Annotated in this window: 218 protein-coding genes, 1 other RNA gene, 5 pseudogenes and 1 other annotated feature (1 of these 225 running past the window's edge); of the genes and pseudogenes, 152 read left to right on the top strand and 72 right to left on the bottom strand. The window is 55.2% G+C overall.

Going from position 1 to position 230,686, the window contains the following annotated elements; all coding sequences use genetic code 11:
• Window positions 1–684: the 5' end (the start) of a transcription-repair coupling factor gene (mfd, locus tag NR201_RS03030; RefSeq protein ID WP_256849361.1), read on the bottom strand. Its footprint begins 2,760 nt before the window's first position; only the first 684 of its 3,444 coding nucleotides appear in the window; the start codon lies at window positions 682–684; the stop codon falls past the left edge of the window.
• 228 nt (window positions 685–912) lie between these two features.
• On the bottom strand, window positions 913–1,122 hold the full coding sequence (locus NR201_RS03025) for a hypothetical protein (RefSeq protein WP_003849845.1): 210 nt from the start codon (window positions 1,120–1,122) through the stop codon (window positions 913–915).
• Window positions 1,123–1,370: 248 nt separating this feature from the next.
• Here NR201_RS03025 and lolC point away from each other — a divergent pair, with 248 nt between their 5' ends.
• The 5 genes from lolC (at window position 1,371) to pepT (ending at window position 6,956) form a co-directional block, all read left to right on the top strand.
• Window positions 1,371–2,570 (top strand): lipoprotein-releasing ABC transporter permease subunit LolC, encoded by a 1,200-nt coding sequence (gene lolC / locus NR201_RS03020; RefSeq protein WP_010246284.1) that lies wholly within the window; start codon window positions 1,371–1,373, stop codon window positions 2,568–2,570.
• Complete coding sequence (lolD, locus tag NR201_RS03015; protein WP_010246282.1) at window positions 2,563–3,267, top strand: lipoprotein-releasing ABC transporter ATP-binding protein LolD; 705 nt, start codon at window positions 2,563–2,565, stop codon at window positions 3,265–3,267. Before lolC ends, lolD begins: the two co-directional genes overlap by 8 nt.
• A complete protein-coding gene (gene lolE, locus NR201_RS03010; protein WP_022625849.1) occupies window positions 3,267–4,511 on the top strand; it encodes a lipoprotein-releasing ABC transporter permease subunit LolE in 1,245 nt (414 codons plus the stop codon). Before lolD ends, lolE begins: the two co-directional genes overlap by 1 nt.
• A gap of 145 nt (window positions 4,512–4,656) precedes the next feature.
• A complete protein-coding gene (gene cobB / locus NR201_RS03005) occupies window positions 4,657–5,490 on the top strand; it encodes a Sir2 family NAD+-dependent deacetylase (protein WP_010246278.1) in 834 nt (277 codons plus the stop codon).
• A gap of 236 nt (window positions 5,491–5,726) precedes the next feature.
• On the top strand, window positions 5,727–6,956 hold the full coding sequence (gene pepT / locus NR201_RS03000; RefSeq protein WP_010246276.1) for a peptidase T: 1,230 nt from the start codon (window positions 5,727–5,729) through the stop codon (window positions 6,954–6,956).
• A gap of 66 nt (window positions 6,957–7,022) precedes the next feature.
• Here the strand turns inward: pepT and NR201_RS02995 are convergent, their stop codons facing one another.
• From NR201_RS02995 to rluE, 8 genes are all read right to left on the bottom strand, one after another.
• Window positions 7,023–8,147, bottom strand: a complete 1,125-nt coding sequence (locus NR201_RS02995) for a cupin domain-containing protein (protein ID WP_010246274.1) — start codon at window positions 8,145–8,147, stop codon at window positions 7,023–7,025.
• 57 nt (window positions 8,148–8,204) lie between these two features.
• Window positions 8,205–9,665, bottom strand: coding sequence for a two-component system sensor histidine kinase PhoQ (phoQ, locus tag NR201_RS02990; protein WP_010246272.1), 1,461 nt, complete (start codon window positions 9,663–9,665; stop codon window positions 8,205–8,207).
• Window positions 9,666–9,667: 2 nt separating this feature from the next.
• Window positions 9,668–10,336, bottom strand: coding sequence for a two-component system response regulator PhoP (gene phoP / locus NR201_RS02985; protein WP_010246270.1), 669 nt, complete (start codon window positions 10,334–10,336; stop codon window positions 9,668–9,670).
• 104 nt (window positions 10,337–10,440) lie between these two features.
• Complete coding sequence (purB, locus tag NR201_RS02980) at window positions 10,441–11,811, bottom strand: adenylosuccinate lyase (RefSeq protein WP_010246268.1); 1,371 nt, start codon at window positions 11,809–11,811, stop codon at window positions 10,441–10,443.
• A 44-nt stretch (window positions 11,812–11,855) separates the two neighbouring features.
• Complete coding sequence (hflD, locus tag NR201_RS02975; protein WP_010246266.1) at window positions 11,856–12,497, bottom strand: high frequency lysogenization protein HflD; 642 nt, start codon at window positions 12,495–12,497, stop codon at window positions 11,856–11,858.
• Between the two features lie 42 nt (window positions 12,498–12,539).
• Window positions 12,540–13,652, bottom strand: coding sequence for a tRNA 2-thiouridine(34) synthase MnmA (mnmA, locus tag NR201_RS02970; RefSeq protein WP_010669869.1), 1,113 nt, complete (start codon window positions 13,650–13,652; stop codon window positions 12,540–12,542).
• 42 nt (window positions 13,653–13,694) lie between these two features.
• Entirely contained in the window at window positions 13,695–14,168 is a 474-nt protein-coding gene (locus NR201_RS02965) for an NUDIX domain-containing protein (protein WP_010246262.1), read from the bottom strand.
• Window positions 14,169–14,212: 44 nt separating this feature from the next.
• A complete protein-coding gene (rluE, locus tag NR201_RS02960) occupies window positions 14,213–14,875 on the bottom strand; it encodes a 23S rRNA pseudouridine(2457) synthase RluE (RefSeq protein WP_256844264.1) in 663 nt (220 codons plus the stop codon).
• A gap of 104 nt (window positions 14,876–14,979) precedes the next feature.
• Between rluE and icd the strand changes: the two genes are divergently transcribed.
• The 5 genes from icd to NR201_RS02935 all read left to right on the top strand — a co-directional run bounded on the left by icd (window position 14,980) and on the right by NR201_RS02935 (window position 21,075).
• Window positions 14,980–16,230 (top strand): NADP-dependent isocitrate dehydrogenase, encoded by a 1,251-nt coding sequence (icd, locus tag NR201_RS02955; RefSeq protein ID WP_010246256.1) that lies wholly within the window; start codon window positions 14,980–14,982, stop codon window positions 16,228–16,230.
• Between the two features lie 1,731 nt (window positions 16,231–17,961).
• Window positions 17,962–19,785, top strand: coding sequence for a hypothetical protein (locus NR201_RS02950; protein ID WP_256849360.1), 1,824 nt, complete (start codon window positions 17,962–17,964; stop codon window positions 19,783–19,785).
• 246 nt (window positions 19,786–20,031) lie between these two features.
• Complete coding sequence (locus tag NR201_RS02945; RefSeq protein WP_256844210.1) at window positions 20,032–20,343, top strand: hypothetical protein; 312 nt, start codon at window positions 20,032–20,034, stop codon at window positions 20,341–20,343.
• 130 nt (window positions 20,344–20,473) lie between these two features.
• Window positions 20,474–20,881 (top strand): hypothetical protein, encoded by a 408-nt coding sequence (locus tag NR201_RS02940; RefSeq protein WP_256844209.1) that lies wholly within the window; start codon window positions 20,474–20,476, stop codon window positions 20,879–20,881.
• Window positions 20,882–20,937: 56 nt separating this feature from the next.
• On the top strand, window positions 20,938–21,075 hold the full coding sequence (locus NR201_RS02935; RefSeq protein WP_256844208.1) for a hypothetical protein: 138 nt from the start codon (window positions 20,938–20,940) through the stop codon (window positions 21,073–21,075).
• 99 nt (window positions 21,076–21,174) lie between these two features.
• Here the strand turns inward: NR201_RS02935 and NR201_RS02930 are convergent, their stop codons facing one another.
• Window positions 21,175–21,618 carry a hypothetical protein gene (locus tag NR201_RS02930; protein WP_167861874.1) on the bottom strand — a complete coding sequence of 148 codons (444 nt, stop codon included), beginning with the start codon at window positions 21,616–21,618 and terminating at the stop codon, window positions 21,175–21,177.
• Window positions 21,619–22,008: 390 nt separating this feature from the next.
• Here NR201_RS02930 and NR201_RS02925 point away from each other — a divergent pair, with 390 nt between their 5' ends.
• On the top strand, window positions 22,009–23,016 hold the full coding sequence (locus NR201_RS02925; protein ID WP_122458855.1) for a glycosyltransferase family 9 protein: 1,008 nt from the start codon (window positions 22,009–22,011) through the stop codon (window positions 23,014–23,016).
• Here NR201_RS02925 and NR201_RS02920 read toward each other — a convergent pair.
• From NR201_RS02920 to NR201_RS02905, 4 genes are all read right to left on the bottom strand, one after another.
• Window positions 23,010–23,348 carry a DUF1493 family protein gene (locus NR201_RS02920; RefSeq protein ID WP_062757433.1) on the bottom strand — a complete coding sequence of 113 codons (339 nt, stop codon included), beginning with the start codon at window positions 23,346–23,348 and terminating at the stop codon, window positions 23,010–23,012. The genes NR201_RS02925 and NR201_RS02920 overlap by 7 nt on opposite strands.
• The gene (locus NR201_RS02915) at window positions 23,348–24,409 is read right to left on the bottom strand and encodes a glycosyltransferase family 9 protein (protein ID WP_062757434.1); all 1,062 of its coding nucleotides are present in this window, start codon (window positions 24,407–24,409) and stop codon (window positions 23,348–23,350) included. The genes NR201_RS02920 and NR201_RS02915 overlap by 1 nt, the downstream gene beginning before the upstream one ends.
• A gap of 338 nt (window positions 24,410–24,747) precedes the next feature.
• Window positions 24,748–24,918, bottom strand: a complete 171-nt coding sequence (locus NR201_RS02910; protein ID WP_164501688.1) for a hypothetical protein — start codon at window positions 24,916–24,918, stop codon at window positions 24,748–24,750.
• 169 nt (window positions 24,919–25,087) lie between these two features.
• Window positions 25,088–25,336, bottom strand: a complete 249-nt coding sequence (locus tag NR201_RS02905; protein WP_010246235.1) for a YqjD family protein — start codon at window positions 25,334–25,336, stop codon at window positions 25,088–25,090.
• A 212-nt stretch (window positions 25,337–25,548) separates the two neighbouring features.
• Here NR201_RS02905 and NR201_RS02900 point away from each other — a divergent pair, with 212 nt between their 5' ends.
• A complete protein-coding gene (locus NR201_RS02900; protein WP_010246232.1) occupies window positions 25,549–25,761 on the top strand; it encodes a DUF2767 family protein in 213 nt (70 codons plus the stop codon).
• A gap of 20 nt (window positions 25,762–25,781) precedes the next feature.
• Here NR201_RS02900 and NR201_RS02895 read toward each other — a convergent pair whose 3' ends face one another.
• The 3 genes from NR201_RS02895 to NR201_RS02885 all read right to left on the bottom strand — a co-directional run bounded on the left by NR201_RS02895 (window position 25,782) and on the right by NR201_RS02885 (window position 27,764).
• Window positions 25,782–26,792: a Ppx/GppA phosphatase family protein gene (locus NR201_RS02895; RefSeq protein WP_060679962.1), complete on the bottom strand. Its 1,011-nt coding sequence runs from the start codon at window positions 26,790–26,792 to the stop codon at window positions 25,782–25,784.
• 23 nt (window positions 26,793–26,815) lie between these two features.
• Window positions 26,816–27,373: a hypothetical protein gene (locus tag NR201_RS02890; RefSeq protein WP_022625839.1), complete on the bottom strand. Its 558-nt coding sequence runs from the start codon at window positions 27,371–27,373 to the stop codon at window positions 26,816–26,818.
• A 61-nt stretch (window positions 27,374–27,434) separates the two neighbouring features.
• The gene (locus tag NR201_RS02885) at window positions 27,435–27,764 is read right to left on the bottom strand and encodes a hypothetical protein (RefSeq protein WP_010246223.1); all 330 of its coding nucleotides are present in this window, start codon (window positions 27,762–27,764) and stop codon (window positions 27,435–27,437) included.
• 214 nt (window positions 27,765–27,978) lie between these two features.
• Between NR201_RS02885 and NR201_RS02880 the strand changes: the two genes are divergently transcribed.
• The 3 genes from NR201_RS02880 (at window position 27,979) to NR201_RS02870 (ending at window position 29,154) form a co-directional block, all read left to right on the top strand.
• Window positions 27,979–28,158: a hypothetical protein gene (locus NR201_RS02880; protein WP_010246220.1), complete on the top strand. Its 180-nt coding sequence runs from the start codon at window positions 27,979–27,981 to the stop codon at window positions 28,156–28,158.
• Window positions 28,159–28,342: 184 nt separating this feature from the next.
• A complete protein-coding gene (locus tag NR201_RS02875) occupies window positions 28,343–28,726 on the top strand; it encodes a hypothetical protein (RefSeq protein WP_033757330.1) in 384 nt (127 codons plus the stop codon).
• Between the two features lie 14 nt (window positions 28,727–28,740).
• Complete coding sequence (locus NR201_RS02870) at window positions 28,741–29,154, top strand: N-acetyltransferase (protein WP_010669877.1); 414 nt, start codon at window positions 28,741–28,743, stop codon at window positions 29,152–29,154.
• Here the strand turns inward: NR201_RS02870 and NR201_RS02865 are convergent, their stop codons facing one another.
• On the bottom strand, window positions 29,155–29,817 hold the full coding sequence (locus NR201_RS02865) for an MBL fold metallo-hydrolase (RefSeq protein WP_010246210.1): 663 nt from the start codon (window positions 29,815–29,817) through the stop codon (window positions 29,155–29,157).
• Window positions 29,818–29,839: 22 nt separating this feature from the next.
• The gene (gene ldcA, locus NR201_RS02860) at window positions 29,840–30,763 is read right to left on the bottom strand and encodes a muramoyltetrapeptide carboxypeptidase (protein ID WP_010669878.1); all 924 of its coding nucleotides are present in this window, start codon (window positions 30,761–30,763) and stop codon (window positions 29,840–29,842) included.
• A 164-nt stretch (window positions 30,764–30,927) separates the two neighbouring features.
• Here ldcA and emtA point away from each other — a divergent pair, with 164 nt between their 5' ends.
• Window positions 30,928–31,557, top strand: coding sequence for a membrane-bound lytic murein transglycosylase EmtA (emtA, locus tag NR201_RS02855; RefSeq protein ID WP_010246204.1), 630 nt, complete (start codon window positions 30,928–30,930; stop codon window positions 31,555–31,557).
• Here the strand turns inward: emtA and NR201_RS02850 are convergent.
• Window positions 31,550–32,524, bottom strand: a complete 975-nt coding sequence (locus NR201_RS02850; protein ID WP_033779397.1) for a sugar-binding transcriptional regulator — start codon at window positions 32,522–32,524, stop codon at window positions 31,550–31,552. The two genes, emtA and NR201_RS02850, sit on opposite strands and share 8 nt — an antisense overlap.
• Window positions 32,525–32,707: 183 nt before the next feature.
• Between NR201_RS02850 and NR201_RS02845 the strand changes: the two genes are divergently transcribed.
• The 8 genes from NR201_RS02845 (at window position 32,708) to NR201_RS02810 (ending at window position 41,760) form a co-directional block, all read left to right on the top strand.
• Window positions 32,708–33,649: a D-ribose ABC transporter substrate-binding protein gene (locus NR201_RS02845; protein ID WP_010246199.1), complete on the top strand. Its 942-nt coding sequence runs from the start codon at window positions 32,708–32,710 to the stop codon at window positions 33,647–33,649.
• A 2-nt stretch (window positions 33,650–33,651) separates the two neighbouring features.
• Complete coding sequence (locus NR201_RS02840; RefSeq protein WP_033771476.1) at window positions 33,652–34,251, top strand: DUF2291 family protein; 600 nt, start codon at window positions 33,652–33,654, stop codon at window positions 34,249–34,251.
• Entirely contained in the window at window positions 34,251–35,765 is a 1,515-nt protein-coding gene (locus tag NR201_RS02835; protein ID WP_022625834.1) for a sugar ABC transporter ATP-binding protein, read from the top strand. Before NR201_RS02840 ends, NR201_RS02835 begins: the two co-directional genes overlap by 1 nt.
• Before the next feature lie 2 nt (window positions 35,766–35,767).
• Complete coding sequence (locus NR201_RS02830; protein ID WP_010669880.1) at window positions 35,768–36,874, top strand: ABC transporter permease; 1,107 nt, start codon at window positions 35,768–35,770, stop codon at window positions 36,872–36,874.
• A 189-nt stretch (window positions 36,875–37,063) separates the two neighbouring features.
• Window positions 37,064–37,894, top strand: a complete 831-nt coding sequence (locus tag NR201_RS02825) for a transketolase (protein ID WP_010246187.1) — start codon at window positions 37,064–37,066, stop codon at window positions 37,892–37,894.
• Window positions 37,887–38,831 carry a transketolase family protein gene (locus NR201_RS02820; protein ID WP_010246183.1) on the top strand — a complete coding sequence of 315 codons (945 nt, stop codon included), beginning with the start codon at window positions 37,887–37,889 and terminating at the stop codon, window positions 38,829–38,831. Before NR201_RS02825 ends, NR201_RS02820 begins: the two co-directional genes overlap by 8 nt.
• A 2-nt stretch (window positions 38,832–38,833) precedes the next feature.
• Window positions 38,834–40,321, top strand: coding sequence for an FGGY family carbohydrate kinase (locus NR201_RS02815; protein WP_010669882.1), 1,488 nt, complete (start codon window positions 38,834–38,836; stop codon window positions 40,319–40,321).
• A gap of 20 nt (window positions 40,322–40,341) precedes the next feature.
• Window positions 40,342–41,760, top strand: a complete 1,419-nt coding sequence (locus NR201_RS02810) for an L-fucose/L-arabinose isomerase family protein (RefSeq protein ID WP_010246177.1) — start codon at window positions 40,342–40,344, stop codon at window positions 41,758–41,760.
• Window positions 41,761–41,871: 111 nt separating this feature from the next.
• Here NR201_RS02810 and NR201_RS02805 read toward each other — a convergent pair whose 3' ends face one another.
• A complete protein-coding gene (locus NR201_RS02805) occupies window positions 41,872–43,002 on the bottom strand; it encodes a mechanosensitive ion channel family protein (protein ID WP_256849359.1) in 1,131 nt (376 codons plus the stop codon).
• A 96-nt stretch (window positions 43,003–43,098) separates the two neighbouring features.
• Window positions 43,099–43,833: a flagellar brake protein gene (locus tag NR201_RS02800; protein ID WP_022625830.1), complete on the bottom strand. Its 735-nt coding sequence runs from the start codon at window positions 43,831–43,833 to the stop codon at window positions 43,099–43,101.
• Between the two features lie 209 nt (window positions 43,834–44,042).
• Here NR201_RS02800 and NR201_RS02795 point away from each other — a divergent pair, with 209 nt between their 5' ends.
• On the top strand, window positions 44,043–44,291 hold the full coding sequence (locus NR201_RS02795; protein ID WP_010246168.1) for a GlsB/YeaQ/YmgE family stress response membrane protein: 249 nt from the start codon (window positions 44,043–44,045) through the stop codon (window positions 44,289–44,291).
• Window positions 44,292–44,358: 67 nt separating this feature from the next.
• On the opposite strand, the gene NR201_RS02790 is transcribed toward NR201_RS02795, so the two are convergent.
• Both NR201_RS02790 and treA read right to left on the bottom strand, forming a co-directional pair.
• Window positions 44,359–46,458, bottom strand: coding sequence for a TonB-dependent siderophore receptor (locus NR201_RS02790; RefSeq protein ID WP_187491712.1), 2,100 nt, complete (start codon window positions 46,456–46,458; stop codon window positions 44,359–44,361).
• 191 nt (window positions 46,459–46,649) lie between these two features.
• Window positions 46,650–48,335, bottom strand: coding sequence for an alpha,alpha-trehalase TreA (gene treA / locus NR201_RS02785; protein WP_089414304.1), 1,686 nt, complete (start codon window positions 48,333–48,335; stop codon window positions 46,650–46,652).
• A gap of 210 nt (window positions 48,336–48,545) precedes the next feature.
• On the opposite strand from treA, the gene ghrA reads away from it, so the two are divergent.
• The 5 genes and pseudogenes from ghrA to NR201_RS02760 all read left to right on the top strand — a co-directional run bounded on the left by ghrA (window position 48,546) and on the right by NR201_RS02760 (window position 52,819).
• Window positions 48,546–49,487 carry a glyoxylate/hydroxypyruvate reductase GhrA gene (ghrA, locus tag NR201_RS02780; RefSeq protein WP_256849358.1) on the top strand — a complete coding sequence of 314 codons (942 nt, stop codon included), beginning with the start codon at window positions 48,546–48,548 and terminating at the stop codon, window positions 49,485–49,487.
• Window positions 49,488–49,526: 39 nt separating this feature from the next.
• Complete coding sequence (locus NR201_RS02775) at window positions 49,527–50,264, top strand: phosphatase (RefSeq protein ID WP_250531677.1); 738 nt, start codon at window positions 49,527–49,529, stop codon at window positions 50,262–50,264.
• Window positions 50,265–50,868: 604 nt separating this feature from the next.
• Window positions 50,869–51,423, top strand: a complete 555-nt coding sequence (locus NR201_RS02770; RefSeq protein WP_256849357.1) for a hypothetical protein — start codon at window positions 50,869–50,871, stop codon at window positions 51,421–51,423.
• 607 nt (window positions 51,424–52,030) lie between these two features.
• Window positions 52,031–52,225 (top strand): annotated as a pseudogene (locus NR201_RS02765) (phosphatase); the annotation flags it as partial.
• A 27-nt stretch (window positions 52,226–52,252) separates the two neighbouring features.
• Window positions 52,253–52,819 carry a molecular chaperone gene (locus NR201_RS02760; protein ID WP_010246159.1) on the top strand — a complete coding sequence of 189 codons (567 nt, stop codon included), beginning with the start codon at window positions 52,253–52,255 and terminating at the stop codon, window positions 52,817–52,819.
• A gap of 123 nt (window positions 52,820–52,942) precedes the next feature.
• Here NR201_RS02760 and NR201_RS02755 read toward each other — a convergent pair whose 3' ends face one another.
• The 4 genes from NR201_RS02755 to NR201_RS02740 form a co-directional block, all read right to left on the bottom strand.
• Window positions 52,943–53,308: a helix-turn-helix domain-containing protein gene (locus NR201_RS02755; RefSeq protein WP_010246157.1), complete on the bottom strand. Its 366-nt coding sequence runs from the start codon at window positions 53,306–53,308 to the stop codon at window positions 52,943–52,945.
• A 72-nt stretch (window positions 53,309–53,380) separates the two neighbouring features.
• Complete coding sequence (locus NR201_RS02750) at window positions 53,381–53,641, bottom strand: type II toxin-antitoxin system RelE/ParE family toxin (protein ID WP_033757353.1); 261 nt, start codon at window positions 53,639–53,641, stop codon at window positions 53,381–53,383.
• 104 nt (window positions 53,642–53,745) lie between these two features.
• Window positions 53,746–55,122: a CoA transferase gene (locus NR201_RS02745; RefSeq protein WP_256849356.1), complete on the bottom strand. Its 1,377-nt coding sequence runs from the start codon at window positions 55,120–55,122 to the stop codon at window positions 53,746–53,748.
• A 46-nt stretch (window positions 55,123–55,168) separates the two neighbouring features.
• Window positions 55,169–56,053, bottom strand: coding sequence for a DMT family transporter (locus tag NR201_RS02740; RefSeq protein ID WP_010669895.1), 885 nt, complete (start codon window positions 56,051–56,053; stop codon window positions 55,169–55,171).
• A 173-nt stretch (window positions 56,054–56,226) separates the two neighbouring features.
• Here NR201_RS02740 and NR201_RS02735 point away from each other — a divergent pair, with 173 nt between their 5' ends.
• On the top strand, window positions 56,227–56,952 hold the full coding sequence (locus tag NR201_RS02735) for a glutamine amidotransferase (RefSeq protein WP_256849355.1): 726 nt from the start codon (window positions 56,227–56,229) through the stop codon (window positions 56,950–56,952).
• Here the strand turns inward: NR201_RS02735 and NR201_RS02730 are convergent.
• Entirely contained in the window at window positions 56,940–57,503 is a 564-nt protein-coding gene (locus NR201_RS02730; protein ID WP_122888994.1) for a class I SAM-dependent methyltransferase, read from the bottom strand. The genes NR201_RS02735 and NR201_RS02730 overlap by 13 nt on opposite strands.
• 232 nt (window positions 57,504–57,735) lie before the next feature.
• On the opposite strand from NR201_RS02730, the gene NR201_RS02725 reads away from it, so the two are divergent.
• The 10 genes from NR201_RS02725 to tssC all read left to right on the top strand — a co-directional run bounded on the left by NR201_RS02725 (window position 57,736) and on the right by tssC (window position 71,544).
• Window positions 57,736–59,256: an aldehyde dehydrogenase family protein gene (locus tag NR201_RS02725; protein WP_010669897.1), complete on the top strand. Its 1,521-nt coding sequence runs from the start codon at window positions 57,736–57,738 to the stop codon at window positions 59,254–59,256.
• Window positions 59,257–60,322: 1,066 nt separating this feature from the next.
• Window positions 60,323–60,919, top strand: a complete 597-nt coding sequence (locus NR201_RS02720; protein ID WP_256849354.1) for an SH3 domain-containing protein — start codon at window positions 60,323–60,325, stop codon at window positions 60,917–60,919.
• Window positions 60,920–60,942: 23 nt separating this feature from the next.
• The gene (gene tssJ / locus NR201_RS02715) at window positions 60,943–61,437 is read left to right on the top strand and encodes a type VI secretion system lipoprotein TssJ (RefSeq protein ID WP_163639553.1); all 495 of its coding nucleotides are present in this window, start codon (window positions 60,943–60,945) and stop codon (window positions 61,435–61,437) included.
• A gap of 5 nt (window positions 61,438–61,442) precedes the next feature.
• Window positions 61,443–62,786: a type VI secretion system baseplate subunit TssK gene (gene tssK, locus NR201_RS02710; RefSeq protein ID WP_010246132.1), complete on the top strand. Its 1,344-nt coding sequence runs from the start codon at window positions 61,443–61,445 to the stop codon at window positions 62,784–62,786.
• A 14-nt stretch (window positions 62,787–62,800) separates the two neighbouring features.
• Entirely contained in the window at window positions 62,801–64,039 is a 1,239-nt protein-coding gene (locus NR201_RS02705; protein ID WP_010246128.1) for a DotU family type VI secretion system protein, read from the top strand.
• A gap of 3 nt (window positions 64,040–64,042) precedes the next feature.
• Window positions 64,043–67,672: a type VI secretion system membrane subunit TssM gene (tssM, locus tag NR201_RS02700; RefSeq protein ID WP_010246125.1), complete on the top strand. Its 3,630-nt coding sequence runs from the start codon at window positions 64,043–64,045 to the stop codon at window positions 67,670–67,672.
• A 14-nt stretch (window positions 67,673–67,686) separates the two neighbouring features.
• On the top strand, window positions 67,687–68,403 hold the full coding sequence (tagF, locus tag NR201_RS02695; RefSeq protein ID WP_010246121.1) for a type VI secretion system-associated protein TagF: 717 nt from the start codon (window positions 67,687–67,689) through the stop codon (window positions 68,401–68,403).
• Window positions 68,404–68,419: 16 nt separating this feature from the next.
• Window positions 68,420–69,433, top strand: coding sequence for a type VI secretion system protein TssA (gene tssA / locus NR201_RS02690; protein WP_031292999.1), 1,014 nt, complete (start codon window positions 68,420–68,422; stop codon window positions 69,431–69,433).
• 81 nt (window positions 69,434–69,514) lie between these two features.
• Window positions 69,515–70,048 carry a type VI secretion system contractile sheath small subunit gene (tssB, locus tag NR201_RS02685; RefSeq protein WP_010246114.1) on the top strand — a complete coding sequence of 178 codons (534 nt, stop codon included), beginning with the start codon at window positions 69,515–69,517 and terminating at the stop codon, window positions 70,046–70,048.
• Entirely contained in the window at window positions 70,045–71,544 is a 1,500-nt protein-coding gene (gene tssC, locus NR201_RS02680) for a type VI secretion system contractile sheath large subunit (RefSeq protein ID WP_010246111.1), read from the top strand. The genes tssB and tssC overlap by 4 nt, the downstream gene beginning before the upstream one ends.
• 294 nt (window positions 71,545–71,838) lie before the next feature.
• On the opposite strand, the gene NR201_RS02675 is transcribed toward tssC, so the two are convergent.
• Window positions 71,839–72,057 carry a hypothetical protein gene (locus NR201_RS02675; protein ID WP_031592955.1) on the bottom strand — a complete coding sequence of 73 codons (219 nt, stop codon included), beginning with the start codon at window positions 72,055–72,057 and terminating at the stop codon, window positions 71,839–71,841.
• 322 nt (window positions 72,058–72,379) lie between these two features.
• Here NR201_RS02675 and NR201_RS02670 point away from each other — a divergent pair, with 322 nt between their 5' ends.
• The 55 genes and pseudogenes from NR201_RS02670 to NR201_RS02390 all read left to right on the top strand — a co-directional run bounded on the left by NR201_RS02670 (window position 72,380) and on the right by NR201_RS02390 (window position 124,706).
• Window positions 72,380–72,862, top strand: coding sequence for a type VI secretion system tube protein Hcp (locus NR201_RS02670; RefSeq protein WP_031592956.1), 483 nt, complete (start codon window positions 72,380–72,382; stop codon window positions 72,860–72,862).
• Between the two features lie 101 nt (window positions 72,863–72,963).
• Window positions 72,964–73,956 carry a hypothetical protein gene (locus NR201_RS02665; RefSeq protein ID WP_256849353.1) on the top strand — a complete coding sequence of 331 codons (993 nt, stop codon included), beginning with the start codon at window positions 72,964–72,966 and terminating at the stop codon, window positions 73,954–73,956.
• Window positions 73,953–74,366 carry a hypothetical protein gene (locus NR201_RS02660; protein WP_256849352.1) on the top strand — a complete coding sequence of 138 codons (414 nt, stop codon included), beginning with the start codon at window positions 73,953–73,955 and terminating at the stop codon, window positions 74,364–74,366. Before NR201_RS02665 ends, NR201_RS02660 begins: the two co-directional genes overlap by 4 nt.
• Window positions 74,367–74,437: 71 nt before the next feature.
• A pseudogene (locus NR201_RS02655) lies at window positions 74,438–74,551 on the top strand (hypothetical protein); the annotation flags it as partial.
• Entirely contained in the window at window positions 74,548–74,907 is a 360-nt protein-coding gene (locus tag NR201_RS02650; RefSeq protein WP_256849351.1) for a T6SS amidase immunity protein Tai4 family protein, read from the top strand. The pseudogene NR201_RS02655 and the gene NR201_RS02650, both read left to right, overlap by 4 nt.
• Window positions 74,908–75,056: 149 nt before the next feature.
• Window positions 75,057–75,431, top strand: coding sequence for a hypothetical protein (locus NR201_RS02645; RefSeq protein WP_256849350.1), 375 nt, complete (start codon window positions 75,057–75,059; stop codon window positions 75,429–75,431).
• A 79-nt stretch (window positions 75,432–75,510) separates the two neighbouring features.
• A complete protein-coding gene (locus NR201_RS02640; protein ID WP_256849349.1) occupies window positions 75,511–75,906 on the top strand; it encodes a lysozyme inhibitor LprI family protein in 396 nt (131 codons plus the stop codon).
• 397 nt (window positions 75,907–76,303) lie between these two features.
• Window positions 76,304–78,175, top strand: coding sequence for a type VI secretion system-associated FHA domain protein TagH (tagH, locus tag NR201_RS02635; RefSeq protein ID WP_256849348.1), 1,872 nt, complete (start codon window positions 76,304–76,306; stop codon window positions 78,173–78,175).
• On the top strand, window positions 78,172–78,963 hold the full coding sequence (locus NR201_RS02630; protein WP_033779365.1) for a PP2C family serine/threonine-protein phosphatase: 792 nt from the start codon (window positions 78,172–78,174) through the stop codon (window positions 78,961–78,963). The genes tagH (NR201_RS02635) and NR201_RS02630 overlap by 4 nt, the downstream gene beginning before the upstream one ends.
• 10 nt (window positions 78,964–78,973) lie before the next feature.
• On the top strand, window positions 78,974–79,948 hold the full coding sequence (locus NR201_RS02625; protein WP_064704479.1) for a hypothetical protein: 975 nt from the start codon (window positions 78,974–78,976) through the stop codon (window positions 79,946–79,948).
• 16 nt (window positions 79,949–79,964) lie between these two features.
• Window positions 79,965–80,792, top strand: coding sequence for a type VI secretion system accessory protein TagJ (locus tag NR201_RS02620; RefSeq protein ID WP_201500388.1), 828 nt, complete (start codon window positions 79,965–79,967; stop codon window positions 80,790–80,792).
• Complete coding sequence (gene tssE, locus NR201_RS02615; protein WP_010246069.1) at window positions 80,782–81,357, top strand: type VI secretion system baseplate subunit TssE; 576 nt, start codon at window positions 80,782–80,784, stop codon at window positions 81,355–81,357. Before NR201_RS02620 ends, tssE begins: the two co-directional genes overlap by 11 nt.
• A 2-nt stretch (window positions 81,358–81,359) precedes the next feature.
• On the top strand, window positions 81,360–83,231 hold the full coding sequence (gene tssF, locus NR201_RS02610) for a type VI secretion system baseplate subunit TssF (RefSeq protein WP_010669908.1): 1,872 nt from the start codon (window positions 81,360–81,362) through the stop codon (window positions 83,229–83,231).
• Window positions 83,228–84,274, top strand: a complete 1,047-nt coding sequence (gene tssG, locus NR201_RS02605) for a type VI secretion system baseplate subunit TssG (RefSeq protein WP_033757372.1) — start codon at window positions 83,228–83,230, stop codon at window positions 84,272–84,274. The genes tssF and tssG overlap by 4 nt, the downstream gene beginning before the upstream one ends.
• 54 nt (window positions 84,275–84,328) lie before the next feature.
• Window positions 84,329–86,938, top strand: coding sequence for a type VI secretion system ATPase TssH (gene tssH, locus NR201_RS02600; protein ID WP_256849347.1), 2,610 nt, complete (start codon window positions 84,329–84,331; stop codon window positions 86,936–86,938).
• A gap of 27 nt (window positions 86,939–86,965) precedes the next feature.
• A complete protein-coding gene (locus NR201_RS02595; protein WP_256849346.1) occupies window positions 86,966–88,471 on the top strand; it encodes a serine/threonine protein kinase in 1,506 nt (501 codons plus the stop codon).
• Window positions 88,472–88,487: 16 nt separating this feature from the next.
• Window positions 88,488–91,022: a type VI secretion system tip protein TssI/VgrG gene (tssI, locus tag NR201_RS02590; RefSeq protein ID WP_256849345.1), complete on the top strand. Its 2,535-nt coding sequence runs from the start codon at window positions 88,488–88,490 to the stop codon at window positions 91,020–91,022.
• 4 nt (window positions 91,023–91,026) lie between these two features.
• Window positions 91,027–91,743: a hypothetical protein gene (locus tag NR201_RS02585; RefSeq protein ID WP_029519557.1), complete on the top strand. Its 717-nt coding sequence runs from the start codon at window positions 91,027–91,029 to the stop codon at window positions 91,741–91,743.
• A 222-nt stretch (window positions 91,744–91,965) separates the two neighbouring features.
• The gene (locus NR201_RS02580; RefSeq protein WP_029519556.1) at window positions 91,966–92,811 is read left to right on the top strand and encodes a hypothetical protein; all 846 of its coding nucleotides are present in this window, start codon (window positions 91,966–91,968) and stop codon (window positions 92,809–92,811) included.
• A gap of 17 nt (window positions 92,812–92,828) precedes the next feature.
• Complete coding sequence (locus NR201_RS02575; RefSeq protein ID WP_010246011.1) at window positions 92,829–93,269, top strand: DcrB-related protein; 441 nt, start codon at window positions 92,829–92,831, stop codon at window positions 93,267–93,269.
• Between the two features lie 3 nt (window positions 93,270–93,272).
• A complete protein-coding gene (locus NR201_RS02570) occupies window positions 93,273–97,751 on the top strand; it encodes an RHS repeat-associated core domain-containing protein (RefSeq protein ID WP_256849344.1) in 4,479 nt (1,492 codons plus the stop codon).
• The gene (locus NR201_RS02565) at window positions 97,752–97,997 is read left to right on the top strand and encodes a hypothetical protein (protein WP_192033598.1); all 246 of its coding nucleotides are present in this window, start codon (window positions 97,752–97,754) and stop codon (window positions 97,995–97,997) included.
• A gap of 363 nt (window positions 97,998–98,360) precedes the next feature.
• Window positions 98,361–98,570, top strand: coding sequence for a hypothetical protein (locus tag NR201_RS02560; RefSeq protein WP_192033599.1), 210 nt, complete (start codon window positions 98,361–98,363; stop codon window positions 98,568–98,570).
• A 90-nt stretch (window positions 98,571–98,660) separates the two neighbouring features.
• Window positions 98,661–99,497, top strand: a pseudogene (locus tag NR201_RS22670) (RHS repeat-associated core domain-containing protein); the annotation flags it as partial.
• The gene (locus NR201_RS02540) at window positions 99,494–99,964 is read left to right on the top strand and encodes a hypothetical protein (RefSeq protein ID WP_256849342.1); all 471 of its coding nucleotides are present in this window, start codon (window positions 99,494–99,496) and stop codon (window positions 99,962–99,964) included. The pseudogene NR201_RS22670 and the gene NR201_RS02540, both read left to right, overlap by 4 nt.
• 456 nt (window positions 99,965–100,420) lie before the next feature.
• Window positions 100,421–101,383, top strand: a complete 963-nt coding sequence (locus NR201_RS02535; protein WP_062757482.1) for a hypothetical protein — start codon at window positions 100,421–100,423, stop codon at window positions 101,381–101,383.
• Window positions 101,383–101,964, top strand: coding sequence for a hypothetical protein (locus NR201_RS02530; protein ID WP_256849341.1), 582 nt, complete (start codon window positions 101,383–101,385; stop codon window positions 101,962–101,964). Before NR201_RS02535 ends, NR201_RS02530 begins: the two co-directional genes overlap by 1 nt.
• A 155-nt stretch (window positions 101,965–102,119) precedes the next feature.
• Window positions 102,120–102,571, top strand: a pseudogene (locus NR201_RS02525) (type IV secretion protein Rhs); the annotation flags it as partial.
• Between the two features lie 107 nt (window positions 102,572–102,678).
• The gene (locus NR201_RS02520; RefSeq protein WP_064691219.1) at window positions 102,679–102,942 is read left to right on the top strand and encodes a hypothetical protein; all 264 of its coding nucleotides are present in this window, start codon (window positions 102,679–102,681) and stop codon (window positions 102,940–102,942) included.
• A 275-nt stretch (window positions 102,943–103,217) separates the two neighbouring features.
• Window positions 103,218–103,589, top strand: coding sequence for a hypothetical protein (locus NR201_RS02515; RefSeq protein ID WP_256849340.1), 372 nt, complete (start codon window positions 103,218–103,220; stop codon window positions 103,587–103,589).
• A 169-nt stretch (window positions 103,590–103,758) separates the two neighbouring features.
• Complete coding sequence (locus tag NR201_RS02510; RefSeq protein ID WP_256849339.1) at window positions 103,759–104,070, top strand: hypothetical protein; 312 nt, start codon at window positions 103,759–103,761, stop codon at window positions 104,068–104,070.
• A 322-nt stretch (window positions 104,071–104,392) separates the two neighbouring features.
• On the top strand, window positions 104,393–104,608 hold the full coding sequence (locus NR201_RS02505; RefSeq protein ID WP_064691221.1) for a hypothetical protein: 216 nt from the start codon (window positions 104,393–104,395) through the stop codon (window positions 104,606–104,608).
• A gap of 136 nt (window positions 104,609–104,744) precedes the next feature.
• On the top strand, window positions 104,745–104,954 hold the full coding sequence (locus NR201_RS02500; protein ID WP_163639509.1) for a hypothetical protein: 210 nt from the start codon (window positions 104,745–104,747) through the stop codon (window positions 104,952–104,954).
• A 220-nt stretch (window positions 104,955–105,174) separates the two neighbouring features.
• Window positions 105,175–105,651: a hypothetical protein gene (locus NR201_RS02495; RefSeq protein ID WP_256849338.1), complete on the top strand. Its 477-nt coding sequence runs from the start codon at window positions 105,175–105,177 to the stop codon at window positions 105,649–105,651.
• 303 nt (window positions 105,652–105,954) lie between these two features.
• On the top strand, window positions 105,955–106,392 hold the full coding sequence (locus NR201_RS02490; protein WP_249654514.1) for a hypothetical protein: 438 nt from the start codon (window positions 105,955–105,957) through the stop codon (window positions 106,390–106,392).
• A 225-nt stretch (window positions 106,393–106,617) separates the two neighbouring features.
• The gene (locus tag NR201_RS02485; RefSeq protein WP_010669944.1) at window positions 106,618–106,833 is read left to right on the top strand and encodes a hypothetical protein; all 216 of its coding nucleotides are present in this window, start codon (window positions 106,618–106,620) and stop codon (window positions 106,831–106,833) included.
• 206 nt (window positions 106,834–107,039) lie between these two features.
• On the top strand, window positions 107,040–107,246 hold the full coding sequence (locus NR201_RS02480) for a hypothetical protein (RefSeq protein ID WP_064691224.1): 207 nt from the start codon (window positions 107,040–107,042) through the stop codon (window positions 107,244–107,246).
• A gap of 167 nt (window positions 107,247–107,413) precedes the next feature.
• A complete protein-coding gene (gene tri1 / locus NR201_RS02475; protein ID WP_256849337.1) occupies window positions 107,414–108,505 on the top strand; it encodes an ADP-ribosylarginine hydrolase Tri1 in 1,092 nt (363 codons plus the stop codon).
• A gap of 252 nt (window positions 108,506–108,757) precedes the next feature.
• The gene (locus NR201_RS02470) at window positions 108,758–109,141 is read left to right on the top strand and encodes a hypothetical protein (protein ID WP_256849336.1); all 384 of its coding nucleotides are present in this window, start codon (window positions 108,758–108,760) and stop codon (window positions 109,139–109,141) included.
• A 119-nt stretch (window positions 109,142–109,260) separates the two neighbouring features.
• A complete protein-coding gene (locus tag NR201_RS02465; RefSeq protein WP_052271739.1) occupies window positions 109,261–109,794 on the top strand; it encodes a hypothetical protein in 534 nt (177 codons plus the stop codon).
• Window positions 109,795–110,003: 209 nt separating this feature from the next.
• Window positions 110,004–110,804 carry a hypothetical protein gene (locus NR201_RS02460; protein ID WP_242462545.1) on the top strand — a complete coding sequence of 267 codons (801 nt, stop codon included), beginning with the start codon at window positions 110,004–110,006 and terminating at the stop codon, window positions 110,802–110,804.
• A gap of 135 nt (window positions 110,805–110,939) precedes the next feature.
• Entirely contained in the window at window positions 110,940–111,386 is a 447-nt protein-coding gene (locus NR201_RS02455) for a hypothetical protein (RefSeq protein WP_155740622.1), read from the top strand.
• Between the two features lie 84 nt (window positions 111,387–111,470).
• Window positions 111,471–111,716, top strand: coding sequence for a hypothetical protein (locus NR201_RS02450; protein WP_207090948.1), 246 nt, complete (start codon window positions 111,471–111,473; stop codon window positions 111,714–111,716).
• 117 nt (window positions 111,717–111,833) lie between these two features.
• Window positions 111,834–112,220: a hypothetical protein gene (locus NR201_RS02445; protein ID WP_187507003.1), complete on the top strand. Its 387-nt coding sequence runs from the start codon at window positions 111,834–111,836 to the stop codon at window positions 112,218–112,220.
• Window positions 112,221–112,452: 232 nt separating this feature from the next.
• Window positions 112,453–112,695, top strand: coding sequence for a hypothetical protein (locus tag NR201_RS02440; RefSeq protein WP_227028371.1), 243 nt, complete (start codon window positions 112,453–112,455; stop codon window positions 112,693–112,695).
• Between the two features lie 78 nt (window positions 112,696–112,773).
• A pseudogene (gene tri1, locus NR201_RS02435) lies at window positions 112,774–113,859 on the top strand (ADP-ribosylarginine hydrolase Tri1).
• Window positions 113,860–114,218: 359 nt separating this feature from the next.
• Complete coding sequence (gene dgcN / locus NR201_RS02430; RefSeq protein WP_256849335.1) at window positions 114,219–115,226, top strand: N-acetyltransferase DgcN; 1,008 nt, start codon at window positions 114,219–114,221, stop codon at window positions 115,224–115,226.
• A gap of 1 nt (window position 115,227) precedes the next feature.
• Window positions 115,228–116,193 (top strand): N-acetyl-D-Glu racemase DgcA, encoded by a 966-nt coding sequence (gene dgcA / locus NR201_RS02425; protein WP_033767035.1) that lies wholly within the window; start codon window positions 115,228–115,230, stop codon window positions 116,191–116,193.
• A gap of 15 nt (window positions 116,194–116,208) precedes the next feature.
• Window positions 116,209–118,074 (top strand): ABC transporter ATP-binding protein, encoded by a 1,866-nt coding sequence (locus tag NR201_RS02420; RefSeq protein ID WP_033767041.1) that lies wholly within the window; start codon window positions 116,209–116,211, stop codon window positions 118,072–118,074.
• A gap of 22 nt (window positions 118,075–118,096) precedes the next feature.
• Window positions 118,097–119,638: a glutathione ABC transporter substrate-binding protein gene (locus NR201_RS02415; RefSeq protein WP_256849334.1), complete on the top strand. Its 1,542-nt coding sequence runs from the start codon at window positions 118,097–118,099 to the stop codon at window positions 119,636–119,638.
• Between the two features lie 82 nt (window positions 119,639–119,720).
• Window positions 119,721–120,653 carry an ABC transporter permease gene (locus NR201_RS02410; RefSeq protein ID WP_010669957.1) on the top strand — a complete coding sequence of 311 codons (933 nt, stop codon included), beginning with the start codon at window positions 119,721–119,723 and terminating at the stop codon, window positions 120,651–120,653.
• Window positions 120,650–121,534, top strand: a complete 885-nt coding sequence (locus NR201_RS02405) for an ABC transporter permease subunit (RefSeq protein WP_010669958.1) — start codon at window positions 120,650–120,652, stop codon at window positions 121,532–121,534. Before NR201_RS02410 ends, NR201_RS02405 begins: the two co-directional genes overlap by 4 nt.
• A 2-nt stretch (window positions 121,535–121,536) precedes the next feature.
• A complete protein-coding gene (locus NR201_RS02400; protein WP_256849333.1) occupies window positions 121,537–122,580 on the top strand; it encodes a P1 family peptidase in 1,044 nt (347 codons plus the stop codon).
• Window positions 122,577–123,398, top strand: coding sequence for a M55 family metallopeptidase (locus NR201_RS02395; protein ID WP_060680042.1), 822 nt, complete (start codon window positions 122,577–122,579; stop codon window positions 123,396–123,398). The genes NR201_RS02400 and NR201_RS02395 overlap by 4 nt, the downstream gene beginning before the upstream one ends.
• 399 nt (window positions 123,399–123,797) lie before the next feature.
• Entirely contained in the window at window positions 123,798–124,706 is a 909-nt protein-coding gene (locus NR201_RS02390; protein ID WP_256849332.1) for a LysR family transcriptional regulator, read from the top strand.
• Window positions 124,707–124,965: 259 nt separating this feature from the next.
• Here the strand turns inward: NR201_RS02390 and ychF are convergent, their stop codons facing one another.
• Window positions 124,966–126,057 (bottom strand): redox-regulated ATPase YchF, encoded by a 1,092-nt coding sequence (gene ychF, locus NR201_RS02385; protein WP_010245885.1) that lies wholly within the window; start codon window positions 126,055–126,057, stop codon window positions 124,966–124,968.
• A 108-nt stretch (window positions 126,058–126,165) separates the two neighbouring features.
• Entirely contained in the window at window positions 126,166–126,753 is a 588-nt protein-coding gene (gene pth, locus NR201_RS02380; RefSeq protein WP_010245882.1) for an aminoacyl-tRNA hydrolase, read from the bottom strand.
• 255 nt (window positions 126,754–127,008) lie between these two features.
• On the opposite strand from pth, the gene ychH reads away from it, so the two are divergent.
• On the top strand, window positions 127,009–127,284 hold the full coding sequence (gene ychH, locus NR201_RS02375; RefSeq protein ID WP_256849331.1) for a stress-induced protein YchH: 276 nt from the start codon (window positions 127,009–127,011) through the stop codon (window positions 127,282–127,284).
• Here the strand turns inward: ychH and NR201_RS02370 are convergent.
• The 4 genes from NR201_RS02370 to lolB form a co-directional block, all read right to left on the bottom strand.
• The gene (locus NR201_RS02370; RefSeq protein WP_124889907.1) at window positions 127,281–128,432 is read right to left on the bottom strand and encodes a GGDEF domain-containing protein; all 1,152 of its coding nucleotides are present in this window, start codon (window positions 128,430–128,432) and stop codon (window positions 127,281–127,283) included. The two genes, ychH and NR201_RS02370, sit on opposite strands and share 4 nt — an antisense overlap.
• A 214-nt stretch (window positions 128,433–128,646) precedes the next feature.
• The gene (gene prs / locus NR201_RS02365; protein ID WP_010245874.1) at window positions 128,647–129,594 is read right to left on the bottom strand and encodes a ribose-phosphate diphosphokinase; all 948 of its coding nucleotides are present in this window, start codon (window positions 129,592–129,594) and stop codon (window positions 128,647–128,649) included.
• Window positions 129,595–129,730: 136 nt separating this feature from the next.
• Window positions 129,731–130,588: a 4-(cytidine 5'-diphospho)-2-C-methyl-D-erythritol kinase gene (gene ispE / locus NR201_RS02360; protein ID WP_033771575.1), complete on the bottom strand. Its 858-nt coding sequence runs from the start codon at window positions 130,586–130,588 to the stop codon at window positions 129,731–129,733.
• On the bottom strand, window positions 130,585–131,208 hold the full coding sequence (gene lolB / locus NR201_RS02355; RefSeq protein WP_010669984.1) for a lipoprotein insertase outer membrane protein LolB: 624 nt from the start codon (window positions 131,206–131,208) through the stop codon (window positions 130,585–130,587). Before lolB ends, ispE begins: the two co-directional genes overlap by 4 nt.
• A gap of 216 nt (window positions 131,209–131,424) precedes the next feature.
• On the opposite strand from lolB, the gene hemA reads away from it, so the two are divergent.
• Genes hemA through kdsA form a run of 6 tightly spaced genes read left to right on the top strand, consistent with a single transcriptional unit; the run spans window position 131,425 to window position 136,746 of the window.
• Window positions 131,425–132,681 carry a glutamyl-tRNA reductase gene (gene hemA, locus NR201_RS02350; RefSeq protein WP_010669985.1) on the top strand — a complete coding sequence of 419 codons (1,257 nt, stop codon included), beginning with the start codon at window positions 131,425–131,427 and terminating at the stop codon, window positions 132,679–132,681.
• Between the two features lie 42 nt (window positions 132,682–132,723).
• Complete coding sequence (gene prfA, locus NR201_RS02345) at window positions 132,724–133,806, top strand: peptide chain release factor 1 (RefSeq protein WP_033786145.1); 1,083 nt, start codon at window positions 132,724–132,726, stop codon at window positions 133,804–133,806.
• The gene (gene prmC, locus NR201_RS02340) at window positions 133,806–134,639 is read left to right on the top strand and encodes a peptide chain release factor N(5)-glutamine methyltransferase (protein WP_256849330.1); all 834 of its coding nucleotides are present in this window, start codon (window positions 133,806–133,808) and stop codon (window positions 134,637–134,639) included. Before prfA ends, prmC begins: the two co-directional genes overlap by 1 nt.
• Window positions 134,640–134,662: 23 nt before the next feature.
• Window positions 134,663–135,055, top strand: a complete 393-nt coding sequence (locus NR201_RS02335; protein ID WP_022625782.1) for a SirB2 family protein — start codon at window positions 134,663–134,665, stop codon at window positions 135,053–135,055.
• Window position 135,056: 1 nt separating this feature from the next.
• The gene (gene sirB1, locus NR201_RS02330) at window positions 135,057–135,866 is read left to right on the top strand and encodes an invasion regulator SirB1 (RefSeq protein WP_010669988.1); all 810 of its coding nucleotides are present in this window, start codon (window positions 135,057–135,059) and stop codon (window positions 135,864–135,866) included.
• A gap of 25 nt (window positions 135,867–135,891) precedes the next feature.
• Window positions 135,892–136,746, top strand: a complete 855-nt coding sequence (gene kdsA, locus NR201_RS02325) for a 3-deoxy-8-phosphooctulonate synthase (RefSeq protein ID WP_010669989.1) — start codon at window positions 135,892–135,894, stop codon at window positions 136,744–136,746.
• 59 nt (window positions 136,747–136,805) lie between these two features.
• Here kdsA and chaA read toward each other — a convergent pair whose 3' ends face one another.
• Entirely contained in the window at window positions 136,806–137,897 is a 1,092-nt protein-coding gene (gene chaA, locus NR201_RS02320; protein WP_010669990.1) for a sodium-potassium/proton antiporter ChaA, read from the bottom strand.
• A 373-nt stretch (window positions 137,898–138,270) separates the two neighbouring features.
• Here chaA and chaB point away from each other — a divergent pair, with 373 nt between their 5' ends.
• On the top strand, window positions 138,271–138,501 hold the full coding sequence (chaB, locus tag NR201_RS02315; RefSeq protein WP_010245846.1) for a putative cation transport regulator ChaB: 231 nt from the start codon (window positions 138,271–138,273) through the stop codon (window positions 138,499–138,501).
• 226 nt (window positions 138,502–138,727) lie between these two features.
• On the top strand, window positions 138,728–139,402 hold the full coding sequence (locus tag NR201_RS02310; protein WP_164480396.1) for a gamma-glutamylcyclotransferase: 675 nt from the start codon (window positions 138,728–138,730) through the stop codon (window positions 139,400–139,402).
• A 73-nt stretch (window positions 139,403–139,475) separates the two neighbouring features.
• Here NR201_RS02310 and NR201_RS02305 read toward each other — a convergent pair whose 3' ends face one another.
• From NR201_RS02305 to NR201_RS02270, 8 genes are all read right to left on the bottom strand, one after another.
• A complete protein-coding gene (locus NR201_RS02305; RefSeq protein ID WP_022625780.1) occupies window positions 139,476–140,903 on the bottom strand; it encodes a serine/threonine-protein kinase in 1,428 nt (475 codons plus the stop codon).
• 44 nt (window positions 140,904–140,947) lie between these two features.
• Entirely contained in the window at window positions 140,948–141,901 is a 954-nt protein-coding gene (locus tag NR201_RS02300) for a hypothetical protein (protein ID WP_010245838.1), read from the bottom strand.
• Between the two features lie 14 nt (window positions 141,902–141,915).
• The gene (locus tag NR201_RS02295; protein ID WP_256849329.1) at window positions 141,916–142,692 is read right to left on the bottom strand and encodes a PP2C family serine/threonine-protein phosphatase; all 777 of its coding nucleotides are present in this window, start codon (window positions 142,690–142,692) and stop codon (window positions 141,916–141,918) included.
• A complete protein-coding gene (tagH, locus tag NR201_RS02290) occupies window positions 142,689–143,825 on the bottom strand; it encodes a type VI secretion system-associated FHA domain protein TagH (protein WP_010245831.1) in 1,137 nt (378 codons plus the stop codon). The genes NR201_RS02295 and tagH (NR201_RS02290) overlap by 4 nt, the downstream gene beginning before the upstream one ends.
• Before the next feature lie 36 nt (window positions 143,826–143,861).
• Complete coding sequence (gene tagF / locus NR201_RS02285; RefSeq protein WP_010245828.1) at window positions 143,862–144,560, bottom strand: type VI secretion system-associated protein TagF; 699 nt, start codon at window positions 144,558–144,560, stop codon at window positions 143,862–143,864.
• Between the two features lie 13 nt (window positions 144,561–144,573).
• Window positions 144,574–146,688, bottom strand: a complete 2,115-nt coding sequence (gene tssM, locus NR201_RS02280) for a type VI secretion system membrane subunit TssM (RefSeq protein WP_033771588.1) — start codon at window positions 146,686–146,688, stop codon at window positions 144,574–144,576.
• Window positions 146,688–147,905, bottom strand: a complete 1,218-nt coding sequence (gene icmH / locus NR201_RS02275; RefSeq protein ID WP_256844171.1) for a type IVB secretion system protein IcmH/DotU — start codon at window positions 147,903–147,905, stop codon at window positions 146,688–146,690. The genes tssM (NR201_RS02280) and icmH overlap by 1 nt, the downstream gene beginning before the upstream one ends.
• 85 nt (window positions 147,906–147,990) lie before the next feature.
• The gene (locus NR201_RS02270; RefSeq protein WP_010245819.1) at window positions 147,991–148,482 is read right to left on the bottom strand and encodes a hypothetical protein; all 492 of its coding nucleotides are present in this window, start codon (window positions 148,480–148,482) and stop codon (window positions 147,991–147,993) included.
• 488 nt (window positions 148,483–148,970) lie between these two features.
• Here NR201_RS02270 and NR201_RS02265 point away from each other — a divergent pair, with 488 nt between their 5' ends.
• The 7 genes from NR201_RS02265 to cobA all read left to right on the top strand — a co-directional run bounded on the left by NR201_RS02265 (window position 148,971) and on the right by cobA (window position 160,913).
• A complete protein-coding gene (locus NR201_RS02265) occupies window positions 148,971–150,185 on the top strand; it encodes a nitrate regulatory protein (protein WP_010245817.1) in 1,215 nt (404 codons plus the stop codon).
• A gap of 262 nt (window positions 150,186–150,447) precedes the next feature.
• The gene (locus tag NR201_RS02260; RefSeq protein WP_010245814.1) at window positions 150,448–151,698 is read left to right on the top strand and encodes a CmpA/NrtA family ABC transporter substrate-binding protein; all 1,251 of its coding nucleotides are present in this window, start codon (window positions 150,448–150,450) and stop codon (window positions 151,696–151,698) included.
• An 11-nt stretch (window positions 151,699–151,709) separates the two neighbouring features.
• The gene (ntrB, locus tag NR201_RS02255; RefSeq protein ID WP_167422973.1) at window positions 151,710–152,585 is read left to right on the top strand and encodes a nitrate ABC transporter permease; all 876 of its coding nucleotides are present in this window, start codon (window positions 151,710–151,712) and stop codon (window positions 152,583–152,585) included.
• Window positions 152,586–152,595: 10 nt separating this feature from the next.
• The gene (locus NR201_RS02250; RefSeq protein ID WP_010245808.1) at window positions 152,596–153,384 is read left to right on the top strand and encodes an ABC transporter ATP-binding protein; all 789 of its coding nucleotides are present in this window, start codon (window positions 152,596–152,598) and stop codon (window positions 153,382–153,384) included.
• Between the two features lie 10 nt (window positions 153,385–153,394).
• Window positions 153,395–157,459 (top strand): nitrite reductase large subunit NirB, encoded by a 4,065-nt coding sequence (gene nirB, locus NR201_RS02245; protein ID WP_256849328.1) that lies wholly within the window; start codon window positions 153,395–153,397, stop codon window positions 157,457–157,459.
• Window positions 157,456–160,074 carry a nitrate reductase gene (locus NR201_RS02240; RefSeq protein ID WP_010245802.1) on the top strand — a complete coding sequence of 873 codons (2,619 nt, stop codon included), beginning with the start codon at window positions 157,456–157,458 and terminating at the stop codon, window positions 160,072–160,074. Before nirB ends, NR201_RS02240 begins: the two co-directional genes overlap by 4 nt.
• A complete protein-coding gene (gene cobA / locus NR201_RS02235; protein WP_010670001.1) occupies window positions 160,074–160,913 on the top strand; it encodes a uroporphyrinogen-III C-methyltransferase in 840 nt (279 codons plus the stop codon). Before NR201_RS02240 ends, cobA begins: the two co-directional genes overlap by 1 nt.
• Before the next feature lie 609 nt (window positions 160,914–161,522).
• Here cobA and NR201_RS02230 read toward each other — a convergent pair.
• Both NR201_RS02230 and NR201_RS02225 read right to left on the bottom strand, forming a co-directional pair.
• Window positions 161,523–161,876, bottom strand: a complete 354-nt coding sequence (locus NR201_RS02230) for a DUF6404 family protein (protein WP_029519029.1) — start codon at window positions 161,874–161,876, stop codon at window positions 161,523–161,525.
• Window positions 161,877–161,985: 109 nt separating this feature from the next.
• Complete coding sequence (locus NR201_RS02225) at window positions 161,986–162,798, bottom strand: DeoR/GlpR family DNA-binding transcription regulator (protein ID WP_010245789.1); 813 nt, start codon at window positions 162,796–162,798, stop codon at window positions 161,986–161,988.
• 352 nt (window positions 162,799–163,150) lie between these two features.
• Here NR201_RS02225 and NR201_RS02220 point away from each other — a divergent pair, with 352 nt between their 5' ends.
• The 7 genes from NR201_RS02220 (at window position 163,151) to NR201_RS02190 (ending at window position 170,850) form a co-directional block, all read left to right on the top strand.
• On the top strand, window positions 163,151–163,948 hold the full coding sequence (locus NR201_RS02220; RefSeq protein WP_010245786.1) for a GolD/DthD family dehydrogenase: 798 nt from the start codon (window positions 163,151–163,153) through the stop codon (window positions 163,946–163,948).
• Between the two features lie 55 nt (window positions 163,949–164,003).
• Window positions 164,004–164,939, top strand: a complete 936-nt coding sequence (locus NR201_RS02215; RefSeq protein WP_010245782.1) for a D-ribose ABC transporter substrate-binding protein — start codon at window positions 164,004–164,006, stop codon at window positions 164,937–164,939.
• A gap of 45 nt (window positions 164,940–164,984) precedes the next feature.
• Window positions 164,985–165,596: a DUF2291 family protein gene (locus NR201_RS02210; RefSeq protein WP_010670005.1), complete on the top strand. Its 612-nt coding sequence runs from the start codon at window positions 164,985–164,987 to the stop codon at window positions 165,594–165,596.
• Window positions 165,597–165,606: 10 nt separating this feature from the next.
• Window positions 165,607–167,139 carry a sugar ABC transporter ATP-binding protein gene (locus NR201_RS02205; protein ID WP_256849327.1) on the top strand — a complete coding sequence of 511 codons (1,533 nt, stop codon included), beginning with the start codon at window positions 165,607–165,609 and terminating at the stop codon, window positions 167,137–167,139.
• Window positions 167,140–167,366: 227 nt separating this feature from the next.
• The gene (locus tag NR201_RS02200) at window positions 167,367–168,434 is read left to right on the top strand and encodes an ABC transporter permease (protein ID WP_010245772.1); all 1,068 of its coding nucleotides are present in this window, start codon (window positions 167,367–167,369) and stop codon (window positions 168,432–168,434) included.
• 11 nt (window positions 168,435–168,445) lie between these two features.
• On the top strand, window positions 168,446–169,243 hold the full coding sequence (locus tag NR201_RS02195; protein WP_010245769.1) for an SDR family oxidoreductase: 798 nt from the start codon (window positions 168,446–168,448) through the stop codon (window positions 169,241–169,243).
• Between the two features lie 173 nt (window positions 169,244–169,416).
• Window positions 169,417–170,850, top strand: coding sequence for a YchO/YchP family invasin (locus tag NR201_RS02190; protein WP_187494487.1), 1,434 nt, complete (start codon window positions 169,417–169,419; stop codon window positions 170,848–170,850).
• 270 nt (window positions 170,851–171,120) lie between these two features.
• On the opposite strand, the gene NR201_RS02185 is transcribed toward NR201_RS02190, so the two are convergent.
• From NR201_RS02185 to NR201_RS02175, 3 genes are all read right to left on the bottom strand, one after another.
• Window positions 171,121–171,321, bottom strand: a complete 201-nt coding sequence (locus NR201_RS02185; protein ID WP_194709459.1) for a hypothetical protein — start codon at window positions 171,319–171,321, stop codon at window positions 171,121–171,123.
• A 102-nt stretch (window positions 171,322–171,423) separates the two neighbouring features.
• On the bottom strand, window positions 171,424–171,918 hold the full coding sequence (locus tag NR201_RS02180) for a MarR family winged helix-turn-helix transcriptional regulator (protein ID WP_061901495.1): 495 nt from the start codon (window positions 171,916–171,918) through the stop codon (window positions 171,424–171,426).
• A 321-nt stretch (window positions 171,919–172,239) separates the two neighbouring features.
• Entirely contained in the window at window positions 172,240–173,784 is a 1,545-nt protein-coding gene (locus tag NR201_RS02175) for a methyl-accepting chemotaxis protein (RefSeq protein ID WP_010245756.1), read from the bottom strand.
• Between the two features lie 552 nt (window positions 173,785–174,336).
• Here NR201_RS02175 and NR201_RS02170 point away from each other — a divergent pair.
• Window positions 174,337–175,893, top strand: a complete 1,557-nt coding sequence (locus NR201_RS02170; RefSeq protein WP_256849326.1) for a bifunctional diguanylate cyclase/phosphodiesterase — start codon at window positions 174,337–174,339, stop codon at window positions 175,891–175,893.
• Between the two features lie 76 nt (window positions 175,894–175,969).
• On the opposite strand, the gene NR201_RS02165 is transcribed toward NR201_RS02170, so the two are convergent.
• The gene (locus NR201_RS02165; protein ID WP_274598687.1) at window positions 175,970–177,043 is read right to left on the bottom strand and encodes a porin; all 1,074 of its coding nucleotides are present in this window, start codon (window positions 177,041–177,043) and stop codon (window positions 175,970–175,972) included.
• 929 nt (window positions 177,044–177,972) lie between these two features.
• Here NR201_RS02165 and NR201_RS02160 point away from each other — a divergent pair.
• From NR201_RS02160 to spy, 6 genes are all read left to right on the top strand, one after another.
• Window positions 177,973–179,193, top strand: a complete 1,221-nt coding sequence (locus NR201_RS02160) for an aspartate aminotransferase family protein (RefSeq protein ID WP_109653575.1) — start codon at window positions 177,973–177,975, stop codon at window positions 179,191–179,193.
• The gene (astA, locus tag NR201_RS02155) at window positions 179,190–180,221 is read left to right on the top strand and encodes an arginine N-succinyltransferase (protein WP_033757454.1); all 1,032 of its coding nucleotides are present in this window, start codon (window positions 179,190–179,192) and stop codon (window positions 180,219–180,221) included. The genes NR201_RS02160 and astA overlap by 4 nt, the downstream gene beginning before the upstream one ends.
• Window positions 180,218–181,687 carry a succinylglutamate-semialdehyde dehydrogenase gene (gene astD, locus NR201_RS02150; protein WP_256849325.1) on the top strand — a complete coding sequence of 490 codons (1,470 nt, stop codon included), beginning with the start codon at window positions 180,218–180,220 and terminating at the stop codon, window positions 181,685–181,687. Before astA ends, astD begins: the two co-directional genes overlap by 4 nt.
• Window positions 181,684–183,012, top strand: coding sequence for an N-succinylarginine dihydrolase (gene astB / locus NR201_RS02145; RefSeq protein WP_256849324.1), 1,329 nt, complete (start codon window positions 181,684–181,686; stop codon window positions 183,010–183,012). The genes astD and astB overlap by 4 nt, the downstream gene beginning before the upstream one ends.
• A gap of 50 nt (window positions 183,013–183,062) precedes the next feature.
• Window positions 183,063–184,058: a succinylglutamate desuccinylase gene (gene astE / locus NR201_RS02140; protein ID WP_022625762.1), complete on the top strand. Its 996-nt coding sequence runs from the start codon at window positions 183,063–183,065 to the stop codon at window positions 184,056–184,058.
• A 308-nt stretch (window positions 184,059–184,366) separates the two neighbouring features.
• Window positions 184,367–184,861, top strand: a complete 495-nt coding sequence (gene spy / locus NR201_RS02135) for an ATP-independent periplasmic protein-refolding chaperone Spy (protein WP_256849323.1) — start codon at window positions 184,367–184,369, stop codon at window positions 184,859–184,861.
• A gap of 73 nt (window positions 184,862–184,934) precedes the next feature.
• On the opposite strand, the gene cho is transcribed toward spy, so the two are convergent.
• The 5 genes from cho to NR201_RS02110 form a co-directional block, all read right to left on the bottom strand.
• Window positions 184,935–185,795, bottom strand: a complete 861-nt coding sequence (gene cho, locus NR201_RS02130; RefSeq protein WP_256849322.1) for an excinuclease Cho — start codon at window positions 185,793–185,795, stop codon at window positions 184,935–184,937.
• A 67-nt stretch (window positions 185,796–185,862) separates the two neighbouring features.
• The gene (yddG, locus tag NR201_RS02125; protein ID WP_256849321.1) at window positions 185,863–186,753 is read right to left on the bottom strand and encodes an aromatic amino acid DMT transporter YddG; all 891 of its coding nucleotides are present in this window, start codon (window positions 186,751–186,753) and stop codon (window positions 185,863–185,865) included.
• 60 nt (window positions 186,754–186,813) lie between these two features.
• Window positions 186,814–187,638 (bottom strand): ammonia-dependent NAD(+) synthetase, encoded by an 825-nt coding sequence (nadE, locus tag NR201_RS02120; RefSeq protein WP_010670018.1) that lies wholly within the window; start codon window positions 187,636–187,638, stop codon window positions 186,814–186,816.
• 118 nt (window positions 187,639–187,756) lie between these two features.
• The gene (locus tag NR201_RS02115) at window positions 187,757–188,959 is read right to left on the bottom strand and encodes a multidrug effflux MFS transporter (RefSeq protein ID WP_033779307.1); all 1,203 of its coding nucleotides are present in this window, start codon (window positions 188,957–188,959) and stop codon (window positions 187,757–187,759) included.
• A 46-nt stretch (window positions 188,960–189,005) separates the two neighbouring features.
• Entirely contained in the window at window positions 189,006–189,212 is a 207-nt protein-coding gene (locus tag NR201_RS02110) for a hypothetical protein (RefSeq protein WP_256849320.1), read from the bottom strand.
• A gap of 49 nt (window positions 189,213–189,261) precedes the next feature.
• Here NR201_RS02110 and osmE point away from each other — a divergent pair, with 49 nt between their 5' ends.
• A complete protein-coding gene (gene osmE, locus NR201_RS02105) occupies window positions 189,262–189,597 on the top strand; it encodes an osmotically-inducible lipoprotein OsmE (protein ID WP_010245718.1) in 336 nt (111 codons plus the stop codon).
• A 66-nt stretch (window positions 189,598–189,663) separates the two neighbouring features.
• Here osmE and NR201_RS02100 read toward each other — a convergent pair whose 3' ends face one another.
• The 6 genes from NR201_RS02100 to hxpB all read right to left on the bottom strand — a co-directional run bounded on the left by NR201_RS02100 (window position 189,664) and on the right by hxpB (window position 194,975).
• On the bottom strand, window positions 189,664–190,056 hold the full coding sequence (locus NR201_RS02100; RefSeq protein WP_033757987.1) for a DUF6515 family protein: 393 nt from the start codon (window positions 190,054–190,056) through the stop codon (window positions 189,664–189,666).
• Between the two features lie 188 nt (window positions 190,057–190,244).
• Window positions 190,245–191,636 (bottom strand): L-cystine transporter, encoded by a 1,392-nt coding sequence (locus NR201_RS02095; RefSeq protein ID WP_010670021.1) that lies wholly within the window; start codon window positions 191,634–191,636, stop codon window positions 190,245–190,247.
• Between the two features lie 151 nt (window positions 191,637–191,787).
• Window positions 191,788–192,378, bottom strand: coding sequence for a metal-dependent hydrolase (locus NR201_RS02090; protein ID WP_010245708.1), 591 nt, complete (start codon window positions 192,376–192,378; stop codon window positions 191,788–191,790).
• Window positions 192,379–192,518: 140 nt separating this feature from the next.
• Window positions 192,519–193,280 (bottom strand): 2-dehydro-3-deoxy-D-gluconate 5-dehydrogenase KduD, encoded by a 762-nt coding sequence (gene kduD, locus NR201_RS02085; RefSeq protein ID WP_010245706.1) that lies wholly within the window; start codon window positions 193,278–193,280, stop codon window positions 192,519–192,521.
• Between the two features lie 16 nt (window positions 193,281–193,296).
• A complete protein-coding gene (gene kduI / locus NR201_RS02080; protein WP_010245701.1) occupies window positions 193,297–194,133 on the bottom strand; it encodes a 5-dehydro-4-deoxy-D-glucuronate isomerase in 837 nt (278 codons plus the stop codon).
• Window positions 194,134–194,306: 173 nt separating this feature from the next.
• Window positions 194,307–194,975, bottom strand: coding sequence for a hexitol phosphatase HxpB (gene hxpB / locus NR201_RS02075; protein WP_256849319.1), 669 nt, complete (start codon window positions 194,973–194,975; stop codon window positions 194,307–194,309).
• 146 nt (window positions 194,976–195,121) lie between these two features.
• On the opposite strand from hxpB, the gene NR201_RS02070 reads away from it, so the two are divergent.
• On the top strand, window positions 195,122–195,658 hold the full coding sequence (locus NR201_RS02070; protein WP_010245694.1) for a YniB family protein: 537 nt from the start codon (window positions 195,122–195,124) through the stop codon (window positions 195,656–195,658).
• Window positions 195,659–195,670: 12 nt separating this feature from the next.
• On the opposite strand, the gene NR201_RS02065 is transcribed toward NR201_RS02070, so the two are convergent.
• Both NR201_RS02065 and ghoS read right to left on the bottom strand, forming a co-directional pair.
• On the bottom strand, window positions 195,671–196,564 hold the full coding sequence (locus tag NR201_RS02065) for a fructosamine kinase family protein (protein ID WP_256849318.1): 894 nt from the start codon (window positions 196,562–196,564) through the stop codon (window positions 195,671–195,673).
• A gap of 78 nt (window positions 196,565–196,642) precedes the next feature.
• Window positions 196,643–196,960 carry a type V toxin-antitoxin system endoribonuclease antitoxin GhoS gene (gene ghoS, locus NR201_RS02060; protein WP_256844158.1) on the bottom strand — a complete coding sequence of 106 codons (318 nt, stop codon included), beginning with the start codon at window positions 196,958–196,960 and terminating at the stop codon, window positions 196,643–196,645.
• A gap of 350 nt (window positions 196,961–197,310) precedes the next feature.
• On the opposite strand from ghoS, the gene NR201_RS02055 reads away from it, so the two are divergent.
• From NR201_RS02055 to NR201_RS01985, 15 genes are all read left to right on the top strand, one after another.
• A complete protein-coding gene (locus NR201_RS02055; RefSeq protein ID WP_010245689.1) occupies window positions 197,311–198,072 on the top strand; it encodes a YdiY family protein in 762 nt (253 codons plus the stop codon).
• Window positions 198,073–198,318: 246 nt separating this feature from the next.
• Complete coding sequence (gene thrS / locus NR201_RS02050) at window positions 198,319–200,247, top strand: threonine--tRNA ligase (protein ID WP_010245687.1); 1,929 nt, start codon at window positions 198,319–198,321, stop codon at window positions 200,245–200,247.
• A gap of 3 nt (window positions 200,248–200,250) precedes the next feature.
• A complete protein-coding gene (infC, locus tag NR201_RS02045) occupies window positions 200,251–200,802 on the top strand; it encodes a translation initiation factor IF-3 (RefSeq protein WP_029519030.1) in 552 nt (183 codons plus the stop codon).
• Window positions 200,803–200,901: 99 nt separating this feature from the next.
• Window positions 200,902–201,099, top strand: coding sequence for a 50S ribosomal protein L35 (gene rpmI / locus NR201_RS02040; protein ID WP_010245683.1), 198 nt, complete (start codon window positions 200,902–200,904; stop codon window positions 201,097–201,099).
• 42 nt (window positions 201,100–201,141) lie between these two features.
• Entirely contained in the window at window positions 201,142–201,498 is a 357-nt protein-coding gene (gene rplT / locus NR201_RS02035; protein ID WP_003853267.1) for a 50S ribosomal protein L20, read from the top strand.
• Between the two features lie 117 nt (window positions 201,499–201,615).
• Window positions 201,616–201,741 (top strand) — a sequence feature (Phe leader region).
• On the top strand, window positions 201,621–201,665 hold the full coding sequence (gene pheM, locus NR201_RS02030) for a pheST operon leader peptide PheM (RefSeq protein ID WP_106120997.1): 45 nt from the start codon (window positions 201,621–201,623) through the stop codon (window positions 201,663–201,665). (Overlaps the previous feature by 45 nt.)
• 71 nt (window positions 201,742–201,812) lie before the next feature.
• On the top strand, window positions 201,813–202,796 hold the full coding sequence (gene pheS, locus NR201_RS02025) for a phenylalanine--tRNA ligase subunit alpha (RefSeq protein WP_010245680.1): 984 nt from the start codon (window positions 201,813–201,815) through the stop codon (window positions 202,794–202,796).
• 14 nt (window positions 202,797–202,810) lie between these two features.
• Complete coding sequence (pheT, locus tag NR201_RS02020; protein ID WP_010245678.1) at window positions 202,811–205,198, top strand: phenylalanine--tRNA ligase subunit beta; 2,388 nt, start codon at window positions 202,811–202,813, stop codon at window positions 205,196–205,198.
• A gap of 4 nt (window positions 205,199–205,202) precedes the next feature.
• Window positions 205,203–205,505 carry an integration host factor subunit alpha gene (ihfA, locus tag NR201_RS02015; RefSeq protein ID WP_003853259.1) on the top strand — a complete coding sequence of 101 codons (303 nt, stop codon included), beginning with the start codon at window positions 205,203–205,205 and terminating at the stop codon, window positions 205,503–205,505.
• A gap of 179 nt (window positions 205,506–205,684) precedes the next feature.
• Window positions 205,685–206,668 carry a vitamin B12 ABC transporter permease BtuC gene (btuC, locus tag NR201_RS02010; protein ID WP_163637133.1) on the top strand — a complete coding sequence of 328 codons (984 nt, stop codon included), beginning with the start codon at window positions 205,685–205,687 and terminating at the stop codon, window positions 206,666–206,668.
• Between the two features lie 50 nt (window positions 206,669–206,718).
• Complete coding sequence (locus NR201_RS02005) at window positions 206,719–207,264, top strand: glutathione peroxidase (RefSeq protein WP_010670029.1); 546 nt, start codon at window positions 206,719–206,721, stop codon at window positions 207,262–207,264.
• The gene (gene btuD, locus NR201_RS02000; protein WP_256849317.1) at window positions 207,265–208,014 is read left to right on the top strand and encodes a vitamin B12 ABC transporter ATP-binding protein BtuD; all 750 of its coding nucleotides are present in this window, start codon (window positions 207,265–207,267) and stop codon (window positions 208,012–208,014) included.
• 68 nt (window positions 208,015–208,082) lie between these two features.
• The gene (locus NR201_RS01995) at window positions 208,083–208,541 is read left to right on the top strand and encodes a C40 family peptidase (RefSeq protein ID WP_010245666.1); all 459 of its coding nucleotides are present in this window, start codon (window positions 208,083–208,085) and stop codon (window positions 208,539–208,541) included.
• Between the two features lie 295 nt (window positions 208,542–208,836).
• A complete protein-coding gene (locus NR201_RS01990; RefSeq protein WP_033757480.1) occupies window positions 208,837–209,583 on the top strand; it encodes an EAL domain-containing protein in 747 nt (248 codons plus the stop codon).
• Between the two features lie 80 nt (window positions 209,584–209,663).
• Window positions 209,664–211,115: a YdiU family protein gene (locus NR201_RS01985; RefSeq protein ID WP_256849316.1), complete on the top strand. Its 1,452-nt coding sequence runs from the start codon at window positions 209,664–209,666 to the stop codon at window positions 211,113–211,115.
• A gap of 7 nt (window positions 211,116–211,122) precedes the next feature.
• Here the strand turns inward: NR201_RS01985 and NR201_RS01980 are convergent, their stop codons facing one another.
• Together NR201_RS01980 and NR201_RS01975 are read right to left on the bottom strand one after the other, a co-directional pair.
• Window positions 211,123–212,169, bottom strand: coding sequence for a 3-deoxy-7-phosphoheptulonate synthase (locus NR201_RS01980; protein ID WP_064704418.1), 1,047 nt, complete (start codon window positions 212,167–212,169; stop codon window positions 211,123–211,125).
• A 151-nt stretch (window positions 212,170–212,320) separates the two neighbouring features.
• Window positions 212,321–213,148, bottom strand: coding sequence for a pyruvate, water dikinase regulatory protein (locus NR201_RS01975; protein ID WP_010245652.1), 828 nt, complete (start codon window positions 213,146–213,148; stop codon window positions 212,321–212,323).
• Between the two features lie 437 nt (window positions 213,149–213,585).
• On the opposite strand from NR201_RS01975, the gene ppsA reads away from it, so the two are divergent.
• On the top strand, window positions 213,586–215,970 hold the full coding sequence (ppsA, locus tag NR201_RS01970; RefSeq protein ID WP_256849315.1) for a phosphoenolpyruvate synthase: 2,385 nt from the start codon (window positions 213,586–213,588) through the stop codon (window positions 215,968–215,970).
• Between the two features lie 69 nt (window positions 215,971–216,039).
• On the opposite strand, the gene rprA is transcribed toward ppsA, so the two are convergent.
• Together rprA and ydiK are read right to left on the bottom strand one after the other, a co-directional pair.
• An RNA gene (rprA, locus tag NR201_RS01965) (antisense sRNA RprA) lies at window positions 216,040–216,147 on the bottom strand.
• Window positions 216,148–216,439: 292 nt separating this feature from the next.
• Window positions 216,440–217,558, bottom strand: coding sequence for an AI-2E family transporter YdiK (ydiK, locus tag NR201_RS01960; protein ID WP_010670033.1), 1,119 nt, complete (start codon window positions 217,556–217,558; stop codon window positions 216,440–216,442).
• 205 nt (window positions 217,559–217,763) lie between these two features.
• Between ydiK and NR201_RS01955 the strand changes: the two genes are divergently transcribed.
• Window positions 217,764–220,817: an FAD-binding and (Fe-S)-binding domain-containing protein gene (locus NR201_RS01955; RefSeq protein ID WP_256849314.1), complete on the top strand. Its 3,054-nt coding sequence runs from the start codon at window positions 217,764–217,766 to the stop codon at window positions 220,815–220,817.
• 33 nt (window positions 220,818–220,850) lie between these two features.
• Here the strand turns inward: NR201_RS01955 and NR201_RS01950 are convergent, their stop codons facing one another.
• A complete protein-coding gene (locus tag NR201_RS01950; RefSeq protein WP_010670035.1) occupies window positions 220,851–221,255 on the bottom strand; it encodes a hypothetical protein in 405 nt (134 codons plus the stop codon).
• A 388-nt stretch (window positions 221,256–221,643) separates the two neighbouring features.
• On the opposite strand from NR201_RS01950, the gene sufA reads away from it, so the two are divergent.
• The 7 genes from sufA to NR201_RS01915 are packed head-to-tail and all read left to right on the top strand — an operon-like array spanning window position 221,644 to window position 228,306.
• Window positions 221,644–222,018, top strand: a complete 375-nt coding sequence (gene sufA / locus NR201_RS01945) for a Fe-S cluster assembly scaffold SufA (protein ID WP_010245637.1) — start codon at window positions 221,644–221,646, stop codon at window positions 222,016–222,018.
• A gap of 7 nt (window positions 222,019–222,025) precedes the next feature.
• Window positions 222,026–223,519, top strand: a complete 1,494-nt coding sequence (sufB, locus tag NR201_RS01940) for a Fe-S cluster assembly protein SufB (protein ID WP_010245634.1) — start codon at window positions 222,026–222,028, stop codon at window positions 223,517–223,519.
• 42 nt (window positions 223,520–223,561) lie between these two features.
• On the top strand, window positions 223,562–224,308 hold the full coding sequence (gene sufC, locus NR201_RS01935) for a Fe-S cluster assembly ATPase SufC (protein ID WP_010245631.1): 747 nt from the start codon (window positions 223,562–223,564) through the stop codon (window positions 224,306–224,308).
• Complete coding sequence (gene sufD / locus NR201_RS01930) at window positions 224,283–225,563, top strand: Fe-S cluster assembly protein SufD (protein ID WP_010245628.1); 1,281 nt, start codon at window positions 224,283–224,285, stop codon at window positions 225,561–225,563. The genes sufC and sufD overlap by 26 nt, the downstream gene beginning before the upstream one ends.
• The gene (gene sufS / locus NR201_RS01925) at window positions 225,563–226,786 is read left to right on the top strand and encodes a cysteine desulfurase SufS (protein WP_256849371.1); all 1,224 of its coding nucleotides are present in this window, start codon (window positions 225,563–225,565) and stop codon (window positions 226,784–226,786) included. The genes sufD and sufS overlap by 1 nt, the downstream gene beginning before the upstream one ends.
• 21 nt (window positions 226,787–226,807) lie before the next feature.
• Window positions 226,808–227,224, top strand: coding sequence for a cysteine desulfuration protein SufE (sufE, locus tag NR201_RS01920; protein WP_010245623.1), 417 nt, complete (start codon window positions 226,808–226,810; stop codon window positions 227,222–227,224).
• A 56-nt stretch (window positions 227,225–227,280) separates the two neighbouring features.
• Entirely contained in the window at window positions 227,281–228,306 is a 1,026-nt protein-coding gene (locus NR201_RS01915) for a L,D-transpeptidase family protein (RefSeq protein WP_132498530.1), read from the top strand.
• An 81-nt stretch (window positions 228,307–228,387) separates the two neighbouring features.
• On the opposite strand, the gene NR201_RS01910 is transcribed toward NR201_RS01915, so the two are convergent.
• Both NR201_RS01910 and pykF read right to left on the bottom strand, forming a co-directional pair.
• Complete coding sequence (locus NR201_RS01910) at window positions 228,388–228,624, bottom strand: major outer membrane lipoprotein (RefSeq protein WP_003853216.1); 237 nt, start codon at window positions 228,622–228,624, stop codon at window positions 228,388–228,390.
• 304 nt (window positions 228,625–228,928) lie between these two features.
• Window positions 228,929–230,341, bottom strand: a complete 1,413-nt coding sequence (pykF, locus tag NR201_RS01905) for a pyruvate kinase PykF (RefSeq protein ID WP_129062882.1) — start codon at window positions 230,339–230,341, stop codon at window positions 228,929–228,931.
• Window positions 230,342–230,686 lie beyond the last annotated feature (345 nt).

The following is a 230,686-nucleotide window of genomic DNA, read 5'->3' as shown; positions in this document are numbered from 1 at the left end:
GCGGAACAGCTCAATGGCGGCTTTGTCGCTGGGAAACTCATGCGCAGGCAGCAGGTTAATTTCGGGGACCGCTTCCAGCGTGCGCTGACTGTCGACGTCGAACAGACGCAGGCTGTCGATCTCATCATCGAAAAAGTCGATGCGGTAGGGCTGATCGCTGCCCATCGGGAACAGGTCGAGCAGGGCGCCGCGCGTGGCGTATTCACCGTGCTCCATCACCTGATCGACATGGCGATAACCGGCCTGCTCAAGCTGGTCGCGCAGCCGGTCGCGTGACAGTTTTTGTCCCTGCTTCATCACCAGCGCATGGCCGTGCAGAAAACTGTGCGGGCAGACGCGCTGCATCAGGGTGTTGACCGGCATGATCAGCATACCGCGCTGCATCACCGGCAGCTGGTAGAGGGTCGACAGGCGGGCGGAGATAATATCCTGATGCGGCGAAAAGCTGTCGTAGGGCAGCGTTTCCCAGTCGGCAAGGTGCGCCACCGGCAGATCGGTAAACTGGCGGATTTCATCCAGCAGACGCAGAGCGGTTTGGGTATCGGGTGTAATCATTAACACCGGACCAGCATGTCGTTCGGTAATGCTGGCACACTCCACCGCGTGCGCCGCGCCTATGAGCTGGCCGAGCTGACGGTGATCGCCGGATTTAACGGGCAGGGTATAACGAGTCTGTTCGGGCATGGGATCTCGGGGTTGCTCCATTTTTCCAGGACGTAATCATTCCATATTATGTCAGGGGGATCACCTCTGCGGCACAATTTTCCTGCCGCGCCGCGCTGAACCAGGGGATCGGTCAGCCATTACCGGGCGTCAGCGGTAATCGTGCGGATAAAGAGAGGATAGACGGAGTCTGGCAAGGGATCAGAAAAAACCGCCGTCGCCATGCAGCGACGGGGTTAAACGGGCATTTTATTTTATGGATTGCTGTGTGTAATGCATGCGTGGGCGGTCGATATTCGCCCAGGATAACTCCTGCTCAGGATGATAGCTGAGGTTACCGTCGTCCCACTTAACGTAGTAGCCGGCTGGTGCGTTTCCCTGCTCAAAGACGTTGATGATTTCGCCTCTGATCTCCCCGGATTTATGTTTAACGATGCTGCCTTTGGGAAATTTCAACATGGTCGCTACCTCATACTGCCCGGCAATAAATCACCCGTGATCATGGTACTGATTGTAGTCTACCCCCCTGGACGCTGAATAATCAGCCAATAAGCGGCGGCTTTATCGGCTATTCCGCTGCTTTGGCGCGCAAAGTGACGCATCCGGATGCAACTTTGCTGCCGACTCAGAGGGTTAGAGGTTTCATAAAGCCAGCCGCTCCTTTATCATCCCACTACCTATTTTCAGGCAACGGCTTACTGGATTCCATGTATCAACCTGTCGCGCTATTTATCGGTCTGCGTTATATGCGCGGACGAGCATCGGATCGCTTCGGTCGCTTTGTCTCCTGGCTCTCAACGATTGGCATTACGCTCGGCGTGCTGGCGATGGTCACCGTGTTATCGGTGATGAACGGTTTTGAGCGTGAACTCGAAGGCAATATTCTTGGCCTGATGCCTCAGGCGCTGATCACCAGCGACAAAGGCAGTCTCAATCCACAACAGCAACCCGCCACCTCGCTGAATCTGCAGGGTGTCAGCCGTATTGCGCCGCTGACCACCGCCAATGTGGTGCTGCAAAGCCCGCACAGCGTCTCCGTTGGCGTGATGCTGGGCATTGAGCCGGCTGAAAAAGATCCGCTTACCCCTTTCCTGGTCAATACCCGGCAGAGCGTGCTGCAGGCCGGGCAGTATAATGTCATCCTTGGCGAACAGCTGGCATCCCAGCTTGGCGTAAAACGTGGCGATCAACTGCGTCTGATGGTGCCGTCGGTCAGCCAGTTCACCCCGATGGGACGCGTGCCAAGTCAGCGTCTGTTTACCGTAGCGGGCACCTATGCCGCTAACAGCGAAGTCGATGGTTATCAGATTCTGGTCAATCTTCAGGATGCGTCGCGCGTGATGCGCTATCCGGCCGGTAACATTACCGGCTGGCGACTGTGGCTGGATAAACCGCTGTCGGTCGACAGTCTGAGTCAGCAGACACTGCCTGCGGGCCTGGTCTGGAAAGACTGGCGTGAGCGCAAAGGCGATCTCTTCCAGGCAGTGCGTATGGAGAAGAACATGATGGGCCTGCTGCTGAGCCTGATCATCGCCGTGGCTGCCTTTAACATCATCACCTCGTTAGGCCTGCTGATCATGGAGAAGCAGGGCGAAGTGGCGATCCTGCAAACCCAGGGCCTGACGCGCCGGCAAATAGTGGCGGTGTTTATGGTGCAGGGTGCCAGCGCCGGTATTATCGGCACGCTGCTCGGCACGCTGCTCGGTGTCTTGCTGGCCAGCCAGCTCAACAACTTAATGCCGGTGATTGGCCTGTTCCTTGATGGTGCCGCATTGCCGGTTGATATTAATGTGTGGCAGGTGGTCACCATCGCCCTCAGCGCCATGATTGTGGCGCTGTTGTCTACGCTCTATCCTTCGTGGCGCGCTGCCGCCGTTCAACCTGCTGAGGCTTTACGTTATGAGTAACACTCCTTTGTTGCAGTGCCGCGACCTGTGCAAACGCTATCAGGAAGGCAGCGTGCAGACCGATGTGCTGCGCAATGTGGCTTTCAGCCTCCAGCCCGGTGAACTGACAGCGATTGTCGGCAGCTCCGGTTCCGGTAAAAGTACGCTGCTGCATCTGCTCGGCGGCCTGGATGCACCGACATCGGGCGACGTGGTGTTTGATGGCCAGTCACTGAATGCGATGTCCTCGTCGGCCAAAGCGGAGCTGCGTAACCGCGAGCTGGGCTTTATCTATCAGTTCCACCATCTGCTGCCGGACTTCAGCGCGCTGGAGAACGTGGCGATGCCGCTGCTGATTGGCAAAACCGCTAAAACGGAAGCACAGGATCGCGCCCGTGAGATGCTGGCCGCGGTCGGGCTGGACCATCGCGCCGCGCACCGGCCTTCAGAACTGTCAGGCGGCGAACGCCAGCGCGTGGCGATTGCCCGGGCGCTGGTTAACCGCCCACGGCTGGTGATGGCGGATGAGCCAACCGGTAACCTCGATGCGCGCAACGCCGATGCCATTTTTGAATTACTGGGCGAACTGAATGTGCGTCAGGGCACCGCGTTTCTGGTGGTGACCCACGATCTGATGCTGGCAAAACGCATGACGCGTCAGATGGAGATGCGTGATGGTCAGTTAAGCGATCAACTCACCATGGCAGGAGCGGTGTAATGGGTTCGTCGTTATCCCTGTTGCTGGGCCTGCGCTTTAGCCGTGGCCGCCGTCGTGGCGGCATGGTGTCGCTGATTTCGGTGATCTCCACCATCGGTATTGCGCTGGGCGTGGCGGTGCTGATTATCGGTCTGAGCGCCATGAATGGTTTTGAGCGTGAGCTGAACAACCGCATTCTGGCGGTGGTGCCGCATGGCGAGATCGAGGCGGTCAATCAGCCGTTCCAGCACTGGCAGTCGATGATTGCCCCGATTGAAAAGGTGCCCGGCATTGCGGCGGCAGCGCCTTATGTGAACTTCACCGGCCTGATTGAGAGCGGCGCCCGGCTGGAAGCGCTGCAGGTAAAGGGCGTTGATCCGGCACAGGAGCCGCGTCTCAGTGCCCTGCCACAGTTTGTGGCAGATAACGGCTGGTCCTCTTTTGCCGCCGGTAAGCAGCAGATCATTCTGGGCGGCGGCATTGCTAAATCGCTGAACGTGAAGCAGGGCGACTGGATCACCATCATGATCCCCAACAACGATGGTGATAACAAACTGCTTCAGCCTAAACGTATCCGGCTTCAGGTCAGCGGTATTCTGCAACTGAGCGGCATGCTCGATCACAGCCTGGCGCTGGTGCCACTCGCCGATGCACAGCACTATCTGGAGATGGGTGACAGCGTGTCCGGCATCGCCCTGAAGATGACCGACCCGTTCCAGGCGGTCAAACTGGTGCGGGATGCCGGTGAAGCGACCCGTTCCTACGTCTACATCAAGAGCTGGATTGGCACCTACGGCTATATGTACCGCGATATTCAGATGATCCGCGCCATCATGTATCTGGCGATGGTGCTGGTGATTGGCGTCGCCTGCTTTAACATTGTCTCAACGCTGGTGATGGCGGTGAAGGATAAGAGCAGTGACATTGCGGTGCTTCGTACCCTCGGTGCTAAAGACCGGCTGATCCGCGCCATCTTCATCTGGTACGGTTTGCTGGCAGGCCTGCTGGGCAGCGTCAGCGGCGTGATCGCGGGCGTGCTGGTGGCGCTGAATCTGACCTCACTGGTGCGCGGGCTGGAGTCGGTTACCGGTCATCATCTGCTGGCGGGTGATATCTACTTCATTGATTTCCTGCCGTCGGAACTGCACTGGATTGATGTGTTCTCAGTATTGATTACCGCGATTCTGCTGAGCCTGCTGGCGAGCTGGTATCCCGCCAGACGCGCCAGCCGCATTGACCCGGCTCGGGTATTAAGCGGTCAGTGAAAAAATGCGGCGCGAATCCTTTCGCGCCGCATCTGTTTAAGACCTTTGCTGTTGGGCGCGGCCCTCAGCAACCGTTACTATCGGGTGATGTTAACCCGGAATCTGTTTAGAGCGGCTCGCCGCAGCTGCTACGCCAGGAGATTTTATGCGTACACCACGTCGCCGCATACGACTTGCCCGCCTGAAGAAAACCCGGAGAAAAGTGCATCAGCGCTTTCGCCAGCGCATATTTGAGCGCGATCGTCAGGCCGAACTGGCCGCCCATCCTCAGCCGCATGTTGTCGTGCTGACCGGCGCAGGCATCTCAGCGGAGTCCGGCATCCGGACCTTCCGCGCCGCTGACGGCCTGTGGGAAGAGCACCACGTAGAAGATGTTGCGACGCCCGAAGGATTTCAGCGCGATCCCGCGCTGGTGCAGCGCTTTTACAATGCGCGCCGCCAGCAATTGCAGGAGGCAGAGATTCAGCCTAATGCGGCCCATCTGGCACTGGCGGAGCTGGAACAGGTATTAGGCGATAACTTTTTGCTGGTCACGCAAAACATCGACAATCTGCATGAACGTGCCGGAAACAGCCGGGTGCTGCATATGCACGGTGAACTGCTAAAAGTGCGCTGTGTCACCAGCGGTCAGGTCATTGAGTGGACCGGTGATATCACGCCGGACGATCGCTGCACCTGCTGTCAGTTCCCTTCGGCGCTGCGGCCGCACGTAGTGTGGTTTGGTGAGATGCCGCTGGGCATGGAGCAAATTTATCAGGCGCTGGAACAGGCCGATTACTTTATCGCTATCGGCACCTCAGGCCATGTCTATCCGGCCGCGGGTTTTGTCCATGAAGCCAAACTGCAGGGCGCGCATACTGTTGAGCTGAACCTGGAGCCAAGCCAGGTGGGCAACGAATTTGCCGAGCGGCATTACGGCCTGGCGAGCGAAGTGGTGCCGGAGTTTGTGCATAAGCTGCTGCGCGCGCTTTATAAGTAAGCAGGGGCGGCTATGGCCGCCTCGCCGTTTCTTGCCCGTCATGCTGATTCCAGCCGCCCGGTGTTTATCAACATTGCGAGGTTTGCCGCAACAATCTCGTAATCAGCCGTTTTTTTCGGGCTTATTGCTTTCCCAAAGGTTATCGACAGCGCTAACCTGTCTGCGAATGATTTTACGCAACGTTGTAACCGGCTGGTCTGTTAATAATACCGGATGGCACTTTTAAAGGATGGGATATGGAACAGTTACTTGAGCGCTTTTTAAGTTATGTGGCCGTTGAGACCCAGGCTAAGCCGCAGGCGCGCCAGGTGCCCAGCAGTGAAGGGCAGTGGACGCTGGCGCGTCAGTTACAGGAGGAGTTGCTGGCACTGGGTTTTGTCGATGTCTCCTTAAGCGATCACTGTTGCGTCATGGGCACACTGCCTGCCAATGTTGACTGGCCGACGCCAGTCATCGGTTTCATCTCTCACATGGATACCTCGCCAGACTTTACGGCGAAACATGTGAATCCGCAGATCATTGAAAATTATCGCGGCGGAGACATTGCGCTGGGTAATGGCAACGAAATTCTCTCGCCGGTGATGTTCCCGGTGCTGCACAAGCTGATTGGGCATACGCTGATTACCACCGATGGCAAAACCCTGCTGGGCGCGGATGATAAAGCAGGTATCGCCGAGATTATGACGGCAATGGCGCAACTGGCTGCGAGCGATACGCCGCACGGTGCGATCCGTGTTGCCTTTACGCCCGATGAAGAGATTGGTCGCGGCACTTCTCACTTTGATGTGGAAGGCTTTGCCGCAGACTGGGCCTACACCATTGATGGCAGTGATCTGGGTGAGTTCGAATATGAGAACTTCAACGCTGCTTCGGCCACCGTAAAAATCGTCGGTAACAACGTGCACCCTGGCTCCGCCAAAGGGGTGATGGTCAATGCGCTGGATCTGGCAAACCAGTTTCATGCCGCGGTCCCGGCCAGCGAAAAACCGCAATATACTGACGGCTATCAGGGCTTCTATCATCTGCATCAGATCAAAGGCAGCGTTGAACACGCCGAGATGCTCTATATCATTCGTGACTTCGAAACGGAGAGTTTTGAACAGCGTAAACAGACGCTGCTGCAGATTGCCGCAGAGATCAACAAAACCCTGCACCCGGACTGTTCGGTCACCGTCGAGATCACCAACAGCTATCGCAACATGCGTGAAAAGGTTGAGCCGTTCCCGCACATCATCGAACTGGCTTTACAGGCGATGCGTGACTGCGGCATTGAGCCGGTAGTGAAACCGATTCGCGGCGGTACGGATGGATCGGCGCTGTCGTGGAAAGGGCTGCCTTGCCCGAACATCTTTACCGGTGGCTATAACTATCACGGCAAGCATGAGTTTGCTTCGCTGAATATCATGGCGAAATCGGTGGAAGTGATTGTGCGGCTGTCAGAGCTGGCGGCGCAGAAGAAGAATTAAACCCGCAGACACAAAAAAGGCTCTCTGCCACGGCGGCAAGAGAGCCTGATTCAGTATCAGCTCAGATTATTCGTCGCCGAAGTACCAGTAACCGGCATTGACCAAATCGGCGATCTGCGCCAGTACCGACGGGTCATCCAGCGCATCGCCCAGATCGTCCAGTGTGATGCGATAGTGGCGCGCCAGGACCGCCATCACATCGGGATGTGAACACTCAACCCGCTCACCGTTGACATAGACCGCATCGCCAATCGTCAGGACACGCAGGCCACCTAGCCGGCTCAGGGTATCGCCCTGTTGCAGCGCATCATAAATTTCATCAGGCTGGTAAGGCGGTTCCGGTGGCGCGACATCGAGTTCGTGACGTGACTGGGAAATGAATTCGCCAAACCACTGAGCGAACTGCTCCGGCTGATTGACCACATCCAGCATCAACTGACGTACGCCTTCAATCTCCTGCGGCAGAATCTGCGACGGGCAATCACGTGCAGGGACATCCGGATCGCTGAAGCGCAGGCTGCCCAGCTCATTGGCCAGCGCGTAATCCGCAAAGCCGCTGATTAACTCGCGTCCGCTGGGGGCACGGAAACCCACGGAGTAGTTCAGGGCGTTTTCCAGCGAGTAGCCTTCATGCGGGAACCCCGGCGGAATATAGAGAATATCACCCGGCTCCATCTCTTCATCGATGATGGCGTCGAATGGCTCAACCTGCAGCAGATCCGGGTGCGGGCAGTGCTGCTTCAGCGGCACCTTTTCACCGACGCGCCAGCGACGGCGACCGGCACCCTGAATAATAAAGACATCATACTGATCAAAATGGGGACCGACGCCGCCGCCAGGGACGGCAAACGACACCATCAGGTCATCAACACGCCAGTCAGGCAGGAAACGGAAAGGGCGCATCAGTGCGGCAGAGGCTTCATGCCAGTGATTGACCGCCTGTACCAGCAGCGACCAGTTGTTTTCACCCAGATGATCATAGCTCTCGAACGGGCCGTGGCTGACCTGCCATTTGCCATCCTGATGGCTGACCAGGCGGCTATCCACCTCATTTTCCATCGCCAGACCGGCCAGTTCATCCGGTGAAAGAGGATCGACAAAGTTTTTAAAACCACGCTTCAGCACTACCGGGCGTTTCTGCCAGTAACGCTGAATAAAATCGGGCCAGTTAATATCGAGCTGATAGTCCATAAAAGGGTTCCGCTTAGGGCTGTAAATGCCAGCAAGTATAACAGCCCTGAGGGTTTTCTACTCGCGGCGATGTTCGACTTCCTGGCGCTGAAAGACCACTTCCATGCGTGTTCCGCCGAGTGCGCTACCGGAGGCGATGACGTTGCCCTCATATTGCTCAAGAATATCACGCACCACCGCCAGACCCAGTCCCTGACCGGGACGCAGGGTGTCGGCGCGCTGACCCCGGACAAACACTAAATCGCGCTTGCTCTCGGGAATGCCCGGACCATCATCGTCAATATAGAGATGGAGTGCATTTTCGCTCTGAAAAGCGCTGATTTCGATAAATTCCAGGCAGTACTTGCAGGCGTTATCGAGCACGTTGCCCAGCACTTCCATAAAGTCATTCTGGTCGCCAACAAAGGTCAGCTCCGGTGAGATATCCAGCGAAATCGCCACGCCTTTACGCTGATAGACTTTATTCAGGGCTGAGCAGAGCTTGTCGAGCAGACCGGAAACGGAATGCAGATCGCGCTGCAGCGGATTGTGATCGGCCTGCATACTGGCGCGATGCAGATAATAACCGACCTGCTGCGAGATTCGACTAATTTGCTCCAGCATCACCGGCTCAGCCTGTTCCACCGTCAGTTCCTTGCCGTTGCGCAGCGAGCGCAGGGTGCTCTGCAACACGGCCAGCGGCGTTTTCAGACTGTGGGTCAGGTCTGAAAGCGTGGTGCGATAGCGGGTATAGCGTTGTCGCTCATTGGTCAGCAGCAGATTGAGGTTACGCACCAGACTGCGCAGTTCCTGCGGCGGATTATCCGCCAGATTTTCGCGCTGGCTGGTCTCCAGTTCGCGCACCTGCTGTGTCAGCGCGCCAATCGGCCGCAGACTCCAGTGCGCCGCCAGCCACAGCAACGGAATGATCAGTATCAGGTTGGCTGCCAGCACATAGCTGAACCACGACCAGACCACATCAGAATGCTGCAACTCCTGCGGGATAGAGTCGACCACCACAATGGTGAGCGCGGGCAGATTCGTGGTGGCATCGTAACGGTTAACGGCGACCGAGTGGGTAAAGGTATCGTTGCTGTCATTGTCCCAGTCGTTGAGTCGTTGCTGAGCATTCAGGTTATTGCCCATTGCCACCATGCTGGTACGGTTACTGGTATCAATCTCGTAGAAGTCAGGCTTCAGCAGCCATTCACGGCGGATCTTCTTGCGGATCTCTGGCACGTCGCGTTGTTGCCACAACAGTTTGCCGTGCTCATCGTAAATAAATACCAGCGTCGGGAAGTTGAGCGTCATCCGTTCCGGCTGGGCGATGGTGAGTTTGTTGTCATGCCATTGCGCCAGCGTAAAGAACAGGTTGCTCTCGCCGCGCATCACGCGGTAGGTGTTTTTATCGAAACTGACCACATAGCCAATCACCGCCACCATGCCATAGGAGAGTGAGAGGAAGAGGACGATCGCTGCGGAGGCCAGCAGAAAGCGGGCGCGCAGCGAAATAGGGCGATAACGATTAAACCAGGACATGGTCAGAGATCAAAGCGGTAGCCCTGGCCACGCACGGTGGCGATCACGTCAGTAGGATGCAACGCCAGAATTTTTTTGCGCAGACGACCCATAAGGACATCGATGGTGTGGCTTTCACGCAGTTCAGCGTCAGGATAGAGCTGCAGCATCAGCGAGTCTTTGCTTACCACTTTGCCCGCGTTACGGATCAGCGTCTCGACAATGGTGTATTCAAAAGCAGTGAGCTTCACCGGCTGTTCATTGACCGTCAGTTCACGGCGGGAGAGATCAACCTGAAACGGGGCCATATCGATGATTTGCGAGGCATGTCCGCTGTTACGACGCATCAGCGCCTGCAGGCGTGCCGCGACTTCTTCAATATGAAACGGTTTGGTGACGTAGTCATCCGCACCGGCTTCCAGCGCCTCAACTTTGGCCTGCCAGCCTTCACGGGCGGTCAGCACCAGAATCGGCTGGCGCACGGCATCGCTGCGCCAGCGGCGAATCAGAGACATACCATCTTCATCCGGCAGGCCGAGATCCACCAGCGCGATATCGGGCAGATGTTCCCGAAGAAAATAGTCAGCTTCTTTGGCGTCTTCGGCGGCATCGACCTGATGGCCCATGTCACGTAACTGGACGGCGAGATGATGGCGCAGCAGGGCATTGTCTTCAACAACCAGAACACGCATAGAAATTCCTTACACTCTGTTTGAGTCAACCTGCAGAAAGTATACGCGAAATGTATTAAACAAGATGTTAACGCAGACCGGACTGGGCCGGTCTGCGGCGGGCATTATTTCAGATCGTCAACCATCTGGATAGCGCGGCCAATATAGTTTGCAGGCGTCATCTGCTTCAGACGGACTTTTTCCTCTTCCGGCAGCGCCAGGCTGTCGATAAAGGCCTGCATGCCGGCGGCATCGACGCGTTTACCGCGCGTCAGCTCCTTCAGCTTTTCATAAGGCTTCTCAATGCCATAACGGCGCATTACCGTCTGAATCGGTTCTGCCAGCACTTCCCAGTTGTGATCCAGTTCGTCCAGCAGACGATCGCGGTTCACTTCCAGTTTCGAGATGCCTTTCAGCGTCGCCTGATAGGCGATCAGCGCATAACCGACGCCCACGCCGAGGTTACGCAGCACGGTGGAGTCGGTCAGATCGCGCTGCCAGCGTGAGACCGGCAGTTTGCTGGCCAGATGCTGCATTACCGCGTTCGCCAGGCCCAGATTGCCTTCGGAGTTTTCGAAGTCAATTGGGTTCACTTTGTGCGGCATGGTCGACGAGCCAATCTCGCCCGCAATGGTCTTCTGTTTGAAATGGTTAAGCGCCACATAACCCCAGATATCGCGATCGAAATCGATCAGGATGGTGTTAAAGCGGGCGATGCAGTCGAACATTTCGGCAATATAGTCGTGCGGCTCAATCTGGGTGGTGTAAGGGTTCCAGGTGATCCCCAGCGAGGTGACGAAGTTCTCGCTCAGCGCATGCCAGTCCACTTCGGGATAGGCGGCAATGTGGGCGTTGTAATTCCCTACAGCGCCGTTGATTTTGCCCAGTACTTCAATCTGCTTCAGCTGACGTAACTGACGCTCCAGACGGTAAGCGACGTTCGCCATCTCTTTACCCATCGTCGACGGTGTAGCCGGCTGGCCGTGGGTGCGGGAGAGCAGCGGAATGTCACGATATTCGCTGGCAAGATCCTTCACAGCGGTAATCAGCTGCTGCCAGTAAGGCAGGATCACGTCACGACGGGCTGTTTCCAGCATCAGGGCGTGCGACAGGTTGTTGATATCTTCAGAAGTACAGGCGAAGTGGATAAATTCAGAAACAGCATGCAGGGCAGGGACGTCGGCAACTTTCTCTTTCAGGAAATACTCAACCGCTTTGACGTCGTGGTTGGTGGTGCGCTCAATGGTTTTGATGCGCGCGGCATCTTCTTCGGAAAAACCGGCGACAATCGCATCAAGGAAAGCGTTTGCGTCGGCATCAAATGCAGGAACTTCCTTGATCTCTGCGGTCGCGGCCAGTTTTTGTAACCAGCGAACTTCAACCTCAACGCGGAATTTCAGCAAACCGAATTCGCTGAAAATCGCACGCAGCGGGCTGACTTTATCGCCGTAACGACCATCGACAGGTGAGACGGCGGTCAGAGAGGATAATTCCATCAGTGCAACTCCTGAATCATTTAGCAGTGTTTTGCCGCACCGACTTAGTAAGTCAGTGGCAGCCGGGATAAGAGGGTTTTCGCTTCACGCAGCAAACGCTGACGCGAGAACATCAGTTGCAGTCGGCCACCACCGACCTGCTGCCACAATACGGCAGCACGGATACCGGCTAACAGGGTGGCGCGCACTTTACTCTGTACCTGCGTATTCTGCAGTACCGCAGGCGAACCGGTGACCTGAATACGCGGGCCAAGCGGGCTGATCACATCCACATAGATGGCAGCCATCGCGCTGAGAATGGTGTCTGACTCCAGTTCATAATGCGCCAGCTGGCGATCCAGCTGAGTGATGCGCTGGGCCAGCGTCGCCATGGCCGTTTTACTGGCGCTGAGCTTGCGCTCCAGCACCATCATGCTCAGGGTGTAACGCGTCAGCTCTGCACCTGCACCCTGACGACTGCTGCTGTTCAGCACCGCCATCAGCGTTTCAAGTCCGAGGCGCAGGTTGGCTTCATTGTTGCCAAACACCGCCAGCGTTGAGCCAGGATTGAGGTCCAGCACGCTGCGCAACGATACGGTCAGCGCCTCCGGCTGGCAGTGACCCTGCTGAGCCAGCTGCTGCACCAGATGGGCCGACTGACAGATGCCCGCCAGCGCCAGCGTAATTTCCTGATAATTTTTCGCCACGGTTACTCCTGTTTACGCGTCATCAATGCGGGCTGAGCCCGCTTACTCCGCCACTAACGGCAGACGCTGTTCGATAATACCGCCACCGAGGCAGACCTCACCAAGGTAAAACACCGCAGACTGACCCGGCGTCACCGCTGCAACCGGCTCGTCGAAACGCACCTCAATCCGATCGTCGCCGTGTGGGATAATCTCACAGGGAATATCGGTCTGACGATAGCGGGTTTTCACGGTGCAGCGAAGCGGGGCGGTAATCGGCTGGCGATCAACCCAGTGCAGCTGCTGCGCAATCAGGCCGACGGACATCAGACGCGGATGATCGCCGCCCTGGGCGACAATCAGGCGGTTACGCGCCACATCTTTGTCGACCACATACCAGGGATCATCTTTGCTCTCTTTCAGGCCGCCAATACCCAGGCCTTTACGCTGTCCCAGAGTATGGTACATCAGCCCCTGATGTTCACCGACGATCTGGCCTTCGGTGGTTTCGATTTCGCCAGGCTGAGCCGGGAGATAGCGCGCCAGGAAGTCGCGGAATTTGCGCTCACCGATAAAGCAGATGCCGGTCGAATCTTTCTTCTTCGCGGTGATAAGGTCGAGCTGTTCGGCAATGCGGCGCACCTCCGGTTTTTCCAGCTCGCCAACCGGGAACAGACTTTGGGCGATCTGCTGGTGGCTCAGGGTATAGAGGAAGTAGCTCTGATCTTTGTTGCCATCCAGACCGCGCAACAGCTGGCTCTGGCCAGCCACGTCCTGACGACGCACGTAGTGACCGGTGGCGATAAAATCTGCGCCGAGATCCTCAGCCGCGAACTCCAGGAACGCTTTGAATTTGATCTCTTTGTTGCAGAGGATATCGGGGTTGGGCGTGCGGCCCGCTTTGTACTCTTCGAGGAAGTGCTCAAAGACGTTATCCCAGTATTCAGCGGCAAAGTTAACTTTGTGCAGCTTCATACCCAGCTTGTCGCACACCGCTTGCGCATCCGCCAGATCGTCCGCGGCGGTACAATACTCCTCGCCATCGTCCTCCTCCCAGTTCTTCATGAACAGGCCTTCAACCTGGTAACCCTGCTGTTGCAGTAACCAGGCGGAAACGGAAGAATCGACGCCGCCGGACATACCGACGATCACTTTTTTCTGGCTGTTGTCAGACATGACACGCTCGCATTACGATAAAAAAACAGGCGGCGCATTCTATCATGCAGAAGGCAGGCGCGCACCCTCGTGAAACGGCCACCGGAACGGGCTGACCAGATGTAGCGGGTAGCGCGTGCCCTGTTGCCACAGGCGTACGCTTTCCGCGACCAGCGGCGAACGCAGGTTAGAGGCAGTGAGAATCTGCGCTGGCGGCAACCACCAGCAGCAATCGATGTCGCTGTCCTGCGGCTGGGTTGGCGCTTTTTCCGCCAGATCCACGCCAAACAGAAAACGCACAAAAGGCGTACTGTCGGGCGCGATCCACTGGTTTATCGCGATGAAATAGTGCATCGGCGTGGCGATGCCGGTCTCTTCATAGAGTTCGCGCTCTGCGGCTTCCAGCAGAGTTTCATCCGCTTCAAGATGCCCGGCGGGCTGGTTCCAGGTGGGGCGACCGTTAATCGTCTCTTCCACCACCAGTAATTCACCTTCGGCCTGAACCAGACAGGCGACAGTAACATGAGGTTTAAACATCACTTCTCCGCAATTGTTAACCTGAGGTTATAAAAAACCGGTTTTCAGAGCGCACTTTCGCTGAGTTCACGCCACGCGCCCGGAGCCAGATCGTCGAGCGAATAACTCCCCATCGCGTACCGGATCAATCGCAATGTGGGAAAGCCAATGTGGGCAGTCATCCGGCGAACCTGACGATTACGGCCTTCATACAGCGTGATTTTCAGCCACTGCGTCGGGATGTTTTTACGTTCGCGTATAGGTGGCTGACGTGGCCAGAGCCACTCAGGCTCAGCCACTTTTTCTACCCCAGCGGGCAGCGTCAACCCATCTTTCAGATTAACCCCATCCCGCAAAGGCTGCAGATCCGTCTCCTGTGGCTCGCCTTCCACCTGCACATAATAGATCTTACCTGTGCGTTTGCCGGGCTGAGTCAGCGCAGCCTGCAGCGCGCCGTCGTTGGTCAGCACCATCAATCCTTCGCTGTCGCGATCGAGGCGACCTGCGGCATAAACCTCTGCGACGCTGACAAAATCCTTCAGTGTTCGGCGGCCCGCTTCATCGGTGAACTGCGGTAACACGTCGAACGGTTTGTTAAACAGAATCACGCGGCGCGGAGCCGGAGGGCGGGCAGGGGAACGCCGCGCATCACGCATCGGGCGGCTGAATCGTTTATCCTGGTGAATTCGTTGAGAAGTTTTTCGCATGGGCTTTGCAGTCAGAAACATTCGGCGCATTATAACGTGAAATTGCGGTGATTGGCGTGGCGGAAATATTCAAGTAGTATTGACGCGCATCTTACAAATCATTAACAAACGCCCAGGAGAGGTTAATGGAAAGCAAAGTAGTTGTTCCGGCGGAAGGTCAGAAAATCACCCTGAATCAGGGCAAGCTCACAGTGCCAAACAATCCGGTCATTCCTTACATTGAGGGTGACGGTATCGGTGTTGATGTTTCCCCGGTAATGCTGAAAGTCGTCGATGCGGCGGTGAAGAAAGCCTACAACGGCGAGCGTAAGATCTCCTGGATGGAGATTTACACCGGTGAGAAGTCAGTTGAACTCTACGGCCAGGATGTCTGGCTGCCACAGGAAACTCTCGACTTAATCAAAGAATATCGCGTGGCCATTAAAGGCCCACTGACCACCCCGGTCGGCGGCGGTATTCGTTCACTGAACGTGGCCCTGCGTCAGGAGCTTGACCTCTACGTCTGCCTGCGTCCGGTACGTTACTACAAAGGCACGCCAAGCCCGGTTAAACGTCCTGAAGAGACCGACATGGTGATCTTCCGTGAAAACTCCGAAGATATCTATGCCGGTATCGAGTGGAAAGCGGGCTCTGCCGAAGCGGACAAAGTGATCAAGTTCCTGCGCGAAGAGATGGGCGTGAAGAAAATTCGCTTCCCTGAGCAGTGCGGTATCGGCGTTAAGCCGTGTTCAGAAGCGGGCACCAAACGTCTGGTGCGCGCGGCAGTGGAATACACCATCACTAACGATCGTGATTCACTGACCCTGGTTCACAAAGGCAACATCATGAAGTTCACCGAAGGTTCTTTCAAAGACTGGGGATACCAGTTAGTGAAAGAAGAGTTCGGCGGCGAACTGATCGACGGCGGCCCGTGGATGAAGTTCAAAAACCCGAACACCGGCAAAGAGATCATCGTTAAAGATGTGATTGCTGATGCGTTCCTGCAACAGATCCTGCTGCGTCCGGCTGAGTATGACGTTATCGCCTGTATGAACCTGAACGGTGACTACATCTCTGACGCTCTGGCAGCGCAGGTTGGCGGTATTGGTATCGCACCAGGCGCCAACATCGGTGACGAGTGTGCGCTGTTCGAAGCGACCCACGGTACAGCACCTAAGTATGCAGGTCAGGATAAAGTGAACCCAGGTTCAATTATTCTGTCCGCAGAAATGATGCTGCGTCACATGGAGTGGTTCGAAGCGGCTGACCTGATTGTTAAAGGTGTTGAAGGCGCTATCGCTAACAAGACCGTGACTTACGATTTCGAACGCCTGATGGATGGCGCTAAACTGTTGAAATGTTCAGAGTTTGGTGACGCGATCATCGAAAATATGTAATCGGCTTTACGTAACATACAGCCAACACGAATGTAAAAATCGTGTTGGCTTTTTATTTCACGCCTTCTTTCCCCAAAACTCCTCCAAAACTATTTCAAAATAACCGCTCCAGGGCCACGACCCTCCACTCCACTCCTCTCCGCGATCATTTTTGTAACATTCAGTCATCTTCTGAGAGCTATGGCCCAGCAGTTTTGATAATCGAGCCCTTGTGCACAATAACGACGTTCAGAAAGAGAGCGTTATACGTGGAATATTGACTGTCATCTGGCAAGGTTATTTCACTGTTATTACGCGCTTTAAAGACTGCATTGTGAGTAAAGTAACCCTGATCCTGCATCAGATGATGGCAAGAGATATGGTGTGCCTGAAATGAACCCGATATTTAGTCAGAGCAGCCATCATAGCAGCGGCTAAAGATCTGTTAGCGCAGAACGGTTCTGCTGAAAGTGAAAAGCGTTCAGCCACAATACGATGCTGGTCTCTCCGGTTGAAGCCGTTAAGCAGGCGGAAGAACCCGGATACTGTTCATAATGCTTTTCATCACAGAATGCGTTTCGGTAATAAAGATACGCCAGGGTACAACCTGGAAAAGAAAGCATAGGATCCAGGAAAATCGTTGCCTCAACACCTTCTGTTTTTGATCACTCGATTGCCCCATTCCCAACGTAACTGAACCTGATAAAACCGAGTCAGATAAGCTCTGATGTATAACATCGGGTGTCAAATAGCATTTTTTGTATAATAATTCTCTTTGCAAAACAAGTAATTAAAACTTGCGTGTAATCGCATTCATTTGCCCGATATGCAACATTGATCAGGATCATATTTCATCGAGATGTTGAGGCGTAGATTGCCCGTCATTAGTGACGCGATGCAGCGGGGTCGCTATTTGTAATCGCTTTCACACCCTTATTCATTAATCTTAATTGGATAAGAATTTTGAATAACTGAACTGTTTGTGAGGCACTTTAAGTGGTTCATAAAAAAGTCAGGTGCTCACATCAATCCCTCAGGCTTTGAGAGGGATCAATCAATTCGTTCACAATTTTTATCGCTGAACGTAGATTGTTAATATTATTGTAATCGATTACAAAAACGTCAGTTTATTAAACGCATTCTTAAATCGGAACCTTAAGAAGGATGGCGATATTTAATTTTTAGATTTTTAAGCAGTATAGCGTTACTAAGCAAGGCACAGAATAGTTTTAATCACTCTGGTCGGGCTTCTGAAGAAATGATTATCTTTTCTGACTTACTAAGAGTTTTTAGTAATTGTCAGGATAAAATCTAAGGTTCATCGGAATGACGGGTGAGTCGAAAGGGGGGTGCAGACTTAAGAGCAATCAACGTCAGGTATTTAAAATAAAGAAACGGCGTTGCTTAAAAATATAAGGTGCAGATTTTAGCAAGTGAATAAAGGATTTTAACCCAATGTAAAAAGGCCTCGTCCGTTAATACGAGGCCTTTCAGGGATTCTGATCAAATGGCTGGCGGGCCAGAAGACAGATATCCGTTTGTGATTTACAAATCTTGACATAAATCAACTTTAGCGAGTTCATATTAATGAAGAAATCAATTATAGCTGTGGCTATTTGTGCGATCTGCAGCGGATCCATGACAACCAGTGCAAATGCGAACGTTGTCTTCTCGGGGCCAGTGCAAAGCCTATATAACACTATTGCTGCCGGGCATATGGACAATGCTGTCGCTCGCGATGTCTGGGCAACGATGAATTCTGAACAACAGGCGGAATTCAAGCGTATTGAGCACAGCCACAATATGAATTATTCCTTCGATTTAGGTAATTCTGTTGCGCCAATGGCGATCCCGCAGGCCACACCACAAGCCAGACCGCAAAAGATACCGGTTGCGCCGCAGAAGGTTCCGCAGGCTACGCCACCGCGCCCACAGTCTGTGCCGTTCGCCCAGAAGGTGCCTGTTGCACCGCAGCAGGTTCCGCAGGCCTCACCGGTTAAAACGCCAGCCATTACCGGCAGCTCCTATCGCGCGGCCGTTACCGAAATGCAGGCGCATCCGGCTCAGTCTGTTCCGGTTCTGGCTCCGCAGAAAATCCCGCAGGCCACGCCGCCGATGCCACATCCGCAGGCCACGCCATCGCGTCCACAGTCCGTGCCGGTCGTCCAGAAGGTGCCTGTCGCACTGCAGAAGGTTCCGCAGGCTACGCCACCGCGCCCACAGTCTGTGCCGTTCGCCCAGAAGGTGCCTGTTGCACCACAGCAGGTTCCGCAGGCAACGCCACCGCGTCCACAGTCCGTGCCGGTCGCCCAGAAGGTGCCTGTTGCACCGCAGCAGGTTCCGCAGGCCTCACCGGTTAAAACGCCAGCCATTACCGGCAGCTCCTATCGCGCGGCCGTTACCGAAATGCAGGCGCATCCGGCTCAGTCTGTTCCGGTTCTGGCTCCGCAGAAAATCCCGCAGGCCACGCCGCCGATGCCACATCCGCAGGCCACGCCATCGCGTCCACAGTCCGTGCCGGTCGTCCAGAAGGTGCCTGTCGCACTGCAGCAGGTTCCGCAGGCAACGCCACCGCGTCCACAGTCCGTGCCGGTCGCCCAGAAGGTGCCTGTTGCACCGCAGCAGATCCCGCAGGCAACGCCACCGCGTCCACAGTCCGTGCCGGTCGTCCAGAAGGTGCCTGTTGCACCACAGCAGATCCCGCAGGCAGCGCCACCGCGTCCACAGTCCGTGCCGGTTGCCCAGAAGGAGCCTGTCGCACCGCAGCAGGTTCCACAGGCAACGCCACAGCGTCCACAGTCCGTGCCGGTCGCCCAGAAGGTGCCTGTTGCACCGCAGCAGGTTCCGCAGGCAACGCCTCCACGTCCACAGTCCGTGCCGATCGTCCAGAAGGTGCCTGTTGCACCACAGCAGATCCCGCAGGCAATGCCGGTTAAAACGCCAGCCATTACCGGCAGCACCTATCGCGCAGCCGTTACCGAAATGCAGTCGCATTCGACTCAATCTGTTCCGGTTGCTATTCAGCACAATGCAGCTCGCACCGATACTGACGGGCAGGATATTAGTGCTAATCGTGAAAGCATCCAGACTAATGCAGCTCGCATTGATGCTGAAGGGCAGGATATTAGTATTAATCGCGAAAGCATCCAGACCAACAGCGCTCGTATTAACACAAACGGACAGGCTATTCAGTACAACGCTGCGCGTATTGATACCAATGGACAAGCCATCAGTACAAACCGAGAAAGTATTCAGCACAACAGCGCTCGCATTGATCAAAATAGCGCACGCCTCAATAGCGCTGAGAAAAGCATCAGGCACAACGCAGATCGCATCGATGAAAACAGCAAGAAAATTAAGCAAATTGGCGATAATGCCGCGGCTATGTCTTCACTGCATTTTGATGCGATTCATAATAGCTGGGCGCTTTCTACCGGCACTGCAAACGGCGAAGGTGCAGGCTTCGCGGCTGGCATTCAGAAAGGTGTAACCGAACACTCAGCCGTATCCATCCAGGCTTCTACCGATTCTTACGGTGGCTGGATGGCAGGCGCAGGCGTACACGGGGACTTCTGAAAATGGCCCGCTTCGGCGGGCTGTTTTAGTCGGTGTTGTCAGCGTGAACAAGTGGAATGTGAACACCAGGGGTTAATTCCGGTTTATTGGCGCTGTAATAATTGGTTAGGTTTATTCGGCTTCTGGCGTTCTGTCTGGCAATAACGTTATCGCTTATTGCGCAAGGACTCGCTATTCAGAACTTTGGGAATTTGCCAGGTTTTCATTTTTTATCAGAGTAATGGATTGATTAATAGCGCGCGGTTAATGCGCTGGAGTGAAAGGGCTCTTCTGGCGGCATGTACAGTTTTCATGCTGGGTTTATTCATTTTTAAGCGTCGCGGCATTATCGCAAGCAATTCAGGCAGAGATGTGATGAATACTGAAAAAGTTAAAGCGTGGTTGATGGTGCATGCAAATGGCACTGAGTTAGTCACACAGCATAAAAAGCATGCGCTCACAGTTGCGCAACTGAAATTCTGGACGGTTTATCCATTGATACCTACAGCAGGAAGCCATGTGGTGAACCTTCGAGCCCAGGGCCAGAATAAAGCGCCAGCAATGAATGACAAATGTTAAAGCACAGGGCGATGAACCTTTGTTTTGTGACGTCGACCTGCTGGCAACTAAACATGCTTACTTCCTGCCATTACCTGCGGGCATGCCTGACGAAATTTCATTAATGTTTGAAGCAAAATAGGGCTGTAACATGAAAAAATTTTTGATTGTAGGTGCACTACTTGTGCTGACCGGCTGCTCGTCTTCCGCGTCTCGTATGGCCGGGAGCGAAGCACAAGGCGTAACCCGTGATGCGTGCTATCTGGCTGAACAGAACCGCCAGTTGGCGATGGTGGACGTAGCCGGGAAACAGGCTCTGGAAAATGCACAGTTCGCCCAGGAAGCGCATAAGTCTGCTGCCAAAACGTGGCGGTATAAAGACGTGGTCGTCTCCCGCGATAAACTGGGCATTGTGAGCATAGACGGTAAACCGGCCGTAATGACTGAAGAAAATAAGGGGAATCAGGTCTTTGCGACAGGTATCAGTAATGTGATTTTTTACAAAAACGGTAAAGTCGCATTAATGCAAAATGGCCAGTTTGAGGGCTGGATGAAGTGAGACAGGGTGAAGATTTGAAATTTATTTGCCAACTGTATCAGGAAACAATGCAGGCCATGGAGAAACAGATTCGTGACGAACGTGAAGTGTTTTTTCTGGCCGTAGGGATGTGGAAACAAATCTTTGTCACGCTTGTTTTCGTCGCGGTCACTATTGTCCTGGTCGAATGTCTGCGCTGGAGCAGCACTCACTGACATAAGAGTTAGTTAAACCGGTTTTAAGGGAGCCCGCTTCTCTTTGACACCGAAAGGAGAGGGTTCCTCACAGTGTGCCATTTAATTCTTTCTCTGACGTTATCGAGTCGGGAAACGTGAATCTGGCCTGTCGCGGTCTGGACAGTCTTTTTTCAATTCAGCTTTAATCACGTCGTCTGCGGCATGTTCAGTCAGCCGTTTGAATCTGAATCTGAGTTTCAGTCCGTCATCAGAACAGTTATGCCTTTCTGCAAGCGCTACCGCGGCGCTGTAGGCATTGTAACAACGGGCCACATCCGTCACTTTACGCTGACACTGACTGAACAGCGTAAACGCGGTGTCGGGATGTGCAGTCAGATAGGCAATTTGCGGATTGTTTCTTACCTGGTCAAGGATACCCGGTAAGGTCAGATAACTCAGCAAGATCGCCAGTGTGGTGATGATATAAATAAAATACTTATAAGGCACCGGGTCTCCTTCTTGCTGGCGCAGTTTTTTTACCGAGCGCGGATGGTGACAGACTGTCGCTAAATACGATATCAACCAAAGCGTAAAACCCGTTCCCTGACACGAAGCTCAGCGATTGTCCACCAGGCAGACTGGTGTAAACTGCTTTGCAGGTTAATAGTCACAGTAGCAATTATTGTTAAGTCCGGCGTGCCGCATAATGAGATGATTCTTACGCCCCTTCAAGAGCTAAGCCATTACGAGTGCCGGAGATAAGCGCCGGATGGGGCATGCTTCTTTTCTTGTTCTGTCAGCTCTGCCGCCTGTCTTCTCTCTCCCCAGCCAGATCTATTTCTGCTGTTCCCGTCAGGGAACCATCCGCAATCCACGCTGACTAATGGCTGACGTATGCCGTCACGTTTATCCCATCAACGGGAAACGCTGTGATGTGTTTCATGTTTAGCCTTTGCGCAGAGGATGTCAGACATGCGGGTTTTAATTATTTGTCGGGATAATATTGGCGACACCTTACTGACCACGCCGCTGATCAGTGCGCTGGCGCAGTCGGGGCAGCATCAGGTCGACGTGCTGACTAACAATTACGCTGCGCCAGTGTTGCAGCATAATCCCGATATCCGGCAGCTCTTCTATTACACTAAACTGCATCACCGTGAGGCAGGGCAGGGACGACTGGCCTGTCTCTTACAGCGACTGAAGCTGATGCTGACGCTGAAAAAACAGCGTTACGATGTGGTGATTCTGGCAAAAAGCCGCTGGGATCAGCATGGCCTGAAGTGGGTTAAAACAGTGCGTCCCGCCAGAGTGATTGCCCTGGGCCATCCCCATCCGCTGATTACCGATCTGCTGCCGCCACCCAGCCAGTCGCCGTGTCATATCAGTGAAACCCTGTTTAGCCTGGGGCGACCTTTCAATCTCAGCGCCACAGCGCCAGGCAAACTGACGCTGCTGCCGGATGCGGCAATCGCGGCCAGCCTGCGTGACACCTGTGCGATCGATCCCGCTGTTCCGGTCTATGCATTGCAAATCAGCGCCCGCAAGCCGAGCCAGCAGTGGGAAGCCGCGCGGTTTGCCGGGCTGGCTGAAAAAATCGCGGCACGTCATCCCTGCCAGATAATGCTGCTCTGGTCACCCGGCAGCCGTGATAATCCGCGTCATCCGGGAGATGATGAAAAAGCGCGTGAAATTATGGCGCTCTGCCCGCATCTGCCGATCAAAGCGGTGGCAACCACCAGCCTGCCGCAGTTGATTGCAGCAATGTCGTTGTGTCAGGGGCTGGTGAGCAGTGATGGCGGGGCAATGCACATTGGTGCGGCGCTGGGATTGCCGGTCGTCGCGCTGTTTGGCGACAGCGATCCGGCATGCTGGCACCCGTGGCAGGTTAACTATCAGGTGCTGCAACCGGCGTCACGTGAGGTCAATGCGCTGAGCAGCAGCGAGGTCTATGACGCGTTCGCCCATACCATTACTCAGTAATCCTCTTCAGGCCAGCGTCCCAGTCTGGCCGCTTCACACAGCATGGCGACCGTCAGTGGACGATAAGGCTGTGCTGTGCCCGCAGTAAACCAGTTTGCCACTGCAAAGCGCCGTCGGCGCGGCTCCGGAAAATAGCGGGCGTCATCATAGTGTTCTGAACAGACGCCGAAAGTGATGAAAAAATCACTCATCAGAATGGCAAAATCCACCTCACTCAGCGGTAACTGCTGGATATGAAACCCCGTCCGATCCACTTTCCGGAACCAGCCCAGTGCGGTTGGCTGATTGTGGTGCTCAATCAGCGCAATGATGGATTGAGAAAGGTCGTTCATTACCCCACCAGTTTCGCCACGGCCTGCCCGACCTCATCGGCCTTGATCGTTGCCATCGGATGCTGTGAGGCGGTTTTATCCGGGCGGTGAATAATGATGTGCCGATCGCTGTCCTGGCAGGGACCGGTATAACGCGGATTGGCGGTCGAGAACAGGCTGACCGTCGGCGTTTGCGCGGCCACGGCGATGTGCAGTGGACCGGTGTCCCCGGTAACCAGCACATCCAGCGTGCGAATCAGGCTAATCAGGCCGCTGAGATTCGTTTTACCCGCCATCGGGGTCACACGCTGACGGTAGTGCAGGGGCAGGCTTTCAATAAATTCCTGCTCAAGAGGCTGCTCAGCGGCGGTGCCGGTAACGATAATTTCCGTGTCAGGCCAGCGTTCAAGCAAGGCTGTCGCCAGCTGGCTGAAGGAGGCCAGCGGCCAGCGGCGAATATCTTTTGATGCCCCTAACTGAAAACCGATACGGCGATGGTCAGCCTTTGCAGTCGGACTGTTGTTCAGTGCCGGAAGGTGCATCCGGGTCTGCTCTGTCTCTGCGCCCAGGACTTCAATCAGTTTCAGCTTACGCTTGATGGTATGGTCATCGAAATAGCCTGAATAGTGATCGAGATATTTATTTAGCAGAGGCGATTCGCGGCCGTAATGATCGCGCACAATCACCTTACTGCCGGTCAGTACCGAGCTCATAATATCGTAGGGGAAATGGGCGTGTAATATTACTGACAGGTCAGGTTTCTGGCGGCGCAGTTTGAAAAAAAGTGGCAGGAAATTCGCCAGTTTGTTATCCCAGATATAGATCTGATCAAACCAGTTATAACGGCTGACGAGATCCTTATTTTTCTTGCTGGAAACCAGAATAAATTTGCTGGTGGGAAAGCGATTTTTCAGGCTCCAGATAGCCGGCGTATTCATCAGAAAATCGCCCAGTGCCGTGGTGGAGTATATCACCACTGTTTGTGGGGCCAGGTCGTGCAAGGCCTGTGGTTTTGTTCTGCTGGAAAATCGAGAATAGAGCGTTAAAAGTCGGTCTATCAGATAAATCTTTTTTTTCTTCACGTCTGAATTCTCTTGAATTTACCAATGTTATTAACAGGGAAATATTATGGAGTGTTAGAGATTAACGCTACAGAGAAAGTTCATTATGACAGGATGTTTTTTTCAGTCATTGAGTTTTTGTTTGAAATACACTCGCTTTCTGGTTTAAATAAAAATGAACTTTAATTTTTTGTTATTTGGAAGATGTTTTATGTGCACTTTTATTAATGAATGATTACGGCTTGTAATTCTATGAAAAACTAATAGCAGGTTAATTATTAGCGGAATTATTCTATGACTTCTATCTATTAAAAAACATGCGATAAAACAAACCCCGGCACGTTTGCCGGGGCAGGGTATTACGACTGTGGCTGACCCACCGGGCCTGAACCCAGCGTACCGCCCGGTGACGACTGACCGCTTGGTGCATGAGGGCGGCCATCATCTTTAATCGCGTCGCTCTTCTGCGAGCAGCCCGCCAGAGAGGTTAAGGTCGCTGCAACCAGCAGCAGGGCAGGAAATGTTTTCATAAGGTCACCTTGATGTTGTCAGAAAGAGACGAAACCAGACTAAGCATAGATACTTACCGCATTCTGGCCTGAAAAGGCTTATCTTTCAGATGTTTCTCAGCCGGCGGAGAGAGTCCAGGCAAAAAAAAACGGAAGCCAGTGGCTCCCGTTCTGTTGACGTTCAGCGCGATTACTTGCGGCCCAGCAGGAAGCCGATAAATACGCCAACGCCTGCAGCAACGGCCAGACCTGCAACAGGATTGGATTGAACCTGATCCTTGATACAGTCAGCAGCATCGCGGGCAGCATAGCTTGCCTGGTTGGTGTAACGGCGTGCTGCGCCTTTAGCCTGATGCTCAGATGAACCGGTTGCTGCACCCCATTGTTCCTGAACTGCGCCAGCGGCTTCTTTTACTTTATCTTCGATTTTTCCTGACATTTATTGCTCCTTGGTTTTGAGTGAGACCCTCAAAGCGTAGCAAAGATAGTGAATTCTGCTCCTCCAGCGGAGGAAAATGGGCTAAAAAATCATTTCTGGCTGTTAATGGCGCTGCGTTTGCGGGTAAGGGATTTACTGTCTAGCCTTTGGAAAGAGAGGCGCACTCAGGCGCTGCCACAGCCATAGCCAAAGCTACAGCCGGAGGATAAGCAATGAAACGTGATGCACTGAATGATGACGACTATGATGAAGTCTGCCGGGTCATTGGCGATGCGGTCATTGTGCTGTCGGAGCGCGGCCATGACACCCGCCGTGGCGAAATCTACGACCTGCTTAAACGTATACGTCAGCAGCGGGCCCACAGTGAACGGGATGAGCAGCGGATGCTGGATCATGCTATCCGGCTGATTAAGCCTGAGGTTTAGCATAGTGCGGAAACGCTGCGCTACTGCAGCAGCACGCCCTGAATCAGACTGGCCTCAACAATCGTAACCTCATTAATTTTCAGCGCCTGCATATAACCTTCAACCAGTAAGAGATTGCTGACATCAGTGGCCCGGTAGTCGCCCGGGAGTTCACTGTCGCCTTTCCAGACCTGCTGCTGCGACAGCTGACTTAATGTCGTCAGGCTGTAACGATGGGGTTTGCCCGGTAACTGATTGCGGATTGAAAAACCATGGACGCCGCCGATGCCAATGACCCGACGGCTCGCCAGATCCTGTTTAATCTGCGGGCTGACCTCATTAGCGGCATAAAATTGCACAAAGCGCAGCACCGACTGCCGCCAGGAGCCAATCGGATTAGGGGATTTGGCCTCCGGGCTGTTCTTCAGCACCGTCAGAATAAAGTTTTTCAGCGTCACCGAGGCCAGTTTGCCCTGATAGATATCTGCAACCGGCTGACCCGCCTGCTGTCGCCAGGCAGTCATCTGCATCGATCCCCCACCAATATCCCAGACCAGCAGTTGCTCATCACGGATCGCCGGATCGTTAAGCGCGGCTTTAGCAGAGAGGAAACCGAGTTTCGCTTCCTGCTGCTGCGAGATGATGCTGATTTGCGCACCGGTCTGGCGCTGCAACTGATCGATGACCGCCTGTCCGTTGCTGGCGTTGCGGAACACCGCGGTGGCAACGCCGCTGATCCGCTGTGGATGAAAGCGCCGTGCCTGCGTTAAAAGCTGCTGCAGGGCGGCGGCACCTTCATGAGTCATTGCCGGGCTGAGCTGATTATCTGTTGAATGCGCTAAGGCCTCGTTCCATGCCACGGCGCGCTGATCCTGATACAGCATCTTTTCGATGCGCAGCTGGCAGACATTGACACGGGCTACCGCAATTTTGGTGGTGCCGGAACCGATATCCAGACCGGCGCGGATTTGCTGGCAGCGATCGGCCTGGGCAGCAGCGGCAAAAAACAGTGAGCAGAACAGCGTGACAGCAGACAGCGCAGCAGAACGCATAGCGACTCCGGGTGCAATGAGGATCAGAGTGAACGGGCGGCGACGCAGGCCGGATAGACGCTCACCAGGAAGTGACGCAGATGATCAAAACACCATTCGGCGTCATCCGCCTGCGGGCAATAGAACTGAATAGTGATCTTTTCATAATCGCGCTGACGCTGGCGCAGCGGCGACCAGCTCCAGTCGAGTACCGAGCGGGCATAATTGACCAGCGTCTCGGCGGGCATCTGATGTTGCTGCTCCTGCCCGGTCAGGTAGCGATAAAAGTTCGCTTCCAGCTGCAGCGCCTCCTCAAAGCCGTGTTGCGGCAGGTCGGGACGAAAAGCCACATCGATAAAGCCACAGACCGCATCTGCCTGCTGCTGCCAGTCGCAGGCCAGGGTCATAAACAGCCCCTCCTGCAGATTGATCTCCTCGACCAGCCGCCGCAGATTCACTGAATGGTTCAGCACCGCGATCTCCTCAAGGCGACCGGTTTCCAGCGTCAGATCAAAGCCACAGGGATTCACGGAGCCATCCGCATTGCGGGTGGCGGGGAAGGGGAAGTCGATATAACCGTTGTTATCCAGACGCTTTTCCATCGGGGAGACCTGCTGCTTGACGTTTCCTGACAATAAACCATCTGGCAGCAGGATTCATCCCTTATGGACAGGTCCAGGTGATTTGGGTGTCCTGGTAAGGGTTGATCAGGCGGAACTGCTTATCTGACAGGCGCTGCGCGTAATAGCCCTCAGGCGTGACGGCGGAGGGAACATATTTAAAGCGATCCAGCGACTGCAGCGGGCCACTCTTAACGCTGACCTTATCCCGGGTCACGGTGAAGCTATTAACCAGATCAAAAATCACGCCCTGGGTATGCCCCATCGACTGACCATAAATTGTCGAGACCTCACCCGGACATTCCACCCCTTTCGGGCCAGATGAACATCCAGTCACCATCGCGATGAGGATAAAAATGCTGAGACGCATCATGATTTTCTACCTGCTTCAATCCCTGGGAGTTTCGTGGCGCAGAGTCTATCCTGCTGCGTCACTGATTACTTAATCATAGCAGTTTACGCTGCGCTTCCTGTTTGTGATTTGTTTAATCGTTAAGCAACAGGAATGTAAAAGGGTGACTTTGCTTATCAATAAACGTTATTCTTGGCTCCTTTGCGCACCACTTAGGCAAATCCAGGGATAAATGATGAACGAAGAAGAAGCAAGTCTAATGATTATTCGCCATGCGATTGACCAGTTAGAAGCCGATAAGAAGCAACAGGTGATCGCTTGTTCAGCGGATATACGTGCAGCAATGCAGGCTTATGATAGCGAGAATGCCGGGCTGGCACTGATGTTAGTGGCCGCCGAGGTAGCAGCCGAATAATCATATCCGGTCAGTGTGGCAGCCTGTTACGCTGGCCGGATTACTTTATTTTTTCTCAACTTTCAGATTTCTTCGCACGCCGATTCTATCTTTCAATGGTCTTGCTGCGGGTTGCCCCGCGTCCCTTCTCTGTCCTGTGATGTGTTAAGCTAAAAAACCTCAATAAAATCAGCGGAGACACAGCATGAAGGCAGCGTTAATTGCCCTGGGCCTGCTGGCCTGTCACATCGCACCCGCCTGGAGCGAGACGGAATTTCAGCTTAACTGTCCCGGCCGGACAACCATGACCGTTTCGCGTGCCGAATATGGTTTAACCACGTTAATGTGGCCGCCGGGGCATTTCCAGATTGCTGCCGGTCAGCAGCGTACCCGTTTAGAGGCGGGTGATAAGGTGGCGATTACCCGCTTTCGCAATGGCGATCAGCTGATTGTGAACCAGCGCAACCAGGCGACCTTTTTTGTCTACCGCGACAGCGATAAACTGCTGCCCTGCAGCCGCAGTGAAAAACGCGATGTTGATGCGTTGAGCCTGGAGCGCTACGACGATCGTCAGCACTCCGACACTTAACCCACGGAGCCACTATGCAACCCGAGATTACCGATAAGGTCACAACGCAGGATCTGGATGAAGTCAGGCTGGGTCTGACTGCGTTCAACAGCAAATATATTAATATTGATGAGATCAGATCGATCGGCGTGTTTATTCGTGATGACCAGGGCAGAAAGCTGGCCGGACTGACCGGATCAACCGCCGGAAACTGGCTGCGGATTGATATGCTGTGGGTGAGTGAGGCGCTACGCGGGCAGGGGGCGGGCAGTAAGCTGATGCAGGCGGCAGAGCAGGAGGCGCGGGATCGCGGCTGCCGCTTTGCCCAGGTGGATACCGCCAGTTTTCAGGCGCGGCCGTTTTATGAAAAGCTTGGCTATACACTGCGCTTCAGCCTGGATAACTATCCACGGCATCATCAGCGCCACTATCTGACGAAAGCCCTGTAATCAGAATAATGGTTGCTGACGCAAATCCAGCGGATGCTGTTCTGCTTCATCAATCGCGGCCAGCCAGCTCTGCAGCGTAACTTTTTTCCAGGAGAGATGCCCGCGCGTGGTACTCATCAGCACCACGTCGGGACGCAGGGAGCGGTAAAACTCCAGCGTCTGGCTCAGCTCAGCCGGATTACTGTCCGGCACCAGCACCGTGATCCAGCGGTCATGCGAACGTGTCACGGTATCGCCAACAAACAGATAGGTCAGCCCCAGCGGCGAGGTGTAGAGATAGCTGCAACTGCCCGGTGTGTGTCCTGGCGTTGGCAGCAGATGGAAATCCCCGAAGTGCGTCTCCTGCTGCGAAAAGGTGTCATCAGGCTCAGCAAAACGGCTGATGGGGCCCAGCGATCGGCTATGGCAGTAAAGTGCGCTGCTGAAGCGCTGCTGGATCAGTGCCGCACCGGGCGCGGATTCATGCCAGTGGGTGAGGTAGTGGCGGATCACGCCGCCGGTATCGGCCATGACTTCATGATCGAGCGGATTTTCTACGCGGCCAATCAACAGATTGCCGCGTGGGTGACGCAGCATAAAGCCATGCATCATCAGGTCATTAACGGCATCTTCCACCGGAAATTCCGGGGTTGAGATCCACAAATCGTCATACAACGGCTTCAATGTCGATCTCCTGAAACAAACGCTATTCCCGCAGGACGGGATGCCCGGTCGCCTGCAAACGGGCGTGGCCCTGGCTGACCGCTAATCGTGCGCTGGCACCCAAAGGCAGTGTTACGGTGTCAGCGGCATGACCAAAATCTAATCCACAAATCAGCGGCAGACCGGTGGTGTCACGCAGTCGCTGCCAGACGGTGCTGAAGTCAAACCCGTTGTCATATTCCGTCAGGGCTGTACTGGTGAAGCTGCCGGTAACGATCGCCCGCTGTCGCGCCAGAATGCCGCTCTGCTGCAGCTGAATCAGCATGCGTTCAATGCGGAACGGATGCTCATTCACATCCTCAATCACCAGAATGCCGTTCTCAAACTGCGGCATCCACGGCGTGCCAATCAGTGAGCAGATCATCGCCAGATTCCCGCCCCACAGCGTACCCTGCCATTCGCCCTCGTCAGGCGTTTCGCTTTGCCATGTCACCTCTACTGTAGGTGAAGTCAGTGCCTGCCAGAAGTGGTGAAGGGTAAATTCAGATAAGGTCGCGGCGCCGAAGTTACCGGCCAGCATCGGTGCGCTGAAGGTAATCAGGCCGACCTGCGCCAGCAGGGCCAGCTGAATCGCGGTGAAGTCGCTGTGGCCGCACAGCGCCAGCGGCTGATTCAGCAGACGGCGTTGCAGGCCGATGTAATCGATGGACTCCAGTAACCGGCTGGCACCATAACCGCCACGCACCGCCAGCACCACATCGGGCAGCGTGCTGAGACTGGCAAGCTGGTTGATATCCGCCAGGCGCTCTGCGTCCGTACCGGCGAAGCGCTGAAAACGGCGGGTGATCACCTGCTCGTTCTCTACCTGATGGCCGGCCGCGCGCAGTCGTGCAATGCCCTGCAGCGCCGCAGGCTGATTGTGACAGTAACCGGAGGGGGAGATAAGACGAACTGAACGTGAAATCATCATACTTTCCTGCTGTTAGCGCCTGACTGACGGCGATGATGGCGAAAAGCGCCGCTGAAGTCACGGTACGCGCCGCATTTTCATGCATTTAGGATAAACGGTAATTTTGCTCTCAGGCTGCCTGGGTATGATAGCATTCGCCACAACAGCTACGAGATGAAAAATTGCTGAAAATCCGACACCTTATACTCTCAGCGTTACTCCTGACCGGCTGTGCCAGCGAGCCACCGCACCATGCCGTTAAGCAGCGCAACACGCCATTAACTCAGGCACCGCCGTCCAGCGTCAATGGCACCTGGGCGATGTTTACCGAAGATGCCGCCAGTCATTATGGCGTTGATGAGAAGTTGATCAGCGCCATTATCAGTGTCGAGTCGGGTGGAAATCCGGGCGTGGTGAGCCGTTCAAATGCGGTGGGGCTGATGCAGATTAAAGCTTCGACCGCCGGGCGCGAAGTCTATCGCACGCTGGGCCGTCGTGGTCAGCCGTCGAATGCCGAGTTGCGCGATCCGGCCAAAAATATTGATATCGGCACCGCCTATATCCGCATTCTGCAGAACTCCGCGCTGTCGGGCATCCGCGATCCGCTGACCCTGCGCTATGCCACCATCGTCTCTTATGCCAACGGCGCAGGAGCGTTACTGCGGACTTTCTCCAGCGATCGCGATCGGGCCATTGCGATGATCAATGCGATGTCACCGGATGAGTTCTATCAGCATGTGCAGAACAAGCATCCGGCGGCGCAGGCCCCGCGCTATCTGTGGAAAGTCACCACGGCTTACCGCACTATCTGACCGGTTGTGATGAATCCTGCGGCGTGAGCAGTAGCCGCGCCGTGGGATAGTCGATGATCAGCACCTTGATGTAGCCGCCCAGCAGCGCACCGCGAATCGCCTGCGCTTTCTCTCTTCCGCCTGCCAGCCCGACCACCTGTGGACACTGTTTCACCTGCGCCAGCTCCATACCAATCACCGGATCTTCTTCTGCTTTCAGCACCGGCTGTCCGCAGGCGTCGAAATAGTGCAGACAGATATCGCCTACCGCACCGCGCGCCGCCAGCGTTTGCAGCATCCTGCCATCGTAGTAGTTGCCCGAATTACGTAACAGCGCCGACGGCTCCAGATCGCCAATGCCGACAATCGCCAGGTCGACCTGCTCAAATTTACTCAGCACCTCGGCGACCTCTGCGTTGGCAGAGAGCCGCTGGCGATCGCTGACCGAATGCTCAATCGACTGCGACGGCAGCAGCCAGGCGGGGCAGTTCAGCAGCGCCGCCAGATTTTGCGTCAGAATCGTCGCCTGCACATTGCCGTTAGCCCCGACGCCACCCAGCAGCTGGATCACCCCTTTGCAGGCGCTGTTGAGCGGATGCAGCGCATCCACCATCGCCCGGATCGTGCCGCTCCATGACGAAATACCAATCAGCTCATCGTTTCGCAGTCGGGTCTCCAGATAGTGAGCGGCCGCCGATCCAATCGCCTGCTTAATCTGCAGCGGCGATGCCTGGTCCGGCACATCCACCACAATCGCCTGCGGCAGGTTATAGGTCTGCTCAATGGCCTTTTCCAGCTCAGGGTAGACGTTGGCTGGTGGCACCACGCTGATCTTGACCACACCTTCTTTCACGCTGCGATTAAGAATGCGTGAGACAAACGACTGCGATAAGGTCAGCGACTGCGCAATCTCTGACTGCTTCAACCCTTCGACATAGTAAAGGGTGGCAATTTTCACCATCAATCGCTGTTCATCCTGTTTTGCCATCGGTTTTTCCCTCTCTGATTCTGCCCGGTATTGTTAACCAGGATGATCAAAATCACAACGCAGGCTAATTTGTGATCGTTTTCGCTTTTTGACGATCGCGCATTGGACGGCACGTCAGCGCGGGCGCATAGTCATTATGCATATAAAATCGCGTGTGAATATATATTCAAACGGAGAAAAATAATGACTCGTCCTCTGATCAAACTGACCCTGCTCGCATCGATGCTCGCCTTTTCAGCGACCGCGCTGGCGGCAGAGCAAGGCCTGCTGGCGATTATCACCCCATCCCATGACAACCCGTTCTTTAAAGCCGAGGCGGAAGGGGCCTTAGCGAAAGCCAAAGAGCTGGGTTACGCCACGCTGGTGGCGTCGCACGATGATGACGTAAACAAGCAAAACCAGCTGATTGAGACCGCGATTGCGCGCAAAGCCAAAGCGATCATTCTTGATAACGCTGGTGCCGACGCCACCGTCGGACCGGTGCAGAAAGCCAAAGATGCCGGGATCCCGACCTTTCTGATTGACCGGGAGATCAACAAAACCGGCATCGCGGTGGCGCAGATCGTCTCTAACAACTATCAGGGGGCGCAGCTGGGCGCGGAGAAATTTGCGAAATTGCTGGGCGGCAAAGGGGACTATGTTGAACTGCTGGGCAAAGAGTCTGACACCAACGCGGGCGTGCGGTCGCAGGGCTATCACGATGTGCTGGATGACTACAGCGACATGAAAATGGTGGCTCAGCAGAGCGCCAACTGGAGCCAGACCGAAGCCTTCAGCCGCATGGAAACCCTGCTGCAGAAACACCCCAACATCGTGGGCGTCATCTCCGGTAACGACACCATGGCGCTGGGTGCCGAAGCCGCGCTGAAAGCCGCCGGGAAAACATCGGTGATCGTGGTGGGCTTTGATGGCAGCGACTACACCCGCGATTCGATCCTCAACAAAGGCAATATTAAAGCGACGGTACTGCAGCCGGGCTGGGATCAGGCGCAGATGGCGGTCACGCAGGCGGATTACTACCTGAAGAACGGCAAAGCGCAGAAACAGGAGAAGCAGCTGATGGACTGCGTGCTGATTGACGACAGCAACGCCGCTAAGTTGAAAAACTTCAACCTGGCGAAATAACCATGAAACGGATGCTGGCGGTATTGACCGGTATGGCGCTACTCAGCGCCTGCACCGTGGTGGATCTGGATGCGGACGGTAAGCCGATCCTGCCGAAGGATCCGCACGCGAAACCCAGCTATACCACCCAGACACCGCAGCAGATTGCGGAAGAGACCTGGCAGCCGCGCGTGATGACCACCGCGAACAGCCATGCGCTGAGCTGGGCCGACATGGAGGCGAAAAGTCAGACGGTCAAACCCGGCGGGCGCGAAAGCGTCTTCGTGCGAGCCGGTGGGACAGCCAGCGCCTTTGATGAGAGTAACCCGCGTGAACGCACGCTGACGCTGATGATTAACGGCAAGCCGGTGGCGGTCAGTGTCGGGCCGGTACTGCGCAGTAACGCTATCCGGGATGCCGCCGGATTCCGTTTCGAAGAGTTTACTAATCAGGTGCAGTACGCCCAGCTGACCCGGGCGCTGAACCGTCACGCGGTGAAGCAACTGCCACCGCTGGATGCCAGCTGGGTCAACCAGCCGGTGCAGGCGCTGCTGGCCGTAACCATCGGGCAGAACAGCGTTGAAGATGTGGTAGCGGTTGAGCTGAAGCGGGGGACGCCCTGATGGACGATGAGATTATTCTGCGGGCCGAACAGATATCGATGCTGTTTCCCGGCACGCTGGCGCTGGATCGCGTCGACTATCGGGTCTGGCGCGGCAAAGTTAACGTCATCATCGGTGAGAATGGGGCGGGCAAATCGACCCTGATGAAAATTCTGGCCGGGGTACAGCAGCCCACGGCCGGTTCGCTGTTCCTGAATGGCGAGCCGCTGACGCTGAGCAGCACCCGCGACGCCGCCCGGCACGGCATCGGCATGGTGCACCAGGAGCTGAATCTGTTTGAGAACCTGACGGTGGCTGAAAACCTGTTTCTTGGCCGGGAGATCCAGCGCGGCCTGGCCCCGATCAACGAGGCGGAGCAGGCTCGCCGCACCGCCGCGCTGATGGCGCGCCTGGATCAGCCGATTTCACCCCATGAGCGGGTCGGTAATCTCAAAGTGGGTCAGCAGCAGCTGGTCGAGATTGCCAAAGCGCTGGCGGAAGATGCGGACATCCTGATCCTCGACGAGCCGACCTCGGCGCTGAGCAAAACCGAAGTGGAGATCCTGTTCCGTGTGATCCGCGACCTGACGCAGCAGGGCGTTACCGTGATTTACATCTCCCACCGGCTGGAAGAGCTGATGGCAATTGGCGACGTGATCACCATTCTGCGCGACGGGCGCTTTCAGGCCGAAGCGCCGGTCAGCAGCATCGATGTGCCGTGGATCGTGCGTGAGATGCTGGGCAGTGAACCGGTCACCACCTTCCTGCCGGAAGCGCGTGAGTTTGGCGCGCCGGTGCTGGAGGCGCAGCACATTACCTGCGTCAGCCCAAACGGCAATACCCTGGTGGATGACGTCAGTTTTCAGGTGCGGGCCGGGGAAATTGTCGGGATTTACGGGCTGATGGGCGCAGGCCGCACCGAGCTGTTTGAGTGTCTGCTTGGCAGTCAGCGCCACTATCTGGGCAAGCTGTGGCTCGACAGCAAACCGCTGCCGACCCGTCTGCCCACCGCCGACCGTATCCGCATGGGCATGAGTCTGGTGCCGGAAGATCGCAAACGCGCCGGGATTTTCCCGGTGTCATCGGTCGCCAGTAATCTCACCATCGCCAGCCTGTGGCGGCGTCTGTCGCATCGCTTTGCCATTGCCCATCAGGCGGAGCAGCAGGCGGTAAGCCAGACGGTGGGCAACCTGGCGATCAAAATCTCCTCGCCGGACGTGGCCATCAGCGCGCTGAGTGGTGGCAACCAGCAGAAAGTGGTGATTGGCCGTGCGCTGCTGACCAATCCGCGTCTGCTGCTGCTGGATGAGCCGAGTCGCGGCATTGATGTCGGTGCAAAAGCAGAGGTATTTCGCATGATGGTGGCGCTATCGCAGCAGGGCATTGCAGTACTGTTCTCCACCTCGGACCTGAAAGAGATTATGGCGGTAGCCGATCGCATCCTGGTGATGTCGGGCGGCAAACTTACGGCTGATCTTCCCCGCGACCAGGCGGAAGAAGCAGCGCTGGTGAAAGCAAGTGCGCAGGGGTTCTGAGCATGAAAAGCAATGACAGTGTCGCGCTGACCACACTTCCGGCTAAGGCGTTCAGTTCACGTGAAAGCATTCTGCTGCTGCTTCTGAAGCTGCGCACTTTTATTGCGCTGATTCTGATCGTCGGCTTCTTCGCCATCACCGTGCCGGACTTTCTCGCCACCGGCAGCCTGGTGATCATGGTGAAACATATCGCCATCAACGCCTTTCTGGCGCTGGGCATCACCTTTGTCATTATCACGGCGGGAATTGACCTGTCGATTGGGGCGACGCTGGGACTGTGCGGCATGATCGCCGGCTGGCTGATTACCAAAGGCATTGTGCTGCCGATGTTTGGCATCGCTATTTTTCCCAGCGTCTGGGTGATTGTGCCGGTGGTGCTGCTGATCGGCGCGCTGATTGGCGCGGGCAACGGCTGGATCATTACCCGCTACAACGTGGCACCCTTTATCTGCACCCTCGGCACCATGTATATCCTGCGCGGCGCGGCGATGCTCACCTCCGGCGGCGAGACCTTTCCTGGTCTGCAGGGGAATCCGCTGCTGGGCAATACCGGTTTCGATCGGATTGGTGCCGGAACCTTTCTGGGGCTGCCTTACGCCATCTGGATGATGGTGCTGCTGGCGCTGGTGATCGCCTACATCGCCCGTCGCCTGCCGTTTGGCCGTCAGGTCTATGCCATCGGAGACAATGAACGTGCCGCTGAACTGTCGGGTGTGAAAACCCGGCAGGTAAAAATTCTGGTCTACACCCTGTCAGGATTCTGCGCGGCGATTGCTGGCATCGTGGTCTCATCGCAACTGGTCGCCAGCCATCCGGCTAACGGCACCGCATTTGAGATGAATGCCATTGCCGCCGTGGTGCTGGGTGGTACGTCGCTGGCGGGCGGACGCGGCACCATCCTCGGCACGCTGATTGGTGCGTTCGTCATCGGCTTTCTGGCGGATGGCCTGATCATGATGGGTGTCAGTGAATTCTGGCAGATGGTGATCAAAGGCATCGTGATTATCATCGCGGTGATCATCGACCAGACACAGAGCCGGATGCAGCAGAAGGCGGCCGTGGTGGCTCAGAAAGCGTTAATCGAGGAGGGGACACCGGCAAAACCCTGACGGGAAAGTGCGTTGAACCGGACAGCGGGTGCCGCTGAGTGATTCCTGGCAGCGGACGGCCTGCCCGGTTTAATGGGCAGAGTAGTGAACAAAGGGCGGTTTAGTTTATTAGCCCCTTTTTTCAGGCACAAAATTTTTTAACCGACGTGAATATATATTCATAACCGATTTAAAATTCAGAGGTAGTGTATGAATCCTTTCAATCTTCCGGTCGATGACCTTGAGCGCCGGGCGCGGGCAATCCGCCGCCGCATCATCCAGCTTAACGCGGGCAGCCCGGCAGGCGGTCATACCGGCGCTGACCTGTCACAGGTAGAGATCCTCACCGCGCTCTACTTCCGCATTCTGAACTGCGCACCGGATCGTACAGACGACGATCAGCGTGACATCTATATCCAGTCCAAAGGGCATGCGGTGGGGGGCTATTACTGCGTGCTGGCGGAAGCGGGCTACTTCCCGACCGACTGGCTGGCAACCTACCAGCATGCCGACTCGCATCTGCCCGGCCATCCGGTACGGCAGAAAACGCCGGGCGTTGAGCTGAACACCGGCGCGCTGGGTCACGGCCTGCCGGTGGCGGTGGGCATCGCTATCGCGGCGAAAAAAGATAACAGCCCGCGCCGCATCTTTGTGGTGACCGGCGATGGTGAACTGGCTGAAGGCAGCAACTGGGAGGCGGCGCTGGTGGCGGCGCATTACGGCCTCGACAACCTGATCATCATCAATGACAAAAACAAGCTGCAACTGGCGGGCGCGACCCGCGACATCATGAACACCGATCCGCTGCCGGAAAAATGGCGCGCCTTCGGGCTGGAGGTCACCGAATGCAACGGCAATGATATGGCGGCGGTGGTCGACACCATTGAAAACCTGCCGAAGAACGGCAAACCGCAGGTGATTGTGGCGCATACCGAGAAGGGATTTGGCGTCTCCTTTATCCAGAGCAAGGCGGAATGGCATCACCGGGTGCCGAAAGGCGAAGAGATCGCACTGGCACTGGAGGAACTGAAAGATGAGTAATGCACAACATTTAGCAAGCGTCATGGTCACGGCCTTTATCGACGCGGTGAATCGCGGTGTGGATCTGGTGCCGGTGGTAGCGGACTCCACGTCGACGGCCAAAATCGCCCCCTTTATCAAGGCCTTTCCCGACCGGCTGATTAACGTCGGCATCGCTGAGCAGACGCTGGTGGGCACGGCGGCCGGTCTGGCGCTGGGCGGCAAGGTCGCAGTGACCTGTAACGCCGCGCCATTTCTGGTGTCACGCGCCAATGAGCAGGTAAAAGTCGACGTCTGCTATAACAACACCAACGTCAAACTGTTCGGGCTGAATGCCGGGACCAGCTATGGCCCGTTAGCCAGTACCCATCACAGCATTGATGACATTGCGGTGATGCGCGGTTTCGGCAACATCGAGATCTATGCGCCTTCCTGCCCGCTGGAGTGCCGTCAGATCATCGATTACGCCCTTGAGCATGTCGGGCCGGTCTATATCCGTCTGGATGGCAAAGATCTGCCGCAGCTGCACGCGGAAAGCTATCAGTTCAGGCCGGGCGCGATCGACCTGTTGCGTGAAGGCAGCGACATCGCACTGGTGGCGATGGGCTCAACGGTTCACGAGGTGGTTCACGCTGCTGAGCAACTGGCTGAGCAGGGCATTTCAGCCGGTGTGATCGCGGTTCCATCGATTCGACCTTGTGATACCCAACAGCTGCGCAACCTGTTAAATCACTACCCAGCGGTGATTACCGTAGAGGAGCATAACGTTAATGGCGGTGTCGGCAGCCTGGTGGCCGAAGTGCTGGCGGAAGGCGGCTGCGGCATCCCGCTGTTGCGGCTCGGCATTGCAGATGGGGAATATGCGATTGCCGGCGATCGCGCCTCTACCCGCGCCCATCATGGCATTGATGCCAGTAGCGTGGTGAACAGTGCAGCGCGCATCTGCGCAGGAGCATAAACATGGTGGGACCCCTGATTCTGGCGATCGACGAAGGCACTACCAATGCTAAAGCGATTGCGGTTGATCGCGATGGCCGTGTGGTGGCACGCGGCAGCCAGAGCTTAACCCTGCAACACCCGCAGCCGGGACTGGCTGAGCAGGACCCTGTGGCGATCTGGCAGGCGGTAAAAGAGGCCATTACCCATTGCCTGGCAGCCTGTGGTGGCGCGCCTGTCGCGGCTGTGGCGATCAGTAATCAGCGCGAGTCGGTGCTGATCTGGCAGCGGCGTGACGGCAAGCCGCTGACGCCGCTGGTGAGCTGGCAGGATCGACGATCCGAGTCACTCTGTCGCGACCTGCATCAGGCGGGCAAAGCACCTCGCATCACCGGTTTGACCGGCCTGGCCGTTGACCCGATGTTTCCGGCCGCCAAGCTGACCGGGATGCTGGCCGCCATTCCTGACGGCGCGGCGCGGGCGGCGGCGGGTGAGCTCTGTATCGGCACGGTCGACAGCTGGCTCAGCTGGCAGCTCAGCGCCGGCGAGGTATTTATTACCGATCATGCTAACGCCTCCCGTACTCAACTCTACAGCCTGCATCTTAATGACTGGGACGACGAGCTGCTGACGCTGTTTCAGCTGCCGCGCGCCGCGCTGCCGCGCATCACCGCCTCAGCCAGTGAACAGGGCGTGGTCGCGGTGAGTGATATTCCCGGCTTAGCGCCAGGCACGCCGATTCTGGCGCGCATCGGCGACTCTCATGCCGCCTTACAGGCGCAGCGGCGCGGCGAGTCTGAAGTGGTGAAAGCCACCTACGGCACCGGATCTTCACTGATGATGTCCATGGCGACGCCGCTGCTGACGGAAAATGGCCTCAGCACCACCGTGGCCTGGCACGACGGCACGCTGCGTTATGCCTTTGAAGGCAACATTACCCACACCGGTTCCGGTGCCGCCTGGCTGGGCAGAATGCTCGGCGTGCAGGAGCCGCGCGAGCTCACCGCGATGGCGCAGCGCTGCGACGATAATCAGGGCATCTATTTTGTCCCGGCGCTCTCTGGCCTGGGCGCGCCCTGGTGGGATCTGCAGGCGCGCGGCATGGTGTGCGGACTGACGGATGCCGCCACACCCGCCGTGCTGGCGCGGGTGGCGCTGGAGTCGATCGTCTGGCAAATCGCCGACGTCTTTTTTGCCATGGAGCAGGCCAGCGGCCAGCAGCTTCCGGCGCTCTGTGTGGATGGCAGCGCCACCGAAAATAGCTGGCTGATGCAGTTACAGGCGGATGTGTTACAGCGGCCGTTGCAGCGGGTGCCTACCGCCGAGGTCTCCGCGCTGGGCGCGGCACTGCTGGCAGGCAAAGTGCTGGGATGGTGGCAGCAGGGCAGTGATATGCAGGCGCTGCAGGGCGGCAGCGTCATCATGCCGCGTGAAGAGCACGCGCAGCGTATGCAGGAAAACTATAAAGGCTGGATTGACGCCGTTGCACGCTGTCGTTATCAGCCACATTAATCCTTATCCGGAGCAGAGCCATGTCAACACTTCCTCAGCAGTTAACCTTCGGCGTCATTATTGGCAACCGGGGTTTTTTTCCCAGCTATCTGGTGGGCGAGGCGCGCCAGCAGGCGGTCGCGCTGTTTGAAAAGATGAACATTAATACGGTGATGCTGGATGAGACCCAGACCAACCTGGGCGGCGTCGAGACGCGTCAGGAGGCGAAAACCTGCGCCGCGCTGTTTCGTCAGCACCGCGAAGCGATTCACGGCATTGTGGTGCTGCTGCCTAACTTTGGTGATGAAAAAGCCATCGCGGAAGCGCTGCGTCTCGCCGGGCTGAACGTGCCGGTGCTGGTGCAGGCCGAAGAGGACAATCTGGATAAAATGGGACTGGCGACCCGCCGCGACAGCTTCTGCGGCAAAATTTCGCTCTGCAACAACCTGCGGCAATATGGCATCCCGTTTACGCTGACCCGCCAGCACGTCTGCGCCCTGAGCGGCGACGTGTTTATGCAGGATCTGCAGCGGTTCAGCCAGCTCTGTCGGGTGGTGAATGCCATGCGCCGGGTACGCGTCGGGGCAATTGGTGCCCGGCCCGCCGGATTCAACACCGTGCGCTACAGCGAAAAGCTGCTGGAGAAGATGGGCATCGCGGTGGAGACCCTGGATTTATCGGAGATCTTTACCCGCACCAACCGGCTGCGCGATGACGATATCCGCGTGGCAGAGAAGCGTGAAATCCTGGAGGCCAACGCCGATGCGCGGGGGATTCCGGGTGACAAACTGGTGACCATGGCCAAACTGTTTGTGGTGATCAGCGAGTGGATCAGCGACAACGATATCGATACCACCGCCATCCAGTGCTGGACGTCGTTGCAGGAGAACCTGGGCATTAACGTCTGCTCAATCATGAGCGTGATGTCGGGCCAGCTGATGCCCAGCGCCTGCGAAGTGGATGTGATGGGGGCGCTGTCGATGTATGCGCTCGCCAGTTGCTCGCTGAACCCCGCCTCGCTGGCAGACTGGAACAACAACTTTGGCGACGAGCGGGACAAATGTGTGCTGTTTCACTGCGGTAATTTCGCCAGCGCCAGCCTGGAGTCAGCGACCATGGGCACGGCGGATATCATCGGCACCACCGTGGGCAAAGAGAACACCTGTGGCGCAGTGCATGGCCGCATGAAGCAGGGCGATCTGACCTATTTCCGCCTCTCTACCGACGACTTCAGCGGCGAAATCAAAGCCTATGTGGGAGAGGGAATGTCGGTCACCGATCCGCTGGACACGGTAGGTTGCCGTGCGGTGATCCAGGTGCCGCAACTGGAGACACTGCTGGCGTGGATCTGCCGTAACGGCTTTGAGCATCATGTGGCGATGAACCACTCTGCCACGGCTGGTGTGCTGCAGGAAGCGTTCAGTGAGTATCTCGGCGTGAGCTGCTACCGGCATCAGTAAGCGGTAAGGCGGAACGGCTGAATGCAGGGGATGAAGCAGCCGGTGCGGTCACGATTCCGCCCGCACCGGCTTGTATGCGCGCCACGCCTGAAAAGAAAGGCGGGCACTGGTTTAGCGCGCCATTCTGCGCACCTCGTCATCATCATTCTGTACCGCAACCAGATCCACCGGTGGCAGATTGCCGCCGCTGAACTCCACCTGACGAATCGGGAAGGCGAAGCGGATATTTCGCTCTTCCAGTGCTGCCATCAGTTGCAGGTTAATCTCCTGCTGAATATCCATGTACTTGTTGTAATCCGCATCCAGCACAAAATAGACCACTTCGAAGGTCAGTTTTGAATCCTCAAAGGCCAGGAAGTGGGCGCGGTCAAAACGGGTGGTCTCAACGCCCTGGATAATCTCTTTCACCAGCGGGCTGATCTCCCGGACCTGCTCTGACGGCGTGGCATAGCTGATACCAAACTTAAAGACGATGCGGCGCTGCTGCATACGCTTATAGTTGTGGATCGTCTGCTGCAACAGAATGGTATTTGAGCAGACAATCTGCTCGCCGCTCAGGCTGCGCAGTCGGGTGGTTTTCAGGCCGATATGCTCAATGGAACCGGCAATGTCACCAAAGACAATAAAATCGCCATGCTCAAACGGCTTATCAAAGCCTATCGCCAGTGAAGCAAACACATCGCTCAGTACGGTCTGAATCGCCAGCGCAATCGCGATACCACCAACCCCAAGGCTGGTGACCAGTGCGGTAATGTTGATGCCCATGTTCGACAGAATGGCCAGGAACATCATGATCCAGACCACCACCCGCAGCAGAATCCCGAGGATCACCGTAGTGACCGGGTTGCGCACGTGCAGCGGGTCACGCAGCAGACTTTTCAGCCATAGCCGGATGCCACAGTCGAGCCACAGAGCGAGCTGCACAATCAGCGCCAGGAACCAGCCGTGCGCGATGGTTACACTCCACGACGCGGGCAGATCGACAAACTTCAGGGCAATCAGCAGCGAAAAGATCAGCAGCAGGGTCTGGCTGGTACTGCGCAATATCTCCACCAGAATCGCAGTGGCGCGAACATGACGATGTTCGCTGTAAAGGGCAATCCGGTTGGAGATAAAGCGAATCAGAGTACGTAATATCCAGTAAATCACCAGCGTGGACACCACCACGATGGCGCTGTTTAGCCAGAGTTCCTGATTAAAAAAGAGGGAGTGAAAACGACGTGAAGAGAGCCAGTTTTCCATTGGGGAGGGTCTCCTTGCTGGGTTCCGGTTTAAAAGAAAACAAGCAAGAAGCATAGCCTGGATGCGGCCCACCTGTGTGGCGCATCCGTAAAGCGGTTACTGGAATCGGGTCGATTTATCGCGAGCCAGGCGCTCAAGGGCAAAAATAATCTGCTGAAGCTGCCGCTCCTGCGCCGGGTTCAGCGTGGCAAAACGAAAGCTCAGTCGCGGTGTGATGCGGGTTTCATTTTTGCCGGTCACCACGCTGCGCTCGCCAATGCTCAGCAGCTTTACCGGCACGTCAAAATGGCCATACTCGCCCAGCTCGACCCGGAACGAATTGAAACTGTCACCGTCCTGCAACCCGTCCGGCAGCGCTTCATCGACCAGCACGCCGATACCGCCCAGCGACAGATCCTGCAGACGCAGGCGCGTTTTCCTGCCATCGGGCCACACGGTATGACACCAGAACTGCGGCTCCAGCGGGGCGCAGACCCGGAAAAACTCACGTCGCTGGATCTGCCACAGCAGGCCTGGCAGCGGCGCGCTGAAAGCGGGTAACCCTTCAAACTCCACGATTTCCAGCGCGGCGAGGCTGAATTCCACCTTAGCGCCGTAGGTTTCCGCAGTGATACTGAGATCGTCGCTGGTCAGGGCATAATCGTTATCCAGATTATTACTGCCGAGGTCAAACAGCAGGTGATCTTCATCGGCAGCCAGCATCCGGCTGATAAACTGCCCACGCGGAAAGCGCACCAGTAATGGCGTCTGCAATCGCAGCAGATCTTTCATAACGCCAAGAACCGCCAGCGTGCCACGTTTTAGATATTGTTCCTGGTCGGCTTCTTTCACGTCCTGCTCCACAAGGGGGTTACTTTATTGATGCGGTTTTTTTGCCTCGTCTCGGTTATCGGCGCGGCTAAAAAAAGCTTTAGCATGCTATTCATCAATAATAACTGTGAGCAGGCAGGCATTTTTTGAAAAGCTGGTTATACTTATCGCGGTAAACCGCTTGATTAATCAGGCGTTCACGATTTAATCAAAAAAGGAAGGAGCAACAGATGGGTATTATTTCCTGGGTCGTCTTTGGCTTAATCGCAGGTATTCTGGCGAAGTGGATTATGCCGGGTAAAGACGGTGGCGGTTTCATTCTGACTATCGTTCTGGGTATTATCGGTGCAGTAGTGGGTGGCTGGATCAGTACGCTGTTTGGCTTCGGCCGCGTCGATGGGTTTAACTTCGGAAGTTTTGTGGTCGCTGTTATCGGTGCCATCGTGGTGCTGTTTATCTACCGCAAAGTACGCAGTTGACCGTAAAGGTTTAAAAGAAAAAGGGGACGAAGCGATTCGTCCCCTTTTTTTATCTCTTATTTTGCTATCAGAAGTCGTAACCGACTGTCGCCATCACGCTGCGTTCCGCGCCCCAGTAGCAGAAGCCCGTACCGTAACAGCCTGCCACATAGGTGCGGTCGGTCAGATTATTGGCGTTGACCTGCACCCAGGCACCTTTCAGGCTGCTGTTCCAGACGCCGAGATCGGCCCGCACTGACGCATCAAACAACGTCACAGACGGCACACGGGTGGTGTTTTCATTGTCCGCCCACTGTTTGCCGATGTAACGCACGCCCGCACCCGCACTCAGACCGTAATCAAACTGATAGTGACCCCAGAGTGCAGCCATGCTGTTGGGTGTGACATATGGCGTATGTCCGTCGTTGCCATCCACCGACTCTTTAAAGCGCAGATGATTCAGCGTATAGCTCGCCACGGTGCTCAGACGCGGGGTTAACTGATTACGCGCTTCCAGCTCAATGCCCTGTGAATGCACTTTGCCCGAAGGGGTAAAGAACGGCGTCGGTGCTTCCCGGTTCGCCACATCTTTCTGCGTCAGGTCATAGACCGCAACGCTATAGAGATCGCGGGTGCCGACCGGCTGATATTTCACCCCGGCTTCATACTGCTCCGCGGTGGTGGGCTTCAGCAGGTTATTGTTGGAATCGGTGAGCGCGGTCGGGGTAATTGCCTGGCTCCAGCTCACATAAGGCGAGATGCCGTTGTCGAAGGCATAGAGCAGCGCAGCGCGTCCGCTGATGTGATCATCCTGACGACGCTCATTGCCGCTGTTATTGGCGACGATGCGGTCATAACGACCGGAGAGATCCAGATGCCAGCGATCCAGCTTCATCTCATCCTGCAGATAGAGGCCGGTCTGATAGTAGCGACGGGTTTTATCGGCCCAGGTGTAATCCGGCATGTCGCCTACCTGCTCGCCGGTCAGGGCATTGAGCTGACTGGCTGAACCGCCCGCCGCGTTGATCTCATTTTTGTAACGATGATACTCGGCACCCAGGGTGACGCGGTGCTCCAGTTCACCGGTGTCGAACTCCGCCTGTAAGCGGTTATCGGTGGACCAGGCAGAGAGCGACGAGCGCTCACCGGAGTAAGAACGGTTCAGCAGGTCGGGATTATTTTCATCCCAGCCAACCTGATAGACCTGATCGAGATCGACATTCGAGTGGCTGTAGCTGCCGGTCGAGTAAAATGACCAGACGTCGTTGAAGCGATGGGCGAAATCGAAGCTGTAGATCTGCTCGCGACGCTTGAACTGATCGAGATCGCTGTTGCCCTCATAAAAGCCGTTGCTCAGCTTGTAGCCGTTGTGTTCGGTGAGGCTGCCGTCACCCGGTACCGAACCGTGATAACCGCCCGACGGATCCTTCTGCAGATAGGCTTTCAGGATTAGATGTGTATCTTCGTCCGGCTGCCACATCAGCTGCGGCATCAGTGCATATTTCTCTTCGCGGGTGTGATCGTACTGGGTATCGCTGTTGCGGGTCACGCCGGTCAGGCGAAACGCCCACTGATCGTTGATGGCATTGGTGTAGTCAAATATCGTGCCGGTGGTGGCGTTGCTGCCCGCCTGCAACTGGATGTGACCCTCTTCGCTGAACTGAGGACGCTTGGTGACCATGTTCACCAGTCCGCCCGGCACCGTCTGACCATAGAGCGCAGAAGAGGGGCCTTTGATCACGTCGATGCGCTCAAGGAAGGCGTTATCGACCTGCAATACATTGTAACTGCCACCGTCGCTCATCAGTCGCATGCCGTCGAGGAAGGTATTATCGGTATCGCCGCCATGGAAGCCGCGTAGCGAAATAGTGTCGTAACGCGTCGCGGCACCGCCGAAGTTGGTGAAGACGCCGGAACTATAGCCCAGCGCCTGATTCAGGGTCAGTGCGCCCTGATCCTGCATCTGCTGGCGGGTAACCACGGAAATCGATTGCGGCGTGGTGATCAGCGGACGATCGCTTTTGGTTGCGCCCTGGCTGGTCGTCGCCAGATAGCCCTGGGTCGGCGAGGTCGAATCTTCCTGCGGTTGCGCGGTTACCACCATATCGGCAGCATAACTCAGAGCAGGCGCGGTCAGCGCCAGGGTGCATAGGGGAACATAACCTTTCAGCGACAATGACAGTTTCATCAAAATTCCTTTCTTGGCAAAGGTTCAGGCAGGTGAATAAAAGCTTTGATAGGCAATCTCATTATCATAATGAGAATTATTACCTTTTGTAAATTGGCTGCAATTTTGCCTGTTGATGAAAGAAGGTCAAGTAAAATTCGCGGAAATGAAGTGGGGATACCCCCGGCAAGGCCAGAGGTATCCAGAGAGGATTAAGGTTGTGAGGCAGACGCCTGCGGAATATCGTGGGCGCTGTTACAGGTTTTATCTTTCGGGCAGTACTTATCCAGCAGTTTCAGCGTGACGCCGTTGGTCCAGCCGAAGCCATCCTGCAGCGGATATTCACCGCCACCGCCGCCGCCGAGATTTTTGCCATCAACGACATATTTCTCCACCAGCTTATGCTCACGGTCATAGGTGTTCTGAACGTTTTGCAGGAAGCGTAATCCCACCTCTTTCGCCAGTTTTGGCTGGTTGTAGTGCTCCAGACCTTCCACAGCAACCCACTGCAGCGGTGCCCAGCCATTGGGTGCATCCCATTGCTGACCGTTGTTCACGGTGGTGGTCACCAGACCGCCAGGTTTCAGCAGCTGTTTTTCCACTGCGCTGGCGGTGCTTTCAGCCTGCTTATCGCTGGCGACCTGCAGATAGAGCGGGAACAGCGCGGCAGCAGTCAGCTGAGGATGGACCTGCTTTTTCTGCCAGTCATAATCGGCGTACCAGTTCTGCTTGCTGTCCCACAGATAGCGGTTGATCGCCGCCTGGCGTTTCTCCGCGCGATCGGCAAACTGCTTCGCCAGATCGCTCTGCTTGTTCATCTGATAGCCTTTTGACAGGGTCTGCTCCAGATGGAACAGCAGGCTGTTGAGGTCAACCGGGGCCAGCTGCGTGGTACGAATTGTCGACAGGTTATGCGCATCGGTAAACCAGCGCGAACTGAAATCCCAGCCCGACGCCGCACCGGAACGCAGCTCCCGGTAGAGTTCGGCTTTATTCCTCTGCGGCGCTTTCTGGGCGGTGGCAATGTCATCCATCCAGGATTCTGTACGTGGCACGTCGCGCGCATCCCAGTAGCGGTTGAGCAGGCTGCCGTCCGCCAGCTTAATCACACGCTTGCTGGCTGCGCCCGCCACGACTTTATCGCTGTCTGCCATCCAGTAGTCATACTCTTTCTGCAGCTGCGGCAGATAACGGGTATAGGCTTTGCCGTTATCGTGCGTCGCCAGCAGATCGACCATCAGGCTGAAGAACGGCGGCTGTGACCGGCTCAGATAGTAGCTGCGGTTGCCGTTGGGAATGTGGCCATAGCGGTCGAGCAGCGAGGCGAAGTTATCCACCATATCCTGCACTTTATCCCAGTGTCCGCTCTCGGCCAGCCCCAGCATGGTGAAGTAGCTGTCCCAGTAATAGACTTCACGGAAGCGCCCGCCTGGCACCACATAGGGTTTGGGCAACGGCAGCAGCGAGTCATACTGACCGGCGCTGCTGGTGGTGCGCGTCAGCACCGGCCACAGGCCATCAATGTGGTCACGCAGGTTTTGTCCGGCTGGTGGCACATATTTGTCACCGGCCGCGGGCAGGGTAAAGTTGGCATCCACAAAACGCTTAAGATCGAAATTGCGCTGTTTCTTCTGCATCTGCCAGTCGGCAAGAATTGAGGCGGGATCGAATTTCGGCACCGCATCCGCAAAGGTCTTTTGATCGGGATAGAACTTCGCCTGTTGCACGGCATTAAACAGCGGTCCTAAACGAACGTCAGGCGGCTGCGGCTGATTATTCAGCATGCGACTGTTGTCGTCGGCCTGGGCAGTGAAGGCGGGTACGCTCAGCAGCAACGTGAGCAGAAAGGGCGCATAACGCTGACGCCGTGGAGCGGCGTTTACCTCAATTTTTGTCATCGGTTTTTCTCCTTGTCCGAAACGCGGCCGCGCGTAACGCATTGACCACAGGACCAACTTTAGACCTTATCTGACCACTTCACCCTGAAGCGAGCCGGAAATGTGAAGCCACGGGAATTATTTTTATGGAAAAAACCGCTTTATTACGCTGGTTTTTTCTTGCTCTCACCACGCTTTTCCCTGACGCTGAAAGAAAAAAAGGAGAGCAGGATGGAGATCATCTGGTATCACCCGTCGCAGTCTGCAGCGGCCTGGATTAACGGTTTACAACAGCGTCTGCCCCAGGCGCGGGTGCGTGCCTGGCAGCCAGGCGATAGTGGTCCGGCTGATTACGCGCTGGTCCGTTCGCCCCCCACAGAAATGCTGCAGGGACGCGCCACCCTGCGCGGCGTCTTTGCGCTGGGGGCAGGCGTGGACGAGATTCTGAAACAGCTGCAGCAGAACCCCGAGATGCTGCCCGACAGCGTGCCACTGTACCGGCTGGAAGATACCGGCATGGCGCGGCAGATGCAGGAGTATGCGGTTCATAGCGTACTGAGCTGGTTCCGTCGTTTTGACGATTACCGTCTCCAGCAGCAGCAACAGTGCTGGCAGCCACTGCCCGCTTACACGCGTGAAAACTTTACTATCGGCATCCTGGGGGCGGGCGTGCTGGGCCAGAGTGTGGCGGAAAGCCTTAAACCCTGGGGATTCCCGTTACGCGTCTGGAGCCGCTCGCCCAAAGAAATTGATGGCGTGACCAGCTTTGCCGGTCGCGATGCATTGCCTGCCTTTCTGAAGGAGACGCGGGTGGTGATCAACCTGCTGCCGAGCACGCAAGAAACCATTAATCTTATCGACCACCACTTTTTACAGCGGCTGCCGCACGGCGCTTTCTTCCTTAACATCGCGCGTGGCGCGCAGGTGGTGGAAGAAGATCTGCTGGCCGCGCTCAATAGCGGGCAGCTGAAAGCAGCGGCGCTGGATGTCTTTCAGGTTGAACCGCTGCCCGAAGCGCATCCGCTCTGGTCACATCCGCGCGTCACGATCACGCCCCATAATGCGGCGGTAACCTTGATCGACGAAGCTATCGACTACATCGCCCGCGCCATCACCCAGGACCAGGCAGGCGAGCCGCCGCAGGGCAGGGTGGATCGTCAGCGCGGCTATTAATGAACCGGCCCCGTCAGGGGCAATCAGCAGGAGAAGAGGATGTATCCGGTAGATCTGCATATGCACACCATCGCCAGCACGCATGCTTACAGCACGCTGCACGACTACGTGACTCAGGCGAAGCAAACCGGCATGAAACTGTTTGCCATTACCGATCACGGCCCCGACATGGCCGACGCGCCGCACTACTGGCACTTCATTAATATGCGCGTCTGGCCGCGCGTGATCGATGGCGTGGGTATTCTGCGCGGTATCGAAGCCAATATTAAAAATCAGCAGGGCGAAATCGACTGTTCCGGCCCGATGCTCGATGCGCTGGATTTGATCGTCGCCGGTTTTCACGAGCCGGTTTATGCGCCGCGCGACCGGAAACATCACACGGATGCGATGATCGCCGCGATGGCGGGCGGGCTGGTCCATATCATCAGTCATCCAGGCAACCCGAAATTCCCGGTCGATATCCCGGCTATCGCCGAGGCAGCCGCGCACTACGATGTGGCGCTGGAGCTGAACAACTCCTCCTTTACCCATTCGCGTCCGGGCAGTGAACCGAACTGCCGGGCTATCGCTGCCGCGGTGCGCGATGCCGGTGGACGGCTGGCATTTGGCTCCGATTCCCATACGGCGTTTACGCTCGGAAATTTTGAACATTGCCTGCGCATCGCCCGCGAGGTGGAATTTCCTGAGGATCGGGTGTTAAATGTCATGCCGCGTCGCCTGCTCGACTTTCTGGAGCTGCGCAGCGGCAAACATATTGCTGAACTGGCTGACTTTTAGCGCCATGCCAGGTAAGCAACACGCTCACCATGATGAAAATCCCCGCTTTTATCTGCGGGGATATAATGACTGAGGCGAGTATTTTACCGTAACGTGTTCTCTTATCAGCCCGGAAAGGGCGTGTGGCAAGACCTGAAGCTTAAAGCTGAGAGAGCACTTAATAACTGAAAAATGGTCTCAATCGTTCGGGTTAGCAATGTCAACGGGGCGGTTCGTCCGGGCGGGTAATGGCGTAAACTTTAAGTTCTACTCTGCTCTTTATTGATCGCGTTAGATCAAAGCGTAGAATTACCACGCCTGGTAACGCGCTTTACTAATTTAATAGTTAACCATGCTAATAGCAAAGCTGAAATTATTATTGCTATGAATAATGCATTCGCTGTTGAAGGGAAAATTTGAAATGGATTTACGATTTCACCGAGCTTCATGTAAGCATCTTCCGAAAGGGTTCTGAAGATGATTTCCGGGATCACTATAAGATAAAATAGAGTAAATACGGTGTATAAAGCCAGCCACTTGATCCTTTTCATAAGCCATTCTCTTTGCATACCTTTCACTTCAGTATACAATCGTTGCATAAGGAATTCTACACAAAGGGATGAGTATGAGCATGTCTTATCTTAAGATTAAACTTCAGGCAGAGCGAACCATTGCGCTTAACTTTGAGAAGGCACTTGCTGAGTTACATCAAACAATGCTTGATACAGGAAGGGGGATTGTGTCTGGCGCTCAACGTGCAAGCGGCTATGGTTCATGCTTTTTTGATGACTACAAGGATGTTTGTAATCAACTTAAGCAGGAAGATTTGCGATACCTGAAGCAACTCAGAATGCTGTTTACCCGGCAGAACGTGGTTTTAGAGATGGTAGAAATATACTTCAGACAAAAACTGAGCCGTATTGGTGATACAGGCATCCAGAACATACAGAGACTGTTAGCTGAAAAAGCGTCTGATTATGCTTCTGGTAAATTCTCTAAACTTGCTATAGCACAGTTAATCGCGCTCGTTATTACACAATCCCGGGATTTCAAACAGTCACATATTAATGTAATTAATGCTACAAGTTCGTATGCCGTAACCGCTTTTAAATTTTATGGTAAGTTTGAGATTGCCACAAAAGCAGCAAGAAAATTACGCTTCGATGATGCGGAGTATTAGTTCGACTTATATAATGCTAATTTAGAAATGTTCTATTATTTGATTGAGCCGGAAATGTCTAAAATAATCTATTTGAAAAAATTCAGGTTCCACTAGCGAAGAGCAGATTTTAAATCTACTAAACAAGATTTTAATAAAATGAAGGCGATCCTTCGCTGGCTATATGCCTGGGTAAGTCAATCCTTCTTTGGACTTATACCACCAGCGGCCGGTCTGGTCGGGGCCGTTTTTTTTGTAAGCGTTTTTCCTACATATGGTCTGCTGTTCGCTTTTCTATGGATCCTTTTAATTATTTATTTTTGTGGAAAATATTTTCGCTATTACTAGTGGAGGTAAGCCCCCGTATGAAAAGTGCTTTTTATTTTATTCTATTTTTTTATGAAAATTTACGAGTTTGATTAGCCTGTTATTGCATATCTTCATTCCGCCTGGCTAATAGTTCATCAGAATCAGAAGTTGCTGGATGATGTATTCTGAAGTTTTCTATGCAAAATTAACCAGTTGCTTTAAGATTTTTTCTGAAGTATGAACTCACTTTCTGGCTGAAATAGCCAGGTGTAAGGGTGGATTACTCAGAGTCCCGGTCATCGCCGTTGTTAAGACCGCCGATGCCGGTGGACGGCTGGCATTTGGCTCCGATTCCCATACGGCGTTTACGCTCGGAAATTTTGAACATTGCCTGCGCATCGCCCGCGAGGTGGATTTTCCTGAGGATCGGGTGTTAAATGTCACGCCGCGTCGCCTGCTCGACTTTCTGGAGCAGCGCAGCGGCAAACATATTGCTGAACTGGCTGACTTTTAATTTACTTGCCTCAAGGAAATCTGACTCATGAATGAGTTTTCCATTCTGTGCCGCGTGATCGGCTCACTGTTTAATCGTCAGCCGCAGGACCCGCTGCTGGTGCCGCTGTTTACGCTGCTGCGTGAAGGCAAACTGCAGTCGCAGTGGCCGCTGGAGCAGGATGAGCTGCTGACCCGTCTGCAACAGAACAGCGATCCCCAGGCGCTGGCCGCCGATTACAACGCGCTGTTTGTTGGCAGCGATTGCAACGTGCCGCCGTACGCCTCACAGTGGCCGGAAGGCAAAACGGAGCCAGAAGTGCGTGCGTTCCTGACCTCACGCGGAATGCCGCTGAGCGATGCGCCTGCTGATCATTTTGGTGTGCTGATGCTGGCTGCGTCATGGCTGGAAGATCAGTCAGCGGAAGATGAGAGCGCGGCGCAGATGGCGCTGTTTGAAGAGTATCTGCTGCCGTGGTGCGGTGCTTTCCTGGGGAAAGTGGAAGCGCACGCGACCACGGCCTTTTATCGTACTCTTGCCATGCTGAGCCGCGAAGCGATCCAGGCGATGTACAACGAACTGCTGGATAGCAGCGAAGAGACGCCTGACGCCTGATTCACCACGTCGCCGGGTGCGTACCCGGCGCACAGTGCTGAATCATCTTTCTCAATGGGTTCTGGGGGGGATTCTCTGGATACGGCGTGCTTTTTTTCGGGCACCTGAGCCCTCTCAATCGGCTTACAGGATTAACTGCCCGGGTCGGCAGCCATACAGTTTTGCGAGACGTTCACGCGTCTTTTTCTGCGGCTTACTTTCAATACGCTCCAGTTGAGAGATCGCACTTTGCGTGGTCCCCAACTGCTGAGCCACATCATGCTGGCTAAGCCCCCGCCAGATGCGCCAGGCCGCCTGAAGACTCACTTCCTGCTCAATCATGATCCCTGCAACGTCGTGCGGGATCGTCTCATCGTCGTGCTCATCAGCCTCCACAGGAATAGTCTCCCATTCGCCATCGCTGGCCGAGAGCAGCCTTTCATATTCCGCCACCGGCAAAACCACAAACTGGGGTTTGCCTGCTTCATCATAGATGTACTGTTTTGACATAGTTTATCCGGGTAATTGTGTGTCGCAGCAGAGGTCGTGAGTGCGTAAGGCTATGCAGGTATCCCAAAAGCTTTAGTAAGTGACGGATGTTCTTCTTGCTACCTCTGTAATTTCCAGAATCACCGGTTCGCCCCCGGTTAACGTAAAAAGGACCCGGTAGTTGCCAACCCGCAGCCGGTAGTGATTATCGCTGCCCTGCATTTTTTTAATGTCCAGTGTGACGACCGGGAAACTGACTAACTCACCCACCTTCTGGTAAATGATTTTCTGATAACGTTTGTCGATCTTCATAAGGTGCTTCAATGCCCGCCTGGACCAGTCTACCCTGACCATTCTGCACCCCGTTTCAATGAACTTCGTCCCTGAGTCATGTGTAAATAATAAGATAGCAATCTAATGCTATCAACATTATTTTTCTAATTATCTAATGTTTTGCTTCACCACGTCGCCGGGTGGGTCCCCGGCGCGCAGCCTGGCGTCGCACAGAGCTGTGGGGTGCCGGGCAGCCAGGCGGCCGCTCGCAGCCTCACTCCAAACCCCCACGGCGTTAATTCGTAACAGGGCAGGTTATCCTTAACCTGCGGCGCAATGCCGGAGCCTGTGCGCTGATCGGTGGGATGCTGCTGCAACAGCCACGCGGTGCGCGCCAGCGACAGCCGGACCTGGCTGCCGTGGCCCTCAGTAATGCGTCGCCGTAATCCCTCCAGCACCGCCGCCGCCAGCAGATAGCCGCTGGCATGATCCAGCGCCTGCACCGGCAGCGGGACCGGTTTATCGCTCTGCTGCCACTGCATGCCTCTTTCAGCAATGCCGCATCCCATCTGCACCAGACTGTCAAAACCCCGGCGATTGCGCCACGGACCCTGCCAGCCCCAGGCATTCAGGCCGGCATCAACCAGACCGGGTGAGAGTGACTGAAGGGTCTCCGCGTCAAACCCGAGCCGTTCCAGCGCATCCGCCCGATAGCCATGCACCAGCACGTCCGCTTCACGCAGCAGGTGGATAAACTGCTCGCGATCGGCGGTCTGAGTCAGATCCAGCACCGCTCGTCGCTTGCCGCAGCTCATCTCTTCATCCAGCGTCGGCTCCTGCCAGCCGGGCGGATCGATGCGCAGCACGCTGGCTCCCAGGCTGGCAAGAAAACGGGTAGCGACCGGCCCGGCAATAATCCGCGTCAGATCCAGTACTTTAATGCCCAGTAAAGGACGGGCTTCGGCCAGCGGCCACGCCGGCGCCGCTGCCTGTTGTGTGGTCTGCCAGCTAAACAGCGGTTCGCGCTGCACGGCCTGGCCCTGCGGATGCTGCTGCCAGGCGGCGGCACTGCGAATCTCTGCGGCACAGCCACCCGCATCAATAACGGACTGCTCCAGTTCGCTGGCCTGCCACTGTTGCACCTGCTGCGCCAGTGCTGCGCGATCGGCGTGCGCGCCCAGCACCCGCTCCATCGCCAGCCGGTGATGCACGGCGTTGGTGTGCAGACGGATCCAGCCATCCCGGCTGCGATAGTCACCGGCAAACGCATCCCACATCGCGGGTGCCGCGCGATTCAGCGGATGGAAGCTCTGCTGAAACCAGCGTGACGCCAGCCGGACGTTAACGGTGACGGGCGGAGAGAGTTCAGGGCGGGATGTGGCGATAAGCGCAGCAGCAGCCTGCGTTGCCAGACCGATACTGGTGGCCGCCAGTTCACTGACGGCAAAGGCAGAAGAGAAGGTGGCGCGATCAACGAAGGCGGGGAGAGGCCAGGCGGCGTCGCGACCTCGCAATCCCTGCTGCATCTGCTGCCAGAGAGAGGCGGCAAGCGGTGAGTCCATGTTGTGCTTCCTGAGAGAAGTGATTTCTCAAGCATAGCACGCGGGATTAACGCCGCCGCAGGCGCGGGAAGCGGGCATGCATCCGCAGGCTACGCAGGTTGATTACGGCAATAGCGGTACCAAGGATTACCAGCGACGCACCGATAATCTTGAAGCTGTTAAGGCTGTCGCCCAGCACCACAATCCCCATCAGCACGGATAATACCGGCGTCAGCAGTGAGTAGGGCATGATCAGGTTGACGTTATATTTCTTCAGCAGCATATACCACAGTGTATAGGCGACAATTGACGAGGCGATAGCGCTGTAAAGAATGGCAAACCAGCCGTGCCAGCCCGCATTTTGCAGGGCGTAGAGCTGATGTGATTCCATCAACAGACTGGATGCGCCGACGACAGGAATGGCCAGAAACGCAATCCAGCCGGTCATGGTCAGCGGTTTAATCGGCGGTGACTTTTTCACAATCAGGTTGCTGACAGCCCAGCCGGTGGCGCTGCACAACAACAGACAAAGCACCCACCACGACGGAATCGTCGGGCTGCCGGAGAGCACGACAACGCCGCTCAGCGAGATCATAATGCCCATCAGCTGCACCAGCTTCAGCTTCTCTTTCAGCACCACCATCGCCAGCAGCATGGCAATGGGTGTACCCAACTGAACCACAATTGCGCCGGTGCCGGCATCGGTATAGCGCAGGCCGACAAACAGCAGCGAAAAGTGCATAAAACCGAACGTGAAAGCCAGCAGCAACAGCCAGGGTAGCTGCTGACGGTTAATCCGGCAAAACGGTACCAGTACGATGGCGACGACCACAAAGCGCATAAACGTCAGGAAAAGTGGCGGAAGCTCCAGCAGGCCCCATTTCACCGCAACGTTGTTGAAGGCCCAGATTGAAACCACCATCAGAATCAGAAAAAAATGCCGCACAGCCACGATAATATCCTTTCGATGTTTTTTTGCTTAGCCCGCTAATGATGGCACGAACTGCGGCATTGCAGCCAATCGCAGGGAGAAATTTTCTGCGATTGCGGCGCAGCCTGATGAGACTTTCGGGCGCGTTGCTGGCAGACTGATTTGAAACGACTTCTTAAAGGAAACGATTCGGTATGACCTACACGTCCGCCTTACCCCTTGCGTTAATTCAGCTTGAAGTCCCACCCGCAAACGTCGTCTCAGAGATTGGTGAACAGCCGCGCTGGTTCATCGACGCGTTAAACCTGCAACCCGATGAATACCTGATTGTACGGCCCCATCTGGGCGAGGCGCTACCCGCTTTCGACCAGATTTCCGGGGCGATCCTCAGCGGTTCCTGGGCGATGGTCACCGATCACGCTGACTGGAGCGAACGCAGCGCCGTATGGATTCGCGCAGCCATGGATAACGGCTTGCCGTTGCTGGGGGTCTGCTACGGTCACCAGCTGATGGCCTATGCGCTGGGTGGCGAGGTGGCGGACAATCCCAATGGATGGGAACGCGGGCTGTTACCAATCAACTGTATGCCGGAGGCGCAGCGCGATCCGCTACTGAAGAAATTGCCACAGGACTTCAGCGTCTGGCTGTCACATCGCCAGTCGGTGATCAGCGCGCCACAACAGGCGCAGGTGCTGGCCGCCTCTGCGCGCGATGGCTGTCAGATTGTCCGTTATTCGCCGCAGGCGCTATCGGTGCAGTTTCATCCTGAATTTTCACGGCACATCATGAACGTTTGTATGCCCAAAGGCTGTGCAGAAGATGGGGCAAACGAGATGGAGGGGAAAGACTGGGCGCGTGAGTTGCTGGTGGCGTTCTGGCAACAAACGCGCCCTGCAATGGCGCAAGCTCAGGGTGCGTAGTGACGCGTGCAGCGATAGACCCAGGCGGGTGGCACGTTTTTCATCACCCGCTGGCGCTCCCAGGTGAAGTAGCGCGACAGGTCTGGCTGAGTCAGCGAGGTATACTGGAACTGTACAAAGACGCCGTTGGGCCCGAGCGCGTTATACACCGCACGCAGAATCGCCTCACGCAATTCAGTGGGTAATGAGAGCAGCGGCAGGCCTGAGAAGATCACGTCATATTCTCCGCTCAGGTACTCTGCTGAACAGGTGCGCACTGTCATGCGCGGATCGTCCAGCGCATTAAGCTTATCGGCCAGCGTGCTGCTGATCTCAAAGGCATCCAGCGTGGCATCGGGTGACATCTGCGCCAGTATCTGCCGCGTCAGTACACCGTCGCCCGCGCCGAGTTCGGCGATACGTAACTTTTCAGGCCATTCCACCGACGCAATCATGGTGCGGCACAGCGCCTCTGACGAGGGCGTAATGCTGCCCATCTTGCGCGGGTTGCGGATAAACTGATGCACGAAATTGGCTTTAGCGCGCATCAGGGTAAAAGCTGAAGCCAGCATGCTCATCTCCAGAATGAATTCATCCTCACGTTGACCCCTTTGTGCCGCACAAGTTTCTCTCTGACCAGCCTTTTGGGTAAAAGTCGGAATTATCTAAAGACGAAGCGTAAACACCCATTCCTTCGGGGCGGTCACAGTTTCCGGTTAACAGAACTGACAGGCTCTTGATGATGCTTCATGTTAATAATAAGTTTCATCATTGTTACATCAGTCACCTGTCAGGAGAATGATCATGCGTTATGCCGCCCCCGGAGAACAGGGTTCTCTGATTACCCTACAAAAGAATTATGGCAACTTCATTAATGGTGAATTCGTCGCGCCGGTGAACGGCAACTACTTCACCAATACCTCCCCGGTGAACGGCTCTGCGGCCGGTGAGTTTCCGCGCTCAGACGTTGCCGATGTTGATAACGCTGTGGCTGCTGCGGCAGCGGCGGCGGAAGCCTGGGGCAAGACCTCGCCGCAACAACGCTCGCTGCTGTTACTGAAAATCGCCGATCGGCTGGAACAGCATCTGGAGACGATGGCGGTCTATGAAACCTGGGATAACGGTAAACCGGTACGCGAAACCCTGGCGGCCGATATGCCGCTGGCCGTCGATCACTTCCGTTACTTTGCCGGTTGTGTCCGGGCGCAGGAGGGCAGTGCCGCCGAGATTGATGAGTTCACCGCCGCCTATCATTTCCATGAGCCGCTGGGCGTGGTAGCGCAGATCATTCCATGGAACTTTCCGCTATTAATGGCGGCGTGGAAACTGGCTCCGGCACTGGGCGCGGGTAACTGTGTGGTGCTGAAACCGGCTGAGCAGACCCCGCTGTCGATCACCGTTTTTGTCGATCTGATTAAAGATCTGCTGCCGCCGGGTGTGCTGAACGTGGTGCATGGGTTCGGCAAAGAGGCGGGTGAAGCGCTCGCCTCCCATTCCGGCATCGCCAAGGTAGCCTTCACCGGCTCTACCGCAACCGGCGGTCATATTCTGGAGCTGGCAGCAAAAAGCCTGATCCCCTCGACCGTTGAGCTGGGCGGTAAATCACCTAACATCTTCTTTGAAGATATCATGCAGGCGGAGGAGAGCTTTATAGAGAAAGCCGCCGAAGGCGTGGTGCTGGGCTTCCTGAATCAGGGCGAAGTCTGTACCTGTCCGTCGCGTGCGCTGGTACAGGAGTCGATCTACGAACCCTTTATGGCAGCGGTGATGAAGCGGGTAAAAACCATCAAACGTGGTGATCCGCTGGATACCGAAACCATGGTGGGCGCGCAGGCGTCGCAGCAGCAGTTTGATAAAATTCTCTCTTATCTTGAGGTTGCCCGACAGGAGGGCGCGGAAGTGCTGGTGGGCGGTGGCGTAGAGAAGCTGGATGACTCACTTAACAGCGGCTACTACATTCAGCCGACACTGCTGAAAGGCAACAACAGCATGCGCGTTTTCCAGGAGGAGATCTTTGGCCCGGTCATTGGTATCACCACCTTTAAAGATGAGGCGGAAGCAATCAGTATCGCCAACGACTCCATCTATGGGTTAGGTGCTGGCGTCTGGACCCGCGATATCAACCGTGCTTACCGTGTGGGCAGGGCGATTAAAGCCGGGCGCGTCTGGACCAACTGTTATCACCTCTATCCGGCGCACGCCGCCTTTGGCGGTTATAAGAAGTCGGGTATCGGGCGTGAGACCCACAAAATGATGCTGGATCACTATCAGCAGACTAAAAACCTGCTGGTCAGCTACAGTATCGAGCCGCTGGGCTTCTTCTAGTTCTGGCCCGCAACCTGCCAGGATAACCCTGCACTCTTCCCTCAGAACCACGCTACGGCGTGGTTTTTTTGCTCCACATAGCCGGGCATGCTGAGAAGCATCAGAAGCGTGGCGATAGCTGCAATGCCGATAAAGAACAATTAATCAGTCCTTTCTTAAAGCGACGCCGGGCCGTTTTGCGCTTCGCTTATCTCGCTTCACGAGCACCTCATCCTCAGCCCTTTCTGAACCGTCCCATAATGAAACAACTTACTGATTTGTAATCATTATCTCACTGTTTTTACGCTAAAAACTGCCACGTATTACGGTCACCCCGCCGTTAACCTTCATTACGGTCTGGTGAAACAGCGCCATTTTTTACATGAGTTTTTTTAATGCTGACTACAGAGGGATCTGGTTTCTGTGTAAGAATACTTCATAGTTGCTCATCTTGTTAAGAATAATCCTAAGCGAGTGATTAAAAGTAACACATATTTGCACTAAGTAAATTACTTAAACTTTACTTAAGTAAAATCTTATGAAAGTGGCCCGTTGAAATTTTGTCAATCTTCTGTAAACTCGCAGCTTATGTTTACAAAGGAATTGTGATTTCATACCTACGGGCAGGATATACCTGGCTCGTGCGGTAGCTATGAGCTTATACACATCTTGTAACTTACTGAATGTGATCGTTAAAACAGGAAATCAGCCTGTGCGCTGCGCTTTTTTCTTTTGTCAGCGAATAGCGTCACAAGTGTAAATCTGAGTCAATATGTCAGTTTTTCGGCCAGGGATGGCATAAGTAAAGCTTGGGTTTTGCCTTCCTCATCCAATCTGACGCAAAAAAATAGATCATGTTTCTGATCATTTCTTGCCAGCTCAGATTTCTCTCTGCACCTGTACCGGTCGCCAGAGTTGCTTTTTAATAGTTAACGTTAGTTGATCTTTTAAAGTGCCTCGCCATGGCACTTTAACGCTATTTGCTTAAGGTTTTTCTTTTAGGCTGGCACTAAGTGGCGCTCTATCAGCACCACATTCCCGATTTTCATTACTGACAACCGGCCTCTGGCCACTCTCCAGGATATGAATGGAACACAACATGAAAAAAATGGTGAAGCTCCGTATTGCGTTAGGCCTGATGTTTGTTTTTTCTGTCGCGGGTTGTAAAACGCCGCCAAAAATGACGGATGACACGCTGGTCACCAGCACCGTGGATGGCGTGGTGATCAGTCACCGTTATGCGGTTAAACCGCCTGCGCAGTTCAGCCCGGTCAATGAAACCTACCGTGCGCTCTATCCCGCTTCGGTGATGAGCCATCCGAGTTTTGGCGGCAAGGTGGTGGAGACGCTGAAAACCGGCGAAAGCTACACCGTGATTGGTCAGGTAGAGAACAACTGGCTGGCGCTGGGTGAACCCGCTCAGGTGTCAGCAGAACCTGAGCCGGGTAAAGCCAGCAGTGCCGTTAAAGAGTCAGCGCCCTCCGCAGCGCCGCAGGCAACCGTTCAGCTGACCGGCTATGTGCCATTTCGCGCCGTGGTGAAAAGCGAGCTTTACGATCAGACGATCAAGGCTGACCAGCCGAAGCGCCGGGTGCGCAGCAGCAAGAAGAAAACCTGTGTTGCGGTAAACGGTGACAGCACCGCCTGCCAGAACAGCACTAACGGAACCTGGATTATTAACTAATCGCACTAAGCAGGGAGGGCGGGATGATGACAACAACGCTATGGCGTGGGGCGCTGATAGTGCTGCTGACGTGGCTGATGACCGCGTGCAGCAGTACTCCACAGCCTGTTGCCTGGTACAACCTGGACGTTCAGGCGCAAAACCAGGTTAACGGCGGTGCGCCGCTGAAAGTCCGGGTGGTATTACTGACCTCCGATGCGGAGTTTATGTCGGCTGACTTCTACTCCCTGCAAAACCAGTCCGCTAATGCGCTGGGTAATGCGCAACTCAATACGCAACAGTTCTTCCTGACTTCCACTCAGCCCCATAAAACGCTGCGGATTAAGAGTCTGCCCGAGGCGCGCTTCATCGGCATCATGGCGGAATATCAGGCGCTGGATGGCAAGGTCTGGCGACTGTCGCTGCCGGTTCCCGAAGGCGAATCACCCTCATTCTGGGCGTTCTGGAAGCGTGACGATGGTGAGCTGAATGCGCGCATTGTGGCGGGGATTAACGGCCTTCGCGTGGAAAAACAGTGATGTCTATGAACAGAGCCGAAAAGGTGGTCTGGACCGAGGGGATGTTTCTGCGTCCTCACCATTTCCAGCAGTCAGAAAATTATCTTCTCAGCACCCTGCGTGAGTGGGGCCAGTCGCAGCGCGCCTATACCTGGGGTTTTTACGATCTGGAGTTCGATGAAGCGCTGCTGCGCCAGGGGAAACTGGCGCTGAGCGCCGCCAGCGGTTGTCTGCCTGACGGCACGTTTTTTGCCTTCAGCCAGCCACAGCACGGTCCGGCCCCGCTTGATCTGCCTGCCTCCGTTGACCGCAGCAAAGTGGTGCTGGCCATTCCGGCACGCCGCAATGGCCGCGAAGCGGTGGCCTTTCAGGAGTCGCAGGATTCTCTGGCGCGCTACCTCGCCTGGGAAGCGGAAGTGGAAGATGACAATGCCCAGGCCGTGGGCAGCGCCACGGTGCAGTTCGGCAAGCTGCGTCTGCGGCTGATGCTGGAACAGGATCTGACCGCCGAGTGGACCGCCATGGGCGTGGCTCAGGTGATTGAAAAACGCAGCGACAACCATATCCGGCTCGACAGTGACTACATCCCGCCGATGCTGACGCTTAACAGCAGCCGTCCGCTGCAAAACATGTTCAACGATCTGCACGGGCTGATCCAGCAACGCAGCCAGCAGCTGAGTCAGCGCGCGCCGGGCACCGGTCGTTTTAACAGCGCGGATATGGTCGATTTTATGCTGCTGGCGCTGCTGAATCGTCAGCTTGGCCTGCACACTCATCTGCAACATCTGCCGCTGTTGCATCCTGAAACGCTCTACAGCCACTGGCTGCAACTGGCGGCGGAGCTCAGTACCTGGACGCCAGCCCGCGCGCCCGATGGCCTGCCGCTCTACGATCATGACGATCTGCACAGCTGTTTTAGCCGCCTGTCACTGCTGCTGCGTCAGGGGCTGTCCCAGGTGATGGAAGAGAGCGCGATTCAGCTGCCGCTGATTCAGCGCTCGCACGGTCTTAACGTCGCGACCGTGCCGGAGAGCAGTATGGTGCATGAGTTTGGCTTTGTGCTGGCGGTGAAAGCCAGCGTGCCAGCCGACACCCTCAAAACCCACTTCCCGGCGCAGATGAAAGTCGCCCCGGTCAGCAAAATTCGCGATCTGGTGCAGTTGCAGTTGCCCGGTCTGGCACTTCGGGCCATGCCCGGCGCGCCGCCGCAGATCCCGTGGCATGCCGGATACAGCTATTTCGAACTGGATAAGAACAGCGAGCTATGGAAAGAGATGGAGCGCTCGGGCGCTTTTGCGCTGCATCTTGCCGGTGAGTTTCCAGGTCTGAACATGGAGTTCTGGGCCATTCGTAGTCAGTCAGAATCATAAACTGAGCACGCAGCATGATGCAGGAACAACAAAAATCACACAGCGATCTTGCGCCGGAGGCCAGTCATCAGAATGTGCTGGTCGCGGCGGCCAACCCCCTGATTAACGCCATTCCTCAAATCCGTCACTCGGTATCACATGAAGACCCGGCGCAGCTGCGTCAGCAGCTGATCGATCAGATTCGGCGCTTCGAGCTGAGCTGCCAGCAGTCAGGCCTGGGCTATGAAGTGATCATCGGTGCGCGATACTGTCTCTGTACCGCGCTGGATGAGGCGGCGGCGCTGACGCCGTGGGGCAGCCGCGGCGTCTGGACCAGCAATGGTCTGCTGGTCACCTTTCACAATGAAACCTGGGGCGGCGAAAAGTTTTTTCAGCTGCTGGCTAAGCTGTCGCAGAACCCAAGACGCCACATTCTGATGCTGGAGTTGATCTACTTCTGCCTGCTGCTGGGGTTCGAAGGACGCTACCGGGTGCTGGACAACGGTCGCTCGCAGCTGGAGACTATCAAACAGCGCCTGCTGCAGATGATCAAAAGCGTGCGTGGCAATTATGCAGCGGCGCTGTCTCCGCATCCCACCGATCAGCCGGTCCTGCGCAAATTGTGGCGGCCAATGATCCCGCTGTGGGCCTGTGCGGCGGTGGCGGGGCTGGCGGCCTGTCTGTTCTACATCGTGCTCAACTGGCGTCTCGGCGATTACACCTCGCCGGTACTGGCCCGTATCTATCAGACGGCGCTGCCGGAAGTGAAGATCGGCAACCCTGCGCCCCCACCGCCCGCCACGCTGAACCTGCGCGCTTTCCTGAAACCGGAAATTGATGCCGGGCTGGTAGCGGTGCGTGACGAAGCGGACCGCAGCGTGGTGACGCTGAAAGGGGACGGACTATTTGCCTCGGCGGCCACCGAGGTGCGCGGACGTTACACCGACGTAATCCAGCGCATCGCTGCCGCCATGAACAATGTCAGCGGCCAGATTCAGGTGATTGGCTACAGCGATAACGTGCCGATCCGCAGTGCCCGCTTCGCCTCCAACTTTGAGCTTTCGCTGGCGCGTGCCCGGTCAGTACAGACCCTGTTGCAACAGCAGCTGGCGCAGCCGTCACGGGTGAAAGCGGAAGGGCGCGGTGAAAGCAATCCGCTGGTGCCTAATAACAGCGCAGAAAATCGCGCACGTAACCGTCGTGTTGAAATTACCCTGCTGGTGGCGCCGGATGCGACGCATGCCGAACTCAACGGCCTGGCGAGAGGGAACTGATCCATGCTGAATATTCTGTTTGCGGTGCTGACCAGCCGCCTCGCGTGGGGCTTTGTCGGCATTACCGCGCTCTCTTTTATCATCTGGGTAATTGGCCCGGTGTTCTCAATCGTCGATTCGCGCCCGCTTGAGCCGGAGCAGAACCGCATTATCAGTATCGCGCTGCTCTATCTGGTATGGGGCTTAGGCCAGGCGATTCCGCGGCTCTATAACATCTGGCTCAATCGCAAGCTGATGTCGAGCCTTGAAACCGGCAAAAGCGATGCGCCGGAAGCCGATCGTCAGCGCCTGACCAGTGAAGAGCAGGTGCTGGCAGGGCGTTTCTCCGAAGCCACTGACATGCTGAAAAAGGCGCACTTCCAGCGCCACAGCAGCAAGGGCACGCCGTTCTGGGCACAGCGCTTTGGCCGTCAGTATCTCTATCAGCTGCCGTGGTACATGATCATTGGCGCGCCCGGTGCCGGTAAAACTACCGCGCTGGTCAACTCGGGCCTGCAGTTTCCGCTGGCAGATAAATTCGGCAAGTCGGCGCTACGCGGCATTGGCGGCACCCGCAACTGCGACTGGTGGTTCACCAATGACGCGGTGCTGCTCGATACCGCCGGGCGCTACAGTACCCAGGAGAGTCAGCAGGAGCGTGATGCCAGCGAATGGCATCATTTTCTCGACCTGCTGCGTAAATATCGCGGACGTCAGCCGATCAACGGCGTCATCGTCACGCTGAGCGTTTCCGACCTGCTGTCGCAGTCGCCCGAGGCGCTGCGTAATCAGGCGCTGGCACTGCGTCAGCGGTTAATGGAGCTGCACGATCGTCTCGGCATCCGTTTCCCGGTCTATGTGCTGGTCACTAAAGCGGACTTGCTCAAAGGGTTCCGCAGCTACTTTGCTTCGCTGGATAAAGCGCAGCGTGAACAAATCTGGGGATTCACCTTTCCCTGGGCGAAGGCGTCCGCCGCCGATTTCGAACTTAATAACCAGTTCCAGCAGGAGTATTCCCTGCTGCAACAGCGTCTGGATGCCGGACTGGCCGATCGGCTGCTGACGGAAAGCGACGCGCAGGCGCGGGCAGAGAGCTATCTCTTCCCGCAGGAGTTTGCGGCGCTGCGGCCGTTGCTGGCAGACGCGCTGGATACGCTGTTTGCCCGCTCCGATTTTGAAACCCAGTTCGCGCCGCGCGGTATCTACTTTGCCAGCGGCACCCAGGAGGGACTGCCGTTTGACCGGGTGATGGGCGAGCTAAACCGCGCACTGAATCTGCCGGGGCAGCAGGCTGGCGAGTCAGGAAGCTGGGATAAGGTCGATAAAGAGTCGCCCATCCCGCAGAACAAAGGGCAGAGCTTCTTCCTGAAAGGGGTGCTGGAAAATGTGATTTTCCAGGAGTCCGGTCTGGCGGGCAGCAACCGCTGGTGGGAGCTGCGCAACCGCGCCGGACTCTGGTCGGGTTATCTGGCGCTGCTGCTGATATTGCTGGTGGCCGGGGCGCTGTGGCTCACCAGCTACAGTAAAAACAAAGCCTATCTGCAGGAGATGGCCGCTAAAGCGCCGCAGGTTGAACAACTGGGCGATCAGCTTCAGCAGCAGGTCAATGGCGATCTCTTTGCGCTGGTGCCTTATCTCAACACTCTGTTGCACCTGCCGGAGAGCGCCGACTTCTCACTGGAAGCACCGCCGCTGACGCGCCGCATGGGGCTTTATCGCGGCACCGAGGTCAGCGATGCCACCCGCGCACTCTACGACAAGGCACTGAAACAGCTGCTGTTGCCGCAGGTGGCGCAGAACATCACCCGCTGGCTGCGTAATGACAACGGCAGTGATGCTGACTACAGCTATGAAGCGCTGAAGGCGTATCAGATGCTCTATCAGCCAAAGCACTACGATGGCAAATTCCTGCAGGCGTGGCTGATGCTCAACCTGTCACGCGAACTGCCGCAGAACGTCACCCAGCAGCAGGTGAAACAGCTGGCGTGGCACCTGCAACAGTTGCTGGAGACGCAGATTCACTCGTCGCCGTATGCGAAGGATGAAGCGCTGGTAAAGCGCGAGCAGGCGCTGATTAATCAGATGCCGCTGTCACAGCGCGTCTATGGACGGCTGAAGCGCCTGCTGCAACGCGATGACAGCCTGCAGCCGGTGACGCTGGCGGCGCTGGGTGGTCCCCAGAGCGAGCTGGTGTTTTCCCGCAAAAGCGGTAAATCGGTCAATGACGGTGTGGCGGGTCTCTATACGCCGGATGGCTACTGGCAGCACGTGGATAAGCAGATTGCCCCGGTGACCCAGGCGTTGTATCAGGACGATCTCTGGGTGCTGGGCGGCGCGGCGCCGCAGCAGAAAAGTGAGCAGACGGATCTTGCGGTGCGCCAGCTCTACGTGCAGGACTACATCCGCCAGTGGGAGCAGTTCCTCAGCGATATTCAGCTCAACAGCAGCGCCGATCTGTCGCAACGCATCAACACCGCCCGTTTGCTGTCGGGCAACCATTCGCCGCTGCGCCAGCTGGTGATCAACCTCGGTGGTCTGCTGACGCTGAACCGGGCGCAACCAGATGAGAAAACCGCGCAGGCAGCAAAGCCGTCGGATAACAGCGCCACCCGCACCCTTGAAGCGCTGTTTACCTCGCCCGAGGCCAGTGCCGCGCGCGGACAGGCCGCTACCCAGGCATCCCCGGAGCAGGCCGTCGCGCTGCACTTTGCGCCGGTTCTGGAGCTGGCCCAGCCGCTGCAACAGGGCAGTAAGGTGCTGGCGGTGGATGACTTCCTGCATCAGATTGACGATCTCTATCGCTACCTCACCGCCGTGCAGGATGCGGCGAACAGCGGGATGCCGCCACCGGCCAGCGATGCCATCAGTCGTCTGCAGGCCAGTGCCGGCCGTCTGCCGGGTTCATTGCAGAACATGGTTTCCAGCATGGCGGTGGGTGCCAGCAGCGACGCACAGCGCCGCGATATGGATAACGTCCGCAAACGCATCACCATGGAAGTGGGCAGTTTCTGCCGCCAGGCGATCGCCGGTCGTTATCCGCTGGTTCGCTCTGCGCGCAGTGAGGTCACACCAGACGATCTGGCGCGGATGTTTGCACCCGGCAGCGGCATGATGGACAGCTTCTTCCGCGACAACCTGGCCAGCAAAGTCGACACCACCAACGCGGCGTGGCGCTTTACGCCGGGCATTGACGGTAAAACCCTGCCGGGAGGCGAAGCCCTGCTGCGGCCCTTCCAGCAGGCGCAGTCAATCCGCGATGCCTTCTTTGCCAACGGTGCGACCACGCCCGGCTTCCGCGTCACGCTGCGCACGGTAAAAATGGATAACGACATCCTTAACCTGACGCTGGATGTGGATGGGCAGATCTTACGCTACAGCCACGGACCGCAGGCGGTACAGATGGTCAGCTGGCCCGGCCCCGGCGGCACCAGCCAGGTGCGGATGCAGCTGGGTCTGACCAACGGCACCACCTCCACGCTGGTCACCAGCGGTCCCTGGGCGCTCAATCGCTTCTTTGACCGCGCCCGGCTGACAGCGGCAGGCGGCCTGACCCGCGAAGCGAGTTTCAGCGTGGACGGTCATCAGGTCACGCTGTCGTTCACCCCTGGCAGCATTCGTAACCCGTTCCAGCTTCCCGGCTTTAGCTGCCCCTGAAACAGGACCCGACAATGACTCATTACGCTGCACCCTGCTGGTACGGCAAAGTGCCCAGCGCGGGTGACTTTGTGAAGCGCCGCTTCCCGGACGTGCTCTATCGCCAATGGTCCAGCTGGTTTCAGGTGGGCCTGCATCACTGGCAGAGCAGTCAGGAGAGTGATAACGCCCCGTCGCGCCCGTTCCTTAACGCGCCGGTCTGGAATTTTGTGGTGCCGCCGATGCTGGGCAGCCAGCTGATTCAGATGGGCTGCCTGATTGCCGCGCGTGACAGCGTGGGCCGTAACTACCCACTCTGCGCACTGCGCCACTTCACGCCCGCCGAGTGGTCGCCAGCCCTGCTGGCGCGCTCCGGCGAGTGGTATCAGCAGGTGGGCAACACGCTGCTGCGGGTGGTGCAGGGCGGCGGGTCACCGGAGCAGCTGGATCAGGCGCTGATCAGCATTCCTCAGCCGCAGCCGCCGCAGGAGTCGGACGAGACGTCAGACATTCTCAACGTCATCGGGCATGGCGATACCCCTTCGACGCTGAACTGGACACTGCCGGGCGAGAACTTCGACCCGCAGTTCTACACCAGTTTCTGGTGGACCAATCAAAGCGACGGTTTCCCGCTTTATACCCAGGTCCACAGCGGTAATTTTACCGCCCAGCTCTTTTCATTGCTGTTTGATCCGGCCGGTGGGGCAAAGCCGGGACGAAACGGACTTTATCCCCCGATGTTTGAATCCTGAGGCGACACGCATGACGATGAATACAGAGGCTCTGCTGGCTCCGGTCAGCGAGGACAATCCCGGCGGCGATAACCTGGAGTACCACGCTGATTTTCAGGCGATGGAGCAGGCCAGCGCCGGTAAAGCGGAGCAGCAGTTTGGCAATACCATCATTCCGGCAGAGCCGGCCGACTGGAACAGAGTCGAGAAGCTGGCGATAGCGCTGCTGGCGCGCAGCAAAGATTTGCGGGTAATGCTGGCGCTGACCCACGCCTGGACCGAACTGAAAGGGCTGCCGGGCTATGCCCAGGGCCTGAAGCTGATTGAACAGGCGTTGTTGCTCTACTGGGAGCCGCTGTGGCCCCGGCTGGAGGAGTTCGGCGAGCAGGATCCCTTCTACCGCATTAATGCGCTGGCGCTGCTGGGTGACAAAACCGATCTGAGCGGCGCGGTACGTCAGTGCTGGCTGCTGCGCTATCCCTCTGACGGCATCACGCTGCGCGATGCGGCCGCCCTGTGCGACGGCAGTAAAACCGAAGTCGCGGACTATCCTGGCGGCCTGCCGCGTCTGATCGACGAACTGGCGCGCGGCGACCAGCCTGGTATTGAGGCGGTGCTGCAGATTCATGAGCGGCTGCAGACCATCTGCGAAACCGTGACCGAACGACTGGGCGAAGCCGCGGTGCCGGAGCTCACACAGCTGCGCAGACAGATTGCGCTGATCGCTGAACGTTGCCAGGCCACCGATCTCAATGCGCTGATCCCCACAGCCGCCGTGGAACAGCCCGCAGAAACCGCGGCATCGCCTGCACCAGCCAGCCCGCGCGCTGCCGCTGACTGGCGCACGGTGCAGATCAGTTCCCGCGCCGACGCGCAGCTGATGCTGGAGAAAGTGAAGCTCTACTTCACCCAGCATGAGCCGAGTCATCCGGCCCCGCTGATGATCGACCGTGTACAGCGCTTAATCGAGCGCGACTTTCTGGAGATCATCCGCGAACTGGCACCCGACGGCGTACATCAGCTGGAAACCATTTTCGGACGTCGCGATTAAGCAGGCGTGACGCACACACACTCAGCGGGACCTGCGCGCCTGCTGTGACACTTTATCCGCGCATCATGTATGGAGAAAACCATGGCAACAAGCAAATCCAGTGGGCAGAAGTTCATTGCCCGCAATCGCGCGCCTCGCGTTCAGATTGAGTATGACGTGGAAATTTATGGCGCGGAACGCAAAATCCAGCTCCCGTTTGTAATGGGCGTGCTGGCGGATCTGGTGGGTAAACCGCTGGAGCCACAGCCAGGCATTGATGATCGTAAATTCATGGAAATCGACATCGACAACTTCGATGAGCGCATGAAAGCACTGAAGCCGCGCGCCGCGTTCCAGGTAGACAATACCCTGAATGGCGAAGGCAAGCTGAACATCGATCTGACCTTTGACAGCATGGATGACTTTTCGCCGGACGCGGTGGCCCGCAACGTGGAGCCGCTGAGCAAGCTGCTGGAAGCGCGTACCCAGCTGGCAAACCTGCTGACCTATATGGATGGCAAAAACGGCGCGGAAGAGCTGATTGGTAAGGTGCTGCAGGATCCTACGCTGCTGCAGGCCCTGACCCATCTGCCAAAGCAGGATGAGGCCACTGAAGGTAAGGAGCCGCAGGCATGACGCAGACTTCACAACAACCGCAGTCGCAGGGCGCAGCCAGTTTCAGTCAGGATGAGTTCAGCGCGCTGCTGAATAAAGAGTTCCGGCCAAAAAGCGATCAGGCGCGTGCCGCGGTCGAAAGCGCGGTGAAAACCCTGGCGCAGCAGGCGCTGGAGAACACCGTTACCGTCTCCAGCGATGCCTATCGCACCATTCAGGCGCTGATCGCGGAGATCGACGAAAAGCTGTCGCAGCAGGTGAACCAGATTATTCACCATCCGGAGTTTCAGTCGCTGGAAAGCGCCTGGCGTGGCCTGAGCTATCTGGTGAACAACACTGAAACTGACGAGATGCTGAAAATCCGCTTTATGAGCATCTCCAAGCAGGAGCTGGGTCGTACTCTGAAGCGTTACAAGGGTGCCGGCTGGGATCAAAGCCCGCTGTTCAAGAAAATTTATGAACAAGAGTATGGTCAGTTCGGTGGCGAGCCGTTTGGCTGCTTGGTGGGCGACTACTACTTTGACCACAGCCCGCAGGATGTTGAGCTGCTGGGTGAGATGGCACGTATCGGCTCAGCCGCGCACTGTCCGTTTATCACCGGCACCGCGCCCGAAGTGATGCAGATGGAGTCCTGGCAGGAGCTGGCGAATCCACGCGATCTGACCAAAATCTTCCAGAACACTGAATATGCTGCCTGGCGCAGCTTGCGTGAGTCGGAAGATGCACGCTATCTGGGTCTGGTGATGCCGCGCTTCCTGGCGCGTCTGCCTTACGGCATCCGTACCAACCCGGTCGACAGCTTTGACTTTGAAGAGCAGACCGATGGTTCCGATCATGGCAACTATACGTGGAGCAATGCGGCTTACGCGATGGCCGCCAACATCAACCGCTCCTTCAAAGAGTATGGCTGGTGCACCGCAATACGCGGCGTGGAGTCGGGTGGGGCAGTGGAAAATCTGCCGTGCCACACCTTCCCGAGCGACGACGGCGGCGTGGATATGAAGTGCCCGACCGAAATCGCCATCAGCGATCGTCGTGAAGCCGAACTGGCGAAAAATGGTTTTATGCCGCTGGTACATCGCAAAAACTCTGACTTCGCTGCCTTTATTGGTGCGCAGTCACTGCAGAAGCCGATGGAGTATCACGACGCTGATGCCACCGCCAATGCCCGTCTGGCCGCGCGTCTTCCTTACCTGTTCGCCTGCTGCCGTTTCGCGCACTACCTGAAGTGCATCGTGCGCGACAAAATCGGCTCCTTCCGTGAGCGTGATGAAATGGAACGCTGGCTGAACGACTGGGTGATGAACTATGTCGATGGCGATCCGGCTAACTCCTCGCAGGAGACCAAGTCACGCAAGCCGCTGGCGGCTGCCGAGGTGAATGTGGAAGAGCAGGAGGATAATCCTGGCTATTACTCCGCGAAATTCTTCCTGCGTCCGCACTACCAGCTGGAAGGTCTGACGGTTTCTCTGCGTCTGGTCTCTAAGCTGCCGTCGCTGAAAAATGATAATGCGTAAGGGCTGATTCGCAGGGTTATCAGGCGCGAAAGGGTTTTGCGCCTGATGCCTGATAGAAAGGTTGCTGAGGTAAAAGTCAGGGAGGATGACAGGATGCTTAAAAAGTCAGCTCTGCACCTGCTGCATTATCTTCTGGTATTTATTTCTTCTCTTATTTTAATAATCTGTGCAGGTTCTTAGCTTTTCTCACTGGAGTATTGTAGTGCGAGGAAAAATTGTTAACGCAGTTCTGGTTAATGTTTCTATGGATGGCGTCAATATCGCTTTATGCCGTAGCAGAAAAGTTGAAGCAAATTAATTAACCGGCTTTCTGCGCGCTATTTTAATTAAAATAAAAACAAAGGCCAGGCAGACAGCGGTAAAGAGAATTTTACCGGCAATGAGACCGGAAGAAGAGAGAGTAAATTCTTCATAGCGAGCAACCAGATATATCGAACCAATAATATCAGCGATGGCGTAAAGAGAGAGCAGCGACAACACGACTATCAGGAAAAGTGAGATGATCTTTTTCATGTTCATTCCTTCTGTGAACTTTTTAAGCGCCTGCCTACTATAAACTATCGGCCAGGATTCTGTCTATGAAATGACCACCTGAAAGCGCGGGATGCAGCAGGGTATCAGGTTATCGATGTTGGCCTCGCCATGAAAAACGCATACTGATTTTTGCCTGGTTAAATAACTGGCAATACGACGTCTGAAATATGGTTTATGACGATATTTCAGAAGCAAGGCAAAGGTAAAATATGGACTGTTTTATTCAGCCCCATGCTTTTCTTTTTGCCATATCCTTGCTTTTTTGAAAGCAATAATCTCAACCAATAAAGAGTGAAAGATAATGGCTATTGATATGTTTATGAAGGTTGACGGAGTCACCGGCGAGTCTAAAGACTCTAACCACTCTGGCTGGACTGATATCACCTCTTTCTCATGGGGTGCTTCTCAGCCAGGTAATATGTCTGTTGGCGGCGGCGGCGGCGCCGGTAAGGTTAACTTCAACGACCTGCACGTCAATGCACTGATCGACAAATCCACCACGGCGTTGCTGAAGAACTGCGCAAGCGGTAAACACCTCGCTAAAGTTGAACTCTCAATCTGTAAAGCAGGTGGCTCTCAGGTTGAGTATGCACGCATTACCCTGGAAGACGTTCTGGTGACCGCTGTGAATTACAATGGCTCCGACAACGGCGACACCCTGGGAATGACCTACTCCTTCCAGGCTTCTAAAGTGAAGCAGCAGTACTGGGAGCAGAGTTCTTCCGGCGGCAAAGGCGCAGAGAGCAGCGCCGGCTGGGACATCAAAGGCAACAAAGAAGCGTAATAAAATACGCCTCCGAACAGGAGGCGTATTTTCATGAACATCGAACGATATGGATGCAGTAGTTATACGTTTCAAACATTTAATTGCAAAAGGAGGTTTTTATGGCTGAAAGAAATCCAATTGAGCCTGGGTTTTGCGTTGTCCAGCGTCCGGGAAGACTGACTGAGCAGGCAATGTGGCTCTATGGCACGCGCAATATGTCTGCCGCAGACTACTTTTTGCAATTAAATGCCGATGTTGCATGGGCTAAACCAGGTCAGATTTTGATAGTTGCCGATCCGAATGGTAACAATCATCCTGCAGCCATGCGCACTCTGGAAGAGGCTAAATCCAGAACCAATAATAGTGTCACTCATTTGACCGTTGATGAGGCTGATTTCTTCAACCGCCATTATGCTTCCATTGCTGCCATTACCAATTTTATGGATAAAGCCTCAGGTCTTATAGGCGATGCGGGAGAAAAATATTTTAACGAAATTGGCAAGAAACTCGTTGCTATTGAAACCGCCTACCGTAACCAATACCTGACATCAGGAACATTGTTTGGGCAACAGTTTTTTATCGAGCGCCGACGGTTGTTTGGTGAACTTGAATTGCTGTTGAACCGTTTATCCCGACTCGTTTTAAACCTGCGGCCCTATGACAAGATCAAACATGCATTAAACCTTTCCAGTTCCTCAATCATTCATGACTGGGAAACTGCGGGAACCGCCACAATACGGGGTTACTCGACCTATGTAGATTGTGCAGCCAGAGCTGCAAAATTTATGAAAATGGGTGGATGGGTTTCGATAGGATTTAGTGCTGTGAATACAACTAATGAGGTTTATCACAGCTGTACGAAAGAAAGAGAAGGTGAATGCTCTAAAGTGGCGGTTAAAGAGTATTCTAAGTTTGCAGCAAGCACGACTGCAGCTATCTTAGGGGGTGCGGCATCTGCAACCCTCGCAACATCTGCATGCGTAGCACTGGGAGTTGCAACCGGAGGCATAGGTGCGTTAGCTTGTGGAATAGTCGGATCCGCTGTAGGCGGTTATGGCTCTGCTAAGTTGGGTGAAAAAGGGGCAGGTATTTTGATGGATAAAATTTTATGAGTTTGTATGAATTTTTTATGTATGGCAGTTTAATTTTATCTGTGTTGGTTATTCTTCTGCATGTCTACGCTGCGTGGTTCTTTAGAATTAATAAAAAAGCGTATCAGGATTTTATCAATCGTTATCAGAGTGCTGGATTGCAATTAGATTTGACTACGAAAGTTGCAAATCATTTAGGTTTTTATGCTAACTATCAAAAAATAGCATTTTTCATGAATCTCAGAAAGGGGCGGAAAATGCGCTTTTCTAAAACGGAAAATGTCAGCGCTAAGGCCTATGATTTTGTACAGAAACAACCCAAAGAAAATATGGTGTGGATGGAAAAGACACTCAATCTTTACCAGCTTACATTTATTTTGACATTTACCTGGGCTGTTTTTATGGCAATTTTCGTTTATGCATATAATTGAAGTTATTAATAAGTTTTTATAACCACTCAGTACTTAACTATGTTGATGGAAATGGCTGCATCAAAGCCTGAGGGCACGTGACACTCTGGAATATCAATATCTGCTCTGATACCTGTCACTTCCTGGGTGGCGCAGAAAATGGTGGTTTTGTTCCTGATGTTGCCTCCCTGTGGATACTGAAATGAAAAAATTCCTGATGTTATTTGCTCTGACTTTATCTCCTGCGGCGCTGGCGATAACGCCACCGGCGCCAGACTCCTTTAAGCAACCGGAGATTTTCAGCAACTGGCTTCTGAACCGTTGTGCAGGAAAAGCTGCGACTGACAAGGCTTTCACCGATGATGCATTTAAAAGCGCGTCAGCCTGGTTAGAGGTAAGTCATCTCCCTGTTGAAGCATTCAGTGATGGTGATAAGTTAATCAATGCGTATCTGAAGATGAACCTGACTGGCTCGGTCACAGGAAACTTCAATATGATGAAATGCACGTTGCTTTCCCAAGGTCAGGATGCCGAGGCGCTCTACAATAAGTATAAGAAATAGCGTTTATTTTTAGGGGAATTAAAAGTTGATGCAGCGCTAAACATCAGCAGCGAATTTTCAAAAGAGAATATGTTTAGTTAAATGAAGCCGATAATTAAACCTGTAGTTGAGCAGTATAATGTAAATTACTCTTATACGGAACTTGCCACATGATGAAGAAAGTAAGTCATTTGATTATGATAGTGCTTTTAGTTTCACCTTCATTTGTTTTGGCGAAGTCAGTTTCACACTTTGAAGGAAAAATATTCAAAGCGGATATTGAATATGGTTGTGATGAAGGAAACGTCACCTGTGATGATGTTTCGCTTAAGTCAACCAGAGTAAAAGACAATTCATCGATATCTCTTAAAGGTGAAACGATAAATTCAAATTGTCCTGACGTCTGCGACTTCCGGGGTTATCGCTTTACCAACGGCCAGTATGATTATTCTTTTTATCCAAGCCAGAATGGCAACGGCCTCTGGGATTATATCGTTACCTTTAAAAGTAAAGTTATTGCTCGGGATCTTGGGGTGATTAAATAACATCGTTTATAAAAATTATTGCATATTGATTCTGCACTTGTTCTCAGACATAGGTGTGTTATTTCAGGTGAGGTTTTTAATGAGAACTTATTTTTCTTTGTTGCTGTGTGTCTCAGTTATTTACGTTCCCCTCGTCCACGCGATGAGTGATTGCTCAAAGGGAAATAACGTTCAGGAAGTTAATGAATGTGCAGAAAAAAATAAAACAGAGTCAGAGCTGAATTTAAATAAAGAGTACAAGGCTGCGAAGGCTCGAATTGAGAAAATTTATAAGGGCCATGGTGAGGAGTCAAGCCAGTACAGAAGCGCCTTTGTTGATACTCAGCGTAACTGGCTTAAATACCGTGATAGTCAGTGCGGTCTTGAAGCCTATGCCGCTGAACAAGGCAGCGATGCTTATGTGAGTGCCATAAATTTCTGTATTGACCGTCTCGATCAGGAACGCACCGCGATTCTGAAGCAGTTGCCTTATTGATTATGCCTCTGGCTCATTTCTTTCCCGGCCTGACACACTCTTTATAGTGGATGGTGAATGTTGTGGTGCAGTATCAGGCCAAAGCCTTATTGCCACCAGATGATCTTGTTTAAATGAAATTCATACAGGCCAATCATTTTTTATTTATATAAAATCAATGCCTATTCTTTTCCGTATTAACGTTATGCCATTTTAATTCGAAAAATTTATAAGCTGTAATGCAATGCATTTAATTTATTAAGCAGTTGCTCTGTTAATTTAATTAATAAATTTATCGCCACTATTATTTAAGATAAAAACAACTCCCAAAATTAAAACCTCCCGCTCCCTATACCCCGCGCTTTTCCCCGAGAGGTGCGCGGTATAGATGCCGAACCGCTAACCGCAGGAATCCGTTATGCGCTTTACGATAATAACGACTAAACCCGGCCAACAGCCGCCGCAAACTCATTGTGATTTCTTCCCGCCCGGCGGCACCATTGGTCGTGGTGTGGATAATAATCTGGTGCTGCCGGATGACGATCGCACACTCTCCCGCCTGCAGGCGATTGTGCACATCACGGCAAATGGCGAATGTCGCCTGACCAACCGTGGCAATGTGACGCGCGTGTTACTCAACGATATTCCGCTGGAACGCGGACGTCAGGTTGAGCTGCAGGATGGAGACATACTGGGCATCGATGATTACCAATTGCTGGTCAGCGATCTCAACAGTGCGCAGCAGCCGCAGAGTGAAAGGGCTGTTCCGCGTCCTGAGCCGGTGCAGTCCGTAGCACCCGCTCGCGAACCGGCAGCGGAAAAAGCCAGCACCACCGCCGCCATTCCCAGCGAAATCTGGGACAGCCTGGCGAAAGAGTTTTCGATTTCGGACGATCTCTCTAAACGCAAAGCTGCGCCAGAGATGCCTGAGGCCCATCCGCTGACTGCGCCCGCTCGTCCTGACCGAAATCCGGAAGATCCGCTGGCTCAGCTGATTAACGATGCGCCGCTGGATTATGGGCAGCAGCCAAAAAACAGCAGCCTGTTTGATGAAGGCGATGCGCTGTTCGGGCAGCAGAGTATTTTTGACGACCGGACGCCAAGCACGCTGTCTGCTCAGCAAAACACGGCGCCACCGCAGGCTGAAACGCCTGCCGCTGAACTTGATCCGCTGAGCCTGTTTGACGGCGAGAGCAGCACGGATGCGCGCAACCATGATGATCCGCTGGGTCTATTGATGGGCAACGCGGTGCCGCTGGCGCAGCCGGAGCTGACGACGCCGAAACCGGCCACGTTGCATGTGCCACCTCAACCGGTGGCAAAAAATGAGCCGATGGCCGCACGTCCATCGGAGCAGGATCCCGCCAGCCTGACCGACACCGATCACTCACCGCTGTTCAGCTTCGACGAATCACAGCATGAGACTCACAGCCAGCCTCACCCTGAGGCACAGCAGCAGACACCGCTGATTGACGAGGAACTGCCCGGCCAGTCTGACGCGGTAAATCCACAGATCGATTACGGCGGAATTACGCTGCCCACGCCGCAGGCGGTACAGCGTACGCCATCCCCGACGCCGAAAGGGCGGTTGCGCATCGATCCCGTAGCTTCCGGTCGCCATCATGCCGCCGCTGCGCACCCGACGACACCCAGCGAAAGCAGCGGTGATGCCCTCAAGGGCGAACTACTGGATGCGTTGCTGGAGGGAATGGGTCTGCGCGACCTGCAGCCGACGCCGCAATTTGACCGTGAGCAAATGCTGCAATTCGGGCAGATGCTGAGCATGTTTTCGCAGGGCACGGTGGCGCTGCTCTCATCGCGTTCGATCCTCAAGCGCGGGGTAAAGGCTGACATGACGGTGATCCTCGACGACGCCAACAACCCGTTCAAGCTACTGCCTTCGGGCAAAACCGTCTTAATGCAGATGTTTGGCAGCCGGATGCCGGGCTTTATGCCGCCGCGTCAGGCTGTGCGTGATGCGCTGATCGATCTGCAGGCGCACCAGCTGGGCATGATCGCCGGTATCCGCGCCATCATCGCCTCAATGCTGCAATCCTTTAACCCGGAGCAGCTGGAGGAGGAGGCGCGTCAGGCGGGATCGGTGTCACGTATCGGCCTGCCGGGCAGCCGTAAAGCGGCGCTCTGGGAGCATTTTGTTGAGCGCTACGGCGAGACGGCAGGCGAGATCGAAGACGATTTCCACACCCTGTTCGGCGAAGCGTTCCTGCACGCCTATGACCTGGAAGTTAATCAGTACAAAGACTCACAAACCCACACGGATGACGCATGAATATCACTATTGCCTCGACGTCGAATCAGGGCGATCGCGCCAGTAACCAGGATCAGATCGGTGATGTCATCGGTAAGCGCTCGGCCTGCTTTGTGGTCTGCGACGGTGTGGCCGGATTTCCCGGCGGGGACATCGCGGCATCGATTGCCCGCAGCAGCCTGCTGCAGGCGTTTGATGGCGATGCGCATCTCAATGCGCAGTCGATTCGTAACTACGTCAATCAGGCGAATCACGCCATCCGTCAGCAGCAGAAAGCCAGCAGCGAACACAGCCGGATGGGCACTACGCTGGTCAGCCTGTTTATTGACCGCGACTACCATCTGGCCTGCTGGGCCCATGCAGGCGACAGCCGCCTCTATCTGTTCCGTCGCGGCTATCTCTATCTCGTGACCACCGACCACAGCCTGGTGCAGCAGATGAAAGATGCCGGACATCGCACCGAAGGCATCAACAGCAATCTGCTCTATTTTGCGCTGGGGATGGGCGATGAGCAGCGCGACGCCAGCTACAGCGAGGTGGTCGGGATTGAAGATGGCGACGCCTTTTTACTCTGTACCGATGGTTTCTGGCACGGCGTGACGCTGGAACAGATGCAGCAGTCGCTGCACATGGTGAATACGCCGGAAGAGTGGCTGACGCTGATGCAGCAAATCATCAGGAACGATCAGCCGGATCAGGGGCAGCAGGATAATTTCAGTGCGCTGGCCGTCTGGATTGGATCACCTCAGGACACCACCTTGCTGCACTCGCTCTCTGAAGCGGCGCAGTTCTTCCCTCTGCGAGATTGAGAACGCCAACATGAAATATGGATTACTGGGTCTGGCTGCGCTGCTGCTCAGCACGCACGCTTATGCTGAAAACTATCGCATCGTACAGTCCCCGGCACAGAAACTGGATGTCTGGATTGATGACGTAAAAAACAATCAGCTGTCGAGCTGGTGTAACAGCACCATTAACCTGCGCATCGTCACGCTGGGCGAAAAAAACGCCGCGGTGCTGAAAGATTTTCTGCCCCGCGTTGCCGGACTGATGGCGTCGCAGTGTAAACCGCTGCAACAGTTGCACTGGCAACTGACCGATGCGCAGGGGAGTGAAATTGCTACTGGCAGCGCCGCCCGTGCGCAGCAGTGGAAAACCGTGGTGACGCCGCCCGCGACGCAGCCGGTCCAGCCGACGGCTACAGCGGTCCCCGCAGACGCACTACGCAACGCCGCTCAGGCTGACACGTCGCCGTGGCTGCAATTCAGTCTGCTGGATGGCTGCCATTTCCGTACCTGGTGGCAGCACCCGGCACAGGGCAGCGCGCTGTTTGTTCCGGCAAATCAGGGGCTGATCTGTGGTTCGGATGGCTGGCTAAGCGGACACAGCCGCCTGACGCAACAGGGTAACGGCGCTCCTGCGGCAGTCGGCGTGACCTTCCTGCAGGGTTTTCCGGTGATGGGGTTGAGCAATCAGTCGCCCACAGCCGAACTGCACATCACCACGGTCAACAGTGAACGCATGGTGCTGAGCAATGAAAAATCCCCGGATAGCTGGCTGATTCTGCCGTTCAGCAACCGCTTTAACGGCTGGCAGGCAACGCGTCAGGTGGTAGTGCAGATGCCCGTCAGCGAAGCGGCCGATCAGAGTGCGCTGCAGGCGCGTCTGCAGGAAGTCCGTAAAGTCTGGTCGCCGTGGATCAGCGGCGATGCCGCGCTGAGCGTGCAGCTGGTGGAAAAACTGCATCCTGAACTGAAAGATCCCGCCGCTGCGGTCTACCGCACCCTTAACTGACGCAAAAGGAGTTTGCATGGAATCCTTACAACACCGCCTGGCCAGCGCCACCCTCGGCGAGACGCTCGCTGACGTGACCCGCCAGATTCAGGCAAATCCGGCGAATGCTGACCTGCGGGCCGCCTTTGTGCAGCTGCTCTGTCTTTCCGGCAACTGGGCGCGCGCGCAGACGCAGCTGCAATCCTGGCTGGCGTTAAGCCCGCAGGCGCAACCGACAGTTAATCTGCTGCAACAGGCGATCGCCGGTGAATTACAGCGTGACGCGGTGCTGCGTGGCGAGGCCGACCCGGTGCTGCCGGGCAGCGCCTGGCACTGGTGCGACACGCTGCTGGCCGCCTTGCAGGCCGAAACGGCGGGTGATGTCGCGCGCGGCAGCACGCTGCGGGCTGAAGCGCTTGAGCTCGCGGCGGCCAATCCCGGCACCGCGACGCAGCAGGATCAGGCCACCGCATTCAACTGGCTGATGGATGGCGACAGCCGTTTCGGGCCAGTGTGTGAAGTTATCAGTCAGGGCCGTTATTACTGGATCCCGTTTGCCGCCATTCGTGAGATGCAGTTTCAGGCACCCGCCAGCGTCACCGATCTGGTGTGGCGTCACACGCGTGTGCAGCTGGTTGATGGCAGCGAGCAGGTGTGCCAGATCCCGGCGCGCTATCCGTTGCTGGCGGCATCTGACGAACGTTTTCTGCGCGCCAGCGTCACCGAATGGCAGCCACTGGGCGACGATCCGGACCAGTTCATCGGTCAGGGGCAGAAAATGTGGCTCAGCGACAGCGCGGAATTTTCGCTGCTGAGCCTGCAGCAGGTCGCGTTTGACAGCGTTGAGTCCGACGATGAGCCATGATTCAGGCGCGCAAAACGACGGCTATGCCCAGCTGCATGGCGGCTTTCGCGCGCGTAAAAAACGTGATGCGTTAACCGCCCGCGACAAGCTGCAATCCTCGCTACTGGATCGCCTGACCGACAACGCGCCGGATAAACAGCAGGAAGCGGACAACAGCATGCTGATCACTCACAGCACGCTGCGCCGCCACGTACTGCGCGATCTGCAGTGGCTGTTCAACACCATCAACAACGAAGCCCAGCAGGATCTGAGCGGCTTTGATCAGGTGCAGCGCTCTGTCTGGAACTTCGGTGTGGCACCGCTGGCCGGGCAGAACGTCTCCGATATCGAATGGCAGGATATGCAGCGCAAAATGACCAACGCCATTCTGCACTTCGAGCCGCGCATCCTGCCGCAGGGTTTACAGGTGCGCTGCGTCAGCGATCTCGGCTCGCTCAGCCTGCACAACGTGCTGTCGATTGAGATCAAAGGGCGGCTCTGGTGCGTGCCTTATCCGCTGGCGTTTCTGTTCCGCACTCAGGTTGATCTGGAGAGCGGCCATTTCGAACTACAGGATGCAGGGTAATCATGGACAGCAATCTGCTCGACTATTACAACCGTGAACTGGCCTACCTGCGTGAGATGGGGGCCGAGTTCGCTGCGCGCTACCCTAAAGTGGCAGGACGTCTTGGCATGCGCGGCATTGACGTGGCGGACCCCTATGTCGAGCGGCTGATGGAAGGTTTTGCCTTCCTGACGTCGCGCGTGCAGCTGAAGATGGATGCGGAGTTTCCGCGTTTCTCGCAGCGTCTGCTGGAGATGATTGCGCCATCCTATCTCTCGCCAACGCCGTCAATGGCGATCGCTCAGCTGACGCCGGACAGCCGCAAAGGCGACATCACGCAGGGCTTTCGCGTGCCGCGCGGCACCATGATGGAGAGCCAGAACCTGAAAAAAACCGGCGTGACCTGCAGCTACACCACCGCGCACGATGTGGTACTGCATCCGCTGCGCATCAGTGAAGCCAGTCTCGGCGGCGTGCCCGGCGATCTGCCCTCTGGCGAGCTGAAACTCGGCGGTCTGGGCGCGGTCAGTGCGCTGCGTATCCGCATCAGCTGCGAAGGGATCTCCTCGCTCAGTCAGCTCAGCGTGGACGATCTGATGCTGTTTCTCAGCGGCCCGGATATCCAGGCGCTTAAACTGCTGGAGCTGCTGATGCAGCACCGGGTGGGCATCGTGCTGCAGTCGGTTGAGAAGCGGCCACAGCGTCAGGTGCTGACGGATGACGCGTTACAGCAGCAGGGCTTTGCGCCGGAGCAGGCGCTGCTGCCGGACGATCTGCGCAACTTCGACGGCTATCGTCTGTTGCAGGAGTATTTCGCCTTTCCGGCGCGCTTCCAGTTTATCAGCCTGAGCCAGCTGGCCCCGTTTCTGCGCCGCTGCGACAACGCCATGGCGTTCGACATCATCATTCTGCTCGATAAAGCGGACAGCGCGCTGGAAAGCGTGGTCGATCACAGCCATCTGGCGCTGCACTGCACGCCTGTCATCAATCTGTTTCCGAAAACCGCCGAGCGCCTGAAGGTCAGCGACAGCCAGCATGAATATCATCTGGTGGTAGATAACATCCGTCCGCTGGATTATGAGGTGCACTCGGTGCAGCGGCTGTTCGCTACGGTAGAGGGCAAGCGGGAAGAGCAGGTTTTCCGTCCGTTCTGGAGCACCTTCAGCGGTGACCAGGGCGATTACGGTGCCTATTTTTCACTGCGCCGCGAACAGCGTACGCTGTCCGAGCAGGCGCAGCGCTACGGCACGCGCACGGGCTATATCGGTTCAGAAGTCTTTCTGTCGCTGGTGGATGAGCATCACGCGCCGTGGCACGACGAGGTGCGCTATCTCTCCGCTGACGTGATGTGTACCAGCCGCGATCTGCCGCTGATGCTGCAGCAGGATCAGGGCAACTTCGTGATGCCGGACTCCATTCCGGTATCGGAGCTGAAGCTGTGCAAAGGGCCGACGCCTCCGCGTCCGGCGCTGGCCGAGGGACTTTCCGCGTGGCGGCTGATCAGCCATCTGCAGATGAACTACCTCAGCCTGATGGACAGCAGCGACGGAGAAGGCGCGGCGGCGCTGCGCCAGCTGCTGAGCCTCTACGCCAACCTGGCGGAAGCGCCGGTCGCCCGTCAGATTGACGGCATCCGCCACTGTACGCTCAGCGCGGTCAACCGCCGCGTGCCGGAGCCGGGTCCGGTGGTGTTTGCGCGCGGCGTCAGCATCACGCTGGAAGTGGATGAGCAGGCGTTTTCGGGGGCCAGCCCGTGGCTGTTCGGCAGCGTGCTGGAGCGGGTCTGTGGCCGCCTTGTGGCGCTCAACAGTTTCACGGAGTTCACCCTGAACAGCCAGCAGCGCGGAGAAGTGGGCTACTGGCCGCCGCGCATGGGCCGGAAAGCGCTGATATGAGTGGCGAAAAAGTGATTTCGCTGCCCCGGCTCACCCGTCTGCCGGATGATTTCTGGCAGCGGGTGATGGCCGCGCCGTGGCGCTACGATCTGTTCCAGCTGCTGCGGCGGCTGGATGCGCAGGGCGGTCAGCGCTATCCGCTGGGCCGTGCGCCGCTGCCGAAGTTCGAATCGGTGCGTATCGGTCAGACGCCGTCACTGGCGTTTGCGCCCGCCACCGTCGCCAGCGCCACGCCGCGTGACGAGGCGGGACGTCATGAGCTCTCCATCTACAGCTTCGGCCTGTTTGGCCCCAACGGCCCGCTGCCGACCCATCTGACCGAATATGTGCATGAACGTATCGTGCATCATCAGGATCACAGCCTGTCGGCGTTTGCTGACCTGTTTCACCATCGCGCCACGCTGCTTTTTTATCGTGCCTGGGCCGATGCGCAGCCGACCGTGTCGCTGGATCGCCCCGACGACAGTCGCTTCCTGAACTATCTCGCCTGCCTGGCGGGAATCGGTTTACCGGCCCAGCAGCAGGCCAGCTCGCTCAGCCTCCACGCCCGGCTGATGCTGGTGGGTCACCTCAGCCGCCACGGCCACGATGCTGAAGGGCTGGTGCGCATTCTGCGCCACTACTTTGGCGTGCCGGTCAGGCTGACGCAGAACCTGCCGCACTGGCTGACGCTGGACAGCCGCGATCAGGCCCGACTGGGCGCGGGACGCCATATGCCCCGGCTGGGCGCTTCTGCATTTCTCGGCGTGGCGGTGCGCGACGTGCAGCACCGTTTTCGCCTGCACCTGGGACCGCTCAGCGCGGCGCAGTATGCCCGTTTTCTGCCGGATGCCCCCGGCGCGCGTGAAGTACGCGACTGGGTGCGTCACTACCTCGGCATCGAAATGCAGTGGGATCTCAGCCTGATCCTGGCCGCTGACGAGGTACAGGGTGTGACGCTGGGTGGAACTGCCCGACTCGGCTATACCAGCTGGCTGGGGCATGCGCCGCAGCCGCAAGATCGTGAAGATTTTATGTTTGAGGTTGAGGCTGCTTCGCGCTAGCCCAGCCGCTTTCCCTGTTACACAGCCTGCGTCTTTCATTGAAGAGAGCCCCCTATGTCAGAAATCAGCCGTGCCGTGCTATTCGGCAAACTGGATACGCTGTTATTTACCTCGCTGGAAAGCGCCACCGCCTTTTGCAAATTGCGCGGCAATCCCTATGTCGAACTGGTGCACTGGCTGCATCAGCTGATGCAGCAGCAGGATGGCGACTTACAGCAGGTCATCACACATTTTTCACTGGATGAAAAGGCCCTGACTCAGGACATCGTTGCCGCGCTGGATCGCCTGCCACGCGGTGCCAGTGCGGTCTCCGACCTCTCCGAGCATATCGACAGTGCCGTTGAACGGGCGTGGGTTTACGCCTCGCTGAAATATGGCGCGACCCGCATTCGCGGCGGCCATCTGCTGATCGGCATGCTGAAAACCTTCAACCTGGCCAGCGTGCTGAAAGGCATCTCCGGTCAGTTCAGCCGCGTCAACGCCGATGCGCTGCTGGCGGAGTTCGACACGCTGCTCAGTAACAGCAAGGAAGCGCAGCAGGCGCTGAGCGCACCGGCGGATGCTGGCGGCGCACCGCCCGCCGCCAGTGGCAGCACGCTGGCACAATATGCGCAGGACCTGACGGCGCGCGCCCGTGAAGGCCGCATTGATCCGGTAACCGGACGTGACGACGAAATCCGCCAGATGGTCGATATCCTGATGCGTCGCCGCCAGAACAACCCGTTGCTGACCGGCGAAGCGGGCGTCGGCAAAACCGCGGTGGTCGAAGGCCTCGCGCTGCGTATCGCGGCGGGCGATGTGCCTGCGCCGCTGCGCGATGTGCAGCTCTGGCTGCTGGACATCGGCATGCTGCAGGCGGGTGCCGGCATGAAAGGAGAGTTTGAAGCACGACTGCAGGCGCTGATCAATGAGGTGCAGTCCAGCCCGACGCCGATTGTGCTGTTTGTTGATGAGATCCACACCCTGGTCGGGGCAGGCGGTCAGCAGGGCACCGGTGATGCCGCCAACCTGCTGAAACCGGCGCTGGCACGTGGACAGCTGCGCACCATTGGCGCGACCACCTGGGCCGAATACAAAAAGTACATCGAGAAAGATCCAGCGCTGACCCGTCGCTTCCAGACCGTGCAGGTGCAGGAGCCGGATGAAGCCAAAGCGATTCTGATGCTGCGCAGCACCGTCAGCGCGCTGGAGAAACATCATCGGGTGCTGTTGCTGGATGATGCGGTCAGTGCGGCGGTGAAACTGTCGCATCGCTACATTCCGGCGCGCCAGCTGCCTGACAAAGCGGTGGCGCTGCTGGATACCGCCTGCGCCCGCGTAGCGGTCAGCCAGGGTGCGCAGCCCGCGGCGCTTGAAGATTGTCTTCACCGTCTGGCGGCGCTGGAGATTGAAGCGGAGATCATCGAACGTGAAATCCGGGTGGGCCTGGGCGACGCCACCCGCCAGCAGGCGATTGCAGCGCAGCGCACTGCGCTGGAAGCCGAGCGGGAAGCGCTGCAACAGCGCTGGCTGCAGGAGCGCGAACTGGTCGAGACGCTGATTGCGTTGCGCGCCCGCTGTGTGACAGAAGAGGATGCGGCGCTGCGTGAACAGCGTGATGCGACGCAGCAGCAGCTTACTGCGCTGCAGGGCGACACGCCGCTGCTGTTTGCCGCCGTCGATGCGGGCGTGGTGGCTGCCGTGGTGTCGGACTGGACCGGTATTCCGCTGGGCCGGATGGTGAAGAATGAGATCGACGCGGTGCTGAATCTGGCCGACACCCTGAACCAGCGGGTCATCGGCCAGCGTCACGGTCTGGATCTGATCGCCAGACGGGTACGCACCTCGCGCGCGCGCCTTGATAATCCCAACAAGCCGGTCGGCGTGTTTATGCTGTGCGGGCCTTCCGGTGTCGGCAAAACCGAAACCGCGCTGGCGCTGGCCGAGTCGCTGTACGGCGGCGAGCAGAACATCATCACCATCAACATGAGTGAGTTTCAGGAGGCGCACACCGTCTCGACGCTGAAAGGGGCACCGCCGGGCTACGTCGGCTACGGCGAGGGCGGCGTGCTGACCGAAGCCGTTCGCCGTCGCCCCTACAGTGTGGTGCTGCTGGATGAGATTGAGAAAGCCCATCCGGATGTGCATGAGCTCTTCTTCCAGGTGTTTGATAAAGGCTGGATGGAGGATGGCGAAGGCCGGCACATCGATTTCCGCAACACCATCATCATTCTGACCTCCAATGTCGGCACGCAGTTAATCAGCGCGATGTGTGCCGATCCTGAACTGATGCCCGATCCCGATGCCCTGAGCACCGCGCTGCGTAAACCGCTGCTGGAGGTGTTCCCGCCTGCGCTGCTGGGCCGTCTGCTGGTGGTGCCGTATTACCCGCTCAGCGACGCGATGCTGGCGGAGATTGTGCGGCTGCAGCTGGCGCGCATTGTGCGTCGTCTGGCCGATAACCACGGCATTGAAGCGCAGATCGACGAGTCGGTGGTGAGCCAGATCGTTCAGCGCTGCACCGAGGTAGAGTCGGGCGGTCGCATGGTGGATGCCATCCTCACCAACACGCTGTTGCCACAGATGAGCCAGATCCTGCTGAGCGCCCACGCCCGTGATGAACGCTATCGCCGCGTCGATGTGCGTTGTGAGCAGGGTGAATTTGTCTGCCAGTTCGCGGTTTAAAGCCTGGCTATCAGAGAGTAATCGAATATGTCGGAACATGATCAACCCCTGAATGTCCCCAACGCCTTGCCGCTGGGTTACCGCTTCAATGAGTTTGAAATCAAAGAGGTCATCGGCGGTGGCGGATTTGGCATCGTCTATCGCGCCTGGGATCACCAGCTTGAGCGTGATATCGCGATCAAAGAATTTATGCCCGCCTCACTGGCAGTGCGCAGCGATGACCTGAATCTGGTGCTGCGCAGCGAACGGTTCAGCAAAACCTTTCACGCCGGACTGAACAGCTTTATTCAGGAGGCGCGTCTGCTGGCGCGCTTTAATCATCCGAACCTGCTGCATGTGCTGCGTTTCTGGGTGCAGAACGACACCGCCTACATGGGCACGGTGTTCTACAGCGGCACCACGCTTTCCAGCTTCCGCGAACGTAATCCTCAGTCGGTGAATGAGGCCTGGATCCGTCGCCTGCTGCCGCCGCTGCTGGGGGCGATCAAGACCATCCATGAAGCGGGCTATCTGCACCGCGATATTTCCCTGGATAACATCCAGATCCAGAGCAGCGGCGAGCCAATCCTGCTGGACTTCGGGTCGGCGCGTAAAACTATCGGCAATCTGTCGGATGAGAGCGAGACGATGCTGCGTCCCGGCTATGCGCCGATTGAGCAGTACAGCGACAACGATGAGAGTGAGCAGGGCGCGTGGACCGATATTTACGCGCTGGGCGCGGTGCTGCATACCCTGATCACCGGTGCGCCACCGCCGGTCAGCGTGGTGCGCAGCATCGAAGATAACTATCAGCCGCTGGTGCAGCGTCGTCTGGCAGGCTACTCGTCTGCGCTGCTGAGCGCCGTCGATCGCGCGCTGGCGCTGAAACCGGAAGATCGTCCGCAGAGCATTGATGATTTTGCTGTACTGATGGCGCTGCCGGAACGCGAACCGGAACCGCTGCTTAGCGCAAAAATGAGCGGACCAGGCACCATGCTGGTGCCGATTGAAGAAGAAGAGGAGGTGATCAAACCCGCCTCTAAACTGAAAACGTTGCTGGGACACCGCTTTGCACTGCCGGGCCTGGTTGCCGCTGGCGTGCTGGTCGGCCTGGGCGCCGGTCTGCTGATGTCACGCGGTAACGAACAGACACCGCCGGCTGAGACCACGCAGAACGACGCGCCAGCCGTCACCGTCGCGCCGGTTAACCAGCCGGTTGCCGCGCCACCGACCCAGGCTGAGGCCTCACCGGATACGGTTGCCAGCACTCCGGCTCAGACTTCTGAGCCGGTGCAGACCGCCGCACGTGAACCCGATCCACAACCGGCACCACCGCCCGCGCCGGTCGCCCAGGTCTATATCCGTCTGCAGCAGGGTGAACGCGTTCAGGTGAACGGTCAGCCGCAGGCGCTGGTGCCGGCGGTGAATGGCTTCGCCACGCTGCAACTGGCACCGGGCAACTACACCTTTGCCATCAGCGGCCAGAGTGGCACCCGCGAACAAACGCTGAACATCAGTGAAGAAGGTGTCTGGTTGCTCGATCCACACAGTTAATAGTCAGGGATTACTTATGTTCTCACGCATTACTGCACAGCTGCCGGCGGACGGCCTGCTGTTCCATACGCTTAAGGGCACCGAGACGCTGTCCCGTCCGTTTGTGCTCACCGCTGAACTGCTGGCCACCGACGCGCGCATCGACCGCCACGCCCTGCTGGGGAAGCCGGTGACGTTTACGCTGCCGACCGACGGGCTGATGAACGCGCTGAGCCCGCGCTACCTTAACGGCAAAATCACCCGGGTGGCGGTGCGCAGCCAGGAGCTGAGCGGCACCCGCTACGCTGTCTATGAGCTGACGGTCGAGCCGGACCTGTGGCCGATGAAGCGCGACCGCAACCTGCGCATCTTCCAGAGCCAGACGGTGCCGCAGATTGTGCAGACGCTGCTGAAGGAGTACGGGGTCAATGTGGAGACTCGCCTGGCGGGCAGCTACCGGGTGTGGGAGTACTGCGTGCAGTATCAGGAGAGCAGCCTGGACTTTATCAGCCGCCTGATGGAGCTGGAGGGGATTTACTACTTCTTCCGCCACGAGGCGGACAGACACACGCTGGTGCTGTGCGACGCGCCGGATCAGCATCAGGCGTTTCCGGGCTATGAGACCATTGCCTATCACGTCACCCCGTCGGGCGGCGTGGTCACTGAAGAGGGCATCAGCCAGTGGTCGCTGGCGGAGAGCGTGACGCCGGGCATCTACAGCACCGACGACTACGACTTCCGCAAGCCGAACGCCTGGATGCTGCAGGCGCGGCAGAATCCGGCGTCGCCGGTGCCGGGCACGGTGGACGTTTACGACTGGCCGGGCCATTTTGTCGACCACAGCCACGGCGAGTCCTACGCGCGCATCCGTCAGGAGGTGTGGCAGGCCGAGCACCACAGCGTCAGCGGGTCGGGCACGGCCACCGGCATCGCGCCGGGCTTTACCTTCGCCATCATCAACGCGCCACACTTCAGCGACAACGGAGAGTATCTGGTGACCTCGGCGACCTATGACTTCGCCGAGAACGCCTACGCCAGCGGCGACACCGGCGACAGCCGTCACAACATCCACTTCACGGTGCTGCCGTCGTCGGTGACTTACCGCACGCCGCCGGAAACGGCGTGGCCGAAAACGCACGGTCCGCAGACGGCGAAGGTGGTGGGACCCAAAGGCGAGTCGATCTGGACCGACCGCTACGGCCGGGTAAAGGTGAAGTTTCACTGGGACCGGCTGGCGAAGGGCGATGACACCAGCTCCTGCTGGGTTCGCGTCTCCAGCGCCTGGGCCGGCCAGGGATTTGGCGGGGTGCAGATCCCGCGAGTGAACGACGAAGTGGTGGTGGACTTCATCAACGGCGATCCGGATCGTCCGCTGATCATCGGCCGGGTTTATAACGAGGCGAGCATGCCGCCGTGGGCGCTGCCGGCAGCGGCGACGCAGATGGGCTTTTTAAGCCGGTCGAAGGATGGCACGGCGGACACCGCGAATGCGTTAAGGTTTGAGGATAAGTCGGGTGAGGAACATCTGTGGATTCAGGCGCAGAAGAACATGGATACCCATGTTAAAAATGACGCCAGCCATTCAGTCGCCAACAATCACAGCCATTACGCGGGCGGCAATGAGCTCTACCGTGTCGAAACCAACCGTGTCCACGGTGTAAAAGGGGGCGAAGAGCGGCTGACCGGTAAGAGCAAACTCGATGCGGTGGTCGATACCTATGTAGTGGGTTCGGGAACTAAACTTCGCCTTGAGTGCGGAGAGAGTGCTATCGAACTGAATGCAAATGGCCAGATTAATATTGTGGGCAAGGGCTTCAATATTTTTGTGCAGGGTGATGGTCATATCACCACCTCTGGCGGCAAACTGAACCTGAACACGGATGGCGCGAAGCCGGGCACAAGCGCACCGGGCTCCAGTCATAAACAGAATATCAGCCAGGCCGTAGAGAATCTGTTCCCGCCAAAACAGAAAGGACAGGCGGCTCCGAAGGCGGCTTCTATTAAACCCAGTGCAGTGGCAACACCAAAAAATGGTGACAATTTTTCCACCATTTCTCCAATAATATTAAGACATGAAGGTGGCTATGCAAACCGTGCATCTGACAAGGGCGGCCCAACAAACCATGGTATTGCATGGGATACATGGAAAAAATATTCAAAAGAGGATTTAGGTGTTGAGCCGACATTAGAAAATTTAAAAAAAATCACGCCAGAGCAGGCTGAGGTTATTTATAAAAAAAGATACTGGGACCCAAGTGGTTTTAATGATATTAAGGATCCTAAATTAGCTTTGATGTCCTATGACTGGAGCATTACATCTGGTGGGGCCGGAAAGCAGATTCAAAAACTGTTAAATAGCCAATATGGACAAAATTTGAAGGTTGATGGTGTGATTGGGCCTGATACAATTTCTGCTATGAATAGTATTGAAGATTCAGGTAAACTAACCAATAGCATTGCTGAAATCAGAAAGCAATATTATACTAACCTGACTATATCTGATCCTAAAAATTTACCTAATCTTAACGGCTGGATTAATAGGGTTAATGATTGTCTGGATTTTAAAGGTTAATCAAATGAATAAAGTTGGATTTAGCTTAGCGGTTTTGTTGTCAATTTCTTCATTGTCCTTGTTTGCTTCTGATAATTTTACTGGTCAGTGGAGTGGGCAAGAGAAAAATGATAATGGATCATTATATTCCACTCTAACATTAAAGTTAAAACAGAATAATAATAACATAACGGGTAGTTATTGTTATGTGACAAGGGGCGGAAACAAAATAGATTGCCCTGATGATAATGACAGCAATCTCAAAGGTACTGCAAACGGTAAAAATGCTTTGATTGAATTTGATTCTTCATTTGGCGGAGTGAAGGGTAAAGCAAATTTAGAACTTAAAGATAATAAAGTTTTATGGGAATTAATCAAAGACCCTGAGAATGGGGAGTTTTATGCGCCAAAAACTTATAATCTTGACAAAGATGTTAGTGAAGGGGATTTAAAATCAGATATGAAGGTTTTGTCTACATCTGATTTTACGATTACTTTATTGAATAGCTGTGGGGGTTTTTATACTGTGTGTGATAAGGTTAAATACATAGGCCTCAGAAATAAAGATGGAAAACAAATTACTCTTGAAGGTAAAACTACGCAACCTGTAAACTCAAATAAAGCTGAAGGGATGCTTTTCAATAATAGCGGTGTAGATTATGTTGTGAGCTTTAATCCGCTTGAATTGAAGGTGGTACAGGGTAATAAAACGCTTGTTAAGCAAGGTGGCAAGTGGGAATGATAATTTTCATTATCACTCAAGTGAGATTTTTACTGTATTTCAAGTAATAAGAATGACATTATAATAATGTTATGGGTTTTATTAGGGTGGTGATATGTACTCTCCACCCCATATAATGTTGAAGTGTGAGTGATTTCTTTAATTTAAAAGATTTTAATTACGTTGCTCTTAGTGATTAAATACCCTTCTTGTTTTCTATTGTCAACCCCCGATAAAAACACAATGATTGTAAATCGTTATTTCGCCAGCATTTTATTTGTGACTGTCCTCATGGTTTTATCTTGCATTGCAAGGGCTGAATCCAGCACGGAATCGACCATTCCTGCCCTTAACGAGGGCGATTTTTCCGTTCTGCTAAACGACTATGCTTTCACTCCCGGAGACACATGGAGCAATGAAAGCTTCGTACGGGCTGGTAAGGCTCTGAGTTCAGTTCTGGCCGGAGAAGTGGCTATCAATAACCAGCAGTACAACTACTTCCAGCATAGCTATGACGGCTTTGAGTTGTTCAGCGCGGCGGCGGTGGAAGATGCCAGCCACACGGTCCTGGCTGAGATCCTTCTGGAAAATGCCAATGTGCCGACGTCCCGAAATATAAAGGTAGGCGATAGCCTGGAACAGGTTCAGCAAGCCTATGGACCCGGAAAAGAAGATAACAGTGATAATCAGCACTGGCTTGTCTACCCGTCTGGCGGGAAACAGTTGATGTTTCAGATTGATCAGGGAAAGGTCAGCTGCATCATGTTGAAAACAGACATGGGTGCAGAGCAAAGCGAAATCATCGCTGACCAGGCTATCAGCGCTGCAACCGAAGCAATTCATACCTGGCAACTGACCACCCTCGATGAGAAATGCCTGCGATACGATCTTGACGACAGCAGTGATGAAAGTTTCTTTGTCATTACGGTTCGTGAAGATAATCACGACGACAGTTGCGGTGGCGATCCTGATATTACGCATCGACTTTTCGACATTAAAGTTGCGCGTGATAATACACAGATACTCACTAATGCCGATAACGTTGATGGCGAATACCATAGCCTTATTCCACCCGCCACAAACAATTAATAAAACGGATACCCAATATGCATTACCAATTTAATGAGGGCGCCTTTGCGCTTTTTCCTGCTGCCTGGCAGGACACCACCATGAATATTCTCCGCGATGAAGCCAGTGGGCTGGCATGGGTTGTGAGCCGTGGTGTTATTTCTGAGGGCAGTGATGCGGAAAAAGAGTTTCAGCGTCAGTGGGACACATTGCGGAGTCAGATGGGCCATATCCAGCAAACTGAATTTGTACGTTTGATGGCAGGTGTGGATAACACATTACACGCGGTAGAAGTTGAAACCGTATTTGACCGTAACGGGCAGGCAGTGTGGCAGAAACAGCTGGCTACACAGGTGCCTGACTCGAACATCTTAATGATTTTTACGCTCTCAGCCATGCGTCCATTCAATGAAGAGGATGGACAGCGCTGGAGTGCATTTAAACAAAGCCTGAGTCTGAACAATCCACGGAAAGCATAACCTATGGATAACCCTGCTGCCCGCGTGGGCGACGAGATCATTCACTCCAGCATTTTCGCTGATATCACGAGCATTGTTGCGGAAGGTGCGGCCTATGCCGTCATTGGTGCCGCAGTGGGTGCTGCTATCGTCTCGGCAGCGCCCCTGCTGGGTACAGGGGCGGCAGCGGCGAGTGTAGCAGCCGTGGGTAACAGTTGCCTGCTCAGCGGTATTCTGGGTGGTGTACTGGCCAATGCCGTTGGTCTGTCACAAGAGATCAGTAAAGCGGCCGATGGGCTGGGTAACATGATATTCCCGCCGTCACCTGCCGGAGTAATCGCCAGTGGATCAGTGGATGTCTACGTTAATGGTCTTTTAGCCGCACGCGCGGCCGGGATGCTCACGCCTGGCGAGACACCGCCACCGGAACCACAATCGCCGCAGAGCTTCGCGGACTATGGCGGCATGTTGCTCTCTGCGGTCGGCCAGTTTGGCAGTGCAATGTGGCAGCCCACGGTAGCCTCCGCCGATGCGGGCACCTCTCCGCTGGAGCAGGACAAAGTGGCCTGTGAAAAACACAGTGCACCGCAATATCTGGCTCAGGGATCGAAAAGCGTCTTTATCAATGGCCAGCCTGCGGTGCGCGCAAAGGATAAAACCACCTGTGACGCCACCGTGAGCGACGATGTTTCCCCCAATGTCATCATTGGTGGTGAAACTGTCACGGTCAGAGAGATCAAAAGTGGCAAGGTGCCAGGTCTGGCCGTGATGATGATCGGCCTTTCCCTCCTTCGTGGTCGCCCCAGTCAGATCATCAAAAACATGCCCTGCGCGCTGGCCGGTGCCGTGGGCGGTATGGCGGCGGACATGGCTATCAATGCGGCCTTCTCGTCGCTGTTTCCGGTTCATGCGGCGACCGGCGTCAAAGTCCTTAATGATGATGCCGAGCGCGATTTTTCCCTTCCCGGACGTTTCCCGCTCAGTTTTCAGCGCAGCTATAACAGCCTTACCCAGCGCGCTGGGCTGTTTGGTCAGGGCTGGGCCACGGTGTTTGACAGCTATCTGACGCTGGAAGGGAATCGGGCAACCTGGTTTGATGACAACGGGCGCGAGCTGAGCTTTGACGTTCCCGGTGACAAAGAGGTGCTCTACAGCATCAGCGAAGGGCTGATGGTACGGCGCAACGCGTCTGGCGATATCGCCATTGCCGATGACGACGGTGCGGTATGGCGTCTTTACAGACGCACGGCCGCTGATCCTCAGGTACTGCGGCTAACTTCACTGAGCGACGAGTACGGTAATGCGCTGGAGATGGGCTGGGATGAACAGGCCCGCCTGGTACGTATCCATGATGCGCCGCTGGCAATTGACGTCACGCTGCACTACGACAACAAACAGCACGCGCGGCGTCCGACATCAGCCAGCCATTTTGATGGCGATCAGCACTGGCCTCTCACGCGCTGGACCTACAATGATCGGGGCCAGCTTGCCAGCGTTACTGATGCCGCAGGCGTTGTCTCACGACGCTTCCGTTACAACGACGAAGGGTTAATGGTCTGGCACCAACTGCCGGGCGGGCTGGAGAGTGAATATCGCTGGCAGAAGCTGGATCACTGGCGCGTTGTAGAAAACCGCACCAACAGCGGTGATGGCTGCCACATGCATTACGATCTTGAGGCGGGCATCACGCGCGTGTCGACCTATGACGGTCAGCAGCGCGAACACCACTGGAATGCCGCGGGCCTCATCACCTGTTTTATCGACGAGCGCGGCGAGAAATGGCGTTACGAGTGGGATGAAAACGAACTCCTGACGCGTCGCATCGATCCGCTGGGCAACGCGGTGAGCTTCACCTATGACGATCTGGGCAACCGTGTTGAAGAGAAGGATGCTGACGGTGGTGTGCAGGCGGTGCAATGGCTGTCACACCGTTCGCTGCCCACGGTTGTTGCCGGAGCAGACGGTTCCACAACGAAATACTATTACGATCCCCATCACGGCCTTAAACGCGTTGTTGATGCGCTCGGGCAAAGCACGCTCTATCAGCGGGATGAGTTCGGACTGGTTGTCGAAGAGACTGACGCAGCAGGTAATAGCTACCGCCGTGAGTTTAATGATGCCGGCCAGGTTATCCGTGAAACCGATTGTTCAGGGCTGACCACGCGCTACCGTTATCATCCCCTGGGCTGGCTCAGCTGTGTCATCGCGCCGGATGGTGAAGAAACCCGTTATCACTATGATGCAGCAGGCCGTCCTCTTCAGCTGGAACGCGCAGAAGGATGGGAAGAGCGGTTGCACTGGAGTGAAAACGGACTGCCGCTGGCCTATGAATCGGCTGATGGCAAGCGCAGTGAATTCCGTTACGACAATGTCGGGCGATTGATCGCCAACCGTAATGCGCAGGGTGAGACGGTTCAGCGAAGCTGGGACAGCCGTGGCCGGCTGACGGCGCTGCAAAACGAGAACGGCGAGCAGTATCAGTTCGAGTGGGGCGCAGATTCTCTGTTGCTGGCCCAGGTCGGGCTGGATGGCGTTGCCACACGATATGACTATGATGCGGCGGGCCGCACGGTATCACGCACCTTTGCCGCCGGACATCCTCAGTCCATTACCCATCGCTATCACTGGAGCCGTGCGGGGCAACTGCTTGCGCGGACCACGCCGGAAGGCCAGACGCGCTATCACTACAGCGGTGGGGGGCAACTGGGCAAAGTGTCGCAGCATCTGCCGCTGTCTGACACCGAGTGGAGCCAGCAGGCCGAGCAGGAGATTACCTTTAAGTATGATGTGCTGGGCCGCATCGTTGCTGAGCAGGGGGAGCAGGGCGAACTGGCGTGGGAGTATGACGCGCTGGGCAACTGTACTGCCTTAACCCTGCCGGATGGGCGCAACCTGAAGCAACTTTATTATGGTAGCGGCCATCTGCTGAGCATCGCATTAGACAACCTGCCGGTCACGGAATTTACCCGTGACACGCTGCATCGGGAGCTGAGCCGGACGCAGGGCGGCCTGACCATGCGCAGTGAGTATGATCGCTTAGGCAGACTGCGCCGCCGTGACGTGTTTAAGGGTGACTCACAGCGACCTGCACCGCGCGTCTGGTCCCGCCGGCGCGACTTCGATTACGGCAACAACCTTATCCGTGAAGAGCGCGACGATAATCCGTTCAGCCAGACATTATGGAACTACGATAACGCCGGCCGGTTGTTGTCTCAGGACGGTGCGCAGCCGGGTAATGAACAGTGGCGCTGGGATAGCGCAGGCAACCCGCTGGATCGCCATAGTGCCGCTCATGTCATGCATAACCGCGTCACTGAACTGAACGGTATCCGCTGGCAGTACGATATTCATGGCCGTACCACTGAGAAAGATGACGGCCAGACCCGCTGGCGTTATCGCTACGATGGTGAGCATCGCCTGACGGACGTCATCAGCGAGCCACGTGACCGTAATAGGCCGCGTACTAAGGTGAGTTTCCGCTACGATCCGCTGGGGCGCCGCATCAGTAAAACCAGCCAGCAGCTTTTGCAGGGAAGGCCATCTGGCAACGCCGTCACGACGCGCTTTGTCTGGGAAGGCTACCGCCTGCTGCAGGAAATCCACGACGGGATCCCGCTGACCTACGTTTACAGCGACAGCCAGAGCTATGAGCCGCTGGCCCGTATTGATGGTGTGGAAAGCCCGGAGATTTACTGGTTCCATAATGCGGCCAACGGAATGCCGGAGCTGCTGACTGACGGTGAAGGGCAAAAAGCCTGGGAAGGCATTAACAGCCCGTGGGGCAAGCTGCTGCGCGAGTCCAGCCAGCGTGTTCCTGTGGTGGAGCAGAACCTGCGTATGCAGGGCCAGTACCTGGACCGGGAAACCGGACTGCACTACAATCTGTTTCGTTATTATGATCCGGACAGCGGACGGTTTACCCAGCAGGACCCGATAGGGCTGATGGGCGGGATTAACCTTTACCAGTATGCGCCGAATGCGCTGGGTTGGGTGGATCCTTGGGGGCTGAGTCGGTGTAGTAGTGGAAATAAGGATAAACCGGATTTCTATGTTGGGCCAGCAGGGCCAAGTGCGACAATGCCATCCACAGCTTATAGGTATGTCCGATACTTGAAGGACGATGGAAGCGTAGATAAGTGGGTTCCTGGTCTCCTTGAAAATAAAAAAGCTCCAGTTACATATTTTGGATTCGAAAAATTTGAAACCGGTAAAACAGCTCGTGATGCTTTTCAGATAAAAGGACCGGAGAAAGTTGATCCAACTTTACCTGGGGATGTTTCATGGAGTGATGCAAGAATTAGAGGAAGGTTTGATACGTTGCAGTTATATGAAAATGGCACTCCTCAAGTACGGCATCCGAGGATGTTCGGGGACGCAATAGGCGCGCCGTTAGAACAGTTTACAAATGCTTATCCTGAGTACGGTAAAGGTGGCGTACAACAAATGTATGCTGAAAAACGAGAGGTAAGCTTTGATGATATTGATATTTTGCCGGAGGAATAAATGAATTACCATTCATACAATGACGTGCTTGACTATCTGAAAGAATTTTTCAAAACCAGGGTTGAATCACCCAATTATCTTGAAGAATTAATATACCTAATTGAAGGTTCTCGCTCTGAAAAGACTGTAACAATCAGGGCTATATATCAAAAGTATATGCAATACATAAAAGAAAATAGAGATGTTGTTAGAGTTATTCCTGGTGAAAAAGAAATGTGGATAGAATTACTGGATCACTGGCAGTAAGAGTGAGTTTGTGAATTTATTATAGAGTGTCCCGGAGGTAACTATATTCTTCTTGAGTAAAAGCTTTTTTATGATTTTTTGTGCAAGGAAACAAAAACCATGCACTTGATAAAATTATTTAAAAAACCTTTGTAAAGCGTATGTTTAATATGTGAGGATGGGTAAGTTAAATTAGGGAGTCTACCAATCAGAGTCGCCATACTAAACTCAACAAGATTACGTATGCCATCTGGCAATGATTTGGGTTAAACGATTTTTCGGGTGCCCGATAGGTATAAACCAAGATGAGGTGCTGAAGCAGTCATAGATTCATCACTATTGAATAAAGAGGTTATCAATAAAATTTAAAGTAAGGATTGTATAATGGAAAAGGCTATTTTTAGCGCCTATGGTATGTTTCTTACTCAAGAAAATGGCAAATATCATATCAACTATGATGCTGGTGGTGTTACTAATAAAGATGTTAAATGTGAGATAAGCGTAGAAGAGTTTAATAAGGCAAAATTAAGCGAGCAAGATGCTTATGAAGTAATAATATGCACTCAAGTTAGAGATAAAACAAACCATTCATAGTAGTTTGATGAGTTTTATTTTTAATTTTATTGATTTCAAAGGCAGTAAAATATTTTTATAAAATGTTTTATTTGCCATAGATGCAAGCTGCCAGTGACGCGTATTGATGGTGTGGAAAGCCCGGAGATTTACTGGTTCCATAATGCGGCCAACGGAATGCCGAAACTGCTGACTGACACTGAAGGGCAAAAAGCCTGGGAAGGTATCAACAGCCCGTGGGGCAAGCTGCTGCGCGAGTTCAGCCAGCGGATGCCAGCCTTTCAGCAGAACCTGCGTATGCAGGGCCAGTACCTGGACCGGGACAAATTTGCTTAAGCAAATTTGAACATCGCTTCAGCGATGGCCCCAATGGGGTGAGGCACCGCAGGGGCCGAATCAACCGGACTGCACTACAATCTGTTTCGTTATTATGATCCGGACAGCGGACGGTTTACCCAGCAGGACCCGATAGGGCTGGCGGGCGGGATCAACCTCTACCAGTATGCGCCGAACGCGCTGGGTTGGGTGGATCCATGGGGGTTGATGAAATGTAAAGACCCTGCGAAAGAAGCGACGAAGTGGCAGGGGCCAGGGAATAGAGATTATCCAGGCATCGATGTTTATGAGAATACGGTTATAAAAAAAGGGACGATACTTTATGCTCTTCATCCTAATGGAGATCGGTTACCTGCTTATACTGTAAGCCATCCTACAGTCAGGCAGTATAAAGGTGATCCACTTGGCTATCATAAAGCTTTGCAAGTTATGCTAGACCCAGCATTTACAATGCGTTCAAAGGTGAGAGCTTACTACGTTACCGAAGATATACATGTAGCCAGAGGACGTGCTGAAGCTAATGCTCAGTATGGTCGAGGAGGAGGGCTACAGTTTTATATACCGGAAGAGGCTCGGCTTAAACTGAAACCTGGAAAAGTAATTGATATATGAAAAAAATGATTTTAGAAGAGAATGGTGCTTTGCTTGTAGATGGAAGTAAAATAGAACTTTCTTCTTACGAAAAATTTATTAATTCTTCGTTTTTTAAATCATCTGATGATCTTATAAGTGTAGGGGAATATTATTTTTCTGCAAAAAATGTTATGTGGCACAATGAACCGTTCCATGTGAAATTTAGGCCTGCTATTTTTTCTATTAATAAGAGCGTATTCCTGATCAGTGAAACTGGTTATTTTTATAAAAACATTAATAATTGGGAAAAAAGAGCAAATTTTAACGTTTTAATTGATGAAGAGAAAAGATTGTATGAGTGGGTGATGAAAAAGTATCCAAATGATTACAAGGGTGAATTAAAAGATCCTCCTTATGGTCATGTTTGGGAATTTTCATGGGGTGAGATAACAGTACAGTCTAATGAAAGATCATTTACGTGTGGGATATATATTGAGTGGAGATGAATTTAAAGTTAATCACCCTGTCAATATATTAATGTGTAGTGCTACTGCAGAAAATTATAATGTAGGGCGTTAAGGTTTAGCTATTAATCTTGGTAAGGGTTATAAATGCCTGCAGGCACTACGATATTCAAGGCCAAACGATTGAAAAAGATGACGGACATACCTGTTAGCGCTATTGCTACTATGGTGACTACCGCCTGAATAATGTTATTGTTGTTTTGCTCAATTTATTTTAAAAATTTTTTATGATGGAGTGTGGTTCTGCTATTATATGTCCTTGGTGAAAGGTTAAGTAGAATAACTATTGTTCTTTTGTTTAATTAAAGCATGATGGTTTTTTAGCGTATTGTATGCTTATTCATATGTAATCCTGTTGCGGTAATGACTGGACCTGCATTTCAAATTTCAATTTCTAAGAACTCTCTCTTCATCAGTTTGAGCCTATAAGGAGATAAAATGAACCTGCCAGGAATGAATCCCGAAAATAACTTACCGGGTTATGACATCGCGAGGATGACCGGTTATGGGGCACCTGATTTTGATTTCAAAGCGCTGGGTGCAGCAATGGATTGTACTCGGGAGTTTTATCAGGCTGGCATCATCTATGCGGATGGCGCACAGCGTTATCTTGTTCGGCCTGGTCAGCGTCATCCCAATGGTCAAAGTGGTATCGTTACACATCTGATTGTGACCAAAACGCCTAAGCAAGCCACAGCGTCTAATACGGGCAAGTCACTTAGTGAAGCAGTAAGCGTAACCTCAATGGGAACGGAGATTGCCTCCACCGTGCTTTCCTGTGGTGCAATGATTATCACAGCTGGCGTAGCGGTTATAGGCGCTTCAGCAACGCCTATAACCGCTGGCAGTAGCGGCGTGCTTGTTGCTATTGGTTATGCTGGCGCTGCCGCAACAGGCGTGCAATGTGTCAATGGTATTTACCGGGTTTATGATCTCGTCGAAAACGGTGGTGAAAACGTAGCGTGGCTGGACTCTCAGGATTGGTACGTTGCCACTTCAACGTCCCTTGACCTTATTTCACTAGCCAGTGTGGGCGGTGCGTTAAAAGAAGCCCTGGCAACATGGCGAGCGATGAAATCAGTCTCTTCTTTAAAAGCAACGGAGTGGCTCAGGAACTATCCAAGGCAGGACCGGGCTCGCCTTACTGAATTAATCATTAAGGCACAAAACCCTGGTATAAGTAATAAAGAGCTTAAAGCCGCCATCCGTGCAGGACTTTATCCAAAGCGTTTCCCTGTAGAGTCGGTGCAAAAAGAACTTGTTAAGCAACTCGCGCAGGTCGTTACGAGCGCAGCTGCTGTGGCAGGCAGTGCTGTCAGTGGTATCATTGCTGCTCCAGGTAATGTGCCACGTTCCGGGCGCTATATTGTGGGAACAATCCAGTCACTGGCGGTAATTTAATGCAATTTTTATCATGGCTTATTGGACGTAATATCACTGAACACCTGCAACAGGGTCGCGAAATAGATCAGGCAATCGCACGGCAGGATGATTCCATACTTGCCCGTTCCACTACAGAGCTTGAACGTTATTTTAAACAGCCTGCTGAGTCGCTTCCCAGGCAAAACGGCTTCCCGGTTGCGATAGTGCTGATGCTGTTGCTGGTTTCATTTGCATTTAATTTGCTGACGTTTCTGCACGCTTTACCTCCGCTCAGTCCACAGGTACATGCGTTGAGTTTTTTTGTTCCCTCAATCGTCGTTATTGGCGTGATACTCACGGCCAGTTACCTGCTTGCGCGAGGCCATACAGCCGGTGTGGCGGGGCTGGCTTACGTCTGTGCGATGTTGCTTATATCGACCGTTTTACTCTTGAGCTATAGCGTAGTTATGAGTAGCCACTCGGGTCTGTGGCTGCTTCTGGCTCTCGCGGCTTTGGTGGGTGCGCGCTGGATACTTAACGGGCAGGCTTTCATCCTTTTTGCCATTTACTGCCGGACAAAACGCCTCGCCAGCGTCGCCCGGCAGCGTCGCATGAAATAACCCATACTGGTCTGAAGTGCTGTTATCGCGGAATACCCATTCCGCGACTCTCTTCTATTTTTCTCTCAAACTGAAACCAAAAGCCAGATGCAAGTTACCCCCTTGTAAGTATTGATGATGAGGATAGCTCTGCTGCGATATGCAGGTTTCATTAGCGTTATTACGATTACGCTAACAATCTCAACCTTGAAGAGCGCGACGATATCCTTTCAACAGACATTATGGAACTACGATAATGCCGGTTGTTTGTTTGCCTTATGATGACGCGCAGCCGAGTTGTGAGCAATTGCGATGGGACAATGCAGGCAACACGCTGGATTGCAAGGCTGGTTCCGCCATAACCGCACGAAACAATATCCGCTTGCAATATAATTTCCATGGACGTACCACCGGGAAGTAGCATGGTCAGCCCCACTAATACTACCGTTACGATGGTGAGCACCGTTTGACGAACTTCCTCAGCGAACCGTGGGACCGCAATAAGCCATGCACGAAGGTGAGCTTCCGCTACGATCCACTGGAGCGTCGCATCAGTAAAACCAGCCAGCAATTGTTACAGTGCAAGTCGTCTGGCAACGCGGTAACTTTTTTGTCGCGTCAGGCATGGTGAACCCAGAACAGGTCATTACACAAAGAGTAGATTGCTTATTATGCTAATCGCAACATGAAAATATCTCGTCATCCACTTTGTCTGCGTTGAAAAACGGAACCATTATGACTTTCGAAGAAATAAGCCGAACAGTGTGCGATATTCTGAGCAGGTCTGGTTTTAACAAAGAGGCCAGTGAGATTAGCTCGATGGTTTTAATGATTAGTACACTGGAAAAAAATGATAAGAACAGAATATCTGCTATTGATGATTTGATTTCCCGTAGCCACGTTAAATGGCTTGGGGATTATTACATTAGTGATCTCAGCTATAAGGAATGGACTGATCTTATTTATGTTTTTAAGGGTAAGTTGTCCAGTGAAAAATAACGCATGTCGGATCATGGCTCATCACTCACATCACAGGTCATCTTCTGCTTTAATGATTACTGATGGCTTTTAGTTAATTTTGGAGAATGAGAACTGCAATTAATGCCAGAATTTTTCTCATCTATCCTGCTCCATGCTGTCAATTTATGACCTGGCTAAGTGCTGAATAAGTGCTTTTTGCATAGAATAAAAGTGAGAGTTAAAGTTGATTTATTGATGGCAAAATTAATGTATTTTTCGCTAATAAGTCGTCAGTCAATAAGAAAGGTGTTTAAATGAATAACATCAGTGGGTTAACATTGTTAGCTGATCGATCCACTATTCAGTGGGGATTTATGGATGAAGAATTTACATTGACATTATCAGGAATCGATCAGGTGTTGGTTGATGAAAGCAGAGATTTAATATTTGTTCTTGATCAGAAGGAAAGTTTGCCTGAAAGACTCACTATAATAAATGCGCAAGGCAAAATTTTATCATCTTTTTCACCGCCCGATGGTGGAGCATTCTACTACATGACGGTGGATTCAAAAAAAGAAGTCTTAATAGTCTGCGTTTTTACTGGCAAAATTGATGGCTGGAGTGACTGGCATTTCTCTTTCCATCAGCAAACTAATCAACTGGTGCGGTTATCACGGGCTTACTGATGCTGTAAAAGTTAATATAAATCATAATGGCCGCAGCGAATTATACCGGCCCTCACTGCCTGCAATGCGAATGTTATACTAATGATTAAATGGCCTGTGAATTCGGTCGTGTGAGTGGGTTGAGGTATCAGAAGCATGGCCTGTGAGGTGGGTAGTGTATTGTAAAGAAATGGCTCAAAAACTATTAATTGAATTTATGAATTTAAAAAACATTCTAATCAATGATGGAGAGCGTAACTGGATTAGAGGCGTTTTATCAATAATAGAAAAGCTCAGGGTTTCTATCGACTCTCAGGGGGGTGAATCAGCAAGTTATTGTAAGGATGCATGTGATACATGGAGGTTAATGTATGGCGGAAATGGTTCTTTCTCTGATTATCATCTCTGGCATGATGATTACAATGAGAGGATTAAACGTAATATTCCGCTGGATTCAATAAAGAGTAATATCGCTAAGATTCTTGATCACGTGGAAAAATAGCAAATCGTTTGTCTGGAGATTATCGGTTTCATGTTTTCCTATCTGTCATTCCATAACGCGGTTAAAAGTGTTTTCAGCCTGTTGCGTTTTCTATATTGTCAGGCAGGGCATGCAAAAATAGCGCCGTGCATCCATAGGAAAGCTTATGGAGACTCATGTGGCAGCTTTACATCCTGACCTATTCGTTATGTGAACGACGGTGTTGAAAATAAGTCTGGGTGCGAAGAGCACTTCAATCAGGCGTTTTGCTCAGGCCCGGAGAAGTGCAGTCAGGTTTCTGACATGTTCATCAGACCCCTTTAATTATTAATCGGTATTGAATATGCAATATCAAATCTTTTGCGATTATGGGATAACCCTTGTAGACAGGGATGGGATTCTTATTGCTTTGTTTGACTCGGGCAGGCTTGTTCCTGAATATCTTGAAGCTGAAATTAGCATGCATGAAGCTCTAAAAATCAAAAAAAGCCAACAGGATGCCTATGAAGTTATTATGTCATTAGGAGACAGGATTAAAAAAGTCCCACGAAAAACCTGAAGGATTTAAAGATTTTTATCGTAAATTTTATTCCAATGTATGAGAAAGGTTTGCTTAAGATACTATATTTTTGTCATTGTAACAGGATGCTCAGGCCAGTTTGATAAGAATACAACGTGTCGCTAAGGTGTTGGTGATGGAAAAAATGATATTTAGTGGCTATGGCATGTTCATCACTGAAGAGAATGGTAAGTATTACATCAACTTTGATGAAGGCGGCATTAGCATTAAAGATATAAGATATGAAATAAGTGAACAGGAGGCTATCAAAGCTCGCCAAAGCGGGCTGGATGCTTATGAAGTGATGTTAACGTCCCAGTCCAGAGCAAGAAAATGTAACTTGTGATTGAGTATTTTTTGCGCAAAGCCACTTGAATCTGCCAGGGTAAATAAGGCCAGCTCAATCGACTCTCGATTTAACGCGTAAAAAATGAAGTAAAGAGTGGCACTCAGGATCATGGCAGTCTGCGAACGTTGATAAGACAACGATTAAAGTAAATTTTTACATTGCATAGCTCTCGCCTGACGGGTTGAAGACACTAGTATTGTCCGGAAGAAAAATACAGATGGAAATCTCCAGAATAGCTGTAGATCGTCTTCAGAATATCCCGTGGTTTGTTAACATAGGTAGAGGCGGTTATTTGAATGACATAAAAAATATAACTGCTGAATCAGATTTTATCAGCCATATAACGAGCATCGATTGGGAAAATGTAACGCTTCAGGCGGGTAATGCGATAACCGGATATCTGGCAAAAAGACAAAGCTTGAAATATCACTACTGGAATGGTCTTGTCAGAGAAGCAAAAGAGATTATTGATATTGAAATCATACCCTTCATAAAGAATCCCAATTCAATAGATGATGATATCCTGGTCAATAATGTGAAGTGGGATTTAGTCAGTTTTCTTGCTGAAGATGCCTATAAATCATATTTACCTAACGAGCGATTTTTTGAGCGGCTGACGGTAATTTATGAGAATGGACATATTCCCTGTGGATGGGAAGGGCAATGGCCATCCGGCAGACTTGTTATCTATTGATGTATACTCGTCTGTGTTGCTGCTGGGTGAGTGAGTGCCAGTGAGCCACATAGAAGTGAAAACCTGCGTTTAGCACTAACACAAGCCTATAAGGACCACGAGCCCCCCGCCTGCCTGGTTACCCCTTTTGGACGGTGAGAGCGTGAAGAGCGTATCAGTCACTCGTTCCTGCCGGAGAATCTGACACCGGGTACTATCATGATGAGGAAGATAAGGATCGGTATGATAAAAATGATATATCGAAGAAATAGGGTACTGTTCATACTGACATTTTTTCTTTTTAGCGGGTTCGCAGATGCAAATATGCAAAATAAAGAGATCTGGAGTTTTATCACTCAGTTGAGTGCTTCACTTAAAAGTCTGTCTTTGGGAAATCTTAATCAGTTTCCGTTGGAATTGACATTACAAACACAAAATGACTACATCAACGTTTATCAGGAAAATTCGGTAAAACTGGAAGATGAAGCAAAAATTACTGATATTGAGTTGCGTGTCAGTAAATCATCAGGCGGCATGGCTCCTTTTCTGAGCTTTTCTCCCGATGGTAAATGCACAACTCTTGATGATGTCAGAAAACAGTATCCGGGTGTTAAGTTGAGTGACTATCCTCGCGGCCAATCTGAAAATGAAGTAACCAGCTATACATCTGCTCCAGAGGTGGATGGTCAGGTAATCACGTTTTCTTTTACTGTCAAAAATCCGGATTGCCTGAGTAAAGTGATCATCACGGCTAAAGAGTGAGTCTGGTGATGTTGAACATATTTCGATTCACCCGGATAGTAATGGCAGCACAATGCCGCTTAGCGCCATCTATTCCGGGAGCGTACAGCCTCACTACGGCTACACCGGGTAATGCCTCCGTCTCTTCCAGAGCATTACCTCAAAGGCAGCCCGGTCTGTTTCTAAAGCCTGAGCTTAGTGCGGCAATGCGCAATCCTTCAAACTGAAATATTTTAAGAGAACGGTATGAGCGAGACTCTATTTAGTGATTATGGTATTGATATCGTAGTAAGAGATGGAATTTTTTATATCCGATATGATGATGGCGGTTTAGTCGGTAAAGAGATTGAGTCTGAAATAAGCAAGGACGAAGCGCTCAAAGCTCAACGCAGCCCGGGTGATGCTAATGAAGTCATTTTATTAACTCAGGCCAGAGCTGGAATTAATATTGCTAAATTTTAGGCGGACTATCCGGGCCTGATTGTGTGAGTTTTTCCAGAAACTTTTCCTGTGCTTCTGCTCTTATTGAGTCCGTCATGAACTTTTTCAGAAATCCAGGGCTGAAAATTTTTAACGACATAGAAATTGATATTGACAAGGCCAGATAAAGAAACAGGCAGGGCGTATTCATCATTGTGAAATTTATCAACCATTCGGAAGTAAATAGGATGACTCAGCAAGATTTAAGAGAGCACCTGTTTTATTTAATCAATAAATATGTGCCGGAAAGCAATAGAAGTGATTTCTTCGAATGTATTCTAAGAGATGATGTTCCTGTAAAAGGGATTCTAGCAAACCTGAACATGGTAAAAGATATCACTCTGGATGAAAAAGATGGAGATTTACTAAGAGAGATTTATTTTAATTTTTGCTAAAAAACGCTAAAGATCAGGCGTTTCAGCGACCTTTGTTTCATAGACGTATTGGAGCGAAAAGCGGCTGCATGGTGATGGCCGGATTCCACACCAACACTTGCTCAGCGACGGGAAACCGCTCAACTCTGCTGCAATTAAAGTTAGTTCTATAAACGGAGAGTGATTTTATGATGGATCTCAGAGCTGGCGAAGACGAAATTTTTCATTATGCACAACGTTACGCCCATTTAATTCCACCCGTTTCGCGTCAGTTGATGAACAGGATGTCTTACAACCCTATACCGATGCCAGAAACGGCAGAAGACAAACAAAAGCCCAAATGGATGTACTCACAGCCTCAAAAGATCACTGATGTGCAGGCCCTGGACAAAGCGCAGGGTGCTCTCATAGGACTGGCGGCAGGAGACGCGATTGGTACAACACTGGCGTTTGTTCCGCGCGATAAGGCCTATGTAGACGATATGGTTGGCATGGGACCTTTCAACCTGAAACCCGGGGAATGGACTGATGACACCTCAATGGCACTTTGTCTGGCTGAAACTTACATTGAGAGCCATAAGTGTGACACGACGCTGTTCCGTCAAAAGCTACTCAGCTGGTACAGAAACGGGACGAATAGCTCAAACGGTGTCTGCTTCAACATAGGTAACACAACCCGCGTTGCGCTTGAGCAATTTGAACAACACGGACCCACCTGGATGGGGAATACTTCACCTGATACCGCAGGGAATGCCGCTCTGGTCCGACTGGCACCCACCGCTATTTTCAGGAGAAAATCATTTGTTGACGCCTTGCGTGATGCAAAACAACAGAGTAACGCAACGCATCGCGCGGCTGAGTCTGTCAGCTGTTGCCGTTTTTTCATCTTAATACTTCATTACCTTTTAAATGGTTACAGTAAAAGTGAAAGCCTGGCGCCGCATCTTATGGGATCATCATTACGTGTTCTTCTGATCAACGCCGGTGAATATAAAGAAAAATACCGGGATCAAATACGATCTTCTGCCTATGTCATCGACACCCTGGAAGCAGCATTATGGGCCGTCTGGCATACAGATAATTTCAAAGAGGCTGTTTTGCTGGCGGCGAATCTGGGTAATGATGCAGATAGCATAGCGGCTGCCGCTGGTCAGCTCGCGGGTGCGTTATATGGTCTGTCAGGCATTCCTGAGGGATGGGTTGAGAAAATAGCGCATAAAGAGAGGATTCTTTCATTGGCGAAACAGCTTTATGAAATGGCACCCGACGAAAAAGATTGAAGTCATCGCGTAACACAACACGGTCGCCTGGGATGTGTCAGGTGAGTTCTGCCTTGCACAACGGCCTGACGTTATTGGCCATAGAGGATATTCAGTACATTAAGAGTTGATCACCCTCTGCCTGTCACACGACAGTTCTTGCAGAGCAGGTTAACTCTTTCAAAGGAAGTGCCTTCAGAATGCCCCCCAGTTCATATTTCTGGCCGGTGTGCTAACAAGTGGAGTCGTGACAGACCCGGGAGATGTAGCAATATGGATGATCTAAGCTATCTGCTATCTGCGATGCCAGCATCAAGAGATGTTTGGACTCAGTGTTTGAGTGAGATTTTCCTGTCTGATAGCCTCGAAATCGGTGTTTCTTATAATGAATCACTAAGTTTATTATTATCTAAATATCGAAGCAGAAAGCGGTCAACTGAGATTGATATCAGCGATCCCCTGGGTCTGGATGCACTGATTAAACGTTTAGCAGCCCTTAAAGATAATACCAAAATCATTGTCTTTCCGTTAAAAAATGGTGTGATGTCTGGCCATTGCTTTGTAATAGATAATGAAATTATTGGTTGTGCTTTCATTAAACGTGGCCGTGCTTGTTCCCAGGAAGGGCTTTGGATAGAAGGGAAAAAGTTGTGTTGACAGGCGCTAAGAGAAAACCTCTGACAATCAAGGTTCTTTCTATGGGACCGCGGAAATTTTCATCTCACAATGAAAATGTTTGTGGCGTGAAAATGTAAATAACCTTTCCAGAGAGGCTAATGCAGGGTATGGGCGATGGAGTTGTGATTCACGTGAGGAAAGGAGACTATGCAATTCTCGAAACAAAAAAGGGTTATATAATCAGTGTTTTGTTTCCTAATGCCTACAGAAACTCTCACTTTGATGTGAGCAGGTATTTTAAACTGGATATATCAGGACTGATACAGTCAGGTGATTTTGAAGCACTTGATGAATTGTCTCAGGATATAAGAAGGGATTATGCCTCATTTCAACGATATGAAACTGAAAAGGTCAACGTTACAGGACGACGACTGATGAGTAAGTTGAAATTGGCCATGAAACCCTGGGATTTCACATTATATCGGTGTGGGAACGATACGCATGTACTCAAGGTTATTTTCAGTGAGGGAAATTACAAAGTCGACGTTGAAAGATTTTTCATTGTGACTGACTATCTACTGAACGCAGAAGATCTGTTTAGCACGTGCGAAAGGGTATCTGCAAATATCAGGATGTCTTGCGAAGATTTTGCTAACAGCGAAATAAGTAAGCGTGATTTTGATTTGCTTTAAAATGTTATTTTCAGGGCGGACACCGGTTTTAATGCCACTGTTTTGCTACAGCCAGACCAGTAACGCCCGAGGACTCCCGATTGAAGGAGTTAAAATAAGAGCAGCCTCTCAGAGTCAGTTCAGATGCGATGAAACTGATTTTCATTTAATTCCTTTAAAAGGAATTGATGTACAGACAATTCTGGCTATTAAATTTATTCAGGCAGGTAATGATGAGATTATTTAGAAGAGTGATTTTTTTGTTTATCGTCTCTGGTACCATAATAGGTGCCGCTATGGCTTCTGAAAATTCACAACCGTTGTCTCAGTATGATAGCTTAGCCAAAATTTCAGCTATCTTTAATAACCAGGCAGTTGTTTCCAGTTTAAAATCTGTGCTGGGCAAAGACTACAACGAATTTAGTCAGAACTTTGATGTGTTTGGTGAACCTCATAAAACTAAAGAGGGAGGATTATTCGCTGAGGGCTGGCTAAAAGATCTTTATCTTGAACAGGCTTCAGCGTTTGTCATACAGCCTGATGGTAAAATTTATGCTGCGTGGTTCTCTCCGGAAAGCAATGAAGTGCATTATGTCTCTAATGCACCGGGAAGGGACACAATACAGGAAGATATTGCTGACTGGGTGCAGCGTTTTGACAAGGTGCCGTCACCTGGCGTGAATGCTAAACAAAAAAAGAGCAGTAAAAAGGAACGCTTTTTCGAGACAAGCCAATTCAGGATTAAAATAACCTCGCTTTGTGCGACTGATTCAGACTGCAATGATGTTAGCTACGAAGGGGTTCGAAAGTCAGATGGCGCGGTTGCCAGGCTTAAAGGTAAAGCTATGAAAAGCGACTGCGGTAAAACCTCTTGTCCGATCCTCACTTATACATTTCGAAATCATGATGCAAGTTATATTATCAATAACGTGATCAATAATCTTTCCGTTATTGTTAATGGTAAGGTTGTGCTTTCCGAAACAGGGAAGTGGAGTGACGTTCCCAGATACATAAACAGACTCGAGTTTTAATGACGCACTACGGTGATAATGATCATGATGCAACCGTATGCTGTGCATGATAAATTTAATGTCCTGTCGTTGAAGAGATAAGTGCAGAGTTATAATCGTATCTCAATCTGTAATAACAAAGACGAGTTTTTAAATATGAGCTTAAAATACGCAATGGGAGAGCTGGTTTTTAATGATTCGTTGATTTTAACCCCAAAAACAACTAAACATGAGTTGATGTCAATTCCTGGGTTTGTCTGGGAGTCATGGCCAGATAATATTGAGGATACAGTTTCATACAGAAGTGTTTTTTCGTTTAAAAACAATAATAGTGGCGATATTTATTTGGTTGTCAGTTTTTTTGAGTCCGGGAACTCAGATGCTGTAATATCGCGCTGGAGTTTTGCACCAGAAAAATTGTTGATGGGTGAGCAGAAAAGCCTTACAGGAGGCATAACTAAAATATTAAAACGTTGGTTTAAGGAACAAACGAGAACTTCATTACCTTTAAACGGGGTTTGGGGCAGCATCGATGTAGTTTATGACGTTTATAACAGAACGGCGACAATAAATTGTCACTATCGTTCAGGTTCCGAAAAGTAAATTTAATAAAAATGGTTTTTATCAATAGCGATGCAGGATATAATATGCGATTGTGAGCACTGTTAAGTTCAGGGTGAAGTTAATATGAAGGCTGATATGTTTTTTAAAGCCAGAAGTTTAGTCTGCCTGATCATTCAGGATGTAAACCTATCTTCTGGGTTAGCTAAGAATATCTCTTATGCTCTTGACTATAGTATAAGCTCAGGTGAGATGCTCATCAGGCTGAATTTTTATCTTGATCAAATATTGAGCGAGCCGGATATATATAGCATTGAGGTTATTAAATTAGCCTCTGGCTTACAATTCGATATTAAAAAGATTCTTAGCTGATCATCATTCTAAGGAATTCAGCTAATTAACATGATGATTGTGCTCATTTTTTGCTGGGCTAGTTGTACCTGATATTTAACGCTCAAAGCTTTTAAACGGAATAAAGAGTGAGTTGCTATGACTGAAAATAGTCCAGACGAAATGCTTTTGGATGCTCTGGCGCCAGATTTGTTACGTCAGTATATAGATTTTCAAAGTATAAATCTTTTGTTTTCAAGAAGCAATGTGACGGGCAGAGCAAAGGAGGAAATTGATATCCATCTCAGTTGCGTAAAAAATATGGGTGGCGAGGTTATAGAGAGTGTCTCGCTAAAAGAAAATCTTAGTCTCTATCAGGGAAGCTATGTGTATATTTTAGCTGGTTATGACAGGAACTATGGTTTTGAACTCTATCTAAATGATAAGCAGACTGAGGTTCTGGGCGTTATGATCGTCAGGCTACGAAAAAAAAGTGAAAATGAAATTCAATGGGAAAAGGAGAGATTAGGCATTAAGTATCCTTGAGTTTTCTTAAATAATCAGGTTTTTTTGGCACACCAACCAGGACTCTGATTGGATCATAAACTCGTAAGGGCTGAAGCAAAGTCTGGACGCCTCACAGGATGCGGCTGATATCGGCACAGTGAAGTGTCCCTGGAGTAAAAGCAAACAATCTCCTGCTTTAACAGGTTAAGAAAACTTAGATTTACACGTACATCAGCATGGAAAGGTTTAACCGTTACATAATGATAATCTGTTGGAGGAATTAAAAATGTGTGTTCCAGAGAGAAAAGAAGCTGAAATGATGTTGCTGAATCTTTTAAACAGAACCTTAAAAAATCAGTCTGATATAGACCTGTTAATGGATTTAGCAACAAAAAATGAGTACGCAATTCCAATGAAGGGCATCAGGCACAAATTTGACAGCATGGAGAAACAGCCACTTACACAAGATGACTGGAATGATATGGATACGCTAATGCACTATTTTGGTCCTTAGCGTTTGCTAAGCAAGAGAGAGAAAAGACTAAGAAATGTTGTAGCGCTTTGCCTCCCACGTAATTGAAAAGGAATTTGTATGATAGACCTAAGATTGTCAGAATCTGAACTTAAAACATATGCAAGGAAGTATGCACATTTGTTGCCTGAGCTATCGCCTCAACTCATCAACCGGATGGCTTACGAACATCGGCCAATGCCTGATGAAAAGCCAGTGAAACCTGAGTGGATGTATACGCTGAAACAACGTATTTCTGACGTTGAGGCCTTAGATAAAGCCAAAGGTTTACTCATGGGACTTGCCGTTGGTGATGCAGTGGGGACTACTCTGGAATTCTAGGCTCGTGACAGTTCTCACATTTACGATATGGTTGGCGGTGGTCCTTTCAATCTTAAGGCCGGAGAGTGGACCGATGACACCTCAATGGCACTGTGTCTGGTAGAAACGTACATTGAAAAGAATTGTTGTGATATGGATTTTTTCAGGGAAAAATTAATCAGTTGGTATAAAACGGGTCATAATAGTTCCAATGGAGTTTGCTTTGATATTGGTAATACTACCCGCTATGCTCTTGAGCAAGTCATCAAGCATGGGCCTGATTGGTTGGGCAACAACTCTCCTGAAACGGCAGGCAATGCTGCATTAATTCGGCATGCGCCCGTTGCTATTTTTAGAAGGAAATCTTTTATTGATGGCTGGCGTGATGCCAGTATTCAAAGTATGTCAACGCATTGTGCACCAGAGTCAATCGACTGCTGCCAATATATAAATGTTATTTTACATTATCTTTTGAATGGCTTTGGAAAAAATGAAGCTTTTTCTCCGCACAAAATTCCCTTCCTGGTAAGAGTTCTGATTATCAATGCCGGAGAATATAAAGAAAAGCATCGTGATCAAATCCGCTCCTCAGGCTATGTCATCGACACCCTTGAGGCCGCATTATGGGCCGTCTGGCATACAGACAATTTCAAAGATGCCATTTTGCTGGCGGCAAATCTTGCTGATGATGCTGATAGCGTGGCAGCCACCGCAGGCCAGTTAGCAGGCGCATTGTATGGACTGTCAGGCATTCCTGCAGAGTGGGTTGATAAAATAGTCGATAAAGACAGAATCCTTTCGATGGCAGAAGAGCTGTTTCACCTCGCACCGGAAGAAACGGATTAATTTCGACATCCTGTATTTCAGGTAGCGGATTTTTTGTTGCCCTGATATAAGCCGGCAGGGTCGCTGGCATTCGTCATAAATGTTCTCATCAGCGGCCCGGCGTTAGTTACTCCGTAAGCCTTTTTCTCCCCTTGCCCATATCCCTCCTTCCAGCCCGAACACGATCTTTTTCCTATGACCCACCCCTTCTTTTTAATCTATTCCCTATCCAATCCTCCTGAAAAACCCACCCATCATTACTATTACCTCTGGCTATAACCTGCCGTTATACCCTCCTGCTAAACAAGCATTCGTCACCTTTCAGAGCGCATGAAATAGTGGTTTCAGAACCTGATCTTTTGGCTGAAACGAGAGACAACATGCTAATCCCACAACCCTATTTACTCTTTCTTGGCGATGTTACCGATCCCCTTGCGGCAAAAACGGCGCGCGGTATTCATATCTGGCGGCCGGAGCAGTGCGTTGGCGAAATTAAACTGCCGGGCTGCACGGTCAGTCTGGGTCTGGATGAACTGGATATTCCCGGCGCCAAAGCGCGCGGCGCAAAAACGCTGGTGCTTGGCACTGCCAATGCCGGGGGCTATCTGCCAGCGCACTGGCTTGAAACGACCAAAAGTGCCATTAAAGCAGGCATGAATGTGGCCAGTGGGCTGCACCACCGACTGGTGGATGAACCGGAACTGGTGACGCTTGCACAGGCTTCTGGCGTTGAGCTTTTTGACCTGCGTCATATGCGTCCAGCGCTCAATGTTGGCAGCGGTAAGAAGCGTTCAGGTAAGCGGATACTGACCGTGGGTACAGACTGCTCAGTGGGCAAGATGTACACCTCACTGGCGCTGGAAGCGGCGATGCGTGCGCGCGGCCTGAGAGCTGATTTTCGTGCCACGGGGCAGACCGGCATTCTGGTCGCAGGGGAGGGCATTGCTGTGGATGCGGTCATCGCTGATTTTATTGCCGGTGCAGCAGAAGCGCTTTCACCGGCGAATGACGAGGACCACTGGGACATCGTTGAAGGCCAGGGCTCACTGTTCCATCCCTCTTATGCGGGCGTGAGTATGGGGCTGATGCACGGTGCGCAACCACACTGGCTGGTTATGTGCCATGAAATGGGACGACTCCACATGCGTCATTTGCCACACCAGCCCATGGTCAGCCTGCAGGCGTGCGTTGAAGCCAATCTGCGCGCCGCACAGGTGACCAGTGAGTCGGTTCAGCTGGCTGGCTTTGCTATCAATACCTCCAATTACAGCGAAGAAGAGGCGCTCGCTTATTGCGCCGAAATCAGCGCTGAGTTTGGCTTACCTGCCACAGATCCGGTGCGTTTTGGTATTGATGAGATCGCCGCACTGCTTCAGGAGCGTGGCTGAAATGAGAAAGTTGCAGATTGATGTGGTGGAGCTGCCGCTGGCGCGACCCTTTGCTATCGCACGCGGTACCCGTACCGCCGTGACGGTCATCCGTGTCACCCTGGAGCAGGAGGGATTCATCGGGCAGGGCGAATGCACACCAACGGCCCGCTACGATGAGACGCCGGATAGCGTTCAGGCCATGCTCGAAGCGGTACGCACTGACATTGAGTCGGGCCTCAGCCATCATGATCTGCAACACCGCTTACCCGCCGGTTCAGCGCGCAACGTGCTGGACTGTGCGCTATGGCGACTTGATGGCGCACGGGCTAATCAGACGCTTTGGCAAAAGAGCACCTGCTCTCAGCCAGAGTCGGTCATTACGGCAGAAACCCTTAGCCTCGATACGCAGGAATGTATGGCTCAGGCGGCGGCGGATGCTATGTCACGTGGCACCCTCCTGCTCAAAATTAAGCTCGACCGTAATGCGATTCTGGAAAAAGTGGCGGCGATTCGCGCGGCGGCACCGCATGCCACGCTCATTATCGATGCCAATGAAGCCTGGTCGGGTCTGGAACTGGAAAGCCTGCTGGTGGCACTGAAGGCCTTCAACATCGCGATGGTGGAGCAACCCCTTCCCGCCGGACAGGACCATGACCTGTTACGTTTCAAACATCCCATACCGGTCTGTGCCGATGAGAGTTGCCATACGCGGGCGGATATTGCCGGACTACGCGATCGCTACGAGATGATCAATATCAAGCTGGATAAGTGCGGTGGCCTGACTGAAGCGCTGGCGATGGTGGATGAAGCGCGGACGCTCAATATGCGCATTATGGTCGGTTGCATGCTGGGCTCGTCACTGGCTATGGAGGCCGCATTGCCCGTCGCGGTTAACGCTGAGTTCGTCGATCTGGATGGCCCCATCTGGCTAGCCGCCGACAGTTCTCCTTTCCTGAGCTACTCCCAAGGCCGTATCTGGCTATAACTCTGTGAGGCGACGATGACGGACACACAACGTACTTCCCCTGCAACCCGCGCTGCCTCTGCCTCTCCCGTGCTGGCGATTCAGGATCTCAGCGTCTCGTTTCATGGACGCAGCGGTGAGAATCAGGCACTCAAAGGCATCAGTTTTGACATTCATCCAGGTGAAATCGTCGCCGTAGTGGGTGAAAGCGGCTCAGGTAAATCTGTCACGTCGCTGGCTGTGATGGGCTTGCTGGCAAACAACGGACGTGTCGATGGCGGCAGCATGCAGTTCCGCGACCGTAGCGGAAAAATGCATGCGTTAGAAAAGCTGGATGACGCTCAGCGCCGCACGTTGCGTGGCCGTGAAATGGCGATGATCTTTCAGGAGCCCATGACCTCGCTGAATCCGGTGCTGCGCATTGATGATCAACTTACCGAGGCGTTACGCGATCATCAGCAGTGCGACAGAAAGCAGGCCCATACGCGGGTGCGTGAATTGCTGCGCCAGGTGCGTATCGCCGATGTGGATCGCGTCATGAAAAGCTATCCTCACTCGCTGTCAGGCGGCATGCGGCAGCGTGTGATGATTGCGCAGGCCCTTGCCTGTGACCCACAACTCCTGATTGCTGACGAGCCTACCACAGCGCTGGATGTCACCGTGCAGGCGCGCATTCTCCATATTCTGCGTGAGCTGCAGCGTGAGAAACAAATGGCGGTGCTGTTTATTACTCATGATATGGGCGTGGTAGCGGAAATCGCCGATCGCGTGGTGGTCATGCTGCGTGGCGAAGTGGTAGAGCAGGGAACCGTGTCTGAGATTTTTGCCGCCCCGCAGCATGCGTATACCAAAGCGTTACTGGCGGCAGTACCAAAACTCGGTGATATGCGGGAACACACATGGCCGCAACGCTTTCCTCTGCCCGGTGCCCGCGAGACTGTGCAAGGCGAACAGCATACCGCTCGCTATGACGTTGCGCCGCTGCTGGATGTGCGCGGATTAAAAGTCTATTACCCGATTCGCAGCGGCATCTTATCGAGCCTGACGCATCATGTGCATGCGGTTGAGCAGATTGATTTCAGTCTGTGGCCAGGTGAGACCCTGGCCATCGTGGGTGAAAGCGGCTGCGGCAAATCGACAACCGGACGGGCGCTGATGCGCCTCATCAACAGTGAAGCTGAAAGTATTCACTTTGAAGGAAAGGAAATTTCTGACCTGAAAGAGGCAGAATTCCAGCCGCTCCGCCGTGAAATTCAGATGGTGTTTCAGGATCCCTATGCGTCACTGAATCCCCGCCTGACAGTGGGTTTCACCATTGCCGAGCCGTTGCTGTTACATGGCATGGTCTCTTCGCTTGAACAGGCTTCCCCACAGATCGATGCGCTGCTGAAGAGCGTCGGTCTCCTGCCAGAGCACGCGCGTCGTTATCCGCACGAATTTTCTGGCGGTCAGCGTCAGCGTATTGCTATTGCCCGCGCCATGGCGCTGAAACCGAAAGTGATTATTGCTGATGAAGCGGTATCGGCCCTTGATGTCTCGATTCAGGCGCAGGTGGTCAATCTGATGATGGACCTGCAGCAGCAAACGGGCGTGGCATGGATTTTCATCTCTCACGATATGGCGGTCGTCGAGCGCATTGCTAATCGCGTCGCGGTGATGTACCTCGGCCAGATTGTGGAGCTTGGACCGCGCCAGTCGGTATTTAATCAGCCGCAACACCCCTATACCCAACGACTGCTGGCCTCCGTGCCGGTAGCGGATCCCGAAAACCGTCAGCCCCGTATTTTCGATGACAGCGAAATCCCCTCGCCGTTGCGTAAGGTGGGTGAAACGGTCACTAAAACCCGATATCGGCAGGTTGCCCCCCAGCACTGGGTAGCTGACGGCATTGCATTGCAATAATCCTTAACGACCAGGAGAATTTATGAAAACGCTGTTTCGCCGTACTTCGCTCGCCCTCGCATTGACGACGACGCTGGTCATGACTGCGCAGGCACAGGATCTGCGCATTTCAATGTATGCTGATATCACGGGGCTGGATCCGCACGACACCTCGGATAATGTCAGCTACTCGGTTCAGAGCGGCATCTTTGAGCGCCTGTTCCAGTTTGATTCCCGGATGAAGCTGCAACCCTGGCTGGCGACCGGTTATACCTCTAATGACAGTGCCACCGAATTTACGCTGACGCTGCGCAAAGGCGTTACCTTCCAGGACGGTACCCCTTTTGATGCAGACGCCGTCAAAGCGAACCTTGATCGTCTGGCAGATCAGAAAAAAGGGCTGAAGCGTAACAGCCTCTACAAAATGATTGATAAGGTCACGGTGCTGGCACCCGACCAGGTAAAAATCGATCTGAATCAGTCGTTCGGTGCCTTTATCAACACCCTGGCGCATCCTTCCGCGGTGATGTGGAGCCCGTCAATTCTTAAGCAATATCCGGACGAAGCGCAGTTGCGACTGCATCCGGTGGGAACCGGTCCGTTTACCTTTGTCGACTGGAAACCAGGCAAAGCCGTTACGCTGGCCAGATATGCAGGTTACTGGCAGCAGGGATGGCCTAAAGTCGACCATGTCATCTTCTCTCCAAGTCCCGAAGATACGACACGGGTGGCAGCGTTGAAATCGGGTCAGGTGGACGCCATCTGGCCATTGCCTTCAGACCTCATCGCAGCCGTTCAGCAGGACAGCCACCTCTCCATTCAGCGCGATCCGAGCATTTACCTTTATTACATGGCGATCAACACGCAGCACAAGCCGCTGGCCGATGTTCGGGTGCGTCAGGCGATCAACTATGCGATTGACCGTAATCTGTGGCTGAAAGTGGCCTTTGCCGGTCTGGGCAAACCTGCCACATCCGCGATCCCGGAAGGCGTACAGTTCTATCAGAAACAGAACGATCCTGATTACGGCTATGCGCCGGATAAGGCCAAAGCCTTGCTGAAAGCGGCGGGTTATCCGGAGGGATTGGATCTTAAGCTCTGGGTGACCAACGCCACGGCCAGCGTCCGTGCCGCTCAGGTGCTGAAAGCGCAACTGGCCACGGCGGGCATACGTGTCACGGTAACACCGATGGATTCCGGCACGCGCAACGCTAAGTTGTGGGGCGTTCAGGACCCGAAAAAGGCGGAGTTTGACCTCTATTATGGCGGCTGGTCGACCTCTACAGGGGATGCCGACTGGGCGCTGCGTCCGCTGTTTGCCACCGAGTCCTGGGTTCCGACCTCGTATAACGTCTCCTACTTCAGTAACGCTGATGCAGACAAAGCGATTGCTGCCGGGCTGGCGACGGCCGATCCGGCAAAGCGTGGCATCGCCTATGCACAAGCGCAAAAGGTGTTGTGGAAAGAAGCACCGGTGGCGTTCCTTGGCACGCCAGACAATCTGGTCGGCAAACGCAACACGCTGAGCGGCGTTTCGATGCTGCCTGATGGCAATTTACTGTTCACTCAGGCGTCCTTTAAATAAGACGGTCTCTTCTTCCTCGTCCCCTGTCCGGAACGGATGAGGGACGTGAGGAGGCCAGTCGCACCTCATTTCAGGGAATGGCATGTTTGCATACATCATTCGCCGATTGCTGGAGATGATCCCGGTTTTGCTGGTGGTCTCCTTGCTGGTTTTCGGTTTTATCAAGCTCATGCCGGGCGACCCGGCGCGTATTTATGCCGGACCGGATGCGCCGGTTGAGGCGATCGAAGCGGCGCGTCAGCATCTCGGGCTTAACGATCCGCTGCCGCAGCAGTATTTTCACTGGATCGGCAACCTGTTGCAGGGCGACCTGGGCACCACGTATCGCACCCAGCAACCGGTGCTGGAGGTGATCAGGGAGGGCTTCATGCCGACGCTGTGGCTCGCCTTAGCGGGTTTTACCTGGTCCGTCATTCTCGGTTTGTTATTCGGCGTGATGGCGGCACTGAAACGTGGAAGATGGCAGGACTGGACGCTGATGAGCGTGGCGGTCGGCGGCATTTCGATGCCAGCCTTCTGGCTGGGGCTGTTGCTCATCCAGTTCGTCGCGATGCCTTTTGGGCTGTTCTCGGTTAGCGGCTTTAACAGGGCCAGCGATATTGTCCTGCCCGCCATCACGCTGGGTTCGTCGGTTGCGGCGGTAATGGCGCGCTTTACCCGTTCGGCCTTTCTTGAGGTGGCGCAGGAAGATTACGTGCGTACCGCCAAAGCCAAAGGGCTGCGTAACCGCCTGGTGACGTGGAAACATGTGATGCGTAATGCGCTCATCCCGGTGATTACCATGCTGGGCTTGCAGTTCGGTTTTCTGCTGGGCGGATCCATCGTGGTTGAGAGTGTTTTCAACTGGCCAGGATTAGGCTGGTTATTGATTGAGTCGATCAAAGCGCAGGATCAGCCGGTGATTCAGGCGCTGGTGATGCTGTTCGTGTTTGAATTTATTGTGATTAATCTGCTGGTCGATCTGCTTTACGCGGTGGTTAATCCGGCCATTCGTCTGCGACAGGAGCCAAAATGAGTATTCAATCGCTGACTGAAAATCCGCCTCAGATTATTCGTTCGCCGTGGCGCGATTTCCTGCATGCCCTTGTGCGGAACCCTCTGGCGCTGGTCTCAGGCGGGTTTGTGCTGCTGTTGATTGTGGTGGCGATTTTTGCGCCCTGGCTGGCGCCCTGGGATCCCATGGCTCCGGACTGGATGGCGTTATCGTCGCCGCCAACGGCGGCACACTGGATGGGGACCGACGAACTGGGGCGCGACCTGCTCAGCCGCATTATCTATGGCGCGCGGATCTCGCTCTATATTGGCGTGCTGTCGGTGACGATCGGCATGCTGGTCGGGGTCATGCTGGGCTTACTGGCGGGCTATTACGGCGGTTGGGTTGATATGCTGATCATGCGCGGTGCCGACGTATTATTCGCGTTTCCCGGCATGTTGCTGGCCATTGCGGTGGTGGCGCTGCTGGGGACGGGTCTGAACAATGTCATTATCGCAGTCGCGGTATTCAGCGTGCCGGTATTTGCCCGCATCGTGCGGGCTTCGACGCTCTCTCTGAAACAGGCTGCCTATGTTGAAGCCGTGCGCTGTGCCGGTGCACCAGACAGAGTCATTATCCTGCGGCATATTCTGCCCGGCACGCTTTCCAGCGTGATTGTCTATTTCACTATGCGCATTGGCACCAGTATTCTGACAGCCGCGGGCCTGAGTTTTATTGGACTGGGTCCGGAGCCTGACGTGCCTGAATGGGGCAATATTCTGGCGATGAGCCGAAGCATGATGATGGCCGGATCGTGGCACATGAGCGTATTTCCGGGGCTGGCGATCTTTATTACCGTGCTGGCATTCAATCTGCTTGGGGATGCGCTGCGCGACACGCTTGATCCAAAACTCAAGGGCTGACTATGGATTTCCAACAATTGCAGCGTGAACTGCTGCTGAAACGCTGGCGTGACAGACGTGAGCTTGGGCAGCCGCGAAGCGCCTGCGGACCCACTAATCGAATCAGCGATGTTGCGGGCGTGCGTGTCGGACATTGCACGCTGAATGAAGGCGAAAAGCAGACTGGCGTAACCGCTATCGTACCGCCGGGCGACAATCTGTTTCTCACGCCGCTGCCGTGTGGGGTGGAGGTCCTGAACGGCTTTGCGAAACCCGTCGGACTGGTTCAGATAGAGGAGCTTGGCGTGCTTCAGACGCCGATTTTGCTCAGTAACACGCTGGCGGTCGGCACGCTGTTTACCACGCTGGTGCGGGAGGCCATCCGTCGTAACCCGGAACTGGGACGAACACTGCCCACGGTCAACCCGCTGGTGCTGGAGTGCAACGATGGCTGGCTGAATGATATCCAGGCGCTGGCCATCACTGAAGCGATGGCGCATGAGGCGCTGCAGACGGCCTCAGCGGACTTCGCGCGCGGCAGCGTCGGCGCGGGGCGCGGGATGAGCTGTTTCAGCCTGAAAGGGGGAATCGGAACCGCCTCGCGGGTGATTCCCTCGCTCAACGCCACGCTTGGTGTGCTGGTGCTGGCCAATTTCGGCGCACTGGAGGCATTAACGCTCGATGGCGTTCGGGCTGGCGAGATGATTGCGCCGCTGCTGGCCGGGGAGACGCCGCAGCTGGATGCCGGTTCTGTCATCATCATCATGGCGACGGATGCACCGCTGGACGCACGTCAGTTAAAGCGCATCGCGAAGCGAGCCGGTGCCGGCCTGGGACGGCTGGGCAGTTACTGGGGCCACGGCTCGGGTGATATTGCGGTAGCGTTTTCAACACAACCTCTGCCGCAACCGCCACAGGACGACACGCTGGAGCCGCTGCTTGCTGCAGCGGCAGATGCAACTGAACAGGCTGTACTGGATGCTTTGCTGAGCGCTGAGGCTGTTACCGGCTTTCGCGGTCATCATCGCCCCTCACTGACGCAGATTCTGGATAGATTAACGACATGAAAATTTTTATCTCGGCCGACATTGAAGGCATCGCGGGGGTCATGCGCCCGGAGCAATGTACACCCGGTCACCCGGAGCATCAGCTGGCCCGTGGTCTGATGGAGCAGGAAGTGAATGCTGCGATTGAGGGGGCTTTTGCCGGCGGGGCAACGGAAGTGGTGGTGGCAGACAGCCATGCGCAGATGACCAATTTGCGTGCGGAAAATATCGATCCCCGCGCCCGGCTGGTGCAGGGAAAACCCCGTGTCCTGTCGATGGTGGAAGGGATAGAGCAGCAGACGTTCGACGGGCTGTTTCTGGTGGGATTTCACAGCGCAGCAGGTGAACCGGGCGTACTGGCGCATACCATCAACGGCCGGGCATTCTGGCGTATCCATATCAATGGTCTGGTGATGGGAGAAACCGATATTTATGCGGCCGCCGCTGCTGAGCACGGCACGCCATTGCTGCTGGTCACCGGCGACGATCAGTTACAGAGCTGGATTGCGGAACACTACTCAGCAGTCAATTACGTCTGTGTAAAACGCGCCATTTCTCATACCTGCGCGGAATCAATCAGCCCACAAGCGGCACAGCGTGCGATCGCTGCCGCAGCAAGCGCCGCACTACAACATCCCCCTCAGGTGAGCACGAGCCGCCTGACGGCACCTTACGCTATGCGCCTTCAGGCCACTAAACCGGTGCTGGCCGATCTGTTCAGCCTGATCCCCGGCGTCACGCGCCTGGATGCCGTTACTGTGGCGTATCAGGCGGAGAATATGGAAACGTTAGTCAGCTTACTCAGTGCATTCTCCTATCTGGCGAGCACACAGTCATAGCGAAATTATCCCGGGCTGCATGCAACATCAGCCCGTCAAGCGCGCCGTTCCGGTTCTCCTGAAACCGCGCTGCCAGGCACACGCCTGTATTGCGGACTGTGCATGCGTATCTTCCCTCTGACGAGTCAGGATCGCTGCTGGCTTAAATCCGCGCAACCCGTGCTGCTGACCAGCGCTCCTTTTACTGCACCACGGCAGCACGAACCCCGCTCCCTGCAAAGGCTTCAGTCAGGACTGCCGGGTACGGATGGGGGCGAGACAGGCAGCTGAGCCTGCACCGGTTTTGCGGTACAGTTTTTGCAACAGAATAATGATTGCTCTCTCACCCTCCGCCCGGACCTGATCGTGCAGCCTGTCGGAGAGGCCTTCGTTTTCGGTATTCATCAAGGGTAAATAGTCATGCGGCTCCGCCATATAGAGGTCTTTCAGGCCATCGTACAGACCGGCAGCATCAGCGCTGCGGCGCGCTTACTCAATGTTTCACAGCCGAATATCAGCCGTGTTCTGAATCATGCTGAACAGCAATTGGGATTTGCGCTGTTTGAGCGACGTATACAGGGAATGAGTGTGACGGCAGAAGGGCGACGTCTCCTGCCTGAAATAGACGATCTCTGCCAGCGCCTGCAATCTATCACCCAGCTCACGGAACAGCTGCGGCGGGGAGAAGGGCAGTCAGTTCGCGTCGGCGCGGCTCACGCTTTTGGTCAGATGGTTTTGGCACCCGCATTGGTCACCTGGCGGCAACAAATGGCCTCGGTCAGTGTCGAACTGGTCACCGAGCACTTTAGTACTTTATGCCAGATGATTCTGGATAATCAGCTCGATTTCGCGCTGGTTTTTGGTCAGCAGGTCGATGCGGATCTCCTGGCTGAACCACTGTTTCAGTCTTCGATGGTCGCGTTGTTACCGCTCAATCATCCCCGTAATGAACCCGTTACGCTTGCGTGGTTATGCAACAATAATTTACTGATGATGCAGGCTCAGGATCCGCTTGGACGCGTACTTCACCGAGCGCTGCGCGATAAAAAACTGAATCCCGCCGTGTCGTTGTCGATTAAAACCTATTCGGTCATTGCGGATATGGTGCTGGCAGGCGGAGGCACGGGCGTCGTGGATCTCTTCACCGCCTGTCGCTATGCCGAACAGCTAAAGCTGCTACCCATAGCACAGCCCCTGCCGTTTGAAGTGATGCTGATCAGCCGCCGTGACCAGCCACAGTCGCAGTCCACTCTGCAGCTTAAGCAGGTGATCCGTAACAGACTGTGGGAGATCGCCCGGCAGTGTGAAACGCAGTTTTTGGGTGGCTGAAAAAGCGCCGCTTTCAGGTGAAGAGCAGGGGAAAGGGGGGGCTCAGGCAGCATCAGATTCGTTCGCTGACTTTTGCACCAGAAAGCGCGGAGCTCGAGCAATAAACCTTTTTAAGGGAATGATTGCGGCATTGTTGAAATGTGCTGACAGAGACTATTGAGACGGCGTTGAAATGAAAAATCCACGCAATGGCGTGGATTTTATAATTTGTTTGATCTTCATGAGATTCAGTAAAACCCCATGAGACAACAATTTTTAATCAGACGTTGAACAGGAAGTTCATCACATCGCCATCTTTCACGATGTACTCTTTACCTTCTGAACGCATCTTGCCGGCTTCTTTAGCACCTTGCTCGCCTTTATAAGCGATGAAATCTTCAAACGCGATGGTCTGGGCGCGGATAAAGCCTTTCTCGAAGTCAGTGTGGATTTTACCGGCTGCCTGTGGAGCCGTCGCGCCAACCGGGATGGTCCAGGCACGTACTTCTTTCACGCCAGCGGTGAAGTAGGTCTGCAGGTTCAGCAGGGAGTAACCAGCGCGGATAACACGGTTCAGGCCTGGCTCTTCCAGTCCCAGCTCTGCCATGAACTCGTCACGGTCTTCATCTTCCAGCTCGGCGATATCCGACTCAACGGCGGCGCACACGGGCACCACGACTGAACCTTCCGCTTCGGCGATAGCGCGCACCTGATCCAGGTACGGGTTATTCTCGAAACCATCTTCATTGACGTTAGCAATGTACATAGTGGGTTTCAGGGTCAGGAAGCTCAGATAGCGGATTGCCGCTTTGTCGTCCTCATCCAGATTCAGTGAACGCAGCATGCCCGCTTCAGAAAGATGCGGCAGGCACTTCTCCAGCGCAGCCAGCTCGGCTTTGGCATCTTTGTCGCCGCCTTTGGCTTTCTTCTGCACACGCTGAATCGCACGTTCACAGGTTTCAAGATCGGACAGCGCCAGCTCAGTGTTGATCACGTCAATATCTTCAGCCGGGTTAACTTTGCCCGCGACGTGGATGATGTTGTCGTTTTCAAAGCAGCGCACTACGTGACCAATCGCTTCGGTTTCGCGGATGTTGGTCAGGAACTGGTTGCCCAGACCTTCACCTTTTGACGCGCCTTTTACCAGACCGGCGATATCGACGAATTCCATGGTAGTCGGCACCACGCGCTGCGGCTTAACAATCTCAGAAAGCTGGTCGAGACGCAGGTCAGGCATCGGCACCACGCCCGTGTTTGGCTCAATGGTGCAGAAGGGGAAGTTAGCCGCTTCTATGCCCGCTTTAGTCAGCGCGTTAAACAGAGTGGATTTACCGACGTTCGGCAGGCCCACGATACCGCATTTGAATCCCATGGTTTGATACCCTTTATAACTGGATGGACAGTGCGCCAGAAGGCGGACTGTCGGAGACGAATTGAAAAATTTCGCGCATTATACACGGAATCACGACGATTCGGGCGTTTAAGCAGGCTTGAAGGCGTGCAGCCGGTTCATCGCCTTGATACGATCCTCTTTCAGCCACAGTTCGGTGCAGCGCGCCGCCTCATCAATGGCATCATCAATCAGCTTCTGCTCACTGGCGGGCGGCTTGCCCAGCACAAATCCGGTCACCTTGTTGCGATCGCCGGGATGCCCGATACCGATGCGCAGCCGATGGAAATTGTTGTTGTTGCCCAGTTTGCTGATGATATCTTTCAGCCCGTTATGGCCGCCATGCCCGCCGCCCTGCTTGAACTTCGCCACGCCGGGTGGCAAATCGAGTTCATCATGCGCCACCAGGATCTCTTCTGGCGCGATGCGATAAAAGGTCGCCATCGCCGCCACGGCTTTCCCGCTCAGGTTCATAAAGGTGGTCGGCACCAGCAGGCGCACATCCTCTCCGGCTATCGCCAGGCGCGCGGTATAGCCATAGAATTTGCCTTCCTCTTTCAGTGACTGATTGTGGCGCTCAGCCAGTAAATCCAGATACCAGGCACCCGCATTGTGGCGCGTGGCGGCATATTCAGCGCCTGGATTGGCAAGGCCCACAATCAGTTTAATGCTGCTCACAATGATTATCCTGCTGTTATCGCGAAAGGGCGTTAGTTTACTTCGCCATGGCCGAGATGACAAAGTACAAGCATCGAAATGGTTCATGACGGTGATTAATCATTTTCTATCGAAATCAACAGGCTGCAATCAGGGCCAGTTAATTATTTATGGCTGATGTGTGATCCAGTCCGCAACGTTATCTTCACCCATTGCCTAAGCTTATGGCACTTAACATTGTGTGCGGTTATTGACTCATATGGATGGAGGTGCAGCATGAAACATCAACACTGCCGCGTAGCGGGTAACAGCTTGATGGTACTGGGATTAGTCACAATGGTGCTGGGCGTGGGTTTCTCAATTATGAACCAGCTTCCCTCGCTTGATCTGCCAGATGCGCTGGCGCAGGGCGCAATCTTAGGCATCTTCGTTGGTGCAATGATGTGGCTGGTCGGGGCGGGTCTGAGTGGTCGTGAAAAGGTTGAAGATCGTTATTACTGGCATCGTCACTATGACAAACGTTGTCGCCAGTCGCACAATTCTCACCATTAACTGATGCCAGCAGTGACCGGATGCTGCGCGATGCGGTTCCGGCCGCTGGCCTTGGCGTGATAGAGCGCTTTATCCGCCAGTGCGAGTAAATCGTCAAAACCCTGCTGCTGATGTGTGACCGTGGCAAACCCAATGCTGACCGAATAGGCAATTGAATTGGGTTGTGACGCACAGACCTCCCGCCGAATCGTCTCGCACCAGACTTCTGCATCTTTTGCCGCCGCCGGAATTATAGCCGCAAACTCCTCTCCGCCCAGTCGCGCAAAACGCCCCTCGGCTGGTATCAGCCCTCTGACAATGTCGCAAAAGTGAATCAATATCTGGTCGCCCTGTTGATGGCCATATCGATCGTTAATGCTCTTAAAATGATCCAGATCGAACAGAATCGCGCTAAACGGCCGGTTCTGACGACGGCATCGCACCACAATCTTCTCTGCTTCATTAAATAAAGCCCGACGATTCCAGACGCTGGTCAGAGGATCGTGCATCGAGGCATGTTTTAAGACTGACTGCATCCGTTCATTCACCATGGCCAGGATAGTAAATGTCAGACCAATGACAAACAGAATCGATTCCAGGATGACGTAAATCGAGAAGTTTGATCCGCCAATGGCGCCAGGCAGCGTGCTGGGAATAGCGCTGTCCAGAAACAGGCGAGCCAGATGAAACAGCAGATGGATCCACAGCAGCAACTGCGCAGGCCAGAAGGTCACCTTTAGCGTGGCACGCGCCAGCCAGACCAACTGGATCAGTGCGGCGGTATAGGCGATGCAGGCGATGCAGAGCACCAGCACCCGTTTGGGTAAGCTGTAATAGAACGCCGGGAAACAGCAGAGGAGTGCCCAGAGCAGGGCGCCCAATAGCCAGTGAGTGCCGATGGGCTTGCCGCAGAAGCGCCGGAACGCATTTAACAATCCGCCGTAAGCCAGCATCACTAAAACGTTACCCACTGCAACGGGCAGGAAATGCAGGCCACTGCTGCGCAGGCTACTTAAGAATACCGCAATCAGGGTAAAAACCAGCGACAGGCAGGTGAAGCCGAGAACGCGATCATACTGCGATCCGATCCAGGCAAAAAACATGATGATGCTCAGAAACCCCAGCACATAAAGCTCGCAGACAAATAACGTATAGATATCGAGGCTCATAGCGGTCAGGGTTCTTATGAAAAGTGCGCTGCAAATTACCACTTAACGGCACAGGGCAGAAGCGGGGAACGCGGCGTTTTATCAAAAGAGTGGGTGGCGTTGAAAATAGGCGATTTTGGGGAAATTTATCGCGAAAATATCAGAAAAAGAAGCGCGTTAATCGGGCGCCCGGCAGGCATAAAAAAACCGGGCACAGGGCCCGGTTCCGCGAAGATTAATGCTCGAACATTGCCGAGATTGACTCTTCGTTACTGATGCGGCGAATGGCTTCGGCCAGCATGCCAGATAAGGTCAGCGTGCGCACATTCGGCAGTGACTTAATCTCCTGAGAGAGTGGAATGGTATCGCAGACGATTACCTGGTCGAGCACAGATTTACGCAGGTTTTCAACCGCATTGCCGGAGAAGATCGGGTGGGTCGCGTAAGCAAAGACGCGTTTAGCACCACGCTCTTTCAGCGCTTCAGCCGCTTTGCACAGCGTGCCGCCGGTGTCGATCATGTCGTCGACCAGCACGCAGTCGCGGCCAGCAACGTCACCAATGATGTGCATCACCTGAGAAACGTTCGCGCGAGGGCGGCGTTTATCGATGATGGCCATATCGGTGTCGTTCAGCAGTTTAGCGATAGCACGGGCACGTACTACGCCACCAATATCGGGAGAAACAACAATCGGGTTTTCCAGACCGATCTGCATCATATCTTCCAGCAGGATCGGACTGCCAAATACGTTATCAACCGGGACGTCGAAGAAGCCCTGGATCTGCTCGGCGTGCAGGTCAACCGTCAGAACACGGTCAACACCGACGCTGGAAAGGAAGTCTGCCACTACTTTAGCGGTGATAGGTACACGCGCGGAACGCACGCGGCGATCCTGACGGGCATAACCAAAGTAGGGGATGACTGCGGTAATACGACCAGCAGAAGCACGACGCAGCGCGTCGACCATCACAACCAGTTCCATCAGATTATCGTTGGTGGGGGCACAGGTGGACTGGATGATGAAAATATCACCACCGCGTACATTTTCGTTGATCTGTACGCTCACTTCACCATCACTGAAACGTCCTACAGCGGCGTCTCCCAGGCTGGTGTAAAGGCGGTTGGCAATACGTTGTGCTAGTTCCGGGGTGGCGTTACCAGCAAATAGCTTCATATCAGGCACGAGAAGAACCTCAGGCTTTGCGTCCAGAGAATGAACGGCATGACTGTAACCGGCGCGTACGGTCATGTGCGTTCACACGGGTGTGTTGATGCGAAACGTGCAGTGTCCGGAACGTGGTGACACTGTCACGCATTCGCTAATCGCCTCGCAGGGTACGCTGTAGCGGCGAAACATTTACGCCCCGGGCTACAAATGCGCGTACCCCATTCGGGGCAAGCTCCAGCACCTGGCGGGCAGCAGACTCGGTGTCGAATTCAGCAAACACACAAGCGCCCGTGCCAGTCAGGCGTGACGGCGCGTATTCTAGCAGCCAGGAAACAAGCTCATCAACCTCACGAAAACGTTTTCTTACCACTGCTTCACAATCATTGGTGAAGGGTGATGCTAAAAGCGTCGATAAACTGCGCGATGGAGTATCTCGCGTCAGTTCGGGGTCGTTGAATACTACTGGGGTGCTGATATTCACGCCGGGATGGGCGACAAGATACCACTTTTCTTCCGGCTCTGCGGGATGAAGTTGTTCACCCACCCCCTGGGCGAAGGCCGCGAAGCCCTGGACAAACACCGGCACATCCGCGCCCAGCTTCACGCCCATCGACGCCAGCTCATCTGGCGTGAAGCCGGTTTGCCACAGATGATTCAGCGCCACCAGTACGGTTGCCGCATCAGAGGAGCCGCCACCGAGACCGCCACCCATGGGCAGGTTTTTCTCAACGGCAATCTGCGCGCCCGCGTGAGCGGACAGGCGATTGTTATCCTGCGCCGCCTGTTTCAGCATGTTTGCGGCGCGGACAATCAGGTTATCCGCATCCGCAACGCCTGCCACGGGCGTTAACAGAGTAATCGAGCCGCTTTGATCGACAGTAATCTGCAGCTGGTCACCGTAATCAAGAAACTGAAACAGCGTCTGCAGGTTGTGATAGCCGTCGGGACGACGGCCGGTGATGTAGAGAAAAAGATTCAGTTTTGCCGGGGCAGGCCAGTGGGTGATCATTGAACGGTCCAGCCGTCCATACGCAGTTTAATCCGCTGGTCACCCTCTTTCAGCTCCAGGCTCGAAGGCAGCGGCGGGGTGACTTTGCTGTCGTAGCCCGCAATAGAGACCTGCCAGTTCTGACCGTCGCGGCTGTAGTTCAGGCTGCTCAGCTGATAGCTCTCATTGAGCTGATAGTCGGTGGCATCGCCTGGCAGACCCATCATCCACTGGCGCAGATTCGCCAGCGGAATGTTCATGCCGGTCAGCTGCGAAATCATTTTCTGCGCATCGTTGCTGACGTAACGCTTGCCTTTGTTATCGACGATCTGTACCACCGAGCCCTGCGCATCCAGCTGCAGTTCGGTGCTGCCCAGCGGATTGGTCAGCAGCAGGCGATAGCGATCGGGCGCGGTCTGCTGCCAGTTAAAGCGGGCATAGACTTTCTGCTTGTCAGAAAGATAGGCAAAGGCGCCGCGGGTCTGATAGTGCGTGACCTTTGAGACCGCCTGCTGATGCTGTTGCCACTGTGGCGCGGTAACGCTGGGGCCCGGGCCTTGCGGTTTGTTGACGCTACAGGCTGCCAGCAGCACGCTGGCAAGGGGCAAAAGGCGCAACAGATTGCGTGGTGAATTAAGCATCAAGTGGTCATCTCCTCGGACACATTTATTATTCGTAACGGATAACGCTAACCGTCCCGGTTTTAACCGTCAATGCTGTTATGCAGCAAATTGAGCACGATCGGGTTAATCTTATTACAGTCATAGCCTTTGTATGGCTTTTCTTGATCTGCCGCATCTTGTAGAATGCGCCTCACAAAACCCTGACATTATTGGGACATCCCAACCAAAACCGCTATGACGCTGCTCGCTCTCGGAATCAATCACAAGACAGCCCCCATTGCTCTGCGCGAACGCGTCTCGTTCGGGCCGGAGACGCTTGAGCAGGCGTTAAACAGCCTGTTATCACAGCCAATGGTGCAGAGCGGCGTGGTGTTGTCCACCTGTAACCGGACTGAACTCTACCTGAGTGTAGAGCAGCAGGCCGACTTACAGGCGCGTCTGGTGAGCTGGTTATGCAATTATCATCAGCTGGATGAGGAGGATGTGCGAAACAGCCTCTACTGGCATCAGGATAACGAGGCGGTCAGCCACCTGATGCGCGTCGCCAGCGGACTCGACTCACTGGTGCTGGGCGAACCGCAGATCCTCGGTCAGGTGAAAAAAGCCTTTGCCGACTCCTCACGCGGTCAGGCGCTGAGCAGTGAACTGGAACGCATGTTCCAGAAAACCTTCTCGGTTGCCAAACGCGTGCGTACGGAAACCGATATCGGTGCCAACGCGGTGTCGGTGGCGTTTGCCGCCTGTACGCTGGCCCGTCAGATCTTCGAATCGCTCTCCTCCGTCAATGTCTTGCTGGTTGGCGCAGGTGAGACCATTGAGCTGGTGGCGCGTCATCTGCGTGAACATCAGGTCAAAAATCTGATCATCGCCAACCGTACCCGCGAACGCGCCGAAACGCTGGCGTCGGAAGTGGGTGCAGAGGTGATCACCCTGGCGGAGATCGACGCCCGTCTGGCAGAAGCCGACATTATTATCTCGTCAACCTCCAGTCCGCTACCGATTATCGGTAAGGGGATGATGGAGCGCGCGCTGAAAGCGCGACGTAACAAGCCAATGCTGCTGGTCGATATTGCGGTTCCGCGCGACGTAGAGCCGGAAGTGGGCGACCTGCCTAACGCCTATCTCTACAGCGTGGATGACCTGCAGGCGATCATCGAGCAGAACCTGGCGCAGCGCAAAGCGGCCGCGGTTCAGGCCGAAAGCATCGTGGTTCAGGAAAGCAGCGAATTCATGGCGTGGCTGCGCTCACAGGGCGCGGTGAATACGATCCGTGAATATCGTTCTCAGGCGGAAGAGATCCGCGCTGAGCTGGAAGGCCGTGCGCTGCAGGCGCTGCAGCAGGGTGCCGATCCGCAGAAAGTCATGCAGGAACTGGCGCACAAGCTGACCAACCGTTTAATACACGCTCCAACCAAATCACTTCAGCAGGCCGCCCGCGACGGCGATAATGAACGCCTGCAGATTTTACGCGACAGCCTGGGTCTCGATTAGGCACACCGCTGTCGCCACCTGTTACGGGAATCCCACATTTAAATGAAAACCTCTATAGTTGCCAAACTGGAAGCCCTGCAGGAGCGCCACGAAGAAGTGGAAGCGATGCTGGGCGATGCAGGCGTGATCGCCGATCAGGAGCGTTTCCGTGCGCTGTCACGCGAATATGCTCAGCTGACCGATGTGACCCGTTGCTTCCGCGACTGGCAGCAGGTGCAGGAAGATATCCAAACCGCGCAGCAGATGCTCGACGATCCTGAAATGCGTGACATGGCTCAGGAAGAGTTGCAGGAAGCGCGTGAGAAGAGTGACGTGCTGGAGCAGCAGTTGCAGGTTCTGTTGCTGCCGAAAGATCCCGACGATGAGCGCGCCTGTTTTATCGAAGTGCGCGCCGGAACCGGCGGCGATGAAGCGGCGATTTTCGCCGGCGATCTCTTCCGCATGTACAGCCGCTATGCCGAAGCGCGTCGCTGGCGCGTGGAGATCATCAGCGCCAACGAAGGCGAGCATGGCGGTTACAAAGAAGTGATTGCCCGCGTCACCGGCGAAGGTGCCTATGGACGCCTGAAGTTTGAGTCAGGCGGCCATCGCGTGCAGCGCGTGCCGGAGACCGAATCCCAGGGCCGCATTCACACCTCAGCCTGTACCGTTGCCGTGATGCCGGAAATCCCGGAAGCGGAACTGCCGGAAATCAATGCGGGCGATCTGAAGATCGATACTTTCCGCTCATCCGGCGCAGGCGGTCAGCACGTTAACACCACCGACTCCGCTATTCGTATTACCCACCTGCCAACCGGTATCGTGGTGGAGTGTCAGGACGAACGTTCACAGCATAAAAACAAAGCCAAAGCGCTGGCGGTGCTGGGCTCGCGTATTCACGCTGCAGAGATGGCCCGCCGTCACGCCGCCGAAGCCAGTACCCGACGCAACCTGCTGGGCAGCGGCGATCGTTCTGACCGTAACCGCACCTACAACTTCCCGCAGGGCCGCGTGACCGATCACCGTATCAACCTGACCATCTACCGTCTGGATGAAGTGATGGAAGGGAAACTCGACAGCCTGATTGAGCCGATTGTTCAGGAGTACCAGGCCGATCAGCTGGCGGCGCTGGCTGGTCAGGATTAATGGATATTCGTCACTGGCTGAAACAGGCGGTCGCCACGCTGTGCGGTGGTGACAGTCCGAAGCGTGACGCAGAGATCCTGTTAGGTTTTGTGACCGGCAAATCACGCAGCTGGTTAATCGCCTTTGATGAAACGGTGCTCAGCGATGAGCAGCTGACGCAGCTGGATAGCCTGCTGGCGCGTCGCGCCCGCGGTGAGCCGGTGGCGCATCTGGTGGGCGAACGCGAGTTCTGGTCGCTGCCATTGCGCGTCAATGACGCCACGCTGATCCCGCGCCCGGATACCGAACTGCTGGTTGAACAGGCGCTGGCACATCTGCCCGCGACACCGGCAACCATTCTGGACATGGGCACCGGCACCGGAGCGATTGCGCTGGCGCTGGCCAGCGAGCGTCCCGATTGTCAGGTCACCGGCGTGGATCGCATTGAAGCCGCCGTTGAGCTGGCAAACAGTAATGCGCAGCAGCTCAGCCTCACCAACACCACCTTTCTGCTCAGTCACTGGTTCCAGGCGCTGACGCCACAGCGCTTTACCCTCATTGTCAGCAACCCACCCTACATAGATGCCAGCGATGCTCATCTGGAGCAGGGTGACGTGCGCTTTGAACCGCGCAGCGCGCTGGTGGCGGATGAAGCGGGACTGGCGGATCTGCGCACGCTGATCGAGCAGGCACCTGCGTGGCTGTTGCCGGGGGGCTGGCTGCTGCTGGAACATGGCTGGCAGCAGGGCGAGGCGGTCGCCACGCTGATGCGGCAAAAAGGCTATCACGCCGTGGAAACCGTCGATGATTACGGTGGCAATCCGCGTGTGACCTTAGGCCAGTTCCCTTCATAAAAGCGCTTTGAAAAGGATTCATGATGTTCGCCTTTTATCCCCTGATTAAAAATCTGCACATCTTAACGGTGGTGCTTACCGTGACGCTGTTCCTGCTGCGGTTTTACTGGCTGCGCCGTGGATCGGCAATGATGACGAAACGCTGGGTGCGCATCCTGCCGCACGCTAACGACACCCTGTTACTGGTGACCGGCGTCTCGCTGGTGATGATTACCCACTTCTATCCCTTTACACCGCAAGGAAGCTGGCTGACGGAGAAGCTTTTAGCGGTTATCATCTACATCGCCTTAGGATTTGTGGCATTGAGTCGCCGTCCACGCACTGATCGCACCCGCTGGATCGCTTTTCTGGTAGCGTTAATCGCCCTGGTGGCCATCATTAAGCTGGCGCTGACCAAAATGCCGTTATGGGGATAGCATGACCTCGACCGAACAATTAGATTTCAGCCAGACACCGCTGTGTGAAGCGGTGATTGGTGCCACGCTTGCCATCCGCGCCGATTTCCCGGCGTTGTCGGTGGAAGCACAACTTGCGGCGTTAGTCGCCGAAGCACGTGACTATGTCAGCCATACCGAAGATGCTGACATGCAGCTCGAAAAGCTGCTGGAACTGTTCTATCGCCAGTGGGGATTTTGCGGGGCCAGTGGCGTCTACAATCTTTCTGATGCCCTCTGGATCGACAATGTGCTGAAGACCCGTCGTGGCACGGCGGTGTCACTGGGCGTTATCCTGCTGCACATCGCCGCCGAGCTGGAACTGCCGCTGATGCCGGTGATCTTCCCGACGCAGCTGATTCTGCGCGCCGACTGGATTGATGGCGATAAGTGGATGATCAACCCGTTTAATGGCGAAACCCTTGACCGGCACACGCTGGAAGTGTGGCTCAAAGGCAATATCAGCCCGACAGCGCGTCTGTATGACGACGATCTCGACGAAGCCAAAACCGTCACCGTGATGCGCAAGATGCTCGACACGCTGAAAGCGGCGTTGATGGAAGAGAAGAAGATGGAGCTGGCGCTGAATGTCAGTCAGGTGCTGTTGCGTATCGATCCTGACGATCCCTACGAAATCCGCGATCGCGGTTTGATCTACGCGCAGCTGGAGTGCGAACATATCGCCCTGAATGATTTAACGTACTTCGTTGAGCAGTGTCCTGAAGACCCGGTCAGCGAAATGATCAAAGTTCAGATTCACGCAATCGAACAAAAACAGGTCACGCTGCACTAAGCGGACCCACTGAAAAGGAAAGGGCATGACACAGAAAGTCGTGAGTATTGGCGATATCAAAGTCGCAAACGATCTGCCATTTGTGCTGTTTGGCGGGATGAACGTACTGGAGTCGCGCGACCTGGCGATGCGCATCTGCGAACACTACGTTACCGTCACCAGTAAGCTTGGTATTCCTTACGTATTCAAAGCGTCATTTGATAAAGCGAACCGCTCCTCTATTCACTCCTATCGTGGCCCTGGCCTGGAAGAGGGGATGAAGATTTTCCAGGAGCTGAAGCAGGCTTTCGGCGTCAAAATTATCACTGATGTGCATGAAGCGTCCCAGGCGCAGCCGGTCTCTGAAGTGGTTGATGTGATCCAGCTGCCCGCGTTTCTGGCGCGTCAGACTGACCTGGTGGAAGCGATGGCGAAAACCGGCGCGGTGATCAACGTCAAGAAGCCCCAGTTCGTCAGCCCGGGTCAGATGGGCAACATCGTTGATAAGTTCGCTGAAGGTGGCAACGAGCAGGTCATCCTGTGCGATCGCGGCAGCAATTTCGGCTACGACAATCTGGTTGTCGATATGCTCGGCTTTAACGTGATGAAGAAAGTCACCAAAAACAGCCCGGTGATTTTCGATGTGACCCATGCGCTGCAGACGCGCGATCCGTTTGGCGCAGCATCAGGCGGTCGTCGTGCTCAGGTGGCTGAGCTGGCGCGTGCCGGTATGGCGGTCGGCATTGCCGGTCTGTTTATCGAAGCGCACCCGGATCCTGAACACGCCCTGTGTGACGGCCCATCCGCGTTGCCGCTGGATAAGCTGGAGCCATTCCTGGTGCAGATGAAAGCGATTGACGATCTGGTGAAAAGCTTCCCGGAACTCGATACCAGCAAATAAGTTTGCAGTAAAAAAAGAGCGATTAATCGCTCTTTTTTTTCGCCTGAAATCCGGTGACGTTACAGCATGATGGTCATCAGATAACCGATAAACAACGCCAGATGCGCGGCTCCATTCAGTACATTTGTGCGTCCGGTCGAGAAGGAGAGCTGACAGAGAATCAGCGACGCCATCATAATCACCATCTGCGGCGGCTCCAGACCAAATATCAGCTCCTGTCCGGTCAGGGTGGCGATAATGGTTACCGCCGGTACCGTGAGTGAGATGGTCGCCAGCACTGAACCAAAGAAGAGGTTCATGGCGCGCTGCACCTGATTCATCAGCACGGCCCTGATCGCCCCCAGGCCTTCCGGTGAGAGGATCAGCAGGGCCACCAGGAAACCGGTAAACTGTGCCGGTGCATTCAGATCCGTCAGCAGGCTTTCCAGCGTATTAGCATTCATCTTGGTCACGGCAATGACCGCAATCAGATGCACGATCAGCCAGCTGGTATGCCAGAAGCTGCTGTGGGCAGACGGTTTGCCATGATGCGGGTCGCCATCATCGCTCTCATCTTCATGCTCATAGACAAACAGGCTCTGGTGGGTTTTGGTCTGAATCAGCAGGAACACGCCATACATCGCCGCTGAAATCGCCGCGATCAGCAGTGCCTGAGTGACAGAGAAATTACCGCCCGGCAGTGCGTTGGGAAACACCAGCACCAGAATCGCCAGGGGAAAGATAGCGATCAGATATTGCTTCACGCCCGCCAGATTCACGTATTGCGTCGCAAACTTATTACCGCCCAGCAGCAGCGCAAAGCCAACCAGTCCACCGGTTACAATCATCACGATCGAATAGAGCGTATCGCGCATCAGCCCGGGTGCGGCATCGCCGGTCGCCATCAGCGCCGAGATCAGGCTCACTTCCAGAATCACCACGGACAGACTCAGGATCAGAGAGCCATAGGGCTCGCCCAGCCGGTGCGCCAGCACGTCGGCATGTCGTACAACGCTAAAGGCGCTGCTCAGAATGGCAACCAGCGCCACTAAGTTGATACCGACTACAATCGGAAATGATGTGGTTGCACCAAAAAAATAGAGTATACCCAGCGTGATAAGGGGAAGTATCAGCGAGAATTCCTTGTGACGTGTTTTTTCATGTGAAGGCATTCACCATCCTCTCTGGTTAATGATTATCCGGACACAGCGATTGCTGCTGTTAGAAATATAATCAGTTTTAGGGCAGGGCGCAGTTTATCTTTTCACCGGTCCGAACGGGAAAAATTTACTGCTTTTTACTTAAATGCAATAAATGGTCGAAGCGGTATTAACCTGAAGTTATCTCAAATATTGCAATATTAATCAGGCCACAACAATTTCTCTTTACCCACCTATCTGACCGTCAAATGCCGGAAAATCTGCTTATCATTGTAACTTGTGTCGACTGTTTCTGGTTTTTAATTTGAAGGGGAGATAAGTGGCTGTTTGTATTTTTATTCTGTTGCGCCAGGCTTAACAGGAATCCATAAACTGAGGAGTCGTTATGCCTTACTCTAAACGAACCGACTTACCTGACAACGTAAAACACGTGCTTCCCGCGCATGCGCAGGATATCTATCAGCAGGCATTTAACAGCGCGTGGGAAGAATATAAAGAGGCTAAGGATCGACGGGGCGATGATTCGCGGGAAGAGGTGGCGCACAAAGTCGCCTGGGCAGCCGTAAAGAAAGAGTATGAGAAAGGTGATGACGATAAGTGGCATCCTAAACGTTAACGCCGTCGCTAGCCTGTTCACGCCAAAGGGCCAGGATTATCTGGCCCTTTTTTTCATCTTCGCTATAAGGTTTATCTGGTTTTTTTTAACCTGCGACCGGAATCACGCTTGTAACCCCGCGCGGAAATAGATTAATGTCAATTTGATGAACGAAACGCAGCGCCGTTTTGGAGATCATGTTACAGGAGCCATTCTGCAGGACGCCGTTGATGTTGAGGAGGTCGCATTGCTTACCCGGGAATTTCTATTAAAAGCGGATTGTAAAACGTCGTTCGGGGATATCGAAGAGGCGTTGCTCTGGAGTTGCGAGCAGCGCGCGGCCTCGCTGGCAGCCACGCTGGCCTGTCGTCCCGATCACAGCCCGGTATGGATCTTTGGTTACGGCTCGCTGATGTGGAACCCGATTTTTGAGGCGGATGAAGTGGCGTCCGGTTCGCTGGAGGGCTGGCACCGTGCTTTCTGCCTGCGGCTGATTGCCGGACGTGGCACCGCCACGCATCCCGGCCGCATGCTGGCGCTGAAGCAGGGTGGCAGAACCACGGGTCTGGCGTTTCGTCTGCCGGAAGAACGGCTGCATGAAGAGCTGGCGCTGCTGTGGAAGCGTGAGATGATCACTGGCTGCTATCTTCCAACCTGGTGTGAATTACAGCTGGAGGATGGTCGCAGCGTCACTGCGCTGACCTTTATTATGGATCCGCGTCATCCGTTGTATGAATCGGACTCCTGCCCGGAGGCGATTGCGCCATTGATTGCTGCGGCCAGCGGCCCGCTGGGCTCGAATGCGCAATATCTGTTTGCTCTGGAAGAGGAGCTGACCCGGCGCGGCATGGAGGAGGAGAGTCTGAGCCGGCTGGCCCATCAGGTGCGGACACTGCAGCAAGCCTGTCTGAAGCAGGCCTGAACCGGGGCATAAGCAGAGTAAAAGGGCGCGACACTGTCGCGCCCTTTTACGATCCGGCTGCGGATTACCGGGCTTAGTTACCCGGATTAATCAGCCAGGTGCCGGGCTTATCGATGGTCAGGGATTGTGTGTGCGTCTCACTGCCATTCTTAACATCAATTTTGTACTGTCCCGCCGCCAGATTCAGCGCGGCAAATCCACTGCTGCCCGGTTTTACCTCGACCGGCTGTCCGTTAAGCACCACGCTTTCACCGCTCTCCAGCTTAAGATAGACGGTCGCCAGCGCGGCCGGAACGGCAGCGGCTGACGGAATTGATGCGGGCGCCTGCGTCATGGCTGAGCTGTTGTTAACCACCTCTGGTGTGGCACTGTGGCGATTCGCCAGCCAGGTGGCGACAACCACGGCCAGAATAGCCACGGCAGCCAGACCCAGCAATCCAGGCGACAGTTTACGCACCGTGCGCGGCGTCACCGGCTCGGCGGAGGCGGCGGCATGATTCATCGCCATCACCACCGGCGCAGCAGCCTCCACCGGCTCCTCGACCGGCAGAGCAGGCGACTCGCCCGGCACCGGGAAGCTGTTTACCACCGCTTCCACATCACTGACCGGCAGATCAATCAACGCGGCAAAGGCATCAATCGTTTGTGGGCGATCGCCTGGCTTCATTGCCAGCGCGCAGTCAATGGCATGCAGCAGCGGCAGTGAGTAGCCTTCTGGCTGGCGTTCCACCAGCGGCTGATAATTATCTTCAATGCAGCGCACCACGCTGACCGGCGGCGGATTACCGGTAATCAGGTTATGCAGCACCGCGCCCAGGGCGTAGATATCGGTCCACGGCCCCTGTTCAACTTCACCCTCTTCGCTGTACTGCTCAATCGGCGCAAAGCCAGGTTTAAGCATGATTTCCGTTTCGTCAGAGAGGTTGCCAATCTCTTTACGCGCCGAGCCAAAATCGAGCAGAACCGGCAGCTGGTTCTCCTGAATCTGAATATTGTCGAGCGAGATATCGCGATGCAGATAGCCGGCCTGATGGATAGTGCTGATGGCACCCAACAGCGGCGGCAGCAGGCGGCGGATCCAGGCTTCAGTGATCGACGCCGGGCTGGTTACCTGCCACTCTTTCAGCGTCATACCGCTGTAGTAGAGCGTGCCCATATAGGCTGTGCCGTTCTGCTCCCAGAAGCGCAGCACGTGCAGCAGTCCCGGATGATTAAAGCGAGCCAGCAGACGCGCTTCCTGAATAAAGCTGGTGAGCCCGGCATTAAACAGCTTCTGGAAACGCTCACCGCGCAGCTCCAGCGTTAAATCGGCGGCACGGACTGCCAGCGACACCGGCATGTACTCTTTGATTGCAATAGTGCGTTCAAGCTGGTGATCCCACGCGCGATAGACGATGCCGAAGCCGCCGCCTCCGATCACTTCCTTGATCTCAAACTCATTGAAACGGTATCCGTCAGGCAGGGCATTCGGAACGGTTTTCGGATTATCATTTGCCGACATAGTGAACTCTCTGTACACGGCCTGCTCGCCAGGCTGCGCGATAATTAATTGATGTTACGCCAGGCACCAATGGCAGGATCAACCAGATCCGCGTGCAGGGTGTCGATGAGTAACACATTCACTTTTTGCTGTGGCATGAAATAGGGCGCCCAGTGGCTGCGCAACGTATCAACTCGCGATTTCACAGCGTCAGCATCCTGCTGCGCAGCATTCTTATCCATCTTTATCAACAGGGCACCATTGAAGCGCCAGACATGTTGTTTGGCATCAAAGGGCAGCACCAGCCAGCTATCATTCGCATCCGGGCGTGTCACAATCATGCGCTGATTGTTCGCGGCGATAACCTCCAGCTTGCTGTCCGGGATCGTCAGATTGGCGATGGGATAGCCCTGATAAAAGGTGACTGCCACCGGCGTTGGGTGGTCTGGGGTCGCCAGCATCAACTCACTTTTGCCTTCTGCCCAGCCATCCGGTGAGCACTGCTGCTTGCTGACATCCGGGATAAACAGGGTCTGGGCATTTTCATCCCAGGCGGTGCGAAAATGGCAGCCGCTGGGGAGATCAAAATGTTGCAGCGGCGTGCTGTTGGCGGGCCGAGACAGGTCAAGCGGTGCAGCATTACTCTCACTGGCGCTGGCGGTGGCATCTGCCATCACGATAGGACGCCAGTTCTGCAGCTTACTGGCGCTGCCGCTGGCCAGTACGCCACCCTCTTTACTGGTCATCTGCCAGGGCAGCTCGTCCAGTAATCCGCACTGATTAGCGAGCAGGGTGCCGACGCGCGGTAAAAAGGTGGTCAGCACCGCCGAATCCTTACTTTTGCCGGAGACGATGCGCAGTGGCAGCGTCTCTTTGCACCAGTCGTCAGGCGCTTTACTCACCACATTATCGATATAGACCTCCAGCGCCAGGCTGGGGGAGTAAACAACCCGATAATTTTCAGCCTGGGCGTGAAAGGCAATCAGCAGGGTGATGATGCCGGGCAACCACAGTTTCATAAGGATCCTTGGAATCAAAAACGAGGCGGCAGAAAGCGCGCCGAATCAGCCAGTGAATAGAGCAGCGTTGCCTCCTCCGGCTCACCAATCCAGACCGCCAGTGCGCTGAGATTATCTTTCTTAACGTTGCGGCTCACCGCCTGTTCCATCAGAGCCAGCCACTCTTCGCAGGCATTCACCATGCGCAGCGCCTGTTCCATTTCATGACTGGCCAGATTCAGCCAGAAGCCATCGGTGCAGACCAGAAACACGTCGCCATCCTCCAGCGCAATCTCCTGCGAAAAGCTTACTAAGCGAGGCGGTTCAGCGCCGAGCGCATTATAGAGTAAATTACTGTTAATGCCGGTATTTTCATAGCCCGCTTCTTTCAGCTGCTGGGCCAGACTGTGATCGCGAGTGACCTCATGAAGCACGCCGCGGCGGAAGTGGTAAACCCGGCTGTCACCGGCATGCGCCCACCATGCGCGCTGTTTTTCACGGTCAATAAACAGGGCCGCCAGCGTGGTGCTCATGCGTGAATATTTCGGATTTTTACCCTGTGCCTCATGCAGCGCTAAGCGGCACTGTTCAATCGCCTGATGGGTTATCTCCGGCGTCAGGTCGGCGTGCGCCTGTAACTGGCTCAGCAGGGTGTCACGCACCAGCTGTGCCGCCATCTCGCCGCCGGGCAGACCGGCCACGCCATCGCAGACCACAAAGCAGGCTTTACGCTCATCCAGCTCTGCGCCGGTGCGATCCTGATTCTCATCGCGTAGCCCCTGCTGGCAGCGGCTGGCAAAAACGATTTTCATGGTTCATCTACCCGCGTCTGAGAGTCCTTATACTGATTCACCTCCATGTCATAGGCATGGAGAAAGGCCTCGCCAAACAGCGTATGGAAATCATCTTCGATCTCTCCGGCCGTACGCTGATAATTACGGGTGAAGTAGTCCCACAGCGCCGCCTTCTTCATGGCGGAAAAGGGCATTTTTGACACCACGCCATCGGCACGCGCCTGCTCCTCCAGCCGCTGCGGATTAAAGGATTGCAGCATCGCCGCAATAATGGCGCGGATACCGGCAATCATCCCCAGCTGGTGGGCCTGCAAATCGACCAGGGCATCGCGTACCGCCTGTTCCGGCGGCATAAACCCGGGCATCTGGCTCTGGTACATCTGCATCAGCACGGTTTTGCCGGAGGGCAGGATCTTGAACGGATTGTTGGCCTCATTCAGGATCATCGTCATGTCCGCTTTGACACCACGCTTGAGAATGGATCGCGAAGAGAGCAGCGCGACAGTGCCCTGGGAAAAGAGGCTCAGCATCCGGCCAGTAATGCGCATCTGCTCTTCATCCACCGGCGTGGCGTGACCGTTGCTCAGCCCCATCCCCTCCAGCAGTGCGGCGATCAGCCGATCCTGATCCACCGGCTGCGCCGTCAGCGCCCGACGCGGCTCGCTGGCCTGGGGGTCGATAGCCAGTCGCGCATCGTTGTGGCGCTCGTGGCGTGAGGGCGTGACCTCACTGACCAGCAGCCGGTCCTCAACCTCATGATGTTCGTGAATGCCCAGCGGATTCGCGGGCTGAGCGCTGTCGCCAGCAAACAGCGCCAGCGGATCGCTCTGCGTGTCGTGGCAGGCGGGGTCTCGTACTTCCAGCGCATAGTCACCGATGCGCAGCGCATCGCCATGCTTCAGCACGACCTGCATGCCGCGACCCAGGGTAATGCCGTTATGCTCCACCGGGGTCACGCTGCCCTGGTTCGTCAGACGGCACTCTCCGTCATGCGACAGGTGAACCAGCGCCTGCAGACGCGAAATGGCCCGAGTCTCATCTGGCAGCACCAGATCGTTGTCCTGACTGCGGCCAATGGTACCGCCAGGCGGTTGAAACGCGACGCTTCTGACCGGAACATCCGTAGTGCATTGCACAATGGTAAATTGCATGAGTTATCCCAGATTGAACGGCAAACGCTTCCGGCCTCACTCGAACATCGGAGGATAGAGGCCATTACGTCCCGGCTGTGAACCTGCCGCCGGGTTAAACAGTAACGAAAACAGTTGCGCGGTGAGGTTGCCGCTGTGCTTGTGGGTCGCGTGGGCAAAACCATCACTGCGGTTACTCCACCAGTAGCTCATATGCTGCTGAGGGTCGAAACGTTCAGCCACTTCACGCCAGCTCAGCGTGCAGGGCAGATCCTGAAAACCGATCACATCCATGATTTCAGAGGGCTTCCTGGCCGGCACCAGCAGCGGTGGCAAAGCCTGTATCTGCTGCTCTAACTGCTCGCCGTTCAGCGGTGTCTGAACCGCCCGTAACAGTGTCGCGCCCAGATCCTGAAACCAGTCGCCGGAAATGGTCAGCTGAGCAGGATGCCACTGAGCCAGCGTGAAGCTGTGCAGGGCCAGCAGCGGCCAGGCGCGTCCGACGCGGTCACAGGAGGGCAGCAGACAACCCATCTGTATCTGCGGTCGGGTCGCGGTAACCGGCAGCACAAAGTTCCACACCGGCGCGTGGAGAAAGTCCGCGCTGTAGGAATACGCCTGCTGATGCCAGTGCATTAATCCCTGCTGGAACCAGTGATTCCACGGGCTAATCTGTTGCTCGCTCAGTCGATGGTGCAGAAAGTCACCGGTCGACGGCAGCTTGCCATACCAGCCGGGGGCCGTGTAAGCAGCCATGTTCACCTCACCATTACTCGCTATGCGAGTTTGATTGCGGGGCCGGGTGCCGCGGCGCTACCGCCAGCATGCCGCCCGCCTGGTCCGCAATTTTCAGATTCTCTGCAAGCTTGCGCATCATCAGTGCATTATCACGTGCATAAGGCGACGACTGAATCTGCTGATCCAGCAGCTGGCTCAGGTGCCAGTCAAGCTGCTGCAGGTCGCGGGCGCTTACCGTATCGGGCAGGGAGCGCTGTAAATTTTGCAGCAGCCAGGCCCGTAAAAACTCGCCATCATAATTACGCGGTTGATAGAGCATCTGATAGGCGCGCAGCGCATTGCGGCTGTAGGCGTTATCATCACCCGGGTCGTTGCGCAGGATATTCGTGATCTGCTGCGCCACACGCGGCAGCAACAAAGACTTAAGCGCATTTTGATAAAGCACCCAGGCGGCATCGCTGATCTGATTACCCCGGTATAAGCCCGCCCGCATAGTAAGCGGCGGATTATCGAGGGAAAAGCGCGCCGAGAGCGGCAACTTCACCAGGTTATTCAGAAAGGGTAGCAGATCAAAAATATTATCAGCAGGCTGATGAATCACCTGCTGACTTTGCTCACGGATAAGTGGTACCCGTGCGGCAACCTGCTGCAGATACTGTTGATTCTGGTAGTAACTGATGCCCCACAGGCTGGAGGCGATCAGCAGGGCGCCTGCCAGCACGCCGTAGCCAATCCAGTGGAACAGCTGATTACGGTACTCCCAGCGGCGATTACTGCCGGCCAGGCCGCTCTCTTTGAATATCAGATCGCTGAGCAGGTCACGAATAAAGAAGCTCTGGCCTTTGTTGCCGGGAATCGGACTGTTGCGATTAACGCTGTCCCAGGCCGCAATCGAGTGATCGCCCGCCTGACGCAACTGCAGTTTGCGGCTCAGTTCACCCATCACCCGATCAAACGGCAGGCCTTCCTGCGTTCCGCTGGTGAAGAAGAGGCCGCGCGGGCTCCAGGCGACCGCATCCTGATGGTCAGAAAAAACGATATCCAGATATTCGTTCAGCAGTGGACGCAGCGAGGCGAACTCCTGCGGGAAGAGGAAGCACTCAGCGCGCTCGTTCAGGTCGCGCTCATGGGTCATCTGCTCCGCCAGTTGTTGCTGGAGCTGCTGTTCCAGCCGCTGAAACTGCTGGCCAAAATGGCGATGCCAGTCATCTTTGTGCGGCTTGCCCAGCTCCCAGTTAAACGTGAAGCCCCAGATAGCATCTCGCCGCGCTTTATCAATCGAGCCGAAGTAGCTCATAAAGCCTTTCAGCAGATCGGTTTTGGTGACCATCACATAAACCGGGAAGTGAATACCGGTCTGCTGATGCAGTTCTGCCATGCGCTCTCGCAGCGCGCTGGCCTGGGCGAAACGCGCTTCGGCTGAATCACTCAGCAGATCGGCGACGCTGATGGTCATGATCACACCGTTAATCGGCTGGCGGGTGCGATAGCGTTTCAGCAGATTGATAAAACTGTGCCATTCCGCGGCATCTCGCACGCGCTGGCTCTCCTGCAACGCATAACGACCGGCGGTATCAATCAGCACCGCGCTGTCAGTAAACCACCAGTCACAGTTGCGGGTGCCCCCGACGCCGCGAACCGCATTTTTGCCCAGCGTATCGGTCAGCGGGAAATCGAGGCCGGCATTAAACAGTGCGGTGGTTTTACCGGCGCCGGGCGCACCCATGACCAGGTACCAGGGCAGCTGATAGAGATAATTAGCGTTAAAGCGTGAGAGCAGGTTCCCGCTGTGACGACGGCCAAACTGGGTGCGTTTCAGCTGCATCGCAGCTTCGCTGAAGCGCTGGTTGAGCCGCTCTTCGGTCATCTGACGTTCCGCCGGGTCGTCGTTGCCCGACAGCTGAAGCTGGGTCAGTAAGCGGCTGTTGAACCAGGCACGATAGAGCGACGGGATCAGCTGGAACAGGATCCAGAGAAAATAGAGGGCGCTCACGGTGAGCTGGCGAGGCAGCACGGGTTCCAGTGGGCGCGATTCGCCCCATGACCAGAACGGCCCCAACATCCAGACCAGACAGCTCAGCGCCGTGACGCCAATAAAGCTCCACAGCAGGCGATGCGTTAGCAGCAGGCGAAGGGAGGCGCGCATTATTGTGCTCCTTGATGATTACTGAGCGTTTCAGGCGCGGCAAACAGGGTGATTTCAACGCGGCGGTTGCGGGTCCGGTTTTCGCTGCTGTCGTTGGGCAGCAGCGGGTCGCTGTCGCCGCGGCCTTCGGAGCGAACCGTATGGCCGTCAGCCAGTTGCAGTTGTAACAACTGGGTAATGGCGCGGGCGCGGGCAAATGAGAACTCATAGCTGGAGGCAAAGCGGCTGTTATCCACCGGATGATCATCGGTAAACACCGACACCAGAATGGTCCCTTTGACATCTTTCATTGCGGTTGAGACGCGGGCCAGCAGGGCGCGCCCCACCGGATTGATCACCGTGCCCTGTTCGGCGAACAGTTTGTCCGCGGGGATGATCACTTTGCTGCCAAAGGCACCATCGCTGACCTCAAGCTGCCCGGCTGCAATCACATCATTCAGGCGCTGACGCAGATCGAGTAGCGCCTGCGGGGAAGAGGGACGACGGCCCGCGGTAATCTGCGGCAGCGGCGTCTGATAGATAGTACGCAGCAACGGTTCGGCGGCATTGCCGAGACGCCAGTTCAGGCCGCTGTAGATCAGGCAGCCGATCAGCGCGACCAGCATGGCACAGGCCCAGAGCGGCACCATCGGGCGGGCGAGGGTGCTCACCAGCGGATGCACTTCAACCAGTGGCGGTTGCGCTGTCTGGCGCTGGGCGCGCGTTTCGTCAATCAGGGTTTTCAGGCGTTTACGGATACCATCGCACTGGGCGCGACCATTTTCACTGCCGCGATAGCGGCCTTCATAGCCCAGCAGCAGACAGTATTGCACCACTTCCAGCAGCCAGAGGTGTTGTTGCGGGCTTTGTGAAATGCGCGACAGCAGTTGAAAGAATTTCTCGCCGCCCCAGCTTTCATTATGGAAGGTCACCAGCATGCCGTTGCCAGACCAGACGCCGCGCGTGCCCCAGGGGGTTTGCGCTGCCGCTTCATCGAGCGCGCTGCAGATGCAGTAACGCACGCCGATAATCATCTCAAACGGCAGCCCTGCCTGTTTACAGCGTTGTTCAAACTGGCGGATTTCATCGATCAGAGACTGGCGCAGACCCGCAGGGTCATCGTGGGTGGCTGCCTGACGAATTTGCACCACCGCGTTCAGCAGTGGCGCCGCAGCCTGAAGTAAGAGATTCTCATTGCCTGAGGGGGTCGCCTCACGCGCAGGGGATTCCACAGTCATTAATTCGTGATCTTCCAGCCAATGGCAAATCCCTGTACCCGCAGCCCGGGACGGTTCTGCGGGCAATATGCGCCGGATTTCATATTCAGTCTAAGATCCAGGTCGCGGTATCGTTAGTCCGGCAGGCTTTGCTGGCGCCGCCGACGGCCACACAGACCTGTTTCGTTTTGCGGGGACGGGGACGATCGCTCTGCACGGTGGCATCGTAACGGCTGCTCTCTACACCCGCTTTTAATGGCACATAACCGATCAGCGGGCCGTCAGCCTGGTCAGCAATCGCCAGCCAGCTGTGTTCCACATTACCTAATACTTCGAACGGTTTACCCGTTTCGAGATAGCGAACCACTTTGCCGCCGTAATCAGGCGAGGTCATGACGGATGCGCCATAAAGCGCCCGCCAGGTCTGATTGACCGGCTCAAATTCAGTCGGTGCCGCGACAGCGTGTCGATGGACCAGTTTGACGCCGTTAATTTCGCTGGTGACCAGCGTATCGTCAGTGACGGGCGGCGGCGGGGCCTTACAGCCTGCCAGGGTAAGAACCGCCAGCAGCGTTAACGCAAGACTCTTTTTCACCATGTTCCTCGTGATCTCATCAAAGTATCTGCATATTGCCAGGCCCGATGCCAGGAGGCGATCTTTATCGCGCCGCATCGTGCCGAAATTCTGTTTTTAAAAAAAGGGTCAGATTACATCGGGATAGTAACGCATTCAGTTTACCTAAGACTTTTGAGAATTCAAACCATTGCACCCGCTGCTGATGCGTGATAGCAGGCGCTTTACGAGCGGGTTTCGGTATAAGAAAAGCGCCAGGTAATGTGATAGTTAAATCGAACTGAATTATCGCAGAGACAAACCGGTTGAGAACAGTGCCGCGCATTCTGACATGCAATGAATCCGATTGGAAACTATTAAGATTTACTAATAACTTGTTGCCGAAAAAATTTATCAGTTTGCGTTAAGAAACTTATCAAAATCAGATTTTACGCCCCTGCTCAGACCCTCTTTTTTCCGGAAAGCGGCACGCCTTTTGCTTCTGAAAGGTTTTAACCGCACTGAGGTGAGCAATGAGGGACGCCCTGACCTGGCTGCAGGCATCACGCGCGAGCGATATCGCCAGCCTGCAACGTCTTCTGGAAACCGGCGAGCTGATGGCTGCCGTCAGTGAACTGGTCCATCGGTTGCAGCGGGAACGTGGCGCAAACAATCTCTGGATCTGCTCTGACGGAGCGCTGTTCAGCGCCGAACGTCATGCCCGCCAGCAGGAGGTCAGCGCCGGCCTGGAGCATTTTTATCAGGCGCTGCCGGCCGCCATAGCGCAGCCCGGCTACAGCCGCTTCTGCAACCTGATTGCCGCTGCCCTGCAGGCGCTGGCCGGACTGCCTGCGCTGCGCCAGCAAATCAGCCAGCGTGAGCTTGATCAGGCCGCGGCGATGGCCGCCTTTAACCAGGTTATCCGTACTTTACTCAATCTGGTGTTTGAGGCGGCCGACACCGCCAGCTATCCCGGCATCTCCCGTGCACTGATCGCCCTGTTCAGTTTTATGCAGGGCAAAGAACTGGCCGGGCAGGAGCGGGCCATCGGCTCAGCCGGCTTTGCGGCGCGTCAGTTCACCCCCGACCAGCGCAGCCAGATGGTCGCCCTGATTGCGGCACAGGAGCAGAGCTTTATCACCTTCCGGGAGTTTGCTGACAGCGCCGCGTGTGAATCCTGGCAGCCGCTGGCTCAGGCCAGCCGCGACATCGAACGCCTTCGTCGCATCGCCTGCACCGGCGGCCGTTGTGATGAGACCGGCGCGCTGCACTGGTTTTCCCTGCTCTCTGAGCGGCTGGATCAGATGAAAATGCTGGAGGATGCCCTGACGGCGACATTGATGCAGCGCTGCCGGGCTGCCATTGATCAGGCACAACAGCAGGCGGCAGGAACAGTGGTGCAGGGCGACAGCAATTTTTCGCTTTACGTCTCCGGGGCGGACTGGCTGCCTGGCGCGGCGGCGCTCGACAGCGACGGTCTGGCCCCGCAGCTGGGGCGCTCGGTGCTATCGCTGATTGGCGAACAGTCGCAGCGTTTGCAGCAGCAGGCGGATGAACTGGCGGCGATGCGCGCCTCACTGGACGAGCGGCGGGTGATCGATCAGGCCAAACACTGGCTGATGCAGCAGCAGGGTTTCACAGAAGAGGCCGCCTGGCAGGCATTACGCAAAAGTGCGATGAATCAGAATAAGCGGGTACTGGAGATCGCGCAGGCGGTACTGGCGGTAGCGAAGACCCTGAGCAACTAACCCGGATGAGGTAGCTGCACAACCTTTGTGCGTGATCTGCGTCAGAAACGTGCAAAAACGGTTAATTTTTCAACAGTGCGTCACCGCAGATCGGCATTAAGGCTGTTTCGGCGATCTGGCACATCCTTTGCTTAATCCCTATAGAGAGTACGCATTGCTCCCGCCAATGGCGGTGGGGTCAGTGCTTTGGATAAAGGCGTCCATCCGCAGGCTTCGGCTTGTCGGAGGACGCCTTTTTTTATTTCTGTTCAGGGGCAACAAGATGAGCAAAACGCCATTTTCACTGACACGACGTCAGGCGCTGATCTCCGGCGCCGCGCTGGGTGCGGCCTGGATCGTTCCGGGATTACGAAATGCGGTCTGGGCAGCGGGATCAGATGCGCCAGAAAAAGCGCAGGTGCGGGTCGGCTTTATCCCGCTCACTGACTGCGCGCCGGTGGTGATGGCCTCTGTGAAAGGCTTCGACAAAAAGTATGGTCTCACATTGCAGGTCAGCAAAGAGGCGAGCTGGGCGGCGGTGCGCGACAAACTGACCTCCGGTGAGCTGGATGCGGCGCATGTGCTCTACGGCATGATCTACGCCCTGCAACTGGGCGTAGCGGGTCCGCAGCACGACATGGCGAACCTGATGACGCTCAACCATAACGGCCAGGCGATCACCCTGTCGAACCAGCTGAAAGCCAGTGGGGTCACCGATGCGGCCAGCCTGAAAAAGGCCATTGATGGCAGCGCCAAAGGCAGCTTTACCTTCGCCCATACCTTTCCGACCAGCACCCATGCCATGTGGCTCTATTACTGGCTCGCCAATGCGGGCATCCACCCGTTTGATGACGTGCGCACCGTGGTCGTGCCGCCGCCGCAGATGGTGATGAACATGAAAATTGGCAACATGAGCGGCTTCTGCGTTGGTGAGCCGTGGAACCAGCGCGCCATCAGCGACAACATCGGTTTTACCGCCGCCACCAGCCAGCAGATCTGGCCGGAGCATCCGGAAAAAGTGCTCGGCACCCGCGCAGAGTGGGTGAAAGAGAACCCCAACACGGCCCGTGCACTCACCGCCGCTGTGCTGGAGGCCGCGCGCTGGATTGATGCCTCGGACGACAACCGCCGCGAAACCGCGCAGGTGTTAGCCGGCCGCGCCTGGATCAATACCAAAGTGGAGACGTTACAGGGTCGGATGCTCGGTCAGTATCAGAACGGCCTGGGGCAGTCGTGGCAGGACGCTCACCCGATGCGCTTCTTTGACAACGGCAACGTCAGTTTTCCCTGGCTCTCAGACGGCATGTGGTTCCTGACCCAGATGAAACGCTGGGGCCTGCTGGCCAGCGATCCCGACTACCTCGCGGTGGCGCGCCAGATCAACCGCATCGACATCTACAAACAGGCCGCCAGCGCAGTCGGACAGGTTGCACTGCCCGCCAGTGAAATGCGCAGCAGTACCTTCATCGACGGCAAGGTCTGGGATGGCAGCGATCCTGCCGCCTATGCCGCCAGTTTCGCTATCAAACGTTAAGAGAGGTTGCTATGAAAACTGACGCGCGCGCCCCCCTGGCGCAGCCGGTGCAGAGTCACAACAGTGCCACCGTTATTCCGTTACAGGTCACCCCGAAAGCCGCAGCCCGTCCGGCGCGTCTGCGTCCGCTGTTGCAGCGCGCCATTCCCGCCACCGGTGGCCTGTTATTAATGCTGCTGGTGTGGCAGATCGCGGCGCTGTCGCAACCGGGTTTCCCTTCGCCTTACGCCACCTGGCAGGCCGCTCAGGTCCTGTTCGCTGACCCGTTCTACAGCAACGGCCCCAACGATCAGGGCATCGGCTGGAACGTGCTGGCGTCGCTGCAACGCGTCGGCATTGGATTCGGCCTGGCCGCGCTGGTCGGCATTCCGGCGGGCTTTTTAATCGGTCGCTTTAGCTTTATGGCGCAGATGTTCAATCCCGTCATCGCCCTGCTGCGGCCGGTGAGTCCGCTGGCCTGGCTGCCGATTGGCCTGCTGCTGTTTCAGCGCGCCGAGCCTGCCGCCAGCTGGACCATTTTTATCTGTTCGATCTGGCCAATGATCATTAACACCGCCGAAGGGGTACAGCGTATTCCGCAGGATTACCTCAACGTGGCGCGGGTGTTACAGCTTTCTGAGTGGACGGTGATGCGCCGGATCCTGCTGCCCGCCGTGCTGCCCGCGGTGCTGACCGGGGTCCGTCTCTCTATCGGCATCGCCTGGCTGGTGATCGTCGCCGCCGAAATGCTGACCGGCGGACTGGGCATCGGCTTCTGGATCTGGAATGAGTGGAACAACCTCAACGTGGAAAATATTCTGGTCGCCATTCTGGTCATCGGCGTAATCGGGCTGCTGCTGGAACAGGGGCTGATGCTGCTGGTCCGTCGTTTTAGCTGGGACAAATAAGGAGAGCACGATGCAACAGATCATTCGCGTCCAGCAGGTCAGCCAGCGTTTTGCCACCGCCAGCGGCGAGTTTCTGGCGCTGGACAATGTCAGTTTTGATATTCACGAAGGGGAAACCCTGAGCCTGATCGGCCACTCCGGCTGCGGCAAATCGACGCTGCTGAACCTGATTGCCGGTTTAACCCGGCCCAGCAGCGGCGTGCTGCTGTGTGATAACCGCGAAATCACTGGCCCCGGTCCGGAGCGCGCGGTGGTGTTTCAGAACCATTCGCTGCTGCCGTGGCTGACGGCATTTCAGAATGTCGAGCTGGCGGTGCAACAGGTGTTTAAAGGGCGCTTCAGCAAAGCGGAGATGCGTGACTGGATCGAGCACAACCTTAACCGGGTGCAGATGAGCCATGCCATGCACAAGCGGCCCGGCGAAATATCCGGCGGTATGAAGCAACGCGTCGGTATTGCGCGGGCGCTGGCGATGAAGCCACGCGTGCTGCTGCTGGATGAGCCGTTTGGCGCGCTGGACGCCTTAACCCGCGCTCATCTGCAGGACAGCGTGATGCGCATTCAGCAGGAGCTGAACACCACCATCGTGCTGATTACCCATGACGTGGATGAAGCCGTGCTGCTGTCAGACCGGGTGCTGATGATGACTAATGGCCCGGCGGCGCAGGTTGGCGAGATCCTCACTGTTGATCTGCCACGTCCGCGTTCACGGGTGGCGCTGGCGGATGAGCCGCGCTACCACCAGTTGCGACAGAAAGTGCTGCATTTCCTCTATGAAAAACAGACCACTGCGGCGTAAGGAACAGACCATGAAGCAACGGTTGCTGGTGATAGGTAATGGCATGGCGGGAATGCAGATGGTGGAGAGCCTGCTGCAACGTGCGCCGCAGCGCTACGCCATCACGGTCATTGGCCGCGAGCCGCACGGCAACTATAACCGTGTGCTGCTGTCGCCGGTGCTGGCAGGTGAAACGCCGTTCAGTGAAACGCTGATCCACGATCGCGACTGGTATGAGCGGCACGGCGTCACGCTGCTGAACGGCGAAACCGTGCTGCAGGTCGATCTGGCGGCACGTACAGTGCAGACCGATTATCGCCAGCTGGGCTGGGATCGGCTGGTGTTTGCCACCGGTTCACAGCCCCGTTTGCCCGCCATTCCCGGCATCAACGCGGATTGCGTACTGGGTTTTCGCAGTATCGCCGACGTCCGGCAACTCCTGGCGTGCCAGGGACCGGTGGTGGTGTTGGGCGGTGGTTTTCTCGGCATTGAAGCGGCGGCGGCACTCTGTGCCCGTGGGCGTGAGGTTACGCTGGTTCATCACAAACCCTGGCTGCTGGATCGCCAGCTGGATGCAAAGGCGGGCGAGCTGTTGCTGACGGCACTCCAGCAGCGCGGTATCCGCTGCGTGCTGAACAGCGGACTCACGGCGATTGACGAGGCGGGTGTGACGCTGACCAGCGGTCGTCACTGCGCCGCCACGCAGGTGGTGATTGCCATCGGCGTTCAGCCGGAGATAACGCTGGCGCAGGCAGCGGGTCTGCCGTGTCAGCGCGGCATTCTGGTCGATGGGCAGTTACGCACAGCGGTCCCGTCGGTGTACGCCGTAGGCGAGTGCTGCGAAATTGCCGGCGAAACCTTTGGCCTGGTCGCACCCTGCCTGACGCAGGCGCAGATTCTGGCCGCACAGCTGGCGGGGTCGCCACTGGCGGATTTTGTCAGCCAGCCGCAGGCGACGCGGCTCAAAGTCAGTGGCATTTCGCTGTTCAGCGCCGGGGATGTCAGTGAGGCACCCTCCATCAGCAGTTTTGATCCGATCTCCGGCGACTACCGCCGTCTGTTTCTTCGTCAGGGCCGCCTCTGTGGCGTATTGCTCTCTGGCGACACCCGGCAGGGTCCCGCGCTGCTGGCGCGTCTGCTGCACACCGAAGCTGTCACGCTCGAAGCCCTGTTCGATTCCCGTCAACCTGAACCGCAGCCGCAGGCTGCAGAGAGTCCTGAGATGAGTAAACCGGTATTAGCCGTGGTGGGTCACGGCATGGTCAGTCACCACTTTCTTGAACAGCTGGTTGCCCGCGAACTGAATCAGCACTACCACATCGTGGTTTACGGCGAGGAGCGTCAGCAGGCTTACGATCGGGTGCATCTGTCGGACTATTTCAACGGCAAAACGGCCGACGATCTGTCGCTGGTCAGCGCGGACTTTTTTACCCTGCACGGCATCGAACTGCGCAGCGGCTGCGCAGTCGTAGCGATCGATCGTCAGCAGCGCAGTCTGCGTGACAGCGCGGGCAATGAGCTGGCGTGGGATAAGCTGGTGCTGGCCACCGGCTCGCGTGCTTTTGTACCGCCGGTACCGGGCCACGACGACGAACGCTGCTTTGTCTACCGCACGCTGGATGACCTTGATGCCATTGCTGCCTGCGCCCGCAATAGCCAGCGCGGCATCGTGATTGGCGGCGGCCTGCTGGGTCTGGAGGCGGCGAATGCGCTGCAGCAGCTCGGGCTGGAAACGCATGTGGTGGAGTTTGCGCCACGCCTGATGGCAGTGCAGCTCGATGAGGGCGGGGCGCTGATGCTGCGCCAGAAGATCGATGCGCTGGGCGTCACGGTTCACACCTCAAAACAGACCGAACTGATTGAGCGTCAGACCGACGGTAGCGTGGTGCTGCGCTTTGCTGACGGCAGCAGTTTACCCGGCGATCTGGTGCTGTTCTCCGCCGGTATCCGGCCGCGCGATGAGCTGGCACGTGAAGCGGGCCTGACGCTGGGACCGCGCGGCGGCATTGAGATTAACGATCGCTGCCAGACCAGCGATGAAGAGGTGTTTGCCATTGGTGAATGCGCATTGTGGAACGGTCAGATCTTCGGTCTGGTCGCGCCAGGCTATCAGATGGCACGCGTGCTGGCCGGGCATCTGGCGGCTGAATCCACCGCCTTCAGCGGCGCGGACATGAGTACCAGACTGAAACTGCTGGGGGTGGAGGTGGCGTCGTTTGGTGACGCGCATGGCCGCACGCCGGGCAGTCAGCACTATCACTGGACCGACGGGCCAAAAGGCATCTACAAGAAAATCGTGGTTTCTGCCGACAGCACCCGGCTGCTGGGCGGCGTGCTGGTCGGTGACAGCAGCGACTACGCCACGCTGCTGCAGATGATGCTCAATGAGTTACCGCTGCCTGCCGCGCCAGAAAGCCTTATCCTGCCTGCGCTGTCGGGGGCGCCGAAAGCGCCAGGCGTCGCGGCGTTGCCTGACAGCGCCCAGGTCTGCTCCTGTCACAACGTCAGCAAGGGCGAAATCTGCGCGGCGGTGAAAGGCGGATGCGGTGAGATGAGCAGCATCAAAAGCTGCACCAAAGCGGCTACGGGCTGCGGCGGCTGTGCGGCACTGGTAAAACAGGTGATGGAGTTTGAGCTGGAAAACCTCGGTGTCGAGGTCAAAAAAGATATTTGTGAACATTTCAGCTATTCGCGCCAGGAGCTGTATCACCTGGTGCGGGCCGGTGAGTTCAGAACCTTTGATGCGCTGCTGACGTCACATGGTCGGGGGCAGGGTTGTGAAGTGTGCAAACCGCTGGTGGCGTCACTGCTCGCCTCATGCTGGAACGACTATCTGCTAAAACCGGCGCATCTGCCGTTGCAGGACACCAACGACCGCTATTTCGCCAATATCCAGAAAGATGGCACCTATTCGGTGGTGCCGCGCGTCCCGGCGGGCGAAATCACGCCGCAGGGGTTGATCGCGATTGGCGAGGTGGCGGCGCGTTACGATCTTTACACCAAAATCACCGGCGGTCAGCGTATCGACCTGTTTGGCGCGCGGCTCGATCAACTGCCTGATATCTGGCAGACGCTACTGGCGGCGGGTTTTGAAACCGGTCACGCCTACGGCAAGTCGCTGCGCACTGTGAAGTCCTGTGTGGGGTCGACCTGGTGCCGCTACGGCGTGCAGGATTCAACCGCTTTCGCCATTGCGCTGGAGAACCGCTACAAGGGGCTGCGCGCCCCACACAAGATCAAGATGGCGGTATCGGGCTGTACCCGCGAATGTGCGGAAGCGCAGAGCAAAGATATCGGGGTGATCGCCACGGAAAAGGGCTGGAATCTCTATGTGTGTGGCAATGGCGGCATGAAGCCGCGCCACGCCGACCTGTTCGCCAGCGATCTCGATGATGCCACGCTGCTGCGTTATGTCGACCGCCTGCTGATGTTCTATATCCGCACCGCAGACAGGCTGCAGCGCACCAGCGTCTGGATGGACAATCTGGAAGGCGGCCTGGACTATCTGCGTCAGGTGGTGATTGAGGATAGCCTCGGTCTGGGCGAGACGCTGGAGCAGGAGATGCAGCGGGTGGTGGACGCGTATCAGTGCGAGTGGCAGACCACGCTGGCGGATCCTTCACGACTTGCGCTGTTTACCCCTACGGTCAACAGCGATCGCCCGGATGAGACGCTGCACTACAGCCGGGTGCGCGGTCAGCGTCAGCCGGAGGCCGTTACCGATCGTCCGCTGTTACCGCCGCCAGCCGAGCCGTGGAGCGCGGTGTGTACACTGGAGGCGATTCCTCAGCAGGCGGGGATCGGGGCGCGACTGGGTAGCGAACGTGTTGCGCTGTTCCGCTTTGGCGATGCGCTTTTTGCGCTGGAAGACCGCGAACCCGGCAGCGACGCCAGCGTGCTCTCACGGGGGATCCTTGGCGATGTGGGCGGCGAGCCGGTGGTGATCTCCCCGCTCTATAAGCAGCGGATACGGTTGCGTGACGGACAGAGCCTGGATAACCCGCAGCATCAGCTGCGCTGCTGGCCGGTGAAGTTGGAAGCGGGTCAGATCTGGCTGGCAAATCGTCCGCTGGATCAGCTGGCGCAGGCATCATGAACAGTACCTGTCCCTATTGCGGCGTCGGCTGTGGCGTCTGCGTCACCCCGCAGGGGGCGCATCAGGCAACCGTGATCGGCGATCCGCACCATCCCGCGAATGCAGGTCGGTTGTGCGTAAAAGGCGCAGCGCTGGGCCAGACCCTGACGCCGCAAGGGCGTTTGCTGAACGCCGAGGTTAACGGGCAGCGCGTCAGCCTGGACGCTGCGCTGGATGCGGCGGCGGCGGGATTGCGGGCGGTTATCGATCAGTATGGCCCGCAGGCGGTGGCGTTTTACGGCTCCGGCCAGCTGTTGACCGAGGATTACTACGTCGCCAATAAGCTGATGAAGGGCTACATCGGTGCAGCCAACATCGATACGAATTCGCGGCTCTGCATGGCGTCGGCGGTGGTCGGTTATAAGCGGGCGCTGGGGGCCGATGCGGTGCCCTGCTGCTATGAGGATCTGGAGCAGGCCGACCTGGTGCTGCTGGTGGGGTCTAATGCTGCCTGGGCGCATCCGGTGGTGTGGCAGCGGCTGATGCAGGCGAAGCTGCAACGTCCGGCGATGTGTATTGTCGTTATCGATCCGCGGCGTACGGCGAGTTGCGATCAGGCCGATCTCCACCTGCCGTTGCGGCCCGGCAGCGATACGGCGTTGTTTTCCGGTCTGCTGCACTGGCTGGCGCAGCAGGATGGCATTGATGCCAGCATGTTGCCGCACCTGAATGGTGTGGACGAGACGCTGACCGCCGCAGCGCAGTGGGGTGTGGCGCGAGTGGCAGAGGCATGTGACTTAACCGTGCAGCAGGTCGCGCACTTTTTCCAGCTTTTCAGCCAGCACGATCGGGTGCTGACGCTATGGTGCATGGGGATTAATCAGTCCGCCACCGGCAGCGACAATAACCAGGCGATTCTTAATCTGCATCTGCTGACGGGCAAAATAGGCCGCGCGGGCTGTGGTCCTTTTTCGCTGACCGGACAGCCAAATGCCATGGGCGGACGGGAGGTGGGTGGCCTGGCGAATCAGCTGGCGGCGCATATGAATTTTACTGAAGCGGATTGCGAACGGGTGCAGCGTTTCTGGCGCAGTCCGGCCATTGCCCGGGAACCGGGACTGACTGCACTGGATCTTTTCCGGGCACTGGCGGATGGCACGGTGAAAGCAGTGTGGATTATGGGCACCAATCCGGCGGTGTCGATGCCTGAGGGCAACCGCGTCGCGCAGGCGCTGGCGGCCTGTCCGCTGGTGATTGTATCAGATGTGATGGCGCAGACCGATACCAGCGCCTTTGCCAATATTCTGCTGCCCGCCCAGGGGTGGGGCGAGAAGAACGGCACGGTGACCAATTCCGAGCGGCGTATTTCACGTCAGCGCGCTTTTGCCGCCGCACCCGGTGACGCCCGGCCTGACTGGTGGTTGCTGTCGCAGGTGGCCAGGCGTTTAGGGTTTGATGAAGGCTTTAACTGGCAGCATCCGGCAGAGATTTTCCGTGAGCATGCGGCGTTGTCAGGTTTCGAGAACCGGGGCGCCAGGGCGTTTGATATCAGCGGCCTGGCGCAATTGAGTAATGCTGACTGGGATGCGCTGCGTCCGGTGCAGTGGCCGGTTAACGCGGCCTGTCCGCAGGGCTGCGCCCGGCTGTTTGGCAATCGTCGGTTTTTTCATCCGGATGGTAAGGCCCGGTTGCGGGTGCCGGCCACGCCGGTTGTCGCCCCGCGCGAACCGGCGTATCCGTTGTTGATGAATACCGGACGGGTGCGCGATCAGTGGCACACCATGACGCGTACCGGGCTGGTGCCGCGTCTGATGCAGCATTGCGATGAACCGTTTGTCGCGCTGCATCCGGCGGATGCGGCAACGTATGGCGTGACGGCGGGCGGACTGGCGCGGGTGCAGTCTGTTCAGGGCTGGATTAGCGTGCGGGTGCGTGTCGATGCCGGGATGCGGCGCGGCGAGCTGTTTGTGCCGATGCACTGGAACCGGCAGTTCAGTCAGCAGAGTCACGTCGATTTACTGGTGGCCGCCCGCGCCTGTCCGTTTTCGGGGCAGCCCGCGCTGAAGCAGACGTCGGTGCGGATTCTGCCGTTGAGGGTGAGCTGGCAGGGCTGGCTATGGCAGCGCGAGATAGCGCAGCCCACAGGGTTGCGTTACTGGGCGCGTACCCCCTATCCGGCGGTGCAGCGTTATGCGGTGGCGGGCGAGGGCTCGCCGCAGGTCTGGCTGGACGGGCAGGTTGTTCTTTCAGGCTGTCACAGGCAGGTTGCGACCGGCAGCGGCAATGATTACCGGTTGCTGGCATGGCGTGACGGCGAGTTGCAGCTGGCGTTTTATGCCGGCTCCGTGTTGCCGTCGATTGATAGTGCGTGGGTCGCCGAGGCCTTTAGTCATGCGCCGCAGGATGCGGCAGGGCGGCACAGTGTACTGGCAGGACAGCCCGCGCAGGGCGCGGCCACGGGACGGATTATTTGCAGTTGTATGGCGGTGGGTGAGCAGACGATTTTACAGGCGGTGGCGCAGGGGTGTCGTACAACTCAGGCGTTGGGCGAAAAGCTAAAGTGCGGCACGCAGTGCGGCTCCTGTATTCCGGAGCTGAAGCAGTTGTTGCTGTCCGAAGTGATGTCGGAGGAATGATGACACGAGCAATTGATTCTCTGGATAAGTTACTGGCCCCGGTGGATGCCGTGTCGCAACAGGGCGCGGTGTGGCTGGTGGGTGCGGGCCCTGGCGATGTGGAACTGCTGACCGTTAAGGCGTTGCGGTTGCTGCAGCGTGCTGAGGTGGTGGTATATGACCGGCTGGTGAGTGACGCGGTGATGGCGGAGGTGCCGGAGCAGGCGTTGTGTATTGATGTGGGTAAGCAGCCGGGGCAGCATGGTCTGAAGCAGGCGCAGATTAATCAGTTGCTGGTGGAACTGGCGCGCAGTGGACGCAATGTAATCCGGCTGAAGGGGGGCGATCCGTTTGTTTTTGGTCGCGGAGGCGAGGAGATGGTGAGCGTGCAGCAGGCCGGGATTCGCTGTGAGGTCGTGCCAGGGATTACGGCGGCTGTGGGCTGTGCGGCAGCCAGCGGAATTCCGTTGACGCATCGGGATTGCGCGCAGTCTTTGCGGTTGATTACCGGGCATGGGCGGAACGGCGAGCCGCAGCTGGAGGCGGCTGCGCTGACGGCGGTGAATCAGACGCTGGTGTTTTATATGGGGTTGAGCTGGAGTGCGTCGATCAGTGCGCAGTTGCAGGCGCAGGGACGTGATGCGGAGACGCCGGTGGCGATTATTGAGAATGGGACCCGGCCCGATCAGCGGGTGTTGATTACCACGCTGGGGGGATTAGCGGAGACGGTGGCGCGGGATAAGCCGGTGTCTCCGTCGTTGCTGATGGTGGGTGAAGTGGTGCGGTTTTATCGGGCGGATTTGCAGGTGCGGGGTGGGGAGACGGTGAGCCGGTGCGTCGTGCAGGAAAGACCTGCCTGATCGCAAAGGGATCCCGCATCCCTGCGGACTGAGCTCGCCATCCCTGGCTCGCACACTTTGCTCTTCAGGCAGGGCTTACCTGCACTGTTGGCATTGGTGCGGGGTTTTGCGGGATCAGGTCTGGATTGAGTGGGCGTATGTCTTGGTGGTAAGGCCGGAACGGTGCGGCAAGACGGTGCGGCGTGCAGGAAAGGCCTGCCTGATCGCAAAGGGATCACGCATCCCTGCAGACTGGGCTCGCCATCCCTGGCTCGCACACTTTGCTCTTCAGGCAGGCCCTTCCTGCCCGGCTGGCGGCGGTGCGGTTTTTTTTGGGATCAGATCTGGATTGAGTGCGGTTGATGAGAGTGGAAGTGCCCGAGCAGGACGAAAAGAGCACTCCAGTGTGGGAAGGCAGGTGAGGGTTGGTAAGACGGTGCGTCGTGCAGGGAAGGCCTGCCTGATCGCAAAGGGATCCCGCATCCCTGCGGACTGGGCTCGCCATCCCTGGCTCGCACACTTTGCTCTTCAGGCAGGCCTTACCTGCACGATTAGCGATAGTACGTGCTTACAGTGGAGGCACCATCGTGCAGGTGCACTGTATAAAAGACGATGGAGCTTTAGCTGGCTTTAAAGCTCCTCCCACACAGGCAGGTTGTGAACCTTTTTTCGATATGCGTGAAACAGTGCCATTGTCGTACCGAAGAACAGACCTGCGATCAGATTGGGTATCAGCGAATAGTTGTCGTCAGACACGCCCGGAAGAGAAGGCAATAAGAGCAGCAGTGGCATCATAAGCGTGTACATGCTGGCAAACACCACAAGATTGAGCCAGAAAGGAGTGAAACTCGGGGGTGGAAGATGGATATTCATTTTCCATAACAAACGATGTAATGGCGGAGCAGAGTGACTCGGCCATATTTTCTTCGCTGCCATCAGGGCTAAAGCCCGCGCTTTCCTGCGCTCGAAAATCTCGTTTTTCATCGTTTTATCATCAGTTACATCCCTGCTTAGCATTCGCTCTGGAGCGTAACTTAATCCTGTGGCTGTCTGATGACAGCGAGTGGCTGAATCGATGTTGTTTCAACAAGCATTACATCGCCCGCTTCAGCGGCAGCGGGGCCACCAGCACTTTCACGCCTAGTGCTTCAAACGCTTTGACCTGCGCAGTGCTGATGCCGCTGTCGGTGATCAGGTAGTGAATATTGCTCCAGTCACAGGGCAGCGCGAACATCGAAACCTTGTCGATTTTGCTGGAGTCAGCGACCACGTAAACCGTGCTGGCGGATTTGATCATCGCCAGCTTTACCTTGATGTCAGTTTCACTGGGGAAGCTCAGGCCCAGACGCGGTGAGATGCAGGCGGTCGCCAGGAAGAGTTTCCCGGCCAGCACGTTTTCGAAGAAGCTGGCCGCCTTTTCGCCGGAGGTAGAGAGCGTCGGAAATTTAAAGGTACCGCCGGTCAGCAGGATGTTGATCCCCGGCTCGCCGCCCAGTTTCAGGGCGATATTCACCGCGGTTGTCACGACCGACAGGCGGCGGATGTGGCTGATGGCATCGGTGATCGCGGTGGTCGTGGTGCCGGAATCGAAAATCACCGTGTCGCCATTTTCGATATGCTGCGCCGCCAGCCGGCCAATCGCCTCTTTCTCTTCCAGATGTGTCTGCCGCTCCAGCAGCATCGCCCCGGTATTCTGTTTGCCCGTCATCAGCGTCGCGCCACCATGGTAGCGCTGCACAAAGCCCTGTTTTTGCAGCATGCGAAGGTCGCTGCGTAAGGTGGCTTCGGTCAGTCCAAAGGTCTCCGTCAAAGCTTTAACCGTGACCGTGCCATCCTCACGGATCATCTCCAGAATTTTCTCGCGGCGTTGCTGCATGTCAGCGAACTGCTCACTTTTGCTTTTCAATCGAAATGCTCCCTTTTCCAATAACCTGAGAAGTCGGGCGAACAAGGTCTTTGTGGCTGAGTTTAACGCGCCATTTTTATGAATGCGAGATAGCCTGATCTGCCTTTGGTTTTCGAACGAAAATATAAAATGTGCAGGTTATTGAATCTCTCACGCTTTCCGGATTGCAACCAGCTGCCTTTATTTCGGGACTGGAAGCCAGATCACGTCTTTTCAATCAGATAAGCCGCTTTGCAGGGCAGATGGTCGAAATTTGATCTGCTCCACACAACATTTCTTTTCGATAGCTTATATTTTTGTTCGAAAATGAGTGAGTCAACGGCATCGGCAAAAATCTGAGGGGAAGAGTGGGATGAGTGGTGAATATGACGTAAACCTGCGCTACGGCGTGGATACCGCAATGAATCTGGCTGGCAAAGTGGCCGTCGTGACCGGCGGGCTGGGCGGTATCGCGATGGCGACCAATGGCATGTTGCTGGAGAAGGGCGCGAGTCTGGCACTACTCTATCCGCCGTTTGAAGCAGAGAAGGTGGCCAGCCTGAGGGCAGATTTCCCCGTCGAGCGGGTGCAGTTTGTCTGCTGTGACGTTACCGATCCCGCGTCGGTTGAACAGGCTTTTGACGATGTGGTTTCCCACTATGGCCGGATCGATATCCTGGTGAACTGCGCAGGCTACGTGATGCTGCAGCCGGTGATCGAGACCGATTTTGCCGAGTGGCAGAAGCAGATTGCGGTGAATCTCACCGGGCCTTTTCTCTGCTCACAGGCCGCCGCACGGCTGATGATCCGTGCCGGTGCGGGCGGCAAAATTATTAATATCGCCTCCCAGGCGGCATCCATCGCTATCGACAACCATGTCGCCTACACCTCAGCCAAAGCGGGCCTGCTGGGCATGACCAAAGTGATGGCCAAAGAGTTTGCCCCGCATCGGATTAACGTTAACACCCTGTCGCCCACCGTAGTGCTGACGCCGATGGGCGAAAAGGCCTGGCGCGGCGAGAAGGGTGAGCAGATGAAGAAGCTGATTCCGCTCGGACGCTTTGCTTATACCGATGAGATCGCCGCTGCGGTGCTGTTTTTCGCCAGCAACGGCAGCGACATGATCACCGGCGCCGATTTGATGATCGATGGGGGCTTTACCATCTGGTAAGGCCAATCCAGCACCCGGGAATTCATACCCTGCCATAACGATAAGAGAGAACATCATGAAAAACCGTACCTTGCTGTGCACTGCCGTGGCTGCCTGTCTAATTTCGCAGGCGGCGTTTGCCGCCGAAAAGGGCACCATTATGATTCTGGTTAACTCACTCGATAATCCCTACTACGCCTCCGAAGCCAAAGGCGCCAATCTCAAAGCGCAGGAACTGGGTTACAAAACGACGGTGCTGTCGCACGGCGAAGATGTGAAGAAACAGAGCGAACTAATCGACGCCGCTATCGGTAAAAAAGTGCAGGGTATCGTGCTGGATAACGCCGACTCCACCGCCAGCGTGGCGGCGATTAAAAAAGCCAAAGATGCCGGGATCCCGGTGGTGCTGATCAACCGCGAAATCCCGGTGGATGACGTGGCGCTGGCGCAGATCACCCACAACAACTTCCAGGCGGGTTCAGACGTTGCCAACGTCTTTGTTGAAAAGATGGGCGAAAAGGGCAAATACGCCGAACTCGCCTGTAACCTGGCGGATAACAACTGCGTGACACGCTCGAAATCGTTCCATCAGGTGCTGGATCAGTATCCTGATATGCAGAGCGTGGCGCGTCAGGATGCCAAAGGCACGCTGATCGACGGCAAGCGCATTATGGACAGCATCCTGCAGGCGCATCCGGATGTGAAAGGGGTGATCTGCGGTAACGGCCCGGTGGCGCTGGGCGCCATTGCCGCGCTGAAGGCGGCCGGTCGCAACGATGTCATCGTGGTGGGGATTGATGGCAGCAACGACGAACGCGATGCAGTGAAAGCGGGCACGCTGAAAGCCACGGTCATGTTGCAGGCGCAGGCGATTGCCGCTGAAGGGGTGACCGATCTCGATAACTTCATTCAGAAGGGCGTGAAGCCGGAAAAACAGCGGGTGATGTTCCGCGGCATTCTGATTACCCCGGAAAACGCTAAAGGTGTACAGGACTTTAACTACAAGTCGTAATTAAACGCTGTCGCGCCTGCGAAAGCGGGCGCCAGGGAGAAGATGATGTCCCGAAGAGTCTGGCTGACGCTGGTGGTCTTGCTGTTAAGCGGCTGCAAAATTGTGTCGCAGCAGGAGCTGGCTGCCCTGAAAAATCCCCCCAATCCGAAAATGGCGAACATCGACCAGCTCTGGCAGCAGAAACTGGTGCCGCAGGTTCAGGCAGAGGCTAAACCGCTGGCGACGCTGATGAAGTCGCTGCAGTCTGCTAAAGACTTCGACAGTGCCTGTCAGAGCTACGGCTATCGCAGTCAGGCTGAGAATCCCTGTGTCTTCAGCGTCTCGGTTAGCGGCGAGGTGACCGCCGTAAATACCACGTCACGCAGCGGGAAGATGACCGTGAAAGATGAATCAGGTGACAGTGTCACAATTCAGGTAGGGCCAATCATTCGTGGCACCGCTTTGCGGGATGTCTACAAAGGCGTGAGCTATCAGGACTTCAATGACCAGGTGCTGTTTGGTGATTACGGCAAAGCGATAAACCAGCACGCCTCCACTCTGATGCAGCAGTTTGCGCCGAAGGTGGGCGATAAAGTGAGGGTTTCCGGCGTGTTCAGCAGCTGGGACATTCCGCAGCAGCTGCCGGATATCACTCCGGCTGCGATCAACCGGCAATAAGGAGCGGCAGATGCAAAATCCTCAACCGCAACAGTCCGGCGACGTGATTATCGAAACGCGCAACGTGTCGCGTCTTTATCCCGGCGTGACCGCGCTCGATCAGGTCAGTTATCGGGTCTACCGCAATAAAGTTAACGTGCTGATCGGTGAGAACGGCGCCGGTAAGTCCACCATGATGAAGATGCTGGCGGGTGTAGAGACGCCGTCGTCGGGCGAGATTCTGCTGGATGGCAAGGTGGTGTCGCTGAACTCCACGCATCAGGCAGAGAAGCAGGGGATCAGCATCATTTTTCAGGAGCTGAATCTGTTTCCCAACATGAACGTGATGGACAACATCTTTATCGCCAATGAGTATTTCCAGCGCGGGGTGATCAATGAAAAGTATCAGTACGCACTGGCAAAGTCGCTGCTGGAGCGGCTGCAGCTGGATGTCGATCCTTACGCGCCGCTGGGTGAGCTGGGTATTGGTCATCAGCAGTTGGTGGAGATCGCCCGGGCGCTGTCGAAGGATACCCGGGTGCTGATTATGGATGAACCGACCAGCGCCCTGAGCCAGTCTGAAGTGAAAGTGCTGTTTAACGTCATCGATCAGCTTAAGCGACGCGGTGTCACCATTATCTACATCTCTCACCGGCTGGAAGAGCTGATGGAGATTGGCGATCACATCACCATTTTCCGCGATGGCCGTTTTATCAGTGAGCGCGAGGTACGGGACGCCAGCTTGCCGTGGATTATCGCCCAGATGGTGGGTGACAAGAAAAAGCAGTTCGACTATCAGCCTGCGCCACAGGGGGAAACGGTGCTGGAGGTAGAGGGCCTGACTGCGCTGCATCAGAACGGCGGTTACAAGCTGAATGACGTCAGTTTTACGCTGCGCAAAGGCGAGGTGATCGGCATTTATGGTCTGCTGGGTGCCGGACGCACCGAGCTGTTCAAGGGGCTGATTGGCCTGATGCCCTGTCAGTCGGGCCGGGTACGTTTAGCGGGCAGGGATCTGGCGAAACGCAGCTTCCAGCAGCGGCTGAAAAGTGGCATAGCGCTGGTGCCCGAAGATCGCAAAGGCGAAGGGGTGATTGAACTGATGTCGGTCACCGCCAACATGACGCTCTCTGACTTCAGCCTGCGCGGTTTTCGACGTGCGCTGGGGCTGTTAAATCCTGCCAGGGAGCAGCAGCGGGTCAGTGAGATGATCGGCCATCTGGCGATTAAAGTCAGCGATCCCGACCTGCCGGTTACGGCGCTGAGCGGCGGTAATCAGCAGAAGGTGGTGCTGGGTAAAGCGCTGATGACCGGGCCGCAGGTGGTGCTGCTGGATGAGCCAACGCGCGGTATCGACGTGGGTGCCAAAACCGACGTCTATCACCTGATTGGCAGTCTGGCACAGCAGGGGCTGGCAGTGATGTTCTCCTCGTCTGAACTGGATGAGGTGATGGCGCTGGCGGACCGCATTTTAGTGATGGCCGATGGCCGGATTACTGCTGATCTGCCGCGCGCAGCGGCGACGCGAGAACATCTGATTGCGGCATCAACCCCGCAGGATTAAGAGCCTGACCCATCAGGCTATTTTATTTGTCCGTCTGAACCTGGGCAGTGGTCACACAGGCTGCTTTAGCAACCTGAACGCCCGTCAGGGCGGCCCTGAAGGGGCGAGCACAGCGAGTAATCCTGACGTACTGCGTGTACGTGCCGGTTGTTCCGCGCTGTCCGTGTCCAGACTGCCTGAAACCATTACGCCTGGCGGGCCAGGCTCTAAGCTGGCCGGAGAATTTCATGAACCAAAAATATCTGCTCTATATGTACCTGCTCAAGGCCCGTACCTTTATTGCGTTGCTGATTGTGGTCGGCTTTTTCAGCGTGATGGTGCCGAACTTTCTCACCCCCTCTAACCTGCTGATCATGACGCAGCACGTGGCGATTACCGGCCTGTTGGCCATTGGTATGACGCTGGTGATCCTGACCGGCGGTATCGATCTCTCGGTGGGTGCGGTCGCCGGAATCTGCGGCATGGTGGCGGGCGCACTGCTCACCAATGGCATCCCGTTGTGGGGCGGCAATACGCTGTTTCTCAACGTGCCTGAAGTGATTCTGGTGGTGGCCATCTTTGGCGTGCTGGTAGGACTGATTAACGGCACGGTGATCACCCGACTGGGCGTCGCACCCTTTATCTGCACCCTGGGCATGATGTATGTGGCGCGCGGTGCGGCGTTGCTGTTCAACGACGGCGGCACCTACGCCAACCTGGTGGGAGTGCCCGCGCTGGGCAACACCGGCTTTTCGCTGCTCGGCTCCGGCACCGTACTGGGCGTTTATCTGCCAATCTGGCTGATGCTCGGCTTTTTACTGCTCGGCCTCTACCTGACGCGCAAAACCCCGCTGGGTCGTTACATCTACGCCATTGGCGGCAATGAGTCCGCCGCGCGACTGGCGGGCGTGCCGATTATCAAGGTGAAAGTCTTTGTCTACGCCTTTTCCGGCCTCTGCGCGGGACTCGTCGGGCTGGTGGTGGCCTCTCAGTTGCAGACCGCGCACCCGATGACCGGCAACATGTTTGAGATGGATGCTATTGGTGCCACCGTGCTGGGCGGCACGGCGCTGGCAGGTGGACGTGGTCGGGTTTCCGGCTCGATTATTGGCGCTTTCGTTATCGTCTTCCTGGCGGATGGCATGGTGATGATGGGCGTCAGCGATTTCTGGCAGATGGTAATTAAAGGTCTGGTGATTGTGACTGCGGTAGTCATCGACCAGTTCCAGCAACGTCTGCAAAGCAAAGTGGTGCTGCTGCGTCGCCATGAAAAAAAGCAGCAGGCAGCCCCCCTTACTGATGTTCGTCACAGTTAACAGGAGCGATTATGAGCCGCGAACAACGTGGAAAAACAGTGGTGATAACCGGTGCCTGTCGTGGCATCGGGGCCGGGATCGCGGCGCGTTTCGCTCGCGACGGGGCCAGGCTGGTGATGGTGTCGAATGCTGACCGGGTGTTCGCTACAGCCGACCAGCTTCAGCAGCAGTATGGCAGTGAGATTCTGGCGCTGCAGGTCGATATCACGGATGAAGCTGCGGTGCAGCAGCTCTATCAGCAGGCCTTTGAACGCTTTGGTCAGATCGACGTCTCGATACAGAATGCGGGCGTGATCACCATTGATCGCTTCGACACCATGCCGAAAAGCGACTTTGAGCGGATTCTGGCGGTTAACACCACCGGCGTCTGGCTTTGCTGTCGTGAAGCGGCGAAATATATGGTGCAGCAGCGCAGCGGCAGCCTGATCAACACCTCATCGGGGCAGGGACGACAGGGCTTTATCTACACGCCGCACTACGCCGCCAGCAAAATGGGGGTGATAGGCATTACCCAGAGTCTGGCGCTGGAGCTGGCGCCGTGGAACATTACGGTCAACGCTTTTTGCCCTGGCATCATTGAGAGTGAGATGTGGGATTACAACGATCGCGTCTGGGGCGAGATCCTCAGCAGCGAGGAGAAAACCTACGGTAAAGGGGAGCTGATGGCGGAGTGGGTGAAAAATATTCCGCTGAAGCGTGCCGGTCAGCCGGAAGATGTCGCCGGACTGGTGGCGTTTCTGGCATCAGAGGATGCGCGATACATCACCGGGCAGACCATCAATGTGGATGGCGGGTTGATCTTCTCCTGATGCGGTGAGAGATCGCAGGCCTGCTGTAAACGCAGGCCTTTTTCTGACCCGGACTTTTCTGTTATATGCACAATTCGCCGCTGCTGTCCTGCATCGCCGTCACAATATGTTAAGGTAATAGCTGATGATTTTTCTTTAATTGCAGCTACGAACTAATCAATGTGCCGGGTGACATGATACGGAAAACAGGGGTTCTCTCTTTGATTGCGCTGTCGCTGACTGCCACGCAGAGCGCCCGCGCCTTCCAGACTGAAACAGCGGTGTCAGAGACGCCATTCGACAATCCTGCGCGCTACAGTCAGTCGCTGCCGACGCTCGGCGGTGCCAGCGATCAGGATGAAGAGTGGAGCAAAAAGCTGGCGGCCGTGGCCAAGAGTATCGGTGAAGCGAGTAACAACAGCGACAGCAATGTCACGTTTGGTCAGCAGGCGGGCGTCTGGGCGTTCAATCATCTGCGCGATGAAGTGGCCGATCGGGTTGAGAGCGAAGGGCAGTCACTGCTTTCCCCTTACGGCACCGCGCAGCTGGATCTGAAAGTCGACATGAACGGAAACTTCACCGGCACCGGCGGCGATCTCTTCAGCGCACTGGCCGACGAAAACAGCCGGCTCACCTTCAGCCAGCTTGGTCTGCACGATACCGGCGATGGCCTGGTTGGCAATGCGGGACTGGGGCAACGCTGGGATGCCGGTGACTGGCTGCTGGGTTACAACGGCTTTGTTGACCGCGTGTTCAGCAGCGGCCTGCAGCGCGCCTCTGTGGGCACGGAAGCGTGGAGCGATTCAATGCGCTTCTCGGCCAACTACTATCAGCCGCTTTCCGGCTGGAAAAATCTGGGCGATTCGCAGCAGCAGCGCATGGCGCGCGGCTACGATATTACCAGCCAGAGCTATCTGCCCTTTTATCGTCAGCTGGGCGTTTCGGTGAGCTATCAGCAATATCTGGGTGAGAATGTCGATCTGTTTAACAGCGGCAACCGCTATCACAATCCCTCCGCCATGTCGTTTGGCCTCTCTTACACTCCCGTGCCGCTGGTGACGCTGTCCGCTACCCATAAAACCAGCAGCGCCGGTGAGAGTCAGGATCAGCTGGGGCTGAAACTCAACTATCGCTTTGGCGTGGCGCTGCGACGTCAGCTCGATGCCGGAAACGTCGCGGAGGCGCACTCTCTGCGCGGCAGCCGTTACGATACCGTCACCCGCAGTGATACGCCGGTGCTCACCTTCCGTCAGCGCAAAACGCTGTCCGTGTTTCTGGCAACCCCGCCCTGGCAGTTAAGCAGTGGCGAGAGTCTGCCACTGAAGCTGCAGGTGCGCGCCAGCAATGCTATCAAGGCGGTAAGCTGGCAGGGCGATACGCAGGCGCTGAGCCTGACACCTCCGGCCAATAACGCCGATCCGCAGGGCTGGAGTGTGATCTTACCGCAGTGGGATCCGTCGCCAGACGCCAGCAACGAATATCGCCTGTCGGTAACACTGGAGGATAGCAAGCAGCAGCGTGTGACCTCTAACTGGATCACCCTTAAAATTCAGCCACCGATGACCATGGACGAGGCCCCGCAGAACGATCGTTATGATTTGATGGCACCCGGTGGCACCACACTTTAGCAGGAATGCTTTACTGCACAGAAAGGATAGGGGGAGCTAATAGCGGCGGTGGTGTGCAGACGGCGTTGTTAACGTCTGCAGGCCCGACAGCGGTTACTGGCAGAGATAAGTTGTCGGGATGACGAAGGCGCGGCAGAGTGACATCACTATTGATCCTGAAATGAGAGCGGGAATCGCCGGGTGAAAGCAGGAACGACGCTGCGCAGCGGGCAGGGTATTGATATTAAGAAGGCGCGGGCAGCGCCGCCGTTTAGCACAGCGGCCCGGTTATCAGTTAACCATGCTCATCACAATACGCACCGCTCTGGCGTAGACCTCTCGCTGACCGTTTACCGACCGTGCCTGCTGATGCTGCAGGAATGCAATTATGTCCTGTAAGCCTGCCGTCTTGCCTGACTTCAGCAGGCTCGACACGGCCTGCCCTACAACGGCATGGACGTCAGCCATATCTGCCGGTTTATCGGTACTCAATAGAAACTCCAGCGCAACCGTTCTGTTGAATAGCACCTGAAGAGGCAACACTCAGGCGATTCAGCTTTATCAGCCTGGTCACAGGTTTTTTATAAGCCAGCATCATGGCAGGGCCTTAAGCAGCTTTTCGCGCAGCGTTGCCACCTGGGTTGTCAGCTCACCAAGTTCACTACAGGCGGTATCCATCACCGAGATCATATCAGCCGGGACGTCAGCCGCCGCGACTTTAAGCTGGTGGCCCTGTTCTGTCAGGGAGATCAGTACCCGGCGCTCATCATTTCCCGTGTCACGCTGGCGGCAGATAATGCCCCCGCTTTCAAGCCGCTTCAGAAGCTGGCTGAGCGTGCCGGAATCAAGCCGGACACGTGCACCAATATCAGAGACGGTCAGGCGATCTTTCTCCCACAGCACCAGCAGCACCAGATATTGCGGATAGGTCAGACCCAGCGGTTTTAACCGCGACTGATAGAGCTTTGTCATGGCAAGTGAGGCGGAATAGAGCGCAAAGCAGAGAAACTGGTCGATAGTTTCAGGCGCTGCACTGGCGGGAGGCGTATCGGAGATCCCCGCGGGTTCGTCATTCATATCTTTACTCATTCTGAGTCCGGGGTGGGACAGCCAGACCCCAGGCTGTTGGTCAGCCGTGAAGTCTCGCGAATAGTATCTCGGGGAGATGTTGATTTCGGCAGCATCTCTTTCTGGTGTAAGACACCAGACTTTTAAGCGCTATCGCAGCGGGAGAAAAAGCCTTTAGCTGCGCCGCCGATTTAAAGTCGGCACAGTATTGAGTCAAATTAAATTGAAGTCAACATAACCGGTCGCAACCCTTGCGCACAAAGTGCGCCGGGTGCAACGCAGCTAAGATCGGCAGGACAATTTCAGCATTTAACCCAGGCTGAAGCCGCCCGCCGATACGGCTTATACGGTGAAGGTCTCTACCATGCCGCGCAGGTCGCGCGCCTGGGCCAGCAGTGACTGCGATGCAGAAGAGGACTCTTCCACCAGCGCGGCGTTATTCTGCGTGACGCCATCCATCTGACTCACCGCAATACTGACCTGGGAGATGCCCTGCATCTGTTCACCGGAGGAGAGGGAGAGGTTGTCCATAGCATCGGCCAGTTCACCGACGCGGCTGACAATCTTCAGGATGCGCTCACCCGTTCCGGCCGCTACGGTTACGCCATCCTCGACCTGCGTCACGGCCTGCTCAATCAGCTGCTTAATGTCGCGTGCTGCGGTGGCGCTGCGCTGGGCCAGCGAGCGGACTTCACCCGCGACCACGGCAAATCCGCGGCCCTCTTCACCGGCGCGCGCGGCTTCGACGGCGGCGTTGAGCGCCAGAATATTGGTCTGGAAAGCGATGCCTTCAATCACCGAGGTAATATCGCGCACCCGAACGGCACTCAGTGAAATGTCATGCATGGTTTCGGACAGGCGCTGGACATCTGCTTCGCCCGCCTGGGCCAGGGTGGCGGCCTCGCGCGCTGAACCGGCAGTCTGCTGCGCGCCCGCGGCGTTGCTTTTTACCGTGGCGGTGAGTTGCTCCATGCTGGCGGCCGTTTCCTGCAGCGCAGCAGCCTGCTGCTCGGTACGGGATGAAAGCTCGGTATTGCCCTGCGAAATCTCATCGGCCGCCAGCGCCACCGAGGCGGATGCCCCTTTGATCTGCGTAACCAGTTCACGCAGGTTGGTCTGCATGCCGCTGAGCGAGGCAAGCAGGCTGGTGCTGTCGCCACGGCGCAGCGTGACCGGCGAGGTGAGATCACCGGCGGCAATCGCAGCAGCCAGCGTCTGAGCCTGCACCGGTTCGCCGCCCAGCTGGCGCATCAGTATCCGCACAATAAACGCGCAGGTGACGACGGCAGCCAGCACGGAGAGCACCGCCAGGATGATCAGTATCCAGGTGGTGCGGGCGATAGCGATGCCGTTATCCACTACCGCATCCCGGCTGCTGCGCATCTCAAGCTCGGTCAGATCGTTTATCGCCTTCAGCAGGCTCTGCTGAGCCGGACGCGCCACCTTTAACAGATAGTCGGTGACCTCCTGCTGACGATTTTCCATCCCCAGTTTTCCGGCGGTCATCAGCGTGGAGAGGGCGGCCTCTTCAGTGGACTCGATTCTGCTCATCGCCTCCCGTCCTGCCTGTCCGGGGTCGGTCTGCATCATGCCTGAGAGTGCTTCGCGGTTGCTGATATAAAGCGCGCGCTGTTTTTGCAAACGTTCCCATTCTGGCTTCATGGCAACGGGATCGGTCAGCAGAGCAAGGTTACGCACCGCGATTGCCATATCCCGCACGCCACCGCGCATATCCAGCACCGTCTGGTACTTTTTCAAACGGACATTAACCACCTCATCCATACCATCGCGAGCGCTATCCAGCGCGTGAATCGCGGTGCCGGTACAGATAATAAACAGCAGAATAAGCAAGCCAAAACCTGCGCTAAGGCGCGTTGAAATTTTCATCTCTCTTTCCGGGAAAGTTTATTGGATAAACCGGTATCGGCAGGAGAGAGCACTTCTGGAGAGTTACGTTTAACTAAATTGTTCGCTATTTAATTTAACGAAATTAAAAATTGCACGTATACCCACCCCGTTATGCCGCAAAAATCGTAATGGGAGTGATAACGAAATTCCGGCCAATATCCTGATAAATCGCTTTTTATCGCCTTGCGAGTGTGCGCCTTTTCGCGCGGTGCAGCCGCGCGATACGCCAGCGTCATAACCCGTCAAAAACACCGGAGTGCACAAATTTAACCGGACGGGCCTGTTAATCTGGCTGCTGCTGCCGATAGAACACTATTCGACATTGATGACGTAACCGACACGCATCGGGCTCCGCAGAACGTCTGCCTCACTGCCGTAAGGCGAGTGAGAACGTGCGAATGCGATGAGTAAAAATAGCGGAGGGGTGATAATTGTCGGCAGCTTAGCAGACATTGAATGAGAAGTACGCCCCGGTTTTTTACTGAAAATTAAAACAAAACTCTGACACTTTCCATCACCGGGAACTAACGCATGCGCCTGAAACTTTTCTGGCTCGCAATGCTGAATATTGCGACCATCATTTTACTCTCCACGCTGTGGGAATTCGGGCTCGAGGCGTGGATCTCCAGCCTGCTGGGCCTGAGCTATGATCCCGATTTTGAAACCAGTGAGCGGCTGCGGTTTATCCTGACCTCCACCTCGTTTGCCGGACTGGCAATGATTATTCCGGCGCTGCTTATTGCGGGTCTGATCCGCAACACGCTGCGTGCGGAAAAAAACGCGCTCAGGCTTGCCGGAACTGATGCGCTGACGGGGGTCATGAACCGCCGATCGTTCACTGCACACATTGCTGCGCTTGATGCCGACGGGACGCCCTACACCCTGACGCTGCTCGACATCAATGACTTTAAGAATATCAATGACCTGAACGGTCATCGTCAGGGCGACGCCACGCTGGTCGCGCTGGCCAATCTGCTGATCGCTTCGGCGGATACCGGGAGTCAGGTGTTTCGCATCGGTGGGGATGAATTTGCCATTGTTGCCCAGGCTTCACAGGCAGATCAGGCGCTGGCCGCCGCCGAAAGCTTCTGCCAGCATGCGGCATCCATCCGGACCGGTCCGCACACCTTCCTGAGCCTTTCAGCAGGCATTGCCAGCTCAGCCTGCACGGGTCAGGCTGATGTGGTGCGGGCGGCGGATCTGGCGCTGTACGAGGCGAAGCAGGATAAGTGCGCCTGTCTGGCACGATTCTCCCCGGACATGGAGCTGCGCTTTCGCCAGCGGGAAAGGCTGGAGCAGGAGGTTGTTGCCGCTGTAAGCGGTCACGCCATCGTTCCCTTTCTGCAGCCGCTGGTTTCACTGCGCACCGGTAACATTACCGGCTTTGAGATACTGGCGCGCTGGATCACTGCGTCCGGTCAGACGGTTTCGCCTGCAGAGTTTCTGCCAGTGGTGGAGCGGCTGGGGTTGATGGACAGCATGACCGTGGCGCTGCTGCAGGATGCTGTCAGTGCAACCCGGGCATGGCCAGCCGGGCTCTGCCTGTCGCTGAACATTACCCCGGAGCAGTTGCTGAGACCGTCGCTGACCAGCTGTTTGTCCAGCATTATGCAGCATGCCGGGCCGGTAATGCTGGAACTTGAAATCACCGAACAGAATGTCATGGCCATTTCTGACGATGCCCGCCAGGCGATCCGTCTGCTGAAAGAGGCCGGTATCGGAGTGGTGCTGGATGATTTTGGCACCGGCTACTCCAACCTGTCGGTTTTGCTGGGGCTGGGTATTACCAAAATCAAAATTGACCAGACGTTTATCGCCGGAATCGTGACCGGATCTGAGCAGCGAAAAGTGGTGGAAACGCTGCTGGCACTCTGTCAGGGGCTTAATGTGATCATTACTGCAGAGGGCATTGAGGATGTCGCCACGCTGAGGTGGCTGAGAAAGCGCGGCTGTGATTACGGTCAGGGATATCTCTTCAGCCGTCCGGTTCCTGCCGGGCAGGCCACCACGTTGCTGGCGTCCGCTAACGTGGAGGAATTGATGCAGGAAGAGGCGATGGCCGTTAGCTTAGTCAGGTCGCTGGGCTGAAAGCGCGCAACACTCTCTGTGGCCGGGATTAAAACAATAAACGGGCCCGGCGGTCAGAGCAGGGCCCGCTGTCACATCAGAACTGGTAAATCAGACCCAGGGCTGTGATGTCGTCGGTCGGCAGACGAAGCGGATTGTTATCTTTCAACAGGTTGATGCGGTATTCACCATAGACCGACATGTTCTTGTTGAAGTAGTAAGTGGCACCCACGGCGGTGTATTTAATGATGTCGGCATCGCCGATATTCTCAATTTCCTTGCCTTTGGATGAGACGTAACCCACGGACGGACGGAAGCCGTTCAGGAACTGATACTGCGCCACGGCTTCAAAGTTCTGCGCTTTGTTAGCGAAACCGCCAGTAATTGGCGTGGCGTTCAGAGTTTCACCGTACATGGCAGCCAGATAGACCTGGTTCGCATCATATTTCACCGAGGTCGCCCAGTGCTGGGCTTTTTCGCCTTCTCCGCGTGCGGCAGCATTCTGCGCCGTGGTGCGATCCAGGCTGGCAAACGCGCCGGCAAAACTCAGGCCGAAATCGAAGTCATAGGAAGCGGAGAGGGCGAAGCCGTCGCCGTTGGAACGACGCACGCCGTCAATGTTACTGCTGCGATCGTTTTTGCCCTGATACTGCGCGGCAAGGTTTAAGCCGTCGACCAGACCAAAGAAATTGCTGTTACGCCAGGTCAGCACACCGGTTGAGCGGCCAGAGAGAAAGGCGTCGGTATAACCGGAGTCGCCGCCGAAGAACGGCAGCATATCGGTATAACTCAGCACGTCATAGACCAGGCCGTAGTTACGTCCGTAATCCAGCGAACCTGCCTCGCCAAACTTCAGGCCAGCATAGCCCAGACGGGTACGGTTGGTGGCCTGGGCGTCACTGCCCTCGGAGTTATGCAGACTGTACTGATACTGCCAGAAACCGTAGCCGGTAAGCTGGTCAGTAATCTTTGTCTCGCCTTTAAAGCCAAAGCGGGCATAAGAGGAGGTATCACCATCGTTGTTGTTATCGTCAGAAAAGAGGTGTGACACGTTAATCTTGCCGACCAGATCCAGCTTATTGCCATCCTTGTTATAAACTTCTGCGGCCTGCGCGGAGGAGAGACCGATCAGTAACGGCATGACAGCCGCCTGTAAAGTGCGCTTCATCATTTAATTATTACCCTGTATTCATTAATTATTATTCCCCTGATATGGGGTGAAAAGAAAATGACACAAAAAGGTAAAACTACAAAGTGCAATAAAAGTAACAAAATGTGATGTCTATATTCAGCTGATGGATAACAGCGAGGAACAGAAGATTAAATTGTAAAGTAATAAGATTTTCTTCTAATAAGTAATTATGAGTTATCTGATTTTATATCTTTATTTATCAATGGGTTATGTTTGTATGTAGTGGTCTTAAATGGGCATTTTTTGTACATTTTTAAATCAATATAACCCCTGATTTAATTATGGGTGATTATCCGCTAAGAATAGCCTTATAAGGCTTTTATCCTAACCATTAGTCTGCGTATTAATATTTGTTCATCTTTATAGAATATTCTTTCTGGCCCGATAATCACCTCCGGAATAATAGTCAGAGTCGCTGATTAAATATTGATCATCCTGTTTATAAAATAGCCTGATAAAGATACGCAGATTAATGTGTCTGCAGGGGGAAATGAAAAACTTTTGTTAAATAAAGCCAGGGTGTTCTGACATTTCCGGGCGAGTTTCCCGCGTAATCGCTGCACCATCGCGAGGCAAACTGCGCTAAAACAGGGCAGTGGAGGGGCTTTTCTGGAGAGATAATTTATCAGCGATCACAAAAGCGATATTTCATCCCGTGAATGCATAATTCTGCTGTTTAAAACCCGGTTCTGGCGCTGCAATCAGACAACTATTCACTATATATGCAAATTAAGTGAATATTGTCAGCATCTAACTCATTGATATTACGTCGTGAAGACCATTTTATGCATTAATTCTCTGGCTGGCACGTTAACTGCACTCTACAGTAGGGCTGCACTACAACATCTTTTAACAATTTTAAAACATAAGCTTTACCCGGCCGGTAAAGTAAAGCAGGAGAGTGGGTTATGGCACTGCACGTTTCACGTCACGATTTCGATCAATGGATGATGCCGGTTTATGCGCCTGCGACTTTTATACCGGTTCGCGCGGAAGGCTCCACCGTCTGGGATCAAAACGGCAAAGATTATATCGACTTCGCCGGTGGCATCGCCGTCAATGCGTTAGGGCATGCGCATCCGGCATTACAACAGGCGCTGCAGGAACAGGCCGCACGTTTATGGCATACCGGTAATGGCTACACCAACGAACCGATCCTGCGGCTGGCGAAGCAGTTGATCGATGCCACCTTCGCTGACCGGGTGTTCTTCTGTAACTCCGGGGCGGAGGCGAACGAAGCGGCGCTGAAACTGGCGCGCAAGGTGGCGCATGATCGTGTGGGTCCGCATAAAAGTGGCATCGTGGCGTTTAAGAATGCATTTCATGGCCGCACCCTGTTTACGGTAACAGCCGGTGGTCAGCCCGCTTACTCAAAAGATTTTGCGCCGCTGCCGCCAGAGATCCAGCATGCCCCGTTTAACGATCTGGCGGCGGCGGCTGAACTGATTAATGACCATACCTGCGCAGTCATTGTTGAACCGATTCAGGGTGAAGGTGGCGTGCTGCCTGCCGATCCGGCGTTTCTGCGTGGATTGCGTGAGCTCTGTGATAAGCATCAGGCTTTGCTGATTTTTGATGAAGTGCAGAGTGGCGTTGGCCGTACCGGTTCGCTTTATGCCTACATGCATTATGGCGTCACGCCGGATGTGCTCACCAGCGCCAAAGCGCTGGGCGGCGGCTTCCCGATTGGTGCGATGCTGACGCGCGAAGATCTGGCGCTGGTGATGGGCGTTGGCACCCACGGCACCACCTATGGCGGCAATCCGCTGGCGGGCGCAGTGGCAGGTAAAGTCATGGAGCTGATCAATCAGCCTGAACTGATGGCGGGTGTAACAGAACGTCACCAGTGGATTGTGGCGGCACTGGATGAGATCAACCAGCGTCTGCATCTGTTTAAAGAAGTGCGCGGTCTTGGCCTGCTGATTGGCGCGGTGCTCAGCGACGATTTTGCCGGTAAAGCCAAAGCGATCAACGTTGCCGCCGCGGAAATGGGCGTCATGGTGCTGATTGCGGGTGCCAATGTGGTGCGTTTTGCCCCGGCGCTGAATATCAGTGAGCAGGAAGTGAAGCTGGGCATGGCCCGCTTTGCCGAAGTGTGTGAAAGCCTGGTGCGAGGGTCAACATCATGATGGTAATCCGTCCGGTTGAACGCGATGACTTAAGCCAGCTGATGGCGCTGGCGGGCAAAACCGGTGGCGGGCTGACCTCGTTGCCGGTTGATAGCGCGACGCTTCAGGCGCGTATCGATCGATCGCTGCAGACCTGGGAGGATTCTCTGCCACGTGCCGAACAGGGCTATGTCTTTGTGCTGGCCGACAGCGAAGATAACCGCGCCGTCGGTATCTGCGCTATTGAGGTGGCGGTGGGTCTGCAGGATCCCTGGTACAACTTTCGCGTCGGTACCCAGGTGCACGCCTCAAAAGAGCTGAATGTTTATGCCGCGCTGCCTACCCTGTCGCTGAGTAACGACCATACCGGCAGCAGTGAGCTCTGCACGCTGTTTCTCGATCCCGATTACCGTGATGGCAAAAACGGCTATCTGCTGTCGAAGTCACGCTTCCTGTTTATGGCCAGTTTCCGTGAACGTTTCACCAACCGGGTGGTGGCCGAGATGCGTGGCGTCAGCGATGAGCAGGGCCATTCGCCGTTCTGGGAGAGCGTCGGCAGTCGCTTCTTCTCTATGGAATTCAGCAAAGCGGATTTCCTTAGTGGCACCGGACAGAAATCGTTTATCGCTGAACTGATGCCGAAACATCCGCTCTACATCGACTACCTGACACCGGAAGCGCAGGCGGTGATTGGACAGGTCCATCCGCAAACCGCGCCTGCGCGGGCTGTACTGGAAGCAGAGGGCTTCCGCTACCTCAATTATGTCGACATTTTTGATGGCGGCCCGACGCTGGAGTGCGATATCGATCATATCCGTGCCGTGCGTAAAAGCCGTCTGCGCAGCGCAGAACGGGGCGAAAACCCGGCTGATGGCCCGCTCTGTCTGGTTGCCAATAGCGATTATCGCCAGTTCCGTGTAGCGCTGATTCCGGCAAAGGCTGACAGCGACAGCGTGCAACTCACGGATGAACAGATGCAGGCGCTCCATTGCCAGCCGGGCGACAGCCTGCGCGTGGTGACGCTCTGCAAAGAGGAGAAAACAGCATGACACATCTGATAAATGGACAATGGCTGGACGGTGAAGCTGAGATTCTGACGAAAGCGGATCCGGTCAGCGGCGAGACGTTATGGCAGGGCCACGCGGCATCAGCCGCTCAGGTCACCGCAGCCTGTGAGGCGGCGCGCGACGCATTTCCAGCCTGGGCCAGACGCCCGCTGGCGGAACGGCAGGCGATCGTTGAGAAATTTGCCGCCGGGCTTGAGGCGCATAAAACGGCGCTGGCGGAAACTATCGCCCGTGAAACCGGCAAGCCGCGCTGGGAAGCGCTGACCGAAGTGGGCGCGATGATCAACAAAATCGGCTTTTCGGTGAAGGCATACCATAGCCGCACTGGTGAACAGCATGAAGGCGAAAGCTCCCTGCGCCACCGCCCGCATGGGGTGCTGGCGGTGTTTGGTCCCTATAACTTCCCGGGACATCTGCCAAACGGCCATATCGTTCCGGCGCTGCTGGCGGGCAACTGTGTGGTATTTAAACCCAGCGAACTGACGCCGCTGACCGCCGAAAAAACCGTTGAGCTCTGGCTGGCTGCGGGCCTGCCTGCCGGCGTGCTGGCACTGTTACAGGGCGGACGTGAGACTGGTCAGGCGCTGGCCAACTGTCAGCAGATTGATGGCCTGCTGTTTACCGGCAGCGCCCATACTGGCTATCAGCTGCATCGCCAGTTTGCCGGTCAGCCTGAAAAGATGCTGGCGCTGGAGATGGGCGGTAACAATGCCCTGATTGTTGAAGATCCGGCGGACACTGATGCGGCTGTCAACATCACGTTGCAGTCAGCCTTTATTACCGCCGGTCAGCGCTGCACCTGCGCGCGGCGTCTGCTGGTCAGACGCGGCGATGCAGGGGATGCGTTTCTGCGGCGACTGGTGGAGGTGGCGGGGCGACTGCAACCCGCCGCCTGGAATGCTGAACCGCAGCCGTTTATGGGCAGCGTGATCTCCACCGGCGCAGCAGAGAAGATTATGGGTGAGTGGCAACGGCGGGTTGAGGCGGGCGGCGAGGTGCTGCTGGAAATGCGCTGGCCGGATCGCCACAGTGCCATCCTGACGCCAGGTATTATCGATTTAACCGGCGTGCAGGGCATTCCGGATGAAGAGGTCTTTGGTCCGCTGTTAGGCGTAGTCCGCTATGAGACATTTGAAGAGGCGATAGCGCTGGCGAACCAGACCCGTTATGGCCTGTCGTGTGGATTGATCTCGCCTTCACGCCAGCAGTTTGATCAGCTGCTGCTTGAAGCGCGTGCCGGTATCGTCAACTGGAACAAACCGCTGACCGGCGCAGCCAGTACCGCACCGTTTGGCGGCATTGGTGCCTCGGGCAACCATCGCGCCAGCGCCTGGTATGCGGCGGACTACTGCGCCTGGCCGATGGCTTCGCTGGAGACGCCTGACCTGACGCTGCCCGCCACGCTGTCGCCGGGCCTCGATTTCTCCACCCAGGAGACGACGTCATGAAGGCAACCGAGGCCAACTTTGATGGGCTGGTGGGGTTAACACACCACTATGCCGGGCTGTCGTTTGGCAACGAAGCCTCGACCCGCAATCAGCTGCAGCCGTCGAATCCCCGTCTGGCGGCAAAGCAGGGGTTGCTCAAGATGAAAGCGCTGGCCGATATGGGCTACGTGCAGGGGGTGATCCCGCCGCATGAGCGGCCCAATATTGCGGCGCTGCGCCAGCTCGGCTTTGGTGGCAGCGATGAGCAGGTGCTGGCTGCGGCCGGGAAAACTGCGCCGGGATTACTCTCCGCCGTCAGTTCAGCCTCGGCGATGTGGGTCGCCAATGCTGCCACGGTCTCGCCGTCAGCGGACAGCCTTGATGGCCGGGTTCACCTGACGGTGGCGAACCTTAACAACAAATTCCACCGTGCGATAGAAGCGCCGGAAACGGCCTGGCTGCTGCGTTCCATCTTCCGCGACGATCGCCATTTTGCGGTGCATGATGCCTTGCCGCAGGTGGCGATGTTTGGCGATGAAGGGGCGGCGAACCATAACCGACTGGGCGGCGCCTATGGTGAGCGCGGCGTGCAGCTGTTTGTCTATGGCCGCGACAGCAGCCATGAGGGCAAAGCCCCGCAGCGCTATCCGGCACGTCAGACCCGGGAAGCCAGCGAGGCGGTCGCCCGTCTGCATCAGCTCTCACCGGAAAGCGTGCTGTATGCGCAGCAGAATCCTGCGGTGATCGATCAGGGCGTGTTCCATAACGATGTGATTGCGGTAAGTAATCAGCAGATGCTCTTCTGCCACCAGCACGCCTTTGTTAGTCAGCCTGAACTGCTGGCGCAGCTTCGGTCGCGCGTTCCCGGTTTTGTGGCGCTGGAAGTGCCGGAAAATCGGGTGTCAGTGAAAGATGCGGTGGAGACCTATCTGTTTAATAGTCAGTTGCTGAGCCGTCCCGACGGCACCATGATGCTGGTGCTGCCGGAGGAGTCACGTCAGCATCCGGGTGTCTGGCGCTATCTCTGTGAACAGGTTGAGGCTGACACGCCACTCAAAGCCCTGAAGGTGTTTGATCTGCGCGAAAGCATGTATAACGGGGGTGGTCCAGCCTGCCTGCGTTTGCGGGTGGTGCTGACACCACAGGAGCAGCAGGCAGTGAATCCGGCGGTGCTGATGAACGATCGGCTCTTCAGCACGCTGAATAACTGGGTTGACCGTCATTACCGCGATCGCCTGACCCAGGCCGATCTGGTCGACCCAGAATTGCTGCGTGAGGGACGCGACGCGCTGGATGAACTGACGAAGCTGCTAGACTTAGGAAATGTATATGCATTTCAGCAGTGAAGGAGGGGGCAGCACAGGCTGCCGCCTGCTCAGGGCGAAAAGGAGGAACGATGCAGGACTTTTTACAGCAAACGCTCTCCGGCGAGGTGCCGCGTAAGCGTAGTGGTGAAACGGCGCATCTTCGCTGGCAATGGTTGTATCACGGCATACTGTTGATGGAGCCGACGGTGCCGGTTAAACAGGCGCTGGTGCTCTCTGCCGGGATCCACGGCAATGAAACAGCCCCGGTAGAAATGGTGAACCAGCTGGTTAATCCGCTGCTGCGGGGCGAAAAGCCATTACAGCAGCGCATGCTGGTGATTCTGGGTAATCCCTCAGCGCTACGCGCCGGTAAGCGCTATGTGCGTTATGACATTAACCGGCTGTTTGGCGGACGCTGGCAGCAGATTGATGATGGTGATGAGGCACGCCGCGTGCTGCGGCTGGAGCAGGCGCTGGAGACCTTCTGGCAGCTGGGCGAGTGCGATGAGACGCGCTGGCATCTCGACATGCACACGGCTATTCGTGGCTCTTATCATCCTCAGTTCGGCGTAATGCCGCACAATGAACGCCCCTGGCCGCCCGCGTTTCTTGACTGGCTCGCCGCTGCCGGGCTGGAAGCGCTGGTGTTCCATCGCTCGCCGGGCGGCACCTTTACCCACTTCAGCTGCGAGCACTTCGGTGCGGCCAGCTGTACCCTGGAGCTGGGCAAAGCGCTGCCGTTTGGCGAAAACGATCTCAGTCAGTTCAGTGCGGCACAGCAGGCGCTGGCGTCTTTACTCTATGGCGAAGCGCTGCCTGCGGCGGCGGTTAGACCGCGTCACTATCGGGTCGCGCAGCAGATCACCCGACTGAGTGAGCACTTTACGCTGCATATGTCGCCGGAAACGCTGAACTTTACCGCGTTTCCACAGGGGACGTTGCTGGCGGAAGATGGTAGCACCCGCTATTACGTGCAGCAGGCGCGGGAATATGTGCTGTTCCCTAACCCCAACGTGGCCGCCGGGCTGCGTGCCGGACTGATGCTGATTGAAGAGAGCGAACAGACCCAGGCGCTGCCGGTCTGATAGCGGTTGTTAACAGCGCAGACCATCGGCGCTAAAAAACCGACAGGAAAAGTGGAAGATCGGCTTCCGCTTTCCTGTCGTAACCCTTACACTCCTCCATGATTTCTGCCAAATTCGCTTTAAATTCATAAACATTTTCAATTCCTCACGCCTTTCTTCTTATTCTCTTCATGATTGCCCGATTTTTATCTTTTATGCTTTCACGGCTTTACTCAGGCTCTGAGTAGTTGACGTTCAGCGTCGTATGCTTGTTTCCGAAGACGCGACAGAGTGCTGTCGTCATTATCATGAATTATAAGGACACTATTATGCGCAAACTGACTTCCCTTTTACTGGCTTCTTCGCTGGCGTTTGGTGCAGCCAGCGCCGTCCATGCAGCCGCTGACAACCTGACTCCACCGCCAGCAGGCAGCGAAAAAGCGATGCACAAGCCGCCAATGCGCCACGGCATGGAGATGATGTTTAAAGGTCTGAACCTGACCGACGCGCTGAAAACTCAGATGCGCGACATCATGAAAGAGAGCCACAAAGATATGAAACGCCCGTCACTGGACGAGCGTCGTGCGGCCCACAGCATTATTGCCTCTGACAGCTTCGACCAGAGCAAAGCAGAAGCACAGGCAGAGAAGATGTCCGCCAATGCCAAAGAGCATGCGCTGAAGATGCTGGAAACCCAGAACAAGCTCTATAACGTGCTGACGCCGGAGCAGAAAAAACAGTACAACGCTAACTTTGAAAAGCGTCTGACTGAGAAAGGCCCGCACGAGGGCAAAATGGCACCGCCAGCAGAACCGGCTGAATAACACTCGTTAAGCGAACGGTCTGAGACCGCCGGCGCTGTCCACTGAAGGTGAGTGGGCAGCGTCGGCGGTTTTTTTATAGCGGCAGAACAGGGTAGGCACCTGACAGAATCGGGCGGCAGAGGATTTTGTAGCCGTCGTGATCAAAACCGCCTTTGGGCCGCTGCAGTTTTCTGGCCTCATCCATGCTGCTGACCGAACCGAGATAGAACCAGTGGTCGATAACGTGGATCTGCGTCATCTCTTTGCCTTCCTCCACCAGCCCCACGGCACCCTGCCATGGCCAGCAGAACACCCGCACGTTTTCCAGCGCCTCCAGCAGTCGATCCTGATGATCGCTGACCGGCTCTTTTCCACAGCAGGCCCCGGCGCAACGGCGCAGTGCCGAGCGGAAGCAGCCTCGCCCCGCACTCAGCGCTTCCAGACCCAGCAGGCCATGACAGAGCTGATACTCATCCGCGAGCTGCTTGAGCCGTTCCAGCGCGGCGAAGCGACTGCGATAGAGCCCAAACAGGTTGGGGGACTGGCTGAAATCGAGGTCTTTTGCATAGACCACATTCGGTTTGCCGTCGGTAATCTGCAATGAACAGAGCTGCCGGTTTTTGCGCAGTCGCTTATTGAACAGCGGCTGCTGGGTTTTGATCATCTGCGCTTCCAGCAGCAGCGCGCCGAGGTCGCCCGCGGTAGGGATCCAGCTTACACGCCGCGACTGGCGCAGCATTTTCGCCTCATCCGGGGTGCGGAAATGGGACATCACCCGCGAACGCAGATTCACACTTTTACCGATATAGAGCGGCAGCGACTCACTTTCGCCATGAAAGGTATAGACGCCAGGATGATTTGGCAGGCCTTCCAGCCACTCACGCAGGTGTTCGGGATATTGATAAATTGCATTCGCGTCGGGTTCGGGGCGAAGTATGGCAGAACGTCTGACCAAGATGGACTCCATTTACTGGTTGTCCATACAGCATAACAGGCAGGTGAAATGATCGCCAGCCGTCTGGTTACAGAGACCGTGTTGCCCGCCAGCAGATTAGCGAGCCGAGCGTGATCATCGCCACGCCCTGCCAGAAGGCCAGCGGCGGCGTCAGGCCCAGCCACAGCGATCCCAGCAGGGCCGACAGCACCGGCGTAAAATAGGAGACGGTGGCCAGCAGCGTCAGATTGCCCTGCTGAATTCCGTGATTCCAGGCGGAATAGGCGATGGCGGTGGACAGCCCGACAAACAGCACCTCCAGCAGCGGCACCAGCGTAAAGGTCATCGGTGCAGTGTGATCGCTGAAGGCATATTTCAGCCACAGCGCCAGGGCGGTCAGGATAAAAAACAGCGTGACGCCATTGGAACCACGGGCAAAGCGGCGGGTGAGATTATTGTAGAGCGCCCAGGTCAGGGCGGCGATAAAGGCCAGTGCATAGGCGACCGGGTTGCGCAGCATATTCTGCCACAACAGCGCCGGCGATCCGTTGCCGCTGCCTTTCATTACCCAGACGATCCCCAGCAGCGACAGCAGCAGTCCTGGCCACAGCCAGACACGGAAACGCTGCTGATTAAACGGGATCGCCAGCACGATGGTCAGACAGGGCCAGAGATAGTTAATCATCCCCAGTTCCAGCGACTGGCTGCGATCGCTGGCCAGCCCGATGGCCAGCGCCAGACAGATTTCATAGCCGACAAAGAGTACGCCCCCCAGCCACAGGTAGATGGCGGGCATTGCGCCAGGTCTGGGCAGGCCCCGGCTCAGGCAAAGGAGACACGCCGTAGTGGTGTAGATCAGCGCCGCGCCACCGGTGGCGCCAAAGGCTTCACTGACGCTGCGCAGCAGGCCAACGGTCGTACTCCAGAGCAGAATGGCGACAAGCCCGATGAGGGTCGCGCGCGAAACGGTGGCAGGCATGCAGCGATCAACAAGGTCAGTGAGAGAAGCCTCCCTTGCCGCGGCAAGGGAGGGGCAGGATTACTTCCAGAAGTCGTCGAATACCGTGATCGGCGGACGACGTTTGTGCTCGGTTTTCTGATACCAGCCTTCGATGATGCGGGCGCTGTCAGGATTGATGCTTTTGCCTTCCAGGTAGTCATCAATCATCTCATAGGTGACGCCCAGCGCCACTTCATCCTGCAGGCCTGGACGATCATCTTCCAGATCGGCAGTCGGTTTCTTCAGATAGAGATGCTCCGGGCAGCCAAGGTGTTTCAGCAACTGCTTGCCCTGACGCTTGTTCAGGCGGAACAGGGGATTGATGTCCGTGCCGCCATCGCCATACTTGGTGAAGAAACCGGTCACGGCTTCAGCCGCGTGATCGGTGCCGACCACTACGCCTTTGGTCATGCCGGCGATGCTGTATTGCGCTTTCATCCGCTCACGGGCTTTTTCATTGCCGCGGACAAAATCGGAAAGCGTAATACCCGCCTCTTTCAGCGCGCGCTCACTGGCCAGCACCGACTCTTTGATGTTTACCACCAGCGAACGGTCGGGTTTGATAAAGGCCAGCGCGTCCTGACAATCCTGCTCATCCGCCTGCACACCATAAGGCAGACGCACGGCAATAAAGGTGTAGTCGTTATCACCGCTCTCCTGACGCAGTTCGGTGATCGCCCGCTGTGCCAGCGCGCCCGCCAGGGTTGAATCCTGACCGCCGCTGATCCCCAGCACCAGCGTTTTCAGGCCGCTGTGGCGTTTCAGGTAGGCTTTAAGAAAATCGATGCTGACGCGCACTTCCTGGTCGGCGTCGATAGTGGGCTTCACACCCAGGGCTTCAATAATTTCCTGCTGCAGTGACATGAACTTCTCCTCAGGTCAGTGGCCTGTCGGCTCGATGCGAACGTTTTATTAAAGCTAACGTGCCTTTGCGAAAACAACAAGCCAAAGCGGTAACTGATTGCCGTGAAACGTTGCGAAATCAGTGAGTTTTTACCTGCGGCAGCGGTTTTTTCGCCAGCACGTTAAACATCAGAATCGCCGTCATAAAGCAGCCAAAAATGGTGGCGCACATGCTCAGCACCGAGGTGCCGCCGATGCCGGTAATCGGCACGGTAATCGCACCCAGCGTGAACATCGTAACGCCTATCACTGCAGAGGCGCTGCCAGCGCGATGGCCCTGACTCTGCATCGCCAGGGACGAGGCGGTGGTAGCGATAACGCCGTTACTGGCAATGGTAAAGAACAGTGCCACCAGCAGCAGCGCTAAGGGAGCATGCAGCAACGCGGCCAGCAGCAGCAGACTGGAGGCGACAAAGGCCAGCGTCAGTCCGCCTTTCAGCACCCGATATTCGCCCCACAATGGACAGAGGCGGGCGCTGGTCTGTGAAGCAATCACCAGGCCAAACCCGTTGGCCGCAAAGCAGAAGCTAAAGGCCTGGGGCGAAAGACCATAGAGTTGCTGCAGCACGAACGGCGAGGCACCGATGTAGGCGAACATGCCGGACATCATAAATCCCTGGGTCAGGCAGAAGCCCATGAAGGGGCGATGGGTAATCACCTGACCCAATGCCGCGTAGGCGGAGAATATTGATCCTTTACTGCGGCGTGCGTCAGGCAGGGTTTCATGCAGCTTCCAGCGCGCCAGCAGGATCAGCAGAATGGCAATGCCGCCCAGCACCATGAAGATGCCGCGCCAGTTTAAAATCGTCATCAGCACGCCGCCTAATACCGGTGCGCCGATCGGTGCCAGCCCGTTGACCAGCATCAGCAGAGCGAAGAATCGCGTCAGCTCGTGGCCACTGTACATATCGCGTGCAATCGCCCGTGACAGCACCGCACCGCCCGCACCTGCTAACCCTTCGAACAGCCGCGCCAGCAGCAACTGGTTAATATCCTGCGCCAGCGCACAGCCTATCGAGGCGATAAACAGCAACACCAGTGACAGGGTCAGCGGGCGCAGGCGGCCGAACTTATCGCTCATCGGGCCAAAGAGCAGCTGGCCAAAGCCGAGACCTAACAGTCCGGCGGTCAGACTCAGCTGCGCGGTAGCGGTTTCGGTATGCAGATCCTGCGCCATTTGTGGTAGTGCAGGCAGATAGAGGTCGATGCAGAGCGGGCCCAGTGCGGCCAGCAGGCCCAGCGTAATGGCATAAACCAGGCGATTGGAGTGTACAGGGGTCATTTATCCTCGGGATTGTCAGCGATGGGGTAAACAGAAAGCGGGTAAGTCAGTGAAAAACAGCGTCCGGTAACGTGACATTTACACCAATCTGCGACTGCGCGGATGACGGTGCGGTCTCTGAAAACGGGGCGCTATCGGGTGCCTGTTTTGCCGGGCAGTATACGTCTGCGTTGACAGCAAAACAGCCTTCTTTACGAAATCCTGACATTTGGCAGGCCACTAATTGTTCGTCATAAACTTGATAAATCAGCATTTATGTTCCAGGCTTGTTTCCACATGGACAATAAATGAGGAACAACAAGATGAATAAAGTGATGGGATGTATCGCTGCGGCGCTGACGCTGGCTGCACTGTCTGGTTGTACGACTTACGATCGTGCGGAAAGCTACGTGACTAAGCCAGTGGTAAAGGATGTTAAAAAGGGTATGACCCGTGATCAGGTTCGTCAGATCGCCGGTACGCCTTCTACTGAAATCACCATGGTTCACGCGCGCGGCACCTGCCAGACTTATGTACTGGGTCAGCGCGACGGTAAAGCTCAGACTTACTTCGTGAGCTATAACGACACCGGCCGTGTCATGAACTACGGCTTCCAGAGCTGTGCGGAATATGACACCGATCCGCAGGTTCAGCAGTAACTCTTAGCACCCCTGAATAGTAAACGGCCCGTCATCATGACGGGCCGTTTTTCGTTGTGGCACTGACTACAAACCTGCCGGGCGCGGCACCTCAACATAATCGCCATCTATCTGCCGCTGGTAGAAGTGGCCAGCCTGCACATAGAAGCGTTTGCCGTTAAAGTCGAGTACCCGCATTTCACTGCTGACCCGCGACTCTGCAGGCGGCTCTGCCACCACATACTCATCGCCGTGGCGCTGATAATAATTGCCATTGAGCAGATAGTAGGTCAGTCCGCCTATCAGCACCGCGGTTGCGGCTTCAGGCAAAAAGCGCACCGGCCCGGGTCCGCCCCAGTGTGGCCCGTGGCCGCCATGGCGATCCCATCCACCCGGCGGGCCCCAGTCGCCAGGATGAGCGAAAGCCAGAGCGGGTGTCAAAAGCGTCAGCGTCAGAAGCGAGGCGATTATCTTTTTCATCAGGTGTTCTCCTCATAAGACTGGATGCAGAATTCGCTTTTTACCCGGCAAAGACAAGCACTAAAGCGGCGATTTTTCGCCTGTTTACCATGCTTAACGCTTTCTTAACGGCGTTGCCATTAATGGGGGAGATTATGGAGAAGAAGGGCGGGAATAACCTGGCGCGGGCGCGCCAGGTTCAGAGCAGATTAGCGGTGCGCCAGTTCGGCGTTGTCGTCGCTTTCCAGGACGCGCTTATCGGTCAGACCTAACCAGCGACTGGTGAGAGAACCGGCGGTCATGGAACCGTTGACGTTCAGGGCTGTACGACCCATATCGATCAGCGGCTCAATGGAGATCAGCAGCGCCACCAGGGTGACCGGCAGGCCCATCGCAGGCAGGACAATCAGCGCCGCGAAGGTTGCACCACCGCCGACACCGGCAACGCCTGCTGAACTCAGCGTCACGATCCCGACCAGCGTCGCAATCCACAGTGGGTCAAACGGGTTGATCCCGACGGTTGGCGCAACCATCACTGCCAGCATAGTTGGATAGAGACCGGCACAGCCGTTCTGGCCGATAGTGGCACCAAAAGAGGCCGCGAAGCTGGCAATCGACTCAGGCACGCCAAGACGACGGGTCTGGGTTTCCACGCTCAGCGGAATGCTGGCTGCGCTGGAGCGGCTGGTAAAGGCGAAGGTAATAACCGGCCACACTTTACGGAAGAAGCGCATCGGGTTGATACCATTTACCGACAGCAGCAGGGCGTGGACACCAAACATGATGGCCAGACCGAGGTAAGAGGCGACCACAAAGCTGCCCAGCTTGATGATGTCCTGCAGGTTAGAACCGGCAACCACTTTGGTCATCAGCGCCAGCACACCATAAGGTGTCAGCTTCATCACTAAACGCACCAGCTTCATGACCCAGGACTGCAGCGTATCGATCGCGACCAGCACGCGCTGACCTTTAACTTCATCATCTTTCAGCAACTGCAGTGCAGCTACACCCAGGAAGGCGGCGAAGATAACGACGCTGATAATCGAGGTCGGACTGGCTCCGGTCAGATCGGCAAACGGGTTTTTCGGGATAAAGGAGAGCACCAGTTGCGGCACGGTCAGGTCAGCCACTTTGCCGACATAGTTGCTCTGAATCGCACTGAGACGCGCAGTCTCCTGCACGCCCTGAACCAGACCTTCTGCGCTCAGGCCAAACAGGCCGGTCACAAAGACGCCGACCAGCGCCGAGATCGCGGTGGTAAACAGCAGTACGCCAATCGTCAGTACGCTGATTTTCCCCAGCGACGAGGCGTTATGCAGACGGGCGACCGCACTCAGAATGGAAACGAACACCAGCGGCATTACGACCATCTGCAGCAACTGGACATAGCCATTACCGACGATGTTAAACCAGCTGATAGACTCTTTGACCACTGCGCTGTTTTCGCCGTAGATCAACTGCAAAACCAGGCCGAACAGTACGCCGATTACCAGACCGGTCAGCACTTTTTTCGACAGGCTCCAGTTCTGACGGCTGAAGCGAGAGAGCAATACCAGCAGCACCACAAAGGCTACGATATTAAGCGTAAGAGGAAGGTCCATACTGAAACTCCAGAGTAATGCGGCCTTTCGCTCTGGAAAGGCCGCATAATGTTAATCACGAATTAAGACAGCAGGAATGGTAACAGCAGGCGAAGAGGGTGCCTTATATCCAAATGGCATGGTTTATAACTTAAAGGCGTTTTGTGCTGATTTATTGCGCAGTATGACTGGAAATCAACCGTCCGACGCCATTTTGTAGCGTATCGAACAGCTGTGACGGCCAGCCGTTTGCACCAAAAGATGGCATGCCCACCGGAAACCAGAGCGCATATCCCACCAGTCCCAGGCACAACGCCCGTTCAAGCTGGTTGCCTTTCTGACTGCGCAGAATCGGCAGCCGGAAGCGCCAGCGGCAGGGCCACAGCAGCGGAACCCCGGCAGGCGTCAGCATATCGGCCACAATATGGCTAAGGTAGCCCAGCGTCAGACCCTGCAGGACATCAGGCGGTATCGGCGACGACTGGGGCAGGTTTATCTGAAAAAGCCATAAACCGGCGGCTATCGCCAGCAAACTGTGGGTAAAGCCGCGATGGCCGAACGCGCGCGCAATAGGATGAGAGAGCCAGCGCAGTCGCTGTCCCAGCAGAGATTTAGGGTGATCGATATCGGGCAACAGACATGTCAGCAGCGCTGAGGGAACAAGATGCCACCAGTCGGCCTGCGCCAGCACTGGTGTCAGCTCAGCACGCTTCGCAAAGATAGCGCTGGCAATGGCAAAAATGATGTGGCCTTCGCCCGTCATGATAGAACCTGGTTGCAAAGAAAACTGTCGATGCATCCAGTATAGGGATTTATCCAGTAAATGAGAACATGTGACGCTGTAACGAAGCATGAATATTATTAACAAGGCGGACAGCGATGAAACCCTGTCCGCCAGTAAGGTTAACGCGCCAGCCAGCCGCCATCCACCGCCAGGGTGTAGCCATTCACGTAGTCAGACGCGGAAGAGGCCAGGAAGACTACCGGGCCCATCATGTCATCCGGCACGCCCCAGCGGCCTGCCGGAATACGCCCCAGAATCTCTTCACTGCGCGACTCATCATTACGAAGCTGTTCCGTATTGTTGGTGGCCATGTAACCGGGAGCGATGGCATTGACGTTAATGCCATGTTTTGCCCACTCGTTCGCCATCAGACGGGTCAGTCCCATCACGGCACTTTTCGACGCCGTATAAGAGGGCACCCGGATACCGCCCTGGAAGGAGAGCATGGAGGCGATATTGATGATCTTGCCGCCATTACCCTGCGCGATAAACTGACGGGCAACCTGCTGCGACAGGAAAAACAGGCTCTTGCTGTTAAGGTTCATCACGTCATCCCAGTCCTGCTCGCTGAAATTCAGTGCGTCCTCACGGCGGATAATGCCGGCATTGTTGACCAGAATGTCAATTTTACCGGCAGCGGCTAGCGCCTGTTCAACCACTGAGGCCACCACGCTGGTCTGCATCAGATCGGCCTGCACCGGCCAGAACCGGCGACCCAGCGCCTCCACTTTACTTTGGGTATCATCCGGGCCATCACGGTTAACGCCGACGATATCACAACCCGCCTGGGCCAGACCCAGCGCCATACCTTGCCCTAAACCGGTGTTACAGCCGGTCACCAGCGCGACTTTACCTTCCAGGTTAAACGTACTCAGTACCATGGTATTTCTCCTCTGCTCAGCGCAGTTCACTGATTTTGACGTGGTCCATGTCATCAAAGACCTGATTCTCACCCACCATGCCCCAGATAAAGGTGTAACGCTGGGTGCCGACACCGGCGTGAATTGACCAGCTGGGTGAGATCACCGCCTGCTCGTTGTGTACCAGCAGATGGCGGGTTTGCTGCGGTTGCCCCATCATGTGGAAGACGGCGCACTCTTCGCTCATATCGAAGTAGAAATAGACTTCCATGCGGCGTTCGTGGGTGTGGCAGGGCATGGTGTTCCACAGGCTGCCTTCATCCAGTTTGGTTAAGCCCATGGTGAGCTGGCAGGTGGGCAACACATCCGGCACGATAAATTTGTTAATGGTGCGGCGATTGGAGGTCGCGGCATCACCCAGCGTCGCGGTGGCCGCTTCCTGCAGCGTGATCTTCTTGTCCGGGAAGGTGCTGTGTGCTGGCGCACTGTTGTAATAGAATTTGGCCGGCTGTGCCGGGTTCAGGCTGCGGAACAGCAGGTTGCGCGCACCTTTGCCGATGTAAAGTGCCTCTTCGTGACCGATTTCCCACGCTTTACCGTCAACTTCTACCAGACCCGGGCCGCCAATATTGATCATACCCAGCTCGCGGCGTTCAAGAAAATAAGCGACGCCCAGCTGTTTTCCCATCTCATCACCGATAGTGACCGGATTATTCACCGGCATGACGCCGCCAATAATGATGCGGTCGATATGGCTGTAGGTCAGGGTGTAATCATCGGCAGTAAATATCTTCTCAATCAGGAACTCGCGGCGCAGTGCTTCAGTGTCGAGTTGCTTAGCGTGATCGCTGTGAATGCTTTGACGAACGTCCATCTCAGGCCTCTCTGCAGGTCAGGTTATTCATGCCCCAAACGGGGACGCTTTTGGCATCTTAGGCAGAGCGGGATGGGAATTCAATAAAAATGAAACGTTGTTTTATTTTTTGCGGGTCAGATCAAGTGACAGGTGCAACAGGCAATAAAAAGCCCGCCATAAGCGGGCTGTTATTATCCCTGCAGATGCTGCAGGCTAAGCTGGGTCAGATTGTCCAGCCGGACATCCGCCAGCGTCCAGCGGGGATCGTCACGGTGTTCGGCGGCGGGCACCACAATCGATCGCATACGCGCTGCTTTGGTGGCGATCATGCCGTTAAACGAATCTTCCAGCGTGACGCAGTTGAGCGGATCGATCGCAAGGCTGGCGGCGGCATTGAGATAGACCTGCGGATGGGGCTTGCTGTAGGGCAGCGCTTCTGCTGAAGCCAGCACATCGAAATAAGGGCGCAGATTGAAGATCTCCAGCACCTGTTCCAGCATCTTTAGCGGTGATGCTGAGGCAAGGCCGATTTTCAGCCCCTGTTCCCGGCACAGTTGCAGCGCCGTTTCCACGCCCGGCAGCAGTGGCCGCGTCTGATCCACCAGCGTCATGGCGCGCGTAATAATCCGCTCAGTGACCTCCTGCTGAGAGGGGCCATGCCACGGCAGCGTTTCGTACCACATCCGTACAGTCTGATCGATGCGCAGACCCAGGGTATCGGGCATTTCACTGCGACGTGACATGTCAACATCCAGCGTTGAAAAGATATCCAGCTCAGCCTGATCCCACAGAGGCTCAGAATCGATCAGTAAGCCATCCATATCAAACAGGGCGGCAAGGACAGGGCGGTGATAAGGCATCAGGGGGTCTCCTTTTAAAGTCAGCTTTACCTTAACATCATTCTTTGCTGGCGCACGCTCTGCCCGACAGGCCACGCTTTATTTGGGAAATTTCACCGTTGGCAGGTAAACTGACGGCAAATTGGATTCCGGGTTCAGGAGATATTATGACCTATCAACAGGCTGGCCGTATCGCCATCCTCAAGCGAGTGGCAGGCTGGGTGCTCTTTTTAGTGGCGCTGCTGTCGACCATTATTTCTGTATTGAGCTTTATGTTTAAGCACAGCGAAAAGCAGCCAGGCATTGATGCCGTCATGCTCGATTTCGTCCACGTCATTGTCGATATGCTGCGCTTTAATACGCCATTCCTGAATGTCTTCTGGCATAACTCGCCGGTACCGGAATTTAACGGTCAGATGAACCTGGGTTTCTGGCTGATCTATATTCTGATTTTTGTCGGGCTGGCGCTGGAGTCGTCAGGCGCGCGGATGGGACGTCAGGCGCGTCACGTCAAAGAAGGCATTGAGGATCAGATGATTCTGGAGCAGGCAAAAGGCAGTGAAGGGCGTAGCCGTCAGCAACTGGAAGAGAAGGTGCGCGTACCTCGCCACACCATCTTCCTGCAGATCTTCCCGCTCTATGTCCTGCCGGTGGTGATTGCGATAGCCGGTTATTTTGCGCTGTCGCTGCTGGGCTTTATCTGACCGCGATCTTTGTCAGGCCGGTCTGGCCTGACTGGCGCCCAGCGCATCCTCATCCAGCAACTGGCCAATGGCGAACTGTGCATCGCCTGGCCAGTGCCCGCCAAAGACGTTAGCCCGGTTGAGCAGATAGTAGAGCTGGTAGACCGGCAGACGCTGCGAAAAACCATCCGGTAGCGGCCACACCGATTGATAACCGTCGTAAATCTGGCGAGGCAGGTCAGGGTACCAGCTCAGCATGGCTAAATCGCACTCACGGTCGCCCCAGTAGCAGGCAGGGTCGAACAGCCAGGGGCCACTCTCACTGCTGGCGCAGTTAGCCGGCCAGAGATCGCCATGCAGCAGCGACGGCTGCGGATGATGTGACGCGAGCACCCGCTGCACGCAGGCAACGATCAGCTCTGTATCCCCGTACTGAATTCCCTTTTCTGCCGCCAGTTGCAGCTGCCAGCCAATGCGCTGTTCAGCAAAAAAAACCGACCAGCGGCGCAGCCAGCTGTTGGGTTGGGGCGTCGTGGTGATGTTATTGTCGAAATCGAGGCCGAACTGCGTCTGCTCGCTCCACTGATGCAGATGCGCCAGTTGCTGACCGAGCTGATATGCACTCTGCTCATCAAGCGGCTGTGGCCTGATATATTCCAGCAGCAGAAAGCTCTCCTCGCGATGATGACCCACACCATAGACTTTAGGCACCCGAACCGTGCCGGTGCGCGCCAGCAAATCCAGCTGGTCTGCTTCCCAGGTAAAGAGCGACAGCATCTCGCGGCTGTTACTTTTGACGAAGACGTCGTGATCACCGTAGCGGATCTGCCAGGTGGGATGGATATCACCCCCCGCGAGGGCGTGACGGTGAGTGATTTCGGCGTTGCCTAACTGCTCGCTTAACAGACGACTAATGGCTGACCACATTGGGCTATCCTCGTTATTCGCTGCGTAAGTTCGATTGTATTGCGTAAATATTCACCAAAAACCGCGCAATTGCACCCTTTATTCTGGCCCTGAGGTGGCAGGGCGATGATCGGCAGCATCGCGCAGATACTCTTCGAAGGTCGTGACGGTCACCTCGGGTTCCTGACCCAGCGCGCTTTCACCGGCCGCAGTGACCTGCTGCCGCAGCTCCTCAGCCTCCAGCGTGCTGACGATGCCATAGCTGTTCGTACCGAGTTCATGCGGATGGCCGTCGTCATCTGTCATCGTGGTCGTGAAACCTGCGGCGGTCATTGCGCTGGTCAGCTCCAGGATGTCACTTAAGCCCGACTCCTGATAGTGAAAGGTCACGATATAGCGGGTTAAGGTGTTACTCATGAGGCACCTCCGGGGAAGGAAAACTGAACTGAGCGTAGACCATGGTGAAAAATCAGGCGAATTATGAAGGAGATGCTGCGTGTGTGACGTGATGCATAGCGTAAATTCGTGTCAGGAGCCAGCAGCATAACGTAAAAATCTTCTGCCGTTGCGTCTGGCTTTTCGTTTGGGCAGCACTATAATGCGCGACGTTAATAAGATGAGTCCCAATTAACAGGGGTTGTCAGGGCGATTCCAGGCATTTTGTGTAAGTTAATAATTTTTTACAAAACTTACCGTAAATTGCATTGAATGCCCGGCAAAACGCTTCAGACTCTCCGTTTTTTAAACAGTCGCACGGATCACATTTAATGAAAGCCTATAACAAGCTGTCTGCTGTTCTTTTGCTCTCCGCCGGAGCTTTTTGTCACCAGGCAATGGCCGATAACGCCGTATTTACGTCAATGGATGACCCTTCAACAGCTAAAAAGCCGTTTGAAGGTTCTGCTGCTGCGGGATATCTGGCGCAAACCGGTAACACCACCAGTTCATCAATGACGGCTCAGACCAATATGACCTGGTATCAGTCATCTATGGCTTACAGCTTGTGGGGTAACGCAGCCAACACCTCGTCAAATGATGAGCGCTCTTCTGAAACTTACAACATCGGTGGTCGTTCACGTTACAACCTCAACTCGTATGACTACCTGTTTGGACAGGCGAGCTGGTTAAGCGATCGTTTCAATGGTTACGATTCACGCGACGTGCTGACAGCCGGTTACGGTCGTCAGATTCTGAATGGACCGGTGCACTCGCTGCGTGCGGAATTGGGTCCGGGTGTACGTTATGACGATTATCACGCGGGTGGTCATCAGACCAAAGCGCTGGGCTATGGCGCAGTCAGCTATCAGTGGCAGCTGACCGACACCACTAAATTTATTCAGGGCGTGTCAGTGCTGAGCAGCTTTGGAGAAGACACCACGGTGAACTCCGAAACCGGTCTGCAGGTGGCGATCAACAGCCACTTCGCGCTGAAGCTGGCTTACAACGTCAGCTGGAACAACAATCCGGCGGAATCTGCGCCTGATCGCACCGATACCAAAACCTCAATCATGCTCTCTTACGCAATGTAAGCGCATTTTTGCAGCAGCATTCACAGCGGCCTGACAGTGTGTCAGGCCGCTTTTTTTTGATTTCTCCAGGGCTTAGCGAAAAAGGCATGGGTTTTTCTCGCCGGGGAAAACTGCTATCATCAGCCCCGCACTGAAATCCTGGCGACATTCCGACAATGTGGGTCTGATATCACGCCAGGTCACTAATTTTACATTACGTTGCATGTAGGCTTTCGTGTGGCTTACCACTGCAAATAAGGATATGAAATGCCTGTAATTACGCTTCCTGATGGCAGCCAGCGCGTGTTTGACCGCCCTGTCAGTGTGATGGATATTGCGCTGGACATCGGTCCTGGTCTGGCGAAAGCCTGTATCGCTGGCCGTGTTAACGGTGAACTGGTTGATGCTGTTGATCCCATCACTGAAGATGCCGCCGTAGCGATCATTACCGCTAAAGATGAAGCGGGTCTGGAAATCATCCGTCACTCCTGTGCGCACCTGTTAGGGCATGCGATTAAACAGCTGTGGCCGGATACCAAAATGGCGATTGGCCCGGTCATTGATAACGGCTTCTATTATGATGTCGACATCGATCGTACCCTGACCCAGGAAGATATCGACCTGCTGGAAAAACGCATGCATCAGTTGGCTGAAACCAACTACGATGTGGTGAAAAAGAAGGTCAGCTGGCAGGAAGCTCGCGACGTCTTTGCGGCGCGCGGCGAAATTTACAAGACCACCATTCTTGATGAAAACATCAGCCATGACGATAAGCCTGGCCTGTATCATCACGAAGAATATGTCGACATGTGCCGCGGTCCGCACGTGCCGAACATGCGGTTCTGCCATCATTTTAAACTGCAGAAGATCTCCGGTGCCTACTGGCGCGGCGACAGCAACAACAAAATGCTGCAGCGTATTTATGGCACCGCATGGGCAGACAAAAAGCAGCTGGCAGCCTATCTGCAGCGTCTGGAAGAGGCGGCGAAGCGTGACCATCGTAAGATTGGTAAGCAGCTGGATCTCTACCACATGCAGGAAGAAGCACCAGGCATGGTCTTCTGGCATAATGACGGCTGGACCATCTTCCGCGAGCTGGAAGTGTTTGTCCGCAGCAAGTTAAAAGAGTACCAGTATCAGGAAGTTAAAGGTCCATTTATGATGGATCGCGTCCTGTGGGAAAAAACCGGGCACTGGGAAAACTATAAAGAAGCAATGTTCACCACCTCATCTGAGAACCGTGAATATTGCATCAAACCGATGAACTGTCCTGGGCATGTTCAGATCTTTAATCAGGGTCTGAAATCCTACCGTGACCTGCCGCTGCGTATGGCAGAGTTCGGCAGCTGTCACCGTAATGAACCCTCAGGCGCACTGCACGGCCTGATGCGTGTTCGTGGCTTTACCCAGGATGATGCACACGTCTTCTGTACTGAAGAGCAGGTGCGTGACGAAGTGAACAGCTGTATCCGCATGGTTTATGACATGTACAGCACCTTCGGTTTTGAAAAGATTGTGGTGAAGTTATCCACCCGTCCTGAGAAGCGCATCGGTACGGATGAGATGTGGGATCGTGCCGAGGAAGATCTGGCTGCGGCGCTGAACGAAAACAATATTGAGTTTGAGTTCCAGCCAGGCGAAGGCGCGTTCTACGGTCCTAAAATTGAGTTTACTTTGTACGATTGTCTTGATCGCGCCTGGCAGTGCGGAACAGTTCAGCTAGACTTCTCCCTGCCAAAACGCCTTGAAGCAACCTACGTGGGTGAAAACAATGATCGTCAGACGCCAGTGATGATTCACCGTGCGATTCTGGGGTCAATGGAGCGTTTCATCGGTATTCTGACCGAAGAATTCGCCGGTTTCTTCCCAACCTGGCTGGCACCGCTGCAAGTCGTGGTAATGAATATTACCGACGGACAAGCAGAATATGTTGAGTCTTTGACGCGTAAGCTGCAGAATGCTGGCATTCGTGTGAAGGCAGACTTGAGAAATGAGAAGATAGGCTTTAAAATCCGCGAGCACACATTACGTCGCGTCCCTTATATGTTGGTCTGCGGTGATAAAGAGGTGGAATCTGGCAAAGTTGCCGTTCGCACCCGCCGTGGTAAAGACCTTGGGTCGATGGATGTAGATGTGTTTGTTGAGAAACTTCAACAAGAGATTCGCAGCCGAAATCTTCAACAATTGGAGGAATAAAGTATTAAAGGCGGAAAACGAGTACTACCGACGCGTCCGAACAAAATCAACAGTGAAATCCGCGCAACTGAAGTGCGCTTAACAGGCATGGATGGCGAGCCGATTGGCATTGTCACATTACGCGAAGCTTTGGAAAAAGCCGAGGAAGCGGGCGGCGACTTAGTCGAAATCAGCCCGAATGCCGAACCGCCGGTCTGCCGCATCATGGATTACGGCAAGTTCCTCTATGAAAAAAGCAAATCTTCTAAGGAACAGAAGAAGAAGCAAAAAGTTATTCAGGTTAAGGAAATCAAATTCCGTCCTGGAACCGATGATGGCGACTATCAGGTCAAACTACGCAACCTGATTCGCTTTCTGGAAGAAGGCGATAAAGCCAAAATCACGCTGCGTTTCCGCGGTCGTGAGATGGCGCACCAGCAGATCGGTATGGAAGTGCTTAACCGCGTCCGTAAAGACCTGTGTGAAGATCTGGATTTGGCCATTGTCGAATCCTTCCCTTCGAAGATCGAAGGCCGCCAGATGATCATGGTGCTCGCTCCTAAGAAGAAACAGTAGGCTTTCAAGTAACACTAACCGCGCAGCGTTCGCGCTGTGCGGTTAACTGTTCGCCTGTCTGGGTCATGTTATTAACAATGCGAAGTGGATATTTTTAAAATGCCAAAGATTAAAACTGTACGTGGTGCGGCTAAGCGTTTCCGCAAGACCGCTTCTGGCGGCTTCAAGCGTAAACACGCAAACCTGCGTCATATTCTGACCAAAAAATCTACTAAGCGTAAACGTCACCTGCGCCCTAAAGGCATGGTGTCAAAAGGCGATCTGGGTCTGGTAATTGCCTGCCTGCCGTACGCATAAGTAATTTTTTCATTAAATCAGAATATTAAACAGGAGAGCTAAATGGCTCGTGTAAAACGTGGTGTAGTTGCTCGCGCACGTCACAAAAAAATCTTAAAACAAGCTAAAGGCTATTACGGTGCACGTTCACGTGTTTACCGCGTTGCCTTCCAGGCTGTTATCAAAGCTGGTCAGTATGCTTACCGTGACCGTCGTCAACGTAAGCGTCAGTTCCGTCAGCTGTGGATCGCGCGTATCAACGCAGCGGCTCGTCAGAACGGCATGTCTTACAGCCGTTTCATCAATGGTCTGAAAAAAGCAGCCATTGAGATTGACCGTAAGATCCTGGCCGACATCGCGGTATTCGATAAAGTGGCATTCTCTGCACTGGTCGAAAAAGCGAAATCAGCCCTGGCGTAAGTCAGATGGAAAAGGGAGCTTGCTCCCTTTTTTATTGCCTGTAACTTATGCAAAAGATTGACATTTTCGTCGCTGAGCATTTCAATAGACCCCCTGTATCGCATGACAAGGTAACCGCAAGCATGAACGCTGCTATTTTCCGTTTCTTTTTTTACTTTAGCGCCTGACATCCAGGGGCTTTTGCGCATAAGAAAAGAAACGAAAAATCGCGCTAAAAGCCTCCCTCGTGGAGGCTTTTTTGTTTCTGGCGCTAGCATATTGGACCGGCAGGTCCCAACGAGAACTGACCAGCCTGACTGGAAAAAGAGGAAACTATGTCCCAACTCGCAGAACTGGTGGCCAGCGCCACGGCGGCCATCGACGGGGCGACGGATATCGCCGCCCTTGACGCGGTGCGCGTCGAATACCTGGGTAAGAAAGGACATCTGACACTGCAGATGACTACGTTACGCGAGCTGCCAGCCGAAGAGCGCCCGGCAGCGGGTGCGGTAATCAATGAAGCGAAGCAGCAGGTGACTGAGCGTCTGAATGCGCGCAAAGATGCCCTGGAAGCTGCGGTGCTGAATGCCCGTCTGGCTGAAGAGACCATTGATGTCTCTCTGCCTGGTCGTCGCATTGAGAATGGCGGCCTGCATCCGGTGACCCGCACCATGGATCGCATTGAGACCTTCTTTGGTGAGTTAGGCTTTGGCGTCGTAACCGGTCCAGAAATTGAAGATGATTATCATAACTTCGATGCGCTGAATATTCCTGCCCATCACCCGGCCCGTGCCGATCACGACACCTTCTGGTTTGACGCCACGCGCCTGCTGCGTACCCAGACGTCCGGCGTGCAGATCCGTACCATGAAGGCTCAGCAGCCGCCGATTCGCATTATTGCGCCGGGCCGCGTCTACCGTAACGATTACGATCAGACCCATACCCCGATGTTCCATCAGATGGAAGGGCTGATTGTGGATAAAAATATCAGCTTTACCAACCTGAAAGGCACGCTGCACGATTTCCTGAACAACTTCTTCGAAGAAGATCTGCAGATTCGTTTCCGTCCTTCCTATTTCCCGTTTACTGAGCCATCAGCAGAAGTAGACGTCATGGGTAAAAACGGCAAGTGGCTGGAAGTGCTGGGTTGCGGCATGGTTCACCCTAACGTGCTGCGTAATGTCGGCATCGATCCGGAAGTCTACTCCGGTTTCGCCTTTGGTATGGGCATGGAGCGTCTGACCATGTTGCGCTACGGCGTGACCGATCTGCGTGCCTTCTTTGAAAATGATTTACGTTTCCTCAAACAATTTAAGTAAGGGCAGGATATCCAATGAAATTCAGTGAACTCTGGTTACGCGAATGGGTAAATCCAGCCCTGGACAGCGCTGCGCTGTCTGAACAAATCACTATGGCCGGTCTGGAAGTTGACGGCGTTGATCCGGTTGCCGGTGCGTTCCACGGCGTCGTGGTCGGGGAAGTGGTGGAGTGCGGCCAGCACCCGAATGCAGACAAGCTGCGTGTGACCAAAATCAATGTGGGCGGCGATCGCCTGCTGGATATCGTCTGTGGCGCGCCGAACTGCCGTCAGGGACTGAAAGTCGCGGTCGCCACCGTCGGAGCCGTGCTGCCAGGTGATTTCAAAATCAAAGCGGCCAAACTGCGTGGCGAGCCGTCTGAAGGCATGCTCTGCTCTTTCTCCGAGCTGGGGATTTCCGACGACCACAACGGCATCATCGAACTGCCAGCCGATGCGCCGATTGGCACCGACATCCGCACCTACCTGCAGCTTGATGACAACACCATCGAAATCAGCGTCACGCCTAACCGCGCTGACTGTCTGGGTCTGATCGGTATCGCCCGTGATGTCGCCGTCCTCAACGGTTTGCCACTGAACGTGCCGGAGATGCAGCCGGTCGCTGCGACGCTGAACGACACTTTCCCGATTCAGGTTGACGCGACAGAAGCCTGTCCACGCTATCTGGGCCGTGTAGTAAAAGGGATTAACGTAAAGGCGTCAACGCCATTGTGGATGAAAGAGAAGCTGCGTCGTTGTGGTATTCGTTCTATCGATCCGGTGGTGGATATCACTAACTACGTTCTGCTGGAGCTGGGTCAGCCGATGCACGCCTTCGATCTCGACCGCATCGACGGCGGTATCGTGGTGCGTATGGCGAAAGAAGGCGAAAAGCTGACGCTGCTGGATGGCACTGAAGCCAGCCTGCAGAGTGATACCTTAGTGATCGCCGATCATCAGAAAGCGCTGGCGATGGCCGGTATCTTTGGTGGCGAACATTCGGGCGTGAACGGCGAAACGCAGAATATCCTGTTCGAGTGCGCTTACTTTGATCCGCTCTCTATTACCGGCCGCGCCCGTCGTCATGGTCTGCATACCGACGCGTCACATCGCTACGAGCGTGGTGTTGACCCGGCGCTGCAACACACCGCACTGGAGCGTGCTACCCAGCTGCTGCTGTCAATCTGCGGCGGTGAAGCGGGCCCGATCATCGATCAGACTCATCAGGCAGCCCTGCCTGTGCCAGCGACGATCACGCTGCGTCGTGAAAAGCTGGACCGTCTGATTGGCCACGTGATCGCGGATGAGCAGGTGACTGACATTCTGACGCGCCTCGGCTGTGAAGTGACCGTGGGTGAAGGGCAGTGGCAGGCCGTCGCCCCGAGCTGGCGCTTCGATATGGCGATTGAAGAAGATCTGGTTGAAGAAGTGGCCCGTATTTACGGCTACAACAACATTCCGGATGTGCCGGTACAGGCGGGTCTGGTGATGACTCAGCATCGCGAAGCGAATCTGTCGCTGAAGCGCGCGAAAAACCTGCTGGTGGACAAGGGCTATCAGGAAGCGATTACCTATAGTTTCGTCGATCCGAAAATTCAGCAGTTGCTGCACCCGGGTGAGGAGGCGCTGTTGCTGCCGAGCCCAATCTCCAGCGATATGTCGACCATGCGTCTCTCACTCTGGACCGGCCTGCTCAGCGCGGTAGTCTACAACCAGAACCGTCAGCAGAGCCGCGTGCGCCTGTTTGAGAGCGGCTTACGCTTTGTGCCGGATACCCAGGCAGATTTGGGCATCCGTCAGGATCTTATGCTGGCTGGCGTCATCAGCGGTAACCGCGTTGAAGAGCACTGGGATCTGGCGCGTCAGACAGTTGACTTCTATGATTTGAAAGGTGATTTAGAATCGCTGCTCGATTTAACCGGCAAACTGGATGACATCAGCTTCCGTGCTGAAGCGAATCCGGCGTTGCATCCAGGACAGAGCGCGGCGATTTATTTGCATGATGAACATATCGGATTTATCGGCGTGGTTCATCCTGAGCTGGAACGTAAGCTTGATCTCAATGGCCGCACCTTAGTCTTTGAACTGCTTTGGAATAAGGTCGCAGACCGCGTCCTGCCTGACGCGCGCGAGATTTCTCGCTTCCCGGCGAACCGTCGTGATATTGCCGTTGTGGTGGCTGAAAACGTCCCCGCAGCAGATATCATCGCGGAGTGTAAGAAAGTTGGCGTAAATCAGGTAGTTGGCGTAAACTTGTTTGACGTGTACCGCGGTAAGGGCGTTTCTGAGGGCTACAAGAGCCTCGCAATCAGCCTGATTTTGCAGGATACCAGCCGGACACTCGAAGAAGAGGAGATTGCCGCGACCGTTGGCAAATGCGTTGCGGCATTAAAAGAGCGATTCCAGGCAACCTTGAGGGATTGAACCTATGGCGCTTACAAAAGCTGAGATGTCAGAGTACCTGTTTGAGAAACTCGGGCTGAGCAAACGCGATGCCAAAGAGTTAGTAGAGCTGTTTTTCGAAGAGGTACGTCGCGCTTTGGAGAATGGAGAACAGGTAAAACTGTCTGGGTTTGGTAATTTTGACCTGCGTGACAAAAACCAGCGTCCTGGCAGAAACCCGAAAACGGGTGAAGATATTCCGATTACTGCGCGTCGCGTAGTAACGTTCCGCCCAGGACAGAAGCTGAAAAGCCGCGTAGAGAACGCTACACCCAAAGAGACTGACTGAATTTCAGCGTTTCAAAAAGGCCGCGCAAGCGGCCTTTTTTCATGGTTTCAGTACGCAGCAATCCCGCTTCCCACGCCCGTTAATCTCCCTGGCGGCAAAGAGCAAACCGCCTCATCTGCCTTTCTTTTTTCTGCAATCCCTCTACAATCAAATCTCTGTTTTCTCAGCTAATCCCGCTTATGTCTCTGCTCGACCAGCTCGCGCGCCAGGCCGACCAGCGCGGCCAGAAATGGCTTATTGTGTTAGCACTTACGCTCTCTGCACTGCTCTGTCTCAGCCTGTGTGCCGGTGACAGCTGGATCGCGCCCTCAGACTGGTTCACGGAAAGCGGCAGGCTTTTTGTCTGGCAGTTGCGGCTGCCCCGCAGCCTGGCGGTGGTGCTGGTCGGAGCATCGCTGGCGGTATGCGGTGTCGTAATGCAGGCGCTGTTTACAAATCCGCTGGCGGAGCCCGGCCTGCTCGGCGTCTCGAACGGTGCCGGTATTGGCCTGGTGCTCGGCGTGCTGCTGGGCAGCGGCTCGCTGTGGAGCCTTGGGCTGGCGGCGATGGCCGGTGCACTGATAATTACGCTCATCCTGCTGCATTTTGCCCATCGTCAGCTCTCAGTCACCCGGCTGTTGCTTACCGGCGTAGCGCTGGGGATTATCTGTAGTGCCATCATGACCTGGGCGGTCTACTTCAGTACCAGCCTCGATCTGCGTCAGTTGATGTACTGGATGATGGGCGGATTCAGCGGGATTGACTGGCGCTATGGCTGGATGATGCTGGCGCTGCTGCCGGTGATGCTGGCCCTGGGGGCGACCGGGCAGATTCTTAATCTGCTGGCGCTGGGCGAGACATCCGCCCGCCAGCTCGGACTGTCTCTCTTCTACTGGCGTAACCTGCTGGTGCTCGCCATGGGCTGGCTGGTCGGCATCAGTGTTGCGATGGCCGGTGCTATTGGCTTTGTCGGACTGGTGATCCCGCATCTGCTGCGTATGAGCGGCATCAGCGATCACCGTTATCTGCTGCCGGCATCGGCGCTGGCTGGCGCCGGTGTATTACTGACAGCCGATATTGTGGCACGCCTGGCGCTGACGTCGGCGGAATTACCGATAGGCGTCGTGACGGCGACACTGGGCGCGCCGCTGTTTATTATTTTACTGGTGAAATCTTCACGCTAGCTTCGGCTGGCGACTCTGCATCCACAACAGCATCCACAACAGGAAACAGCATGAACATTTATCAAACTGAACTGGTTACGCTCGATGGGGAAAAAACCACGCTGTCACAATGGCAGGGCAAGGTACTGCTGGTGGTCAATGTTGCCTCGAAATGTGGTCTGACGCCGCAATATGAAGAGCTGGAGAACCTGCAGAAAGCCTGGCAGGATCAGGGCTTCAGCGTACTCGGTTTTCCCTGCAACCAGTTTCTGGAGCAGGAGCCGGGCAGCAGTGAGGAGATTAAAACCTTCTGCAGCACCACGTATGGCGTCACGTTCCCGATGTTTGCCAAAACCGAGGTGAATGGCGCAGGCCGTCATCCGCTCTATGCTCAGCTGATCGCTGCCCGACCTGACGCGGTGCGCCCGGAAGGCAGCGGCTTTTACGAGCGTATGGAGAGCAAAGGACGCGCGCCGAAAGAGCAGGGCGACATTCTGTGGAACTTCGAAAAATTCCTTATTGGCCGTGACGGCAGCGTGATCCAGCGTTTTGCACCTGACATGACGCCGGAAGATCCGATCATTCTGGAAACCATTAAGCAGGCGCTGGCAAAATAGATGCTGTTGCGCCTGCAACAGGCCGCCGTCCCCGGACGGCTGCTGCCACTGACCGGTGAGCTTGCCGCCGGTCAGCTGCTGCACGTGGCAGGCCCGAACGGTGCAGGCAAAAGCACCTTACTCAGTGTGATTGCGGGACTGCAACCCGCCTCCGGCACGGTGCTGCTGGACGAACAGCCGCTGAGTGACTGGAATGGCGCAGCGATGGCCCGGGTTCGCGGCTGGCTGCCTCAGCAGCAGGCACCGCTGAGTCAGATGCCGGTCTGGCACTATTTGCGTCTGCATCTGAAACAGGCGGGGGGGCAGACAGACGATCGTCTCAGCACGCTGCTGAAACGGCTTCAGCTGCAGGATAAGTTATCGCGTTCACTGACCCGGCTCTCCGGTGGTGAATGGCAGCGCGTCAGGCTGGCGGCGGTCTGTATGCAGATTGATCCCCACATCAATCCACACGGGCGGCTGCTGATCCTTGATGAGCCCATGACCGCGCTGGATATCGCCCAGCAAAAAGCGGTGGACGATCTGATTGCCGACCTGTGCGCGGCGGGCATCAGCGTTATCGCCAGCAGTCACGACCTCAACCACAGCCTGCAACAGGCGGATCGGGTCTGGCTGATGGATCAGGGAGCGTTGATAGCCCAGGGTGAACCGGCAGAGGTTCTGACGCCGCAGCGCCTGACACCGCTCTACCAGATTGCTTTCCGGCAGCTTGAACTCGAAGGACGCACGCTGCTGACCGTATTGCCCTGACACTTGCTACCCTGCGGGCTTTACCGCTACATTAAGCCGGTTGCAACTTCTGATAAGGACATTTGGCGATGCGCCTGGGTTTGCTGATTTTAGTTCTGCTGCTGACGGGATGCAGTCATCACGCTCCGCCGATTAATGGCCGTCTTTCCGATTCGATCACCGTGATTGCGGAACTGAACGATCAGCTCGGTAACTGGCGTGGGACGCCTTATCGCTATGGCGGCATGAGTCGTAACGGGGTTGACTGCTCCGGCTTTGTCTATCTGACTTTCCGCGATAAATTTGCGCTGCAACTGCCGCGCACCACCTCAGCTCAAAGCGATATCGGCACCCGAATCAGCAAAGACGAGCTGCTGCCAGGCGATCTGGTCTTCTTCAAAACCGGTCGCGGGGAGAATGGCCTGCATGTTGGCATTTATGACACCGATAATGCTTTTATTCATGCCTCAACCAGCCAGGGCGTCATCCGCTCCTCGCTCGACAATGTCTACTGGCGAAAAGTGTTCTGGCAGGCGCGTCGTATTTAAACGCAGGTCCGGGGAATCAGACTTAAGTCCAATTTTAAATAGAGTTAAAACAGAGAGTAAAAGGTTTATTTTAAATGACAGTTATTGAGCGTGGGTTTTAATAAACATAATAAACGCTTATTTAATTCCACTAATAACCGCTGTTTTATCGCTACTATTTGGCTTAAGGGTGATCGCCTGCTGCCAAACGGCAATGGAAGAGTAAAGAAGTTCGTCTCTTCAATGATTTGGCACTATTGCCTGCGCCTGACCATTACTATACGATATCCCCATCGCCGCATATTCTGGCATTAAAATGAAAATTCATCTTTCGGCCGACTATCAGTCGGAAATCTGGTTTTATCCTGTCTGTGATGTTAATGGGCGACTGACCGCTGTCGAGCTGGTCACGCAGTTTGTGCATGAAAGTGCCCCCATCACCCTGCCGCAGGATCTGTTGCTGCCGCAGCTCGATGAGTCGCAGCAGCTGCGCCTGCTGCAAAGTCAGATTGGATTGCTGGAGCAGAATCGCGGCTTTTTTGAAGCGCATTCCGTGTCAGCATTTATACGTATTGATGAAGGCATGGCCCGGACGCTGCTGGCCAGCGAATTAGTGATGCGCAAAATAAAGCAGTTGCCATTCATTCTGTTGAATATCACTGAAACGTTTCCGCAACTAAAACTGGGAAAAAATAATCCCCTGCTGGCAAGCCTGCATGCTGAGTTTAATTTAGCGATTTCTCATTTCGGCGCGGGTAAGACCCCCTCTAATGCGGTCTACGATAATTTATTCAGCTGCATCTGCCTGGACAAAGAGTTTATTCATTCGCTGGCAAAGCGCGCTTCATTCGTGCCATTTATTCAGAGCATTATCGATAATTTCCGCGCCCATTGTGACCGGCTCATTATTTGTGGCATTGATGACGACGTGCTGCTGGATAAAGTCAGCCAGCTGAGCGGTGCCGAGTTTCAGGGTGCGCTCTTCCCGGTGGTAAAATCTGACGCGCTGCATTCACTGATCTGCGCCGACGATCGTGTGCCATCCGCGCAGCATCCCGGCTGATACTTCCTGTTAATCCCCGCTATCAGCGTTACACTAGAGGACTAACCTTAAGTAACGCTGAGCATCGCATGGGAGAAACAATGTCCTCAGGCAAGGCCTCTTTCGACAACACCTGGTTCCGTGAACTTACCGGGTGTTACACCGCGCTGAACCCCACGCCACTGGCAGGCGGACGCCTGCTGTATCATAACGCACCGCTTGCAGCCTCAATGGGGCTGGATAGCGCGCTCTTTGCCGATAAGGGTCATGCCGTCTGGCACGGTGCCGCACTGCTGCCCGGCATGCAGCCGCTGGCGCAGGTCTACAGCGGCCATCAGTTTGGCGTCTGGGCGGGCCAGCTTGGCGACGGGCGCGGCATTCTGCTGGGTGAGCAGCGTCTGGAGGATGGCAGCAAGCTGGACTGGCATCTCAAGGGCGCAGGCCTGACGCCTTATTCCCGCATGGGGGATGGTCGTGCCGTGATCCGTTCCAGCGTGCGTGAGTTTCTCGCCTCGGAAGCGCTGCATCATCTGGGCATTCCCACTACGCGTGCGCTGACGCTGTCGATAGGTGATGAGCCGGTCTACCGCGAAACAACAGAGCGTGGCGCGATGCTGATGCGCATTTCCCCAAGTCATCTGCGTTTCGGTCATTTCGAGCATTTCTTTTACAGCCAGCAGCAGGAGAAAGTGCAGCAACTGGCCGACTACGCCATTCGCCATCACTGGCCGCATCTGGACGCTGAAGCAGACCGCTATCAACAGTGGTTTACCGACATTGTGTTACGCACTGCGCGTCTGATTGCGCTGTGGCAGAGCGTGGGCTTTGCTCATGGAGTGATGAACACGGACAACATGTCGATTCTGGGTCTGACCATCGACTATGGCCCCTTTGGTTTTCTGGATGATTATCAGCCTGACTTCATCTGTAATCACAGCGACTATCAGGGGCGCTACAGCTTTGAAAATCAGCCAATGATCGGCATGTGGAATCTTAACCGGCTGGCACATGCGCTGTCGGGTCTGCTGACCACCGAGCAGTTGCGGACGGCACTGAGCGCCTACGAACCTGAACTGATGCGGGTCTGGGGCGAACGGATGCGGGCGAAACTCGGTCTGCTGACGCAGCAGAGCAGCGATAATGAGATTCTGACCGATCTGCTGGCACTGATGACGCAGGAGCATAGCGATTACACCCTGACGTTCGGCCTGCTCAGTGAGACGCAACAGGCTGACAGCCGTTCACCGCTGCGGGATGAGTTTATCGATCGTGAGGCGTTTGATAGCTGGTATCAGCGCTACCGCAGCCGTCTGATGGATGAGCAGGTCAGCGATGCAGAACGTCAGGCCGTGATGAAGGCGGCCAATCCGGCGGTGATTCTGCGCAACTATCTGGCGCAGCAGGCGATTGAAGAGGCGGAGCGGGGAGAGCAGTGGGCGCTGGCACGTCTGCATCAGGCGTTACAGCAACCCTTTAGCGATCAGACAGCCGCTGAATATCGTCAGCGGCCGCCAGACTGGGGCAAAACCCTGGAAGTGAGCTGCTCCAGCTGATGCAGACTCAGAGGCGGTGAGAAACCGCCTCGGCCAGCAGGGCGAGCACCTTTTCGCTCTCCTGCCAGCCGAGGCAGGGATCGGTAATCGACTTGCCATAGACCAGCGGTTCGCCGCTGACGACTTTCTGATTGCCCTCTTCCAGGAAGCTTTCAATCATCACACCGGCAACGGCCTGCGATCCCGCTTTAATCTGTTCTGCCACCTCTGCCGCGACATCCATCTGACGACGATGCTGCTTCAGGCAGTTACCGTGACTGAAGTCGATCACCAGCTGCTGTGGCAGATTAAACGCCGACAGACTTTCGGCTGCGGCGGCGACATCACTGGCATGATAGTTAGGCTGTTTGCCGCCACGCAGGATCACATGACCATGCGGGTTGCCGCTGGTCTGATAGATAGTCATCTGGCCCAGCTTATCGGGCGAAAGGAACATGTGGCTGGCGCGCGCGGCGCGAATCGCATCCACGGCAATCTGTACGTTACCATCGGTGCCGTTTTTAAAGCCGACCGGGCAGGAGAGGGCCGATGCCATTTCGCGATGGATCTGGCTTTCGGTGGTGCGTGCGCCAATCGCGCCCCAGCTAATCAGATCGGCAATAAACTGGCCGATCACCATATCCAGGAATTCCGTGGCGGTAGGCAGGCCCAGCGCGTTGATATCAATCAGCAGCTGGCGGGCGATGCCTATGCCGCGGTTCACATCGTAGCTCCCATCCAGATCCGGATCGGAGATTAAGCCTTTCCAGCCCACTACGGTGCGCGGCTTTTCAAAGTAGGCACGCATCACAATCTCCAGCCGATCTTCATAGCGGCTGCGTAACGCGTTCAGACGCTCAGCATATTCCAGCGCCGCTTTCGGGTCGTGCAGCGAGCAGGGGCCAATCACCACCAGCAGGCGGGGATCTTCACCCGTCAGAATACGGGCAATACGTTTACGGGCAGCGGTGACATTGTCGGCAATTGCCGGAGAGACAGGATGCTCAGCCGCCAGGCTGGCGGGGGTAATCAGACTACCAATGCGTGCGGTACGCAGTTCGTCGGTTTTGTTCATGGGTTTCTCGAAAACGGTTCTTCGCAGCGGTGAAATACCGGGAAGTGATGGTGGTCACAATAAACCATTAGTCTGCGAATTCAACCCGGAATTTAATAATGAAATCAAAAGCGACGGCAGCGCCGCTTTACAGTTCAGCGCCGGTTACCCATCAGTACATGCGGCGAGTCAGGCCCATAATGTCGAGAATTTTGGTCGCAATCTCCTCCACGGAGTAGTTGGTGCTGTTGAGATAGCGGATCTGATGAGTGCGAAACAGCGCTTCCACTTCGCCCACCTCCAGCCGGCACTGACGCATCGAGGCGTAACGGGTATTTTCCGCCCGCTCCTGACGTATCGCAGCCAGCCGTTCCGGGTCGATGGTCAGCCCGAACAGTTTATTCTGATGCGCGCGCAGCGCGGGCGGGAGTTTAAGGTTATCCATATCGTCGGCAATGAATGGATAGTTGGCGGCGCGAATACCAAACTGCATTGCCAGATAGAGGCTGGTGGGGGTTTTGCCACAGCGCGAGACGCCTAACAGAATCACCTGCGCATCTTCCAGCCCGCGCAGCGAGATGCCGTCATCATGCGCCAGGGTGTAATCGATGGCCGCGATACGTGCGTCATATTTACCCAGGTTACTGGCATCCAGTCCATGGGTACGGTGTGCCACCGGCGCGGGCGATAACCCCAGCTCCTGCTGAAGCGGGGCGACCAGCGCCTGGACGATATCCTGACAAAAGCCGTCACTCTGTACGATGATGTCGCGCACTTCCGGCGTCACGATGGAGAAAAAGACCAGCGGCCGGACACCGCTCTGCTGATAGAGCGCGTTAATCTGGGCTTTAACCGCCAGCGCCCGCTGAACATTTTCCACAAACGGCAGCGTCAGGCTGGTGATATTGACCGGAAACTGCGACAGCACCGCATGACCCAGCACCTCAGCCGTAATGGCCGTACCATCGGAGATATAAAAAACGCTTCTGTCAGTTGTCATAACGAAATCAGCCTCAGACAAGAGTGAGCATTCAGCATGGGCCATGCGATTAAATAAATCATCTCTGATTTTAATTTCTGGAATGTCTGTCCGGATTATTTGTCTGTCGTTTCATTACGATACTAAAAATGAAAGGGTGGCTCGTTGAGCCAGCATTCTTTTTAATCCGTCGTTAAGCCGCAAATAGCCACGCAGTTGTTGCGCAACAAAACAGAATGCTTAAGTGGCTGAAAATCAGCCATTTCCTGTGGCATCAATCATTTAGAGAAAAAAGGCGACTTTGCGCAACAGCAAAATAATGCGCTCACAATTCCGAAACTGTGGCTGAAATTCTGCTTTAACGATTCAACAGATCGTTATTGAGAGGGTGATATGCCAGGCTGAAGACAGATTACTCCCTGTGTCCATTCATTGATAATTGATAAAGGATAAGCTCAATGTCCAGTAAAGGCGAACAGCCACTCGTGCTCTGGTATAACCAGCTTGGCATGCATGATGTTGACCGGGTGGGGGGCAAAAATGCCTCTCTGGGTGAAATGATTACTAATCTGTCGTCGCTGGGCGTTTCCGTGCCCAACGGTTTCGCGACCACATCCTACGCCTTTAACCTGTTCCTCGATCAAAGCGGGCTGAATCAGCGTATTTATGCGCTGCTGGATGAGACCGATATTGATGACGTTGATGCGCTGGCAAAAGCGGGTAAGCAGATTCGTCAGTGGGTCGTGGAGACACCGTTCCTGCCCGAGCTGGAGTCCGCCATTCTGGACGCCTATAAGCAGCTTTCTGCTGATGATGATGCCGCGTCGTTTGCCGTGCGCTCCTCTGCAACCGCAGAAGATATGCCTGACGCCTCTTTTGCCGGCCAGCAGGAAACCTTCCTGAATGTACAGGGCATCGACGCCGTCATGGTGGCGGTAAAGCATGTCTTCGCCTCGCTGTTTAATGACCGCGCTATCTCCTACCGTGTGCATCAGGGCTATGACCATCGTGGTGTTGCGCTCTCAGCGGGAATACAGCGCATGGTGCGTTCAGACCTGGCCGCCTCGGGTGTGATGTTCACCATTGATACCGAGTCCGGCTTTGATCAGGTGGTCTTTATCACCGCTGCACTGGGGCTGGGGGAAATGGTGGTGCAGGGTGCCGTTAACCCCGATGAGTTCTATGTGCACAAGCCAACCCTGGCAGCCGATCGTCCGTCGATTGTGCGCCGCAATATGGGCTCGAAAAAGGTTCGCATGGTCTATGCCGATTCCCAGGCGCATGGCGAGCAGGTGCGGATCGAAGATGTGCCTGAGGCCGAACGCGACCGTTTCTGCCTGAGCGATGAGGAAGTGCAGGCGCTGGCGAAGCAGGCGGTGCTGATTGAACAGCACTATCAGCGCCCGATGGATATTGAGTGGGCCAAAGATGGGCACACCGGCAAACTGTTTATTGTTCAGGCGCGCCCTGAAACCGTACGCTCAAATGGTCAGGTAATGGAGCGTTACACGCTGCAGGGGCAGAGCAGCGTCGTCGTGGAAGGTCGTGCTATCGGTCATCGTATTGGCGCAGGCGTGGTGAAGGTCATCCACGATATCAGCGAAATGAATCGCATTGAAAAAGGCGATGTGCTGGTGACCGACATGACCGACCCGGACTGGGAACCGATCATGAAAAAAGCATCAGCGATTGTGACTAACCGCGGCGGACGGACCTGTCATGCTGCGATCATCGCGCGTGAGCTGGGCATTCCGGCAGTGGTGGGCTGTGGTGACGCCACCGACCGGCTGAAAGAGGGGCATAACGTCACTGTTTCATGTGCCGAAGGTGATACCGGCTACGTCTATGATCAACTGCTCGATTTCGACGTCACCAGTTCGCAGGTCGATTCACTGCCTGAACTGCCGCTGAAGATCATGATGAACGTGGGCAACCCCGATCGCGCCTTTGATTTCGCCTGTCTGCCTAACGAAGGCGTGGGCCTGGCGCGGCTGGAATTTATCATTAACCGCATGATCGGCGTCCACCCTAAAGCGCTGCTGGAGTTTGACCAACAGACGCCGGAGCTGCAGCAGCAGATCCGTAAAATGATGAAAGGATTTGATGATCCGGTGGAGTTTTACATCGCTCGACTGACTGAAGGAATTGCCACGCTTGGCGCCGCTTTTGCGCCGAAACGCGTAATTGTCCGACTTTCTGACTTTAAAACCAATGAATATGCCAACCTGGTGGGTGGAGAACGCTACGAGCCGGAAGAGGAAAACCCGATGCTGGGATTCCGGGGTGCGGGTCGCTATGTCGCTGACAGCTTCCGGGACTGCTTTGCGCTGGAGTGCGAAGCGGTGAAACGTGTTCGCAACGAGATGGGCCTGACAAACGTCGAGATTATGGTTCCGTTTGTGCGCACCGTTGAGCAGGCGAAGGCTGTGGTGGAAGAGCTGGGGCGTCAGGGACTGAAGCGCGGCGAGAACGGGCTGAAGATCATTATGATGTGCGAGATCCCGTCCAATGCCCTGCTGGCGGATCAGTTCCTGGAGCACTTCGATGGCTTCTCTATTGGCTCAAACGACATGACTCAGCTGACGCTGGGGCTGGACCGCGACTCTGGCGTCGTCTCCGCGCTGTTTGACGAGCGTAACGAGGCCGTGAAGATGCTGCTTTCAATGGCCATAAGGGCCGCGAAGCAGAAGGGGAAATATGTCGGAATCTGCGGGCAGGGACCGTCAGACCATCAGGATTTCGCCGCATGGCTGATGGAAGAGGGCATCGACAGTCTGTCACTGAACCCGGACACGGTGGTGGAGACCTGGGTGAGTCTGGCGCAGTTAAATAAAACAGCCTGATACGGGTTGTTAGCACTCTTCAGGGCCCGCTATGCGGGCCTTTTCTGTTTATATCTGGTCAGATTCAGGCAAAAAAAAAGCCCATCACAGGGGATGGGCAAAGACTACACACAGCAATTCTTTACTCTACTCAGGGGAATGAGATTGTCTGAAAATCATCAGGTTGATTTCGAACATAGGAAACATGTTATTCATACGGCTGGCTGTCGTCTTTAAGAATCCTCTTATTAGTTTAAAGCCAATAATCTTTTGTGACCTTTACTTCGCCATTTGGCTTAAGAAACAGTGCAGAAAGTAATCTTTTTTGGCCCGAAAAGGTCACTTTCAGGCCAAAGGTGGCTTTTTTCTTAAAAATCGCTAATGGAAAACAGAATTTATCTGATCTGAGAGAAGGGGTGCGGTTAATCATCATTAACCGCACTAATCAATGCTTATGGGGGCTAGCGGCGCAGCGGGTTATTGCATCTCATCATACAGCAGGCGGGGTATCATCGTGATCCGCCAGGGCATCAGCCACGGCCAGTTGGTCACTATCCGGGGCAGGCGCTTCATGAACCCAGACGGAAACCAGACGGTAGGAGACCGCCAGAACCACCGGCCCGATAAACAGACCAATCATCCCGAACGCAAACAGTCCACCAATAACACCAGAAAGAATCAGGATCATTGGCAGATCGGCACCCATACGGATCAGCATCGGGCGCAGCACGTTATCCATCGTGCCGACCACACAGCTCCAGACCAGCAGCACCGTTCCCCATGTTGTATCTCCGCTCCAGTAGAGGTAGATAATGGCGGGAACCAGCACCAGTAGCGGGCCGAGCTGTACCAGACAGCAGAGGATCATCAGTACCGTCAACAGCGTGGCGTAAGGAATGCCGGAGATCGCCAGACCGATACCGCCCAGCACGCCCTGCACCAGCGCCGTCACTACTACGCCAAGCGCCACGGCACGAATGGACTGCGCCGCCAGCAGTACGGCGGCATCACCGCGCCGTCCCGCCATGCGGAAAGCAAAGTGACGAATGCCCTGGGCAGCCTGTTCGCCACGCCAGTAAAGCAGCACGCTGAACAGTAACATCACGCCCAGATGGATCATAAAGCGTCCGAAATGACCGGCCTGCGCGACGAAAAAACCGGTGGTACGGCCGATATAGGGCTGTATTTTCGCCATGACGCCGGCACCGCCGCTCGCCACCAGCGTGTCATAACTGACATAAAGCTTCTTGCCGACCATCGGGACATCGTTGAGCCATAACAGTCGCGGCATCATATGCCCCTGGGTAACCCAGGCAATCACCGGCGCGCTGTTATCAATCAGGCTGCTGACCAGCAGGGCGATAGGGATAATAAACAGCAGCAGCAGCAGCAGTGTCATCACGATCACCGCCAGGGAACGGCGTCCCCATAACAGTCGCTGGAATTTCAGCATCAATGGCCAGGTGGCAATCACCACCATGCTGGCCCAGGCAAAGCCCAGAATAAACGGCTGCACGACCCATAAACAGGCGACAATCAGCAGCAGAATGAACATCAGGGTGAAGAGTATTTGCGGTAAATCCATATCCCGGTACTGGCTTTTCATCATTGACTCATAACCTCGTCTTAATCCTTCATTTTCAGGCATTCGGATGCCCGTTTTTATCATGATCTATTTGCTGAGGTTTAAACAGAGTCGCGGAGAAAGGTTTTTGCCTTTTCTGAAAAAAGGGCAGGCGCAGGAAAAATATGATAAAACGAGAAATCGCTAATCTATAAACGCAAACGTTTACAACACCTTCGGTCAGACAATCATGATCCCACAGATTTCGCAGGCACCGGGCCTCGTTCAACTGGTGCTGACGTTCCTTGAGTCGTTGAAAGAGCAGGGTTTTACCGGTGACATGGCAACCAGCTATGCCGACCGTCTCTCACTCTCCACCGATAACAGCATCTATCAATTGCTGCCCGACGCGGCGCTCTTTCCGCGCTCGACTGCGGATGTTGCACTGCTCGCCCGCGTGGCCGGAGAAGCGCGCTTTGCCAGTCTGGTATTTACCCCGCGCGGCGGCGGTACCGGCACCAACGGTCAGTCGCTGAATCAGGGGATTGTGGTGGATATGTCGCGCTACATGAACCGTATTCTGGAGATCAATACCGATGAGGGCTGGGTGCGGGTTGAAGCGGGGGTGATCAAAGATCAGCTTAACGCCTGGCTGAAGCCATTCGGCTTTTTCTTCTCGCCGGAGTTATCCACCAGTAACCGTGCCACGCTGGGCGGCATGATTAATACCGATGCGTCCGGCCAGGGCTCACTGGTCTATGGCAAAACCTCGGACCATGTGCTGGGCCTGCGCGCCGTGCTGCTGGGCGGCGATATCCTTGATACGCGTCCAATGGCTACCGCGCTGGCTGAAACCCTGGCGCAGACGGCGACGCCCGAAGGCCGGCTCTATCAGCAGGTGCTGACGCGCTGCCGCGAGCATCGTGCGCTGATTCTGGAAAAGTTTCCAAAGCTGAATCGGTTCCTGACCGGATATGACCTGCGCCATGTCTTCAGCGACGATATGCAAACCTTTGACCTGACGCGCCTGCTGTGCGGCGCAGAGGGCACGCTGGCCTTTGTCACGGAAGCGCGGCTTGATATCACGCCGCTGCCTAAAGTGCGCCGACTGGTGAATATCAAATATGACTCCTTTGACTCCGCCCTGCGCAATGCGCCTTTTATGGTGGAAGCGCAGGCGCTCTCGGTAGAGACCGTTGACTCTAAGGTGCTGAACCTGGCGCGTGAAGACATTGTCTGGCACTCGGTGCGCGAATTGATCGCCGATGTACCCGACAAAGAGATGCTGGGTCTGAATATTGTTGAGTTTGCCGGTGACAACGCCGCGCTGATCGATCAGCAGATTGAACAGCTTTGTGGCCGCCTTGACGCACTGATGGTGCAGCAGCAGGGCGGCGTGATTGGCTATCAGTTCTGTAACGACCTGGATGGCATTGAACGCATCTATAACATGCGTAAAAAAGCGGTGGGTCTGTTGGGAAATGCCAAAGGCCGGGCTAAACCGATTCCCTTTGTGGAAGATACCGCGGTCCCGCCGGAAAAACTGGCGGACTACATCGTCGAGTTTCGCGCGCTGCTCGACAGCCACGGGCTGAGCTACGGCATGTTTGGTCACGTCGATGCAGGCGTCCTGCATGTGCGTCCGGCGCTGGATATGTGCGATCCGCAGCAGGAGATGATGATGAAACAGATCTCCGACGAAGTCGTAGCGCTGACAGCGCGCTATGGTGGCCTGCTGTGGGGTGAACATGGCAAAGGGTTCCGTGCCCAGTACAGTCCGGCATTCTTCGGTGAGACGCTGTTTAACGAATTGCGCCGCATCAAAGCGGCCTTTGATCCGCTCAATCGCCTGAATCCGGGCAAGATCTGTACGCCATTCAACAGTAATGATGAAATGATGCAGGTCGATGCGGTGAAGCGCGGAACCTATGATCGTCAGATTCCGTTAACGGTCCGGGATGAATGGCGTGGCGCCATGGAGTGTAACGGCAACGGGTTATGTTTTAACTTTGATGCCCGCAGCCCGATGTGTCCCTCCATGAAAATCACCCGCAACCGCATTCACTCGCCCAAAGGGCGGGCAACGCTGACGCGGGAGTGGCTGCGGCTGCTGGCCGGGCAGGGCGTCGATCCGCTCACCCTGGAAAAGCAGCTGCCCGAAAATCGGCTGTCGCTTCGCACTCTGATTGCCCGTACCCGCAATAGCTGGCACGCCAGCAAAGGGGAGTATGACTTCTCGCACGAGGTGAAAGAGGCGATGTCGGGCTGTCTGGCCTGCAAAGCCTGCTCCACCCAGTGTCCGATTAAAATTGACGTGCCCGCTTTCCGCTCGCGCTTCTTACAGCTCTACCATACCCGTTATCTGCGTCCGGTCAGCGATCACCTGGTGGCTGCCGTGGAGGGCTATGCGCCGCTGATGGCAAAAGCACCGAAAGTGTTTAACTTCTTTCTGCGCCAGCCGTGGCTGAAAGAGATAAGTAAAACCCATATCGGTATGGTCGATCTGCCTCTGCTTTCGGCCCCAAATCTGAAACAGCAGCTCAGTGGTCATCCCGCCATGAACATGACGCTGGAGCAGCTGGAAGGGCTGTCAGCCGCTGAGCGCGCAAACTGTGTGCTGGTGGTGCAGGATCCTTTTACCAGCTTCTATGAGGCGCAGCTGGTTAACGATTTTGTCAGGCTGATTGAGAAACTGGGCTATCGGCCCGTGCTCCTGCCATTCTCGCCAAATGGCAAAGCGCAACATGTGAAAGGTTTCCTGCAACGTTTCGCCCGCACGGCATCCCGCACCGCCGATTTCCTGAATCGGGTGGCAAAACTGGGGTTGCCCATGGTCGGTGTCGATCCGGCCACGGTGCTCTGCTATCGCGATGAGTATCGTCAGACGCTGGGCGAATCACGCGGCGACTTTAACGTCCTGCTGGTACATGAGTGGTTAGAGCGTGCACTGGCAGAGCGTGACGTGCAGGCCACGGGCGGAGAATCCTGGTATCTGTTTGCACACTGCACCGAGGTGACCGCGCTGCCCTCCACACCGAATCAGTGGCAGGCGATCTTCTCCCGTTTTGGCGCGAAGCTGGAGAACATCAATGTTGGCTGCTGCGGTATGGCAGGCACCTACGGTCACGAAAGTAAGAACCTTGAAAACTCGCTGGGGATCTACGCGCTCTCCTGGCATCCCCAGCTTCAGCGACTGCCACGCCAGCGCTGCCTGGCCACCGGCTATTCGTGCCGCAGTCAGGTCAAGCGTGTAGAGGGCAACGGAATGCGTCATCCGCTTCAGGCATTGTTAGAGCTAATGTAAAAAAATTGTGCGCGACGTCACGGCCTGGCTGGATTAGAATATCCAGCCTGCGTGACGCATAAAGTCACTTTGCAGCGCAGTGGCCTGGTTCCACTCCCCGACCATTGCCAGTTGATGGCAGAGGCGGGTCAGGGACAATCGCGCCAGTTGATAAGCCTGAAGGCGAAACAGGCGATCGCGATCGCTGTTTCCCATCTCCTGCACCAGTCGGTGATGCAGTTTACCCATGGCATGCAGGTAACTCTGGTCGTCACCGTTCAACTGGCAGATTTCTGCCATATCCTGACAGGCATCGTTAAACTGACGTAGCTGATGAATCGTGCAGTCGGCCCGGTCGAGTTTTGCCTGCGCCATATAAAAGTCGACGGTGATATCACGCACCGCAAACTGATATTCGTCGATTTTGTGCTGCAGCCAGGCTGAGACAGAAAGCGTCATAACGCCACCCTGAATGTGAATGATAATAATTATCATATTCAATTGGGCGGTGATTGCAATTGGCGGGCAGAAAAATTTATCGATTTATCCTGCCTGTCGGTATAATCGGAAATAACAATCTGTTTACATCGCAGAAAGGCGTAACCTATCAATAAGCATTTTTATCAAAAATGGTTATTTAAAAAAGAGTGATTTATTAATAGGTTAACACTGGCTTATTTATGCTGACGCGCTCACCACAAGGTGAGCTGAAGAGGCTATGCTTAATAATTAAGCAAATAAAACCGCACAAGATGATTATCCCTGCAAAACAAGAGGTTGAAGTGATTGGTCAGATCACTACCATAGGGGGATAGCCTGAAAAGGTCCGGACTCAAGAGGTATCAACATGGCATCCGTTAATACAGACTCTTTCTCACCCGACGATTTTGTCTGGAAAGGGCTGACGCTGACTGAAACCGCAGCGCAACAAATTCTCAATCTGGCGGCTCAGGACCCCGATGTCAAGGGTCTGCGGCTCGGCGTAAAACAATCCGGCTGCGCCGGGTTTGGTTACGTCATGGATCTGGTGAAAGAGCCAGTCGAGGATGATTTGCAGTTCTCATTCCATGGCGCAACGCTGTTTGTGCCGCTACAGGCGATGCCATTCGTTGATGGCACCGAACTGGACTACGTTCGTGAAGGCCTGAATCAGATTTTTAAATTCAATAACCCTAAAGCTCAGCACGCCTGCGGGTGCGGTGAGAGCTTTGGCGTCGAGTAAGTGAAATATGTCACGACACAGCGAAACATCTGACGATGTACAAATCTGGGAAGGCAAGCTCAACTACAAAGAGGGCTTCTTTACCCAACTGCAAACCGAAGAATTTGCCAACGGCATCAATGAAGATGTGGTGCGGGCGATCTCGGCCAAGCGTAACGAGCCAGAGTGGATGCTGGAGTTTCGTCTTAAAGCGTTTCGTGCCTGGCTTGAAATGGAAGAGCCACACTGGCTGAAAGCGCACTACGAAAAACTCGACTACCAGGATTACAGCTACTACTCCGCGCCTTCCTGCGGCAACTGTGATGACAGCTGCGCATCAGAACCCGGTGCACTGCAGGCATCAGGCAGCGCGCCAGCCAGCGATTATCTGACGCAGGAAGTGGAAAACGCCTTTAATCAGCTGGGTGTCCCGGTGCGTGAAGGCCGTGAAGTGGCGGTTGACGCCATTTTTGACTCCGTTTCGGTGGCGACCACCTACCGCGGCAAGCTGGCGGAGCAGGGGATTATCTTCTGTTCCTTTGGCGAAGCGATTCAGGAGCATCCGGAGCTGGTGAAGCAGTATCTCGGCACGGTTGTTCCGGCGAACGATAACTTCTTTGCGGCGCTGAACTCGGCGGTCGCCTCTGACGGCACCTTCGTTTATATCCCGAAAGGGGTGCGTTGCCCGATGGAGTTGTCGACCTATTTCCGCATCAACGCAGCGAAAACCGGTCAGTTCGAACGCACCATCCTGATTGCCGATGAAGACAGCTACGTCAGCTACATCGAAGGCTGTTCAGCGCCAGTGCGTGACACCTATCAGCTGCACGCGGCCGTGGTGGAAGTCATCATCCACAAAAATGCCGAAGTGAAATATTCGACGGTTCAGAACTGGTTCCCGGGCGGCGAAGGTGAGGGGGGTATCCTGAACTTCGTAACCAAGCGCGCGCTGTGTGAAGGTGACCACAGCAAGATGTCCTGGACACAGTCTGAAACCGGCTCTGCTATCACCTGGAAATACCCAAGCTGCATTCTGCGCGGGGACTATTCGGTGGGTGAATTCTACTCAGTAGCACTGACCAGCGGTCGTCAGCAGGCCGATACCGGCACCAAGATGATCCACATTGGTAAAAACACCAAATCGACCATCATCTCCAAAGGGATTTCGGCCGGTAAAAGTCAGAACACCTATCGCGGGCTGGTGAAAATCATGCCAACCGCGACCAATGCCCGTAACTTTACGCAGTGTGACTCGATGCTGATCGGTCCTGATTGCGGCGCACATACTTTCCCGTATGTGGAGACCCGCAACAATACCGCTCAGCTTGAGCATGAAGCCACGACATCACGTATCGGCGAAGATCAGATGTTCTACTGTCTGCAACGCGGTATCAGTGAAGAAGACGCCATCTCGATGATCGTGAACGGCTTCTGTAAAGACGTATTCTCGGAGTTGCCACTGGAATTTGCTGTGGAAGCCCAGAAATTGTTAGCCATCAGCCTTGAGCACAGTGTGGGCTGATGCCGTCACACGCGTTGCCGGAAGCAATGTGAAGGAATAAGTATGTTAAGCATTAAAGATTTGCAGGTCAGTGTTGAAGATAAAGCCATTCTGCGTGGCCTGAATCTAGAAATTAAACCCGGCGAAGTGCATGCCATCATGGGCCCGAACGGCTCAGGTAAAAGCACCCTGTCAGCGACGCTGGCAGGCCGTGAAGATTATGAAGTAACCGGCGGTTCGGTCAGCTTCAAAGGTAAAGATCTGCTGGAACTGGCCCCTGAAGAGCGCGCCGGTGAAGGCATCTTTATGGCATTCCAGTATCCGGTAGAAATTCCGGGCGTCAGCAACCAGTTCTTTTTGCAGACCTCGGTCAATGCGGTACGCAAATATCGTCAGCAGGAAGAGCTGGATCGCTTCGATTTCCAGGACTTCATTGAAGAGAAAATTGAGCTGCTGAAGATGCCGGCAGATCTGCTGACCCGCTCAGTCAACGTTGGCTTCTCCGGCGGTGAGAAGAAGCGTAACGACATCCTGCAGATGGCGGCACTGGAGCCAGAACTCTGCATCCTGGATGAGACCGACTCAGGCCTGGATATCGATGCGCTGAAAATCGTGGCGAATGGCGTAAACAGCCTGCGCGACGAGAAGCGTGCCTTTATCATCGTGACCCACTACCAGCGTATTCTGGATTACATCAAGCCAGACTTCGTTCATGTTCTGTATCAGGGCAAAATCGTGAAATCTGGCGACTTCTCGCTGGTGAAACAGCTGGAGGAGCAAGGTTATGGCTGGCTTACCGACGAAGAGTGATTCTGCGCTGCAACAGTGGCATCACCTGTTTGAGTCGCGTGGCGACGTGCGTTCTCTGCAGGCACAGCAGCACTGGCAGCAACTGATGCGCGTTGGCCTGCCAACCCGCAAGCACGAAAACTGGAAGTACACGCCGCTGGACACCTTACTGTCACAGCAGTTTGTACTGCCTGACGCGCCGCAGACTCTGAGCGCTGAACAGGTTGATGCACTGGCGCTGCCGCTGGATGCGATCCGTCTGGTCTATGTTGACGGTCAGTTCCAGCCAGCCTTCAGCAGTCGCGACTGCGAACTGTTTGAGGTTCAGCACAGCGTGGCCGCCGAGCGCCGTCCGCTGCCTGCTGCGGTTCAGCCTGAAGTCTTCCTGCATCTGACAGAGAGTCTGGCAGAAGAGGTGACGACCCTGCGTCTGGCACGCGGTAAATCCGCTGCGCGTCCGGTCTATCTGCTGCATATCACCAGCGGTCAGCAGACGGGTATGAACACGGTTCACTATCGTCATCACCTGCAGCTGGAAGAGAGTGCCGAAGCGGAAGTGATTGAGCACTACGTTTCACTGGATGAGCGCGCCCATTTCACCGGCACGCGCTTTACCTTTGCGGTAGGCGACAATGCAAAACTGACGCACACGAAGCTGGCCTTTGAAAGCAGCGCCAGCTATCACTTTGCGCATAACGATCTGGTCATTGGCAACGATGGCCAGGTCAGCAGCACCAGCTTCCTGCTGGGTGCCGGGCTGTCGCGTCACAACACCAGTACCCAGCTGAACGGCGAAAACACCACGCTGGCGATCAACAGCCTGGTGCTGCCAGTGAAACAGGAAGTGGCGGATACCCGTACTTACCTGGAGCACAACAAGGGCTACTGCGTCAGCCGCCAGATGCATAAAACCATCGTGCGTGACAAAGGCCGTGCGGTGTTTAACGGCCACATTAAAGTGGCACAGCATGCGCTGAAGACCGACGGGCAGATGACCAACAACAACCTGTTGCTGGGCAAGCTCTCAGAAGTCGATACCAAACCGCAGCTGGAAATTTATGCGGATGATGTCAAGTGCAGCCACGGTGCCACTATCGGTCGTATTGATGATGAGCAGATGTTCTACCTGCGTTCGCGCGGTATTGAGCAGGATGCTGCACAGACCATGATTATTCATGCGTTTGCCGCAGAACTGACCGAAACACTGGAAAATGAGGTGATGCGTCAGGCCGTGCTGCAGCGTATCGCGCAACGTTTTCCCGGAGGCGACATATGATGAACTTCGATCTCGAACGCGTCAGGGCTGATTTTCCTATCCTGAAGCGTGAGGTCAACGGTCATCCGCTGGCCTATCTTGACAGTGCGGCCAGCGCACAGCGTCCACTCTCGGTGATTAACGCCGAGAGTCATTTCTATCAGCACGGCTATGCGGCCGTGCATCGTGGTATCCATACGCTGAGCCAGCAGGCGACCAGCGACATGGAGAACGTGCGCGATCAGGCTGCCCGTTTTATCAATGCGCAGTCACAGGAAGAGATTGTCTTCGTCAAAGGCACCACCGAAGGCATCAATCTGGTGGCGAACACCTGGGGCAGCAGTAACCTCCAGGCTGGCGATAACCTGATCATCACTGAGATGGAGCATCACGCCAATATCGTTCCATGGCAGATTCTGGCCCAGCGCACCGGCGCAGAAGTGCGTGTCCTGCCATTAAATGACAACGGTGAGCTGGCGCTGGAGCAACTGGCGGGGCTGATCGACAGCCGTACGCGGTTGCTGGCGGTGACGCATGTTTCAAATGTGCTCGGCACGGTTAACCCGGTTAAAGCGATCGTTGCTCAGGCAAAAGCGGCTGGCGTCATCACGCTGGTGGATGGTGCCCAGGCGGTGATGCATGACAAGGTTGATGTGCAGGATATCGGCTGCGACTTCTACGCCTTCTCCAGCCATAAACTCTATGGCCCGAACGGCGTGGGTATTCTCTACGGCCGCAAAGCGCTGCTGGATGAGATGCCACCATGGGAAGGGGGCGGTTCAATGATTGAGCGCGTCATGCTGCCTACCGGCACCACCTGGAACAGTGCGCCGTGGCGCTTTGAAGCGGGTACGCCGAATACCGGCGGTATTATCGGCTTCGGTGCGGCGATGGCCTATGTGCAGGCGCTGGGACTGGATACGATTCATCAGCGCGAGACGGCACTGATGAACTATGCGCTCGATAAGCTGGGCACCGTTCCGGATATCCAGATCTACGGTCCGCAGTCACGAGCTGGCGTTATCGCCTTCAATCTCGGTAAACATCACGCCTACGACGTCGGCAGCTTCCTGGATCAATATGGCATTGCCATCCGCACCGGACATCACTGCGCGATGCCGCTGATGCAGCATTACAATGTACCGGCGATGTGCCGTGCCTCCTTCACGTTCTATAACAGTGAAGAGGAAGTGGATCGTCTGGCTGCCGGTTTGACGCGCATTCATCGTCTGCTGGGCGGCTGAACAGTTTTAACGGAGTCCCTGATGGCGAATTTGCCTGAAAAAGAGAAACTGGTTCGCAACTTCAACCGTTGCGCTAACTGGGAAGAGAAGTACCTCTACATTATTGAGCTGGGTTCAAAGCTTCCGGAATCTTCTGAAACCTTGCACCAGCCGGAGAACGTGATTTCGGGTTGTCAGAGTCAGGTGTGGATCAGAATGACCCCGCAGGCGGATGGTTCCATTGCGTTTGAAGGCGACAGCGATGCTGCTATCGTTAAAGGTTTGATTGCTATCGTATTTAGCCTCTATCAGAACCTGCCGCCCGCCGATATCCTGGCGCTGGATGTGCGCCACTGGTTTGGCGAACTGGCACTGATGCAGCACCTGACGCCCACCCGGTCGCAGGGGCTGGAGGCGATGATTCGGTCTATTCGCCATACCGCTCAGAACCTCAGCTAAGTTACACTCCACAGACGCCATCCGGCGTCTGTTTTTTTATCTGACGAGAAAATTGCATGAAACCTGCTTTACGTTTAGCCGGTGCATTGCTGCTGACCTGCTTTGGGCTCTCTGCACCCGCGTTCGCCACCGAATATCCGCTGCCACCACCTGACAGTCGCCTGATTGGCGAAAACGTCGTGACTCAGGTTCCTGACAATAAACAACCTCTGGAAGCGATTGCGGCGCGCTACCAGGTCGGCCTGCTGAGCATGCTGGAGGCAAATCCCGGTACCGATCCCTGGCTGCCCAAAGCGGGCACCCAGCTGACGGTGCCGCTGCAGATGATCCTGCCCGATACGCCGCGCGAAGGGATTGTGGTGAATCTGGCCGAGCTTCGTCTCTATTACTATCCCAAAGGGGAGGATAAGGTCATTGTCTATCCCATCGGCATTGGCCAGCTGGGTGCGGCCACGCCAGTGATGGTGACGCAGATCAGCCAGAAGATCCCTAATCCCACCTGGACGCCCACGGCGAACATCCGCAAACGCTACGCCAAAGAGGGCATTACGCTGCCTGGCGTGGTCCCCGCCGGACCGGATAACCCGATGGGGCAGTTTGCCATGCGTCTGGCGCGCGGCACCGGCCAGTATCTGATCCATGGCACTAATGCGAAATTCGGCATCGGCATGCGCGTCAGTTCAGGCTGCATCCGTCTGCGTTCAGAAGATATCGAAGCGCTGTTTAACTCAGCGCCGAAAGGGACGCGGGTACAGATCATCAATCAGCCGGTGAAGTACGCTGTAGAGCCGGATGGGAAACGCTACGTGGAAGTGCATCAGCCGCTGTCACGCAACGATAAGGACGATCCACAGACCATGCCGATTGCACTCACTGCCGGAGTGAAGCAGTTTATGAAAAGTGAGAAGAGTGATAGTGCCCTGATTAAAGCCAGCTTAGCGCGACGCTCAGGCATGCCTGTGCTGGTCAGCAGTGGGGAGCCGGTGCAGAGTGATACCGTGCCGCCTGCGGGGCTGGAGAGCGCATCTGTGGGGGCTGATATCCCGGTGACACAGGCTGAGGGCAACGCGGTTCAGCCCTGAACGGATAAGTGCCTGTGAAGGGCACTGAATTCGGAGCAAAAAAAATGGCGCCATAAAGGCGCCATTTTTAAACCAGAACTCTTACTTACGGTAAGAGTGAGCCTGGTTGTCCAGACGCTGGTTAGCGCGTGCTGCGTCATCTTTAGCAGCCTGAACGTCTGAACGCACTGCGTTCACGTCGTTGCTCAGCTGGTCAACTTTAGCGTTCAGAGTCTGAACGTCTGAAGACAGCTGGTCGATTTTAGCGTTGCTTGAGCAACCAGCCAGCATAGTTGAAGCCAGAACTACCGCGCCCAGTACCAGTTTAGTACGATTCATTATTTATACCCTCTAGATTGAGTTAATCTCCATGTAGCGTTACAAGTATTACACAAAGCTTTTTAAGTTGAGAATAAATTTTTGATGAGAAGATGCTTAAATTTGATCGTTCGCTCAAAGAAGCAGCGAATCACAGAATATGATAAAAAAATTTAGCGAAAACAGAGAGATTTAATCGGATTAACCTTAATATTAAGAGTATTTGAATAGTTATTTTCGATTGGAATTTTCTGACATTTGGTTTAAGTAGAAATAAAAAAAAGCGCCCGATAAAGGCGCTTCAAAATAATGGTCAGAGAGCGTTTTACAGAACGTGTACAGAAGCGGTGTTGGTAGTTCCGCTTGGTACTAATGCACCTGACACCAGCACCACGACATCGCCTTTCTGGCCGTAGCCACTTTCCAGCGCCGCTTCTTTACCCAGACGATAGAAATCGTCGGTTGAAGCGATCTCAGTCACCAGACGTGTCTCAATCCCTTTGCTCAGGATCAGCTGACGGGCAGTCATCGGATTGGTGGTCAGCGCCAGGATGGTCGCGTTCGGGAAGTATTTACGTACGGCTTTAGCAGATTTACCCCCTTCAGTAGCAACCACAATCAGTGGCGCTTCCAGCTTCTCAGCGGTCTCTACCGCACCACGGCAGACGGCTTCTGTGATACGCATTTTGCGGTTATCACTCTGGCTGTCGATGCGGGACTTCATCACGCGATCGGTACGCTCACAGATGGTCGCCATGATGGTGACCGACTCCAGCGGATAACGGCCTTTGGCACTCTCACCTGACAGCATGACAGCATCGGTACCGTCAAGAATGGCGTTTGCCACGTCACCGGCTTCTGCGCGGGTAGGGCGCGGGTTCTTGATCATGGAATCGAGCATCTGGGTAGCCGTGATGACCACTTTGCGTGCTTTATTACATTTTTTGATCATCATCTTCTGTGCGAAGATCACTTCTTCAACCGGGATCTCAACGCCCAGGTCGCCACGCGCAACCATGATGCCGTCTGAGGCTTCGAGGATTTCGTCGAAGTTGTTCAGGCCTTCCTGGTTTTCGATTTTGGAGATGATCTGGATATGCTCGCCGCCGTTCTGTTTCAGGTGCTCGCGAATTTCCAGCACGTCTGAACGTTTACGGATGAAAGAGGCGGCGACGAAGTCTACGCCCTGCTCACAACCAAAAATCAGGTCGCGCTTATCTTTTTCGGCCAGTGCTGGCAGCTGGATAGAGACGCCTGGCAGGTTAACGCCTTTGTTTTCGCCCAGATCGCCATTGTTCAGGACTTTACACACCACGGTATTTTCAGTGACTTCGATCACTTCCATACCAATCAGGCCATCATCGACCAGCACCGTGTTGCCGATTTTCAGGTCAGCAGTGAAACCCGGGTAGGTCACCGCAACGCGCTCGCTGTTGCCAATCACGCTCTGGTCTGTAGTAAAGGTAAAGGTCTGACCCGCTTTCAGAGCCGCATCGTTGCCGCCTTCCAGTTTCATGGTGCGGATTTCAGGGCCTTTGGTATCCAGCAGAATAGCGGCCTGACGGCCGGTTTTTTGCATAACGGCACGCATGTTGGTGATGCGTTGGCCATGCTCAGCGTAGTCGCCGTGAGAGAAGTTAAGACGCATAACATTCATGCCAGCTTCAAGCAGCTGAGTCAGCATCTCTTCGGATTCGGTTTTCGGGCCGATTGTACAAACGATTTTAGTCTTTTTCATGACGGATTTTCTGTAAGTTGTGATGGATGAATAAGGGCGGAATCCGATGGCAGCGCATCGAAGTGAAATTTCTGATTGAGACTGAAATGGGCAGTACTGAGTAAGAATAGGTGACGAAGGCCAGGCGTGCAGGGAAGTTGTGCGGTTACGGTTGGTAACCACCACGCTGTTGTTGCGCAAATCATTTGAGTTATCGCAGTAAGCACGTGATCGCTGAAACCTTTCAAGTAAGCAACGCGGGACAGTATAGACGCTAAGTATGCGAAAACCAATCAAAAAGCAGAAGGGGGAAGCGATGCAGATCAATAAAAGTGGAGTTGCGCAAGCTGAAGGAATTCTGAAAGT

It is taken from the genome of Pantoea sp. Fr-CA_6 (assembly GCF_024520895.1).
GTDB lineage: Bacteria > Pseudomonadota > Gammaproteobacteria > Enterobacterales > Enterobacteriaceae > Pantoea > Pantoea agglomerans.
Note: the sequence above shows the minus strand (reverse complement) of the source record. Positions and strands in the feature narration are given on the sequence as shown.

Excerpts from the sequence above, each read along its gene's own strand:
- NR201_RS02665 (WP_256849353.1), top strand. The coding sequence starts at position 72,964 with ATGGCTGAAAGAAATCCAATTGAGCCTGGGTTTTGCGTTGTCCAGCGT.
- NR201_RS02520 (WP_064691219.1), top strand. The coding sequence starts at position 102,679 with ATGACTTTCGAAGAAATAAGCCGAACAGTGTGCGATATTCTGAGCAGG.
- NR201_RS02725 (WP_010669897.1), top strand. The coding sequence starts at position 57,736 with ATGCGTTATGCCGCCCCCGGAGAACAGGGTTCTCTGATTACCCTACAA.
- sirB1 (WP_010669988.1), top strand. The coding sequence starts at position 135,057 with ATGACCTCGACCGAACAATTAGATTTCAGCCAGACACCGCTGTGTGAA.
- rluE (WP_256844264.1), bottom strand. The coding sequence starts at position 14,875 with ATGTTTCTGACTGCAAAGCCCATGCGAAAAACTTCTCAACGAATTCAC.
- NR201_RS02540 (WP_256849342.1), top strand. The coding sequence starts at position 99,494 with ATGAAAAAAATGATTTTAGAAGAGAATGGTGCTTTGCTTGTAGATGGA.
- NR201_RS02745 (WP_256849356.1), bottom strand. The coding sequence starts at position 55,122 with ATGGACTCACCGCTTGCCGCCTCTCTCTGGCAGCAGATGCAGCAGGGA.
- NR201_RS02065 (WP_256849318.1), bottom strand. The coding sequence starts at position 196,564 with ATGTGGTCAGCCATTAGTCGTCTGTTAAGCGAGCAGTTAGGCAACGCC.
- NR201_RS02640 (WP_256849349.1), top strand. The coding sequence starts at position 75,511 with ATGAGAACTTATTTTTCTTTGTTGCTGTGTGTCTCAGTTATTTACGTT.
- NR201_RS02730 (WP_122888994.1), bottom strand. The coding sequence starts at position 57,503 with ATGCTGGCTTCAGCTTTTACCCTGATGCGCGCTAAAGCCAATTTCGTG.
- astA (WP_033757454.1), top strand. The coding sequence starts at position 179,190 with ATGATGGTAATCCGTCCGGTTGAACGCGATGACTTAAGCCAGCTGATG.
- NR201_RS02795 (WP_010246168.1), top strand. The coding sequence starts at position 44,043 with ATGGGTATTATTTCCTGGGTCGTCTTTGGCTTAATCGCAGGTATTCTG.
- NR201_RS02195 (WP_010245769.1), top strand. The coding sequence starts at position 168,446 with ATGAGCCGCGAACAACGTGGAAAAACAGTGGTGATAACCGGTGCCTGT.
- NR201_RS02620 (WP_201500388.1), top strand. The coding sequence starts at position 79,965 with ATGGAATCCTTACAACACCGCCTGGCCAGCGCCACCCTCGGCGAGACG.
- tri1 (WP_256849337.1), top strand. The coding sequence starts at position 107,414 with ATGATGGATCTCAGAGCTGGCGAAGACGAAATTTTTCATTATGCACAA.
- NR201_RS02515 (WP_256849340.1), top strand. The coding sequence starts at position 103,218 with ATGAATAACATCAGTGGGTTAACATTGTTAGCTGATCGATCCACTATT.
- kduD (WP_010245706.1), bottom strand. The coding sequence starts at position 193,280 with ATGGTACTGAGTACGTTTAACCTGGAAGGTAAAGTCGCGCTGGTGACC.
- tssK (WP_010246132.1), top strand. The coding sequence starts at position 61,443 with ATGAACAGAGCCGAAAAGGTGGTCTGGACCGAGGGGATGTTTCTGCGT.
- tagH (WP_010245831.1), bottom strand. The coding sequence starts at position 143,825 with ATGCAATTTACCATTGTGCAATGCACTACGGATGTTCCGGTCAGAAGC.
- NR201_RS02170 (WP_256849326.1), top strand. The coding sequence starts at position 174,337 with ATGCGCCTGAAACTTTTCTGGCTCGCAATGCTGAATATTGCGACCATC.
- NR201_RS02480 (WP_064691224.1), top strand. The coding sequence starts at position 107,040 with ATGACTCAGCAAGATTTAAGAGAGCACCTGTTTTATTTAATCAATAAA.
- NR201_RS02885 (WP_010246223.1), bottom strand. The coding sequence starts at position 27,764 with ATGATGCGTCTCAGCATTTTTATCCTCATCGCGATGGTGACTGGATGT.
- NR201_RS01975 (WP_010245652.1), bottom strand. The coding sequence starts at position 213,148 with ATGACAACTGACAGAAGCGTTTTTTATATCTCCGATGGTACGGCCATT.
- NR201_RS01985 (WP_256849316.1), top strand. The coding sequence starts at position 209,664 with ATGTCCTCAGGCAAGGCCTCTTTCGACAACACCTGGTTCCGTGAACTT.
- NR201_RS02335 (WP_022625782.1), top strand. The coding sequence starts at position 134,663 with ATGTTCGCCTTTTATCCCCTGATTAAAAATCTGCACATCTTAACGGTG.
- NR201_RS02905 (WP_010246235.1), bottom strand. The coding sequence starts at position 25,336 with ATGTCAGGAAAAATCGAAGATAAAGTAAAAGAAGCCGCTGGCGCAGTT.
- NR201_RS02585 (WP_029519557.1), top strand. The coding sequence starts at position 91,027 with ATGAATAAAGTTGGATTTAGCTTAGCGGTTTTGTTGTCAATTTCTTCA.
- kdsA (WP_010669989.1), top strand. The coding sequence starts at position 135,892 with ATGACACAGAAAGTCGTGAGTATTGGCGATATCAAAGTCGCAAACGAT.
- NR201_RS02160 (WP_109653575.1), top strand. The coding sequence starts at position 177,973 with ATGGCACTGCACGTTTCACGTCACGATTTCGATCAATGGATGATGCCG.
- NR201_RS02705 (WP_010246128.1), top strand. The coding sequence starts at position 62,801 with ATGATGCAGGAACAACAAAAATCACACAGCGATCTTGCGCCGGAGGCC.
- NR201_RS02530 (WP_256849341.1), top strand. The coding sequence starts at position 101,383 with ATGCAATTTTTATCATGGCTTATTGGACGTAATATCACTGAACACCTG.
- NR201_RS01915 (WP_132498530.1), top strand. The coding sequence starts at position 227,281 with ATGAAACCTGCTTTACGTTTAGCCGGTGCATTGCTGCTGACCTGCTTT.
- spy (WP_256849323.1), top strand. The coding sequence starts at position 184,367 with ATGCGCAAACTGACTTCCCTTTTACTGGCTTCTTCGCTGGCGTTTGGT.
- NR201_RS02115 (WP_033779307.1), bottom strand. The coding sequence starts at position 188,959 with ATGACCCCTGTACACTCCAATCGCCTGGTTTATGCCATTACGCTGGGC.
- NR201_RS02820 (WP_010246183.1), top strand. The coding sequence starts at position 37,887 with ATGAGTAATGCACAACATTTAGCAAGCGTCATGGTCACGGCCTTTATC.
- dgcN (WP_256849335.1), top strand. The coding sequence starts at position 114,219 with ATGCTAATCCCACAACCCTATTTACTCTTTCTTGGCGATGTTACCGAT.
- NR201_RS02215 (WP_010245782.1), top strand. The coding sequence starts at position 164,004 with ATGAAAAACCGTACCTTGCTGTGCACTGCCGTGGCTGCCTGTCTAATT.
- NR201_RS02825 (WP_010246187.1), top strand. The coding sequence starts at position 37,064 with ATGAATCCTTTCAATCTTCCGGTCGATGACCTTGAGCGCCGGGCGCGG.
- NR201_RS02270 (WP_010245819.1), bottom strand. The coding sequence starts at position 148,482 with ATGGTGAAAAAGAGTCTTGCGTTAACGCTGCTGGCGGTTCTTACCCTG.
- ispE (WP_033771575.1), bottom strand. The coding sequence starts at position 130,588 with ATGATCACCCACTGGCCTGCCCCGGCAAAACTGAATCTTTTTCTCTAC.
- NR201_RS02810 (WP_010246177.1), top strand. The coding sequence starts at position 40,342 with ATGTCAACACTTCCTCAGCAGTTAACCTTCGGCGTCATTATTGGCAAC.
- phoP (WP_010246270.1), bottom strand. The coding sequence starts at position 10,336 with ATGCGTGTTCTGGTTGTTGAAGACAATGCCCTGCTGCGCCATCATCTC.
- sufA (WP_010245637.1), top strand. The coding sequence starts at position 221,644 with ATGGCATCCGTTAATACAGACTCTTTCTCACCCGACGATTTTGTCTGG.
- NR201_RS02265 (WP_010245817.1), top strand. The coding sequence starts at position 148,971 with ATGAGGGACGCCCTGACCTGGCTGCAGGCATCACGCGCGAGCGATATC.
- NR201_RS02005 (WP_010670029.1), top strand. The coding sequence starts at position 206,719 with ATGAACATTTATCAAACTGAACTGGTTACGCTCGATGGGGAAAAAACC.
- pheS (WP_010245680.1), top strand. The coding sequence starts at position 201,813 with ATGTCCCAACTCGCAGAACTGGTGGCCAGCGCCACGGCGGCCATCGAC.
- tssB (WP_010246114.1), top strand. The coding sequence starts at position 69,515 with ATGGCAACAAGCAAATCCAGTGGGCAGAAGTTCATTGCCCGCAATCGC.
- NR201_RS02760 (WP_010246159.1), top strand. The coding sequence starts at position 52,253 with ATGAATGAGTTTTCCATTCTGTGCCGCGTGATCGGCTCACTGTTTAAT.
- NR201_RS02305 (WP_022625780.1), bottom strand. The coding sequence starts at position 140,903 with ATGTCGGCAAATGATAATCCGAAAACCGTTCCGAATGCCCTGCCTGAC.
- NR201_RS02100 (WP_033757987.1), bottom strand. The coding sequence starts at position 190,056 with ATGAAAAAGATAATCGCCTCGCTTCTGACGCTGACGCTTTTGACACCC.
- NR201_RS02445 (WP_187507003.1), top strand. The coding sequence starts at position 111,834 with ATGACTGAAAATAGTCCAGACGAAATGCTTTTGGATGCTCTGGCGCCA.
- NR201_RS02940 (WP_256844209.1), top strand. The coding sequence starts at position 20,474 with ATGAAAAAATTTTTGATTGTAGGTGCACTACTTGTGCTGACCGGCTGC.
- NR201_RS01990 (WP_033757480.1), top strand. The coding sequence starts at position 208,837 with ATGAAAATTCATCTTTCGGCCGACTATCAGTCGGAAATCTGGTTTTAT.
- NR201_RS02775 (WP_250531677.1), top strand. The coding sequence starts at position 49,527 with ATGTATCCGGTAGATCTGCATATGCACACCATCGCCAGCACGCATGCT.
- NR201_RS02240 (WP_010245802.1), top strand. The coding sequence starts at position 157,456 with ATGAACAGTACCTGTCCCTATTGCGGCGTCGGCTGTGGCGTCTGCGTC.
- NR201_RS02535 (WP_062757482.1), top strand. The coding sequence starts at position 100,421 with ATGAACCTGCCAGGAATGAATCCCGAAAATAACTTACCGGGTTATGAC.
- NR201_RS02815 (WP_010669882.1), top strand. The coding sequence starts at position 38,834 with ATGGTGGGACCCCTGATTCTGGCGATCGACGAAGGCACTACCAATGCT.
- astD (WP_256849325.1), top strand. The coding sequence starts at position 180,218 with ATGACACATCTGATAAATGGACAATGGCTGGACGGTGAAGCTGAGATT.
- NR201_RS02645 (WP_256849350.1), top strand. The coding sequence starts at position 75,057 with ATGATGAAGAAAGTAAGTCATTTGATTATGATAGTGCTTTTAGTTTCA.
- sufB (WP_010245634.1), top strand. The coding sequence starts at position 222,026 with ATGTCACGACACAGCGAAACATCTGACGATGTACAAATCTGGGAAGGC.
- astE (WP_022625762.1), top strand. The coding sequence starts at position 183,063 with ATGCAGGACTTTTTACAGCAAACGCTCTCCGGCGAGGTGCCGCGTAAG.
- tssC (WP_010246111.1), top strand. The coding sequence starts at position 70,045 with ATGACGCAGACTTCACAACAACCGCAGTCGCAGGGCGCAGCCAGTTTC.
- NR201_RS02560 (WP_192033599.1), top strand. The coding sequence starts at position 98,361 with ATGGAAAAGGCTATTTTTAGCGCCTATGGTATGTTTCTTACTCAAGAA.
- NR201_RS02945 (WP_256844210.1), top strand. The coding sequence starts at position 20,032 with ATGCGCTGGAGTGAAAGGGCTCTTCTGGCGGCATGTACAGTTTTCATG.
- hemA (WP_010669985.1), top strand. The coding sequence starts at position 131,425 with ATGACGCTGCTCGCTCTCGGAATCAATCACAAGACAGCCCCCATTGCT.
- NR201_RS03025 (WP_003849845.1), bottom strand. The coding sequence starts at position 1,122 with ATGTTGAAATTTCCCAAAGGCAGCATCGTTAAACATAAATCCGGGGAG.
- NR201_RS02415 (WP_256849334.1), top strand. The coding sequence starts at position 118,097 with ATGAAAACGCTGTTTCGCCGTACTTCGCTCGCCCTCGCATTGACGACG.
- NR201_RS02850 (WP_033779397.1), bottom strand. The coding sequence starts at position 32,524 with ATGGCAAAACAGGATGAACAGCGATTGATGGTGAAAATTGCCACCCTT.
- NR201_RS02835 (WP_022625834.1), top strand. The coding sequence starts at position 34,251 with ATGGACGATGAGATTATTCTGCGGGCCGAACAGATATCGATGCTGTTT.
- NR201_RS02880 (WP_010246220.1), top strand. The coding sequence starts at position 27,979 with ATGAACGAAGAAGAAGCAAGTCTAATGATTATTCGCCATGCGATTGAC.
- NR201_RS02830 (WP_010669880.1), top strand. The coding sequence starts at position 35,768 with ATGAAAAGCAATGACAGTGTCGCGCTGACCACACTTCCGGCTAAGGCG.
- ihfA (WP_003853259.1), top strand. The coding sequence starts at position 205,203 with ATGGCGCTTACAAAAGCTGAGATGTCAGAGTACCTGTTTGAGAAACTC.
- NR201_RS02575 (WP_010246011.1), top strand. The coding sequence starts at position 92,829 with ATGCATTACCAATTTAATGAGGGCGCCTTTGCGCTTTTTCCTGCTGCC.
- NR201_RS02095 (WP_010670021.1), bottom strand. The coding sequence starts at position 191,636 with ATGGACCTTCCTCTTACGCTTAATATCGTAGCCTTTGTGGTGCTGCTG.
- NR201_RS02070 (WP_010245694.1), top strand. The coding sequence starts at position 195,122 with ATGACCTATCAACAGGCTGGCCGTATCGCCATCCTCAAGCGAGTGGCA.
- mnmA (WP_010669869.1), bottom strand. The coding sequence starts at position 13,652 with ATGTCTGACAACAGCCAGAAAAAAGTGATCGTCGGTATGTCCGGCGGC.
- lolB (WP_010669984.1), bottom strand. The coding sequence starts at position 131,208 with ATGCTTAATTCACCACGCAATCTGTTGCGCCTTTTGCCCCTTGCCAGC.
- NR201_RS02205 (WP_256849327.1), top strand. The coding sequence starts at position 165,607 with ATGCAAAATCCTCAACCGCAACAGTCCGGCGACGTGATTATCGAAACG.
- NR201_RS01980 (WP_064704418.1), bottom strand. The coding sequence starts at position 212,169 with ATGAACAAAACCGACGAACTGCGTACCGCACGCATTGGTAGTCTGATT.
- tssH (WP_256849347.1), top strand. The coding sequence starts at position 84,329 with ATGTCAGAAATCAGCCGTGCCGTGCTATTCGGCAAACTGGATACGCTG.
- purB (WP_010246268.1), bottom strand. The coding sequence starts at position 11,811 with ATGGAATTATCCTCTCTGACCGCCGTCTCACCTGTCGATGGTCGTTAC.
- hxpB (WP_256849319.1), bottom strand. The coding sequence starts at position 194,975 with ATGCCTTATCACCGCCCTGTCCTTGCCGCCCTGTTTGATATGGATGGC.
- NR201_RS01955 (WP_256849314.1), top strand. The coding sequence starts at position 217,764 with ATGATCCCACAGATTTCGCAGGCACCGGGCCTCGTTCAACTGGTGCTG.
- ydiK (WP_010670033.1), bottom strand. The coding sequence starts at position 217,558 with ATGATGAAAAGCCAGTACCGGGATATGGATTTACCGCAAATACTCTTC.
- tssE (WP_010246069.1), top strand. The coding sequence starts at position 80,782 with ATGAGCCATGATTCAGGCGCGCAAAACGACGGCTATGCCCAGCTGCAT.
- NR201_RS02875 (WP_033757330.1), top strand. The coding sequence starts at position 28,343 with ATGAAGGCAGCGTTAATTGCCCTGGGCCTGCTGGCCTGTCACATCGCA.
- NR201_RS02750 (WP_033757353.1), bottom strand. The coding sequence starts at position 53,641 with ATGGTCAGGGTAGACTGGTCCAGGCGGGCATTGAAGCACCTTATGAAG.
- prmC (WP_256849330.1), top strand. The coding sequence starts at position 133,806 with ATGGATATTCGTCACTGGCTGAAACAGGCGGTCGCCACGCTGTGCGGT.
- NR201_RS02650 (WP_256849351.1), top strand. The coding sequence starts at position 74,548 with ATGAAAAAATTCCTGATGTTATTTGCTCTGACTTTATCTCCTGCGGCG.
- btuC (WP_163637133.1), top strand. The coding sequence starts at position 205,685 with ATGTCTCTGCTCGACCAGCTCGCGCGCCAGGCCGACCAGCGCGGCCAG.
- NR201_RS02180 (WP_061901495.1), bottom strand. The coding sequence starts at position 171,918 with ATGAGTAAAGATATGAATGACGAACCCGCGGGGATCTCCGATACGCCT.
- ghoS (WP_256844158.1), bottom strand. The coding sequence starts at position 196,960 with ATGAGTAACACCTTAACCCGCTATATCGTGACCTTTCACTATCAGGAG.
- NR201_RS02790 (WP_187491712.1), bottom strand. The coding sequence starts at position 46,458 with ATGAAACTGTCATTGTCGCTGAAAGGTTATGTTCCCCTATGCACCCTG.
- NR201_RS02755 (WP_010246157.1), bottom strand. The coding sequence starts at position 53,308 with ATGTCAAAACAGTACATCTATGATGAAGCAGGCAAACCCCAGTTTGTG.
- ppsA (WP_256849315.1), top strand. The coding sequence starts at position 213,586 with ATGTCCAGTAAAGGCGAACAGCCACTCGTGCTCTGGTATAACCAGCTT.
- NR201_RS02230 (WP_029519029.1), bottom strand. The coding sequence starts at position 161,876 with ATGAAAAACGAGATTTTCGAGCGCAGGAAAGCGCGGGCTTTAGCCCTG.
- NR201_RS02370 (WP_124889907.1), bottom strand. The coding sequence starts at position 128,432 with ATGAGCCTCGATATCTATACGTTATTTGTCTGCGAGCTTTATGTGCTG.
- NR201_RS02190 (WP_187494487.1), top strand. The coding sequence starts at position 169,417 with ATGATACGGAAAACAGGGGTTCTCTCTTTGATTGCGCTGTCGCTGACT.
- NR201_RS02840 (WP_033771476.1), top strand. The coding sequence starts at position 33,652 with ATGAAACGGATGCTGGCGGTATTGACCGGTATGGCGCTACTCAGCGCC.
- NR201_RS02630 (WP_033779365.1), top strand. The coding sequence starts at position 78,172 with ATGAATATCACTATTGCCTCGACGTCGAATCAGGGCGATCGCGCCAGT.
- NR201_RS02460 (WP_242462545.1), top strand. The coding sequence starts at position 110,004 with ATGATGAGATTATTTAGAAGAGTGATTTTTTTGTTTATCGTCTCTGGT.
- NR201_RS02570 (WP_256849344.1), top strand. The coding sequence starts at position 93,273 with ATGGATAACCCTGCTGCCCGCGTGGGCGACGAGATCATTCACTCCAGC.
- NR201_RS02210 (WP_010670005.1), top strand. The coding sequence starts at position 164,985 with ATGTCCCGAAGAGTCTGGCTGACGCTGGTGGTCTTGCTGTTAAGCGGC.
- NR201_RS02250 (WP_010245808.1), top strand. The coding sequence starts at position 152,596 with ATGCAACAGATCATTCGCGTCCAGCAGGTCAGCCAGCGTTTTGCCACC.
- NR201_RS02845 (WP_010246199.1), top strand. The coding sequence starts at position 32,708 with ATGACTCGTCCTCTGATCAAACTGACCCTGCTCGCATCGATGCTCGCC.
- tagF (WP_010246121.1), top strand. The coding sequence starts at position 67,687 with ATGACTCATTACGCTGCACCCTGCTGGTACGGCAAAGTGCCCAGCGCG.
- NR201_RS02625 (WP_064704479.1), top strand. The coding sequence starts at position 78,974 with ATGAAATATGGATTACTGGGTCTGGCTGCGCTGCTGCTCAGCACGCAC.
- ychH (WP_256849331.1), top strand. The coding sequence starts at position 127,009 with ATGAAACATCAACACTGCCGCGTAGCGGGTAACAGCTTGATGGTACTG.
- NR201_RS02450 (WP_207090948.1), top strand. The coding sequence starts at position 111,471 with ATGAAGGCTGATATGTTTTTTAAAGCCAGAAGTTTAGTCTGCCTGATC.
- NR201_RS02900 (WP_010246232.1), top strand. The coding sequence starts at position 25,549 with ATGAAACGTGATGCACTGAATGATGACGACTATGATGAAGTCTGCCGG.
- icmH (WP_256844171.1), bottom strand. The coding sequence starts at position 147,905 with ATGACTGTGGAATCCCCTGCGCGTGAGGCGACCCCCTCAGGCAATGAG.
- NR201_RS02595 (WP_256849346.1), top strand. The coding sequence starts at position 86,966 with ATGTCGGAACATGATCAACCCCTGAATGTCCCCAACGCCTTGCCGCTG.
- nadE (WP_010670018.1), bottom strand. The coding sequence starts at position 187,638 with ATGTCACTGCAGCAGGAAATTATTGAAGCCCTGGGTGTGAAGCCCACT.
- rplT (WP_003853267.1), top strand. The coding sequence starts at position 201,142 with ATGGCTCGTGTAAAACGTGGTGTAGTTGCTCGCGCACGTCACAAAAAA.
- sufS (WP_256849371.1), top strand. The coding sequence starts at position 225,563 with ATGAACTTCGATCTCGAACGCGTCAGGGCTGATTTTCCTATCCTGAAG.
- rpmI (WP_010245683.1), top strand. The coding sequence starts at position 200,902 with ATGCCAAAGATTAAAACTGTACGTGGTGCGGCTAAGCGTTTCCGCAAG.
- phoQ (WP_010246272.1), bottom strand. The coding sequence starts at position 9,665 with ATGTCCTGGTTTAATCGTTATCGCCCTATTTCGCTGCGCGCCCGCTTT.
- NR201_RS02405 (WP_010669958.1), top strand. The coding sequence starts at position 120,650 with ATGAGTATTCAATCGCTGACTGAAAATCCGCCTCAGATTATTCGTTCG.
- ychF (WP_010245885.1), bottom strand. The coding sequence starts at position 126,057 with ATGGGATTCAAATGCGGTATCGTGGGCCTGCCGAACGTCGGTAAATCC.
- tssF (WP_010669908.1), top strand. The coding sequence starts at position 81,360 with ATGGACAGCAATCTGCTCGACTATTACAACCGTGAACTGGCCTACCTG.
- NR201_RS02660 (WP_256849352.1), top strand. The coding sequence starts at position 73,953 with ATGAGTTTGTATGAATTTTTTATGTATGGCAGTTTAATTTTATCTGTG.
- tssJ (WP_163639553.1), top strand. The coding sequence starts at position 60,943 with ATGATGACAACAACGCTATGGCGTGGGGCGCTGATAGTGCTGCTGACG.
- NR201_RS02805 (WP_256849359.1), bottom strand. The coding sequence starts at position 43,002 with ATGGAAAACTGGCTCTCTTCACGTCGTTTTCACTCCCTCTTTTTTAAT.
- NR201_RS02675 (WP_031592955.1), bottom strand. The coding sequence starts at position 72,057 with ATGAAAAAGATCATCTCACTTTTCCTGATAGTCGTGTTGTCGCTGCTC.
- NR201_RS02220 (WP_010245786.1), top strand. The coding sequence starts at position 163,151 with ATGAGTGGTGAATATGACGTAAACCTGCGCTACGGCGTGGATACCGCA.
- NR201_RS02485 (WP_010669944.1), top strand. The coding sequence starts at position 106,618 with ATGAGCGAGACTCTATTTAGTGATTATGGTATTGATATCGTAGTAAGA.
- pheT (WP_010245678.1), top strand. The coding sequence starts at position 202,811 with ATGAAATTCAGTGAACTCTGGTTACGCGAATGGGTAAATCCAGCCCTG.
- chaA (WP_010669990.1), bottom strand. The coding sequence starts at position 137,897 with ATGCCTTCACATGAAAAAACACGTCACAAGGAATTCTCGCTGATACTT.
- tssM (WP_010246125.1), top strand. The coding sequence starts at position 64,043 with ATGCTGAATATTCTGTTTGCGGTGCTGACCAGCCGCCTCGCGTGGGGC.
- lolE (WP_022625849.1), top strand. The coding sequence starts at position 3,267 with ATGGGTTCGTCGTTATCCCTGTTGCTGGGCCTGCGCTTTAGCCGTGGC.
- NR201_RS02735 (WP_256849355.1), top strand. The coding sequence starts at position 56,227 with ATGACCTACACGTCCGCCTTACCCCTTGCGTTAATTCAGCTTGAAGTC.
- NR201_RS02995 (WP_010246274.1), bottom strand. The coding sequence starts at position 8,147 with ATGGACTATCAGCTCGATATTAACTGGCCCGATTTTATTCAGCGTTAC.
- NR201_RS02505 (WP_064691221.1), top strand. The coding sequence starts at position 104,393 with ATGCAATATCAAATCTTTTGCGATTATGGGATAACCCTTGTAGACAGG.
- kduI (WP_010245701.1), bottom strand. The coding sequence starts at position 194,133 with ATGGACGTTCGTCAAAGCATTCACAGCGATCACGCTAAGCAACTCGAC.
- NR201_RS02175 (WP_010245756.1), bottom strand. The coding sequence starts at position 173,784 with ATGAAAATTTCAACGCGCCTTAGCGCAGGTTTTGGCTTGCTTATTCTG.
- NR201_RS01910 (WP_003853216.1), bottom strand. The coding sequence starts at position 228,624 with ATGAATCGTACTAAACTGGTACTGGGCGCGGTAGTTCTGGCTTCAACT.
- osmE (WP_010245718.1), top strand. The coding sequence starts at position 189,262 with ATGAATAAAGTGATGGGATGTATCGCTGCGGCGCTGACGCTGGCTGCA.
- NR201_RS02395 (WP_060680042.1), top strand. The coding sequence starts at position 122,577 with ATGAAAATTTTTATCTCGGCCGACATTGAAGGCATCGCGGGGGTCATG.
- NR201_RS02890 (WP_022625839.1), bottom strand. The coding sequence starts at position 27,373 with ATGGAAAAGCGTCTGGATAACAACGGTTATATCGACTTCCCCTTCCCC.
- sufD (WP_010245628.1), top strand. The coding sequence starts at position 224,283 with ATGGCTGGCTTACCGACGAAGAGTGATTCTGCGCTGCAACAGTGGCAT.
- NR201_RS02925 (WP_122458855.1), top strand. The coding sequence starts at position 22,009 with ATGCGGGTTTTAATTATTTGTCGGGATAATATTGGCGACACCTTACTG.
- NR201_RS02110 (WP_256849320.1), bottom strand. The coding sequence starts at position 189,212 with ATGCTGATTTATCAAGTTTATGACGAACAATTAGTGGCCTGCCAAATG.
- pepT (WP_010246276.1), top strand. The coding sequence starts at position 5,727 with ATGGAACAGTTACTTGAGCGCTTTTTAAGTTATGTGGCCGTTGAGACC.
- NR201_RS02295 (WP_256849329.1), bottom strand. The coding sequence starts at position 142,692 with ATGAAAATCGTTTTTGCCAGCCGCTGCCAGCAGGGGCTACGCGATGAG.
- ntrB (WP_167422973.1), top strand. The coding sequence starts at position 151,710 with ATGAAAACTGACGCGCGCGCCCCCCTGGCGCAGCCGGTGCAGAGTCAC.
- NR201_RS02200 (WP_010245772.1), top strand. The coding sequence starts at position 167,367 with ATGAACCAAAAATATCTGCTCTATATGTACCTGCTCAAGGCCCGTACC.
- tssI (WP_256849345.1), top strand. The coding sequence starts at position 88,488 with ATGTTCTCACGCATTACTGCACAGCTGCCGGCGGACGGCCTGCTGTTC.
- NR201_RS02390 (WP_256849332.1), top strand. The coding sequence starts at position 123,798 with ATGCGGCTCCGCCATATAGAGGTCTTTCAGGCCATCGTACAGACCGGC.
- NR201_RS02500 (WP_163639509.1), top strand. The coding sequence starts at position 104,745 with ATGGAAAAAATGATATTTAGTGGCTATGGCATGTTCATCACTGAAGAG.
- NR201_RS02165 (WP_274598687.1), bottom strand. The coding sequence starts at position 177,043 with ATGATGAAGCGCACTTTACAGGCGGCTGTCATGCCGTTACTGATCGGT.
- sufC (WP_010245631.1), top strand. The coding sequence starts at position 223,562 with ATGTTAAGCATTAAAGATTTGCAGGTCAGTGTTGAAGATAAAGCCATT.
- ghrA (WP_256849358.1), top strand. The coding sequence starts at position 48,546 with ATGGAGATCATCTGGTATCACCCGTCGCAGTCTGCAGCGGCCTGGATT.
- NR201_RS02670 (WP_031592956.1), top strand. The coding sequence starts at position 72,380 with ATGGCTATTGATATGTTTATGAAGGTTGACGGAGTCACCGGCGAGTCT.
- chaB (WP_010245846.1), top strand. The coding sequence starts at position 138,271 with ATGCCTTACTCTAAACGAACCGACTTACCTGACAACGTAAAACACGTG.
- dgcA (WP_033767035.1), top strand. The coding sequence starts at position 115,228 with ATGAGAAAGTTGCAGATTGATGTGGTGGAGCTGCCGCTGGCGCGACCC.
- NR201_RS02565 (WP_192033598.1), top strand. The coding sequence starts at position 97,752 with ATGAATTACCATTCATACAATGACGTGCTTGACTATCTGAAAGAATTT.
- tssG (WP_033757372.1), top strand. The coding sequence starts at position 83,228 with ATGAGTGGCGAAAAAGTGATTTCGCTGCCCCGGCTCACCCGTCTGCCG.
- NR201_RS02090 (WP_010245708.1), bottom strand. The coding sequence starts at position 192,378 with ATGACGGGCGAAGGCCACATCATTTTTGCCATTGCCAGCGCTATCTTT.
- prfA (WP_033786145.1), top strand. The coding sequence starts at position 132,724 with ATGAAAACCTCTATAGTTGCCAAACTGGAAGCCCTGCAGGAGCGCCAC.
- NR201_RS02920 (WP_062757433.1), bottom strand. The coding sequence starts at position 23,348 with ATGAACGACCTTTCTCAATCCATCATTGCGCTGATTGAGCACCACAAT.
- NR201_RS02720 (WP_256849354.1), top strand. The coding sequence starts at position 60,323 with ATGGAACACAACATGAAAAAAATGGTGAAGCTCCGTATTGCGTTAGGC.
- lolD (WP_010246282.1), top strand. The coding sequence starts at position 2,563 with ATGAGTAACACTCCTTTGTTGCAGTGCCGCGACCTGTGCAAACGCTAT.
- NR201_RS01995 (WP_010245666.1), top strand. The coding sequence starts at position 208,083 with ATGCGCCTGGGTTTGCTGATTTTAGTTCTGCTGCTGACGGGATGCAGT.
- NR201_RS02870 (WP_010669877.1), top strand. The coding sequence starts at position 28,741 with ATGCAACCCGAGATTACCGATAAGGTCACAACGCAGGATCTGGATGAA.
- NR201_RS02935 (WP_256844208.1), top strand. The coding sequence starts at position 20,938 with ATGGAGAAACAGATTCGTGACGAACGTGAAGTGTTTTTTCTGGCCGTA.
- NR201_RS02410 (WP_010669957.1), top strand. The coding sequence starts at position 119,721 with ATGTTTGCATACATCATTCGCCGATTGCTGGAGATGATCCCGGTTTTG.
- NR201_RS01950 (WP_010670035.1), bottom strand. The coding sequence starts at position 221,255 with ATGACGCTTTCTGTCTCAGCCTGGCTGCAGCACAAAATCGACGAATAT.
- NR201_RS02950 (WP_256849360.1), top strand. The coding sequence starts at position 17,962 with ATGAATTCTGAACAACAGGCGGAATTCAAGCGTATTGAGCACAGCCAC.
- treA (WP_089414304.1), bottom strand. The coding sequence starts at position 48,335 with ATGACAAAAATTGAGGTAAACGCCGCTCCACGGCGTCAGCGTTATGCG.
- NR201_RS02420 (WP_033767041.1), top strand. The coding sequence starts at position 116,209 with ATGACGGACACACAACGTACTTCCCCTGCAACCCGCGCTGCCTCTGCC.
- tagH (WP_256849348.1), top strand. The coding sequence starts at position 76,304 with ATGCGCTTTACGATAATAACGACTAAACCCGGCCAACAGCCGCCGCAA.
- NR201_RS02895 (WP_060679962.1), bottom strand. The coding sequence starts at position 26,792 with ATGCGTTCTGCTGCGCTGTCTGCTGTCACGCTGTTCTGCTCACTGTTT.
- tssA (WP_031292999.1), top strand. The coding sequence starts at position 68,420 with ATGAATACAGAGGCTCTGCTGGCTCCGGTCAGCGAGGACAATCCCGGC.
- tssM (WP_033771588.1), bottom strand. The coding sequence starts at position 146,688 with ATGCGCGCCTCCCTTCGCCTGCTGCTAACGCATCGCCTGCTGTGGAGC.
- lolC (WP_010246284.1), top strand. The coding sequence starts at position 1,371 with ATGTATCAACCTGTCGCGCTATTTATCGGTCTGCGTTATATGCGCGGA.
- pykF (WP_129062882.1), bottom strand. The coding sequence starts at position 230,341 with ATGAAAAAGACTAAAATCGTTTGTACAATCGGCCCGAAAACCGAATCC.
- yddG (WP_256849321.1), bottom strand. The coding sequence starts at position 186,753 with ATGCCTGCCACCGTTTCGCGCGCGACCCTCATCGGGCTTGTCGCCATT.
- NR201_RS02910 (WP_164501688.1), bottom strand. The coding sequence starts at position 24,918 with ATGAAAACATTTCCTGCCCTGCTGCTGGTTGCAGCGACCTTAACCTCT.
- NR201_RS02965 (WP_010246262.1), bottom strand. The coding sequence starts at position 14,168 with ATGTTTAAACCTCATGTTACTGTCGCCTGTCTGGTTCAGGCCGAAGGT.
- NR201_RS02300 (WP_010245838.1), bottom strand. The coding sequence starts at position 141,901 with ATGAAACTGTGGTTGCCCGGCATCATCACCCTGCTGATTGCCTTTCAC.
- NR201_RS02770 (WP_256849357.1), top strand. The coding sequence starts at position 50,869 with ATGAGCATGTCTTATCTTAAGATTAAACTTCAGGCAGAGCGAACCATT.
- NR201_RS02055 (WP_010245689.1), top strand. The coding sequence starts at position 197,311 with ATGAAAGCCTATAACAAGCTGTCTGCTGTTCTTTTGCTCTCCGCCGGA.
- thrS (WP_010245687.1), top strand. The coding sequence starts at position 198,319 with ATGCCTGTAATTACGCTTCCTGATGGCAGCCAGCGCGTGTTTGACCGC.
- astB (WP_256849324.1), top strand. The coding sequence starts at position 181,684 with ATGAAGGCAACCGAGGCCAACTTTGATGGGCTGGTGGGGTTAACACAC.
- NR201_RS02465 (WP_052271739.1), top strand. The coding sequence starts at position 109,261 with ATGCAGGGTATGGGCGATGGAGTTGTGATTCACGTGAGGAAAGGAGAC.
- NR201_RS02580 (WP_029519556.1), top strand. The coding sequence starts at position 91,966 with ATGATTGTAAATCGTTATTTCGCCAGCATTTTATTTGTGACTGTCCTC.
- NR201_RS02495 (WP_256849338.1), top strand. The coding sequence starts at position 105,175 with ATGGAAATCTCCAGAATAGCTGTAGATCGTCTTCAGAATATCCCGTGG.
- cobB (WP_010246278.1), top strand. The coding sequence starts at position 4,657 with ATGCGTACACCACGTCGCCGCATACGACTTGCCCGCCTGAAGAAAACC.
- ldcA (WP_010669878.1), bottom strand. The coding sequence starts at position 30,763 with ATGATTTCACGTTCAGTTCGTCTTATCTCCCCCTCCGGTTACTGTCAC.
- NR201_RS02455 (WP_155740622.1), top strand. The coding sequence starts at position 110,940 with ATGAGCTTAAAATACGCAATGGGAGAGCTGGTTTTTAATGATTCGTTG.
- NR201_RS02260 (WP_010245814.1), top strand. The coding sequence starts at position 150,448 with ATGAGCAAAACGCCATTTTCACTGACACGACGTCAGGCGCTGATCTCC.
- btuD (WP_256849317.1), top strand. The coding sequence starts at position 207,265 with ATGCTGTTGCGCCTGCAACAGGCCGCCGTCCCCGGACGGCTGCTGCCA.
- sufE (WP_010245623.1), top strand. The coding sequence starts at position 226,808 with ATGGCGAATTTGCCTGAAAAAGAGAAACTGGTTCGCAACTTCAACCGT.
- NR201_RS02400 (WP_256849333.1), top strand. The coding sequence starts at position 121,537 with ATGGATTTCCAACAATTGCAGCGTGAACTGCTGCTGAAACGCTGGCGT.
- cobA (WP_010670001.1), top strand. The coding sequence starts at position 160,074 with ATGACACGAGCAATTGATTCTCTGGATAAGTTACTGGCCCCGGTGGAT.
- NR201_RS02490 (WP_249654514.1), top strand. The coding sequence starts at position 105,955 with ATGCAAAATAAAGAGATCTGGAGTTTTATCACTCAGTTGAGTGCTTCA.
- nirB (WP_256849328.1), top strand. The coding sequence starts at position 153,395 with ATGAAGCAACGGTTGCTGGTGATAGGTAATGGCATGGCGGGAATGCAG.
- NR201_RS02470 (WP_256849336.1), top strand. The coding sequence starts at position 108,758 with ATGGATGATCTAAGCTATCTGCTATCTGCGATGCCAGCATCAAGAGAT.
- icd (WP_010246256.1), top strand. The coding sequence starts at position 14,980 with ATGGAAAGCAAAGTAGTTGTTCCGGCGGAAGGTCAGAAAATCACCCTG.
- tagF (WP_010245828.1), bottom strand. The coding sequence starts at position 144,560 with ATGGCTGCTTACACGGCCCCCGGCTGGTATGGCAAGCTGCCGTCGACC.
- NR201_RS02510 (WP_256849339.1), top strand. The coding sequence starts at position 103,759 with ATGGCTCAAAAACTATTAATTGAATTTATGAATTTAAAAAACATTCTA.